Source organism: Sinorhizobium alkalisoli (assembly GCF_008932245.1).
GTDB classification, from domain to species: Bacteria; Pseudomonadota; Alphaproteobacteria; order Rhizobiales; family Rhizobiaceae; genus Sinorhizobium; species Sinorhizobium alkalisoli.
Genome location: NZ_CP034909.1, coordinates 2205600 through 2435355 on the forward strand (window position 1 = coordinate 2205600; position 229756 = coordinate 2435355).

The following is a 229756-nucleotide window of genomic DNA, read 5'->3' on the forward strand; positions in this document are numbered from 1 at the left end:
ATCAGCTGTAGCGGTAGGGCGGACCTGCCTTCTCCATCACGTCACGATATTTCTTGAGGATCTCGACGACCTTGACCGCGCGCGGGCTGGTGGCCGCGATCTCATCCCAGAACTTCAGCGCTTCCTGTTCCACGGTCTTCCATTCCTCGTCCGGAATGGTCGTCAGTTCGAGCTTGGTGCCTTCGGCGCGCAACTGCGCCTCGCCGCCCCAGTACCAGTGCTGGCGATAATAGTGCGAGGAGTCGATGCAGAGACGGAACAGCGTCTTGAGATGCTCGGGAACCTCGTTCCAGCGGGCGGAGTTTGCGAAGAACGAACCGCACCAGGCGCCGGAGATGTTGTTGGTGAGGAAATACTTGGTCACGTCCGCCCAACCGACCGTGTAGTCCTCGGTGATGCCCGACCAGGCGAGACCATCGAGTTCGCCGGTCTGCATGGCGACCTGAACGTCTTCCCAAGGCAACGTCACCGGCACGACCCCGAAGCGCGTCAGGAATTTGCCGGCCGTCGGGAAGGTGAAGATGCGCAGGCCCTTCAGATCCTCGAGCGACTTGACCGGCTTGACGGTCGCGAAGTTGCAGGGGTCCCAGGACCCGGCAGATAACCAGGTGACACCCTCGACCTCGCCATAGGCCTCGGCCCAGATTTCGTTGAGGCCGTATTGGTGGAAGAGCGTCGGCACGTCGAGGCTGTAGCGCGAGGCAAAGGGGAAATAGCCGCCGAATACCTTGATGTCGACCGGCGAGGCCATGGAATCGTCGTCGCTCTGGACGGCATCGATCGTGCCCGCCTGCATGGCGCGGAAGAGTTCGCCCGTCGGCACCAGCTGGTCGGAGGTATAGAGATCGATCTGCATCTCGCCATTGGCCGCCTTGTTGAAGGCGTCGATCGCCGGCTTGATGACGTGCTCGGCGAGCGCCGGGCCGGCATAGGTCTGCAGGCGCCAGGTGATCTTGCCCTGCGCGCGCACGGCCGGCGCCGCCAGCGCCGTGGTGCCGGCGGCGGCAGCGAGCCCCGCCTTCTTCAGAAAATCGCGTCTGTTGGTCATCTTTCTGTTTCCCTCTTTCCTGGTTCAGTTGCACTTCTTCTATTTATTGGAGCCCTGCACCAGCGGAGAGGGCTCAATGTCTTGCGGCGCAATGCGCCGCCTCCCGTCAGCCCCTCACATAGACGTGCTGCGGCAACCAGAGTGCGATCTCCGGAAAGGCCGTCACGATCGCCAGCCCCACCATCATGACAAGGACGAAGGGCAACACCGATTTGTAGATATCCGCCAGGGTGATCTCGGGTGGCGCCATGGCCCGCATCAGGAACAGGTTGTAACCGAATGGCGGGGTCATGTAGGCGATCTGGCAGGTGATCGTGTAGAGCACCCCGTACCAGATGAGATCGAATCCGAGGCTGCCGACGAGCGGTATGTAGAGCGGCGCCACGATGACCAGCATCGCCGTGTCGTCGAGGAAGGTGCCCATGAGGATATAGGAGATCTGCATCAGGATCAGCACCTCCCAGGGACCAAGGCCCCATTTCTCCAGGAACAGGTACTCGATTGCCTTGACCGCACCGAGACCGTCGAAGACGGCGCCGAAGCACAGCGCCGCCAGGATGATCCACATGAACATGCAGGAAATCCCGAGCGTCTGCTCCACCGTCCGGTCGAACACACGCCAGGTCAGCCGTCCTTTGACCCAGGCCGCCACGAGCGCGGACATCGCACCGACAGCCGAGCTTTCGACGAGGCTGGTGATGCCCAGGACGAAGAGGCCCATCATCAGGAAGAAGATCATGAAGGGCAGGATGCCGGCTCTGAGCAATTTGAGCTTCTCGGCGAGCGGAAGATCTCGTTCCTCCTTCGGCAGCGCCGGCCCGAGATGCGGCTGGATCTTGCAGCGGATGACGACATAGAGCGAAAACAGAAACGCCAGAAGCAGGCCAGGGAAGACACCGGCGAGCCAAAGCTGTCCGACCGGCTGGCGGGCGATCATGCCATAGAGCACCAGCACCACGCTCGGCGGCACCAGGATGCCGAGTGAGCTGCCCGCCTGGATGACGCCGGAGACCATGGTCTTGTCATAGCCGCGCCTCAACAGTTCCGGCAGCGCGATCGTCGCTCCGATCGCCATGCCGGCGACGCTGAGACCGTTCATGGCGGAGATGATGACCATGAGCCCGATGGTTCCGAGCGCCAGCCCCCCGCGCAATCCGCCCATCCAGACATGGAACATCTTGTAGAGGTCCTCGGCGATGCCGGACTCCGACAGCATGTAGCCCATGAAGATGAAGAGCGGCAGGGTCAGAAGAGGATACCACTTCATCAGCTTCATCGAGGCGGCAAAGGCCATTTCGAAGCCGCCGTCGCCCCACAGGAATGCGGCGGCGACCACGCCGACGAAACCGATCGCGGCGAAGACGCGCTGACCGGTCAGCATCGTCATCATCATCGACGAGAACATCGTGAAGGCGATCATTTCGTAGCTCATGCGAGCGGCCTCCCGATGGCGTGGGCAAGGTCTTTGATGAAGATGGATGTCGCCTGGAGGAAGGTCAGCACGATGCCGATCGTCATGATGACCTTGATCGGCGCCATATAGGGCGCCCAGGCCGAATAACTGGTCTCGCCATATTTCAACGCATAGGCGGTACTGGAAACGCCGCCGTAAAGCAGGAACGCCAGATAGACGAGCAGCAAGATGATGGTGACGGCATCGACTATGGCGCGTATGCGCAGCGTCCAGCGGCCATAGAGCAGGTCCATGCGGACGTGGCTGTCGAGCTGCAGCGAATAGGCCCCGCCCAGAAGATAATAGGCAGCCATGACGAACTGGGCCATTTCAAGGGTCCAGAGCGATGGCAACAGCCACGCCTTCGAAATCGATGAATAGAGCAGGATGCCCATCATCGCGAAAATCAGATACATGGTGGCCCTGCCGACGCGCCGATTGAATCCATCGACGACTCGGACATAGGTCTTCAGATATTCAGGCATGGCGGCAACCCCGCCGGGCGCATGCGTTATCCCCTCGAGGAAATGCGCCTCCCCGTGCTGTCCATCCAGGCATCGGCTGTCATTCTCCTGTTCAATAGATCACCGGTCATCACCGCGAGCGCTGCCGCTCCCCAGGGGCTTTTATTGTGCGGATAAGGCAGCCGCGCTCTTGGCGAGCAGCCCTTCCAGATAATCGGCCATGCCCCTTTGGCCGATCTCGTCGCGGATGAGATCGTTCCTGATCTCGATCATCACATTGGGCAGTCCGTAACGGACGCCGTATTCTATCAGACTGTGCGTCACCCCGTCCTGAGGACCGTATGGCTCGTTGCGGCGGACGTCATAAGTGCCATCCGCGGCCGCAATCGCCAGCATACGGTCGGCGAGCCGGCTGTCGGCATCATGGAGAATGCCAAGCTGCACGGCGCGCGGCCTGCCAAAATAGACCGGGGTGAAGCTGTGCATAGTGACGAGCACGGGCCTCCGCCCGCCCGCCTTGCGCTCGACCACGAAGCGCGACACGGCATCGTGAAAGGGCCGGTAGAGCTCGTCGACCCGCGCCCGGCGCTCGGCCCCGGACATCGTCCTGTTGCCCGGCACCTCGTAGATCTCGCTGGCGACTGGCATTGCGGCCTCCGATTCCGGCGGCCGGTTGCAGTCATAGGCAAGACGGGAGAACCGCTGATGGATCAGCGCGCCGTCAAGTTTTGCGGCGAGCAGATCGGCAACCGCAAGCGCGCCCGGATCCCAGGCGATATGGCTCTTGAGAACGTCCTCGGAGAGCCCGAGCGTCCCCAGTCGCTGCGGCAGGCGGCGCGACGCGTGCTCGCACAGGAAGACGAATTCTCCCTTTGCCTCCGCATTCGTGACGGTGACCGGATTGCCTTCGGCGTCAGTCAAAAGCCTTGTCACAACCGGCGCCCCCATCAAACAGCCCAGCCGACGATAATCGTGAAAAGAATTCTTCACAGAAAAACGACTGTCAACCAGAATCTGAAACAATCTCTTCAAAAATCCGATTGACTCCTGTCGCGACGGCGATGTTAAATTCACCTCAAGCTGGCAGAGACCGGCTGAGGGGCACGGCATTGAACGATACTGCGGCATCCATGACGGTGTCGGATGTGATCAACGCACATTTCACGGCGCTGACGCGCGCCGAGAAGCGCTTGGCGGAGACACTTCTAGACAACTATCCCGTGTCCGGACTCGGCTCGATCACCACGGTCGCCGAGAACGCGGGGGTCTCTTCGCCGACAGTTGTCCGCATGGTGCAGAAGCTCGGCTTCCGCGGTTTTCCCGATTTCCAGGCGAGACTGCACCAGGAACTGGAGGCGACGATCTCCAATCCGATCGCCAAGCACGATCGCTGGGCGGCGAGCGCACCGGGGACGCATATCCTCAACCGTTTCGCCGACGCGGTCATGGGCAATATGCGCCAGACGCTTTCGCAGATCGAACCCGCCGAATTCGACGACGCCGCGGCACTCGTCGCCGATCGCAAGCGCCATGTCTATCTCGTCGGCGGGCGCATCACCCGCTCGATGGCCGACTATCTCTTCACCCATCTTCAGGTCATACGCACCGGCGTCACGCAGATCGCCCACAACCCGAGTTCCTGGCCCCACTATGTGCTGGACATGCAGCAGGGCGATGTCCTGATCCTTTTCGATATCCGCCGCTATGAGCAGGAAATGGAGACGCTCGCCCGCTTTGCCCGCGAACGGCGCGTCGAAATCGTGCTCTTCACCGACCAGTGGGGCTCGCCTGTGGCCAAGTCCGCGTCCAAGGTTTTCCGCGCGCGGATCGAGGTACCCTCGGCCTGGGACAGCTCGGTCCTTCTCCTGTTCCTCGTCGAGGCGCTGATCGAGGCCGTGCAGAGTTCAAACTGGGAGGAAACCCGCGACCGGATGAAGACCCTCGAGGGCCTGTTCGACTCGACCCGCATTTTCCGCAAGCCGGTCTAGGAGGTGCCCGGCATTATCCGAGGTCAAATGATGAAGCATGTGGCGAGCGCAACACCTCGACCCTCGAAGAACCGGCTTTCGAGCCACCGCATCTTGGTTGTAAGCGGGGCGACGACTGTCACATAAGTTTCATCGCAGCGCTTTATCAGCATCGCCGAAACTAAACCCAATAAGGAGAACGCCAGTGATTTCAAAGACTCAACGCTTGCTCTCGCTTTCGACCGCCGTGCTTCTGGCGACGACGGCCATCGCCGCCGCCGAGCCCAGCGGGGAGCTCATCGCCGAAGCCAAGAAGGAAGGCATGCTCACCACCATCGCTCTGCCCCACGACTGGTGCGGCTATGGCGACGTCATTGCCTCCTTCAAGGCCAAGTATCCGGAAATCCAGGTCAACGAACTGAACCCGGATGCCGGCTCGGCCGACGAAGTCGAAGCCGTCAAGGCCAACAAGGACAACAAGGGCCCGCAGGCGCCCGACGTTGTCGACGTCGGCCTCGCTTTCGGTCCGCAAATGAAGGCCGAAGGCCTGCTGCAGCCCTACAAGGTCTCCACCTGGGACGAGATTCCGGACTCCGTCAAGGATGCCGAGGGCTACTGGTACGGCGACTATTACGGCGTGATGTCCTTCCTCATCAACAAGGACCTCGTTACCAATTCGCCGAAGGACTGGGCCGATCTGCTGAAGCCGGAATATTCCGGCCAGGTCGCCCTCGCCGGCGATCCGCGCGCTTCGAACCAGGCGATCCTCGGCGTACTCGCCGCAGGCCTCGCCAAGGGCGCCAAGGCCGGGAAGGAAGCCGGCGAAGCCGGTCTCGACTTTTTCGCCGAGTTGAACAAGGCCGGCAATTTCGTCCCGGTCATCGGCAAGTCGGGCACGCTTGCCCAGGGCTCGACCCCGATCATAGTTGCGTGGGACTACAACGCGCTCGGTTGGGCCAAGACGCTGGAGGGCAACCCGCCGACCGAAGTCGTCGTTCCGGAAAGCGGCGTTCTCGCCGGCGTCTACGTTCAAGGCATCTCGGCCTATGCACCGCATCCGAATGCCGCCAAGCTGTGGATGGAGCACCTCTATTCCGACGAAGGTCAGCTCGGCTGGCTGAAGGGCTTCTGCCACCCGGCACGCTTCAACGCGATGGTCAAGGACGGAAAGGTTCCGAAGGAACTGATCGACGCCCTCCCGCCGGCGGATGCGTATGAAAAGGCTTACTTCCCGACGCTGGAAGAGGTCGACGCGAACAAGGCTGCCGTGACCGGCGGCTGGGATTCCGTCGTCGGCGCAAACGTCCAGTAAGCGTTTCCGCAATCATTCCGTCCCGGCCGGTTTCCCGTCCGGGACGGATGCGACAATCATCGGAACTTTAAAGGAACGGCCGCGTCTGCGACGCGGCCCCGTAGGGCGCAAGGAATGTCAACTGCTCACATCAGCGCCAGGTCGCCGGCGCGTCGTCTTCCGCTTCACTGGCTGGGCATCCTGCCCTTTGCCGCTTTTGTGACGCTTTTTCTCATTCTTCCGACGATGAAGATCGTGGTCGGCGCCTTTCAGACACCGGACGGCAGCTTCACGCTCGATAATATCCAAGGTCTTTTCACCCCTTCGATCCTCGCAGCCTATTGGATCTCCATTAAAATCAGCGTCGCTTCGGCGCTCCTCGGTTGCCTGGCCGGCTTTGCCATCTCCGCAGCCGTCGTGTTCGGCGGATTGCCGAGAGGTATCCGCGGGCCGCTACTGACTTTTTCCGGCGTCGCGTCCAACTTTGCGGGCGTACCGCTGGCCTTCGCCTTTCTCGCAACGCTCGGGCCGGTCGGCATCGTCAACGTTTTCCTGCGCTCGGAGCTTGGCGTGGATCTGCGGGCGCTCGGCTTCAACATTCTGTCCTTCTGGGGCCTGACCATTACATATCTCTTCTTCCAGATCCCGCTGATGATCCTCATCATCACGCCCGCACTCGACGGACTGAAGCGCGAGTGGCGCGAAGCGGCATCGATCCTCGGCGCCACCGGGTTTCAATACTGGCGGATGGTCGCCTTTCCGATCCTGCTCCCCTCTATCCTTGGCACCCTGGCGCTTCTCTTCGCCAATGCCTTCGGCGCCGTCGCAACCGCCATTGCATTAACCGGCTCGTCGCTCTCGATCGTGCCCATCCTGCTCTTCGCCCAGATCCGCGGCGACGTGCTCGGCAATCCGCACCTCGGCTACGCGCTTGCCTTCGGCATGATCGTGGTTACGGGTGTCGCCAACGCAATCTACATCTGGCTTCGCGCCCGCAGCGAGAGGTGGCTGAAATGAAGAAGATCTGGGCCTGGGGCGCCCTCTTTTTCGGCATCCTCTACTTCACGCTTCCGCTCGTGGGGATGACCAACTTCTCGCTGAAGATGCGGCGCGGAGAATATTCCTTCGAGGCCTATGCGAGAGTGTTCGGCGATCCGCGCTTCCAGGAGACCTTCACCTATTCCGTGACGCAGGCGCTCTTCACCATCGTCTTCGGTGTGCTGCTCGTCGTGCCGACGGCCTACTGGATCCGCCTCAAGCTGCCGGGCCTGCGTCCCTATGTCGAATTCGTGACGTTGCTGCCATTGGTCATTCCGGCAATCGTCATCGTCTTCGGCTATATCCGGCTCTACAACACATCGAGCTGGCTGCCCCTGACAGGCTCCGCTTTCGGCACCAACATACTGCTGATGTTCGGCTATGCCACGCTGGCGCTGCCATACATGTACCGTGCGGTGGACACCGGCCTCAGGACAATCGACGTGGCCACGCTTACCGAAGCCGCCCAGAGTCTGGGCGCCGGTTGGACCACGATCCTGGCGCGGATCATACTGCCCAACGTGCTTGTTGCCGTGCTCTCCGGCGCCTTCCTCACCTTCGCCATCGTCATCGGCGAGTTCACCATGGCAGCGCTGCTGAACAGGCCGGCTTTCGGCCCCTATATGCAGCTTCTCGGCGCCAACCGCGCCTATGAACCGGCGGCGCTCGCCGTCATCGCATTCGGAATCACCTGGGGCTGCCTCGGCCTCATCCAGCTCGTCTCGCGCTTCCAGAAAAGCGCGCCTCCCAAGGCCTGAGGACCGTTCGCATGAGTTTCCTGTCACTGACCAACATCAAGAAATCCTTCGGCCCGGTCCAGGTCGTGCACGATTTCAACATGGGCATCGAGAAAGGCGAGTTCGTTTCTTTTCTCGGGCCTTCCGGCTGCGGCAAGACGACCATCCTCCGGATGATCGCCGGCTTCGAGACGCCCTCCGACGGGAGGATCACGATAGACGGCAAGGACCAGGGTTCGCTCAAGCCCAACCAGCGCAATATCGGCATGGTGTTCCAGGCCTATGCGCTGTTCCCCAACATGAACGTGCACGACAATGTCGCCTTCGGCCTCAAGGTGGCCGGCGCTTCCAGGTCGGAAATCGATACTCGGGTGAAGCAGATGCTCGGGCTCATCAAGCTCGACCACCTGGCGGACCGTTTCCCCTATCAGATGTCCGGCGGTCAGCAGCAGCGTGTGGCGCTGGCCCGCGCCCTTGCGGTGAAGCCGCAGGTGCTGCTGCTCGACGAACCTCTCTCGGCGCTCGATGCGAAGATCCGCGTCTCGCTACGCGAAGAAATCCGGCAGATCCAGCAGCAGCTCGGCATTACCACCGTGTTCGTCACGCATGACCAGGAGGAGGCGCTGTCGATCTCCGATCGCATCGTCGTCATGAATGCCGGGCGCGCCGACCAGATCGGCACGCCTTTCGAGATCTACAACACGCCGGCGACCCGATTCGTCGCCTCCTTCGTCGGCACGCTCAACATCATCGAGGCCAAGGTGGCCGACCCGGCCACCGGTGCCGTCATGGTGGGCGACCAACCGGTTACTCTGGCGGAGCCAATTGCCAACCTGAAGGGTGGCGACACGATCTCGCTTGCCTTGCGGCCGGAGGCAGGCTCCATAGCCGAGAGCGCCAGCGGCGATACATCGCTTGTCGGCGAGGTCGAAGCGACGAACTTCCTCGGCTCGGTCATCCGCACCAGGCTGCGCGTGGGCAATGACCTGATCTCTTTCGACATGTTTAACAATCCCGGCGTCGTGCCGCCGTCTTACGGCGAGAGCGTCAAACTGCGTTTCGCCGCCAAGGACCTGCTGGTGATCCGCGAATAGGCCCTGCCTCCCGGCCGCGACCTCTCCTGCGGCCGGGTGCCCCGAAAAAATCTGTCGTGATTTCTCGCTTTTTCGTCGTTCACCGCATTTGACCGGCGCCGAGCCGTCTCTATAGTCGCGAGCGTTCTCAGGGCGGGGCGAAATTCCCCACCGGCGGTAACGACCGGCGAGCCGAAGGCTCTTCGGTCGAAGCCCGCGAGCGCTTCGAGCAGCCTGCTTGAAGGTCAGCAGATCCGGTTGAACTCCGGAGCCGACGGTTATAGTCCGGATGGAAGAGAGCAAGCAGGGGTGACGTCCCTCCGACAGCGCCGCGCGTCTTGTCAGATGCGCGAAACACGCAGAAGGGTCGTTGCGTATGCCTGTTCGCCCGACGGGATCATTGGAAATATGCCAACCCTGAAAGGCTTGAGATCATGACCGTTCTTTCCCACCCCTCGATCAGGATTGCCATCGTCCGTGCCCGCTGGCACGCCGATATCGTCGATCAGTGCGTCGATGGCTTCATCGCGCAGTGGACGTCGCTCGGCGGCAATGCGGCCGATGTCGAGATCTTCGACGTTCCCGGGGCGCTGGAAATCCCGCTGCACGCACAGATGCTCGCGAAGTCCGGACGCTACTCGGCGATCCTCGGCACCGCCTTCATCGTCGACGGCGGCATCTATCGCCACGACTTCGTCGCCGGCACGGTGCTCGACGGCATGATGCGCGTCCAACTCGACACGAACGTGCCGGTCCTCTCGGCCGTGCTTACGCCGCACAACTTTCAGGAATGCGAGTCGCTGATCGCCTTCTTCCGCGACCATTTCGTTATCAAGGGCGAGGAAGCGGCGAACGCCTGCGCGCAAATCCTCGACGCCCGTGCCAAGCTTGCGCTCATCAACGCCTGACGGTCTCGTTCAATTCGGAAGGAGGGCGCAGCAGGGGCGCGCCATCCTTCTTTCTGAACCCATGAGGAATCATTGCTCTCAATGTCCGAGACTATTGATGTAGAGCGACAGGAGTTGCGTCTGCGAGGAGATGCCGAGCTTGCGGTAGACGTTGCGACGATGGACTTTCACGGTCCCGGTCGAAATGCCGAGCTTCAATCCGATCGACTCCGATGAATGCCCCTGCAGCACGAGTTCGATGATCGAAGTCTCCCGCTCCGTGAGGTTGAGATGTCGCCAGACACCATCAGCGGGCGGATGCGTCGCCTTGCGGCGGTTCCGACCGGTTTTTGCGAGCGCCGCGTCGAAGCGGCGGTCGAGATCGGCCCAATGGTGCCGTACCAGCGCTGCGACGAGCGGTTCGACCTTCTTGAGCAGCGCGAATTCCGCCGCGCTGAAGCTGCCGGTCGCTTCCCGCCGCATCAGCGATAGGACGACGGTCACCTGCCCGCTCACTGGAACAAAGAAGCCTACCTCCTCCGCAAGACCGGTCTGCACATAGTAGGTGCGGTAATATTCGCTGGAGAAGAAGCGATCGGGGGCGAGTTCCCGCATCCGCCAGACCCCCGGCTTCGGCGCGCAGGCGGCATGATAGAAAGGATCGAGCAGATAGGGGCCGGCCTGGTACAGGCTCACGAAGAGCACATGCTCCTTCGCGTTGAACGTGCTGAAGAGATCGAGCGGCCGTTCTTTTCCCCGATATGCGAAGACGACGACATAGTCGAAACTCATCAGGCTCAGCATCAGCCGTCGGAACGTGTTTCCGAGAGCCTCGTCCTCCATCGAGGCGCCGTCCACCAAAGACGCTGTGACCCGAAAAAGTCCCTCGAAGTCGATGCCCAAATCGCCCTCCCGGCCCGTTCCCGCCCTGCAGCGCGTCCGCGGATATACTCCTGCCACAGGCCAATTCGCGCTTAAATACCTCTCTTGGGGTATATACCTGCACGCCCTCATCTGACTAGGCTGCTTATCAATGACGGGGGGACGAGGCGGCGCCAAACCGTGAACGATCTCCGATAACAACCGCAGGGAACAGACGTGGGATCCGCTTCGACGAACGATATTGAATTCCGTTCGGTCGCCAAACGCTATGGCAGCGTGACGGCCGTGTCCGGCATCGACCTAGCGGTTCCCAAGGGCGCCTTCGTCGCCTTGCTCGGCCCGTCCGGCTGCGGCAAGACCACATGCCTGAGGATGATCGGCGGTTTCGAGCAGCCGAGCGAGGGGACCGTTCATATCGGTGGCGAAGCGGTGAACGGCGTGCCTGCCTATCGCCGGCCGGTCAACATGGTATTCCAGCACTATGCGCTGTTTCCCCATCTCGACGTCGCGCAGAACGTCGCCTACGGGCTGAAGCAGATGCGCCCGCGCATCGCCGCCGCCGAAATAGGCCGGCGGACACAGGAAGCGCTGGAAATGGTGCGCCTCGGCGGCTTTGCGAAGCGCCGCATCCACGAAATGTCGGGCGGACAGCAGCAGCGAGTCGCACTCGCGCGCGCCATTGTCAACAAGCCTAAGGTGCTGCTTCTCGACGAACCGCTCGCCGCCCTCGACAAGAAGCTGCGCACCGCCATGCAGATCGAGTTGCAGAGCCTGCAGCGCGAGCTCGGCATCACATTTGTGCTCGTGACGCACGACCAGGAGGAGGCGCTGTCGATGAGCGACCTCGTCTGCGTCATGAACGCCGGCCGGATCATTCAGGTCGGCACGCCCGAGGAGATCTATGACCGGCCGGCGACGCTCTTCGTCGCCGATTTTGTCGGCAAGACCAACCGCATCGCCGCCACGATCGAGCCCGGCGCGGGTCCGATCCGGCTCGCGAACGGCCTGGGATTGACAAAACCCGCGCGGGTGAACGGTACCGTCGGCGCCGCCATGGTGGCGCTGCGCCCGGAGGCGATCCGTCTCGTGCGCGACGGTGCCTCGACGCTCGAGGGCACCGTCACCCATCGCATCTTTCTCGGTTCTTCGGTGGAATATTCCGTCGAGGTCGACGGCCTCGGCGATTTTCTGGTGACCGCCGACCGCCGAGCCCTCGTCGAAAGCGAGCTCGCCGAACCGGGAGAAAGGATCGGTCTCAGCTTCGATGCGAACGCAATGCATATCTTCCCGGCCTGACCGGCCGGTCTGCTGCCATAAATGCCTGTCAAGAACAAGGGAACAGCGTCATGACCAAGTGGTACAGAGAAAATGCCCCAATCACTGCAGTGAAGCTCGCCGACGAACTGATGCGCCTGAAGCGCGGCTCGGTCTCACGGCGGCATTTCCTCGGCGTAACCGGCCTCGGCCTCGCCGCCGCTGTCCTGGCACGCCAGCCCGGCCTCTTCAATTCAACCGTTTTCGCCGGCGATCTCGGCAGCCAGATGTCGATCGCCACCTGGCCGAACTATCACGATCCCGCCACCTTCGAAGCCTTCACCGCTGCCACCGGCGTCGCCGTCGAGGTCAATGTCTTCGGTTCGAATGAAGAGATGCTCGCGAAGCTGCAGGCGGGCGGCACCGGCTGGGACCTGTTCGTTCCCACCAATTATACGATCTCGACCTATGTCAAGCTCGGCCTGATCGACGAACTGGACATGGGACAATTGCCGAACTTCGATGCGTCGACCGAGAATGCGCGCTTCACCCATGAGGGCATGGTCGACGGCAGGACCTATGCGGTTCCCAAGAACTGGGGAACGACCGGCATTGCGGTGAACACGAGCAAGATCAAAGCGCCGGTATCCAGCTGGAAGGACTTCTTCGAGGTGGCGATGTCGGAGGCCGACGGCCGCACAATGGTGCATGATTATCAGTTGACCACCATCGGCAATGCGCTCGTCTCGCTCGGCTACTCCTTCAACTCGATCAAGCCGGAGGAGTTGGCCAAGGCTGAGGAACTGTTGCTCCGCGTCAAGCCGCATCTCTACGCGATCAACAGCGACTACCAGCCGGCGATGCGCGCGACCGATGCCTGGATGACCATGTGCTGGACCAATGACGGCGCCCAGCTCAACCGCGACATGCCGGAGATCGAGTACGTGCTCGGCAAGGACGGCGGCGAGATCTGGACGGACTTCTATGCCATCCCGAAAAGCGCCGCCAACAAGCCGGCCGGCTATGCGCTGCTCAATTACCTGATGGCGCCGGAAAACGCAGTCAAGGAGCACATCGCCAACGGCGCGCCGACCACCGATAGCCGCGTGCTGAAGCTGCTGCCGGAGGAGGTCACCTCGAACAAGATCGTCTATCCGGACGAGGCGTCGCTGACGCCGCTCGAGTTCGGCGCCGCCGTGACCTTGACCGACCCTGGTCGCGCCGAGCTGATGGCCCGCTTCAAGTCCGCCTGACCCGTCACAGACAGCCTTTTCCCTCTCATCCGGCACGGCAATCCGAAATCTGGCCGAAGTCTGGATGGGGGGGACAAGTTCAACAGCACCCGGCCGATCCCTCATGCGTGCAGCAAACAGGAAGAGGAATCTCGTAACGGCGGCGCTCATTGCGCCGGCAGCCGGCTGGCTCTCCGTCTTCCTCGTCCTGCCGTTCATCGCTATGCTCGTCTTCGCCTTTGGCGAACGGGCGCCCGAGGGCGGCTATCAGCCGGCCTTCACCTTCGCGCAGTTCGCCAATCTGCCGACGCGCGCCACCGCCTTCTGGAACACGCTGATGCTGGCGCCGGCCGGGGCCTTCCTCTGCCTGCTGGTTGCCTACCCAACCGCGTATTATCTCGCGGTGAAGGCAAATCCGCGCTACCGGCTCATCCTCGTCTCGCTCGTCGTGGTGCCGTTCTGGACGAGCCTTCTCGTGCGCACCTATGCGTGGATGTACATCCTTGGATCGCGCGGAATCCCCAATCTTCTGTCGATGATCGGCATTGAGGACGTGCGCCTGCTCAACACCCCGGGCGCCGTCCTGCTCGGCATCGTCTATGGCTACCTACCGCTGATGATCATGCCGATCTACGTGAGCCTCGAGAAGCTCGATCGCAGGCTCCTGGAGGCATCGGCCGATCTCGGGGCGAAACCCGTCTCCACCTTTTTCGGCGTCACGCTGCCACTCTCCCTACCCGGCGTCATGACAGGGGTCGCGCTTGTCACCATCCTGCTCCTCGGCGAGTATCTGATCCCGCAACTCCTCGGCGGCGGCAAGGTCTTCTTCATCGGCAACGCGCTCGTCGATCTCTTCCTGCAATCGCGCAACTGGCCCTTCGGCTCGGCGATCGCCGTTACGCTCGTCGCCGTAGTTGTCGTGGTGCTGATGGCGGCGATGCGGATCGCCTGGAAAATAGCCGGAACGCGGCAGGTGGATCTCGTCTGATGCGCGCCTTTCTCTCCGCCGTTTATCTGTTCCTCTACGCGCCGATCGCCCTCGTCGTGCTGTTCTCCTTCAACGCAGGTCGAAATGCGAGCGAGTTCACCGGCTTTTCCACCGCTTGGTACGGCAAGGCGCTCTCGAACACCTTTCTCGTCGCCGCGCTGCAGAACAGCCTGATCATCGCCTTCACCAGCGCCGTGCTCGCCGCGATCTTCGGCACGATGGCGGCGCTCGGGCTGGAACGGCTCAGGCCGCGGATGCGCGCGCTCTTCGATGCGCTGCTTGCCGCGGCGATCGTGGTGCCGGGCGTCGTCATCGGCATCGCTACGCTTGTCGCCCTCGTCGCGCTCTTTTCCATCGTCAATCCGGCACTCGCGAACCTTTGGCCGGGGGAGCGGCCGCCGCAACTCGGGCTCGGCTATGGCTCGATCATCGCCGCGCACGGGCTGTTCTCAATGGCGCTCGTCACCATGATCGTCAAGGCGCGCATCGCAAGCCTCGGCCGCGACATCGTCGAAGCGTCGAGCGACCTCTACGCGACGCCACTGACGACCTTCCGACTGATCGTGCTGCCGCAGATCCTGCCGTCGATCCTCGCCGGCTTCCTGCTCGCCTTCACCTTTTCCTTTGACGACTTCATCATCGCCTTCTTTGTCGCGGGCTCGAAAACGACGCTGCCGATTTACGTCTTCGCATCGATCCGCCGCGGCGTGACGCCCGAGATCAACGCGATCGCGACGATGGTGCTGGCCGCATCGCTGCTCCTCATTTTGAGTGCTCGCCTGTTGATGCGCGAAAAGAAAAGCAAATCCGGGGAGTGAAACGATGATTCTGAAAGACCGGATCGCCATCGTCACCGGAGCGGGCTCCGGCATCGGCAGGGCTGGCGCCGCCATGATGGCGCGCGAGGGCGCCCATGTCGTCATCATCGACCGCAGTCGGGAGGCTGCGGAAGCAACGGCAGTCTCGATCGCCGGCGCGGGCGGCAGCGCCGAAGCACTCGCCGTCGACGTCACTGATGACGCCGCGCTTTCGCATGGCGTCGCCGATGTGCTCGACCGCCACGGCCGCGTCGACATCCTGCACAACCATGCCGGAGCCCAGGTCGCGGGCGACCTCGAAGGGGTCGACGTCGAGGGTTTCGACCGGTCCTGGAAGCTGAACGTGCGCGCCCATTTCATGGCGGCCCGGCTCGTCATGTCGTCTATGAAGCGCGCCGGCCGCGGCGTCATCCTCAACACCTCGTCTTCATCCGGCGTGCTCTATGACCGCGAGATGATCGCCTACACGACGACGAAGCACGCGGTGATCGCCATGACTCGGCAAATGGCCGGAGACTACGCAAAATTCGGAGTGCGGGTGAATGCGCTCTGCCCCGGATGGGTGGACACGCCCTTCAACGAACCCTTCATTCGCCAGATGGGCGGTCGCGACGCGATCGAAGCCTATATCCGCGACAAGGTGCCGCTCGGCCGCTGGGCAAGCGTCGAGGAAATCGCCGAGTCGATCCTCTTCCTCGTCTCGGATCGGTCTTCCTACATCACCGGTCAGATCCTCGTGGCCGACGGGGGCGAGACGGTGGTCTGAGTTTGAATCGGCGCCTCAGCACGACTCGGCAAGCCGCTGTTCCGACTCGGACAAATGCCGTCGTTGAACCGGGATATGAGATCATTGAATCAGATTTTGAGCTTCAGCCGCCGGCGCGTCTCGCTCGGGCTCTCGCGATAGTGCGCCCGATAGCTGCGCGAGAACGATGAAGAGGAATTAAAGCCGGAAATCGCCGCGATATCGGCAAATTCCATCCGCGTCTCGATCACCTTGCGGCGTGCCGCATTAAGCCTCAGCGCCAGATAGTGCTCGTGCGGCGCAACCCCCATGGTCTCCCGGAAAAGGTCCTGCAGGTGCCGCGCGCTGACGCCGACGCGGCGCGCTAGCTTCGCAAGCGTCAGCGGCGCCTCGACGGTTTCCTCCATCAGCCTGACCGCCACGCCGACACGGGCATCGAGAATGCGCATGTTGCCGATCGCCGGCACCTGCAGGAGGTCCCCGCGGGTGCGCTCCTGCTCGTAAATGAAGAGGCGGGAGACTTCGAGCGCCAGCGAATAGCCATGCGCCCGCCGGATCAATTCCAGCATCAGATCAAGCGTGGGCAGCGATCCTCCGGTGGTGATGCGCTTGCCGTCTATGACGAAACGCTCGCGGACCATCGTCACCTGCGGATAGGTCGAGGCAAAATCCTCGAAATCCTCCCAATGCGTCGTCGCGGAGAAATTGTCGAGCAGGCTTGCCTCCGCAAGCAGCCAGGAGCCGGATTCGATCCCCGCCATCGCCACGCGGTGCCGCGCGGTCTGAGAAAGCAGCATCTTCAAATGCGAGGTGGCGCCGCGCCGCCAATTGTAGCTTGACAGCACGAAAAGTGGCGCCGTCTCGCGCTGCGGCCGGAACGCACCGGCGACAGGGATCGGGATGCCGCTCTTGGTCTCGATCGCCTCGCCGTCCGGACTGAACATCGTCCAACTGTAAAGGCTGCGTCCGGCAATCCGGTTGGCGGCCCGCAACGGCTCCACGACCGACGCGACGAGAATGAGATTGGTCTCCGGCAGGACCAGCAGATCGATGTGCTGCACCTGCAAAGCAATGTCTTCCATTTGCGAAACTCCCCGCTCGTGCCGAGAATGTATAGGATCCTTCCGTTTATGGAAAGCAGCGGCGACCTTTCTGGCTCGTAATGGGCTCAACGAAAAGGGAGACAGCTATGCCGCTCAGCATGAACCGAGAGGTTTTCATCACCTGCGCAGTCACCGGTTCGGGGGACACCGTTTCGAAATCCAGCCACGTTCCGGTGACGCCGAAACAGATCGCCGAAGCCGCGGTCGACGCCGCCAGGGCGGGTGCCGCAATCGTCCATTGCCATGTCCGCGATCCGGAGACCGGTGCGCCCGCCCGCCGCCTTGATCTTTACAGGGAGGTGACCGACCGCATCCGCTCCGCCGATGTCGACGTAGTTCTCAACCTGACCGCGGGCATGGGCGGCGACCTCGTCTTCGGCAATGTCGAGAGCCCCTTTCCGTTAAACGAAAACGGCACGGACATGGCCGGCGCCACCGAGCGCGTCTCCCATGTCGCCGAATGCCTGCCGGAGATCTGCACGCTCGACTGCGGCACGATGAACTTCTCGCTCGGCGACTATGTCATGACCAACACGCCGTCCATGCTGCGCGAAATGGCGCGTCAGATGACGGCGCTTGGCGTGCGCCCGGAAATCGAGGCGTTCGACACCGGCCACCTCTGGTTCGCCAAGCAACTCGTCGAGGAAGGTCTGATCGAGGATCCGGTGCTGATCCAGCTCTGCATGGGCATTCCCTGGGGGGCGCCGGACGATCTCAACACCTTCATGGCGATGGTAAACAACGTGCCGGCAAACTGGACATTCTCGGCCTTCTCGATCGGCCGCAACGCCATGGCCTATCCGGCCGCCGCGATCCTTGCCGGCGGCAATGTCCGCGTCGGCCTCGAGGACAATCTGTACGTCGCCAAGGGCCAGCTCGCGACCAACGCCCAGCTTGTCGAAAAGGCCGTATCGGTCATCGAAGGCATGGGCGCCAGGATCATCGGGCCGCAGGAGGTCCGCGAAAAGCTGAAGCTGACGAAGCGGTAAGAACACCCCTCCCCGCCCTCCCACAAGGGGGAGGGCTTACTGCGCGGTACTGCATGGGCCTGAAAGCTAGCGTCGGCACCTGTTGAGGCGTTGGGACGGAACAGCGGCAAGCACAGCGCAGCGAGGGACGAAAAGGACCTGGAGCCACCCATCCCTCCCCTTGTGGGAGGGTGGCCCGAAGGGCCGGAAGGGTTACGACGCAAATGGAGAGGGCATGACTATTATCACCAAGGCCGCCTGCATCGGCGGCGGCGTCATCGGCGGGGCCTGGGCGGCACGTTTCGTGCTTGCCGGCATCGACGTCAACATATTCGACCCGCACGCGGAAGCCGAGCGCATCATCGGCGAAGTCATGGCCAATGCCGAACGCGCCTATGGCATGCTGACCATGGCGCCGCTGCCGCCGCGTGGCAAACTCGCCTTCTGCAAGAGCATCAAAGAAGCCGTCGAGGACGTTGACTGGATTCAGGAAAGCGTTCCGGAGAGGCTGCCATTGAAGCGCGGCGTCCTCACCGAAATCGACGCGGCCGCCCGCCCAGACGCGCTGATCGGATCATCGACCTCCGGGCTGTTGCCCTCCGACCTGCAGACGGAGATGAAGCATCCGGAACGCATGTTCGTGGCGCACCCCTATAACCCGGTCTATCTACTGCCGCTGGTGGAGCTCGTCGGCGGGAAGAAAACCTCGCCGGAGACGATCAGGCGCGCGGAAGCAGCCGTTGCGGAGATCGGCATGAAGGGCGTGGTCATTGCCAAGGAGATTGAGGCCTTCGTCGGCGACCGTCTTCTCGAAGCGCTCTGGCGCGAAGCGCTCTGGTTGATCAAGGACGACATCTGCGACACCGAGACCCTCGACGATGTCATGCGCTATTCTTTCGGCATGCGTTGGGCGCAGATGGGCCTTTTCGAGACCTATCGCATCGCCGGCGGGGAAGCCGGTATGCGCCATTTCCTCGCGCAGTTCGGCCCCTGTCTGAAATGGCCCTGGACCAAATTCACCGATGTCGTCGATCTCGATGACGAACTGATCGAGAAGATCGGCGCGCAGTCAGACGCGCAGGCGGCGGGCCGTTCGATCCGCGAACTCGAGCGCATCCGCGACGAAAACCTCGTCGGCATCATGCATGCGCTCAAGGCTGGCGACGGAGGTAAGGGCTGGGGCGCCGGCAAGCTGCTCGCAGACTTCGAGACGCGCCTCTGGGCGAAGGGCGGCAACCCGTCGAAAACCTACGACACCTCGGGGCCGCTGCGCCTCGTCGACACCAGGGTCAACGCCGCCTGGGTCGACTATAACGGCCACATGACCGAGCACCGCTATCTGCAGCTCTTCGGCGATACGTCCGATGCGCTGCTGAGGCTGATCGGCGTAGACTTCGCCTATGTCGAGGCCGGCCACAGCTACTATACGGTGGAGACCCATATCCGCCATCTTGGCGAGGCGAAGCTCGGACAGGCGATTTACACGACGCTGCAGCTCCTGAGCTCCGACGACAAGCGCATCCACTTCTTCACGCGGATCCACGACGCGGCGTCCGGCGAGGTCATCGCCACCGCCGAGCAGATGATGCTGCACGTCGATGCCAGCGCCGGCAAGTCGGTGCCGGCACCCGCAGAGGTGACGGCGAAGCTGCGACCGATCGCGGACGCTCATGCGAGGCTGCCGGTGCCACAGGGTGCAGGGCGGCATGTAGGGCAGCGGCGCTGAAGGCCTTGCGGGCGGATGTGCCCCCATCCGCCCGCGGGACCTCTCCCCGCCTGCGGGGAGAGGGTTAGTCCTCGGGTTAAACCCGAGGAGAGGAGCAAAATGCAACGCCCGCAGCGGCCAACAGGTCGATGAGGAGCGATCGGCAGGCGAAAGCAAGCGAATAAAAATTGACGAGGGAGAACGATGAATTTCGCATTGACCGAAGAACAGCAGATGATCGTCGACACGGTCCGCAGCTTCGTCGAGACCGAGATCTATCCGCATGAGAACGAGGTCGAGCGCGCCGGCATGGTGCCGCGCGAGCTCGGCCTCGAGATCGCCCGCAAATGCAGGGAGCTCGGCTTTTTCGCCTGCAACTTCCCCGAAGAAGTCGGCGGCGCCGGGCTCGATCACCTCACCTTCACGCTCGTCGAGCGCGAACTCGGCCGCGGATCGATGGGACTCACCGTGTTCTTCGGCCGCCCCTCCGGCATTCTGATGGCCTGCAATGACGAGCAGCGCGAGCGTTACCTGCTGCCGGCCGTTCGCGGCGACAGGTTCGACGCGCTTGCCATGACCGAGCCGGATGCGGGGTCCGACGTGCGCGGCATGAAATGCTTCGCCCGGCCGGACGGCGGCGACTGGATCGTCAACGGCACGAAGCATTTCATCAGCCATGCCGACATTGCCGATTTCGTCATCGTGTTCATCGCCACCGGCGAGGAAGAGACGCCGCGCGGGCCGAAGAAGAAGATCACCTGCTTCCTCGTCGACCGCGGCACCCCGGGTTTCGAAATCCGCGAAGGCTACAATTCCGTCTCCCATCGCGGCTACAAGAACTGCATCCTTACCTTCGACGATTGCCGGCTGCCCTCCGCGCAGATCCTCGGCGAGGTGCACAAGGGATTCGAGCTTGCCAATGACTGGCTCTATGCGACGCGGCTGACGGTTGCCGCCACCTCGGTCGGACGGGCGCGCCGCGCTTTCGATTACGCGCTGAGCTATGCCGCGGAGCGCAAGCAGTTCGGCAAGCCGATCGGAGCCAACCAGGGCGTCTCCTTCAAGCTCGCCGACATGATCACCGAAATCGACGCCGCCGACCTGCTGACGCTTTCGGCCGCCTGGAGGCTCGATCAGGGTCTGCCGTCGAACCGGGAAATCGCTTCGGCGAAGGTCTTCGCCACCGAGATGCTTGCCCACGTCACCGACGAGGCGATCCAGATCTATGGCGGCATGGGCCTGATGGACGACCTGCCGCTCGCCCGCTTCTGGCGCGACGCTCGCGTCGAACGCATCTGGGACGGCACCTCGGAGATCCAGCGGCACATCATCAGCCGCGATCTGCTCAGGCCGTTGGGGGCTTGAGCGATGGCGACTTTTCTCGCTTGCGATGTTCAAAAGACCCCTCCCCAACCCCTCCCCACAAGGGGGAGGGGCCACACTGCCGCGCCCTCCTTCCCTGACTTGAACGGACGCCACACGTGGAGATGTCGGGTTGGGCGAGACGGCGCCGCCACGAAGCCCCTCCCCCTTGTGGGGAGGGGTTGGGGAGGGGTCTTTCCTGGCAAAGGAATCCGGAGATGACACGGATTCCCCGCTCTCTCGATCGCCTCATCCGCCCCCGCTCCATCGCGGTCTTCGGTGGCAAGGAGGCCCGCCGGGTCATTGAGCAATGCGACCGGATGGGCTATTCCGGCCAGATCTGGCCGGTCCATCCGCGCGAAGAGGAAATTCTCGGCCGCCGCTGCTACCGCTCCGTCACCGAACTTCCGAAGGCGCCGGACGCCGCCTTCGTCGGGGTCAACCGGGCGCTGACGATCGAGATCATCCGCGAACTTGCGACGCGCGGCGCCGGCGGCGCCATCTGCTATGCCTCGGGTTTTCGCGAGGCGGCGAACGAGCTTGCCGACGGCAACGGCCTGCAGGAGGCGCTGGTCGCGGCCGCCGGCGACATGCCGATCGTCGGGCCCAATTGCTACGGCTTCATCAATATGCTGGATGGCGCCCTGCTCTGGCCCGACCAGCACGGCATGCAACGCGTCGAGCGCGGCGTCGCGATCCTCACGCAATCCTCCAACATCGCCTGCAACATCTCGATGCAGAAGCGCGGGCTGCCGCTCGCCTATGTCATGACCGCCGGCAACCAGGCACAGACGGGACTTTCCGACCTCGCCTGCGCCGTCGTCGAGGATCCGCGCGTTACCGCCGTCGGGCTCCACATCGAGGGTTTCGACAGCATCGAAGCGTTGGAGCGTCTGGCGGCGCGCGCGCGGCAGTTGCGTAAGCCGATCGTGGCGCTGAAGGTCGGCAAGTCGAAGGCCGCGCAGCTTGCGACGGTGTCCCACACCGCCTCTCTTGCCGGCAATGACCGCGTCTCTTCGGCGCTTCTCGCCCGCCTCGGCATCGGCCGCGTCGACACGCTTCCGGAGCTTCTGGAAACGCTGAAGCTCCTGCATCTCCACGGCCCGCTCGATAGCGCCGATATTTCCTCGATGAGCTGTTCCGGCGGCGAGGCCTCGCTGATGGCGGATGCGGGCGTCAAGCGCCGGCTCAATTTCCGTCCTCTCAAGGAGGACCAGCGCCAGCCGCTCAAGGAAGCCCTCGGCGAAATGGTGACGATCTCCAATCCGCTCGATTACCACACCTTTGTCTGGGGCAATCGCGAAAAACAGAGTGCGGCCTTCGCCGCGATGATGCGGGGCGGTTATGCGCTCAACCTGATCGTGCTCGATTTCCCCCGCCTCGACCGCTGCGACGCCGCCGACTGGGTGACGACCTGCGAGGCGGTGATCGACGCAGCGAATGCGACCGCCGCCGCTGCCGGAATCGTTGCCAGCCTTGGTGAAAACATGCCGGAGGAAACGGCGCTCTCGCTGATCGCGGCGGGCGTCGTGCCTTTCTTCGGCATAGACGAGGCGCTCGCCGCCGCCGAGACCGCCGCCTCCATCGGCGCCCTCTGGAGAAAGCCCCCTCTCCCGCCGCTCGTGACGACGGCGGTTTCAGAGGGCGAAGCCGAAACCCTGACGGAGGCCGAAGCCAAAGCGGAACTCGCGCGAGCCGGCATAGCCGTTCCGCCGGGCAGAACCGCGCAATCGCCGGCGCAGGCGGCGAATGCCGGCGACGCGCTGGGCTTCCCCGTTGCGCTCAAGCGCCTGGGCGTCGCACACAAAACTGAAGCCGGCGCGGTCAGACTGGATCTCGCCTGTCGCGATCAGGTGCTTGCCGCGGCCGAGGCGATGGCCTCGGGCGCATCCGGCTATCTGGTTGAGAAGATGGTCGCCAAACCGGTCGCGGAGGTGATCGTCGGCGCCACGCGCGACGCGGTCGCGGGCCCGGTGCTCACCATCGGCGCCGGCGGAATCCTGGTGGAACTGCTGGACGACACGGCGATCCTGACGCTTCCGACGACGGAAGAGGCAATCCGCGAAGCCATTGATGGCCTGAAGATCAGCAAACTGATGGGGGGCTATCGCGGCGCTCCGCAGGCGGATGTCGCATCTCTCGTAAAAACTGTCGCTGCCGTGGCATCCTATGTCGTTGCAAACGCTGCGAAACTCGACGAACTGGATATCAATCCCATAATGGTGTTGCCGGACGGCCGCGGAGCCGTTGCCGCCGACGCCCTGATCCGCCGGAGGAAATAGCGCCTATGACCGGACCGATCCACACCCGTCGCGAAGGCGGCATCCTCGAAGTCACCATCGACCGGCCGAAGGCGAACGCCATCGACTTGAAGACGAGCCGGATCATGGGCGAAGTCTTCCGGGATTTCCGCGACGATCCGGACCTCCGGGTAGCCATCGTCACCGGTGCCGGCGAAAAATTCTTTTGCGCCGGCTGGGACCTTAAGGCCGCGGCAGCGGGCGATGCCGTCGATGGTGATTACGGCATCGGCGGTTTCGGCGGCATGCAGGAACTGCGCGACCTCAACAAGCCGATCATCGCCGCCGTCAACGGCATCTGTTGCGGCGGCGGCTTGGAAATCGCGCTGTCGACGGACCTGATCCTCGCCGCGGAGCATGCAAGCTTTGCGCTGCCGGAGATCCGCTCGGGCACGGTCGCCGATGCCGCCTCGATCAAGCTGCCGAAGCGCATCCCCTACCACATCGCCATGGACATGCTGCTGACCGGCCGCTGGCTCGAGGCCGGCGAGGCCCATCGCTGGGGCTTCGTCAACGAGATCCTGCCGGCCGCGCGGCTGATGGAGCGCGCCTGGGAACTCGCGCGCCTGCTCGAAAGCGGACCGCCGCTCGTCTATGCCGCCATCAAGGAAGTCGTGCGTGAAGCCGAGGGCCGCGACTTCCAGACGACGATGAACAGGATCACCCGCCGACAGTTCAGGACGGTCGATGTGCTCTATTCGAGCGAAGACCAGTTGGAAGGGGCGCGCGCTTTTGCCGAGAAGCGCGATCCGATCTGGAAAGGGCGATAGGCAGGTGCCGCGAAGTCCCAGGGCTTTGCGATCAGAACCTGCGGCAAAGCCAAGGAATCTAAGCAGATAATCGTGGGTAAACCCATGAATATCTGCTTAGAATGAAACGACCGGCCGCACGTCGACGAAGAACGGCCCCCATAGACAGACTTTATGGGAAGAATTGATAAACTGGGACGTTACAAGCTGCATCCAACTGGCTAGCCTTAGCAGCAGCGGTGGCCCTGAAAGAACAGGAGGACGGGCAAGAAGATACTCGAACAGGCTAGAAGCCGCCTTGAGCCATTACAAAATGGCGAAGCGCAACAGTCTCTGACGATAGACAACAAACGGCGAATGCCGGCTAAAGAAGGGAACAGGGGAATGAGCGATTACAAGGACTATCTGACACGACAGGTCATGCTGGGCAAAATGAACCGGCGCGAATTTCTCGGACGCGCGGCCGCCCTCGGTATAGCCGCGTCGACGGCGAACACGCTTTTCGCGACCAGTGCCGCAGCGCAGGAGCCGAAGCGCGGCGGTCACCTGAAGCTCGGCCTCGAGGGCGCAGCCGCCACCGATTCCAGGGATCCGGCGAAGGCGCTGTCGCAGTTCCTGTTCGTCGTTGGCCGCAACTGGGGCGACACCCTCGTCGAAAGCCATCCGACGACCGGTGCACCGGTGCCGGCGCTTGCCGAATCCTGGGAGCCTTCCGCCGACGCGTCGACCTGGACCTTCGCGATCCGCAAGGGCGTCAAGTTCCACGACGGCAAGGAACTGACCGTCGACGACGTGGTCAAGACGCTGCAGCGCCACACGGACGAGAAGTCCGAGTCGGGCGCGCTGGGCGTCATGAAGTCGATCAAGGAGATCAAGGCGGACGGCGACAAGCTGGTGCTGGTGCTGACGGAAGGCAATGCGGACCTGCCGCTGCTTCTTTCCGACTATCACCTGATCATCCAGCCGAACGGCGGCCTCGATAATCCCGACGCGATGATCGGCACCGGTCCTTACAAGGTCATGAGCTTCGAACCGGGCGTGCGCGCCACCTTCGAGAAGAACGCCGACGACTGGCGCACGGACCGCGGCTATGTCGATTCGGTCGAACTCATCGCCATGAACGACGCGACGGCGCGTATCGCCGCGCTTTCCTCCGGCCAGGTGCACTTTATCAACCGTGTCGACCCGAAGACGGTGTCTTTGTTGAAGCGGGCGCCAACCGTCGAGATCCTGAACACTTCCGGCCGCGGCCACTACGTCTTCATCATGCACTGCAACACCGCGCCGTTCGACAATAACGACCTTCGGATGGCGCTGAAGCTGGCGATGGATCGCGAGACCATGGTCCAGCGCATCCTTGGCGGCTACGGCAAGATCGGCAACGACTTCCCGATCAACGAAACCTATGCCCTGTTCCCGGAGGGGATCGAGCAGCGCACCTACGATCCGGACAAGGCCGCCTTCCACTACAAGAAGTCGGGTCACAGCGGATCGGTCCTGCTGCGCACGTCCGACGTCGCCTTTCCGGGCGCGGTCGACGCGGCCGTTCTCTATCAGGCGAGCGCAAAGAAAGCCGGCATCGACATCGAGGTCAAGCGCGAACCGGGCGACGGCTATTGGACCAATGTCTGGAACGCCCAGCCCTTCTGCACCTCCTATTGGGGCGGTCGGCCGACCCAGGACCAGATGTATTCGACCGCCTATCTGTCGACGGCCGACTGGAACGACACCCGCTTCCTGCGCCCGGATTTCGACAAGCTCCTGCTCGAGGCACGTTCCGAACTGGATGAGGCCAAGCGCAAGGAGATGTACCGCACCATGGCGATGATGGTGCGCGACGAGGGCGGCCTGATCCTGCCCATGTTCAACGATTTCGTGAACGCGGCGAGCAAGCAGGTGAAGGGCTATGTCCACGACATCGGCAACGACATGTCGAACGGCTATGTCGCGACCCGAGTCTGGCTGGACGCCTGACGATGGCAAGCGGACCAATGGCTGGTCCGGTTCCGACGGATGAGACCGCGCGCGAAATCGACGCGCGGTCCACCGACCCTTCCGGAGTGCCAGCAAACCCCACAGCCGCCGTCGCCACGGGCGAGATCGGCGGCACGTTCTGGCGGCTTTTCGTCTTTCGTCGTCCGCTCGCGGCGCTGATCCTCAAGCGCCTCGGGCTAAGCGTTGGACTGCTCTTCGCCGTGTCGCTGATGATTTCCGGCGGCATCGAGGCGCTGCCCGGCGATTTCGCCACCACCTATCTCGGGCAATCGGCGACGCCCCAGGCGGTGGAGAACATCCGACGGGATCTCGGCCTCGACCGGCCGTGGAGCGAACGCTACTTGAGTTGGCTCGGCGGCGCTGTCACGGGCGATTTCGGCACCTCCTGGGCGAGCAAGCAATCCGTCAGCGAACAGATCGGCAAGCGGCTCGGCAATTCTCTCTTTCTCGCCTTCTTCGCGGCACTCGTCTCGGTGCCGCTTGCCGTCGGCCTCGGCATGGTGGCGGTACAGTTCCGCAACCGCATGCCGGACAAGATCATCAATGTGATCTCGCTTGCGGCGATTTCACTGCCGGAATTCTTCGTTGGCTATCTTCTGATCATGGTCTTTGCCGTCGAATGGGGCGTCGCCACCTTCCCGGCCACCGTCTATGACAGCATGGCGCTTGCCGATCGGCTGTCGGCGATCGCGCTTCCCGTCGCGACGCTCGTGCTGGTCGTCCTTGCCCACATGATGCGCATGACGCGGGCGGCGATCCTCAACGTGATGTCCTCGGCCTATGTCGAGACGGCGGAACTGAAAGGGCTCAGCACCTTCCGCATCATCGCCCGTCATGCCGCGCCGAATGCGGTGGCGCCGGTGATCAACGTCATCGCACTCAACCTCGCCTATCTGGTCGTCGGCGTGGTCGTCGTGGAGGTCGTCTTCGTCTATCCGGGCATGGGGCAATACATGGTCGATGCGGTGACGGTGCGCGATATGCCGGTCGTGCAGGCCTGTGGCCTCATTTTCGCAGCCTTCTACATCTTCCTCAACATGGCGGCCGACATTCTCGCCATTCTCGCCAATCCGAGACTGAGGCATCCGCGATGAACGTGAAATCCATACCAATCAGCGCCTGGGTTGGCATTGCCGGCATCGCCATTGCGATCCTCTGCGCGGTCTTCGCGCCATTTCTCGCCCCCTTTGGCGAGCGGGAAATCGTCGGCGAGATCTGGATGCCGGCCGGTGGGGAATTCCTGCTCGGAACCGACAATCTCGGGCGCGACCTGCTCTCGCGCCTGATCTATGGCGCCCGCACCACCATCCTCGTGGCGCTGGCGGCCACCGTACTTTCCTTCGCGCTTGGCATGATCTTAAGCTTCGCCGCAGCCGTGATGGGCGGCTTCGTCGACCAGCTGTTTTCGCGCTTCAACGACCTGATGATGGCGATCCCGACACTGATCTTCGCCCTTGTCGTGCTTGCCGTGCTGCCACAGCACCTCTGGATCCTGATCCTCGTCATGGCCGTGCTCGATTCCACCCGCGTCTTCCGCATTGGCCGTGCCGTGGCGCTCGATGTCGCGGTGATGGAGTTCGTCGAGGCGGCAAGGCTGCGCGGCGAAGGCTCGCTCTGGATCATTTTCCGGGAAATCCTGCCGAACACGCTGTCGCCGCTGCTCGCCGAATTCGGCCTGCGCTTCGCCTTTTCGATCCTGTTCCTCTCCACGCTCTCCTTCCTCGGCCTCGGGATCCAGCCGCCGGCCGCCGATTGGGGCGGCATGGTCAAGGACAACAAGGACGGCATCATCTTCGGCATCTCGGCCGCGCTCGTGCCCGGTGCCGCGATCGCCACGCTTGCCATCTGCGTCAACCTGGTCGTCGACTGGCTGATGAAGCGTACTTCGAGCCTGAAAGGAGGCCGCGGCGATGCCTGATCTGCTTTCCGTAAAGAACCTCAAGATCGAGGCGACGAGCTATCCGCCGGGCGAACCGCCGAAGGTGGTCACATTGGTCGAAGGCGTTTCCTTCGAGCTCGAGAAGGGCAAGGTGCTGGGCCTGATCGGCGAATCCGGCGCCGGCAAGTCGACGATCGGCCTTTCGGCGCTCGCCTATGGCCGCGGCGGCGTCCGCATCACCGGCGGCGAAGTGCTGCTCGACGGCAAGGACATCCTGAAGCTCGACAAGACCGGCATCCGCATGATCCGCGGCGCCCGGGTCTGCTACGTCGCCCAATCCGCCGCTGCCGCATTCAACCCGGCCCACAAGCTCGGCGACCAGGTGATCGAAGCCTCGCTCCGCCACGGCATCATGACGCGCGAGGAAGCGAAAGAGCGCGCGCTCTATCTTTTCCGCGTGCTCGGCCTTCCCAACCCGGAAAACTTTGGCGAGCGCTATCCGCACCAGGTCTCCGGCGGGCAGTTGCAGCGCGCCATGACCGCCATGGCGCTCTGCCCCAATCCGGAGTTGATCGTCTTCGACGAACCGACGACGGCGCTCGACGTGACGACGCAGATCGACGTGCTCGCGGCCATCAAGCACGCGATCGAGGAAACGCGTACGGCGGCGCTCTACATCACCCACGACCTCGCGGTGGTGGCGCAAGTTTCCGACGACATCATGGTGCTGCGCCATGGCAAGACCGTCGAATACGGCACGACGAAACAGGTGATCGAAGCCCCAAAGGAAGACTATACGCGGGCGCTGGTCAGCGTCCGCCAAACGAAGCGGGCAGAAGCCGAAGACCAATCCGGCACACTTCTCAAGATCGAGCATGTCCATGCCGCCTATGGCAACGGCTTCAAGGTGCTGCATGACGTCTCGATGCATCTGCCGAAGGGCCAGACGCTGGCGATCGTCGGCGAATCCGGCTCCGGCAAATCGACCCTCGCGCGCGTCATCACCGGGCTCCTGCCGCCGACCGAGGGGCGGATCACCTTCGAGGGCAAGGAGCTGCCGAAGGCTCTGAAGAGCCGGACACAGGAGGAACTGCGCCGGATCCAGATGATCTACCAGATGGCGGACACGGCGATGAATCCGCGCCAGACGGTGCGCGACATCATTGGACGGCCGCTCTCCTTCTATTTCGGAATGCGAGGCGCGAGGAAGACCGAACGTATCAAGGAACTGCTCGACCAGATCGAGATGGGATCGCGCTTCCTCGACCGCTATCCCGCCGAACTGTCCGGCGGCCAGAAGCAGCGCGTCGCGATCGCTCGGGCGCTCGCCGCCGAGCCCGAGCTCATCCTCTGCGACGAACCGACCTCGGCGCTCGATCCGCTTGTGGCCGAAGGCATCCTGAATCTGCTTCTGAAGCTTCAGGAGGAAACCGCTGTTTCCTATGTCTTTATCACCCACGACATCGCCATCGTCCGAGCCATTGCCGATAGCGTCGCCGTGATGCATCGCGGCCGGCTGGTTCGCTTCGGGCCGAAATCGAAGGTACTGTCGCCCCCCTTCGACGACTATACCGACCTCCTGCTGAAGTCGGTTCCGGAAATGGAGATCGGCTGGCTCGAAAGCGTGCTCGCGACTCGGCGCATGGAAAGCGCCGGGAATTGACGGCAGGCGGATCGGCGGCGCGCCCTTTTACGCCCGCACGCTCCTTCCGCTGCTTAAGATAGTGCGCCTTCAGGTGCATCTCGAGGAACTGCATGACCGACCGCAACTTCACCGTCATCGAAAACGAATGGATCGCGCTCAAAGACGGGACTCGGCTTGCCTCGCGCATCTGGATGCCGGAGGGAACCGAGCAGAACCCCGTGCCGGCGGTGCTCGAATTCCTGCCTTATCGCAAGCGCGACGGCACCAGTGCGCGCGATGAATCCACCTATCCCGGCTTCGCCGCAGCCGGCATCGCCGGCGTTCGCGTTGACATCCGCGGATCGGGCGAATCCGAAGGCGTGATCGACGGCGAATACACGCCGCGCGAGCTGTCCGACGCATCAGAGATCATCGAATGGATCGCCGCGCAACCCTGGTCGAACGGCAAGGTCGGCATGATGGGCATTTCCTGGGGCGGCTTCAACGCGCTGCAGGTGGCCGCCCTCAAGCCGCCGGCCTTGAAGGCGGTGATCTCCATCGCCTCGACCGTCGACCGCTACAATGACGACATCCACTACAAGAACGGCTGCCATCTCTCCGCACAGCTCTCCTGGGCTGCGACCATGCTCGCTTACCAATCGCGCTCCCCCGATCCGGAACTCGTCGGCGAACGCTGGAAGGAAATGTGGCTGGAGCGGCTGGAGAACGAACCCTTCTTCCTCGAGGAATGGCTCGAACACCAGCGCCGCGACGACTTCTGGCGCCACGGCTCCATATGCGAAGACTTCGACGGTTTCCCGGTTCCGGCTCTCGTCATCGCCGGCTGGGCCGACGGCTACCGCAACACGCCGATCAAGGCGATCGAGGGTCTGGGCGACAGGGCCAAGGCGCTGATCGGCCCCTGGGTGCACAAATATCCGCATTTCGCCTGGCCGAAGCCGCGGGCGGATTTCCTCAGCGAGGCGATCCGCTGGTGGAACCGCTGGCTGCGAAACGAACGGAACGATGCCGAGCAGCTGCCGCAGATGCGCGCCTATATCCTCGACGGGCCGAGACCGGCGCTCCGCCGCGATGAGGATGCCGGCCGATGGATCGCCAAGGATGTTTGGACGGCACCCGAGATGCGCTCCTTCGGCATTGCCCGCGACGGCAGCCTCGCCAGCGGCCGTTCGAGAGAAGGCATCGGCGACGTCTACCTCCGTTCGCCGCTCGACACCGGCACGGCCGCCGGCGAGTATTTCACCCTCAAGCCGGACGCGGAGCTGGCGGGCGACCAGCGCATCGACGATGCCGGCTCCCTCACCTTCGAGACGCATCCTTTGCTCGAGGCCGAGGACTATCTCGGGCAACCGGTCCTCAGCCTCGACGTCAGTTGCGCCGCCGCGACCGCCAACCTGATCGCACGCCTCGTCGACGTCCATCCGGACGGCACGGCGACCCGCGTCTCCTTCGGCGTGTTGAACCTGGCCCACCGCAACGGCAATGCAAAGCCGGTGCCGATGGAGAAGAACCATAGGACGCGCATCACTCTCGTGCTCGACGCCTGCGGCTATCGCTTCCGCGCCGGTCATCGTATCCGCCTGTCGCTGTCGACATCCTATTGGCCGATGATCCTGCCGAGCCCAAGCGATCCCGGCCTGACGGTCGACACGGAGAGCCTGTCGCTTTCGCTGCCGCTCCTCGGGGACCATCGCGAAATCGTCGTGCCGCAGCCAGCCAATCCCAACCCGCTGCCGCATTATATCGCGCACTCGCAGCCGCAGACCCGACGGACGGTCGAACGCGACATGACGCGGGGCGTGACCCATTACACGATCTATGAGGACACAGGCCTCGTCGAGCACCCCGATACCGGCAATGCGACACAGGACATACGCTGCGAAATCTGGTCGATCGCCCCCGACGATCCGCATTCTGTGACGGGCGTCTCCACCTGGACCTGTACCGCCCGGCGCGATGGCAGATCCTTGAAGACGATCTCGAAGTCGCGACTTTCCTGCACCGGGAGCGAATGGATCACCTCGGCCAAGGTCGAAGCGTTCGAGGAGGAGACAAAGATCTTTGAAAAGACCTTTGAGAAGCGCATTCGACGGGACCTGATGTGAGGCCGTGGATGTCGTAAGCCTTGCAGAGGATGGAGGATGGATCTGCACCGTTCGAAACCGATGCCGGCCGAGCCGGAAATTCTCGCCTTCCATGTGCGTTGCGAAGCCTTCTATCCGGCTGACGCCGTGAATGCTTCCGTGGGGGATCAGCGGCGATACTACGACGCGCTTTGCGCCGAATTCGATGCGCCGACACCGGACGGGCTGACGCGGCGAGATGCCCGCATCGGTGGGCGGATTCCGGTCCGTTATTACCGGCCGGCGGAGGTCGCGACCGAGGCGCGCATTATTTATCTCCACGGCGGTGGCTTTGTCGTCGGTTCGCTCGACAGCCACGACGCCATTTGCGCAGAGCTGGCGGACAGAACGCGGGCGGAACTGGTCTCGGTCGACTATCGGCTGGCACCGGAGCATGTCTGGCCCGCGGCCCACGAGGACTGCTACAGCGTGCTCGAGACGCTGATCGCCGAGGGCAGGCCACTGGTGATCGTCGGCGACAGTGCCGGCGGCAATCTCGCGGCCGGCCTCGTGCTCAGGGCCAGGTCGGAAGGGCTTGCCGGCATCGCCGGACAGGTGCTGATCTATCCCGCGCTCGGTGGCGATCTCGTCGGCGGCTCCTATGTCGAAATGGGTGAAGCGCCCGGGCTTTCGACGGCGGATGTCGCCTATTACCGGGAGATCCTGAGGGCACCGGCGGCCGATGTCTTGGCGCACCCGCTCAAGGCGAAGGACTTCGCCGGGCTGCCGCCAACCTATATAACCGCCGCCAGGTTCGACCCCTTGCGCGACGACGCACGCACCTACGCGGCTGAGCTTGCTGCCGCGGGCGTCGACATCACCTTTCGGGAGGAGCCGCAGATGATCCACGCCTGGCTCCGGGCGCGGCATGTGAGCCCAGGAGCGCGGGAGGGCTTCCGCCGCCTCGTCGATGGCGTGGCGAGACTGGTCGGAACGGCATGAGCGCAGCCGGAGAGACCGACCTCGCACGACTGCTTGCGCAGATGAATCCGATCCTGCGCGAGAACGAATATGTCTATTGCAGCGTCCAAGGCGACGTCGAGCGCTGGATCCCGCTCGAACCGATTGGCACTTTCCGCGAGGCCGAGGGCGTGACGCTGATCCTTGAGCGCTCGCGCGCCGAAGCCGCCCGGCTGCCCTATGGTCCCGTGTTGCGCCTGATCACGCTCGGCGTTCATTCTGCGCTTGAGGCGGTCGGCCTCACAGCGGCGGTCTCGGCCGCCGCTCGCGCGCCAAGGCATCAGCGCCAATATCGTCGCCGCGTTTTACCACGACCACATCTTCGTGCCGGCTGCGGATGCAGCGCGGGCCCTGGAAGCATTGCGGGCGCTGTAGCCCGGCTTCGCTTAGCTCAAAGCAGGTGGAACAGCCCAACACATGGACTTGCGTTCCCTGCTCCGGCTGGTCTTAATCGCTTCATGGCATTCACGCTCCGACAATTGCAATATTTCGTCGCCGTCGCCGAACAGGGCTCCGTCACCCGCGCGGCACAGAACCTGTCGATCTCCCAGTCCTCGATAACAGAGGCGATCAAGGAACTTGAGGGAGACCTTGGCGTCGAGCTCTTCGACCGCCATCCGCGCGGGCTCTCCGTTACCCATAACGGCCACCAATTCCTGCGCCACGCGACCAAGATACTTGCCGATGTTTCCGATGCGCGGCGCAGCTTCTCCGACAGCCGCGAGGAACGAGGCGGCAAGCTCAATCTCGGCGTCACCTCGCTGGTTGCCGGTTACGTGCTCTCCGACCTGCTCGCCCGCTATCGCCGCGCCTGCCCGGGTGTCGAGGTGAGCGCCCTCGAAGACAATGGCTCCTATCTCGAACATCTACTGATCGGTGGCGAACTCGACGTGGCCGTCATGGTGATCTCAAACCTGCGCGATCGCATGGCGCTGCAGGCGGAGATCCTCGAAACGTCGCCTTACCGCCTGTGGCTGCCGATTGGGCATCCGCTCGTCAGCGCCGACATCATCTCGGTCGGGGATATCGCCAGGGAACCGCTGATCATGCTGACGGTGGACGAGATCGAGGAGAACACCGGCAAGCTTCTGACGGCGCTCGGCGCGCGGCCGCATGTGGCCTTCCGCACCCGTTCCGTCGAAGCCGTCAGGAGCCTCGTGGCAACCGGCGCAGGCATCGCCCTGTTGCCGGATCTCATTTATCGGCCCTGGTCGCTCGAAGGCGACCGGATCGAGAGTCGCGATGTCTCCGGCGCCCTACCGGTGGTGCAGGTCGGCATGGTCTGGCGCAAGGGGTCGAGCCTGCCGCACTCGGCACGCGACTTCGTCGGCATCGCCGAGGCGATGCGCAGCGCACGACCCCGCTGATCCGTAGTGATATCGGAATTTCCGATAACGGCATTCTGATTAATGAATTTGCGAATACGTCGGAATAGAGGCACGCTTCACCTCGGGAACAAAGCCGCTGAATGAGCGGCTCAACTGGGGAGACTTCCGATGAAGCAGATGTTGAAATCCTGCACGGCGCTGACCCTGTCGCTCGGCCTCGCCGCCCCTGCTCTGGCGCAGGAGCCGCTGAAGGAACTCGGAGCGGGTGAAGGCGCACTGTCGATCGTCGCCTGGCCCGGCTATATCGAGCGCGGCGAGACGGACAAGAACTACGACTGGGTCACCGAATTCGAGAACAAGACCGGCTGCAAGGTCAGCGTGAAGACCGCCGCCACCTCCGACGAGATGGTGGCGCTGATGAATGAAGGCGGCTTCGATCTCGTCACCGCCTCGGGTGACGCCTCGCTACGCCTTGTTGCGGGAAAGCGCGTCCAGCCGATCAACACCGATCTGATCCCTAGCTGGAAAACGATCGACGAGCGCATGCAGAACGCGCCCTGGCATACGGCCGACGGCATCCATTACGGCACTCCCTATGTCTGGGGACCGAACGTGCTGATGTACAACACGGACGCGTTCAAGGGTGAACCGCCGAAGAGCTGGAACGTCGTCTTCGAAGAAATGACGCTGCCCGACGGCAAATCCAACAAGGGGCGCATCCAGGCCTATGACGGCCCCATCCATGTCGCCGATGCGGCCAACTACCTGATGACGCACAAGCCCGAGCTGGGCATCAAGGATCCTTACGAGCTCGACGAGGACCAGTACAAGGCCGCCCTCGACCTGCTCCGCAATCAGCGCAAACTGGTCGGTCGCTACTGGCACGACGCCATGATCCAGATCGACGACTTCAAAAACGAAGGCGTCGTCGCTTCCGGCTCATGGCCATTCCAAGTCAACCTGATGCAGGCCGAGAAGCTGCCGATCGCCTCGGTCATTCCGGAAGAAGGCGTGACGGGTTGGGCCGACACGACCATGCTGCATGCCGACAGCGAGCATCCGAACTGCGCCTATATGTGGATGGAACACACGCTGTCGCCGAAGGTCCAGGGCGACGTTTCCGCCTGGTTCGGCGCCAATCCCTCCGTCGGCGCCGCCTGCAAGGGCAACGAGCTTCTGACCGACGAAGGCTGCGCCACCAATGGCTACGACGATTTCGAGAAGGTCAAGTTCTGGAAGACGCCGGTGTCCAAATGCGAAAGCCAGGGCGAATGCGTGCCCTATCACCGCTGGGTATCGGACTATATCGGCGTGATCGGCGGGCGGTAATCCTCCGGCAATCGGACTGCAAGCATTTGCCCCTCTCCTCGCGTTTAACCCGAGGACTGGCCCTCTCCCCGCAAGCGGGGAGAAGGTCGCGGCAGCGGGATGAGGGGCCGGAATCCTGGAGAATTTCTATGACCGCCGTCCTTTTCGACAATGTTTCCCGCCACTTCGGCGCGGTGCGCGCCGTCGATCGCGTGAAGCTCTCGATCGCCGAGGGCGAGTTCTTTGCCATGCTCGGTCCGTCGGGCTCCGGCAAAACCACTTGCCTCCGGCTGATGGCCGGCTTCGAGCAGCCGACCAGCGGCCATATCGAGATTTTCGGCGAAACCGCCGAGGGCGTGCCCCCCTACCGGCGCAGCGTCAACACCGTCTTCCAGGACTACGCCCTCTTCCCGCATCTCTCCATCCTCGACAATGTCGCCTATGGCCTCATGGTCAAGGGGATCGGCCGCGAGGAACGGCGCAAGGCGGCCGAGGATGCGCTCGCCATGGTCAAGCTGCCGGGCTACGGCGAACGCCGGCCGGGGCAGCTTTCCGGCGGACAGCGGCAACGCGTGGCGCTTGCCCGCGCGCTCGTCAACAAGCCGAAAGTGCTGCTTCTCGACGAGCCGCTCGGCGCGCTCGATCTGAAGCTGCGCGAGCAGATGCAGGAGGAATTGAAAAGCCTGCAGCAATCGCTCGGCATCACCTTCGTCTTCGTCACCCATGATCAGGGCGAGGCGCTGTCCATGGCCGACCGTCTCGCCGTCTTCAACGAGGGGCGCATTCAGCAACTGGGCACGCCGGAGGAGGTATATAAGCGCCCGAAGACCCGCTTCGTCGCCGATTTCGTCGGCTCGGCCAACGTGCTGCCGGTCGATCTCTGCCGCAGGCTTGGGCTGAAGGCGTCCTTCGCCAGCCTGAGGCCGGAGGCAGTGGCGATTGCGCCTGCCTCGAACGGCGCGCTCAGCCTTTCCGGCACGGTGGCGTCGCGCAGCTTCCTCGGCGCGACCAACCGCATCGTCGTCAATGTCGACGGCGCGCGCATCGCCGTCGCCAGTCCCGCCGCGAACGTCGTTCCCGCCATCGGCAGCCCCGTCACGCTCAGCTTCGCCGCCAGCGACCTGCATCCAATGGAGGACGCATGACGACCGTTGCCGAAAGCTTCCCCCTTCCCGAGCGCCGCGGTACCGCCGGCCGCCTTTCCGACTTCTTCTGGAGGCACCCGCATGTGCTCCTGGCGATTCTCCTCGGACCGCCGCTGCTCTGGCTCGGCATCGTCTATCTCGGTTCGCTCTTCGCGCTTCTCCTGCAAAGCTTCTTTTCGATCGACGACTTTTCAGGTCTGATCAACTACGAATTCACGCTTGCGACCTATCGCCAGCTCCTGAGCGAGGCCAATCTCGACATCATCATCAGGACGGTGGTGATGGCGGCCCTGGTGACGCTCGCCTCCGCCGTCGTCGCCTTCCCGATCGCCTATTACGCCGCCCGCTACGCCCGCGGCAAAGGCAAGGCGCTGTTCTACCTCGCCGTCATGCTGCCGCTCTGGTCCAGCTATCTCGTCAAGGTCTATGCCTGGAAGCTGATCCTCGCCAAGGAAGGCATTCTCACCTGGTTTCTCGCCAAGCTGAACCTTCTCTGGCTGCTCGACGCCTGGCTATCGCTTCCCATCGTCGGCGGCAGTTCGCTTTCGATCAGCTACAGCGGTACGTTCATCGTCTTCGTGTATGTCTGGATGCCCTTCATGATCCTGCCGATCCAGGCGGCGCTGGAACGGGTGCCGGCCAATCTGATCGAGGCCTCGTCCGATCTCGGCGGCACGCCGGCGCAGACTTTCCGCCACGTCATCTTTCCGTTGGCGCTGCCCGGCATCGTCGCCGGCTCGATCTTCACCTTCTCGTTGACCCTCGGCGACTACATCATCCCACAGATCATCGGCTCGTCGCGGCTCTTCATTGGCCAGGCCGTCTATGCCCAGCAAGGCACCGCCGGCAACGTCCCGCTCGCCGCCGCCTTCACGGTCGTGCCGATCGTCATCATGGGAGCCTATCTCTGGATGGCCAAACGCATGGGGGCCTTCGATGCGCTCTGAGAAATCTAACCACGCCCCCCTCGGCCTGAAGATCGCCGCCGCCGCCGGCCTCGCCTTCATGCATCTGCCGATCCTACTCATCTTTCTTTACGCCTTCACGACCGAGGAGAAGAGCTATCAGTTCCCGCCGCCGGGGCTGACGGCGCATTGGTTCGCGGTCGCCTGGAGCCGGCCGGATGTCTGGGCGGCGCTGACGCTCTCTCTCAAGGTGGCATCGATCGCGACCGCCACCGCACTCGTGCTCGGCACGCTCTGCGCGGCGGCCGTCAGCCAGACGCGCTTTTTCGGCCGCGAGGCGATCTCGCTCCTCGTCATCCTGCCGATCGCGCTTCCCGGCATCATCACCGGCATCGCGCTCAGATCGGCATTCTCGATCGCCGAGATCCCGTTTTCCTTCTGGACCATCGTGCTCGGCCACGCCACTTTCTGCATCGTTGTCGTCTACAACAATGCGGTTGCCCGCTTCCGGCGCATCTCCGGCTCTTTGATCGAGGCCTCGATGGATCTCGGCGCCGACGGCTTCCAGACCTTCCGCTATGTCATCCTGCCGAACATCGGCACGGCGCTGCTTGCCGGCGGCATGCTCGCTTTCGCGCTGTCCTTCGATGAGGTGATCGTCACCACCTTCACGGCCGGTCAGCAGTCAACCCTGCCGATCTGGATGCTTGAGGAGCTGATCCGACCGCGCCAGCGCCCGGTCACGAATGTCGTTGCCATGATCGTCGTGATCGTCACCTTTTTGCCGATCCTCGGCGCCTACTACCTCACCCGCGACGGCGACAAGGTTGCCGGCGCCGGCAAATGATAACCTGAAGGGAGAACAGACATGGACACCCAACTCCTGATCGGATCGCGCTTCGAAGCCGGGACGGAAGCCGAGGAGCATATCCTGAACCCGAGAACGGGTGCCAGGATCCTCGACCTCGCCGAAGCCTCTCACGCGCAAATCGACGCGGCCGTCGACGCGGCCGACCGCGCCTTTACGAGTTGGTCGCAGACGACGCCCGCCGAGCGTTCCGCCCATCTCCTGAAAATCGCCGATGCGATCGAGAGGCACGCCGACGATTTCGCAACGCTGGAAGCGTTGAACTGCGGCAAGCCGATCAGTGCGGTCAAGAACGACGAAATGCCGGCCATCATCGATTGCTGGCGCTTCTTCGCCGGCGCGGTGCGCAACTTGCATGCTCCGGCGGCGGGCGAGTATTTGCCTGGCCATACTTCGATGATCCGTCGCGACCCGATCGGCATTGTTGGCTCGATCGCGCCGTGGAACTATCCGCTGATGATGATGGCCTGGAAGCTTGCGCCGGCGATCGCCGGCGGCAATACCGTCGTCTTCAAGCCTTCCGAGCAGACGCCCTTGACGGCATTGAAGCTGGCGCGGCTTCTGGCTGACATCCTTCCCGAGGGCGTCGTAAACGTCATCGCCGGCCGCGGCGAAACGGTCGGCAACACGCTGATCAATCATCCGAAGATCACGATGGTGTCGATCACCGGCGACATCGCCACCGGCAAGAAGGTGCTTGCCGCCGCCGCCAAGACGGTGAAGCGCACCCATCTCGAACTCGGCGGCAAGGCGCCGGTTGTCGTCTACGAGGACGCCGATCTCGAAGCGGTCGTCGCCGGCATCCGCACCTTCGGCTACTACAATGCCGGCCAAGACTGCACCGCCGCCTGCCGCATCTATGCCGAGGACGGCATCTACGAGAAACTGGTCGCCGACCTCTCGTCAGCCGTCTCGACCATCAGGTACAATCTCGAGGACGACACCGAGAACGAGATCGGTCCCTTGATATCGAAACGCCAGCGCGACCGCGTCGCGAGCTTCGTCGAACGGGCGGCCGACCAGAAGCACGTCGAAATCACCACCGGCGGCCGTGCCGGCAGCGAGGACGGCTTCTTCTTCCAGCCGACAGTGATTGCCGGCGCGACGCAGGAGGACGAAATCGTCCGCCGCGAAGTCTTCGGCCCGGTCGTCTCGGTGACGCGCTTTACCGCCAAGGATGACGTCATCGGTTGGGCGAACGACAGCGACTACGGCCTCGCCTCCTCCGTCTGGACGAAGGACATCGGCAAGGCGATGCGAGCCGCCTCCCGGCTGCAATATGGCTGCACGTGGATCAACACCCATTTCATGCTGACCAACGAGATGCCGCATGGCGGCGTCAAACAATCGGGCTACGGCAAGGACATGTCGATCTACGCGCTCGAGGACTACACCGCCGTGCGCCATATCATGATCAATCACGGCTGACTCGGCCAACAGCCGCTCTCCCCTGCTCGTCCTCCGCAGCAGCTGCGGAAGGTGGGCGTTGCAGCCGCCGCTGTTGCATAACCGGCAGCGCCATCGCTCAGGCGGGCATCGACACGATGCCCGCCTCCCGCCGAAAGGCGAGGCAGGGCACTCAGGGGCCGTTGCGGTGATTGCCAGCCTGGCGCCAGCCACTGTAAGACTCCATCAGGAGAGTCTTCATGCTGTGGCTGATTGCATTGCTGTCCGGTGTAACCATCGTTTATTTCGCGGTCCGCTATGGCCGTTTTCGCAATTGGGTGGAACCGGTCCTGTCGATTGCGGTTGCATTGGGACTTGCCGCCGCCTTCCTGATCTGGCTGAGTGAGGGCACGCCCGAGCAGACGCCGCGCCCGCAACCGACGAGGACCGGCGCCGGTCTCTCCGCTTCCGACATCGTGCTCCGGGACCTCACCTTCGAGTCCAACCAGGCCGAGCGCAGCTACCGTGTCCACGGCTCCATCGACAACACTTCCGATATCCCGCTGGAATATTTCCGGTTGACCGTCACCCTGGAAGACTGCCCCGATGGCACATGCCGGCGCATCGGCGACGACACGGCCCTTATTCTCGTTCGCGTCCCCGCGGGCCAAACCCGTCCGTTCGAAACTTTTCTCACCTTTCCGTTCCGTGCGGATGAGCCGCCCGTAGCGCCGAAGTGGAGCTACGAGGTGAGTCAGGTCAGAGGTGCGACACGGCGGTGATCGCAGCCATTTCAAGAAAATATGCAAGCGGCTTCGCTCGCACCCGCGAAAACGGCCTGCCCTCAGCAATAAATGCTGTACCTTTCCCGGATCGCCCGGTCGATCTCCGGTTCGATCACCGAAGGGGCGGCATCTGCGAGGATGCGGTTCTTTCTTGCAATCGCGCGCTGCACGAGATCCGGCCGGCCGATCTCGGCCCACTCCTTCGGGCTCGTCCGGTCCGCCACCGCCGGGTAGATATATTCCGTCTGCATCAGCCCAAGCGTCTGCGGATGGCCGAGATAATGGCCGGGGCCGTCGAGACAGACGGAGCGCATGGTCTCGAGCGAAACGGAATCCTCCGTCACATCGATGCCGCGGATGCAGCGTTGCACCTGGCCGAGCAGGTCGTCGCCGAGCACCAGCGATTCCAGGCAGAAGCCGAGTAGCGAGGCGTGCATGCCGACGGCCTCATAGACCATGTTCAGCCCCGAAAGCCCGGCCATGACGTTGGAGATCGCCTGCTCCCAGCCGGCCTGCATGTCCGGCAGCTTCGCATCGGCGATACCTGCGGCAGCCCCGCCCGGCAAGCGGTAGAACTGGTGCATCTGCGCGCAGCCCGCCGTCAAAAGCGCCTGCTCGCCGGAACCGCCGGACATTGCCCCGGTTCTCAGGTCCGAAACGAAGGGCCAGGTACCGAAGACGGCCGGATGGCCGGGCGAGAGCGCGTTGACGTAAACGACACCCGCCAGGCATTCCGCAACCGCCTGGACGATCGCGGTCGCGAGCGGCGCCGGGGCGGTCGCACCCGCCTGCCCGGCCGAAAGCAAAAGGATCGGCATGCCACCGCGGATGCACTTCTCCATGGTGATGCAGCTCTCTTCTGCAAACTTCATCGGCGGCACCACGAAACAGTTGGAATTCGAAACGAAGGGCCGTTCACGCCACCGCTTCTCGCCGCCGGCAATCATGTGGATCAGATCGAAGCAGCCCTCGACATGCGTCGGGTCGGAGAAGCTCGTGCCGACATGCTTGGTCGTGCCGGCGCAGCAGGCATAGAGCGTGTTGATGTCCATCAGGAAATTGTCGGGAATGTCGCGGCAGACCATCGCCCGCTGGAAGAAATGAACATTGTCGAGATGTTGGACGAGCTGGGCGGCGTTCAGGAGGTCTCTTGCGGTCGACTCGCGGTATTCCCGCTTCTCGACATCGACCACATGCACCGCCGCACCCGCGGTGCCGTAATAGACGCGGGTGCCGCTGAGTTCGAGATCCTGCCTGGGATCGCGGGCGTGAAGGGTGATCTCGCGCGCGGCAATGGCGAGCATGTCCTCGACCAACGCCCGCGGAAAGCGGATACGCCCGTCGTCGCCGAGGATCGCACCGGCGCCGGTCATGATCTCGATGCCGGACTTCGGCGCGTTGGCAAGGCCGATCTCTTCCAGCGCCTCGAGCGCCGCCTCATGGATGCGCTTCGCCCCCGCATCCGTCAACGGCTTGTATTGGCCGCCGGAAAGACCGGGGCGGACCGGCCGGATGTTCTCGGCCAAGGGTGCCGAGCGCAAGGCGACGCGCGCCGCCCTCCCCCCCGACCGTCTCGAAACCGCAACTGCGCATTCCTCAGCCATCATTCATCTCCCAATGGCGCTCTTGTTTCGCGTGACCCGGTTCCCGCTTTCGCGGCAAGCTTACGCTTGCACTCGCTCCGCCTTTGGATCGTACATAGGTCTAAGCGATGCCTCGGCCTTGACCCGGGTTCCGGCAATTTCGATCTCATAGCTTGACGCCAGCACGTGCGCCTCGCTCTCGCCCCTGCACGGCACGTAGCCGAGCCCGATCGCGCCGCCGAGATGGTGGCCGTAGTTGCCGGACGTGATCGTGCCGACGATTTCGCCATCGCGGACGATCGCCTCATTGTGGAAGAGCAGCGGCTCCGGATCGGCAAGCCGGAACTGCACCAGCCGGCGCGCCAGGCCTTCCGTCCGCTTGGCAACCACCGCATCCCGGCCGACGAAGTCGCCCTTGTCCAGCCTCACGGCAAAACCGAGCCCGGCCTCGAGCACGTGGTCCTCATCGGTGATGTCATAGCCGAAATGGCGGAATGCCTTCTCGATGCGGCAGCTGTCGAGCGTATGGAGGCCGCAGAGTTTCAGGCCGACACCCCGGCCGGCCTCCTCCAGCGTCTCGAAGACATGCGCCGCCTGGTCTGTCGAAACATAGAGCTCCCAGCCGAGCTCGCCGACATAGGTCACGCGATGAGCGCGGGCGAGCCCCATGCCGATCTCGATCTCACGCGCCGTGCCGAAGGGATGGGCCTCGTTGGAAAAATCGTTGGGGCTGACCTTGCGCATCAGATCGCGCGATTTCGGTCCCATGACGCAGAGCACGCTTTCGGCCGCGCTTACGTCGGTGATCACCACGAACGCGTCGCCACGATGCTTGTGCAGCCAGGCGAGATCGCGTTGCAGCGTGGCGCCCGGCACGACGAGCAGGAAGGCGGTCTCCGCAAGCCGCGTGACGGTCAGATCGCTCTCGATGCCGCCGCGGGCGTTCAGCATCTGGGTGTAGACGATGCGGCCCGGCTCGACATCGATCCGATTGGCGCAGAGACGCTCGAGGAAGGCGAGCGCATCGCGCCCCTCCACGCGGATCTTGCCGAAGGAGGTCATGTCGAAGAGGCCGACTTCATTGCGGACGGCCAGATGTTCTTCCCGCTGGTTGTCGAACCAGTTCTGCCGCTTCCAGGAATAGCGGTATGCGCGCTCTTGGCCCTCTCGCGCGAACCAGTTGGCGCGTTCCCAACCGGCCACTTCGCCGAAGACGGCGCCGCGCGCCTTCAGATGCTCGTGCAGCGGCGAGCGGCGGACGCCACGGGCCGTCGCCATCTGGCGATAGGGGAAGTGATCAGCATAGAGCAGGCCGAGGGTCTCGGAGACGCGCTCCCTGAGATAGGCGCGGTTCTTCTGGAACGGCTGGGCGCGGCGGATGTCCACCTCCCAGAGATCGAAGGGCGGTTCGCCGTCGTTCATCCATTGCGCCAGCGCCATGCCGGCGCCGCCGGAGGAAACGATGCCGATGGAATTGTAGCCGGCCGCAATCCAGTAACCCTTTAGCTCGGGCGCCTCGCCGAGATAGTAACGGTCATCCGGCGTGAAACTCTCCGGGCCGTTAAAGAAGGTGTGGATGCCGGCCGTCTCCAGCATCGGCATGCGGGCGACGGCCATTTCGAGAATCGGCGCGAAATGGTCGAAATCCTCCGGCAGCTGATCGAAGCAGAAGTCCTCGCGGATACCCTCCATGCCCCAGGGCTTCGCCTTCGGCTCGAAGGCGCCGATCAGCATCTTGCCGGCATCTTCCTTGTAATAGGTACACTCGTCCGGCACGCGCAGCACCGGCAGGCGGGCGAGGCCGGGGATCGCCTCGGTGACGATATAGAAGTGCTCGCAGGCATGCAGCGGCAAAGTGACGCCGGACTGGCGGGCCAGTCCGCTCCCCCACATGCCGGCGCAGTTGACGACGTTTTCCGTCTCGATCGTGATGCGCTCGCCATCCTCTTCGCAGGTGACGCCGCTAACCCGTCCTCCTTTGGTCAGGACCGAGGTGACCTTCACCCCCTCGACGATCGTGGCGCCGTTCTGCCGCGCGCCCTTGGCGAGCGCCATGGCGATATTGGCGGGGTCGCATTGGCCGTCGAGCGGCAGATGCACCGCCGCCTTCACGTCGGCGACATTGAGGTGCGGATAGAGTTCCTTGACTTCCCCCGGACTGATTTCGCGCACATCCACGTCGAAGGCGCGGGCGAGCGAAGCCTGCCGGTAGATCTCTTGCCTGCGCTCCTCCGTCAGCGCCACGGTGATCGAGCCGTTCTGGCGCATGCCGGTGGCAATGCCGGTTTCCGCCTCGAGCTTCACATAGAGATCGGCCGAATATTTCGCGAGCCGCGTCATGTTCTGCGAGGCGCGAAGCTGGCCGATCAGTCCGGCCGCATGCCAGGTAGTGCCGCAGGTGAGCTGCTTGCGCTCCAGGAGCACGACATCCGTCCAGCCGAGTTTCGACAAATGATAGGCGACCGAGCAGCCGGAAATGCCACCGCCGATGATCACCGCGCGTGCTTTTACAGGGATCGCTTTCGTCATGCCTTCAGTCTTTCATTCGAGGGATCCCAGAGCGGCTGGTCCGGCTCAACGGTGGCCTTGAAGCGCTCGCCGAAAATCTCGACCTCGACCTCCTGGCCGGGAACGGCGAGATCGGCGCGCAGCATTCCGAGCGCGATCGACTTGCCGACGCGGTAACCCCAGTTGCCCGAAGTCGTCTCGCCGACGACCTCGCCGCCGGACCAGAGCGTCGACATGTAGGGCGCGTCGCACTCCCCGGCCTCGACCGTCAGCGTGACGAAGCGCTTGGTCACGCCGCGCTGCTTTTCCCTCTCCAGCGCCGCCCTGCCCTTGAAGCTCGGCTTCGACCAGTCGACGAAGCGCTCGAGCCCGCCCTGAAGGATCGTGTAATCGGTCGAGAGGTCCCCCTTCCAGGCGCGGTAGCCCTTTTCGATGCGCAGGCTGTCGAGCGCCTCCATGCCGAAGGGCTTGAGCCCATGCCACTGCCCGGCATCCCAGACCGCATCGAAGATCGCCGCCGTATCCTCGACCTTTGTGTGGATTTCCCAGCCGAGCTCGCCGGCGAAGGATACCCGCACGAGCTGGCAATAGCGTCCGGCGATCGCGGCCGTCTGATGCGTCAGCCACGGCAACGAGAGATCGGCGCCGGTGACCGCCGCAAGAATTGTGCGCGACTTCGGCCCGGTCAGGATCTGGCAGGCGAATTTCGCCGTCACATCCTCCAGTGTGAAGGCGGCATCGGCGGGGCGGTGCTTCCGCAGCCATTCGAAATCGTGCCACTGCGCCGTCGCCGCGGTGATCAGGAAGAAGAAATCTTCCTCGATCGCCATCACCGACATTTCCGTGACAATGCGGCCCATGTCATCCGCGAAGTAGGCAAGGCCGATGCGCCCCGGCTTCGGCATTCGGCCGGTGATGAGGCCGGAGAGCCATTGGCGCGCGCCCTCGCCCTTCAGCCGGAAGCGCGAGAAGCCCGGCAGGTCGAGAATGCCGGCGGCATCGCGCACCGCCAGGCACTCCTCCTCGATCCGCTTCGCCCATGGTCCCTCGCGTCCCCAGGTCTGCGTCGCCGCCTCGGATGTGTCGTCGCCGGGCTTGGCGTACCACATGGCGCGTTCCCAGCCGTTATAGGGCTTGAACTGCGCCCCGAGCGAGGCGATGCGGTCATGGATCGGCGAGAGCTTCCTGTTGCGCCCGGCCGGCCAGTAATGTTTCGGGAAATGCATCGCATATTCGTGGCCGTAGATTTCCATCCCCTTGGCGATGCAATAGTCCCGGTCGGTGTAATCGGTATAGCGCCGCGGATCGCAGGACCACATGTCCCATTCCGTCTGGCCTTCCATCACCCATTCGGCGAGCACCTTGCCGGCCCCGCCCGCCTGGCAGATGCCGAAGGTGAAGACGCAGGCCTCGAAAGCATTCGGAACGCCCGGCATCGGCCCGATCAGAGGATTGCCGTCCGGGGCATAGGGGATCGGTCCGTTGATGATGCGCGAAAGACCAGCCGTGCCGAGGATCGGCACCCGCTCGACGGCGTCGTTCAAGTACCATTCCAGCCTGTCGAGATCGTCCGGAAAGAGCTGGAAGGAGAAATCCTCCGGCATCGGGTCTTCGGGCGTCGACCAATGCGCCCGGCAATTCCGCTCGTAGGGGCCGAGATTCATGCCGTATTTCTCCTGCCGGAGATAGTAGGAGGAGTCGACGTCCCTGAGCAGCGGCAGCTTGTGGCCCGCTTCTTTCGACCAGGCGGCAAGCTCGGGGATCTCGTCGAACAGAATATATTGATGGCTCATCACCATCATCGGGACCTCGCGGCCGAACATCCTGCCGACCTCACGAGCGTAATAGCCCGCGGCATTGACGACATATTCGCAGCGGATTTCGCCTTGCGGCGTCGTCAGCACCCATTCGTCCGTTTCGCGCCGCGCAGCGGTCACCGGGCAGAAGCGGACGACCTTCGCACCGAGATCACGCGCCCCCTTGGCAAGCGCCTGGGTCAATTGCGCCGGATCGATATCGCCGTCATAGGGATCGTAGAGCGCGCCGGTCAGATCATGCGTTTCGAGGAACGGATAGCGGCCGCACATCTCGTCCGGCGTCAGGATATCGAGGTCCATGCCCTGATAGCGTCCCATGCCGACGACGCGCTTGAACTCCTGCAGCCGCGCCTTCGAATGGCCGAGGCGGATCGAACCCGTGACGTGGTAGTTCATCGGGTAGTCGACGCGTGCCCCGAGTTCGCGATAGAGCGAAGCGGAATAGCGCTGCATGTTCATGATCGACCAGGAGGAGGAAAAGGTCGGCACATTGCCGGCCGCGTGCCACGTCGAGCCGGCGGTGAGCTCGTTCTTCTCCAGGAGCACGCAATCGCTCCATCCGGCTCTGGCAAGGTGGTAGAGCGAGGAGGCCCCGACGGCTCCCCCGCCAATGATCACGACGCGTGCGTGAGACGGCAAACTCGACATGCACTCTCCCTCTTTTGCCGCGATATTTGACGAGGAGCGACGCGCCATCAAGCGAGCGATCAAGGCTTTATTGATCGACAATTTCGATTAGATTGCGTGATGACGGTCGGGAGAGCGACGCAAAAATGCAAGTTGATCTGATTGAGACATTTCTGGACCTGATGGAGACGCGCAGCTTCAACCGCACGGCCGAACGGCTGAACGTCACCCAGTCCACCATTTCGCATCGGATGAAGGCGCTCGAGGCCCAGTTCAGCCGCAAGCTCTTCAGCCGCAACAAGGGCGGCACCGTTCCGACAGCCGCCGGCTTGCGCTTTCTCGATTATGCAAAAGCCTTGCAAAATCAATGGCACGAGGCAACGCGGGCAGTGGCGGGTGCCGGCGCGCTGGAACGTTCGATGCGGCTCGCCATCCAGCATGATCTCGCCGAGAGCTTTGTCGGCCCCTGGCTGGCGGCAATCCGCCGCGAGTTCCCGGAGACCGAGATCTACATGGAGGCGGACTATTCGAACCAGATGAACCGCGATCTCGCCGCCGGCGATCTCGATCTCGCGATCCTCTATACGCCGCATTACCTGCCCGACCTGCACTACGAACGGATCGGAGAACTGCATTACAAAATGGTCAGCGCCGAGCCCCGCGACCTCGCCGGCATCCGGGCGGAAACCTATATCCGGGCGAACTATTCCCCCGCCTTCGAGCGGGTTCATCGCCTGGCGCTGCCGCATCTCTCCGTCGCGCCGGTTGCGGCCGGGCAGAACATGGCAATCACTGCGCTCCTGCAGACGCTCGGCGGTGCCGCCTATGTCACCGGCGACACGGCCGCACGCCTCGCGAGCGACGGCCTCGCATATATCGTCTCGGAGGCGCCGGTGATACCGCAGGCCATCTATGCCGCAACCAGCCTGCGCAGCCGGCACGCGCACCAGCACCGCAAGATCATTGGTTTGATGATGGAGCTTTTATCGGGTCCGTAAACGTTCGCCGCGACGCGGATCGCAAAGCCGGTGCTCAATGCGCGCGGAATTGCGCCTTCAGCCGCAACACATCGGCCGCACTCACCCCTTGCGGATCGACGACCGCGACCCATGCGTCGATATAATGTTCCGGCGCATAGACATGGCCGAAGCCGATCGGTGAAGTCGTCGCGAGCGCCATGTCGGCGAGAAGCTGCAGCCCGGTCACCATGGGAAACCAGCTCAGCGCCGGCGAGACGTCGGGGCCGCGCGGCGCCTTCATCCAGTCGGGCTCGCGGTAAAATGCATGCGGATCGAAGAAGGTCACCGGATCGCTCGCATATTGCAGGTAGACGATCCGCATCGCGCCCCAATTCACCCCTGGGATATCGAGGTCGTTCTCCTGATTTGTGAAGCGGATTATCGAACTGTCGCGATAGCGCGGCAGCCAGGCGGGCGAATCCGGGACACGGTCCGCCGTAACCGAGCGCCAGAGCTCGCTTTGGAAGGGCGGACCGCTCCAAAGCGCCCCCTGGAAGGGATCGCTGATGATGTCGAAGAGATCGAGCGAGCCCTGCGAATTCATGGCGCCGAGGCTCAGGCCGTGCAGATAGAGCTTTGGCCGCCGGTCGTGCGGCAAGGTCGTCCAGTAGCGATAGACCTCCTCGAACAGCGCATCGGAGGTCTCGGCTCCATATCCCGGCTCGACCAACAGCGAAAGCCAACTTGTGAGGTAGGAATATTGCACCGCCACACTCGCGACATCGCCTTTCAGCAGATATTCGAGCGTATCGAGCGCGGCGGGATCGATCCAGCCGGTTCCCGTCGGCACGACGATCACCAGCGATCCACGCTCGAATCCGCCGGCGCGCTTGAGCTCTTCGAGCGCCAGCCGCGCCCTTTCGCGCGGCGTCTCGGCGGAGTTCAGCCCGACATAGACCCGCACGGGATCGGGCGCATTCCGGCCGAAGAAGGCGCCGATCGCCCTACCCGACGGCCCGGAAGCCACGAACTCGCGCCCCTGCCGACCGAGTTCGTCCCAGTTCAAAAGAGAGGCATCGCTTCCGGTCTTCACCGGATCCATCGGCGCCGCCACGTCGGGATCGATGAGCGCGTCGAGCGTCTGGAAGGAACTGTCGGCGGCATGCAGCGCGAGGTTGAAAATGACGCCGTTGGCGAGCGACCAGAAGAGCATGATCGCCATGAGGCCGCCGATCGCCCTGGCGACGGGACGTGTGAGGAACCGTTCCAACCAGCGCGAAATGACGCGGAAGATGAGCCGGAACAAGCGCGCGGTGAGGACGAGCAGCAGGAAGACGAGACCTGCAACGAGGCCGAGCTTGACGGGTTCAACACTCTCGATGGGCGCGAGCCCCATTATGCTGCGCACCGTATTCTGCCATGCTGTCGTCTGCCACAGGAACACGGCCGCCGCGGCGATGCAGACGATCGCTGCTGCAATCTTCAGCGTGCGCTGACGCCGCGGCGAAGGCTCGCGCAACTCGAAGAAGGACCAAAGCCAGCGCAGAAACACGCCGATCGCGTAGCCGGCCGCAAGCGAAGCGCCGGAGATCACTCCCTGGATCGCATAGGGCCGCGGAATGAGACTCGGCGTCAGCGAAACCGCAAAGAACAGGACGCCGACGAGCATGCCGGACGCGGAGAACGAACGCAGGAAGCCGCCCACCGGATGCGGCAGCGGCCGCGTCCTACCCGATAGTTCCGTCTGCCGAAGCCGTTCCATCGCGGACCTCCACTCGATACGTCGCCGCCGCAATCGTCACTTCCGTTTGTCGTCCGGGGAATGCAAACCTCTGTCCGCCCTGCTGACGCCCAGAAGCCGATTCCGATCGGGGAAACATGCAGGCGCGCAGTCTCGGCGGCAATGTCGCCCCATGAGCCGGCACAGTCAATTGCCGCAATCCGGCCCCTACTCCGCAGCGCCGGCCTTGTCGGCATAGTTCGGGCCGCGAGTCACCTCGACCGGCGTCTTCATGATGATCTCGCGATGCGGGAACGGGATCGAAATGCCGGCCGCCTTGAAAGCGTCCCACAAGGCAAGCAACACTTGGCCGCGGATATTCGTCAGTCCGTTGCTGGGGTCGGAAATCCAGAACCGCAGCTTGAAATCGAGCGACGATGCCCCGAAGCCGGTCATCCAGCAGACCGGCTGGGCGTAGGTGCTGGCGACCCGGGGTGTGGCCTTTGCCGTCTCGATCGCAATGCGCACGACCTCGTGCGGGTCGCTGTCAAAGGAGGTCCCGAAGTCCACTTCGATGCGGACATATTCGCTGGAAAAGGACCAGTTCACCACCTGCTGCGATATGAAGTCCTCATTGGGAATGAGATATTCCTTGCCGTCCCTGGTGATGACGGAAACGAAGCGGGATCTGAGGTCGCGGATCGAGCCGAACGTATCGCCAAGCGTGATGGTATCGCCCGGCTTGATGGACTTATCGAGCAGGATGATGATGCCGGAGATGAAGTTGGAAACGACCTTCTGCAGGCCGAAGCCGATACCGACGCCGACCGCGCCGGAAAAGATGGTGAGTGCCGTCAGGTCTACCCCCGTTGCCGACAGCGCGACCGCGCCGGCGAACATGATCAGCCCGATCTTGATCAATTTGCTGATAAGCACCTTGAAGGAGGGCGTGAGATCCCCGGAGCGGTCGATCCAGTGCGCCGTCACATTGCCGATCAGGACGGCCGCCCAAATCAGCGCGGCGGAAAGGACGATCGCCTTCAACACGATCAACATCGAAAGGCGAACAGCGCCGAGATTGATCGCCACGCCATCGAGAGCCGCCAGCACGACCTCGTCCAGCCCGAGTGCATAAAGCGCAAAGTAAGACCAGCCGGCGACGGCGACCACACGCGCCAGCACCAGGTTCCGGATGATCCGCGTCAGCACCGAAATGACGAACCACGCGGCGGCGAGCGTGAGCGCGGTGGAGACCAGCCAACGATAGGACGGCCAGCCATACCGCAACAGCAGCACATCCGCGATCCACAACCAGATGATCAGGAAGACCCATTTGAGCCGCCGCATGAAGGCGATGATCACGCGAAGCAGGTCCGGATTTCCCTTGATCGTGCGCGCGCGTGCTTCCACCGCCGGCTCTATGTGTTTCGCCAGGATGCGGGAAACCAGGTAGCCGACCGCGATCAACGCCAGCTGGTAGAGAGTCCACTCATTCAAGACCATCGTCCGCAGCCAGGACTCCGTGGCCTCGATCGCTTGCAGGAAATCCATTGCCGTCCTCCCAGAGCGCCGGGCGCCCGGTGACGGTGAATACGCCACGGACCCACCCTAGTTCTTTGAATCTAGGCCAATTTTCCCATTTTCAATGCTCGTGGCGGCAGAGAGCCTTTGAAGGCCATAGACAGACCCGCCCCCGCAGACCGCCGTGGCAATCCAGGTCGAGTTCACTCCCAGGAATCCGCCGATCGAACTCGCCGGCGATATTCTGCGCCTTATCTCCTCGATACCGGCGGAAATCTGCGCCGGCCATGATCAAGCTGCTGCAAATCGCCAGGACCGGTCCAAGCATTTGATATAATTTGAAAGAGCCAGGCCCGTTCACCCGGAGGAGAAAGCAATGACCGCGCCGCACCCATCAAAGACCCATATCGGCAATCATAAACTGCATCCCGAAACGCTGATGCTCAATTATGGCTACGACCCCGAGCTCTCCGAAGGCGCGGTCAAGCCGCCCATCTTTCTCACCTCCACCTTCGTCTTCCACTCGGCGGAAGAGGGCCGCGACTTCTTCGACTTCGTCTCGGGCCGGCGCGAACCGCCGGCGGGCGTCGGCGCCGGGCTCGTCTATTCCCGCTTCAACCATCCGAACAGCGAGATCGTCGAGGACCGGCTCGCCGTCTATGAGCGGGCGGAAGCGGGCGCACTCTTTTCCTCCGGAATGTCGGCGATCGCGACCACGCTGCTCGCCTTCGTTCGCCCGGGCGATGTCATCCTGCATTCGCAGCCGCTGTACGGCGGCACCGAAACGCTGCTGGCGAAAACCCTTCCGAATCTCGGCGTCTCCGCCGTTGGATTTGCCGACGGCATAGACGAGCAGGCGGTCAACGGCGCGGCGGAGGAGGCGATGAAGAAAGGCCGCGTCGCCTTCATTCTGATCGAGACGCCGGCCAATCCGACCAACAGCCTCGTCGACATCTCCCTGATCCGCCGCATCGCCGACGGGATCGGCGAAAAAATGGGGCACCGGCCGATTTTCGCCTGCGACAACACCCTGCTCGGCCCGGTGTTCCAGCACCCGATCGATCATGGCGCGGACCTCTCGCTCTATTCCCTGACCAAATATGTCGGCGGTCACTCCGACCTGATCGCCGGCGCGGTCCTCGGTTCCAAGGCCCTCGTCAAACAGGTGAAGGCGCTGCGCGGGGCGATCGGCACTCAGCTCGACCCGCATTCCTGCTGGATGATCGGCCGATCGCTCGAAACCCTGTCGGTCAGGATGGAGAAGGCGAACGACAACGCCCGTATCGTCGCCGAATTCCTGCGCGACCATCCGAAGGTCGAGCGCATTCACTACCTGCCCTTCGACGACGGGGAATCGAATGCCGGCCGTGTCTTCGCCGCCCAGTGCACCGGCGCCGGCTCGACATTCTCCTTCGACATCGCCGGCGGCCAGGAGGCGGCCTTCCGCTTCTTGAATGCGCTGCAGATCTTCAAGCTCGCAGTCAGCCTCGGCGGCACCGAATCGCTCGCAAGCCACCCGGCCGCCATGACCCATTCGGGCGTGCCGATCGAGGTCAGGCGCCGGATCGGCGTGCTCGAATCGACCATCCGCCTGTCGATCGGCATCGAGCATCCGGACGACCTCGTCGCCGACCTCGCCAATGCCTTGACGACGGCCTGATTCAACTGCGGGCGAGGCCGAGCACGAAAAGCGCCAGCGCCCCGATCGAGGCGATAGTGCGGACATGATTCCAGCGAACCCAGTCGGTCAGGTAGCGCTGCTGCCAGAGCGCTGCGGCAGCCTCGCCGCGCGCCGCTGCGAGCGCATCGTTCAAAGGAACGTTGAAAATGACCGTCACCAGGAATGTGCCGACGAGATAGGCGAGCCCACCGGCAGCAAGCAGGTAGCTCCCCCTCTCGCCCATTATGAAAGCAGCAACAATCAGCGCCAGGCCGAGAATCGCGGTGCCCATGAAGGCAACCAGGAACAACGGGTTCTGGATCGCCACGTTTATGGCGTTCATGGCGGCTATTCCCTGTTCCGCCGGAAGCCGCGACAGGGCCCGCATGACGCAGACCGAGAAGACGAAGAAGAGCCCCGCCATCAGGCCGGAACCGATGGCGGCTGCAAAAGCAAGGCCGGGAACGAAAGCTGCCATAACTTATCTCCAGATCGAGCAAGCGGGAACTGCAAGCGCTCGGAACGGGAACGCAACTGCAGAGATAGACGAGAGGCGCGATACAGTCACGAGGCGCAGCACCATTTTGGAAAGATCGGCCGCCCGCCATTTCGCAAGCCCGCGCCTGGCATCAATCCCGTTCATTTTACGGGTCCGGCTCGATTGACATCAGGCGCGGCCGCACCTAATCATCGGGGATCGATTGGTTCCCGGAAAGCGAACGCGCTTCGGGAGTAAACGGGAACGTGACGGGTGGACCCAAGCTGGGCATCTTAATCACGGCCGACCCCGCGACTGTAGTGCGGTGTGAATTTGCCGTTCCGGAGCGATCCGGAAAAAGCCACTGGAGAAGACCGCAAGAGGGCGGTTCGATCTGGGAAGGCGAGGCAAATCCCTGGTGCAACACCTGACGCCGCGAGCCAGGAAACCTGCCAATCGATGCGGGCGCAATGCCCAATCGGGAACATCCCTTGCCATCACGGAGGTTGTCATGGCTACGTCTAACGTTTCGAGCGTTTCGCTCTCCCTCAGCGATCGTCTGGTTGCGGGCATTCTTGCCCTTATGATCGGCGGTTTCCTCGTCTTCGGTGCAGGCCTTGCAAATTCGGCCGTGCTCCACGACACGGCGCACGACACCCGCCATTCCTACGGCTTCCCCTGCCACTAAGCCAATGGAACGCCTTGCGCGTTCCGGATCGAAGCTGAACAGAACCGTCAGGCGCTCCGAGCATGTGCGCATGCCATCCGGCATGATGTCGCGGCTCGCGCATCGGCGTCCTTTGTGCGCTCTGAAAGGCGCAGGGCGCTGTAGGGGTGCCCGACTGCGTTGGCTGGACCGTGCTCCCTACAGCGCCGCGCGCGTTATCAGACGCGCAAAGGCCGCTGTAGCACCTTATATTGCTGCATGTCTTTGTCGTTAAATCGAGGACGATTAAAGGAGACATGCAGTAGGGGAAGCGCTGCATTGAGGAAAATCGACACATGATCGTCAAGACACTTCTGGCCGCAATCGTGGCCGGGCTGATCGCCGGCGTCTTCATGACCGCCGCCCAGGAACTGCGCGTCACGCCGCTGATCCTGCATGCCGAGGAATTCGAGGGCGGAGAGCAGCCTGCTGCGGGTCACGAGGAGCATTCGTCTCTGAACGGTGTTTCGCCGCTCGAAAAACTTCTCGCCTTCGTTTCGCCGATAACGCCCGCCTATGCCCATGAGGGCGGACACGAGGAGGAGAGCGGAATCCTGTTCGGCATGAGCCGCTTTTCAGGAACGCTGCTCGCCAACCTGGTCACGGGCGCCGGCTTCTCGCTGCTGCTTGCCGGCATCAGCATCATGACAGGCCATCGGATCACGCTTGCAAACGGGGCGCTCTGGGGCGCCTGCGGCTGGCTAGCCGTGCACATGCTGCCGGCGCTCGGTTTGCCGCCGGAGCTGCCCGGCTTCCCGGCTGCCGACCTTGGCGAGCGCCAGGTCTGGTGGGCCTTGACCGTGCTGCTCTCTGCCGCGGGTCTCTACCTGCTGGCCTTGCGCAGAGAACTGGGCTCGAAGGTCGCGGGCCTCGTGCTGATCGCCGCACCTCACGCCTATGGCGCGCCGCAGCCGCTCGATATATCGAGCAACGTTCCGGCCGTCCTTGGCGCGGAATTCGCGGTTGCGGCACTAGCCACGACACTCGCCTTCTGGATCGTCCTCGGCATCGTTTCGGGCTTCATCAACGACCGGGTCGTGAAGGCCGGCTAAGCAGGCTCACCCCTCCCCAACCCCTCCCCACAGGTGGGAGGGGCTTTCTCGGCCGCACCGTTTCCACCCAAATCTCGCCCTTTGGAACAGACGCTAAGGGTATTGGGGAGCGCAGGCGATCGCCGCGGGCTCCAAGCCCCTCCCACCTGTGGGGAGGGGCTTGGTTCGGCTAAGGGCATTCTCAGTCAGTTTGGTGAGTGCGTCCATTCTATCGTGGGTGACAATCCACCACTTCACATCCAACCGACTTCCTCTCCGTCTCAAGCAAATGCGCCTTTAATCTCTCGCGCCGTGTCTCGGTCCTCAGCAGCACGCAGGTGTCGCAGAAATCGCCGCCTTCCGTCCGATAGTAGAGACAGCAGCCGCTGCGCATCCGATAGGTTCGACAAAGCGCACCGCCCGGGGTTTCGACGCTTATCTCTTCATATCGCAGGTCGCGCGACGCGAGCGGTGAGCCCGCGCGTTTGACGATGGCGAGAGCCCGCTCGATCGCGACCGCCTGCTCCCCCCGCAGACGCCCGATTTCCAGGAAAGCGCCCGCCAGGCCGTCGGTCGCAAGCCGCCATTGCGCCCGTGCGGAAAGACCGCAGCGGCGCTTGATGAGCGCTATGATCGATTTCATATGCAGGACGAAGCCATCGTGGAACTGTTGCTCCCCCTCCTCACCTTTCCCGGCGGCCGCAGACGGCGCATCGAAGAGGAAATGAAAGCGGCCAGCCTCGAAGCTTCGCCCGCCATCGATCCGCGGATAGGTCTCGAAGCGGAGCCCCGCGATCCGGGGCACAAGGCCGGTGGCGAGATAGACAGCGCCCATCGCGAGGCCGAGTGGGTGACAGTAGAAGGCGATCAGATGCGCCGCCCGGATCTTGTCGTCCATCCCGGAGGCGAAGCGGTCCTGATAGGCAAGGCAGGCCTCCATTCCGGTCGAGCCCTCCGCCCAGAAGGCGGCCGTGGCCGCGAAGCCCATCGGCCCCTCGAGCGAGCAGCCAACTTCCGGAAAGGCAGCCGTGAGCCAATCGATCGACGCCGCAAATCCCCCGCTCTCCCGCATCGGCCCTGCACCCTCCTCACCATTCACACTCCAGCGCCGCCCGTCTCATGCGACGCGCAAAGGCCGCCTCTCTTACTCAGCACACGCGGTGAAAGCCATCCGCCCGTAAAGCCCGCCCTTTCCAGCCCCCGCGTGAACGCCGGAATGCCGCGCGTCAGCTCCCAAAGCAAGCCGCTTCGCCAGTTCTCGATCATCATGACCGTGAGTCCCTGGTCAAGCCCGACGACGCGATCGTCCACCCAGCCTTCGGGCCCCTCACCCGGCAGGCTCGGATTGAAGCCGCCGGGAAGGCGCCCGTCGCGAAGCAGCGCCGGATAGCGGGCGAGCAGGTGGGAAAGGCCGCTCAGGCAGGCGTCCGGCTCGAATGGCAGGCCAGCAAGCGGCGCCCAGGGAACCAGCGTACCGTCATCGGCGCCGAAGGGGGCGCCGCGCGCCGCATAGCCGAGCAGTCTCTGCCAACGGCCATTGCGGAGCTTCGCCCTTCCCCGTGGCGCATGGCAGGCGCTGAACCCCCAGAGGTCGCGGCAATAGCCTGCAAAGCCGTGCGGATTCGCCTCCGCATGGGCGCGCTGAAGCCTGATCGCCCGGCGCGTGTTCTCGAAATAGTCGCTTGACGCCTCCTGCATGCCCCTGTCGCGAATGGCGCGGAAGTCGATCCAGGCATGCGGAAAGAGATGGATGAAGAGCGCGCCCTGGTGAAGATGCCGCGTCCCGTCGATCGTCAGCCATTCGTGTGCCGCGGCATAGGCGCCGTAGCTTTCCGGCGCGATCGGATGGTCGGGAGCGCCGAGCGCCAGCACATAGATCAGCAGCGCCTCGCTATAGCCGCGCCAGCGGTGCTTCAGGAAGCGCCCGGGCGGCCTCCATCCCATGGTGATCGTCTCGCCGCGATTGAGCGCCCAAGCCCAGTCTGCCCGCGCGTATAGCCGCTCGGCAAGATCGCGAATGCGCGCCTCGGCCGCGTCCTGCCGGGTGAAATAGGCGGCAGCCGTCAGCACACCGGCAAGGAGCAGCGCACTGTCGATCGTCGAAAGCTCGCTATTCCAGGCGCGCTCGCCCGTCCGCATGTCGAGGAAATGGTAATAGAAGCCGCGATAGCCGCTCGCCCGGGAATCGCTCGCCTGCCTGCTGCCCTCGAGGAAGCGCAAAGCGGTGAGTACGCGTTGGGCCGCATCCCCCCGGCCGATCCAGCCGCGCTCCACCGCGACCGGATAGCAACTGAGCCCGAAGCCGGTTGCCGCGATGCTCGCCGGCGAACCGGGCCGCGCCGTATCGGCGACGAGGCCAGTCCGCGCACCCGAATGCAAGAGAAAATAATCGAAGGCGGCGCGCTGCAGGCGGTCGATCCGGGCAAGATCGCTGAAGGGCGCGGCATGGAGCATCGGGGCGGCCTCGTTCAATATCCGCGCCCTTTGACGCGGCGATCAACTATTATTGTAGCCGCGGCTTACCGCAACAGTCGCCGATTTGCGATCCTGTGATAAAGTTCCGTGATGGAGCCGGTCGGAAACCGAAGCTTCCGACGGCAGAGCTGATGATCGGCAGATGCGATGTTGAGCACTCTGGCATTGATCCTGTCTCTTAGCGGCAGCCCCGTGCAAACGGCGGCCGCTCCCCCCGATGTCGACGTGGAACTGCTGCTGGCCGTCGATGTCTCCGGCTCGATGGACATGGAGGAGGCGCGGGTGCAACGCTCCGGCTATGTCCAGGCGCTGCGGCATCCGGATTTCATCAATGCGATTGAGGGCGGCTATCTCGGTCGCATCGCCATCGGCTATTTCGAATGGGCCGGGATGGTCAACGAGGCCTCGGTTGTCGGCTGGCATGTCGTCGAAAGCGCGGAGGACGCCGATGCCTTCGCCTCGCTGATCGAGGCCCGGCCGATCGGCCCACGTCGCGGGACCTCGCTCTCGAACGCGATCCTCTTCGGCACCAACCAGATTGAGTCAAACGATTTTTCCGGCGTGCGGCGCGTCCTCGACATTTCCGGCGACGGGCCGAACAATACGGGACCACCCGTGCCGCCAGCGCGCGATGAGGCTGTTTCGCGCGGCATTATCATCAACGGGCTGGCGATCATGATCCGCCCGTCCTTTTCGACCGGGCCGCTGGACGAATATTACACGGCCTGCGTCATTGGCGGTCCGGGCTCCTTCGTACTTCCAGTACACGAGCCCGAGGATTTCGCGATCGCGATCCGCCAGAAGCTCGTTCTCGAAGTGAGCGGGCTGCCGCCCGCGGCGACGCTCACCCCCGCTGCCGCGGAATCCGCGGCAGACTGCATGATCGGCGAAAGGCTGCGACCGGGCTTCCTCGACAGGATCTACCCGGAACTGGACCGCTAGCCCGCATTTCTCACACTCGCTATGCCCTGCGCCGGTTGAAACAAGCGACAGGGTAGGAGAATGGTACAGAGCGGTGTGGGCCATCGGGCAAGCCATTTGACGCACACTGTCGCCTGCTTCAACCGGCCCGAAGGGTCGCGTTTTGGAGGGCGTCTTCAGGCGAAAGCCGCTTGACCATAGCTTCGGCTATGCTTTGCGCGCCGTTCGCCTGCATTCGTCTTGCCAAAACGTGACGCAGGGCACAGCGAGTGTGAGAAATGCGGGCTAGACCCCCTACTGCAGCACCCGCGGGCTGAAGTCCAGGTCCACTCCGGTGACGGTGTCGCGTCGGTTCCGTATTTCACTGGACACCGCCTGCAGCGCCAGATCGACGCAGTATTCCAGGGCCTGCGCATCCATGGCGCGAGCGCTGTCGCGGATATGCGTCAGCATTCTCGCAATGCTCGCGAGTTCCGATTCATGATCGGCCGTAGACGAGACAGAGTAAGTCATCTGAACCCCCATTCCAGCTTTCCCTTGGCCGACTATAGCCGAATTCCGTGTTATTGCGCGTTGCACAAGCGTTGCACGCTATATGGTTGTGTACCGTAAAGGACTTACAAGTAGACGTCGTGTAGAAACAATGCAACCGCAACCGCGCTTTCGCCGCGGTCGCGGATCACGCCACCCGTCCTTACTCGATCGCCAGTCGAGAACTCGCGCGAGGATACTCTATGCCCTCGCCTGGAGTGGCGATGGCCATTGCTTGAGAGTAAACTGAAGTTGGAGGTGTTTCCATGCGCCGTCTGCTCGCCGCCGCCTTTGTGTTCGCTCTTGCATGCCAAGCCCGAGCGGAAGTTCTGATCGGGGTCGCGGGCCCAATGAGCGGAAAACTTGCCTGGACTGGTACCCAGCTGAAGCGCGGCGCGGAGATGGCCGTGGCCCAGATTAATAGTGCCGGCGGCGTACTCGGCCAGCAGGTCCGGCTTATAGTGGCCGACGACTACTGCGATCCTCAGCAGGCGGTCGCCGCGGCCAAGAAGCTTGTCGCCGACGGTGCGGTCTTCGTCATCGGGCATTATTGCTCCGGAGCCTCGATACCCGCTTCCGAGATTTATGAGGAGGCGGGCGTTCTGCAGATTTCGCCGTCATCGACCAACCCGTCATTGACCGATCAGGGGCGCGCCAACGTCTTCCGCGTCTGCAGTCGCGACGATGCCCAGGGCTTGGTGGCCGGCAATTACCTGGCCGACCATTGGGGCGAGAAGAGGATCGCCGTTCTTCACGACAACACGACCTACGGCAAGGGTCTCGCCGACGAGACTAAAAAACAGTTGAACAAACGCGGAGTGACCGAAACGATCTACCAGAGCTACGCCCCCGGGAAGGACGACTATTCGGCCGAGATTGCTGCTTTGCAGGCAGCGGAAATCGCGGTGCTCTATCTGGGCGGCTACCATACGGAGACCGCGCTCATGGTTCGCGCCGCGCGCGACCGAGCCTATTCGCTTCAGGTGATCTCCGGCGATGATACGGCAACCGAGGCATTCGGCCTTATTGCCGGTCCTGCCGCCGAGGGCACGCTCTTTACCTTTGTCGCCGACCCGCGCCAAAATGCCGAGGCAGCGGAAGTCGTCGAGCGCTTTCGGGCCGAGAATTTCGAGCCCGACTCCTGGACTCTGCACAGCTACGGCGCCGCACAGGTCTGGGCACAAGCGGTGACGAAGGCGGGATCGCTGGAGCTGAAGCGCGTCATCGCGGCGCTGCGCCAAAATCATTTTGACACGGTGTTGGGCCGGATCGATTTCAATGAGAAGGGCGATCTCACCGTTCAGTCCTGGGTGTGGTATGTTTGGAGAAATGGCGAGTACGTGCCGATGCAGTAATTTCGCGCTCACTGATGCGGCTCGCCCGTGAGGCAGACTGTGCGGACCATGTTGACCGCATTGGCCGGAGCGAGGGGTCGCCGCGATGTTTGAGCGTCTTGGCATTCGCGGTCGTCTGCTGTTCGCCTTCTTCGGTATCAGCGCCTTCGCGGTGCTTGCATCCGCGGGCGCCCTGTACGCATTCCTGCAGTTGAGTCGGATGCTCGAACGGGTGACTGAGCACCGGGTCCCATCTGCAACTGCATCACTTGAACTCTCCCGCCACGCCGAGAGGGTTGCGGCCACGGCACCCGCCGTCCTTGCTTCGAACAGCAAGGCGCAACACAGCGAGATGTCGGCCGCGATCAGGAGCGAGATGGCGCGCCTCGAAGAGCTGCTTGCCGACCTTACAGGTGCGACGTTGAGCACAGCCGTCGTCGGTGAGATCGAAGACGCGGCGATTGGTCTGCGACGTAACCTGAACGCTCTCGATAATCTGGTCTCTGTCCGGCTTGCCGCTGTTGCACGCAAGGACGAACTCATACGACGCCTGTCGACCACAACCAGTGCCAGCCAGCGGCTTGTCGCACCCGGTATACTCGTGATGAGCTCCAAGGTACCCCGCTGGCGCGCGGCCGCGGAGGATGAGAAAGCGACACCAGAGGCACGCGCCGCCGCGACCATGGATCTTGCGCGGGCAATCGCCGCCTACTTTCCTCAGCAGGCCGCTCAACGGGAGATCTCGGCTATAAACGGCACGCTCTTGCAGGCGGCAGCCGCACCGACCCGCGGCGACTTGTCGCTTCTTTCGTTTCCCTTGCACCGCTCGGTCGATGCCCTCGAGGCGGTGACACCCGAATTCGATGAGCAACTGCGCACGCGGTTTCAGCAACTCGTCGGCGAATTCAAGGCGCTGATCGACGGACCAGGGAGCATTCCAAGCGCCCGCGATGAAGAGCTCGCGGTGCTGGCAGAGGGCGAAAGACTGGTGGCGGAGAACAAGCGATTGTCGCGCAATCTAACCTTTGCCGTGGACCGCCTGGTGGCGGCCGCCAAGGGCGATATCGCCGAGGCGGGCCGTGAAGCCGTCATGGTTCGGAGCTTCGGTACCGGAATCGTCCTTGGCTCCGCACTTCTCAGCCTGCTGAGTTCAATCCTGATCGTGTGGCTCTATGTCGACCGCAACCTCCTGGCCCGTCTCGCGGGTTTAAGCCGCAGCATGCTCGCGATAGCGGCGGGCAATCTTCGGGTGCCGCTACCGGAAACCGGCGGCGACGAGATCGGCCGCATGGCCAAGGCCCTTCGCGTGTTCCGCGACACGGCGGTCGAGATCGAGGAAAAGAACCTGCGCGATGTCGCCGAAGCTCGCCAGCGCCTGGTCGATGCAATTGAAAGCATTTCGGAGGGCTTCGCCTTCTATGACGGAGAGGACCGGCTTCTCCTCTGCAATAGCAGATATCGTGAGATTCTATATCCGGGAATGGACGAAACCGTCGTTTCCGGAACCCGGTTCGAGAACATCATCCGCGCGGCGGCGGAACGCGGCCTGATAGAGGACGCGATCGGCCGGGAGGAAGAATGGGTCGCCGAGCGTCTGGCAGCGCATCGCAATCCCTCCGGAACGCTCTTGCAGCAGCGTGACCCGGATCGATGGATCCAGATCAGTGAACGCCGGATTTCAGGTGGCGGCACTGTCGCGGTCTATTCGGACATCACCGAGCTGAAGCGCCGGGAGCAGGATCTTTCCGAGAAAACGACAGCGCTCGAGGCACTCTCCGCCAAGCTCGCCAAATATCTCGCGCCGCAGGTTTACAGCTCGATCTTCAGCGGCCGCCAGGACGTCAGGATCGAGAGTCAGCGAAAGAAGCTGACGATCTGCTTCTCCGACATCGCTGCATTTACCGAGACGACAGACAAGATGGAATCGGAGGAATTGACCCAACTCCTCAACCAGTACCTGACCGAAATGTCGAAGATCGCGCTCGCCTTCGGTGCAACCGTCGATAAATATGTCGGCGACGCCATATTGATGTTCTTCGGCGACCCCGAAACCCGCGGAGTGAGGGAAGACGCGATCGCCTGTGTTTCAATGGCTCTCGCCATGCAGCGGAGAATGGGTGAACTCGGCGAGGCCTGGCGCGGCATCGGCATCGAGTCGCCGCTGCGTTGCCGGATCGGTATTCATACCGACTATTGCACGGTCGGCAATTTCGGCAGCGAAGACCGGATGGATTACACGATCATCGGCGGCGCCGTAAATCTCGCCGCGCGCCTCGAGCACGAGGCAGCACCCGGAACCGTGCTGATCTCCTACGAAACTTTCGCGCAGGTACGGGAGCTGATCCACTGCGAGGAAATGGGTCACATCCGCATCCGGGGAATAGCCTATCCCGTCGCCACTTATCGCGTCATCGACTTCCGGACCAACCTGACCGGAGGTTCTCAGTCCATTCGGACGGAACTGCCTCATCTGATACTTGAGGCGGAGCCTGACCTCATGTCGACCGGCGAGCGCAAAGAGGCGGTTGCCGCCCTTCGACGGACCCTCGACCGGCTTTGTCGCTAGCGCATCGGCCGAAAATCGTACCGGATTTTCGCAAAGTTCGATGCGCAGATCTCGCCGATAGCGGATAGGGGCAAAATCCCCTCACGAGGCAATCGCCTTCGACAGGGCCCGCGGGCCAAAACGGCGGGCTCTTTTGCCCTCCGGGTGTTCGAGCGCCGGGGCAAAGACCTTGACGACGGAAAAGGGCAGATCGTCGCAAGACAGAGGAACGGCGATCAGCCGCTCGACACCCATCCCCTTCACCCGATCGATGACGTGGCGCAGCAGCGTATCGACCCCACCGCCAATGCTGGAAGTCTGAACCGCCTTCGCCTGCGGCACCGCCAGGAAGGCGCGCCGCGTCGATTCCGGCAGCGGCCGCTCGAAAGCCTCGGAATAGACGTCGTCGCGGGCGCCGCTGATATAGGTGAGCCGCGACTGCGCCGCCTCGGTGACTGCCCGGATCGCGGCGCGGCTGGCGGAGAGATGCGCCCCGCAACCGCTCGTCACCTCCACGTAGCGCAGGCCCGCGGCGGTCGCCGTGCCACGCGGCCCGAGAAACGCCAGGAAACAGGGAATGGCAATGTCGCTGGTGATGTCGAAGAGCCGCAGGTCGAGCTCCGCATCGCGAAGGCGGCCGACGAGCGCGTCGAGCGCCGGATCGCCGAGCGCCTCGGGGGCGATGCATTGCCGATGGCGGATATCAGGACCGGACACCTGCCAGAGAACATGCGCGTCGCGCTCGACCCGCTCCAGAAGGCCGTGCAGGATTGCCTCCTCCCGGATATTGCCCGATGCGAGCCCGTCGGAGGACATCCAGAAACGCGAGGGCCGCGTACGGTCGAGAAGCGTCGCCCCGAGCGGCACGAATACGTCGCCGCCGGAGACGAGATCCGTGCCGCGAACCCATTCGGCCGCTTCATCCCGAGGAAGATCCCCCTGCCCCGCGGAGATCAGCGCGTTGAGCGGATCGACGCCCCGCCCCGAGGCGCTGAGCTCGTCGGCCGTCGCCATCACCGTTTCGACTGCCGGCTCGCCGGCAACCGCGCGCTCCAACGCTTCCATGACGGCGGATATGCGTGCATCCGCATCCGTCAGGCCCTTGCCCTGCGCAACGACGATGGAACGGGAATTTGGCGTATAGGCACACCAGATCGGGATTCCGACCCTGTCGAGACCCGTATGCCTGGCGACACGCGTTACGCCGAAGACGCCAAGATAGGGCCGAACGCGGGCGAACGTTTCTTCCGGGGTGCACACCCGGTCGGAATAGCTGTTGCCCGCGATCGGCCTCTTCTCAATGTCGAGATCAATCACCCGTCCATGTGACCGGCGAAAACCTCGTCGGCCGCCGACACCGCCACCGCGAGATCGACATTCTTGACGAAAACGCTCCCCGGCCTGCGAAGTGCGTTCACGCTCGCCAGTTCGCCCGTCACGGAATTAAGGGCCCTCACCGTTCCGTTTCCGAGATCCGCCAGCCACAGGCCAGATTCCCCCGGGATACCGATCACAACAACTTTAGCCATACTGCTTCCCTTCATGCTCTTTGATCAAAATCCCGCTTTCTTCAGCCCCTCACGGTAGAGGTCCTTCTGCCATTGTTCCTTGAACGGAATGACAGCAAGCCATTTGTCAACGTCGAAGGTCGGGTTGGCCTTCAATACACGCATTCTGTAGTGGCGCGCCTTCTTGTAGTTCCCAAGCATCGCCCAGCTCGCTGCGACGAGCCTGCCGCCCGGCGTCTTGTCCTTCATCCTCTGCACAAAGCCGATGCACTCCTGGTATTGGCCGAGGCTATAGCTGGCACCTGCAGCACTCCAGAGATAGGCGTCCGGCGCCAGCGGATTAAGCGAAAGCGCCTTATCGAGCTTTTCCAGCGCCTCGGCCGGGCGGGAGGAGTGTATGAGTGTGTCGGCATGGCTGTAGAGCACGTCGGCATAATGCGGACTCAATTGCTCGGCCTGGTCCAGCGAAGAAAGGCTTTCGTCCAGATCGCCCTGGTAGAGCTTGACGACGCCCACCTCGCGATGGGCGGCAGGCAGCCCATCACTGCTCTCGATGGCCTCCCGCGCATACCGCTCGGCGCTCGACAGAAGCTCTTCATCGGCGCGTGCCGTCAGAAGCCATTCATTGACAAAGGTGCGGGCCATGCCGCTCAGTGCCGGCGCGAGATCCTGCTTATGCTTCAGCGCCTCGCGGAAGTCGCGGCGCGCCCGGCGGACCTCCGGCAGGCCGAGGCCCGAAAGATGTCGGAGCCCCCCGAGATAGGCGTAATAGGCCTCAGGATGCGCCAGATAGTCCAGATGCTCCGCCTGCCCCGTCTCAACCCGATGCGTCACTGCCCGGGCAATATGAAAGGCGATCTGCTCGCGCTGCTGGAGGAGGCCGACCGGCGAGATCGGAAAGCGCTCCGCCCAGACGATCTGGTCGGAAGGCAGGAAGATGAGTTGGGTGAAAAGGCCCAGGTCGGACATATGGCAATCGAGCGCATAGGTGACGCCGTGCTTTTCCAGAAAGGCCGCCTTGTCCGTGGCGTCGCGAATGCGCTCGGCCGTATAAGGTGCTACGACCGACATCGAGCGCAGCCCGCAGAGACCGATGGTGATGTCCTCGATCACCGCCACGCTGACGGCGTGGAGCATCGGGTCGCTGCCGAAGGCGGCGGGCGGAAGCAGGGCGACTCGCGGCACCGGGACCATGTCCGGCGCACTGACCTCCACCGGCATCTCCCGGGAAAATGCACCGGGCGGCGACAATGCCCTGGGTGAGGCGACCTCCAGCAAAGGGCTGCGGCTGACGCGCTCGAGAAGTCCGATAATGGCCGTATCGGCCGGCTCAAGTTCGAGCAGGTGCATTGAGGCCGTGCGCAGTATCGCCCGATCGGAAAACCGCTTTTCGCCGTCAATCAGCGCCCCCCGAAGCCGGGCGGTGAAATCTCGCCGCTTCTCCGCAACCCAGTCCGCATAACGCCCCGGCGGCAGGTCCGCGAAAGCGAGAAAGGTTTCACGCCAGAGCGAAAGCGCCTTGCGGAAGTCTTCCTCGGAGCCATTCGGCGCCTCGAAATCGGCGAGATCTGAGGTGACCGGCCCGAGCGTCACCTCCGCTTCCGTCGCCGACAGGACCAGTCCACCGCCCGTCGCCAGATGCCGCATGCGCCAGAGCGTCGAGCGTAAGTTGTTGAAGGCGACGGCCTTTTCCCGTTCCGGCCAGATCAGCGCCGCGAGCTTCTCGCGGGAGGCTACCTCCCGTTCGGATGCGGCGAGATAGGCAAGGATCAGCAGACCGCGCTCCGGGCACACGACGACCGCGCCGCCGGCATCGGTCAGCCGCAACTCCCCGAAAGTCTGAAGATGATAACCGCGCCCCGTCACGAAAAGCTCAACGGCATTACAGCTTCACAAAACCACGACCCGGCACGACCCGCCGGATCGGACGTCGCCGCCCTTTCGATAGGAAGCCTGATGCCCCGCTCATTCCCGCCCCTCGCTTGACTGTCTCGCTCGATCCGCCGGTTGAGAACGGCGCATCCTCGAAAAAGAAGGAAAAGTGCACGTCCAGAATTTCCGCGATCCTCTCCAGGCGCCTTGCGGAGACCCGCGACTCACCCTTCTCATATTTCCGGATTTCCCCGACGGGCACGCCCAAAGCCGCAGCCATCTCGCCCTCGCCCACCTCCAGCATCGCGCGACGAAGCCGAATGCGGCGACCGACAAAAACGTCGATGCTATTGGGCAAGCTACGCCCCATCCGACGACTCCTCGCGTCAACTGCTGGCTGCTCATGTAGAAGGATGCTTGAAAATGGAGAGGGATGCAACCCGAAGGTTAGGTGGTGCACAGGGTTGGTATGTCGCAGCGATGCTGCTTCGGGCGGGGATCGACATGGCATACTGGAAACAAGGGGGTCAGGGCCGATTGGCTCACCTTTTAACCGACCAGTTGGCAAGACCCTGATTTTTTTGGTGATTGGTGGGCCCGGAGGGACTCGAACCCCCAACCAAGCGGTTATGAGCCGCCGGCTCTAACCATTGAGCTACAGGCCCTTTCGGCGTCAGCCGGCCCGCGAACCAATGGCAATTCGCGGGGTCGTGAAAGGCTCTAGCCGAAATCCTTTTTGCCGACAAGCCATTGCCGCAATGCCTACACAATCGATAAGCATGGATTGACGGCAGAAAACAACCGGAGAGAAACATCCATGATGTCCACACGCATTGCCCGCGCGGTGCAAGCCACCGCCATCGCCGCCGCCTTTGCCGGCCCTTTTGCGGCCGCCGCCCTGGCGCAAGACAACGGCAACGGGGAGAAGGCGCGCGTGGATACGCCCCGCGGCCGCCAGGCGGTGATCAAGGTCTCCGGCGAGGGCCGTGCGACGACGGCGCCGGACATGGCGATCGTGCAATTGAGCGTGGTCAAGGATGGAAAGACCGCGCGCGAGGCTCTCGACGCCAACAACAAGGCGATGGCGGAGGTGCTTGCGGCGCTCCGGCAGGCGGGCATTGCCGATCGCGATCTGCAGACGAGCGGCTTTTCCATCAATCCGCAATATCACTATCCGCCGAATGATGACGGCGGCAACCGACCGCCGGAGCTCGTCGGCTATCAGGTGGTCAACGGCGTCAGCGTGCGCGTGCGGGATCTGACGAAACTCGGTGAGGTTATCGACAGCTCGGTTTCGCTCGGCATCAACCAGGCGGGCGGCATCGAATTCACCAACGACAATCCGGATGCGGTGATCACCGAAGCCCGCAAGGCAGCCGTCGCCGACGCGATCGGCAAAGCACGAGTGCTGGCCGAAGCCGCCGGCGTCTCGCTCGGCCGGCTGATCGAACTCTCCGAACAGCCGGCACGCCCCGAACCGCCGGTGCCCTTCGCGCGCATGGCAAAGGAATCCGCCGCCGACCAGGTGCCGATCGCCACCGGCGAAAACGCCTATAATGTCACCGTCAACGTGACCTTCGCGATCAATCAGTAGGGGTTCGATGCGCTTCGAGTATGGGTTGTACCGCTGGCCGCCCCTCCGCCTGCCCGTCCACTGCAGCGGCTGCGCTGCAGCTGCGGAGTGTGGACCGGCACCTTCTCCCCGCAAGCGAGGCGAAGGGGCTCGCGGCACCGCCTCGGTCCGCCTCACAGCGACGGCATCTCAGCGCTCCACGCGGTAGGCCGCTGCGGGAGGAAACGACGAGGCAAGCACTCGTCCCCTCGCCCCGCTTGCGGGGAGAGGTTGGTCCTCGGGTTAAATCCCGAGCAGAAGAGTAAACCGCCGCAGACCCTAACGCATGCGGAAGTACAAAAAAGCCCCCGGCGCGCCAAGCGTCGGGGGCTCTCTTTTCCGTCAGCCCGGGAAGAGACTGGACGGAGGGGATTACCAGCGGCCGATGATCGGGCAACCGCGGACATTGGCGAAGATGATCGCCTGACGGTCGCCGTGGCGGCGGCCGGCGACGACAACCTGGCGGCGCGAGATGTCGGCGATATGGGCGCGGCGCAAGCCACGGTCACGCGCCTTCTCTATGGCGAGCCCCGGGACGCAACGGCCGCGGCGGCCGCCCCAACGATCGCCACGATCCCAGCGGTCGCGGCGCCAGTCGCGCTCGTCGCCCCAGCGATTACGATCGCGGTCGCGATACTGGACATCGACGCCCGGTCCGATTTCGAAAACGAGCGAGTCGGCCGAAGCGACGGAGGCCCCACCGGTAAGACCGGTCAAGCCGACGACGGCGGCGACGGTAGCATTGATTAGGAACTTCTTCATGGCATTTCTCCGGTGCAGCGAAAGTCTCGTTTCAGCAGTCAATCTCTACGATTGAGCCGACTATAGGCCGGACAAGCTGAACGTTCCCGGAACCCCCCATTCATGTGCTGTTCAGATACGCCGCGCTGTCCGGGCATAATCGCCATGCCAAATCGCAGGGGTGGAAGGGCGGCAGCCAAACGCCGGCGCCTTCCGATCGGAGAAGAAACGGCCGCGATAGGGATTTGTTCCTGTCTACCGCCGCTCGTCGGCCCGGCAGCCGAGGGCGTGGCAGTCCGACGGGCCTACTGCATGTCTGCGCTTTAGAGACAAACACATGCAGCAATTCAAAGTGCTACAGCGACCCTTGCGCGTCTGAGAAGACGCGCGGCGCCGTAGTCAGCCGGCCGCCAATTCCCGTTCGAAGAGGCGGATGTTGCGATAGTGGCTGAGCCGCACGATCGCGCCATCCTCGATCTCGAAGACGAAAACGCTCGGGATGGAATAGCTCTGGCCCGACGCCTGCGGAAAGCCGGCCAGGGTCTCGCGATAGGTGCCGCGGGCGGTCGTGTCGGCGGCCACATGCTGCCCGGATGCCTCGTGCATCAGCACAATGTCCTCGAAGCTCTCGTCGAAGTGGCGGAGATAATTCATGATCCAAGCCCTGAGCGGCTCGACGCCGAGCATCCGCTGGCCGGTGAGCGGATCGAAAGCGACGTCTTCGTCGACGAGGCTGGCAATCGTCTCGAAATCCCGCGCGTTCACGGCGTCGATGAAGCGGCTGGCAATCGTCTGGGCGTCAGGCATCGTCTCCCCCTGTTTTCAACTGCCGAGATGCAGCACGACCTCGCGCCGGTGGACGCTGTCGCGGTGTTCGAAAAGGTAAAGCCCCTGCCAGGTGCCGAGCGCCATCCGGCCGTTCATCACCGGCACGCCGAGCGAGACCTGGGTCAAGGCGGCCTTGATATGGGCGGCCATGTCGTCCGGCCCCTCCTGCGTGTGAACGACCCAGCGCATGGATGAATCCGACGTCGGCGGCACCAGGCGGCGGAAGAATTCCCGCAGGTCGCGCTGCACGTCCGGGTCCGCGTTTTCCTGGATGAGGAGCGAGGCGGAGGTATGGCGGACAAAGAGGGTGAGAAGCCCCTCTGACACGCCCGACCCTCGCACGAATTCGGCCGCCTCGCCGGTGAACTCGTAGAGGCCCTGCCCGCTTGTGGCGATGGTGATGACGGTTTGCGGCATCCGTTGTCGATCCTGTTTCGAGGCGCCGCGCGAACCGGCGCCTACCCCTTCTCGCCTGCCCTGCAGGCGACCGGCATGAGCGTCTGGATTGCCGACAACTTAACCGGAACCGACCATAGGTGAAAGCACGGTCACAGCTCAAGGAAGCTCTTGAAGCCTCCATAGATCATGCGCTTGCCGTCGAAGATCGATTTCCATTCGTCGCCCTGCAGCCGCGGATCCGCCATTATCTTGGCGACGATCGCGTCGCGGTCCTCGCGGGATTTGTAGGTGATCCACGAGAAAACGACGGTCTCGTCGTCCGACGCTTGCACCGCGCGCGGAAACGACGTCACCTCGCCATAGGGCACGTCGTCTCCCAGGCACTCCACATAGCTGAGCGCGCCATGTTCCATCCACACGTCGCCGGCCTTGCGCGCCAGGTCCTTGTAGGCCTCGACTTTCGCCTTCGGCACCGCGACCAGGAAGCCATCCACATAGGTCATATTCGTTTCCTCCGTTGATAGACTGCCAAAGGACGGCTGAGGCCGAACAGTTCCGACAGGCGGCGACTATTTTCGCTATTTTTTTGACGGCGGCGGCCGACAGCTCTCAGTTGCCGCAGCCTTGCAATTGCCGCGCGTAGAGGGCCGCCATGCCTGACGCCCGCTTGGCGCCCGCCTTTGCCGTATCGCTCCAATTGCCGCGGGCATAGCCGCCATGGCCGTGATAATACGCGATATAGAGCCGGTAGGGATCGTTGAGCGCAATACCGTTCCGGCGGTGGCTTTCGTTGTGATACCACGCGATGAAGCGGATCGCGTCGGCGAAGTCGGTCCGCCGCGCCATCCAGCGCCCGGTTTCCGCCTGGTAGCGGCCCCAGGTGCCGTCGAGCGCCTGCGAATACCCGTAGGCGGTGGAAATGCGCTTCCAGGGAATAAAGCCGAAGAGCTTGGTGCGCGGCGGCCTGGCATTATGCCGGAAACCGGATTCGGTATAGATCGTCGCCATCAGCACGGGCACGGGCACGCCATATTCGCGCTCGGCGCTCTTGGCGGCGCGGCGCCAATCCTGGAACAGACCATCTCGCTGCTCGAATACCGCGCAGGCGTTCCGGGTGTTTTTCGGCACCGTTCCGCAGCCGGCCAGCAACAGGAGGACGACGACAAAAACGCAACGCATCGCAGAACCTCTCGTTTGCGAGAGATTGATAAAGCGTAAATGTTAAGGATCGGTATTGAGTCGAAACTCGAAAGAAGGGAGGCGGGAGTCGGCGGGTAAGCCGCGAACGCCTTTCAGTGTCGCTTGTGCGTCCTTCCTTCAGAGCGCACAAGCCATGCTGAGGGGGTCCTGAATTCCCGCATCGGCCCGATGATCGGGCACGATTTCGGGCCGATGCGTCAAATGCGCAGCGCCTCGATGGGCCGAAGTAGCACGACGGCTCTTACTATCCGAGGGTGCCGATCAGTTCGCGGTAGGCCGCCTCGGGGAAGGCTTTCAAGGTCCGCGTCCTGACATTGCCATAGGTGCCGAGCGTCAGGGCGAAACGCGCGGCGATGGCATCGTCCGGCGCCTCACAGATGGCGACCATGTCGTATTCGCCCATGGTGAGATAGAATTCCTTGAAGGAGCCGCCCATCTCTTCCAGCACCTTCCTTGCCGCGTCCAGCCGTTTCGGGGACTCGCGTACGTTCTTGATACCCTGCTCGGTCCAATTGAGAAGCACGACATATGTGGTCATCTCTTCACCTCCCAAGGGCATCCCGCCTTCGATTGAAAGCGGCAAAAGATGCCCCGATTCGTGAAGGAGCAGAGCAGGCTGGATTGAGCCGGCCCGTTGTCCGCTCCAACTTCTCCAGAAAACGATGACATTCATGATCTAAGCCGCTTCAACCCAGATCACCACTGAGGACAGGGGGGTCGACGCCTGCGGCGCAACGGCTGCTCGTGCACTGCGACCCAGTGCCCTTTGCTACAAGCCGCGAAGTATAAACCTGCAGCCGGAAGCTAACAAGTTGGCGAGATGGTGCAGGGCGCCTGCCCCAAACGAGAAAAGCCGGGCTTTTCGGCCCGGCTTTTCTCGTCTTGAATTGTCCGCGGTCAGCTGTCCAGGAAGGAACGCAGCTTGCGCGAGCGACTCGGGTGCTTGAGCTTTCGAAGCGCCTTCGCCTCGATCTGGCGGATACGCTCGCGGGTGACGGAGAACTGCTGGCCGACCTCTTCGAGCGTATGGTCGGTGTTCATGCCGATGCCGAAGCGCATGCGCAGCACGCGCTCCTCGCGCGGCGTCAGCGAGGCGAGGACGCGGGTGGTCGTCTCGCGCAGGTTCGCCTGAATGGCCGCATCGATCGGCAACAGCGCATTCTTGTCCTCGATGAAATCGCCGAGATGCGAATCCTCCTCGTCGCCGACCGGCGTTTCGAGCGAGATCGGCTCCTTGGCGATCTTCAGCACCTTGCGGACCTTTTCGAGCGGCATGGCGAGCTTTTCCGCCAGTTCCTCCGGCGTCGGTTCGCGGCCGATCTCGTGCAGCATCTGGCGCGAGGTGCGCACGATCTTGTTGATCGTCTCGATCATGTGCACTGGAATGCGGATGGTGCGGGCCTGGTCGGCGATCGAGCGGGTGATCGCCTGCCGGATCCACCAGGTCGCATAGGTCGAGAACTTGTAACCGCGACGATACTCGAACTTGTCGACCGCCTTCATCAGGCCGATATTGCCTTCCTGGATCAGGTCCAGGAACTGCAGGCCGCGGTTCGTGTACTTCTTGGCGATCGAGATCACGAGACGCAGGTTCGCCTCGACCATCTCCTTCTTGGCGATACGCGCTTCGCGCTCGCCCTTCTGCACCATCGACACGATGCGGCGGAACTCGGCGATGGAGATGCCGGTTTCGGTCGCGAGATTCTGGATCTCCTGGCGGATGTCGCGGATCGTCTGGTTCTCGGCCTTGGCAAATTCCTTCCAGCCCTTGCCGGCGAGATTGCTGATCGACTTCATCCAGTTCGGATCGAGCTCGGCGCCGGAATATTGCTCCAGGAAAGCCTCGCGGCGGACGCCGTAGGATTCGGCGAGGCGCAAGAGCCGGCCCTCGTTCTGCGTCAGGCGCTTGGAGATGTCATAGAGCTGCTCGACCAGCGCATCGATGCGGTTCTGGTTGAGCGACAGCGACTTCACCGCCTTGATCAGCTCGTCCTTCAGCTCCTTGTAGCGGCGCTCCTGGGCCGGCGACAGCGTGCCGGTCGCAGCCAGACGCGCTTCCACCTGCTGGTCCTGCAGCTTGCGCAGCTTCTTGTAGGTCTCGGCGATGAGGTCGAGCGTCTCCATCACCTGCGGGCGCAGTTCCGCTTCCATCGCGGCGAGCGAGAGGTTGGACTCGTCGTCGTCCTCTTCCTCTTCCTCGACCGGCTGGCCCTCGCCGCCGACATTGGTGATGTCGTCGTCATTGGCCGCCGTGCGCGTCTTGCGAACCTTTTCCTTTTCTTCGGCCGCCTTGCGGTCGGCCTCGATCTTCTCCGGGCTCTGGAACTGCGGCGCCGCCTTGGCTTCGGGACCGGAATAGGTGGTCTCGAGATCGATGATCTCGCGCAGAAGCGTCTGGCCCTCGTTCAATTCGTCGCGCCAGATGATCAGCGCCTGAAAGGTGAGCGGGCTCTCGCAAAGACCGGCAATCATCGTTTCGCGACCGGCCTCGATACGCTTGGCGATGGCGATTTCGCCCTCGCGGGAGAGAAGCTCCACAGAGCCCATCTCGCGCAGATACATGCGCACCGGGTCGTCCGTGCGGTCGGTCGGTTCCTTCTTCTTGCTGGCCGCAAGCGCGGTGCCGCCCGAGGGCGCAAGTTCGCCGCCCTCGCTCTCGCCCTCGTCGGCGCTGTCCTCGTCATCGCCGCCCGCGACGTCCTCGGCCTCCTCGTCCTCGACGACGTTGATGCCCATATCGGACAGCATGGCCATCGTGTCTTCGATCTGCTCGGAGGTCACCTCTTCGGACGGCAGGACGGAGTTGAGCTCGTCCATGGTCACATAGCCGCGCTTCTTGGCGGCCTTGATCATCTTCTTGACAGCGTCGTCGGAAAGATCGAGAAGCGGACCGTCCGGCGCACCTTCGCGTTCAACGTCCGCTTCTTCGTTTTCTTTGACTTTTGTTGCCATTTATTCGTCGCTTTCCTTGTCGCAACCGGCCTGCACCCGGTGCCAATTCCGCTCGGAAGTTTCGGGCACGCCGCGTACCCGCCACCGATTCATTTCCCCTGACGTAACGGGATGTTGTTTAATTCCTAATTAACCACGACAGCGTTCGCGGTTGAGCGGGCAAGCTACGACAGTCCTGCCACTCAGTCGTTTCTGGCATGAATCCCTATCCGCCGTACCATGTCGCCATTTCTGCTTGAAATGGTGATTCCCAGAATTTTCGATCCCGTCAAGCTTTTCCGGTGAAAAACCGCGCAATTCGGCCAAAAACGGTGTTGACAGGACTTCTTGCCGCATATCAGCGTTCGCTCAACATGTAGGAGCAACCCGCGAAAAGACAAGGGCTCCGCGCGTATTCCGGCAGAGCACCTCCTGTCCCGTTTCGGTTCGGGAATTCCTTACGCCCAGTCCATCACGACCTTGCCGGAATTGCCGGAGCGCATCGCCTCGAAACCCTCGCGGAAGTCGTCGATGCGGATACGATGGGTGATGATCGGCGAAAGGTCGAGACCGCCCTGGACGAAGGCGATCATCTTGTACCAAGTCTCGAACATCTCGCGGCCATAGATGCCCTTGAGGTTCAGCATCTTGAAGATCACCTTGTTCCAGTCGATCTCGAAGCCCGCCGGCGCAATGCCCAGAATGGCGATCTTGCCGCCATTGTTCATCTTGTCGATCATGTCGCGGAAGGCCGGTGCGGCCCCCGACATCTCGAGGCCAACATCGAAGCCTTCCGTCATGCCGATCGCGCGCATCACATCGGCGAGGTTTTCCTTGGAGGCGTCCACGACATAGTCGATCCCGACCTTGCGCGCGAGGTCGAGGCGAACCGGATTGATGTCGGTAATCACCACTTTGCGGGCGCCGCACCGCTTGGCAACCATCGCACCCATGATGCCGATCGGACCGGCGCCGGTGACGAGCACGTCCTCGCCGACGAGGTCGAAGGAAAGCGCCGTATGCACGGCATTGCCGAAGGGATCGAAGATCGCCGCGATCTCGTCCGGCACGTCGTCAGGGATCGAGACGACATTATATTCCGGCAGTGAGACGAATTCGGCGAAGGAGCCCGGACGGTTGACGCCGACGCCGAGCGTGTTGCGACAGAGGTGCCCCCGGCCGGCGCGGCAGTTGCGGCACTTGCCGCAGACGATATGGCCCTCGCCGGAGACGCGCTCGCCGACATGGTACTTGGTGACGGCCGAGCCGACTTCCGCGATCTCGCCCATGAATTCATGGCCGACGACCATCGGCACCGGAATGGTCTTCTGCGCCCATTGGTCCCAGTTCCAGATATGGACGTCTGTTCCGCAGATCGCCGACTTCTTGACGCGGATCAGCACGTCGTTCGGACCGATCTCCGGCACCGGCACTCGCTCCATCCAGAGCCCGACCTCCGGCTTCGTCTTGACCAGCGCCTTCATCATGTTGGTCATTGCAGGATCCTCACTCCTCCGATCATCTGCCCTTCAAATCACACCGAGCTCGCGGCCCACTTCCTCGAACACCGCAATCGCCCGCCGGACGTCCTCCTCACTGTGCGCCGCCGACATTTGCGTGCGGATGCGCGCCTGCCCTTTCGGCACCACCGGGAAGGAGAAGCCGATGACATAGACGCCCTTTTCCAGCATGCGTGCGGCCATCTCCTGCGCCAGCGCCGCGTCGCCAAGCATCACCGGGATGATCGGATGCCCCTCGCCGGCAAGCGTGAAGCCGAGCTTCGCCATCTCGGCCCTGAAGAGCGCCGCATTGGCAGAGAGCCGCTGGCGCAGCGCGTCTCCGTTCTCGATCAGGTCGAAGACCTTGAGCGAGGCGGCGGCGATCACCGGAGCGAGTGTATTTGAGAAGAGATAGGGCCTGGAGCGCTGGCGCAGCCAGTCGACGACCTCGGCTCTGGCCGAGGTGTAGCCGCCGGAGGCACCGCCGAGCGCCTTGCCGAGCGTGCCGGTGATGATGTCGACCCTGCCCTCGACGCCGCAATGTTCGGCGGAGCCGCGGCCATGCCTGCCGACGAAACCGACGGCGTGGCTGTCGTCGACCATCACCATCGCGTCGTATCTCTCCGCCAGATCGCAAACGCCCTCAAGATTGGCGATGATGCCGTCCATCGAGAAGACGCCGTCGGTGGCGATCAGCTTGAAGCGGCTGCCCGCGGCCTTGTTCAACTCCTCCTCCAGCGCCGCCATGTCGTTGTTCGCATAACGGAATCGTTTCGCCTTTGAGAGCCGGACGCCATCGATGATCGAGGCGTGGTTCAGCGCGTCGGAAATGATGGCGTCCTCCTCCCCGAGCAGCGTCTCGAACAGGCCGCCATTGGCATCGAAGCAGGAGGAATAGAGGATCGTGTCTTCCATGCCGAGGAAGGCGGAGATGCGCGCCTCGAGTTGCTTGTGCTCCTCCTGCGTGCCGCAGATGAAGCGCACCGAGGCCATGCCGTAGCCATAACGGTCGAGTGCCTTCTTCGCCGCCTCGGCGAGTTCCTCATTGTCGGCAAGCCCGAGATAGTTGTTGGCACAGAAGTTCAACACCCGGGCACCCGCGGCGATTTCGATCTCGCCCGACTGTTTCGAGGTGATGACGCGCTCGGACTTGTAGAGCCCCGCCTGCTTCAGGCCAGCTAGTTCCGAACTGAGGTGGGAGAGGAAGGCAGAGGTCATGATGGGCCGCTTTCAAAAAAAGGCGTTTGTCTAGACAAATAGCACGCCGGCTCACAACGTGCAGCCAAATCTCGCTGCATTGTCGAGGCGAACTGCGCGGGATTCAAGCACCTTCCACGCCGCCGACGCGGCGGAGGCCTGGAGCGGGCGCCGTCTGGCGCCAGCCTCTACGCTCTGGTCCCTCGATTCCAGGTCATTCACGGCACCGGCGCACCGTGAATGACTCCACGGTCACAGCACACCCACTCGGTCACCCCGCATCCTCAAACACATCGATCACCGCAAGAAAGGCCTCGCCGTATCTCTCCCGTTTGCTCTCGCCGATGCCGGGGACGTCGAGAAGGTCGTCGAAACTGCGCGGGCGCCGCTTGGCGAGGGCGATCAAAGTCGTGTCGGGGAACACCACATAGGGCGGCACGTCGAGCTCCCGGGCGATCGACAAGCGCTCCGAACGAAGCCTTTCGAAGAGTTCGAGGTCGGAGCCCGCAAGCTCCGAACGTTCGCGCGCGGCGGATGATTTCTGTCCGCGCGCCGCCTTGCCCGACGTCGGCCGGTCCTTGCGGAAGAGCAACTGCCGCTCCCGGCGGAAGACGGCACGCGCCTCCGGCTCGAGCTTCAGGGCCCCGAAGGCGGCGTGATCCACGGTGAGCAGTCCGGCGGCAAGCAATTGCCGGAAAACCGACTGCCAGGTGCGCGCCGGCAGATCCTTGCCGGCGCCGAAGACTGGCATGTCCACATGACCGAAGCGCTCGGTCTTCTCGTTTACCGTGCCGATCAGCACATCGACCACATGGCCGGCGCCGAAACGCTCACCGGTACGGTAAACGGCGGCGAGCGCCTTGATCGCCGCCTCCGTCCCATCCCAGGTCTCGACCGGCTTCAGGCAGGTGTCGCAATGGCCGCAGCCGCCCGGATGGACTTCGCCGAAATGCGCAAGAATGGCCTGCCGGCGGCAGCCGGCGGTCTCGCAGATCGCCAGCAGCGCATTGAGCTTCGACCGCTCGATGCGCTTGATCTCCTCGGGCGAACCGCCCTCATCGATCATCCGCCGGCGCTGGATGACGTCGGCCATGCCATAGGCCATCCAGACCTCGGAGGGCAGCCCGTCACGCCCGGCCCTGCCCGTCTCCTGATAATAGGCTTCGACGGAACCCGGCAGGTCGAGATGCGCGACATAGCGCACATCCGGCTTGTCGATCCCCATGCCGAAGGCGACGGTGGCGACGAGGCAGAGGTTCTCCTCCTTGAGGAAGGCGTCCTGATGGGCATCGCGCAAAGCCCGGTCCATCCCGGCGTGGTAGGGCAGCGCGCGGATGCCTTGCGCGTTCAGCCATTCGGCCGTGTCGTCGACCTTGGCGCGCGACAGGCAATAGACGATGCCGCTTGCATCCTTGAAGCGAGACAGGAAGCGCAGGAGCTGTTGGCGCGGCTGGTCGCGTTCGACGATTTCGTAGGCGATGTTCGGGCGGTCGAAGCTGGAGGTGAAGACCCGCGCACGCCCGAGCGCCAGGCGCTCGATGATGTCGTCGCGCGTGTGCCGGTCGGCAGTGGCGGTGAGCGCGATGCGCGGCACGCCTGGAAAGCGTTCCGAGAGGCAATGGAGACCACGATATTCCGGCCGGAAATCATGTCCCCATTGCGAGACGCAATGGGCCTCGTCGATCGCGAAGAGGGCGATGTCGGTGTCGGCGACCATCTCCGCGAAGCCTTCGGTGACGGCGCGCTCCGGCGTGACGTAGAGCAGGTCGAGCGCACACGATGCCAGCGCGCGGCGGACCGCGATCGCCTCGTCGCGCGAAAGTGAGGAGTTGAGCGCCGCTGCGCGGACGCCGAGTTGCTTCAGTGCCTCCACCTGATCGCGCATCAACGCGATCAGCGGCGAGACGACGATGCCGACGCCGTGGCGGCAAAGCGCCGGAATCTGGAAACACAGCGACTTGCCGGCACCCGTCGGAAACAGCACCACGGCATCGCCGCCCGCCGCCACATGCTCGACGACGGCCTGCTGCTGGCCGCGAAAGGCGGAATAGCCGTAGACGCGTTTAAGGACCTCGAGGGGATCGGCGGCGCCCGCCGTTTCGAACAGGTGGGCGGTGGTGTTGCGGCTTTCAGGCATGGAATCGCATTCCTCGGCTGCAGCAGGCTGGAATCTGGCGCTGAACCACGCATGGGCGGCCGATGAGCAATCCACGAGCCCCCATCACCGCGCCGCCGGCCCTTTGACGCGACCGGACAGCACCCCGAAGCCTTCGATGATCGCTTCCAGCTTGTCCATTCGGTGGAGCTCGAGCTGCACCTCCTCCATGGCACGCACCAGACGCTGACCCTGCTCTACGTCCTCGGTCGCCGCGGCTTCCGCGATTTCACGCTCCAACTCCCGCTTCTGCCAGAGCAATGCCTTCGTCCGCCGGTGAAGGGTGAGCGCCTGGAGGTAGCCCTCGCGCGCGTCCTCCGGAGCCGCGACGGCCGTCGCTGTCCAGAGCCGCGCATAGCGCACCTGCTGATCGAGTTGGCCGATCAGAACGCCGAAGCCCTCCGCCTCCAACTGCTCGATAAGGCCCTCCCGCGTCAGCCGCGGTCCGCTTGCTGCCGCGGCGTTCAGCACCGCAGCCCAGCAGCGCTGCAGGTCGCGGTGGTCGAACTCGATGGTCGAGATCTCGTCATATTCGTCGAACAGCAATTGCGGGTGATTGACGATGGTGAGGGCCAGCACGCTTTCGCGCAGAAGCGGCGCGGCCTGCTGGCCGCTGACGAGCGACGTGCGTGCCAGCCGGTCGGAGATCGAGGTCGGGCCGGCAGCATTGCGAGCGCCTGCAAAGCCTCTTTGTCCGCCGCGCTCTCGCCCGCCCCGCTCGAAGGGCCGCCGATCACCCCGAAAGGGAGTGCCGGCTTGCAGGAAGGCGTTCAGCCGGTCGCGCATGTCCTGGCCGTAATGGCGGCGCACGCTTTCGTCAGCAATGACGGCGGTCACCTGCCTCAGTCGAGCTTCGAGCTCGGCGCGCTTTTCCGGCGTATCGAAGCTGCCGCCCTGCACCTCGCGCAGCCACACCATATCGGCGAGCGAGCGGGCATTGGCGAGCACCTTGTCGAAGGGGTCGCGTCCTTCATAGCGCACGAGATCGTCCGGATCCTTGCCATCCGGCAGCATGGCGAAACGCACCGAACGCCCGGGTTTCAAGTGCGGCAGCGCCAGGTCGACGGCGCGGTTGGCGGCGCGGATACCGGCGCCGTCGCCGTCGAAGCAGAGCACCGGTTGCGACGTCATCTTCCAGAGCAGATCCAGCTGGTTTTCGGTGAGCGCCGTGCCGAGCGGGGCAACGGCGTTTTCGATGCCGGCCTGATGCAGCGCGATCACGTCCATATAGCCCTCGACGGCGATGATCGTGCCGGCGCCGTCCGCACCCTGCGCCGCCCGGCGGGCGCGGGCGAAATTGAAGAGGACATTGCCCTTGTGGAAGAGCTCGGTCTCGTTCGAATTCAGGTACTTCGCCGGCGCATCCGGCGACATCGCACGGCCGCCAAAGGCGATCACCCTTTCGCGCGCCGAGAGGATCGGGAACATGATGCGATCGCGGAAGCGATCATAGGAAACCGGAATGTCCGGACCATGCACGACGAGCCCGCAGGCCTCTATCTGCTCCTTGCCGACGTCCTTGCCTGCGAGAAATTCCTTGAGCGCATTGCGGCTGTCGGGCGCATAGCCGAGCCGGAACATGTCGATCGTCCGACCTGTCAGTCCCCTCTCGCGCAGATAGGCGCGGGCCCTGGCACCACTCGCGGTCTGAAGCTGGTCTTCGAAGAACTGGGTCGCCAATTCCATCACGTCGAGCAGGCTCGTGCGCTCCTTGTCGCGCCGTTCGGCCTCCGGATCCGGCTGCGGCATGGGCACGCCCGCCATGTCGGCGATCTGCTGCACCGCTTCGGGAAAGCTCAACCCTTCGAGATCAGTCAAGAAGCGGAAATGATCACCGGAGACGCCGCAACCGAAACAGTGATAGCGGCCCTTGCGGTCCTCGCAATGGAAGCTCGGCGTCTTTTCGCCATGAAACGGGCAGCAGGCCCAATAGTCACCGCGCGAGACATTGGTCTTGCGGCGATCCCAGGTCACGCGCTTGCCGATCACGTCCGATATCGGGACGCGGTCGCGGATCTCGTCGAGAAAGGACGGTGAAAAGCGCATGGATTTCCTCTGGCCGACTCCCCCTATAAGCGGGAAGCCGACGGGATGCCACAGTGCGGATCCACCTTGCCCGCAATTCACAGGGGCATGAAAGAAGGGAGACGAGCTCGAGTCCAGCCCTGCCGGGGTCGTTTTCTCACTGCGAAATCGACGGCCCGCCGCGAACGGGCGGGCCCGCCTCTACTTCAACAGGTCCTTGACGACGCCGGAAGCCTTGGCGAAGTCCATCTGGCCGGGATAGCGCTCCTTCAGCGCGTTCATGCACTTGCCCATGTCGCGGAGCCCGTGCGAACCGGTCTCCTTCACGACCTTGGCGCAAAGCTCCTTCACCTTTTCCTCGGGCAACTGCTCGGGCAGGAACTCGCCGATGATCGCGATTTCCTGCCGCTCTTGCTCGGCCAGCTCCGGCCGGCCGCCTTCATCGTAGACGCGGGCCGATTCCTCGCGCTGTTTGATCATCTTCGCGAGGATCTGCATGATCTCCTCGTCGCCGACCGGATCCTTGCCCTGGCCGCGATTGGCGATGTCGCGATCCTTGATCGCCGCCTGGATCAGCCGGACGGTCGACGTTCGCCTTGCGTCCTTGGCCTTCAGCGCCTCTTTCAGTGCGTTGGCGAAGTGCTCGCGCATATTCTTCTCCATGCCGAAACCGGCCCCTGCATCTCAATTCGGAACCGGCTCGATTGCGTCATTGTTATCGTCGTCTTTAACCACTGCGGCAGGTGCAATCAAACGGAATACGCAACCCTTTGAATTATAAGGATCTTTATTTTCCCGACAATTCACAGGCGGCTGGTTGACCCCATTCAAGCCTTTGGCTATTTTCCGGCACCTGCACGACATCGGCATGACACATTCTTCGCGGGGGTTCCCGCGCGTCCATGCCTGAGCATATGAGATGGCGATATATCGGCCGGCTTTCAAGCCGCTCCGCCGGCCGCCGCAACGGGATAGGAACGATGACCGCGACACCCGCATGGACAATCCAGAAACCCACTGCCTTGCTCGTTCTGGCCGACGGCACGGTGATCGAAGGCAAGGGCATCGGCGCGACCGGCAAGGTCCAGGCGGAAGTCTGCTTCAATACCGCCCTGACGGGCTATCAGGAAATTCTGACGGACCCCTCCTATCTCGGCCAGATCGTCACCTTCACCTTCCCGCATATCGGCAATATCGGCGCCAATGACGAGGACATCGAGGACCTGACGCCCGCCGCCCGCCACGGCGCCGTCGGCGTGATCTTCAAGGCCGACATCACCGATCCCTCCAACTATCGCGCCGTCAAACATCTCGATGCCTGGCTGAAGGCGCGCGGCATCATTGGTCTTTCCGGCATCGACACGCGGGCACTGACGGCCTGGATCCGCGAGAACGGCATGCCGAACGCTGTCATCGCCCATGATCCGAACGGCGTCTTCGACGTCGAGACGCTGAAGGCCGAGGCGAAGGCCTGGAGCGGCCTCGAGGGCCTCGACCTCGCCAGGGTCGCAACCTCCGGCCAGTCCTACCGCTGGAGCGAGACGCCCTGGGTCTGGAACGAGGGCTATTCCACGCTCGGCGAGACGGATGCCGCCTACCATGTCGTCGCGCTCGATTACGGCGTCAAGCGCAACATTCTGCGCCTCTTCGCCGGCCTGAACTGCCGGGTCACCGTCGTCCCGGCGCAAACGAGCGCCGAAGAGGTTCTGGCGCTCAAGCCCGACGGCATCTTCCTCTCGAACGGCCCGGGCGACCCGGCGGCGACCGGCGAATATGCCGTGCCGGTGATCCGGGACCTGCTGAAGTCCGACATACCGGTCTTCGGCATCTGCCTCGGCCATCAGATGCTGGCGCTGGCGCTCGGCGCCAAAACGGAGAAGATGCATCAGGGCCATCACGGCGCCAACCACCCGGTCAAGGATCATACCACCGGCAAGGTCGAGATCGTGTCGATGAACCACGGCTTCGCGGTCGATTCGAAGTCGTTGCCGCAGGGCGTTGAAGAGACTCACATTTCGCTCTTCGACGGCACCAATTGCGGGCTGCGCCTCGCCGGCAGGCCCGTCTTCTCCGTCCAGCACCATCCGGAGGCCTCCCCCGGCCCGCAGGACAGCCACTATCTGTTCCGCCGCTTTATGAACCTGATCCGCGAAAAGAAGGGCGAGCCGGCGCTGGCCGAGCGCTGAGAGCAGTCGCGCCTGTCTGGCGTGCCAGAGGGGGCATTGCCGCCAAACCTTAAACTTTCCCGAGGCAAAAAGACTGCAGTTTCAACCCATTACCATACCAACCTGAATCGGCATGCCGCAAAAAAGCCCGCCACAACAGGCGGGCTTCTCTTCAATTGCGGTAAAACCCGCCCTTATTTGCAGGCCGCGCAGAAGCGCTGGATGCGGCGGCATGCCTCTTCGAGCTGCGTCTCGGAGGTCGCGTAGGAAATGCGGAAATTCGGGCCGAGGCCGAAGGCCGATCCGTGCACCACCGCGACGCCTTCGGCTTCGAGAAGCTCGGAGACGAAATCCTCGTCGGTTTCGATGACCTTGCCCGAAGGGGCGGTCTTGCCGATCAGTCCGGCGCAGGACGGATAAACGTAGAAGGCGCCTTCCGGCGTCGGGCAGGAAATGCCCTTGGCCTGGTTCAGCATCGAGACGACGAGATCGCGACGACCCTGGAAGATTTCCTTGTTGCGCGAGATGAAATCCTGCGGGCCGTTCAGCGCCTCGACGGCCGCCCATTGGGCGATCGAGGTCGCGCCGGAAGTCTGCTGGCCCTGGATCATGTCCATCGCCTTGATGAGCTCAAGCGGACCCGCGGCATAGCCGATACGCCAGCCGGTCATCGCATAGGCCTTCGAAACGCCGTTCATCGTCAGCGTGCGGTCGTAAAGGCCGGGCTCCACTTCGACCGGGGTAGCGAATTTGAAGTCGCCATAGGTCAGGTGCTCGTACATGTCGTCGGTCAGCACCCAGACATGCGGATGCTTCATCAACACTTCCGTCAGTGCCTTCAACTCGTCATGGGAATAGGCCGCGCCGGAGGGGTTCGACGGCGAGTTGAAGACGAACCATTTCGTCTTCGGCGTAATGACCTTTTCAAGGTCCTCGGCCTTGAGCTTGAAATTGTTCTCTTGCTTGGTCGAGACGAAAACCGGCGTGCCGCCGCACAACGCCACCATCTCAGGATAGGAGACCCAATAGGGTGCCGGGATCACGACTTCATCGCCCGGATTGAGCGTCGCCATGAAGGCATTGAAAAGAATCTGCTTTCCGCCGGTGCCGACGATCGTCTGCGCCGCAGTGTAGTCGAGGCCGTTCTCGCGCTTGAACTTCTTGGCGATGGCTTCGCGCAGCTCCGGAATGCCGGAGACCGGCGTGTATTTCGTCTCGCCGCGGTTGATCGCGTCGATCGCAGCCTTCTTGATGTTATCGGGCGTGTCGAAATCCGGCTCCCCTGCCCCGAGGCCGATGACGTCGCGGCCTTTCGCTTTCAATTCGCGGGCTTTCTGCGAAACGGCGATGGTGGCGGAGGGCTTTACACGGGAAAGGGCATCGGCAAGGAAGGCCATGATGTGAGTCCTGATCGTTTCGAGGCGGGCGTGAAAACGCTAGGGAGCAGGATATCGGGCCCCATAGCGGTTAGGTCTATGTCGAAAGACGTCCTGTCTTGCAAGCGCCACCAAGGCAAAATCGGCGCGATGCCGTTTAAAATGCGTCACCATGACAATGATTCATCCGCTCGATCCGAAGTTTGCGCAGGGTCGGACCGCCCGGAAATTCGCGCAATCAGCATGTGGATGCTCATCATGCATTCCGATCACACGCGGGAAAATCCGCCAGCATTCGCGCTCCGATCTGCCCCGATTTCGCCACAACAACTGTCACGGAGCGCCGCAATTCCGTCCCGCAAGAGCCGAGATCCGAGCCGCATCATGAATGCTCCAAATGCATCGCATCGTGGGGCGTGCCATGTTTCTCGACGACGAAATTTCCGACCGGCATCCGCGGCCGAACGAGGCGCGCTGGGGCTTCTATCTGGCGATTGCCGCGCTCGCCGCCTGCGTCCTGATGATCCTCGGCCTGTTGGTGCCGGCCACGGCACAGGCGGCGGAAAGCACGTCACCGCCTGCGGTACATATGCGCGCGAACGACCCGCCGCAAAGTAAGATCGCAATTGGCGCAAGGCTGTCGGATCCCGGTCCGACAATGGCGGCGTCGATGGCGCAGCGCAGCGCCGAAGTGGACCCGGGGATGGGTCTGACGACCGCGGCCGACAGGCAGATCCTCGCCGGACTCATCCTGCTTGCGACCGCGCTTTTCGGCGGAACCGCATTCGGCTTCTGGCGCAGCCAGAAGGTGGAGGTGATATACGCGAAGGTCAGGCACCATGGCCGATGACGCGGACGCCCCGACCGACAAGCGCCCAAACGGCCAGCGCCCAACCAGCCAGCGCCCAACCAGCCAGCGCCAAGCCTTCCTCGCCCGGCTGTCGGCGGTCGAGACCATCGTCGCCGCCGCCATCGCCCTCATTGCCATCGCCGGCCTCATGCTCATTGGCAAGGGATTCTATATGAAGGCAACTGCAAGTTTCCTCCAATCGACCTCGATTTAAGGACCAGGACATGCGGCGCTGAAAATGCTGCAGTGATCTCTTGCCCCCTTCTCGGTAAAGCCCTTTTGATCAGATATGACTTGAAGCGTCGGGTGCGGCGCTCCAGCTTAGCCCCGTGCGCTGGTGCAAAAGCCGCGCAAAAGCCGTCGGACGAGACAGCGCCCCTCCGCAGGAGCGCGACGGAAGGGAAAGCGGATGCGACAGCCGTGGTCGGGAAGAACCAAGCTCCACAGGATCCACGCGGCATGCGTTCCGCTTGCGGCCGTCCTCGCGGGCGGACTGCTCCTCATGCCAATAGACCCGGCCAATGCCGCGGAGACTCGGCAATTTGCAACGCAGAAGGGGACGATCGTCGTCGAGACGCTCACGACCGGGCTTGAGCATCCCTGGGCGGTCGAGGCGCTGCCGGATGGGGCGCTCATCGTCACCGAGCGCCCGGGGCGGCTGCGCATTCTGCGAGACGGCAAACTCTCTGCGCCTATCAGCGATGTGCCCGAAGTAGCTGCACACGGTCAAGGCGGGCTGCTCGACGTCGCCCTCGATCCGCAATTCGCAACGAACCGTACGCTCTATCTCACCTTCGCGGCGCGCGGCGAGGGAGGCTATGGCACCGTGGTCGCGCGAGCCGTCCTATCGGAAGACGAGGAGCGTCTTACGAATGTCGAGGAAATCTTCCGGATGAACCGGTTCACACGGGCGGGCCAGCATTTCGGGTCGCGCATCGCCTTCGATCGGGACGGCAGTCTGTTCTTCGGCATCGGCGATCGCGGCGACGACGAGCGAGCCCAGGACCCGCGCGACCATGCCGGCTCGATCCTGCACATCAACACCGACGGCTCGATACCCGCCTCCAACCCTTATCGCGGCGACACCGGCGGACGGGCGGAGATCTGGTCCATAGGACACCGCAATCCGCAGGGCATCGCATTCGATCCCGTCGAAGGCACGCTTCTGACCGTCGAGCACGGCGCCCGCGGTGGCGACGAGGTCAACAATCCCCTCCCCGGCCGCAACTATGGTTGGCCGGTGATCACCTATGGCCGCGATTATTCCGGCGCCGAAATCGGCGAAGGATCCGCCAAGGAGGGCCTTGAGCAGCCGCTCTATTATTGGGACCCGTCGATTGCCCCAGGCGCAATCGCGGTCTATCGCGGCAAGATGTTTCCGGAATGGGACGGCGATCTCCTGGTCGCAGCCTTGAAATACCAGCTGCTCGCCCGGATGGACCGCGACGAAAGTGGAGCGATCATTGCCGAGGAACGGCTGTTCGATGGCGAGTTTGGCCGGCTCCGTGACGTGGTCGTTGCGCCCGACGGCGCGCTGCTGATGGTCACAGACGAGGATAACGGCGCTGTGCTCCGGGTCTCCAAACCCCCGACACAGTAAACTTCCGCAAAGCTCCAGCGCACCAGCCCGACACCGGATTTTCGGGAAGCTACGAAGAGTACGGCGCTTCGCGGAACAACTTGCAAGCGGCGTGTCAGAATAGTCTGCCTCTTTCATCGCCCCTCATTGCGGCTTCGCAACCGGAAGCACACGAGCATGGTTCTTGCCGAAGAAACACGCAATTGCTACAGCGCGGATGCAACCGCGGCACGACGCCGATTTGGATTGCCTCCATCCAAACCAAAGCGAGAGGGCGACCGTGACGCGCATTCAGGCCAATCTGTTCCTGCTGCTATCCGGTGCGATCTGGGGCGCCGGCTTCGTTGCGCAATCGACGGCAATGGATGTGATCGGTCCGCTCTGGTTCATCGGCCTGCGCTTCGCAATTGCCACGCTCGTCGCGCTGCCGCTGGTGTTTATCGAAGCACGGCAGACCAAAAGGCCGCTATCCCGCGGGACGATGCGCAACTTCGTGTTCATCGGCCTGGCGCTGTTCGGCGGCGCAGTCACGCAGCAGTTCGGTCTGCTCACCACCAGCGTCACCAATTCCGGCTTTCTGACCGGCCTCTATGTCGTCTTCGTGCCGATCCTGACCATCGTCTTCCTGCGCCGCAGGCCCCATTGGGTCATCTGGCCGGCGGCACTGATGGCAAGCCTGGGCATCTTTCTCTTGAGCGGCGGCACCCTGTCGGGCCTGAACGGCGGAGACCTGCTGACGATCGTCTGCGCGCTTTTCTGGGCGATCCAGGTGATGCTCATTGGTATCTTCGCGGCGCGTACCGGCCGGCCGATGCTGCTTTCGATGACGCAATTTGCCGTCTGCGCAGTCGTCGGCATCCTGCTGGCCGCCGTGTTTGAGCCCTTGAGCGTCGAGGCCGTGAAAGCCGCCCTGCCGGAAATCCTCTATGCCGGCGTGTTTTCGAGCGGCATCGCCTTCATCTGTCAGGTCGTCGGCCAGCGGTACACGACGGCAGCGCAGGCGGCGATCTTCCTTTCGAGCGAGGCCCTCTTCGCAGCCCTCTTCGGCATGGTGCTGCTCGGCGAGGCCATCACGCCGGTCGGCTATGTCGGCTGCGCCGTCATTTTCGCGGCGATGCTTGCGGTCGAACTCGTGCCGGAATTGACAAGGCGACGCCAGAAGACCGCGGCCGCTTGAGCGGCGGCCAGCAATATTGCGCCTGCAAAGGACGTGAACTTACTGTATTACTTAATGCTGTATTGTCGTTCTACTTTCCACCAAAATGGAACATCAGTTCCACGCGGGGAATAGTATCAACACCTGCAATGGTTGCCCGATTGCCCGGATGAAACGGTTTCTGTGTAGAGAGCGAGCCAAATCAGTCGTTTGCGCCTGACTGCGGCGTCGCCCAATACGGCAGCATGTTCCAGAGCGACAAAACTTGGCGCAAACCTGCCGTTGGGCCTGGCACACCTCAAAAGACGGGTGGATTCAACAGCTTGCGATATATCTCTAAAAACACCGGTAAAACCGCGAATTGCGCCATTTTTGAGCAATGGCAAAAAGCAACGCCGCTTCCCAAAAGTTTTGCTTGCCAACTTAAAATAAACTGATCACTCTTACTTCTGTTCGGGCAATTTGCGAACACGGGAAGATCTTGAAAATAAGCGGGCCGGAGGACGCAAAAGCACTCCGGGCGGCAAGCTGCGGGGAGGATAATTGTGCCTTCCCATGGATGGTCGCGATAACAGGACCCTTTCCTCAATTGTCGAGAACTGCCTGCCCCCACGCCCATTTGGGCAAACTGCAATGCCACCCATGATCGGGTGGAGAGAAAAGGACCTGACGCATGGCCGAGACTGGCACCGTAAAATTCTTCAACACCGACAAGGGCTTTGGCTTCATCAAACCTGAAAACGGTGGCGCTGATATCTTCGTACATATTTCCGCTGTACAGGCTTCCGGCCTGAGCGGGCTTTCGGAAAATCAGAAGGTCTCCTTCGACACCGAGCCGGATCGCCGCGGCAAGGGCCCGAAGGCTGTCAACCTTCAGATCGTCGGCTGACGATACCCTCCGTCGATTGATACTTTCTTGACCCGGCAGCCATGCCGGGTTTTTTCGTTCAGGCTCCGTTCAGTTTGGCCCCGATAGTTTCCGATCATCATGAAAGCCGGAACTGGCCGGCCCAAGGCACAGGAATGAAGCGCATGAACAAGTTCTGGAAAGCAGCCGTTCTCTCGATCGCAGCAGCCGCCGTGGTGCTTCCCACCTTCGGCAGCGCCCAGGCGCGAGATCGTCACCACCACAACAGCGATGCCTGGGCGGCCGGTGCTGTCGGGCTTGTGACCGGCACGCTCATCGGCGGCGCGATCGCCTCGCAACCGCGCTACAGCGAACGGGTCTATATCGATCCGGAACCCGAATATTATGAGCCGCGCCCGGTCTATCGTCCCCGCCCCGTCTATCGTCCCGTCGTGGCCGAAAGCTACGGCCTCGAGCCCTGGACACCGGCTTGGTACCGCTACTGCTCGCAGCGCTACCGCTCGTTCGATCCGGACAGCGGCACCTTCATCGGCTATGACGGCCGCAGCCATTTCTGCACCGCCGGCTGATAACGCGAAGAATTGACAAAGCCGCGCTCATCCCCCGAGGTGCGCGGCTTTTCCTATGTCTCAATCCAGATAAGTCGCGCGGCACAGTAGCTTCTCTTCAGAGGCCGCGCAGAAACGGATTGGTGCGGCGCTCCTCACCGATCCGACCGCCGGGACCGTGACCGCAGATGAAGCCGACATCGTCCCCGAGCGGCAGGATCTTGTCGCGAATGGACTGAAGAAGCTGCTGGTGATTTCCGCCCGGCAGGTCGGTGCGCCCGATGGAACCGTGGAACAGCACGTCGCCCACATGGGCGAAATTCTGGGTGCGGTTGACATAGACGACGTGGCCGGGCGCATGGCCCGGGCAATGCAACACCTCGAAGACGTGGCTGCCGAAGGACACCACATCTCCCTCCTCCAGCCATTGGTCAGGCAATACGTTCTCCACCTTCATCGCCAGGCCGAAGCGTTCCGCCTGCTCCTCCAGCCGCTCGAGCAAAGGCTGGTCGTCCTTGTGCGGGCCGAGGATCTGAACCCCCAGCGCATCCTTCAGTTCCTTGGCGCCACCCGCATGGTCGATATGGCCATGCGTAAGCCAGATCGCTTTCAACGTGATGCCGTTTTCGCGGACCGTCTGCAGGATGACGTCAACGTCGCCGCCGGGATCGACGATCACCCCGTCCTTTGTCTCGCTGTCGAACAGGACAGTGCAGTTCTGCTGAAAATGCGTAACCGGGATGATGCCCGCCTGTAACATGCCAACCATGCCCTCGTTTGTGAACGTCTTTACAGCGCCGCGCGTCCTATCGAGCGCGCAAAGTTCTCTCTGGCACCCTGCTGCGTGTCGTTATCCTCAAATCGAGCCGAGTAAGGAGACGTGCAGTGGCGGGTCGCGCCCGCAGAAGGCCACCTATAGCCTTATATGGGTGGAATGACAGCTCAAACCAGGAAATCGCCTCAACGAAGCGCCACGATTCCCGGCGCCGGCGCCGGCGGCGCGAGTTGCACGGTCGTGAGCAGCAGCGCGGTTACGGCGAAATTCGCCGCAACGACGATGACGACCAACGGGCGAAGCTGCCGCTCGGCAGCGCTGATTTCCCGCACGGATTGACCCTGCATGTCGTCCCCCCAATTCGTTCGGCCAAAAAAGCATGGACGGTGGTTTCCCTTCGGCGCCCAGGTTTCGGCCCAATATGGCGCAACCACACATTTCGTGATGTCACGGGGGGAACATCACTCTGGCGCGAGGCGTTTTTTCGTTCATCACGAATGAGGAGCAAAAGGATGAAGACCCTCTTCCCCCATCTTATCCGAGCGGCAACGGCGGGCCTGATCCTCGCCGCAGGCGTTCCCGCCGCCTTTGCGGACATGAACGCCACCGTTACGACTGACCTCAATCTGCGCGCCGGCCCCGGCCCCCAATATCCGGTCCTTGGCGTCGCGCCGGGCGGCAGCACAGCCGCACTGGAAGGCTGCATCGAAGGCAGCCTGTGGTGCCGCGTGAATGCCGGCGGCGTCAGTGGTTGGGCGTATTCCAAGTATCTGCAGACGGAAAGCGGCGGTTCGACGGTGGTCATTTCCGAACGGCGCCAGGAAATCGGGGTTCCCGTCGTCTCCTACGAGGCCACGGGAGCAACGGTCACCACTGGACCCGAACCGCTTGAGCTCATAGGCCGTGTCGACGACATCCCGACCGTCGCCCCGCCCCCAACGGTGAGGACCTATATCACCGAAAACCCGGTGGAGCCGGTTTATCTCGAAGGCGAGGTGGTCCTCGGTGCCACCGTACCGAGCGCGGTAGCCGTGCGGCCCATCCCGGATTACGAGTATGAATATGTCGTGGTCAACAACCAGCCGGTGCTGGTCGAACCGGCGACGCGACGGATCGTCTACATCTACCGTTGACGCGCCGCCGGCCGGTTTCATTCCCTCGTCACAGTGCCGTGCGCCATGTCAGACACGCGGCGCTGTCGGGCTTGAAATTGCCGCGTGTCTTTGATCTAGAAGGTTGCTTCAATGCTGCAGGTGGAAGGGCGGCTGGGCGCCTGTCCATTTTCTGCGTGTAAGAAGCGCCCGATGGGGCCGCACCCATGCGGCGGTAGCCGTTTTTCACCCCTTCACGCGCAAGATGGCGAAGGCGCGCTCTTTATCCGCCGATTAGAGGCGTCCAGCTGGCCCGGCTGGAACTAAGTCAATAAAACTGACATATCTTTTCACCGCGAACCGCAAATAGCGTGAAAGGAAATGACTGCGTGGCGGGCCAACCGAGGAACAACAGCCAACACCTGACCGAAGCCCACGGCAAGGATGACGAGGCGATCGATTTCGAGATGATCGAACTCCTGTTCTTCGCCTATCGCGACTTCACGAGCGATCCGGATGCCATTCTGGAAAAGAGCGGCTTCGGCCGGGCGCACCACCGCGTCGTGCATTTCGTCAACCGCGAACCCGGCATGACCGTCGCCAATCTCCTGGACACGCTGAAGATCACCAAACAGAGTCTTGCCCGGGTCCTGAAGCAATTGATCGATTCAGGCTACATACGCCAGCTGACCGGTCCGGAGGACAGGCGTCAACGCATGCTCTACACGACAAAAGAGGGGCAAGCCTTGGCAAGAGCGCTTGCCGAGCCACAGTCCCGCCGCATAGCCGATGCATTGGCAGAGGCAGGTCCGGGGGCGCGCGACGTCGTGAAGCGGTTTCTCGCCAGCATGAGGAACACCACTGCGGAATAGTCTGGGGCAGGTCTCTCTGTGGACCAGCCCGCCGGAATCAGCGACATGGGCGACCGCTCGGCGATGTTTCCATACGCGCACCGAATCTGAAATGGCGGCGCTCGACCCGAACGCCACGACCGGGCCAAGCGCCTATATCGCTTTTGTTTGCCGCATGTTTTAGGGTTCTGGCCCGAAATCGGTTGATGAAACCTGCGGATCGAGGGGAAGTGCCAAATCGGCTCAGCGAGGAACGAGGTCAGCGAATGTTGAAGGCAAAGGCGAAAGTTTCCGATGATGCAGCGCATCTTCTGATCGTCGACGACGACCGGCGCATTCGCGACCTGCTCAACCGCTATCTGCTCGAACAGGGCTTCCGCGTGACGACGGCGGCGGATGCCAACGAGGCTCGGCGTAAGCTTGTCGGACTCGACTTCGACCTTCTGATCGTCGACGTGATGATGCCGGGCGAAAGCGGCATCGCGCTGACCCAGAGCCTGCGGCAGATCAAGACGGTGCCGATCATCATGCTGACTGCCCTGGCCGAAACGAACTCACGCATTGAGGGCCTCGAAGCCGGCGCAGACGACTACCTGCCGAAGCCTTTCGAACCGCGCGAACTCGTGCTCCGGATCAGCAATATTCTAAGGCGAAACCAGCCGGCGCAGACGCCGAAGGTCGATCAGGTGATTTTCGGCCCCTATACGTTCTCCGTCGTGCGCAAGGAGCTCCGGCGCGGTGCCGAGCAGATCCGACTGACCGACCGCGAACAGGAGATCATGATGCTGTTTTCACAACGCGCCGGCGAGACCATACCCCGCCACGAACTGATCGGCGACGATGCGGAAGTCGGCGAACGCACGATCGACGTCCAGATCAACCGGCTGAGGCGCAAGATCGAGGACGATCCCTCCAATCCCGTCTGGCTGCAGACTGTGCGGGGGATCGGCTATCGATTGAGCGTGGACTAGCGAGGCGCCCGCGCACTAACATAAGGCATGTTCCGGCAACCAAAATGGGCATTGATGGCTAGCCCGCATTTCTCACACTCCTTGTGCCCTGCGCCGGTTCAAAACGGCGACAGCGTGGGAGAATGGCGGCTGCCTCCGGGCGAAAACCGCTCAACCGTAGGACGGGCTACGCTTTACTCGGCTTTCGCCCGTATCCAGCGCGCCTCAATCCCACGCAAGGCGCAAGGAGTGTGAATAATGCGGGCTAGCATCGACAGCCTCAAGCGGGAAAGGTCGAGCCCCGCCGACGGCGCCTGGAAGCGCCTCGCCCGCTGGCTGCGTCGTCGCCTGCCGATGGGGCTTTATGCCCGTTCGCTGCTGATCGTCGTCATTCCGATGGTCCTCCTGCAGTCGGTCGTCGCTTTCGTCTTCATGGAGCGGCACTGGCAGCTCGTAACGCAGCGTCTCTCTGCCGCGGTCACCAACGACATCGCTGCGATCGTGGACCTGATCACGACCTTTCCAAAGGATGGCGATATCAACGAGATCGTCCGCATCGCTGGGGAGCAGCTCGGTCTCAATATCAGCGTCGAGCCGGGCGGCGAACTGCCGCCGCCGCGCCCGAAGCCGTTCTTCGAAATTCTCGACCGGATTCTGAGCGAAGAGATCTCGAACCAGGTGCGGCTACCTTTCTGGATCGACACCGTCGGGAACTCGAAGATCGTCGAAATCCGGATCAGGCTCGAAGACGGCCGTATTCTCCGGATCTATGCCCGACGCAATCAGGCCTATGCATCGAACACCCATATCTTCCTCGTATGGATGGTGGGCGCGTCGCTGGTGCTGCTGACGATCGCCATTCTCTTTCTTCGCGGCCAAATCAGACCGATCCTGGCCTTGGCGAACGCCGCCGAGAGTTTCGGCAAGGGACAGAAGATCGACGATTTCGCACCTCGCGGCGCCGACGAGATCCGTCGCGCCGGCCTCGCCTTCATTCTGATGCGCGAACGCATCGAACGCCAGATCGAGCAGCGCACGGCGATGCTGACCGGCGTCAGCCACGATCTGCGCACGATTCTCACCCGCTTCAAACTGCAGCTTGCGCTCGCCGGCGACAGTCCCGACCTCGAAAACCTGAATCAGGACGTCGAGGACATGCAGAACATGCTCGAGGGCTATCTGGCCTTTGCCCGCGGCGAGGCGGAAGAGGATGTCGGCCAGTTGAAGCTCAGTGATCTCATGGCCCGCTTCACTGCGGAGGCGGAACTCTACGGTAAGAGCCTGACCACTTCGGTCGAGGGCCAGGACGAGATCCGTGTCCGGCCGAACGCCTTCACCCGGCTCCTCGCCAACCTCGTCTCCAACGCCTATCGATACGCCGACACGGTCCACATCGACGCGCGGCAGAGCCCAAAATGGCTTACAGTCATCGTCGACGACGACGGCCCCGGTATTCCGGAAACCGTGCGGGAGGACGTATTCAAGCCGTTCTTCCGGCTCGACGAGGCGCGCAATCTCGACAGTTCCGGTACTGGACTTGGGCTCGCCATCGCCCGCGACATCGCCCGCAGCCACGGTGGTAACGTGACGCTTGCGCAAAGCCCGCTCGGGGGCCTGCGGGCGACCGTACGCGTGCCAACCTGATGCGCTCTCCGCGCGCGGCAAATCAGCATTTGCACCGGCTAATGCAGTCGCATCGTCGATCTCATTCTATCTGTGCCTGTCGCAGATAGAATCAAATGGAATGTACATGGAGCTCTTACATCAGCCGTCTGCCGTTCGGCACCGGCCTCTCGGTTGCCGCAAGCACGATCGCACCGCCCTCATCCGCAAAGCCGAGGGTCAGGACTTCGGAACGAACCGGGCCGATCTGGCGCGGCGGGAAGTTAACCACTGCGAGCACCTGGCGGCCGACCAACTCCTCCGGTTCGTAATGCACGGTGATCTGCGCCGAGGATTTCTTGATGCCGATCTCCGGGCCGAAATCGATCTTCAGCTTGTAGGCGGGTTTGCGTGCCTCGGGAAACACTTCGGCTCCGACAACCGTACCGACCCGAATGTCAACGCGCTCGAAATCAGAAAATTCAATGGTTTCCGACATTGCAGTTCCTTGCGAAGAAAAGTTGGGGCTGCGCTCGGCTGACTGCCTCTCCGACCGGACCGATATGAATTGCAGGCGAGCGTTTGCGAGTCCGATAAGATGCGATGCTCCGCGGCGCAATCCGATTCGGACGATTTTGGAGAAGTTGGTTAGCCGGGCTCGCCATGGCTCTCCTCCCACGGCGGATGCGCAAATTCCCGGGCGAGAAAATCCACGAAGGCACGCACGCGCGGCGACAGGAAACGGCGATGCGGATAAACAACGCTGATCGGCTCGGCCTCCGTTCGGTTGCAGTCGGTGAGCACGGCTTGGAGGCGGCCATTCTGAATATCGGGGCCGACGAGTATTTCCGAAAGGCGCACGATACCAATGCCGGCGAGAGCCAGCCGTCGCAAGGCTTCGGTGCTGTTCGCCTCCACGGAACTGCGGATGCGAATTGTGCAGCGCCGGCCGCCTTCGTCGAATTCCCAGACGTTCAATCGGCCGCCGGATGTGATCCCCAGGCACCTGTGCCTTTCAAGATCGTCCGGTCGTTCGGGAACGCCACGACGCTCCAGATAGTCCGGCGAGGCGCAGATGACGCGCCGATTGGCCGCCAGTCGGCGCGTGATCAATGCGGAATCGCTTTGCGCCGCCACACGCACCGCCACATCCGCATCGCCGTTCATAAGGTCCGCGATCGCATCGGTGAAATCGAGCTCCAATTCGATCGCCGGATAGCGCTGGATGAAGGCCGAAAGCATCGGCACGATCAGGCGGTGGCCGAAGGCGCTCGGCAGGCTGACACGCAACCGACCGCGCGGCTCCGCACCCGGCTGGATTGCCAGCTCCGCCTCCTCGAGATCGCTCAGGATCCGGCGAGTGGCTTCCGCATAAGCGTGTCCCTCCGCCGTAAGGCTGATGCTGCGCGTCGAGCGCTGCAGTAGGCGCACGCCCAGCCGGCTCTCGAGCCGACCGACGATCTTGCTAACGGCGGATGGCGTCATCCTCAGCCGCCGCGCCGCCGCCGAAAAGTCCCCTTCCTCCACGACGGCGAGAAATACCGCCATGGTCTCCTGTCGCTCCATCGCATTTATTCCGAAACGTCACAGATGAGCGGAATGTAGCAAGGATTATCGGGCGCTTCCATGGAGACTATCGTCTCCTTTCGCAAACAATGATCGACGGTGAAACAGATGGACGAGCAGTTCGAAATATTCGACGGTCACGATCTCCATGCGGTGGCACGCCGCCAGCGCAGCGCTGCCATCCGCCTGACCTGCCTTCGGGCGGTCGGCTGGCTGGTGCAACTCGTGCTAAGACGAAACCGGAGCCTCGCCTCTGAACGCAGACAAGCTGCGGCGGGCCACGGCTGCTGAGCCCGGGCGACCACGATGCCCGGACAGTGTCTATTCGGAACTGGCCAATTCCTGGGCGCGGCTGCGCGCCGCGGCGATGGCCTTGTTGAAAAGCGGCTGCATGCCGTCATCCGCCATCAGTATGCCCAGGGCGGCAGCGGTCGTACCGCCGGGCGAGGTCACATTCTGGCGCAGGCGCGCGGCATCGTCGGAGGACTGGTACAGGAGTTCGCCAGCCCCCGCGACGGTTTCCCGCGCGAGCCGCATGGCAAGGTCCGCCTCGAGACCGAGCTTGCGCCCGGCCTCCGCCATGCACTCGACGAGATAGAAGACATAGGCCGGGCCGCTGCCCGAAACGGCGGTCACCGCATCGATATCGGCCTCGCTCGCAACCCATTCGACCGGACCGCTGACCTTCAACAGATCATGGACGAGGACCCGTTGCGCTTCCGTCACCCGAGCATTCGTAAACGCGCCGGTCACGCCGCGGCCGATCAGCGCCGGCGTATTCGGCATCGCCCGAACGATCGCCGCCTCGCCGAGGTGACGCTCGATGAAGGCGAGCGTCTTGCCGGCGGCAACGGAAATGATCACCGTCTCCGGACCGACGAGACTCCTGAGCGGCGGCAGGGCTGCATCCATGACCTGCGGCTTGATGGCCAGGAAGATCACGCCTGCCTTGACCCCATCCGGCACGGAGGTCGCGTGGCCCACGCCGTGGTCTGCAATGAGTTTGGCCATGACGGGAGGCGGGCCCGGATCGATTACGAGCACGTCGCTGCCGCGGACGCCGCTTTTCAGCCAGCCGCCGAGCATCGCACCGCCCATATTGCCGGCGCCGATGAGGACGATCGGACCTGAATGGGATGCCTGCATCTCACGCCTCTCCGACGGTTTCGAACATGACCGTGTCGATGGCGCGCTGGGCATCCATTCCTGACCAGACGACGAACTGGAAAGCCTGGTAATAGGACTCACAGGCATCGAGCGCACTCGATAGCAGCACCTCGACCTGCCGGTTCGTCGGCTCCGCACCACCGGCAAGCAACAGAGATTGCCGGAAGATGATGACCTCTTCTTGGCGCCAGAGATCAAAGTGGCCCATCAGCACCTGGCCATTGATGTGCGAGAGCAGCCGGATGACCTCGTTGACCCGGCCTTCGGGAACTTTGACGTCGAAAGCGCAGGCCAGGTGCAGCGCCTCGAATTCCTCCATCCAGGAAAAGGAAACGTGATAGTCGGCCCACCGGCCCTCGACCGTCATCGCGATCTCGTCCTCGCCGGATCTCTCGAAAGACCAGTCATTGTTGGCGGCAACGAATTCGATCATGTCGACCGGATTTGATTGGCGCTCGGCTTCCAGTTCCAAAAGGCTCATGCATCACCCTAAAGGCACGGCACGGGCGCGCAAGATCACGTTCACAAGACGCAACGCTTGAAAACCCACACCGGATACGGACACACTATGATTGCTGGACCTGCGACTATCCTGGCTTACTTACCCTGCCCGAAGCTTGCGTGGTCCGTTTCGAATCATCATTTAAAATCAGTGTATAGCGGCAGAGTCAGGCTGCCAGCCCCTTAGCCGAAAAATTGAAGGAAAGATCGGCTCAACCCGCTGTGATTTTGTTTTAGCGCCGAAGCTTAACCGACTCTGCGATAAGGCTTTTTTGCGAGTGTCCACAGGTGGAAAACTTTTCAGAATTCGTTAACGCGGAAATCCGGCAACACCCTGACGTTGTACGAGAACGCGTCGCCTTGACGCGTCGGCCCGAAAATCAGGGCCGATCCCATCGGCGCGAAGAGCCGCCGCATGAATGGAATGGGCGCTCGGGCGACCGACGATGACACGCGCGCCCGATGCGAGGCAGTCCGGCCGACCACCTCCTCATACCGCTTGCGAAATTACTTGCCCGTCTCTGCAAGGCGCGCTTCCAGCGCCGCGATGCGGGCGAGAAGCGCCTCGTTTTCGTCACGCGCCTTGGCGGCCATTTCCTTCACCGCCTCGAACTCCTCCCGCTTGACCACGTCGAGCGAGTTCAGCCAGCCTTCGGCCTGGGCGCGAAACGCTGCTTCCATTTCGCGGCGCACACCCTGAGCAGCGCCGGCGGCATCTGTCATCAGTTTGGCAAAATCATCGAGAATGCGGTTGGCGCCTGTGCTCATCGTCCTGATCTCCCTTTCGGTTCCGTGCGCGGATCCTTGGAATTCAGGTAGGGTCCTCGGGTGGAGGATGCAAGGAAAATAAACGGCGCGAAGCAGTCCGAGACCCCGCTCGCGGCTTGACCCGGTGAAGTTCGGTCGCCATGTTCCGCCAAGACATTCGGTCGCCAGAGAGTACACCTTGGAAACCATCGCCACTCGCCTCGCCATCCTCCCCTTTCCGGAGATCGACCCCGTCATCTTCACGATCGGGCCGCTCGCCGTGCGCTGGTACGGCCTCGCCTATGTGGCTGGCATTCTGCTCGGCTGGTTCTATGCCCGGCGCATCCTTCAGAGACCTGCCCTTTGGCGCAACGCCACGCCCGCCCTTACTCTGACGCAGCTCGATGATTTCCTCCTCTGGGCGGCCGGCGGTATCGTCCTCGGCGGGCGCCTCGGTTACATCCTGTTCTACGACATCGATGCCGTGCTCGATAACCCGATCCGGGCGATCGAGATCTGGAACGGCGGCATGTCGTTCCATGGCGGCCTTCTCGGCACCACGTTGGCGATGATCGTCTTCGCGCGCAAACATGCGATTGCTGTTTGGAGCCTGTTTGATCTCGTGGCCGCCGTGGTGCCGATCGGCCTCTTCTTCGGCCGCATCGCCAATTTCATCAATGGCGAACTCTGGGGCCGCCTGTCCTCCATGCCCTGGGCGGTCGTCTTTCCGACGGGAGGACCCTTCGCGCGCCACCCGAGCCAGCTATACGAAGCCGCGCTCGAGGGCTTCCTGCTTTTGGCGGTGCTTGCCTACTTCGTCTATCCCCGGAAGGCGCTGAAAAACCCCGGTCTCGTAACCGGCATCTTTACCTGCGGCTATGCGGCAAGCCGCATCTTCGTCGAATTCTTCCGCGAGCCGGACCCGCAGCTCGGTTATCTTTTCGGCGGCTGGCTGACCATGGGCATGCTTCTTTCCGCGCCCTTAGCGCTCGCCGGAATATGGGCAATCCTGCGTGCGCGCCGGGCCGCTGTCGCCGCCACTTGATTGGGCCGAGCCATGACCAACCCACTTGCGGACAAGATCAAGGCCTTGATCAGGGCCAGCGGGCCGATCAGCGTCACCGATTATTTCTCCCTCTGCCTCGCCGATCCCGAGCACGGCTATTACCGCGTGCGCGAGCCCTTCGGCGCCGCCGGCGACTTCACCACGGCGCCGGAGGTGAGCCAGCTCTTTGGCGAGATGATCGGCATTTTCCTGGTCCATGCCTGGCAGCAACATGGCTGCCCAAAGCCCGCGATGATCGCCGAAATCGGCCCGGGCCGCGGCACGATGATGGCGGATATCCTGCGCGTCGTCCGTCGCCTCGCTCCGGACCTCTACGAGACGGCAGGCATACACCTCGTCGAAACGAGCGAACGGCTGCGGGAGGTGCAGGCGACCACACTCTCCGCCCATGACGGCAGGATCCATTGGCATCAAAGTTTCGACAGCCTGCCGCCGGGCTTCCTGCTCCTCGCCGCCAACGAGCTTTTCGACGCCATCCCAATCCGCCAGTTCGTGCGCACGGCGCAAGGGTTCCGCGAGCGTATGGTCGGGCTCGACGGCGATGACCGGCTCGCGTTCGCCGCAGGCGTCGCCGGGATCGATCCATCACTCCTGCCGACGCCGGCGCAGTCGGTGGCCGAAGGCACGATCTTCGAGATCGCCCCGGCGCGCGATGCCGTGATGGCCGCTCTTTGCGAGCGTCTGCGCGCGGGAGGCGGCACCGCCGTCATCATCGACTACGGGCATCTGGCAACCAGCTATGGCGACACACTGCAGGCCGTGCGAAAGCACCGCTACGACCTGCCGCTTGCCCATCCGGGCCAGGCAGATCTCACCAGCCATGTCGATTTCGAACAGTTGGCGCATCGCGCCAGGGCGGAAGGCGTCCAGATCAACGGACTGGCCCATCAGGGCGACTTCCTCGTCGGCCTCGGCCTTCTGGAGCGCGCCGCCGCACTCGGGCGCGACAAGGACGGGGCCACGCGCGAAGGCATTCGCGACGATGTCGAACGTCTTGCCGGCGCCGGCGCCGGCAAGATGGGCGAGTTGTTCAAGGTCCTGGTCGTCAGCAGCCCGGAAGTGAGCTTGGCACCTTTCAAGAAGAAGGCCGCCTGACGTTTTTGATCCGAGAATCGGAACGGATTTCCGGAAAGCTCCACGCGCGTCTCAAAGCGTTATAGCGGCCTTTTGCGCGTTCGAAAGACGCACGGCGAACGCGACGGCCGGACTGCTCCCCGCAAGGGAATTGCCGTGGTCGCTTGCGTGCCATTCCGCCCCGCCGACGCCGTCCGACGATTGACAGTCTTGGCAGGCCGGGCCAACATCCAGGCAAATCAGCCGCGAGCCACGGGGCCGAAATAGCGCCTCAACTCCAACCTATCCTATTGACTCCAAAGGGCGAAAACACCGAATGCAGGACGACGCCTCGATTTCCCCCGTGCAAAGTCCGCTCCTTGGCGCCATGGCCGGCCGGGAGATCACGCATGGCTTTTTCACCCGCCAGGGCGGCGTCTCCGAAGGCATCTATCGCGGTCTCAATGTGGGCCTCGGCTCTAATGACGACCAGGCGCGCGTCGGCGAGAACCGCGCCCGGGTGGCCCGCTGGTTCGACACCGAGCCGCGGCGGCTTGCCACCGTTCACCAGATCCATTCACCCGACGCGATCGTCGTCAATGCGAGTTTCGACGGCATCCGACCCGATGCCGACGCGCTGGTGACGGCGACGCCCGGCATCGTGCTCGGCGTTCTTTCTGCCGATTGCGGACCCGTGCTTTTTGCGGATCCGGAAGCACGCATCATCGGCGCGGCCCATGCCGGCTGGAAAGGAACGCTTGGCGGTGTGCTTGAAAGCACGATCGCGGCCATGGTCTCGCTCGGCGCGCGCCGGAAGCGCATCGTCGCCTGCCTCGGCCCCTCGATCAGCCGCCAGCACTATGAGGTCGGACCCGAATTCGTCGAGCATTTCCTTGCGGCCGACGCGCGCCACGCATCGTTCTTCAGCCCCTCGGGCCGCAATGGGCACACCATGTTCGATCTGCCGGGGCTCACGATCGAGAAGCTGACGGAGGCCGGCGTGACGGCGGAAAACCTCGATATCTGTACCTATGCCGACGAGGGCCGCTTCTTCTCCTATCGCCGCACCACGCACCGGCAAGAGCCGGACTACGGACGCCAGATATCCGCGATTTGTCTACGGGAGGTTTGAGATGGCGCTTCACTTCGCCGAAGAGGAATATGCCAGCCGTCTGGCCCGGCTTACGGCCCGGATGCAGGAAGAAAAGCTCGATGCCTTGCTCCTCTTCGCGCAGGAAAGCATGTATTGGCTGACCGGCTACGACACCTTCGGTTATTGCTTTTTCCAGACGCTGGTCGTGAAACGCGACGGAGAGATGGTGCTGCTCACGCGTTCGGCCGATCTGCGGCAGGCGCGCCACACGTCGAATATCGAGCGGATCGAAATCTGGGTCGACCGCGTCAATGCCGATCCCGCCGGAGACCTGAAGAACCTGCTGAGCGAACTCGACCTGCTCGGCTCCCGTATCGGCGTCGAATATGATACGCACGGCATGACCGGAAAGACGGCGCGGCTCGTCGACAATCAACTTTCCACCTTCGGCGAGCTTGTCGATGCCTCGCTGCTCGTCAGCCGGCTGCGCCTGATCAAGAGCCCGGCGGAGATCGCCTATGTGGAGAAGGCGGCGAGCCTCGCCGACGACGCGCTGGACGCGGCGCTACCCCTGATCCGGCCCGGCGGCAGCGAGGCGGATATCCTCGCCGCGATGCAAGGTGCGGTCTTTGCCGGCGGCGGCGACTATCCGGCCAACGAGTTCATCATCGGCTCCGGTGCCGATGCGCTGCTCTGCCGCTACAAGGCCGGCCGGCGCACACTCGACGCCAATGACCAGCTGACGCTCGAATGGGCCGGTGTCAGTGCCCATTACCACGCGGCTATGATGCGCACGGTGGTGATCGGAGTGCCGACCAACCGCCATCGCGAACTCTACAGCGCCTGCCGCGAAACAATCCAGGCGATCGAAATGGTACTCCGGCCCGGCAATACCTTCGGAACCGTCTTCGACGTTCACTCGAGGATCATGGACGAGCGCGGCCTCGCCAGGCACCGGCTGAATGCTTGCGGCTATTCGCTTGGTGCCCGCTTCTCGCCGTCCTGGATGGAGCACCAGATGTTCCATATCGGCAATCCCCAGGAGATCGAACCCGACATGTCGCTCTTCGTGCACATGATCATCATGGACTCCGACAGCGGAACGGCCATGACGCTCGGCCAGACTTACCTGACGACGGCCGGTGAGCCACGCGCCCTCTCGCGCTTCGGCCTGGACTTCATTTCTGCGTAAGGAATTCGCCCTATGATCCCCGGCGAGAAATGAAGCGAAGTGCGGGCAGCGCGGTCTTCGGACTGCAACCCGCGCCAGAATTCAAGCCGGGACGGTAGGAATGATGCGAAAGCAGATCATGCCGATCGCAAGCCTTGGTCTTGCCGCGGCCCTTGCGGGCTGCAACACGACGGATGCTCTTATTCCACAGGTGGACGTCGGCGAAGGAAACTTCCACTCGCCGCCGGTGACGCAATCCGACCTCGATACCATGTCGGCGCAGACGGCGGTGATGCCGGTGGAAAGCGTGCCGCCAAGCCGCACGGCGGCCTTCTCTGCGCAGCCGCATGTCGCGGGCCCGCCGACGCAATCCGCGGCCGACTATGCCGATTACACGGATCCCGCCGGTACGCTGGAGGGCCAGGCAAATCGGCTTGCGCAAGGCGCAGCCCCAATTCAGACTACGCAGCCGCCTGTGCAGCAGCCGCAGAGCGAGCCGATTCCGCAGGAGTCTTCTCAACCGGCTCGTCAACCGTCTCGCACGGAAACGGCTGCGGCCGCGCCGGCAGAAAGCCAGCACGCCGCCGCATCGCCTACCGCTGGTTCCAGCGCGGGCAGCATCCGGTTCCTGCCGATCATCGGGGCGCCGGTTCAGGCGGTGACGCCGCTCTCCAGGCAACTCGGGGCCTCGGCCCGCGCGGAGGGGCTTGCCATCAAGAGCTCCGGCGATGCCACGAGCGACCATATCCTCAAGGGCTATTTCTCGGCGCTCCAGGATGGCGGCAAGACCACCGTGGTCTATGTCTGGGACGTTCTCGACGGCAGCGGCAATCGCCTGCACCGCATCCAGGGACAGGACACGGTCGCCGGAAGCGCGGCCGAGCCCTGGAGCGCAGTGCCGCCCGAGACGATGCAGGCAATCGCCGAAAGGACGATCAGCGCCTATCTCGAATGGCGTCGCTCCAGAGCGGGCTGAGAAAAGCGCCGCGCTTCCCACCCGCATCCCGCACCAAACTTGCTTAGCTCGATCATGTTCTACGGATTTAGGCCGGTCGGGCCAAATTCACCGTGATCCTGGCCAGCAGATTGCAAAGATTTTAGGATAACGACCCCTGCGGCGCAGCAATCCCCCTTGCATTCGACTTCAGGGACGCTAAAAAGCGGCCGATCAGTCTGACAGCGGCCGTCCGCAACGATTGCCCGCGATCGGAATGGCTCACGGAATCTGCGCGGAACAAGCCGTCCCGGACTGGCCCCGGATGGCGACCGCGCCAGCGCAAGGCGGACCGTCAATGAAGGTTTTCGCAGGCAATTCGAACCGGCTGCTGGCCGAAGCGATCTGCAATTATCTCAACCTGCCCCTCGGCAAAGCCACGGTCCGGCGCTTCGCCGACCAGGAGATCTTCGTCGAAATCGGCGAGAACGTGCGCGGCGAGGATGTGTTCATCATCCAGTCCACATCGTTCCCGACCAATGATCACCTGATGGAACTGCTCATCATGATCGATGCGGTTCGCCGCTCCTCCGCCCGGCGCATCACCGCCGTGCTTCCTTATTTCGGCTACGCCCGGCAGGATCGCAAACCCGGACCGCGCACCCCGATTTCCGCCAAGCTCGTCGCCAACCTGATCACCGAAGCCGGCGCCGACCGCGTTCTCACCCTCGATCTCCATGCCGGCCAGATCCAGGGCTTCTTCGACATCCCGACGGATAACCTCTATGCGGTCCCGATCCTCGCGCGCGACGTCAAGGAAAACTACAATCTCAACAATGTCATGGTCGTTTCACCGGACGTCGGCGGCGTCGTGCGTGCCCGCGCCCTTGCCAAGCGGCTCGACTGTCTGCTCGCGATCGTCGACAAGCGTCGCGATCGTCCTGGTGAATCGGAAGTCATGAACGTCATCGGCGAGGTCAGCGGCAAGGATTGCATCCTCATCGACGACATCGTCGATTCCGGCGGCACGCTCTGCAACGCTGCCGAAGCACTCCTGAAGAACGGCGCCATCAGTGTCACCGCCTACATCACCCACGGCGTCCTCTCCGGGGGCGCCGTCGCCCGCGTCACGTCGTCGATGCTGAAGGAACTGGTGATCACCGATTCCATCCAGCCGCCGACGGCGGTGCAATCGGCCCATAATATCCGCGTGATCTCCACCGCCGCCCTGCTCGGCGAAGCGATCAGCCGCACCAGCCAGGAAGAGTCGGTATCAAGCCTGTTCGACTGAGGCCGCACCTCGAGATCTGCAGCCGATCGCGAGCCGCGATCGGCTGATGACCTTTTTGTCTCACACGGATGAGGCCGCGGCTCGGGCAGACGTTGCGTTTCTTTCTTCCTGGCCTCGCGTGCTGTCAACGGGAGTGCCTCATGAGCAGTGGCGAAAGAGACCCATGCAGCACATCTGCCACCGCCAATTCCGTCAAAAAGACTCCCAACCGTCAGCCGTAACCGCAGCATTGCCGTGGAAGACCGCAGCCACCTTGGTTGCCATGACCCGCGCCGGGGAAGTGACGGGCTTCGAGGCGGGCGTTGCCTCGGCCGGTCGCGTCTGACGCAAAGCCGTGCTCACTCCAACATTGAACTGACCAAGCAGATCGAATAGCGCCTCGGCTTCCTTCGCAAGGCTGTGAGCCGCGGCCGTGGATTCTTCGACCATAGCTGCGTTCTGCTGCGTGCCCTGATCCATGGTGTTGACGGCCTGATTGATCTCCTTGATCCCGGTTGCCTGCTCTTTGGCTGCTTCGACGATCGCCTCGACATTGCCGTTGACCTGTTGGACCTGCGACACGATGGTGTTGAGCACCGTGCCCGTTTCGCCAACCAGCGCCACGCCGCTCTTAACGTGCGCGTTTGAATCGGTGATCAGATCCTTGATCTCCTTGGCGGCCTTGGCCGACCGCTGCGCCAGCTCGCGCACCTCCTGGGCAACGACGGCGAAGCCTTTTCCGGCATCGCCCGCGCGCGCCGCCTCGACCCCGGCATTGAGTGCAAGGAGATTGGTCTGGAAGGCGATCTCGTCGATGACGCCGATAATGTTGGAGATCTCCGACGACGAGCTTTCGATCTTGCCCATTGCCTCGATGGCACTGCGCACGACTGCGCCGGAATGCTCAGCATTTTCGCGAGTCTTGCGCACAAGCTGCCCCGCCTCTTCTGCACGGTGACTGGTATCGGCCACCGTCGTCGTGATCTCTTCTAGGGCGGCGGCCGTTTCTTCCACCGAGGCTGCTTGCTGCTCCGTCCGCTTCGACAGATCATCCGATGCCGATCGAATCTGCTGCGAGCCGGCGGCGATTGCGCCCGCATTCTCCGCCACCGCCTGCATTGTCGTGCGCAGCTTCTCCACCGCGGCGTTGAAGTCGATCCGGAGTTTTTCCAGCGTGGGAATGAATGGAGTACTCAGGTTCTGCGCCAGGTCACCGTTCGAGAGCCTGTTCAGGGCGGCTGCGAGTTGGTCGACATTGTTCACCCGAGCGGTAACGTCGGTCGCGAATTTGACGACCTTGAAAACCTTGCCGCTCATGTCGAAAATCGGGTTATAGGAGGCCTGGATGTAAACTCTTGTCCCACCTTTACCGATGCGCGTGAATTCGTCGGCGACGAATTCGCCGCCCGACAGGCGCTGCCAAAAGCGGTGATAATCCTCGCTTTTCGTATAGACGCTGTCACAGAACATCGAATGATGGCGGCCCTGGATTTCCGAGAGCTGATAGCCGAGCGTTGAGAGGAAGTTCTCGTTCGCGGTGAGGATTTCGCCGTTCGGCGTGAACTCGATGACGGCCTGGGCGCGCGATAGCGCGTCGAGCTTGCCGGCATCTTCGGCGCCCTTCAGTTTCTGCGCCGTGATGTCGGTCGCAAATTTGACGACCTTATACGGCTTGCCACCTCGGAAGACGGGATTGTAGGACGCTTCGATCCACACCTCTTTGCCGCCCTTGCCTATGCGCTTGTACTGACGCTGGTCGAACTCACCGCGATTGAGCCGGGCCCAGAACTCACGATAATCGGAGGACGAGGCTTCTGCAGGATCGACAAACATCCGATGATGCTGACCGACGATTTCCGAAGCCTCATAACCAAGGGCGCTACAGAAGTTGCGGTTCGCGGACAGTACCTTGCCGGTCATGTCGAATTCGATGATGGCCTGCGACTTGTTCATCGCAGACAGGACCGCCTTGGCATCTGAACCAAAGCCAAATGGAATTGCCTTCATGCTATTTCCTCCTTGTAAGCGAAGCGAGCCGTAACCGCTCCCGTCAATGCTGCTCCCGTCAATGCCGTTCGCGTACGCCGTTTCCCACCCACCGCAGGCCGGATCGAGAGGCCGGCACATCGATGTGAGCCAGGGCACCAGTGTTGTTTGTCGAATATGCAAGGATCTCGCGCCGCGAAACCGGCTGCCATCATGGCAGGCGGGACGATGGGTAGCCTCGCTGTCCCCAAACTGGGATGCGATGGTTTCCAAACAGTGAAGGAAAGAGTGTTTTATTCTAAAATTCTTATTTAGCGATAACTCAATTCTGCGAGGCATCCACTATACATGGAAATGGCAACGCATCGGCGCCTTATACGTGTTATTTTTTGGCTGGCGGGTCGACCTCGAAAGTCGTACCCGAGAAAGCGCGATGCGCAGAGTCAAGAGTGACGCCGATCTTTGTACGTGTGGAAGGACGCGCGGCGCCGCAGTCTCCGCACGCCACGCATGCGGACTATCTCTCCGTGCGAGGTAGTACTGCGCATGCCTCACCACCCCCGCCAAAGAGCCGCGAACGGGTGAGGAAGCGCTTCTCCCGTCCGTTGTCGAGCGAGAACATCCCGCCCCTGCCCGGCACCACGTCGATGATCAGTTGCGTGTGCTTCCACGCTTCGTATTGGCTTGCGCTGATATAGACCGGGACGCCGTCGATCTCGCCCAACTTCACGTCATGGCCTCCGACGATGTAATCGTCTGCCGGGTAGCACATCGGCGAAGAGCCGTCGCAGCAGCCGCCGGACTGATGAAACAGGATTTCCGGATAGTCCCGCCGGATCTCGCGGATGAGATCGATCGCCGCATCGGTCGCAAGCACCCGCGGCTCGCCATGGGTGTCCGTCATCAATTCTCTCCTTCCACAACGGCCGACAGGCCCCCGAAGGAAATCGGGGGCCCGCGGGGAGGATCCCCGGCGATCGCCGCCGGAGGGGAACGATCAGAAGAAGCCGAGCGCCTTCGGGCTGTAGCTCACCAGCATGTTCTTCGTCTGCTGGTAATGGTCGAGCATCATCTTGTGGGTCTCGCGGCCGATGCCCGACTGCTTGTAGCCGCCGAAGGCCGCGTGGGCCGGATAGGCATGGTAGCAATTGGTCCAGACACGGCCGGCCTGGATGTCGCGGCCGAAGCGATAGCAGCGGTTGGCATCGCGGCTCCAAACGCCGGCGCCGAGGCCATAGAGCGTGTCGTTGGCGATCGCCAGCGCCTCGTCCTCGGTCTTGAAGGTCGTCACGGATACGACCGGACCGAAGATTTCTTCCTGGAAGATGCGCATCCTGTTATGGCCACGAAACACCGTCGGCTTGACGTAATAGCCGCCGGCAAGCTCGCCTTCGAGCGCGTTGCGCCCGCCGCCGGTCAGCACCTCGGCGCCTTCCTGCTTGCCGATGTCGATATAGGAGAGGATTTTTTCGAGCTGTTCGCTTGACGCCTGCGCGCCGATCATCGTCGCTGGGTCGAGCGGATTGCCCTGCTGGATCGCCTCGACCCGCTTGATCGCCCGCTCCATGAAGCGGTCGTAGATGCTTTCCTGGATCAGCGCACGGCTCGGGCAGGTGCAAACCTCGCCCTGGTTGAGCGCAAACATGGCGAAGCCTTCGAGCGCCTTGTCGAAATAGTCGTCGTCCTCGTTCAACACGTCGGCGAAGAAGATGTTCGGCGACTTGCCTCCGAGTTCGAGCGTCACCGGGATGAGATTCTGGCTGGCATATTGCATGATCAGCCGGCCCGTGGTCGTCTCGCCGGTGAAGGCAATCTTGGCGATGCGCGGGCTGGTCGCCAGCGGCTTGCCCGCTTCGAGGCCGAAGCCGTTGACGATGTTGAGCACGCCCGGCGGCAGGAGGTCCGCGATGAGTTCGGCAAGCACGAGGATCGAGGCAGGCGTCTGCTCGGCCGGCTTCAGCACCACGCAGTTGCCGGCCGCAAGCGCCGGTGCCACCTTCCAGGCGGCCATCAGGATCGGGAAGTTCCACGGGATGATCTGGCCGACGACGCCGAGCGGCTCATGGAAATGATATGCGATCGTGTCGTGATCGATCTCGCCGATCGAGCCTTCCTGCGCGCGAATGCAGGCGGCAAAATAGCGGAAATGATCGATCGCCAGCGGAATGTCCGCCGCCATCGTCTCGCGAATCGGCTTGCCGTTGTCGAAGGACTCGGCCCGCGCAAGGAGTTCCAGATTGTCCTCCATCCGCGCCGCGACCTTCATGAGGATATTGGAGCGTTCGGTGGTCGAGGTTCGGCCCCATTTCTCCTTCGCCGCATGGGCGGCATCGAGGGCCAGTTCGACGTCGGCCGCATCCGAACGGGCGACCTGGCAAATCACACCGCCGGTGATCGGCGTCGTATTATCGAAATAGCGACCGGAGACCGGCTCGCGCCATTCACCCCCGATGAAGTTTCCGTATTTGGCCTTGAACGGGCTCTCGACGATCTTCTGATGCAGCATGACTTCCTCCCTTGAAAAAGAACAGCACTCGGATTGCTGTGGACGGCAGGGTGAGGCCGAATGCCGAATTTCGATAGAGCCCGGCCGCAGCCGGAAACGCCATCTGTTTCAGAATTGCGACAGGTAGAGCGCAGCGCGCTGAAAGTCCGCTAAACAACGCTAATAGGGAACGAAGCCCGAACCGCGTCACGTTGCCCGCCGCTTCATCGACAGGATCAGCGGCTTTCTGCCAGTCACGTTTGCGGCTCGATCCAAAGAGAGTCGCCAGCGTCCACACGATCCGGTAAACGGCGGCCGGGATGCCTATCCCGCGCCGATGGGACCGGCGCGAGCGCTCTGTGTCGCGCCCACGCCGCCCTTCCCTTTATAGCACTCAGCCATATTTACACCTTCACTGCCGGAAGGCGGTTTCTTCAAGAGGCCTGGGGCATGTCCATCATAATCAGCATCCTGATCACGGTCCTTGTCATCGCCTTGGTGCTGTACCTAGTGCAAAAACTTCCGATTGACTCGACGATGAAGCAGATGGCTCAGATCGTCGTTGTAGTCGTCGGCATCGTCTCGTTGCTCAGCTCGCTAAACGTATTTTGATTAAGGCCTGCCACTACTCGACCCAGCCGACGCCACCGGCCGGGAGTGCTCTCAGCCCGCTTTCCCGCCATTCCGGTGCGGATTGGACGAAGGCGTCAACATACCTGCGCGCCAGCCGGACTTGAAATCGCAAGAGGCTCGTTGTCGAACTGCTCATTCCGGTCCTTGGTCGCTCTTGCCCGCCGCCTCCATCCGCGTCATCGCCACTCCTGCCTTGAGTTTCCCTGCGCAGCGGTTTTTCGACTGCGCCGCCTTGATTATCCCGTTCTCCAAGCGAAGGCGTGATCAAGGTTCTCCCAAGAAGTCATGTTAACAAATTCTTAGCTTAGGAAAATAATAAATGTAGTACAGTATAATCATTGGGACGTACGGCGGTATTGCTCAGATTTGTTGGCTTATATTTTCCAACATTTTTCCTTGTATAAATAATATTTCTTGGCGCTCCTATCAATTGAGCGCCAAAGGTGCTATGTAAGGATTGCTGTCGCCCTATGCGCCGACCGTAGAAAGAATCTCTATGAAATGCGCCCACTCCATGACCGCGTCGGCATCCGGCGCGCGGAATCCAAGGGCGGGATCATCATTGACATTGCCAAGGAAAAGTCGCGGGGAGGCGAATTGATCGCCGTTGGTTCAGGCACGCGTGATGAAGGCGGCAAGCTGATTCCGCTCGACGTTACGGCCGGTGATACGATCCTGTTCGGCAAATGGTCCGGCACCGAGTGAAGATCGACGGCGAGGAACTGATCATGAACGAGGCCGACCTCATGGGCATCGTCGAAAAGACCGTCGCTGCCTGACGGTCGATTTCCGACCCCGCAATCTCAAGACCGAACTGGACGAACATAATGTCTGCCAAGGAAATCAAATTCTCCACTGATGCGCGCGATCGCATGCTGCGCGGTGTCGAGTTGCTCAACAACGCCGTGAAGGTGACGCTGGGTCCCAAGGGCCGCAATGTGGTCATCGACAAGGCCTATGGCGCGCCGCGCATTACCAAGGACGGCGTCGCCGTTGCCAAGGAAATCGAACTGCCCGACAAGTTCGAGAACATGGGCGCGCAGATGGTGCGTGAGGTGGCCTCTAAGACAAACGACCTCGCCGGTGACGGCACCACGACGGCGACTGTGCTCGCTGCCTCCATCCTGCGCGAAGGCGCCAAGCTCGTCGCCGCCGGCATGAACCCCATGGATCTCAAGCGTGGCATCGACCTTGGTGTCGCTGTCGTCGTCAAGGAAATCCGGGCGCGCGCCAAGGAGGTCAAGTCCTCGGGCGAGATTGCCCAAGTCGGCACCATCGCCGCCAACGGCGACGCGACAGTCGGCGAGATGATCGCCAAGGCGATGGACAAGGTCGGCAATGAAGGCGCCATCACCGTCGAGGAAGCCAAGACTGCCGAGACCGCACTCGACGTTGTCGAGGGCATGCAATTCGACCGCGGCTATCTCTCGCCCTATTTCGTCACCAATGCCGAGAAGATGCGCGTGGAATTGGAGGACCCCTACATCCTCATCCACGAAAAGAAGCTTGGCAATTTGCAAGCGATGCTGCCGATACTCGAGGCGGTCGTGCAGAGCGGCAAACCGTTGCTGATCCTCTCCGAGGATGTCGAGGGCGAAGTTCTGGCGACGCTGGTCGTAAACAAGTTGCGCGGTGGCCTAAAGGTCGCAGCCGTAAAGGCGCCGGGCTTCGGCGACCGCCGCAGGGCCATACTGGAAGACATTGCCGTCCTCACGGCCGGCCAGATGATCTCCGAGGATCTCGGCATCAAGCTCGAGAACGTCATACTCGACATGCTCGGCCACGCCAAGCGCGTGCTGATCGAGAAGGATACCACCACGATCGTCGACGGTTCCGGCGATAAAGCGACCATCCAGGCGCGCATCCAGCAGATCAAGGCACAGATCGAGGAGACGACCTCCGACTATGATAAGGAAAAACTGCAGGAACGCCTGGCGAAACTCGCCGGCGGCGTCGCGGTAATCCGCGTCGGCGGCGCGACGGAAATCGAGGTCAAGGAAAAGAAGGACCGCATCGACGATGCGCTGAACGCCACGCGTGCCGCGGCTGAGGAAGGCATTGTTCCTGGCGGTGGTGTTGCCCTGTTGCGCGCCAGGTCGGTCCTGGTCGGATTGACCGGAGCGAATGCGGACGTCACGGCCGGCATCTCGATTGTGCTCAGGGCGCTTGAAACCCCGATCCGGCAGATCGCCGAGAACGCCGGTGTCGAAGGCTCGATCGTCGTGGGAAAACTCACCGACAGCAGGGATTACAACCGGGGCTTTGACGCGCAGACGGAGACCTATGTCGATATGATCAAAGCCGGCATCGTCGACCCGGCTAAGGTCGTGCGCACCGCTTTGCAGGACGCCGGCTCAATCGCGGCACTTCTGATCACTGCCGAAGCGATGATCGCCGACATTCCCTCAAGAGAATCTGCCCGGCCGGCCGGTAACGGCGGCATGGGCGGGATGGGATATTGAGAACAGTGCCTGAGCGGCGTTGGTGCACGGATGACCTGGTAAACCGATTTGAGGCCCACATATGCGAAACGCCTTGATTTTGCTGGGCAGCCAATTGGCTTCGCGGCGTCAGAGGCCGCCATTCACCAAAAACGACGACGAAGGTCACGAGGGGGTCACGACGCAGGACGGGCTCGAACCGGTGCCTATGTCGTCCGCCGATGAAGGCGCCACGCTCATCGAAAGGACGTTCGGCAACCAGATCAAGCCCGCTGCGAACGGCAGCGCCTCGCTCGACAAGGGCGATAAATGACAGAACCCCTCTGTCCAACGGAAAGGATGGCGACGAAGTTCGTGATTGCGTTCTACCGTGTTCGGGATGCGGACGACGCGCATGCGATCGTCGGTCCGCGAAACCGCGGAAGCTGCCGATTTCGACGAGGCGACAGAGATTGCGCGGGAGCTCTTGCGGACGCTCGACATGCCGCAGCGTCCGGACGTCGTCGAAGGTGATGGAAACACGATCCATTCAAGCAGGTTCAACACCATCGAAAATCTTGATGAAAGGCCACAACCGTGAACGCCCACAGCAATGAAACTGAAGCAGGGCGAAATGCGCTTGCGATCAGCATCTGGGAAAATGAAGGTGGGACGCCAGCGCCCGACACAATGGATGATCAATGCGGCCGCCGCATCGATGCGGATCGCTCCTGGGCGGTCTATCACGTGTTCACAGGCGCACCGGCGCGTGTCGGCGGCAACCTTCGCAATATAGAGCGCCGGATAAAACGGATCAGGCTATCGGCACCCGCGCGGTCCGCGTCCGAAACAGAGGCGCGCTGATTATGACGCTGTCATTTCCGAATCCGAGCCGCAGCCTCGATGAAACAAGAAACGCCGTCCGTTTCATCGGCCATGACGGTATGTTCGAGGTGCGGTTCTTCGTCGAGGCCGAGGCGCTCATGATAGCGGATGCCGAATTGGGCAGGTCGGAAATCTCGGAATTAAAGCTCCTTTCTGCTTTTGACGCGTTGCGTCCGTCCATCTACGATGTCGCACGCAAGGCCTATTCCAGTGGCCGCCACGATTCCTACACACTGACCGCCGCTGATTTCCGCTAGGATGGATCCAGATGCTGATCCGCTACGGCTATGAGATCACGCTGAACTGCCAGCAACCGACCGCGTTGGTGTGCCTGTTGTCGGTCCACGAGGATCGCGCGGCCGATATCCGCGTTCCTGAAACGACATTCACCGCCCCCGATGTGCCGACATCGACCTATCGCGATCTCTTCGGCAACCGATGTCGGCGGCTTGTCGCACCGGCGGGTGACCTGACGATATGGGGGGATGCCACGATCGAGGACGACGGCAAGCCGGACAACGTGCTGCCAGCCGCCCAGGAACTCCCAGTGCCGGAGTTGCCGGACGATTGCCTCGCCTACCTCATGGGCAGCCGCTATTGCGAGACCGACCGTCTCAGCCAGAGCGCCTGGGACATGTTCGGCGCGGTCACGCCCGGTTGGGGGCGTGTGCAAGCGATCTGCGATTTCGTTCACGACCATATCCGTTTCGACTACATGCAGGCCCGATCGACGCGGACCGCCTTCGAAGTCTTTCATGAGCGCGTTGGTGTCTGCCGCGACTTCGCGCATCTTGCGGTCACCCTTTGCCGCTGTCTCAACATTCCCGCACGCTATATCAACGGTCATCTCGGCGACATCGGCGTCCCGGTCGTCGACCCGATGGATTTCAGTGCCTGGATGGAGGTCTTCCTGGACGATGGATGGCACACGTTCGATCCGCGCAACAATACGCCGCGTGTCGGCAGGATCGTGGTTGCACGCGGCCGTGACGCGGCCGACGTCCCCCTCATCAACTCGTTCGGGCCGCACGTCCTGAAGTCGTTCCGGGTGTGGACTTATGAGGTGCCGGCCTTGCAATAGCCACTGGAAACATTTGCGAGTCGCGATCAAAACGCAGGAGTGGTTCACGGCATGAACGACAGCCTCTCACGGCTTCCCAGGGAACCGGCAGATCGGCTCACCAAGCCGTTCATGCGATTCCTCCGCATCGAGGCTACGGCGGGCATTATCCTTTTGCTCAGCGCACTTTTGGCGCTAGGCCTCGCAAACACTGCTTGGTCGTCGTCGTTTCTCGCCTTTTGGGAGATGCCCGCGGGTGCCAGAGTTGGTGACATCGAGATCTATCGTTCGCTGAAGCACTGGATCAACGACGGACTGATGACGCTCTTTTTCTTCGTCATCGCCCTTGAGCTGAAACGCGAGCTGGTGCTGGGGGAGCTGCGCAATCCGCGCATAGCCGCTCTCCCCGTCGCCGCTGCTCTCGGCGGGATGGCGGTGCCGGCCGGTCTGTTCTCGTTGCTGGTCGGCGGCGGGCCGGGTGCGAGCGGCTGGAGCACCGTGATGTCTACCGATACGGCCTTCCTCATCGGGTGCCTTGCGGTGCTTGGTTCGCGCATACCAGGCCGCTTGCGGCTGTTCCTGCTCTCTTGCGATCTTCGACGATGTCGGCGCCATCCTGGTCGTGGCGATCGGCTATGGCGAAGCCTTGAATTGGGTCGCACTCGCAACCGCCATTCTCGGGCTTGCTGTCGTCGCAGGGATCGCGCGCCTGGGCATCCGCAGCATTCCGGTGTATTTCGTGATAGGCGGCGGCATCTGGCTGGCATTCGACGCATCGGGCGTCCATGCGACGCTCACCGGAGTGATTCTTGGATTAATGACGCCGGCGCGGAGGTGGATAAGCGACACACGCCTCCACGCGATACTCGACCGGGTGAGCGCCTATCCGCCCGGCGACCATTGGAGCCGCGACACGGCGGCACGCAACGACCTCCATCGGGCAGGCGTCGCGACCCGCGAAGCACTGTCGCCGATCGAGCGTCTCGAGATCGCTCTCCATCCCTGGGTTGCATTTGTGATCATGCCGCTTTTTGCGGTCACCAACGCGGGCGTTCCGATCGCGGATGCAAACTTCGACCTTCCCCTCACGATCGCAATTGTCGCCGCCTTCGTGATCGGCAAGCCCGTTGGCATTGTGCTCTTCAGTGTTCTCGCCGTGAAACTCCGCTTCGGGGCTCGTCCAGACGATCTCCCGTGGAGCCTGCTGGCAGCCGGAAGCCTGCTGACCGGGATCGGCTTCACCATGGCCCTGTTCATTGCCGAACTTGCTTTCGAGCTCGAGCTACTGAACTCCGTCAAGCTCGGCGTTCTCGGCGCTTCCGTCGTCTCGGCAGCACTCGGTCTTCTGGCGTTGACCTGGCTGACGTCTCCTGGAAGACGGTAGTCCGCGATCCGGTTTAAGGCATTCGCTGACTAGCAGCCTGGCAACGAACTAACTCGCAAGCGCTTCACGGCCCGTCACTTTGTCCATGCTGATGGCGAAAAAAATGGGAAGGTATCCGGGTGGCTTCTCATCCGCGCCCCAGTTAAGGGCACCTGGCTCCCACCAATCATTGTAGACGTTCAGTATGCCCCACGCGTGCTTCTTCTCCGTCCCTTCGTGGAATTCGCGGTACCTGCCCTCGATGATTACGCATTTCCATCGGTGCTGATCAGTGGAATGTTCGATCTCGACGCAGACAAGCGGATTGCTCCGCATGAATTCAATCTTTCTTCCCGGCATCGAAAAACTGAAAATTTGGCCCTCTGCTCGGATATAATATATCGGCACAACATAAGGTTGATTGTCACGGCAACATCCAAGCCGGGCCACGCGCTGCTCGGAGATGAGTATGCTGCATTCACTGGGTAGCATTTCGCGCAATCTCATTGGCGTTGCTCCGTCCAGATCTCTTGTTCGGTCGACGTCCTCGATGCTTGCGGATGACCGCAATCTACTCTTAATCGTAGCACGGGATGGCATGCGCGGGTGCCATAAAACGTCGGATTCGCGCGTGTGGATCGGTTTCCCTTCGGAGGTGATAATTGATTGCAATTCTCTCGGAAGGGTCCATGCTGTGATTAAGACCAAACCTTCTAGCGCACGCCTCACGGTCCCGCGGAGTTCCGCCGAGATGCCCCAATTAAAGGAGGGCAGCATGTCTTCCGCCTTGACCCAGCAATACCTTACCTCGCTCAACATCAAGATGTTGAAGCGTGTGCTTGACACAACAGGACTGTTTGACGTCGATAGCGCTTGGCACCGAGAAAAAAGGCAGGATGCGGCGAGATATCTCATCACAGCTTTCCAGGATGGCGTTCATTCGGAGGCGGCGCTTTCAGCCTCGCTCATGCGCCAGATCAAGGTGTTTTCCTCGCCTTCTTCGCCTATTTCGATCGCCGATCCGCTTCAAAAAGAGGATGAGAGGCGTTGGGAGAACGAAGGCGGCGGCATGGCTAGACACCACCAGCTCGCATTTTGATCAATGATTAAGTTGGGAGCCAAATCTGGCCGGAGAAAATCAGGGATTGTATCAAGCGATCGACAGCCAACCGTTGTTAAGCGGCGCCGGGAGGAAGCGGCGTGGAGCGTGGTGCCGGAACCGCTTGCGAGGGATCAGCCGACCCGACCCTTTTCTGAAACGAGGATCCGTCAACTCAATCCCTTGGATCGGCTTCCAAGTGGTCAGCCGCAGCAGAGGGCGACGCCCGTAGCGTACGCTCTTCGAGTTCCGTTACGACCCACTCGAGAAAGAGGTTGTAGGCCACCGCCAGTAGGGTCGGCCCGAGAAAAAGCCCGATTAATCCAAAGGCCAGGACGCCGCCAACGAGCCCGAACAGACCGAGCAGCACGGGCAGATTGATGTTCTGGCCGAGCAGATATGGTCGTAGGAAGTTGTCAATGCTGCTGACGAGAAGCAGACCCCACATAGCGATGAAGAGGCCCCACCAAACTGACCCCTGCATGAGAAGCCAGAGTGCAACCGGCCCCCACACGAACGGCGGTCCCGCGGGCACAAACGAAAGCAGGAACGTCAGGCAGCCCAGCAATAACGATTGGGGCACACCGGCGATCCAGAAACCGACGCCGGCCAGTAGGCCTTGGGCAAGGGCCGTTCCGATCATTCCGTATACGACACCTTTCACGGTCATGCCGATGACCGCGAGCAACCTCCTAGCGCGAGTGCCGGCAACCCGCTCACCGATTTGGCGCATGAAACTGATCATGCGTCGGCCGTGCAGGAACAGGAAAAAGGTGATGAATATACTGAGCGCGACTTCGAGGAGGCCGGTGCCGAAAGCTGCACCGCCAGCGAGAGCAATGTCGGTGACAGGACCGGTCAGCTTTTTGAGCTCAACGATGAAGGCAGGAGCGTCATGGGCTAAGCCCTCCCAATAGGTAGCCAAATTCTCACCAACAACAGGCAGACCTTTCACCCAATTCGGTGGTGCCGGGGGGCCCTGCTCTAGGACGCGCGTTATTCCCTCGGCCAGATTCTTTATATCGTCGGCGAGCGCCGTCACAACGAAAGCAAGCGGCGCGGCCACAACAATGACCACTAGCATCGTCATAGCTGCTGCGGCAGCCGCCCGGTTGCCACCCACAGCACGTTCACATCGGCGGTAGATAGGCCATGTCGAGAAACAAATCACCGCGGCCCACATTATTGCCGACAGGAAGGGCCAAAGGACGAGAGCGCAACCAATCGCCAGCAGCACAAGCGCGCCGATGCCCAGGAGCTGCTCGATCAGTCTGCTTAGAGGAAACATGACCCCTCCTCCGGTTCCTTGCGATTCTACTCCCAATTTTGATCTTGGTGCGCAGGGCGCCGTGCAGAATCGCTGATTTGCCCCCCAACGCCATCGCTGACCAGACACCGTCGCTGTGGCGGACGTGCCAAAGTTGGCAACCATCCCCGTGGATGCCTGGAGCCGCGATCGCCCTCCATCTTGGACGCGGAGCTTGCTTCGAAGCGGCCGCAATTGGCAGCCTGCTTGTTTTCAACTATTATACATCTAGCCGTTAGCGGATTGTAAGAATGCGAAATAATCGTAACATCTTGTATATTATCATTGGCGCATTAATCATCATTGCGGCAGTCTTTGCTTATCAGTATTTTCAAGAGCGACGGGATATAGCGGAGATCGAAATCAATTTCGGCGAGGACGGTATTTCGGTCGAGAGGAAATAGAACCAGATTCAAAATGGAGATAAAGAGATGTCCTTGGGAACGATACTTCTAATTATTCTTATAATATTTTTGTTGGGCGGGTTTAGTGGACGATTCGGAGGCTATGGCTACGGTTACGGGCACGGCGGCATTGGTGCCCTCGGCGTCGTGGCGATCGTTCTGCTCATTCTGGTCCTTACGGGCAGACTTTAGGCCGACACCACGGTGAACCTGAGATCAGAATTGAAACGACGCTCGCGCGCTAAACGGGCGGCCAAAACCACATGATCAGAGGAACGCCTAGCAAGACCACAATGAACGAGAGCGGCAGTCCCAACTTCCAATAGTCGCCGAAGCGGTAACCGCCGGGCCCCAGCACCAAAGTGTTGCACTGGTGTCCAACAGGCGTGAGAAAATCGCACGCCGCCCCTACCGCGACTGCCATCAGAAACGCATCCGGATTGTAGCCAAGTCGCTGAGCAAGGGTGACCGCGATCGGTGCGATGACGAGAACGGTGGCCGCGTTATTCAAAAACGGCGTTGCGGCCATTGCGACAACCATGATCATTGCAAGCGCACCGTAGAGGGGCAAGGTGCTGGCGAACCGAGCGAGGCCGCCGGCGATAAGGTCTGCACCACCGGTCGTACGGATCGACTCGCTCACGGGAATGAGAGCGCCGAGCATTATCAGGATGGGCCAATCGACAGCCTCGTAAGCTTCCCGAAGCGAAAGTGACCCGAGCAATACCGTCAGGACAGCAGCAGCAAAGAAGGCCGTGGCAACGGGCAGCAGGCCTAATGCCGTTAGCAGCATGGTACCAGCCAGGACCAGCACCGGAATCAGGCCCTTTCGCGGATTGCCCAAGCGGATCTCACGCCCGGCCAACGGAAGAAGACCGAGTTCCATCAGCCTGGTCGGGAGAAGCACGAGATCGCCCTTCAAAACGAGAACGTCGCCTGGTCTTAACGCGATGTCGCGCAAACGCTCGGTGAAGCGCTTGCTGCTCCGGCTCACCGCGAGAAGATTGATGTTGAAACGGTCATGTAGCGCCAGGCGCTTGGCGGTTTGCCCGATCAAAACCGATTTCGGGCCGATCACCACCTCGATGCCGCCAATCTCCTCGTCTACTCCCTTCGCTTCCGTCGGACGGTCGTGCCCTTCCAGTTCCAGACGCGTGCGCCTGATGCCTCGCTCCAGCGCCTGAGGGTCTCCTTCCAACAGAACGATATCGCCCTGACGAAGGACGACGTCCGGCAACGGCATCAGGCGCTCGACCCGGTTGCGAACAAGGCCGGTGACAAGGACCTCCTCGTCCAACAAGGTCGACAAATGACCGATCGATTTGCCGATGACAGACGAAGTCGCGGTAACGCGGGCCTCTGTCATGTAGTCCTTGATGTTAAGCGCCTTCTCCATTGTCGGGACCGCCTCGCGTCCCGTGGGAAGCAGCCGGTAGCCAAACGCCAGAAAGACCACCCCCGCTGCGGCAAGCCCTAAGCCGACCGGAGTGAAATCGAACATGTTGAAAGGTCGGCCCGTCAGTTCCTCGCGCATCCGGGAAACGACAATATTCGGTGATGTGCCAATGAGGGTAATGAGCCCGCCAAGCAAAGAACCGAACGCCATCGGCATGAGAAAGGACGAAGGGGAAGCTTTCGACCGGCGCGCCATTTGGAAGGCGACTGGGATCATCATCGCCAGCGCGCCGATGTTCTTGATGAACACGGAGAGAACCGAGACGGTCGTTACGAGAATAACAACCTGAGCCTGCACAGAGGTCACGCTGGGCGCCACCCGATGGAGCAATGCCCCTATGACACCACTGCGCTCAATCGCGGCGCTTACGACAAGCGCGCTGGCTACAATGATGACAATGTCGTCCCCGAAGCCGGAGAAAGCTGCCTTGTGCGGCACGATGCCGGTGAAAACTGCGGAAAGCAGCGCGAGAACCGCAATGAGGTCGTAGCGGAGCCGTCCCCATATGAAAGCGACCATCAGGCCGATCAGAATGGCGAAGGCGAAAGCCTGAGCCTGTGTCATGGATAAAGTCCCGACCAACTCTTCCCAATGTCAGGTCCATTTTACTCGCCTGAAGGAGCTAATGTCGGAATAACTTGCCAGCGTCGTTCAACGGCGCGGCACTCCGAACCTGCGTTCGAGCTTAGTAGAGCGATGCGCGCATGATCAGAAGACTACAGGATGCCTCCGAACAGGACGGAATAGACAATCACTGCAATCGCCAGAGTAAAGGCGAGCGATACGAACAGGCGCGTGAAATCGTAGGTATATTAGAGGCGGGCGGGAATGAGGTTTTTCATAACGATCTCCTAAGTCTCGTCGAGATGCCCAAAGCGCCGCGTTACCGCGCTTCATGATAGCGAGCGACTGCAACTCGTGCTGACCTTGCCGAGGACGTCCGCCGGAACTTGGATATCGGCCATAATGGTCGCTACGAGTTCGTCACGCCTCGCACGGTTGTCGTAGCCCTTAAGTGCTGCGAGGTCGGTGCTGCTGCTGGCAGTAGCCATTCGCCCTGCCGCAGTTGAACAGATGTCCGCAAGTGCATCCACTCTGGCCGTCTCTGCCGCCAGAGTGCTGGCAGTCGTGGTGGTAATCCATCCAGCATTGAAGCCGATGATCGGCGCGGCGAAAGGCCCGACAACTAAACCAATCGCGTAGGGTTTTGTCCGTTCAAGGATTTGATCGAATGTCATGATCTCATTCCCTCTAATCAGGTTGATTATCGGGATCGTTGCGGGCCCGTGCTCCGACCAGGAGCCAATGGCAATCCAGATTTTTCACAGTGCGCTCTAAATTAACTAAAGTAAACAACCAATTCTCGATTCATCAGAAAAAATAAATTTTCAACTAATGAACGCATAAAAGCTTGTCTGAAAACAAAAGATCTCGATATGTCAGCGCTTCTCTATTTTACATAACCATGAAATTATTTTCTTCAAAAACATATCTTCACCGGAAAATCATGGTAAAGCCACATTCAAGGCATAAAGAATTATGATTGCTTTTTGAGGCCCGCTCGGCTTTTTGCTTTATCAGAGGAAAACCCCACCGATCTCGCTTCAACATATCCACATGCGGACTTGGTTCAATGAGGCTGTAGGACAGTCGCTGTTCGGGCTGCAATTGGCGCCAAACGGCCTCCTTCGTTGCTCAGTCTCGCCACCACGTACGCCACAGAAAAGGAGGGCAGCATGTTTGCCCGGACGACACATCGAACAGTCCATTTCGATCGACCATTCTGGATGCCGAACCTCGGTGAGATGGTGGCTCCTGGCGACTACCAAGTCGATGATGACGAGGAGTTGATCGAGGGCATCTCCTGGCTCGCCTATCGCCGTGTGGCGACCTTTATCAAGCTACCAGCCACGGCCGAGAACAAATACCGAATGCGACTTGTGGCCATCGATCCCGAGGAACTTGAACGCCTCATTGCAGTCGATCGCCACGAAGACGCAATCTCCCCGTCGTCCTAACCACTGCGTCTTCATCGATTTCGCATGGGTCTCTCAGTGCGCCTCAAAGATCGCGCACATATTTCACCCCGTGCGGCGGAAACCTATCATATCACCGCCAAACTCCCCTTAAGGGACAACTCACCCCAGTATCGCGTCCGCAATGATGAACTCGGCCAAGAGCGAGTGAGCAACGAAGATAATCTGGAGCCGATTGACGGGTTGGCATCCGATCACTGAGCAGCGTCCAGTCGTCGCGCAGGCGACTGCGGGAGGAGAGCTGCAGATGAAAAGCAAACACGAAGAGCACGCGCTCCTCATCAGCGCATGGGAATCCGAAGGCGGCGCGCCGAACAGATCCGGACAGCTCGATCAGTACGGCCGCCGTTTCGATGGAGACGGAACCTATACGATCTATCACCTCTTCACCGGAGAGACAGCAGAGATAGGCCCTTGGAAGATGGAAGGGCTCAGCCCCAAAAATGCAGTGCGCGCGCTGCGTATTCTTAATACCCCCAGGCTGGCCGGCGGTCGCCTCGACCTGTGAAGAAACACCGTCGCGCATTTTGGCAAGAAGTGCCGTAGGAGCGACCCCGACACGCGTGACAGCCGTTTTGCGGCGCTCTGTTAAGTGCGGTCGCACGCACCGACGATGAGGCCGTCGACCTCTATGGCAAGACATCGCCCAAAATGATACTGGCGGGAGATCCAGCTTGCCGGTGGCAGTTCCGGGATCGATGCGGTCAGGAACATTCCTGCTCAATCTCCAGTTCCGGCGATCTTCATAAGCGGCGTTTCCTGAGCGCCTTCTGACTGGTGCAAGACCGGGACCGGCGTTTCTGGTGACGAGGCCGTTCAACGCGGGGTGAAGGCGCATTCTTCAATGAGTACGCGGGCGCGTAAGGTCCGTTTATCGGCATGAGTTGGAGCCCGCCAAGCCGCCGTCCTGACATATCACTGCGACGGCTCGAACTAATTCGACCGTTGTGAGTTTATTGTATCAGGCGCAAACCCGGAGAAAACGCACATGGATTGGAATCGGGTCGAAGGCAATTGGAAGCAATTTAAAGGTAAGATCAAGGAGCAGTGGGGTAAGCTCACTGACGACGATCTCGACCAGATCGCCGGTAAACGCGACCAGCTCGAAGGCAAAATCCAAGAACGCTATGGTCTTGAGAAGGACCGCGCGAAGAGGGACATTGAAGACTGGTACAGCAAACAGGACGACTGGTAAGGGTCCCGCTCTGGCATAATTAAAACTCCGCCGTCGGCGGGGTTCTTAGTCGGCTCTAAGTGGCTCTTGCCGCGGCACAGAATGCTGCCCAATTCACTGAGGTCGTTGGAACTTTCGATTGCTTCAAGGCGTTTCCGGGTTCCTGAACAGCCTCAAAGGGGTGGACCATGCGACGTATTCTGATTGCTCTTGCTGCGACTACGATGATTGTTGGAGCGGCTGCCGCGCAGACAGCGGAAACCACGACCACCGAAACCTTCGTCACCGCCAAGCCGACCGACGTGCTGAGCTACAATCTCGTCAATCTCAACGTCACCAACAATGCTAACGAGTCGATCGGGGAGATCAAGGATCTGGTGCTCTCGGAAGGTCAGCTCACCGGATATATCGTATCGGTCGGAGGTGTCCTCGGGATGGGCGAGCGCTACGTTATTGTCAGCCCGAAGGCCGTCAAAATCACCTACGTCGAAAACGACAAGAAATGGACGGCTGTGATGGACGCGACCAAGGATCAGCTCAAGGCGGCCCCCGAATTCAAATACGAAGGCCGCTGGAAACGCTAATCCCGAACGACGGCCGCGCTTGTCGTTCCTTAATTCTCCATTATAAGGACACGTTGAATGGCCGAGACTCTTAAGCCTGCCGCTCCGGGCGTCGGCGATACGCAGGAAGCACTAGAAAAACAGATCGCGACGCTTCGCAATGAAGTGACAGAGATCAACAAGATGCTTGCGAAACGAACTGTCGGCGTTTTGCATCAAGCGCGCGAGCGGGCATCCGATCTTTACGACGATGCGTCGAAAACGGCGGCGGGCGCAGCGAAGCAAGTAGGCACGCAGCTCCAAGCGGTATCAGAAGTCGCGCGAAAAAACCCGGGCACCACAGCGACTGTGCTTGGCGGGGTCGGCATTGTCGGTTTTCTGCTGGGCGTGGCTGTCGGCCTGACTTTAGCGGATACGCGCCGCCGTTGGTATTGATTCACACTGTTCAAAATTGGGGCCGGATAGTCCCACTTTCTTCAAAGGCAGGATTGCTCCCCTCATGCAGCGAAACAATACCTTGTACCTGATCATTGGCGGCCTGGTTGTCGCTGTTATAGTCCTGGGCGTCTACCTCTATCGCGAGGAAACGAAGCCGGCCGGCGTTGAACTCCGGCTCGACCAGAATGGCGTTTCGGTCCAGGAAAACTGAGTGCTGAGCCAAGAGCGAACGGGGGCGGAGGCCGTCCTCCACATGAGGTTTCGGGGCGCTCAACAAATGTCCCTAAAGCTGGTTCCTTCGTCTCCGCCGCTTTACGAAGAGGCGTCGGCTAAAGGACCGTTGAGAAGTTGTGAAATCCAACTGCGCTATGGCGAACGGCTTCTCAAGCACGATGCTGTTTGAAACGCCCCTCGACGGCCATTCCACCGCGCCGTGTCCACTGATGTAGACGACAGCTACCTCCGGGTCGATCTCCCCGACAATGCGCGCCACCTCCCAACCGTCCAGGGCCCTGTCCGGGATCCTGATGTCAGTGACCACACCCTCGGCTGCGCCTTCTGCGCTCCTGAGGTACTCCACGGCCTTCGTTCCGCTGGAGGCACGCGACGACATTGAAGCCTGCCTCCGTCAGCGCTTCTTCAAACTCGAAGAGTAACAGCCCTTCGTCTTCCACCAGCATAATCGTGACCGGTTCCATGGCCTTCGACCGTTGCCCATCGCAATGACGGGAAACGCAGGGAACGCAGGCGAAGGGCAACTGTTCCAATGTTCCAATGCAACTTAGTGTCGTTGTAAGTGCCGGCCGGCGGAGCTGCCACCTGGTTCGTATCCACCAGCCGACCCCATTGGTTTCTTTATGTCGGTGTCGTCACCGGGCCAGGTAGTCAATCGATCACCACGGCGTTGCGCACGTGAGCTTGGTTGTGTCAAGGATAAGGAACTCACTTCAGCGCTATCATTGCGTAGTTTAAAATGGAACAAAACCCCGTGCTAAACGTTATATAGCGTTGGAGTACAATCACGAGAAAAGCACCGTGCTAGGAACTCCTAGGAGACGTACATGGATATCACCACGCTTCTCATCATACTTCTGATAGTTATTCTGCTAGGTGGCGGCTTCTACGGACGAGGACGCTGGTATTAACCACACCGGATGTTTTACTTGTCCAACAGAGAAATCTTGGGAGTAAAGTTACTGGCAAGTTGTGGCGCAACGGCCACACTCTAGTATAAAACAGCGCTGCAACGGGTTCCCCGTGCTTCAGCCGCGCTCAGCGGCCGCAATAGCCGGGTGTGACCTCGTTTCGACGGCTGCCGTCCGTCTCGCGTTTGGGACCTTAAAGAAGTCCAGGGTGGACAATGTCGGCGTATTGCGACTGCGCCGCCGCTGCCACGCCGGGCTCAACAAAGGCGAGCAGCGCCATGCCCTGGCGCAGGCCATCTATACGTTCCGACAGGGGCATCGATTGCAGCCATGAGGCCCAGCAATACCGGGCGTCGGGCTTGAACCTCGTCACCGCGGCGATCGTCTATTGGAACTCGATCTATATGGCCGACGCCGTGGCGCACCTGCGGGCACAAGGCGAAATCGTCCCGGACGATCTCCTGACCCATACCTCACCGGATGGGAGCACATCGCCTTCTCCGGCGATTTCCTTTGGGATCGTGCCGCGAAGACAACCGACCGGAAACCGCTCAACCTGGCTGGAAAACACCGAGCGGCCTGACTGCGTTCAGGCTTCGTTCTACGTCAGCGTTGTTTAGCGGGAAACTAACGCTATGCCCTAAGGTAGACTGGGGCAGTAATGCCGAAACGCAGCAATACACCGTCGCTGCCGCGGAATTGCCGTGACTACTTGGCGGTGATGAGGTGCAAGGCAGAATTGCCCTGGGTGACGGCCGCGGTTGATAGCTTGCGATCGAAAGTCGCCAACTGGCCGCCATGCACCTTCGCGAGCGCAAGCAGGTAGGTGTCCGTCACCTGGGCTGAAGTCAGGATCTTTGCCGAAGCGACGTTGCCTGAACCGACAAGACTCACGTCGTCCGGCCAGAAACAATGTCCGGGGAGCGATCGCAATTTCCCTACGATTTCCATCACAAGTGCTGGCGAACCGGGAAAATTGGGATATTTCGGGTTGCCGACGATCCGGACGACGCCATTTTCGGTAATAGGACAGGTGGCCCACGCGTTTCGGCCGGTCGATGCGAACCAGTGGTGCGCATCATCATGGGCGACGTGGCCCGGATCGATCAAGGCAATCAATACATTGACGTCGAGCAGGAAAGTCACGGCAATTCGTCACGCAATGCGTTGACCATATCGAGTGTCACCGGTGGCGCGTCGGGTCGGGGCGATAGCAGAGGAATTCCATTGCGCTCGCCGCCGCTCTGCGGCCGGCGGAGGGAACGCCTCGCCAGGTCGGAAATGACTTCGCCGACGCTCCGGTGCTGTTGCGCCGCCATCGCCTTGGCGGCGACCAGAACATCGTCGTCGATCGCCAGTGTCGTCCTCATGCCTGCCTCATCGCGCATCGGTCATCACGCATCATATAAAGCAGAGGGGCGGAATTCTCAAGATTGGACGAGAGGTGCCGCGGGTGGGATCAGCGGGCCAGGTTCAGTTCAGCGAAAGCCGCTTCATCTTGCGATACAGCGTAGCGCGGCTGATACCGAGGAGATCGGCGGCCATCGAGACGTTGCCGTTGGTGCGCGACAGCACGCGGCGAAGAGCCGCCCGCTCGGCATCCGGCAACTCGCCGCCATCGCGCGGAGCCCCCTCATCGAGAAGGTCGGACGCGGGAACGCCAGCGGCGATGCGCCTGTCGTCGAGCCCCAAGCATTGCCGGGCCGCCCGCGTCGCGCCGAGCACGAGGTCGTCGCGATCGACTGCAAGCAGCGCCGGTCCGGCGCGGTCCACCGGCACGAGCACGATGCGTGCCCCGGCGAAGGCGCGCCGGAAGAGGTTCGCCTCGACCCGCGCGGCGGCGTCGCGCACAGCCTGGGAAAGGATCGAAAGCGTCCCCTCGGAAGCGTCGTCACGGCAGGTGGAAATATCGAGCGCTGCAGCCAGGCGCCCGGCCTCGTCACGGATCGGCGCCGTCGCGCAACTGAGCCCGATATTGCTGCTCAGGAAATGCTGGTCGCGATGAATGACGACGGAGCGTTCGTCCGCGATCGCCGTACCGATTCCGTTCGTACCGACGCTCGCCTCGCTCCAAACCGTTCCGGACCAGAGGCCGACCCCGCGAAAATCGGCGTCGTCCCCGACCGCACCACGCCGCTCGAGCGCTATCCCTTTTGTGTCCGTAAGCAGAAGGCAGCACCCCGCCTTGCCGATGAACGTGAACAACCGATCAAGCTCACCGGCCGCTTCCACAATCAAAACGCCGGAGCGTTCGCGCGCCTCGAGAAACTCGCTCTCCGTGAGGCGCCACGGCTTCCGTACCTCCTCGGGTGCCAGCCCATGAAGGGTCATGCAGCGCCGCCACGAGGCGGCAACCGGCGACCTCGCGGCAGCCGAAGACTGGTGTGCGATCCTGTAGACCTGTTCCGAATGATCCGTGGCTGCAGGCATTCGCTCCCTCCCTGAAAGCGTCCGCGAAGGCAGATTGCCCCGACCTCCCGGGTTCGGCGCTGCTGCATTCTACCGGCACTATAGCCGGCGATCGCGGGCAAGGTCCAGCCGGACGATAGTCGCGCAGCGAAGGCTGCCGGCATCGATATACCGGACGATATGCTACTGCATCGGTACCTCGAGTCGCCCGCAAGTTCAGGCTTTTCGTCCATGCTTCGTGATTTTTCCGTTCAAACTCTCTTCATGGGCGTGCTGACCGCCTTCGTCGGCTTCGCCAGCTCCTTCGCCGTTGTGCTTCACGGTCTCACCGGTGTCAGCGCGAGCGAGGTTCAAGCCGCCTCAGGGCTGATGGCGCTTTCGATCTCGATGGGCGCCTGCGCTATTGTCCTCAGCCTCGCGACGCGGCTTCCCGTAAGCATTGCCTGGCCCGGCGCGGCCTTGCTGGCGGGCTCGGGTGCCGTGGAAGGCGGTTTCAGTGCCGCGGTCGGCGCCTTCCTCCTCTGCGGGCTGCTGATCGTCGCCGCCGGACTTTGGAAACCGCTCGCCCGGATGGTCTCCTCCATCCCGTCGGCGCTTGCCAATGCGATGCTTGCCGGCGTGCTCATCGGCCTCTGCTTCGCGCCGGTAAAGGCGATCGCCTTCAATCCGCTTTTCGGTCTGCCGATCGTCCTCGCCTGGGCGGTCGTCGGCCGCGTCAACAGGCTCTATGCCGTGCCGGCAGCGCTGCTTGCCTTCGTCCTCGTGATCGCCCTCGGCATCGACATGCCGGACGATGCGCTCGGCGAGCTCTCCTCGGCGCTGGTTCCGAGATTGGAGCTCATCCCGCCCGTCTTCAACACTGCGGCCGCGGTCAGCATCGCGCTGCCGCTCTTCATCGTGACGATGGCGTCGCAAAACATTCCCGGCATCGCCGTGCTGAAGGTCAACCACTTCCAACCGAACCCCGGGCCCCTGTTTGCAACGACGGGGCTCTTTTCGCTGCTGAGCGCACCCTTCGGCGGTCATGCGGTCAATCTGGCGGCGATCACCGCGGCCATGTGCGCCGGTACCGATGCCCATCCCGACTGCGGCCGCCGCTACTGGTCGGCGATCAATGCCGGGATCACCTATATCGCCTTCGGGCTCCTCGCCGGTGTCGTCACCGCCTTTGTCGGCCTCGCTCCGCCAGTGCTGATCGAAGCCGTTGCCGGGCTTGCTCTGATCGGCGCCTTTTCGAGCTCCGCCATGGCTGCATTCACGGACGACACCCGCGAGGCTGCCGCCATCACCTTCCTGGTCACGGCATCCGGCGTCAGTTTCGCCGGCGTCTCCGGCGCCTTCTGGGGCCTGATTGCCGGCGGTCTCATGCTGGCGCTCGCCCGTTTCGCCCGGCGCAAGGCATAGGAACCGTGCCGCCTTGCATTTCGTGCCGTTCTCCGCTATGGACCGCGCGTCCGCGCAGACACCCTTGGAGGCAACGCGGATGAGGCCGCCCTGCGGCTTCAGGTTTTTCCGCCCCCGGCTTTGGCCCTTGACGGACGAACTCTCCAAATAACCAGAAAGGTCTAACCATGAGCCAGAGTTACGAGCTCAAGGCCGAGACGCGCGAACGGGTTGGTAAGGGGTCCTCCCGCGAACTTCGCCGCAACGGTCTTATCCCGGCTGTCATCTACGGTGACAAGCAGCCCCCGCTTTCGATCGCGCTGTCCACCAAGGACGTGACGATGAAGATCCACGCCGGCGGTTTCATGACCACCGTTGCGACGATCGACGTCAACGGCGAGAAGATCCGCGTGCTGCCGAAGGACTATCAGCTGGATCCGGTCCGCGACTTCACCATGCACGTCGACTTCCTGCGCGTCTCGAAGGACAGCCAGGTTTCCGTCCAGGTTCCGGTTCACTTCGAAAATGAAGAGAAGTCCCCGGGCCTCAAAAGGGGTGGCGCTCTCAACATCGTTCGCCACGACGTCGAACTGAACGTTTCCGCTGACGCCATTCCGGAATTCCTGACCGTCGATCTCACCGGTCTCAACATCGGCGACACCGTCCACATCTCGGACGTCAAGCTCCCGGCTGGCGCGACTCCGGTCATCGGCGATCGCGACTTCACCATCGCGACGATCACCGGCCGTGTACAGGAAGCCGAAGAGACGGAAGCGGAAGGCGAAGCAGAGGCTTGATTTCGGGCTTCTGAGCTGCCGCCCACTTTCGTACTGGATCCAGAGACCCGCCCCATTTCCCATGGGGCGGGTCTCATTTCCAACCACAGACAACGCTTGCGCGTTGCCTTTCCAAGACGATTTCAGCAACATTTAAGGATTTGATGGTGTGCTGCGCGTGGAGAGCGCAGCGTGGCAGTCCAAGAGAATCCGAATGCAGAAATCAAGACCATCCACCGGCGGGACCATCTCATGATGCACTCGGTGGAACACCGTTTTGTCGCAATCGTCTGCAGCGCGATGCTCATTTTCGTTGTACCCCTGTTGATGCTCTTCCTGAGCATGTCCGGCGACCGCGTCGCACGGGAGCGCCTGCACAACATCGAATTGCTGATGGAGGCCAGCGGCGAGGCGCTCGGCAAGCCTATCTGGGACTTCGATCAGGACGGCATCGAGCGGATTGCGCGATCGCTGATGAACGCGCGCGACATCCGCGCCGTCGTTATTCGCGATACCGCGGGCAAGGTCCTCACGCGGCTGCCCGGGGCGCAGCCCGATGCGCCCGCCGCCTATACTCTGAGCACCTCGATCAGCTACGACGCTGTGAACGGCACCCGAACCGTCGGCACGCTTGAAACCCTCGTTCCCGCATCCGGCATGCTGTCCCGGTTCAGCAAGGACGAATGGGCGGTTCTCGGCATCCTGCTCGTCGCCGTAGCCATCGTCTTCACGGCAGCTTTGATCGGCAACCGCCTGACCGTGGTCCGGCCGCTGATGCGGCTGACGGCGGCGATCGAGGCGACGCGGCGCCTCGGCTCGCGCCATCGGGTCGACTGGACGTCGCACGACGAAATGGGCGCGCTCGCCGCGAATTTCAACGCGATGCAGGACCGGCTCGCGCGCGAGGAAACGGAGCTGAAGACCGCGCATGCCCGGGCGACGGAGACCTATAATCAGACGCCAGCAATGCTCTTCTCGCTCGACGCAGAAGGACGCTTGACGGCGGTCAGCGACTACTGGCTTCTGGCAACCGGCTACAGCCGTGATGCCGTGATCGGTCGGACTTTTACTGACTTCATCGACGCGCATTGGCGGGAAGCCTACCGTCTGCGTTTGCGGGCCGGCACAGCGGACAGTCCCGCCAACAGCGAGGTCACGCTGCCCTTCCGCAAGGCGGACGGCGAGTTCATGACCGTTCTGATCCTGGAGACAGAAACGAAGGGCGGCGAGACTTCGCTCTCGGTAATGACCGACGTGACGGCACTGAAACAGGCTGAAAGCCGCAACCACTTGCAGGCGATCACCGACCACCTGACGGGCCTCCTCAACCGCCAGGGCTTTGAGAGCGCGCTGGATGCCGCGTTTCTGAGCGCGGATCAATGCGGCATGCAACTCGCCTGCCTCTTCATCGACCTCGATCGCTTCAAATGGATCAACGACAATTTCGGCCACGCCGCCGGCGATGCGGTGCTGCGCCTCACGGTGGAGCGGATCGGCACGGCGCTCGGTCCGGACGACGTGCTGGCGAGGCTCGGCGGCGACGAATTCGCCATTCTCGTACAGTCGACGGACGTCATCGCGCTTGCCGGGGAGATCGGCGAGCGGATCTCAGCCGCGCTGCGTGCGCCCATGCCGATCGCCGGCAACGACCTGTCCGTCAGTGCCAGCATCGGCATTTCGGCCTATCCGCTCCATGCAGAAAGCGCCGCCGACCTGCTGCTGAAGGCCGACATGGCAATGTATGCACGCAAGCGCGACGGCAAAAACGGGCTGAGGATCTTCGATGCCGGCATGCTCGACGCCGCACGCGAGCGCCACGAGATCGAGCAATTCATCGAGGCGGGCCTCAAGGAAGACTGGTTCGAGGCCTGGCTGCAGCCGATCGTCAGCCTCCACGACGGCCAGATCGTCGGCTTCGAGGCGCTGATGCGGCTCGACCACCCGCAAAAGGGCCTGCTGCCGCCGGCCAAGATCATCAACATTGCCGAAGAAACGGGCACCATCAGCCGCATCGGTGATCGCGTGCTGGAAAAGGCGATCCGCCATCTGGCGACGATTTCCAGTCTCGATGGAACCCAGGAAACCTACCTTGCCGTCAACTTCTCGCCGCTGCAGTTCGAACTCACTTTGCCTCATAAGCTCGCGGCACTTCTGCTCAAGCATCACATTTCGCCGCACCGCATCGTCGTCGAGATCACCGAAGCGGTGCTGATGCTCGACAATCCCGAAGTCCACGCAGTCCTGAAGCAGCTCCAGGAATTCGGTTGCCGTATCGCGCTCGACGACTTCGGCACCGGCTATTCCTCGCTCAGCTACCTCAACCGCTTCCCCGTCGACATCGTGAAGGTCGACCAGTCCTTCACGCGATCGCTCAGTTCCAGTTCCGCGGACGTCAGGCGCAAGAGCCGCATGCTCATCAAAGGCATTCGCACCATCTCACATCAGATGGGATGCACGGTCGTGGCCGAGGGCATCGAAACAAAGGAGCAGTGGCAACTCTTGCGCAAGCTCGGTGTGGATTATGGCCAAGGCTATCTCTTCAGCCGGCCCATGCCGATTAGCGGCATGCTGACGATGCTGGAGAACGAATCCGAGGCGAAGACGAGCTCAACCGGCTAGGCTGAAGCCGGATCCTGTCCGAGCCTGGGGACGGACGAAAGGAAAATACGGCGTGAAGAAACTGATCCTGGCAATCCTGCTCAACCTGGCCGCCACAGCCCACGCCGAAACGATCCATTTCCTCACCGAAGAGTACCGACCTTATAACTACCTGAGCGATAACGGTCCGGGCGGCGCCTCCGTCGACCAGGTCGCCCTGATCATGAAGGCCTTGGATCTTCCATACGACATCGAGGTCCTGCCTTGGGCGCGAGCCTTTGCGCTTGCCGAGAGGCAGCCTTTCCACTGCGTCTTCACGACCGGTCACGACGCCGAGCGGGACAGGATTTTCAAATGGATCGAACCGCTTCTGGTCGACCACATGGTCATGGTCCGCCGCAAGGACGCCACCGCGGCGCCGAAATCACTGGAGGAGGCAAAGCATTTCGTCATCGGCACGCAACGCGGGGACTTCTCCGCCGGCTATCTGAAGGAGCACGGATTTCAGCGGATCGATTTTGCCGCCACACTCGATTCCACGCTCAAGAAACTCCTCGCCGGCCGCGTCGATCTGATGATGACCTCGGAAAAGACCTTCGAGACGATGCGGGCCGGCGGCACGCCGGTCGAAGCGGCGCTTAGGTTGGACGGCAAGCAATACGGCATTGCCTGTCACAAGGACATGCCGGAGGAGATCGTCTCGCGCATGCAGGTCGAACTGCACCGGCTGATCGCCAACGGCACGCAGGACCGGATCTTCGAAGCTTACGGCCTGCGCCCGAACGGCATCCGGCAGGCGACGAAATAGCATTGACTTGCCCGGACAGCGGTGGTTTTGGGTGGGCGAGCGGGAATGCTGAGTTGTCCGTCAGCCGCCGAGGCATTCGACGCCGTCCGACCCGCTTCGAAGCACTGGGAGTTTGGCCGTATGCTGATTATAGCGGGACTTGGCAATCCGGGCCCCAAATATGCGGGCAACCGTCACAATGTCGGCTTCATGGCGGTCGACGCCATCCAGGGGCGGCAGGGCTTTTCCTCCTGGTCGAAGAAGTTCAAGGCGGAGATCGCCGAAGGCGAGGTCGCAGGCGAACGCGTGCTGCTGATGAAACCGCAGACATTCATGAATCTTTCCGGCGAGGCCGTGGGCGAGGCCATGCGGTTCTACAAGCTCGCGCCGAAGGACATCGTCGTGATTTACGACGAGCTCGATCTGCCGGCCGGCAAGGCGCGTATCAAGACGGGCGGCGGGCATGGCGGACACAACGGCATCAAGTCGATCGACGCTCATTGCGGGAAGGAATATCGCCGACTTCGCCTCGGCATAGGCCATCCGGGCGTGAAGGATCTCGTGCACGCGCATGTGCTCGGCGATTTCGCCAAGCCCGATCAGGCCTGGCTTTCGACCCTCCTCGACGCGATCGCCGACAACGCCGACATGCTGGTGAGGGGCGAGGACTCGCAGCTTCTGAACAAGATCGCGCTTGCGCTGGGCGGAAAGCCGGAGACGGAAAAGCCCGAGACCACGAAGAAGCAGACGGCTCGCTCCCATATCCACCAGGCGCGCAATGCGGCCCAACCGAAGAAGCTCCCGGCAACCGGCCCGATGGCCGAGATTTTGAAGAAGATGTTCGGCGCCAAGGAGGATTGACGGGCCTGGCGTCCTCCCGTGACGGGCACAGGAATGAACGGGGCCGCACCATCCACTACAGCGCCGCGCGTCTTTTCAGTCGCGCAAGGGTCGCTGTAGGTCTTCGTATCTGAGCATTGTGCTTTCCCTGCCGAATTTCACTCCTCCGGCTCGCTGGTGAACAGGAGCGGGAAACCCGCCTCCTTGCCGAGGTCGGTCGCCTCCTTCGCCTTCGTTTCGGCGATGTCCCGGGCACAGATCACGACCACGGAGGTACCGAGCTTGTGCGCGGTCATCATCACCCGGTAGCCGGTCTCCTCGCTCATGCGGAAAACCGCCTTCAGCACCATCACGACGAATTCGCGCGGCGTGTAGTCGTCATTGACGAGTATGACCTTGTAGAGCCTCGGCCGCTCGAGCTTCGGCTTCGTCCTGGTTTTGCGTCTTACGACAACATCCTTGTCACTCATCGGAACACCCGTTGATGACATGGGAAGACAGCGACTTCGCAGTCCCACTATTGCGCGCCGGGCAAGGGCATTCAAGCCGGCAGCGCCGCGCCATTTATCAGATGCGCAAACCTCGCTGCAGCAATCGGCGTCCATTTGGCGAGATTTGGTCTTAGCTGGCGCCTGCATGCACGAAGGCTTGACCGCTCGGCTCCTTTATCCCATAGCCACGCCCAAGAAATTCGAAAACGACAGGTTTCAGCCATGGGCTTCAAATGCGGTATCGTCGGGCTGCCGAATGTCGGCAAGTCGACACTCTTCAATGCGCTCACCAAGACGGCGGCGGCACAGGCGGCGAATTACCCGTTCTGCACGATCGAGCCGAACACCGGCGAAGTGGCCGTGCCGGACCCGCGCATGCGCAGGCTTGCCGATATCGCCAAGTCGAAGGAGATCATCCCAACCCGCATCTCCTTCGTCGACATCGCCGGCCTCGTGCGCGGCGCCTCCAAGGGTGAGGGTCTCGGCAACCAGTTTCTCGCCAATATCCGCGAAGTCGATGCGATCGTGCATGTGCTGCGCTGCTTCGAGGACGATGACATCACCCATGTCGAGGGCCGCATCCATCCGGTCGAGGACGCCGAGACCATCGAGACCGAGCTGATGCTCGCCGATCTCGAGAGCCTCGAGCGGCGCACCGAACAGACGCGCAAGCGGGCGACCGGCAAGGACAAGGAGTCGATGGCGCAGCTTCCGATCATGGAGGCCTCGCTGAAGCTGCTGCAGGAAGGCAAGCCGGTGCGGACGCTGTCGGCGAAGCTTGCCGCCGACGAACTGCGCATCCTGCAGGGCCTGAACCTTCTCACATCCCATCCGGTCCTCTATGTCTGCAATGTCGCCGAAAGCGACGCCGCCACGGGCAACGAGCACACCCGCGCCGTCGAAGCAATGGCCAAGGCTCAGGGAGCCGAAACGGTCGTCATCTCGGCTGCGATTGAATCCGAGGTGGCGCAATTGCCCGAGGAGGAAGCCAGGGAATTTCTCTCCGCCCTCGGTCTCGAAGAGGCCGGCCTGGACCGGCTGATCCGTGCTGGCTACAGGCTGCTCGATCTCATCACCTATTTCACTGTCGGCCCGAAGGAAACGCGCGCCTGGACGATTCCGCGCGGCACCAAGGCGCCGCAGGCGGCCGGCGTCATCCACTCGGATTTCGAGCGCGGCTTCATCCGCGCCAACACGATCGCCTATGACGATTTCATCGCATTCGGCGGCGAAACCGGTGCCAAGGAGGCGGGCAAGGCGCGCGACGAAGGCAAGGAATACGTCGTCCAGGACGGCGACGTCATTCACTTCCGCTTCAACACCTGACATGCGATGAACACCGAGCCAGCGATGCTCTATTTCGAGGATTTCACGCTGGGGCGGCGCTTCGGCTACCGGCCGAAGGCCGTCCGGCCTGCCGACATCGTCGCCTTTGCCAGCGACTTCGATCCTCAGCCGATGCATCTCGACGAGGAGGCCGGCCGACGCAGCATTCTCGGCGGCCTATCCGCTTCCGGCTGGCACACGAGTGCCATCGGCATGCGCATGATGATCGATGCCTTTCTCGGGCGTTCCGCCTCGCAAGGCTCACCCGGCATCGATTTCATGGACTGGAAAAAGCCGGTTTTGGCCGGCGACGTGCTCTCGGGCTTCAGCCTGGTCATGGAATCGCGCCCATCGACGTCTCGGCCCGGCATCGGGTTCGTGAAGTTCCGCAACGAGCTCACCAACCAAAGTGGCGAAACGGTTGCGGTCTCGGAAGGCTCGATCATGTTCCGCCGCCGTGACAGAGGCATGCGACCATGATAACGCTGGAGCAGCTTTACGCCGCCGGCCGCAGGGTGGTAATCGGCAACCTGACGTTTGCGGCAGAAGATGTCGTCCAATTCGCCCGTGACTTCGATCCGCAGCCGTTCCATCTGGACGAGGAGCAGGCCAGGCATTCGCTTTTCGGCGGCCTCTGCGCCTCCGGCTGGCACACCAGCGCCGGATGGATGAAGTGCTTCGTGCGGTTCTGGGAGGACGAGGCCCGGCGGCTTGCAGCCGAGGGACTCTGCGCGCCGAGGCTCGGCCCTTCGCCCGGCTTCCGCGATCTCAAATGGCTGAAGCCGGTCTATGCCGGCGATACGGTGACCTACGCAGTCACCCTGCTCGAGGCTCGTGCCCTTGCATCGCGCCCCGGCTGGAAGATCAACACACTCCTCTGCGAAGGCGAGAACCAACATGGCGAAGCCGTGATCCGCTTCGAAAGCAAGGTCATCGAATTTACGTGAGGCGGGTAAGCGCCTTCCGCTCAGTGCCCTTCGAAGGAGACCAGCGTACGGACGTCGACGCCCAGCGCCTCGAGTTTCCTGCGCCCGCCGAGTTCCGGCAGATCGATGACGAAGCAGGCGGCAACGATCTCCGCGCCCATCTGAAGCAAGAGCTTGGCGGCGCCTTCGGCGGTTCCGCCGGTGGCGATCAAGTCGTCGACAAGGATTACCTTTTCGCCCGGCACGATTGCATCCTTGTGCATCTCCATCTCGTCGACGCCGTATTCGAGGCTATAGGCGATCCGGACCGTCTCGTGCGGCAGCTTCCCCTTCTTGCGGATCGGCACGAAGCCGGCGGACAGCTGATGCGCGATCGCGCCGCCTAGAATGAAGCCGCGCGCCTCGATGCCGGCGATCTTGTCGATCTTGGTGCCGGCATAGGGGTGAACGAGTTCGTCGATCGCGCGACGGAACGTCTTCGGATTGCCGAGCAACGTGGTTATGTCGCGGAACATGATGCCGGGCTTCGGATAGTCCGGAATGCTCCGAATGGCAGAAATCAGTTCCGATTGAACAACGGTCATGCTGGAGAAAGCCTTTGCGCGTTTGAAAGTGTCAAAGCCATAGCATCAACAAAGCGCGGACTTACAGGATTTTCTTCGGCTCGGGCCAGACTTGCGCGGCTTCGCGGGTCTCGAGCGCGGGTCTTAATACCCGCCCGCCAGCATCTTCCGGACGAGGGCTGGACAACACGCAAGCCCTGCCCCCAACCCGCATCGATCCACTCAAACCCCACAGGATTTGGCCGAACGCCGGAGTTGATGTTAGGCTTGTCGCCGGGTTGCGGCCGGTCGCGGCGCTGCCCATTTGCAGAGCGAAACACAGCGGGATGAGGGTGTCGGCGGAACTTTCCGCTTGCATCCCGCTTCGACTTCCTGGAGCGAGGCCGGCACTTCGGCGCACCCGCGGCCACGGCCAAAGAGAAGGAGGAACACCATGCGCTTATTCGAATGCGGTACGCTCGTCCCCGGTTGCGATTGGCACACCCGCGCGGACAATGATGCGGAGATCGTACGCCGGGTCGTCGAGCATATGCGCGAAACCCATGGAGAAACGGTCATCCGCGAAAACATGGTCGACAACATCAAGGCGCGCATCGTCGACGAGCCACAGGCTGCGTGACGCCGGACGCCACTTGCAGCGCTGCGCGTCTCATCAGACGCGCAAACGTCGCTGTAGCTTTGAATTGCTGCATGTCTCGTCCTGAAATCGAGGTCGATCGAAGGAGACATGCAGGAGCGTTAGCGCGCCTGCACCAGGGACTCGAGCCGGGCGACGAGCGTTGCCCGGTCGACGCTGAAATTGCGCTCGATCCAGAAATTCTCGAGTTGCGAAAGAAGCGTTCCGACCTGCGGCCCCGGCGCCACGCCGGCCTTCAGGACGTCGGCTCCAGTCAGTGGAAAGGCCGGTCTCCGCCATTTTTCCGCACGTGCCAGCAGCCGCTGAAACGCGGCCGTCTCGGCCAGAAAGGCCGGATCGGTCTCGGCCTTGCGGCGGGCGGAGGCAAGTGAAAGCTTCAGGCGCGCGATCGTCCCCTCGGCGTCGTGGCGGTAAAGCGCGCGATCAAGGGCCGCATCCGGCAGGGCGGCGGCGATCTCCGGCGCCTCGGCGAACCGGACGAGATAGGCCGCTTCCGCCTTTGAGAGACGCAGGCGCGACGCCATTGCCGCAATCCGTTCGGAATCGGGTGGAATCATCGCGGCAAGCCTCAAAAGCGGATCAGGCGCCCAGGAGAAGGTCTTTTCCGCGGTAATCAGGGCCGGGATAGCGTCGATGCCCCATTTTTCGGTCTCCGGCAGAACCTCGCCGAGCACGCCCGCCTGGCGCATCCAGAGAAGCGCGCGGCCGGGATCCGCGGCTGACAGCAGCTTCTTCATCTCGGTCCAGACCCGTTCGGCGGAAAGCGTCGCAAGCTTCGCGCGGGCCTGCGCGCAGGCCCTGAGGCCCTCCGCGTCGGGCCGGCCGCTGCCAAAGTGGGCGAAGAACCGGAAGAACCGCAAGATGCGCAGATAATCTTCGGCGACACGTTCGGCGGCATTACCGATGAAACGCAGCGTCCGGCTTTCAATATCGGCTAGGCCACCGACATAGTCGAAGATCTCACCTTCGCTGTTTGCATAGAGTGCGTTGATGGTGAAGTCGCGGCGCACCGCATCCTCTTTCCATCCCGATCCGAAGGCGACTTCGGCGCGCCGGCCGTCGGTCGCAAGGTCCTCGCGCAAAGTCGTCACCTCGTAGGGCACGCCGTCGACGACGAGCGTGACGGTGCCGTGGTCGATCCCCGTTGCGACCACCTTGATGCCGGCGGTCTTCGCCCGCTCCGCAACGTCTTCTGGGTGCCAGGTGGTCGCGAGATCGACATCGCCACCTGGCAGGCCAAGAAGGGCGTTCCGCACCGCGCCCCCCACGACCCGTGCTTCTCCGCCGTCAACGTTCAAGAGCGCGAAGACCCGGCGCAGCGCCGGTGCCTGAAACCAGGGCTCAGCGGCAATGGAGGTCATGCGTAAAGCCTTTCATAGAGCATGCGGACAATGCCTGCGGTGATGCCCCAGATGTTTCGTTCACCATAGGGCATGCGGTAGAAATGCCGCTCGGCACCATCCCAATGGCGACTTCCCCGCCCATGGTTCTTCGGGTCCATTAGAAACGAGAGCGGCACCTGGAACACGCTTTCGACTTCCACCGGATTGAGGACGAGCTCGAATCCCGGCTGCACCACGGCGAGAACCGGCGTGATACGGAAGCCGGAAAGCGCCATGTAATGCGGCAGACGGCCGACGGGATCGACGAAGCGCGGATCGAGCCCGATCTCCTCTTCGGCCTCGCGCACCGCCGCCATCTCGACAGACGGATCCTCAGGATCGACGGCGCCGCCGGGAAAGGCGACCTGCCCGGAATGCTTGCGCAGCGTCGAGGTCCGTTGGGTAAAGATCACGCTGGCATCCTCCCCGTCGTCGACGACCGGTACAAGGACGGCCGCGTCTTTCAGATTCAAGGTCTCGAGGTAAGGCACGATGCCGGGATTGAGCAGGAAATCCCCATGATCGCGCCAGGAAGTCTCAACCGGACCACCCGTCTGCTTTCGCGCGCGGCGACGAAACTCCTCGGCGGAAAAGAGCGGACGACTCATCGGGACAGTGCTTCCAGTTCCGCCGCCGGCATGATCGGGAAGACGGCCCCGCCCGACCGCACGCAGAACATCTCGGTCCCGCCGATCTGAGCCTTCTCTCCGAGCTCTACAAGATCGTACATGACCGGCCGGGAAACGAGCGCCTCCAAACGGCCGCGCACATGCAGATAAGGTTTCAGCTCGCTATTCTCACCATGGATGACGAAGCGCAGCGGATGGTCCGGACCTGCCTCGACCACATCGCCGACATTGGTGCGGAAGGTCAGCACGCTTGCTCCATTCCGTGCGGTCACACTCATCTCAACCGCTAGGAATGGGGCATCGGCAACACGGATGCCAACCTTTTCCACCGGCGTGACGAGATAGGTCCTGCCGTCCTCGTCCTTGCGCAGCACGGTCGAAAACAGTCGGACGAGCGGCTGGCGGCCGATCGGCGTTCCCATGTAGAACCAGGTTCCGTCGCCGCGGATTTCCATGTCGATGTCGCCGCAAAAGGGCGGGTTCCAACGTTCCACCGGAGGCAGTCCCTTCGCTTCTCCGCCGGTCTGACCGGCAGCGCGAGCGATCAGTGCGGCAAGGCCCGCCGCGTCACTCGTCTGCTGAATCTTCGGCTCTGCCATCGTTCTGTCCCGTTTGGCCTCGATCTTTTCCCTGAAGCACTGTGCGTCCGACAAGGTTTTCGGACGTTAGGCGCTCCGTGGCTCACGAGATAGTGCGTCTGCGGCGGCTTGTCAGCCGCCCGCCAGAGTCTAAATTGAAAAACTGGACCGAAGGTTCGAAGGACCGCGATTCGGTTCCGAACGTATGCGTGGGGAGACAGGCGATGAGTGTGATGAAGGGTGCGACGGAGCTCGCCGACGAGAAGGCGATCGTCGCCGCCGCGGAGGCCGCCCTCGGCGAAATCGCGCACATCCGCGCTGAGGTCGGCAAGGTCATCTTCGGCCAGGAAAGCGTCGTCGAGCAGACGCTGCTCGCGGTGCTGTCGGGCGGCCATGCGCTGCTCGTGGGCGTGCCGGGTCTCGCCAAGACCAAGCTCGTCGCGACGCTCGGAACGGTGCTCGGCCTCGACAACAGCCGGATTCAGTTCACCCCCGACTTGATGCCCTCGGACATCCTGGGCTCGGAGGTGATGGATCAGGACCAGGCCGGCCATCGCTCGTTCCGTTTCATTCCCGGACCGATCTTCACGCAGCTTCTGATGGCGGACGAGATCAACCGCGCCTCACCGCGCACCCAGTCGGCGCTGCTGCAGGCGATGCAGGAATATCACATCACCATTGCCGGCGCGCGCAAGGACCTGCCGCAGCCTTTCCATGTGCTGGCAACACAGAATCCGCTCGAGCAGGAAGGCACCTATCCCCTCCCCGAGGCGCAACTCGATCGCTTTCTGATGCAGGTCGATGTGGGATATCCGGAACTCGCCGCCGAAAGGCAGATCCTGTTGGAGACCACCGGCGTGTCGGAGGCGGAAGCTCGCCCCGTCATCAACGCCGCACGTCTCCAGCAACTCCAGTCGCTGATCCGCCAGATGCCGGTGGGCGAGAAAGTGGTCGACGCGATCCTCTCGCTCGTCCGTTCTGCCCGCCCGGGAAACGGCAATGCGACGACGGACAAGAATGTCGCCTGGGGACCCGGGCCGCGCGCCGGGCAGGCGCTTATGCTTTGCGCCCGCGCACGCGCTCTCTACGACGGCCGACTGGCTCCTTCCATCGACGATATACTCGCCCTTGCCGAACCCGTGCTGCAGCATCGTATGGCGCTGACCTTCGCCGCGCGCGCCGAGGGCATGACGGTACGCGACGTCATCGGCGATCTGGTGAAGCGAGCCAAGGGATAACGCATGGCCGCGATCGGGCAGATAGTCGCGCGTACGCCTTCCGGCGAGGTTCTGTCGCGCGCCCAGCAACGCGCGATGCTCGTCCCCGATTGCCTCGTCGAGGCGCGCCGGATTGCCAACACGGTGATTTCCGGCTGGCACGGCCGGCGCAAGCGCGGCATCGGCGAGAATTTCTGGCAATTCCGCCCCTATAGCCTGGGCGAAAGCATGTCGCGCATCGACTGGCGCCGCTCCGCCCGCGACGACCACACCTATGTGCGTGACCGCGAATGGGAAGCCGCGCACACGATATGGCTCTGGGCCGATCTCTCGCCGTCGATGATGTACAAGTCCACACTCGGCCAGGTCTCGAAGGAAAGCCGCGCGCTGGTTCTGATGCTGGCGCTCGCCGAAATTCTCGCCCGCTCCGGCGAGCGGATCGGCTGTCCGGGTGTCATGGAGCCCGTTTCCGCCCGCAACGCCGCCGAACGGCTCGCAACCGCGATCATGCTGAGCCCGCTCGCCGAGGGCCTTCCGGAGACGGGGATGATCCGCGGCATGAGCGATCTGGTGCTGATCGGCGATTTTCTGGACCCGGCGGACGCGGTGATGGAGCGGCTCGGCCCCGTCGCGCGTCGCGGCCTGCGCGGTCATGTGGTCGAAATCGCCGACCCGGCCGAAGAGGTCTTCCCCTATGCCGGGCGCACCGAGTTCACCGATCCCGAAACCGGCGAGAAGCTGACGGCCGGCCGCGCCGAAATCCTGCGGGAAGACTACCAGCGCGCCTATCGCGCACGCCGCGACAGCCTGGGCGACGGGCTGCGGCATCTCGGTTGGACATTCATTCCGCACCGGACCGATAGACCGGCGTCCGAGGCGCTGGTCGCCGTGCATATGTATCTTTCCGGAATGCCTTCCCGCGCGACCCATGGAGGGCTCCTATGATCGGCGGCCTCTCCCTCGCCTTCGCCAATCCGATGATATTGTCGGCGCTTCTGGCCCTGCCCATCATCTGGTGGCTGTTGCGCATGACGCCCCCACGCCCCGCAGCCGAGGTGTTTCCTCCGCTGCGCGTCCTTGCCTCGGTGATCAAGCGCGAGGAGACGCCGTCGAAGAGCCCCTGGTGGCTGACGCTCATCAGAATGCTGATGGCCGCCGCCGTCATCCTGGCAATCGCCAATCCGGTGTTCAACCCGCGCAGCAACACGCTCGCCTCCTCCGGTCCGCTTCTATTGTTGATCGACAACAGCTGGGCGACCGCGCCGGATTGGGAGCGCCGGGTCGAAGCCGCCTCGGCACTGATCGACGACGCGGAGGCAAGGGACGTGGCCGTGTCGATCGTGCTCACCGGCGACCGGCAGCACGATGCCACTCCGGGATCGGCAGCCGCCGCGCGCACCCGGTTGGCGGCCGCCGCGCCCGCGCCGCTCCCGGCAAACCGGCGATCGGCTCTTGCGGCGCTCGATACAGCCTTTACCGATACCGCGCCTGGTACCGCGGCCTTCATCACCGACGGCATCGAAACAGGTGACACCCAGACCATGCAGGCGCTTGCCGAACTCGGCGCGGCGGACGTCCGGGTGATCGAGGCGGACGGCGCCCAGGCGGTGGCGATCACCGACACGATGAACGAGTCGAGTGGCATGTCGGTGACGGCAACGCGCCTGAAGACGGACGCGAACCGTTCCCTTCCGCTTGTCGCCTATGACAGCCGCGGCCGTGCGATCGCCGACGGCTCGATCGATTTTGCCTCCGGCGAAGGGGTCGCGAAGGGAACGATCGAAGCGCCGTTCGAACTGCGGAACGACTTTGCCCGCATCGGCATCGAAGGTGCGGCCACGGCCGGCGCGATGCACCTGCTCGACGACGGGTTCCGCCGGCGCCGGGTGGCGCTGTTGAGCGGAGAGGCGCGCGACCGGTCGCAGCCGCTCCTTTCGCCGCTCTATTATATCGATCGCGCGCTTGCCCCCTATGCCGATCTCATTGAGCCGCGTGAGACCGATCTCGCCATCGCCATTCCCGAGCTCCTCGATCAGCGCCCATCGGTCTTGATCATGGCCGACATCGGCCGCTTGCCGGAAGAGACCTATCCGCTGATGACGAAATGGATCGAGAATGGCGGGACGCTCATCCGCTTTGCTGGCCCCAGGCTTGCCGCAGCCCCGGCAGATGATCCGCTTGTTCCGGTGACGCTGCGGCAAGGCGAGCGGGCGCTCGGCGGCGCCTTGTCCTGGTCGGAGCCACAGCCGCTCACCGATTATCCGGCCAACGGCCCCTTTGCCGGCATGGCGCGACCGACAGACATCCTCGTCAAGCGCCAGGTCCTCGCGGAACCGACGGCCGATCTGGTGGAGCGGACCTGGGCGAGCCTCGCGGACGGCACGCCGCTGGTCACCACCGCGGTCCGCGGTTTGGGCCGCATCATCCTGTTCCATGTCAGCGCGGAGGCCACCTGGTCGAACCTGCCGATTTCCGGCGATTTCGTGGAAATGCTCCGCCGCAGCGTCCAGCTTTCACGCAGCGGCGGCGTTACCGGCGAGACCAAGGCCGTCAAGGCACAGGCGCTCGCACCTTATCGCCTTCTGAACGCCGATGGCGTGCTGGTCGCCGAAACCGGCACTGCCCGCCCGCTCGAAGTGCGGCCCGGCAGGGAACCGGTCGCGACACCGGACAACCCGCCCGGCCTTTACGGCTCGGAGGACGGCTTTACGGCACTGAATCTCCTGCCGCGCGACGCGGAACTGAAGCGCATCGACATGACCACCGCCGGCCCCTACGCCTCGGAACGGCTCGTCCAGGCGGAAAGCTGGTCGCTGAAGCCGGCGCTGCTGACGCTCGCCCTCGTGCTGCTGCTGGCCGACGCCGTGATCGTCCTGTTCATGGGGGGTGCCTTCTCACGCATCCGCTCGGCGCGCTCGGCGGCGGCACTCATTTGCCTCATCGCCGGGGCTGCCCTTCTGCTTCCGCCGCAGGCTTTCGCGGACGACATACGCCCGGGCGACGATCGCATTCTCGAGCGGCTGGATACCACCCATCTCGCCTATGTCGTCACCGGCGAGGACGAGGTGGACCGGCTGTCGGAGAGCGGGCTCAGGGGGCTCACCAGTTTCCTGACCTACCGCACGACGCTCGAGCCCGGCGCTCCCGTCGGCCTCGACATCATGAGCGACGAGCTCAGCCTCTACCCGATCATCTATTGGCCGATCTCGGCAACAGCCCCGATGCCAAGTCCACAGGCCGTGAGCCGGATCGACGCCTATATGCGCGCTGGAGGTACCGTGCTCTTCGACACCCGCGACCAGTTCTCCTCGCTCGGCGCCTCGTCGAGCGGCACGAGCCCGAACACGGAGCGGCTGCAGGCGATCCTCGGCAATCTCGACATTCCGCCGCTGGAGCCTGTTCCGACGGATCACGTTCTGACCAAGGCGTTTTATCTGCTGACGAATTTCCCGGGCCGCTATAACGGCAGTCCGCTCTGGATCGAAGCGCAACTGGACAACCGCGAGGAGGAAAGCAACCGCCCGGCCCGGCCCGGCGACGGCGTGACGCCGATCATGATTACCGGCAATGATTTTGCCGGCGCCTGGGCCATAGACGCGAACGGCGCCGCGCTCTTGCCGACGGTGCCGCCGGACGAGATGCAGCGCGAGTATTCCTTCCGCTCCGGCGTCAACATCATGATGTATATGCTGACGGGCAACTACAAGGCCGACCAAGTGCATGTTCCTGCTCTGCTCGAGCGGCTCGGGCAGTGAGACCGCGATGACCATCGACTTTTCGCCACTCCTCCCCTGGCCCTACCTGACGGCGTTGATCCTGGCGGCCATTGTCCTGGCCGCCTTCGGTATCTGGCAGCGCGTTCGCGGCGCTTTCCTGCGTACGGCCGCGCTCGCGGCCTTCTGCCTTGCGCTTGCTAATCCCGTGCTGTTCCAAGAGAAGCGCGAACCGCTTTCGACTATCGTTGCCGTCGTTGTCGATCGCAGCCAGAGCCAGGAGAATGCCGACAGGCGTGAACAGACCGACAAGGCGCTGGCCGGACTCCAGGAGCGCCTCGCCCGCTTTCCGCAAATCGAAACGCGCATCGTGGAAGCGGCGGATTCCAGGGACAACGACGCGCCCTCGACAAGGCTTTTCGACGCGCTGGCAACGGCATTGGCCGACGTGCCGCCCGCGCGCGTCGGCGGCGCCATCTTCATCACGGACGGCCAAGTGCACGATGTGCCGGATGTGAGCCAGACGCTCGGATTCAACGCGCCGCTGCACGGTCTGATCACCGGAAGACCCGATGAATTCGACCGGCGCATCGAGATCGTCAGCGCGCCTCGCTTCGGCATCGTCGGCGAGCAGCAGAACCTCACCTTCCGCGTCGTCGATGACGGTACCGCCCCCCGGGGCAGCGCCGAAGTAACGATCCGCCTCAACGGCAACGAAATCGCGATCGAGCACGCCGAGCCCGGCACGGAGGTGCCGTTCAGCTTTACCGTGCCGCGCGGCGGCAACAATATTCTCGAATTCGCGGTCAATCCGATCGCCGGGGAAGTAACGGAGGCGAACAACCGCGCCGTTCACGTGATCGACGGCATTCGCGAGAACCTACGGGTGCTTCTCGTTTCCGGCGAGCCGCATGCCGGCGAGCGCGCTTGGCGCAACCTGTTGAAATCCGACGCGGCCGTGGATCTCGTCCACTTCACCATTCTCCGGCCGCCCGAAAAGCAGGACGGCACGCCAATCAACGAGCTGTCGCTGATCGCCTTCCCGACACGCGAGCTCTTCGTCGACAAGATCAGCGAATTCGACCTCATCATCTTCGATCGTTATCAACATCGCGGCGTGCTGCCGATCCTCTACTATGACAACATCGCGCAATATGTGCAGAACGGCGGCGCCCTGCTGATCGCGGCCGGCCCGGAACATGCCGGCGACGATTCGATCGCGGCGACGCCGCTGTCGGCCGTCCTTCCCGCAAACCCGACCGGGGTCGTCAACGAAAAGGCCTTCTTCCCGCGCCTTTCCGAGGAGGGCAGGAAGCATCCGGTGACCAGGGGCCTCGAAGGTGCGGACAGCGAGCCTCCGGCCTGGGGGCGCTGGTTCCGCACGGTCGATGTCGACAGGCCGCTCGGTCAGACGGTGATGGAGGCCGCGGACAGCCGGCCATTGCTGGTGCTCAACCGCGTCGGCAAGGGCCGCGTCGCCATGTTGCTCTCCGACCAGGGCTGGCTCTGGGCCCGCAATTTCGAAGGTGGCGGCCCGCATATTTCGCTCTACCGCCGCACCGCCCACTGGCTGATGCAGGAGCCGGCCCTCGAAGAGGAGGCGCTGACCGCGCGTGCTTCGGGTCGGACGCTGGAAATCACCCGGCAGACGATCGAGGGCGATCCGGGCCAGGCAACGCTTACCTATCCCTCCGGCCGCTCGGCGGAGGTCACGCTGACGGAACGGGAGCCGGGCCTGTACAAGGCGGAGGTCAGCACCGACGAGATCGGGCTCTTCGAAGTTGCCAATGACGAGCTGACGACGCTCGTGCATGTCGGCAATGTCAATGCACCGGAGTTCAAGGCGGCGATTTCGACGGAGGAAAAGCTGGAACCCTGGGCCGAGAAAACCAAGGGAACCCTCCGCCGCCTGGCAAATGCCGACGGCCCGGTCGACCTTCCTTCGATCCTGCCTGTTCGAGGTGCCGTGCGGGCGGTCGACGACCAGCGCCTGTCGCTGAAGATGACCGACGAGACGGTGCTCAAGGGCGTCAATTCCCTGTCGCTGTTCTCCGGACTGCTCGGTCTGGCGGCACTGCTCTTCATCATCTCGGCCACCTGGTATCGCGAAGGGCGGTGAACGGGGCTTGCGTTTATCGCTTTGCGCGCGGCGCCGCACCTTGCTGCAAAGTCGCCCGGCCGACGTGCCTGGTGTTCCCCGCAATGCTTGTGCGCGGATCGTTGGCTCAGGGCAGCCCAGGCCGAGGATGACTGACGAAGGAGGAGTTTGCAGCCCGGTCAGGCGATCACGCCGCGACTTCCCGCGAGGCGCCGATGGCGCCCTCGGACTCAATGCCGTCGTCACGCCAGGCGATCACACCGTGCAGCCGTGTGTAAACACCCGTAGCGATCGGCACGACCAGCACCCGGGCCGGATCGACCGGCCCCGGGAACTCAAGAGCGCCGTAACGCACCTTCTCGAAGCCGAGCGGCTGGTAATAGGGTGGATCGCCGACGAGGATCACCGCCTCTGAGCCCTTCCGCCGCGCCGCCTCGACGGCGATGCGTACGAGCTCCCGGCCGATGCCCTTGTTCTTGTGCGACGGCCGGACCGCAAGAGGCCCGAGTAGATGCCCCCGCACGGATCCGGCGGTCACCGCCGTCATCCTGACCGACGCGATCGTTTCGCCATTGTCTGTGCAGATGAACGAAAGCGACCGATCATGTGGTCCCTGCTCACGGATCCGCGCAGCAGCACGGGTAAACCGGCCGGGACCAAAGGCTTCTTCATTGATGATTTCGATGGCTGCGTCGTGGGACGCGTCTTCAGTCAGATAGACGAGATCGTGCTTTTTCATGGATGTCGAAAACCGGCATGCGAACGGACAGAATGCAGTGGCTCACCCCAAAGGGCGTTGGCGGCATCAGCGTCGTCGCAGGTTTCCCGACTGGATCATGGGTATCGGTCATTTCCGAAAGTGAAAAAGCGTTCCGTTGCCGATAGCAGAAATTTGCCGCCTGTCAAAGCCGAAAACGCACTGTTCGAGATTCGACCCCTATCTCCTGCTCCGTCGCGCGCTATTTTGAACGACAGCAGGATCAGGAATGGAGATCTGTAATGGGCAGGCTGGTGGACGGCGTCTGGCAGGACGTCTGGTACGATACCGTCGAGACGAACGGTCGCTTCAAGCGCAGTGTATCGCAGTTCCGCAACTGGATCACCGCCGACGGCTCGCCCGGACCCTCCGGCGAAAGTGGCTTCAAGGCCGAGGCCGGTCGCTACCACCTCTACGTATCGCTCGCCTGCCCTTGGGCGCACCGAACACTGGTATTCCGCAAGTTGAAAATGCTGGAGGAGATGATCTCGCTCTCCGTCGTCGACCCGCTGATGCTCAGCAATGGCTGGGAGTTCAAGCTGGAGAACGGCGGCACGGTCGACCACCTCTTCGATTCACGCTTCCTCTGGCAGGTCTATGTTCGCGCCGACAGCAATTACACGGGCCGTGTCACCGTGCCGGTCCTTTGGGACAAAGAAAGAGAAACGATCGTCTCCAACGAGTCGGCCGAAATCATCCGCATGTTCAATTCGGCTTTCGACGGCCTCACTGGCTCGACCCTGGACTTTTATCCCCAGGCGCTCCGGACCGAGATCGACGCCCTCAATGCGCGCGTCTATGACGCGGTCAATAACGGTGTCTACAAGTCAGGCTTCGCCACGACGCAGGAAGCCTATGAGGAGAGCGTCACCGCACTTTTCGCAATGCTCGACGAGTTGGAAGATCGCCTCGGCTCACGGCGCTATCTCTTCGGCGATCGCACGACCGAGGCCGACTGGCGCCTGTTCACGACATTGGTCCGCTTCGATCCGGTCTATGTCGGCCATTTCAAATGCAACATCCGCCGCATCGCCGATTATCCCCATCTTTCGGGTTACCTGCGCGACCTCTACCAAATAGAGGGGGTCGCGGCGACGGTCGACCTGAGCCACATCAAGCAGCATTACTATCGCAGCCATAGGATGATCAATCCAACCGGCATCGTGCCGGTCGGGCCGGAGTTCGACCTCGCGGCTCCGCACAGGCGGGATCGCCTGTAAATCGACGTGAGGAAAGCCGTGCGCCCTTTGGTGTTACCAGAACGAATCCAGCGCTGCGATTCCGGCCAGTTCTTCAAGCCGGCGGCGGGTCGAGGGTGTCGTCTCCTCCGGCAAGGCGTCGAGGGTGAAAAACCCCGCGGCAGCGATTTCAAGGTCCGCACGCTTCGGCCGCTCCTGGCGGACACCCTCACAGCGGAAGAAGATAACGTGATCGCGCCGGCTGGTGCTGCGGTTGTAATAGACCTGTACAAGTGTCGGCGGCCTCGTGAGTTCGAGATTGCCCTCTTCCCCCAATTCGCGGACCAGCCCCTCGACCGCGGTTTCGTCGCGATCGAGGCCGCCGCCGGGAAAGTGCCAGCCTGGCAAGTAGGAGTGCCTGACCAGAAACACCCGCCCCTCTTCGTCGAAGCAGGCCGCCCTCACCCCGAGCGTCATGCCGCGCGAGAATGCGAAATAGACATGGGCGAACCGGGTCAGAAGGCGGAGCCGCCAGCTCTGCATGTCGCTACTCCTTATGATCGATAAAGGCGACAGCCGCGCTGTAGAGGTTCGGGATAATTCTTTCAAATGATTTCCCTGATCCCGAATATGCGCTAGACGGGGGGTAATGTTCAAACTCGCGCATATTTCCGACGTTCACCTCGGGCCGTTGCCGGAGCTTACCCTGCGCGAACTCGCCTCGAAAAGAATCACCGGCTTCGTCAACTGGCACAGAAACCGAGCGCGCCACCTTTTCCCCGGCACGCTCGCGTGCCTGATGGAGGACATGGAGAGCCGCCGACCGGATCATCTGGCGATCACCGGCGATCTCGTGAATCTCGCCTCCTCGCTTGAGATCAAGGCGGTGACCGAATGGCTCGCGGAAGCCGGCGATCCCAAAGACGTCTCCGTCGTGCCTGGCAACCACGACGCCTATGTGCCGGGCGCCTACGAGCGGATGTCCCGTGCCTGGTATCCTTATATGCGCGGCGACGTCGGTCCAACCGGATGGGCGAAGGAGCATTCCTGCTTCCCCTATATGCGCGTGCGCGGCCAGGTCGCGCTCATCGGCTGCTCGACGGCCGTCGCCACGCCCCCCTTCGCGGCAAGCGGCTATTTCGGGCCGCATCAGGCGCGCGCCACGGTCAATCTGCTGCGCGCGGCCGGCGAGGCCGGGCTCTTCCGGGTCATCATGATCCATCATCCGCCGATCCGCGGCGCAACCTCGATGCACAAGCGCATGATCGGCATCCGCCGTTTCGCCGCGACGATTTCGTCCGGTGGAGTGGAACTGGTGTTGCATGGCCACACCCATCTCAACACGGTTCATTGGCTGAAGGGACATGCAGGGCCGGTGCCGGTGGTCGGAATCTCATCGGCCTCCCAGGCGCCGGGCGGCAGCAAGCCCGTCGCCGCCTACAATCTCTTCACGATCGCAGGTGCGCCTGACAAATGGCAGGTGACGCGCGAGCGCTTCGCGCTCAATGCCGACGCGACCGCTACCACCCTTGCCGAAACGACGCATTTTTATGGCCAGCCTGTCGAATAAACGGCGAGTCTTGCGCGTCTTATTCGCGTTCGGTTCGGATCAGCCAGCCGCCGGGGGATGTCCGGTTCGGCTGGGTCACCGATCACCGATCTTCACAGGAGACAGGCATGACGAACCGCAAAATCATTCTCTTCGCCTCCGCAGTCTTGACGGCCTCGGTAGCGAGCCACGCGGCGATGGCCGTCGGCGATGACACCAGCGAGCCGCCGAAGAAGACCAAGACGACCACCCAATGCACGAACGGCAAGGTCTGGGACGCCAAGCAGAACAAATGCGTCGAAGCGAAGAAGAGCAGCCTCGATGACGATATATTGTTCGATGCGGCGCGCGAACTCGCCTATGCCGGCCAATACGAGAATGCCATCAAGGTTCTCGGCGCCATGAAGGAGCAGCACAGCGCCCGCGTCTTCAACTATCTCGGCTATGCCAACCGTAAGGCCGGCCGTATGGAACTCGGCATGCAATATTACAAGCGCGCTCTTCAGGCGGACGGAAATTACATCCTTGCCCGCTCCTATATGGGGCAGGCGCTGGTCGAGCAGGGCCGGATCGAGGAAGCGAAATTGCAGCTCGTCGAGATTCGCGATCGCGGCGGCGAAAACACCTGGGCCTACAGGGCATTGCTGCAATCGCTCGGAGGTCTCCGCCACTACTGAAGCGCGTGGCTGCGCGCCTTTCCTCGGACAGGTAACCCGCTGTCGGAGGCGCAGAACGGCTATTGGATGGGCCCGAAGCGCAAAAACCTCTTTGCGTTCCGGCTCTTCCCTTGCAGACTTCGGATCGTGTTTCATATCATGGGCCGTGGGTTCGCGTGGCGAGCAGGCCCCCGATCCGGCATGTCTCATTGGAAGAGTAATGCGCCAAGCGGTTGAGATGAAGGACTTCAGACGGGATTTGGTCAGCCTGCTGCCCAAATTGCGTCGCTTCGCGATGACGCTGACACGCGACGTCAATGATGCCGACGACCTTCTTCAGGAGGTCTGCGAGCGCGCGATCACGCGCAGCCATCTTTGGAACGGAGAGGGTCGGCTGGCGAGCTGGGTCTACGCCATGACCCGCAATCTTTGGGTCGACGAGATCCGCAAGCGCAAGGTCCGCAGCGGGGGCGACATGACCGATTTTCTGGGTTCTGCCGAACTCAACGTCGAAGCGACCGCCGAGAAGGCGGTCTATGTCAATCAGTTGCATAGGATGATCCTCTCCATGCCGGAGGGATTGGCAAGCGTGTTCCTGCTGGTAAACGTCGAAGGCTACAGCTACCGGGAAGCGGCGGACATACTCGCGATCCCCGTCGGTACGGTCATGAGCAGATTGTCGACGGCGCGCCTCAGGCTTGCGGCAATGCTGTCCGAAGATGCGGAAAGGAGGGCATGAGCGTTGCAGGAGACGAAAGGACTCGCGCTCGAAGTGCGGCTCTCGGCCTATATCGACGGCGAGATCGGCGAAGCGGAGAAGACGGAGCTCGATAGCTTGCTGGCGCAGGACGACGACGCGAGGGCTCTGCTTGAGCGCCTGAAAGCAGGCAGCACCTTCGGCAACAGGGCCTTCGAGGATTTCCTCCACGATCCCGTGCCTCTGGCTCTGGTCCGCCAGATCAAGCAAGGCCCCGGGATCACGCCGCGTTTCGAGCGGGTCGCAACGGCGAACCTTCCGAAAAGAAGCCTGCGCATCTGGCCGCGCCTTGCCGTCGCCGCCGTTGCGCTGTTCTTCCTCGGCAGCGTCGGCGGTTTCATTCTTGGCAGTGCCGGCAACATCGTCGATCCCGCCCCCGAGGCGGCCGATCGCTCGTGGATCGGCGAGGTCGCAGAGTATCACGCCATCTATTCGCGCCAGAAAAAGCACCTTGTCGAGGTACCGGCCTCGCAGGCAGCAGAGATCCAAAGCTGGCTCTCCTCAAGCGTCGGCGTTGCCTTCCGCATCCCCGATCTCACGCGCAAGGGACTGACCTTCGAAGGTGCCCGCTTGCTTGTCGCCAACGGCAGACCCGTCGCCCAACTGATGTACCGCGATCGCGAAAGCGAAATCGTCGCCATCTGTTTCCTGAAGAACGGCGGCGGCGGGAAACCGGATCAATTCAGAGAGACGATCCGCGGCGATCTAAGCCTCGTCTCCTGGCAGCGAAACAACGCTTCCTTCGTCGTGGTGGGACCGTCATCGGATGCCGGCCTGCAGGATCTCGCCCAGATGGTGGCGGCGGCCATATGACGGGGCAGTCCCCCTCTGAACAGAGGGGGACTGCCCCGGAAGGCTACTTCCCCATCGTCTCCAGCACACGGTTGGCGGCCGAAACGATCGCTTCGAGCGAGGCGGCGACGATATTGGTGTTGACGCCGACGCCGAACAGCGTGCCCCCCGGATATTCGACTTCCACATAGGCGATCGCCGCGGCGTTCGAGCCGTGCTGCAGCGAGTGTTCGGAATAGTCTGCCACCGAGAGCTCGATGCCGAGATAGATCGACAGGGCATTGATGAAGCCGTCGATCGGGCCCGTGCCCTTGCCCTCGATCCGCCTGGCCTCGCCCCTGTCGGTGATCTCGGCGGCAACGACGCGCAGTCCCTTGTGTTCGCTCACCGGATAGGTGTGGTGATCGATGAATTTGAGCCGCGCGCCGGGCTGCTCCACGTAATCTTCTATGAAGCGCTGATGGATCCGCTTCGACGGCAGTTCCTTGCCCTCCTCGTCGGTAATGCGCTGGATGTCCTCGCGGAACTCTATCTGGAGTTTCCGCGGCAGATTGATGCCATAGTCCTCCTGCAGGATATAGGCGATGCCGCCCTTGCCCGACTGCGAGTTGATGCGGATGATGGCCTCGTAGCTGCGCCCGACGTCGCGCGGGTCGATCGGCAGATAGGGCACTTCCCAGAGCGTCTTGTTTGCCTGCTTCAGCGCCTTCATGCCCTTGTTGATGGCGTCCTGGTGCGAACCGGAGAAGGCGGTGTAGACCAGCTCGCCGACGTAAGGGTGGCGTTCCGGAATGACCATCTGGTTGGAATATTCGTAGACTTCCTTGATGCGCTCGATATCCGAGCAGTCGAGCTTCGGATCGACGCCCTGTGTGAACATGTTGAGCGCCAGCGTCACCACGTCGACATTGCCGGTGCGCTCGCCATTGCCGAAAAGCGTACCCTCGACGCGATCCGCGCCGGCCATCAGGCCGAGCTCGGTGGCGGCGATACCGGTGCCGCGATCGTTGTGCGGATGCAGGGAGATGATCAGGTTCTCTCGGTTGTCGAGATTGCGGCACATCCATTCGATCTGGTCGGCATAGATGTTCGGCGTCGCCATTTCGACCGTCGACGGCAGATTGATGATGAGCTTGTTGTCCGGCGTCGGCCCGATGATCTCGGTAACGGCGTTGCAGATCTCCAGCGCCACTTCGAGTTCCGTACCGGTGAAGCTCTCAGGCGAATATTGGAAGCGGTAGCCGCCTCCCGCCTTTGCCGCCATGTCGGTGATCATCTTGGCGGCATCGGTGGCGATCTGCTTGATGCCGGAGACGTCCCTGGCGAAGACGACGCGACGCTGCAGCTCGCTTGTCGAATTATAAAAGTGGACGATCGGATTGCGGGCGCCCTCGAGCGCCTCGAAAGTGCGCGTGATCAGCTCCGGCCGGCACTGCACCAGCACCTGCAGCGACACGTCCTCCGGCACATTACTTTCCTCGACACACCAGCGGGCGAAGTCGAAATCCGTCTGTGAGGCGGAAGGGAAGCCGATCTCGATCTCCTTGAAGCCCATGTCCAGGAGCAGGTGGAACATCCGCGCCTTGCGGTCGTGCCCCATCGGATCGACGAGCGCCTGGTTGCCGTCGCGCAGGTCGACCGAACACCAGATCGGCGCCTTGGCGATCGTCTTGGATGGCCAGGTGCGGTCCGGCAGCGCCACCTGCGGATAGGGCTGATATTTCAACGCGGCCTCGGGCATGCCTTGCTTGACGGGATGCGATTTCAAGATCATGTGCAGCTTCTCTTCGTCACTGGAGCGTCGCTTGCCGCATGCAATAGCCGATCGCCGGAATTATTGCGATGGCTGATGCTCGCCGGAGCGCGCCTGTTTTAACTGTTGTTTGCAGCTTGGGATTTCGAGGAGCGATCCGCCGGCAGGGCTTTTCGGCCGCCGGGCGCTCCTCACCGGACCCGGCAACCGCGCGTAAGGCCGAGAAGAAGAAGCGAGGCGAAGGCGCGCACGGAAGCGCGATTGTTATCGCGTCCGGAGAAGATCGCTGCGATCCTGTGTGCTTTCGCCTGGGTCATGCAAGTGCCTATACACGGGCCGACGCTGTGGGGCAAGAGGAGAAGCAGATTGCGTGCCGTACTGAATGTAAGTCTTGGCTGGTTCAGACCTAGTCCTCTCCCCGCCGGCGCGGAGAGGGACTTGGAGGATGCCGCGAGTCTCCTTCGCCCGCCTGCGGGGAGAAGGTGGCCGGTAGGCCGGATGAGGGGCGATCGCTTGCTCTAAGGCCGGGAGGCGCTCGTCATCAGATTTCAGTGACGGAGGTGATGATCCGCGAAACGAGCCCGTAGGCCTTCGCTTCGTCCGCTCCGAGCCAGTAGTCGCGATCGGTGTCCTTGGCGATCTTTTCGACCGGCTGGCCGGTCGCTTCCGAGAAGATTCGGTTGAGGCGCTCGTTCATCTTGATAATTTCCCGCGCCTGGATCTCGATGTCGGAGGCCATGCCGCGCGTACCGCCGGACGGTTGATGCAGGAGGAAGCGGGTGTTCGGCAGGCACAGGCGGCGCTCTTTCGGGGCCCCGACATAGATCAGTGCGCCGGCGGAAGCGACCCAGCCAGTGCCGATCGTCCAGACCTTGGGTTTCACGAACTTGATCATGTCGTGAATGCTGTCGCCCGATTCCACATGGCCGCCCGGCGAATTGATGAAGATGCGAATATCCTCATCGCTGGCCGAGGCCAATGCCACGAGCTGCGAGCAGACCTTCAGCGCCAGCTCCTGGGTGACCGTTCCGTAGATGAAAATCGAACGCGACTTGAAAAGGTTCGCCTCCGTTTCCTTGCCGAGCGGCAATTCGGTCTTCTTCTCTTCCTGGTCGTCGTCGTTCATCCGCATTCTCCGGACTCCTCATGAAATGTCTCAAAGTCAGATAATGCGACTCGACAGCGAAAACAATGCAATGAAATAGGCGAAGCTGGCTCCGCCCAGCCGGTGCTGCTGCGGTGGGAAATGCGCGAGGGACGACAAATGCTGTATGGACAGGGCGCAAAAGCCCAATAAGATCAGCGCGTCAGCAATGGTGCGGTCCCTGGTAGAGCCGCGCCCCGCTGACATGAATTTCAGACAGGCGGGCTACCTCCCAGGCCTGCCGACCAGTGGGGACCCGAATGAAGAAACAGATCCTTATCGCCGCCGCCGCGCTTGTTGCCTCCGCCGCACCCGCTTTTGCCCACCTCGATCCGACGCTGCACGTCTCGCTGACGGCCGGTCTGTTGCACCCGTTTTTCGGCGCCGACCATGTCCTTGCGATGCTCGCCGTCGGCCTCTGGGCCGGAGAGATCGGCGGACGGGCACGCTGGGCGGTACCCGCAACCTTCGTCGCGACCATGGCCGTCGGCTTTGCGCTTGCGGTAATCGGCGTCGGCCTACTCTTTGTCGAACCGACGATCCTCGCCTCCGTGATTGCTCTTGGCCTGATGGTGGCGATCGCCGTCCGGCTCTGCGCTGCGAAAGCCGCGGCCATTGTCGCAATCTTTGCGCTGTTCCACGGTCATGCGCATGGGGGAGAGCTTGGTGCGGCCAGCGCCTGGTCCTTTGCCGCGGGCTTCATCATCGCGACCGCCCTCCTCCACGTCGCCGGTATGGTCTTCGGCATGGCGCTCGCCAGGCGCTCGGGCGGCGCCAGCCTCGCCCGCCTGCTCGGCGGAATTACCGCGCTTGCCGGTGCAGCCCTGATGCTCGGATGAGCAAATGAAGAGCGAAGGGGCGGGTCCATGCCCGGCCGTTCGGGAAAATGGCTGAATGAATGCTGGTGATCCGCCCTGCACTCCCCGAGGAGATCGGCACCCTTGCCGCAATCGGCCTTTCAGCCTGGCTGAAGGGGATAGCGCCACTCGTGACCGAGACGGTGGCGACCAGGATTGCCGCAACCAATCCTTTCCTGCCGTTTCTGCAAGAACTGGGGCCACGCGTGGTGGTGGCCGAGATCGGCGGCGCAGCCGCGGGGATCGGTGCATGCGAGTGCAACGACAATACGATCAGCGATATCTGGATCGCGCCGGCCTTCGAAGGGCGCGGCGCCGGATCGGCCCTGATCGGAGCGCTCGAAGCGCAGATCGCCGGCCGAGGATATGCGGAGGCGCATATTCAGGTTGCCGTCCGGAACGAGCGGGCGCTCCAGCTCTATCGCCATCTCGGCTATCGTGAAACCTGGCGGAAGGTGCTGTTCGACCCCATCCTTGAGACCGATCTTGAAAAGGTCGGTCTCTCCAAGCTTCTCTGATCGGTGCGCCTGTTCGGGCGCGCGTCACCCGCGGCCGCGATAGGTCGGCACGCCTTGGTCCGGCAGCCAAACGCCTCCAGGGGGATTGCCGGTCTGCCAGAAGACGTCGATCGGGATGCCGCCGCGCGGGTACCAATAGGCGCCGATCCTGAGCCATTTCGGCGAAAGCAGCGATACCAGCCGCTTGGCGATTTCCATGGTACAATCCTCATGGAAGGCGCCGTGATTGCGGAAAGAATGCAGGAACAGTTTCAGCGACTTCGACTCGACCAGCCAGCCATCCGGCACATAGTCGATGACGATGTGCGCGAAGTCCGGCTGTCCCGTCATCGGGCAGAGCGACGTGAACTCCGGCGCGGTGAAGCGGACGACGAAATCCGTGCCGGCGTGGCCGCTCGGCACCCTTTCCAGTTCGGCCTCTTCCGGGCTTTGCGGCAGATCTACTTTCGCGCCGAGTTGCGAAAGTCCTGATACGTCCGTCTTCGTCATTTCCGTCATGCTCCAATCTGTGATCGAGACGCTGGATGGGGCGCACCGCCCACTCTTCTCCTTAATGCCCCTGAATGATGCCTAACCTATCAGGCGGCAATTCATAGTGCGACAGCATTGCACGTCCAGTCAGCCGCGCGGTGCCGTGGTCTTGACGCGCACGCCGTGCGCCTTCTCGCCCTCCGGCTCGACGTGAATGGCGATCCGCGCCCCCGGGTGAACGACACGGATCGCATCCTCGATGCGATCGCATATATCATGGGCTTCGCCAACCGGCATCGCCTCCGGCACCACCATGTGAAAATCCACGAAGGTCGCCGGGCCCGCCTGCCGCGTCTTTAAGTCGTGAACGCCGAGCGAGCCCTCGGCATTGTCCGCGATGGCCCGCTTGATCGCCTCCTCTTCCTGCGCCGGCACGGCCCTGTCCATCAGCCCGTCGATCGAGCGCGAGATGACCTTCCAGCCCTGCCAGAGGATATTGCCGGCGACGACCACCGCAAGCAGCGGATCGAGGATCGCGTAACCGGTGGCAAGTGCCAGGAGAAGGCCGACAAGCACGCCCGCCGAGGTCACGACATCCGACACGATATGGTGACCATCGGCGCTGAGCGCCGGCGAGCGATGGCGCCTGCCCGCCCGGATCAACAGATAGGCCCAGGCGGCGTTGATCACGCCGGCACCGAAATTGATCGCAAGACCGAGTGCGGGCGCATCCAGCATGGAGGGCGCCATCATCTCCGGCACAGCCTCCCAGATGATCAGGAGCGCCGCGACGACGATCAGCACGCCTTCGATGACCGCGGAAAAATACTCCGCCTTGTGGTGGCCGAACGGGTGTGTCGCATCCGCCGGCTTCGCGGCATAGCCGATCATCATATAGGCGATCACCGCAGCGATGACGTTGACGGTGGATTCCAGTCCGTCCGAGAGAAGAGCCACCGAGTCCGTCACCCACCAGGCGAGCATCTTCAGCCCCATGACGCCAAGAGAAAGCGGCATGCCCCAGAAGGCGAGCCTCAGGACTGTTCGGTTGTCGGGCGCGGTCATCTCATTCCTCTGCAGATGCAAACGAGTTGCAAATGCATGCCTATTCAAACGCAAAACCGCCCGCGCGGGTTTTCGCGCAGGCGGGTCGTCGTCACCATGGGCGATTTCGGACGGATTGTCAAAGGGCGGTCACCGCCCGCGCGCCTCTGCCGCAGGTAGTCGAAATGTGTCGCCCTAGGCCGCCTTGATCTTCGCGCGCTTGGCCAGATGCGCCACCACGTTTTCGATCATCCGCATGCCGGCGTCACCGCCGAGCGTCATGATCGATTCGGGGTGAAACTGCACCGCGGCCACGGGTTCCTTCATGTGCTCGATGCCCATGATCGTGCCGTCCTCACTCTCGGCCGTTATCGTGAACTCACGCGGCAGGCTCGATGGGTCGGCGAAGATAGAATGGTAGCGTCCGACCGTCACCTCGCGGCCGAGGCCGGAAAAGACGATGCCCGGTTCCAACACCCGAATGCGCGAGGGCTTGCCATGCATTGGGATCGCCAATTGCCGAAGGTCTCCGCCATAAGCTTCCGCCAGCGCCTGCAGGCCGAGGCAGACGCCGAAAATCGGCAACTCGCGCGCCCGCGCCTTCTTGATCGTCGCCTTGCAGTCGAAGTCCTTCGGGCTGCCGGGGCCGGGCGAAAGCACGACGAGGTCCGGCTTGACCCGATCGAAGATCTCCTCGGCGACCGGCGTGCGCACCGTCGTGACGGTAGCACCGGTCTGGCGGAAATAATTGGCCAGCGTGTGGACGAAGCTGTCCTCGTGGTCGACGAGCAGGATTTTGACCCCGGCGCCGACCGGGGCCACGTCGCGCGCGGCCTTGGCGCTGTTGGTGGATTTCGCATCGCGAATGGCGGCAATCATGGCGGAGGCCTTCAGTTCGGTTTCGGCTTCTTCCTCTTCGGGGCTGGAATCATAAAGCAGCGTCGCGCCCGCCCGCACCTCGGCAATCCCGTCCTTGATCCGGATCGTGCGCAGCGTCAGGCCGGTGTTCATGTCGCCATTGAAGCCGACCATGCCGATCGCGCCGCCATACCAGGCGCGCGGGCTCTTCTCGTGGCTCTCGATGAAGCGCATCGCCCAGAGCTTAGGCGCCCCGGTCACGGTCACCGCCCAGGCATGGCTCAGAAAGCCGTCGAAGGCGTCCATATCGTCGCGCAGGCGCCCCTCGATATGATCGACCGTGTGGATCAGCCGCGAATACATCTCGATCTGACGGCGGCCGATCACCTTCACCGATCCCGGCACGCAGACGCGGCTCTTGTCGTTGCGATCCACATCCGAGCACATGGTGAGCTCGGACTCGTCCTTCTTCGAGTTCAGGAGCTTGAGGATCTGCTCGCTGTCGGCAATCGGATCGTCGCCGCGCTTGATTGTCCCGGAAATCGGGCAGGTCTCGATGCGGCGGCCAGACACACGCACGAACATCTCCGGCGAGGCACCGACGAGATATTCCTGGTTTCCGAGGTTGATGAAAAAGGAATAAGGCGACGGATTGATCGCCTTCAGCCGGTTGGAGATTTCCGAAGGGCGGCTTTCGCAGCGCTCGTAGAACTTCTGCCCCGGAACCACTTCGAAAAGATCGCCGCGGCGGAAGCTCTCCTTCGCCTTGACGACAAGCTCGGCATATTCGCCCGGCCGATGGTCCCCGTGCGGCGGAATGCTGTCGACGATGCGGAACGGTTCCGGCGCGATGTCGGCCGCCTTGCCTTCGGTCGAAAGTCCACCTCCCGCAAAGTCATAGCGGTCGATCCAGGCCCTTGCCGCATAGTGATCTACGACGAGGATCTCATCGGGCAGGAAGAGGACCATGTCGCGCTGGTCCTGCGGCCGCTCAAGCTTGAGTTCGATCGAGTCGAACTGGAAGGCGAGATCGTAGCCGAAGGCGCCATAGAGGCCGAGGCTCGCATCCTCTTCCGAATGGAAGAGGTTGGTCACCGCGCGGAGCACGGTGAAGACGGTTGGCATCTTCGAGCGTTCTTCCTCGGTGAAAACGCGGTCGGGCTCGTCGATGGTAACGTCGAGACGACGCGCGGTCCGGTCCCCGAGCGTGATGTCGACCACGGACTTCAGGTGCTCGGCGACAAGCGCCAGCAGCACTTCGCCGCGCTCATTATAGGCTTCGATCCAGAGCGAACGGCCGAACGAAGAAATGGCAAGCGGCGGATCGACGACGGCAGTGTCCCAGCGGGTGTAACGGCCGGGATATTCGTAGTTGGAGGAGAACACAGCGCCGCGTCTCTCGTCGAGCCTTTCGACATAGCCGGCGATCGCGTCCGTATAGGAGGCTTCGCGCCGCCTGCGGGTGACGACGATGCCGCCCCGGGTGGTGTAGCTTTCCGCGCCGTCTTCCAGAATTACCGTTGCCATTCGTCTCGCTCCGTCAAAGCCCGGTCTTTCCACGCGGCCCGAATACGAAAAAGCCGCCTCGAAATCTCCGGGCGGCTTCATGTCTCAATCACGCATGACTGGTCAAGGCCGCTTCAGCGGACCCACCACCAGACCGAAATGTTGCGTGCGGTTGCCATGGGCGAAACTGTTAGCCTGCCTTTGGACGGCGTGCAAGCGGGAAAAGCATTGGTTGAATAGGACGGCCACCGCCGGACCGTCCAGCCTTCCGGACCTCAGAAGCGCTGACCAGAGAGTCCCGGAAGGTGCGTCTCGGCTCGGAATGATATTGCGACGGCTGCGAGTATACCCCTCTCCTCAGTTTCAGCACATTTTGACGGAGGATTGTTCCCTTGCGCTCGGCACGTTCGACCGCGACGCGAACGGAAGGTCCCCGCATGCGCCACGCCGGACTCATATTGCTCTGCTCCTTGATCGCCTGCGGCGCGACCCTGCCTCAGCAGGGGCCGGTGCCAGCGGAGAAACCCGAAAACAGCAGTAAGCCGACTCCGGCGCCGAAACCTGCGGCGCCGACCGACAATGACAGTTCCGCAACCGGGAAGACCGAGTCCGGCCGCGACTTGCCTGCCGGCTGGAAGGACGATGCCATTGACGCCGTGCCGCCGGTGATCGTCGAAATCGAGAAGGAAGATGAAGGTGCCTACCGAGCCTGCCTCGCCGCGCTTCGCACCCTCGGCGCCTCATTCACCGAAGGCGCGCGCATCGACGACGGCAAGGGTTGCGGCATCGACAAGCCGATCGAAGTCAACGAAATTCTGCCGGGCACGTCGCTGAAGCCGGAGGGCACGATGCGCTGCGAAACGGCGCTGGCGCTTGCCCGTTGGACCAGGGAGACCGCGGCTCCGGCCGCGAAGGTCGCCTTCGGCCCGGATGCGGCCATCGGGAGCCTCAATCAGGCCTCTTCCTACGTCTGCCGTCTCAGGAACAACGGCAGCACCGGCAAGATATCCGAACACGCGCGTGGCAACGCCATCGATATTGCCTCCATCACACTGAAGGATGGCAAAACGATCGACATCCAGCCGCGCGACGACGACGGTACGCTAACCGGCGCCTTTCAGCGCGCCATCACCGCCACCGCCTGCCTCTATTTCACCACCGTGCTCGATCCCGGCAGCGATGCGGCGCACGAGACGCATCTGCATTTCGACGTCATCGAACGGAAGAACGGTTATCGGTATTGCCGTTGACAATATTGCATCAGCGACGAATCTCCCCTCAGCCGCCCCCACTCTCGTACCCGAGCGCGACGAATACGCCGGAAAAGCATCCCGCGACCTCTCCTTCGCCCATGAGCTCGGCCGTGACCGTCAGTCGCGCGCGGCCGTGCCGCTCCAGGAGGCGCATGAACCCCGGCCATTGATCCGGGTCTTCAAGGCTCGAGCGCGCCGAAAAGCCGCCGGCGACGGGCTTCAGGTAATCCATGCGGTTGCTCTGGATCACCAACCGGCTGTTGACGCCGCTCAACCGCAGCCGCAGATGGAGGAGCGACCAGGCGGCGAGGATCGACAGCGCCGAGGCGCTGCCGCCGAAGACCGTTTCGCGATGGTTGATGTTCGGTGCGAGCGGTGCCTGAAGAACCACATGCCCCCACTCCAGCGCCGCCACCTCGACCTGCATGGCGGCGGAGAGCGGAATATGGGCATGGAGGTATTCCCGCAGTTCCGAGGGTGTCATAATGCCTCCTATGGTTGGCCACGGACCAGTGGCCGGGCAGAACTCACTTCTACCGCATCGGCCCGAAAATCGTACCCGATTTTCGGAAAGCTCGATGCGCAGATTCAAAGCGTTAGCGTCCTTTGCGCGTCTGAAAGCGTCTGAAAGACGCGCGGCGCTGCAATCGGGAGCCGAGCTACGGCACGTTGCGGCGTCTTTTCGCGCAAACCTCGCCGCGCCCGATTGAAACCTCTCCCAACCGCCACGATCTAAGGGCGGCCAAGCATTTTTCTGCAAGCACAAACCTATCGAGGAACATCCATGCCGCTCCCCATGTACGCACTCATCGTCCCCGCCTTCACCCGCGGCTTTACGGCCCTCGACGGACTTCTGGGCAAGGCCGAAGCGTTCGCCACCGAGAGGGGCATGCCGCTCGCGGAGCTCTTCGACGCGCGGCTCGCGCCGGACATGCTGCCGCTCGCTGGCCAGATTCAGCGGGCGAGCGACACGGCGAAGAACGCGATCGGGCGGTTGACGACGCTCGAGGCGCCACGCCTTCCCGATGACGAACAGGATTTCGCGGCACTGCACGAGCGGATCGCCAGGACGATGGCCTTTATCGAGACCGTGAAACCCGAGCATCTCGACGGCAGCGAGACCCGTGAGGTGACGCTCAGCTTCCCCAACCTCAAGGTGACGTTCAGCGGCGGCGATTACCTCCTGCAGTTCGTGCTGCCGAACTTCTATTTCCACGTCACCACTACCTACGACATCCTGCGCCACAAAGGCGTACCGATCGGCAAGGCGGACTTCATCGGCCACCTCGGCTAACCCGCATTTCTCACACTCCTTGCGCCTTGCGTTGGATTTTGGCGAGTTGGATGCAGGCGAAAGCCGCGAAAAGCGTAGCCCGTCCTACGGTTGAGCGGCTTTCGCCCGGAGGCAGCCGCCATAATCCAACCCTGCGGGCCGGTTGAAAATGGCGACTGTGTGCGTCGCATGACTTGCCCGATGAGCCACATCGGGCTGCACGATTCTCCTACCCTGTCCCCATTTTGAACCGGCGCAGGGCACAAGGAGTGTGAGAATGCGGGCTAGGCCAGGATCTACGGCGCAGCGCGTCTTTTCAGACGCGCAAAGGTCCAAAGGTCGCTGTAACTCTTTGAATCTGCGCATCGAGCTTTCCGAAAATCGGGTACGATTCTCGGGCCGATGCGTTAAAACAGCCCTTCGATGTAGCCCGCTTCGTTGAGGCGGATCCTCTCGGACGAGGGCACTTTCGGCAGGCCCGGCATTGTCATGATCTCGCCGGTGATGACGACGATGAAGCCGGCGCCTGCCGCGAGCCGCACCTCGCGGATCGGCACCGCATGCCCGCTCGGTGCGCCGCGCAGGTTGGGGTCGGTGGAAAAGGAATATTGCGTTTTGGCCATGCAGATCGGCAGATAGCCATAGCCCTGGTCTTCCCAGGTCCGGAGCTGCTCGCGCACCAGCTTGTCGGCTATGACCTCGCTCGCATGGTAGATATCCTTGGCGATGGTCTCGATCTTCTGGAAGAGCGGCATTTCATCTGGATAGAGCGGCGAGAACTGCGAATGGCCGGCATTGGCGAGTTCGACGACCTTCAAGGCCAGATCCTCGATGCCAGCTGAGCCTTCGGCCCAGTGCTTGCAGAGCACCGCCTCGGACCCGAGCGTCCTCACATAGTCCTTGATCGCCTGGATCTCTGCTTCCGTGTCGGTCGTGAAATGGTTGATCGCGACCAGTGCCGGAACGCCGAATTTCTTGACGTTCTGCACGTGCCGCCCGAGATTGGCGCACCCCTTCTTCAAGGCCTCGACATTCTCCTTGCCGAGATCTTCCCTCTTCACCCCGCCATTCATCTTGATCGCCCTGACGGTTGCGACGATCACTGCGGCGTCCGGCTTGAGTCCGGCCTTGCGGCACTTGATGTCGAAGAATTTTTCCGCTCCGAGATCGGCCCCGAAGCCCGCTTCCGTCACGACGTAATCGGCGAGCTTCAGCGCGGTTGTCGTCGCCACCACCGAGTTGCAGCCATGGGCGATATTGGCAAAAGGGCCGCCATGGACGAAAGCCGGATTGTTCTCGAGCGTCTGCACCAGGTTCGGCTGCATGGCGTCCTTGAGCAGCACGGCCATGGCGCCGTCCGCCTTGATCTCGCGGGCGAAAACCGGGCTCTTGTCGCGCCGGTAGCCGATGATGATGTTGCCGAGGCGTCTTTCGAGGTCCCGGATGTCCGTCGCCAGACACAGGATCGCCATGACTTCGGAGGCGACGGTGATGTCGAAACCCGTCTCGCGTGGATAGCCATTGGCAACACCGCCAAGCGCGCCGACGATCTGGCGCAGCGCCCGGTCGTTCATGTCCATCACCCGCCGCCAGGCAACGCGGCGGGTATCGATCGCCTGTTCGTTGCCCCAATAGATGTGATTGTCGATCAGCGCAGCGAGCAGGTTGTGCGCCGAGGTGATGGCGTGAAAATCGCCCGTGAAATGTAGATTGATGTCCTCCATAGGCACCACCTGGGCATAGCCGCCGCCGGCGGCACCGCCCTTGATGCCGAAGCAGGGGCCGAGCGAAGCTTCGCGGATGCAGACGATTGCCTTCTTGCCAATACGGCTCAGACCGTCGCCAAGCCCGACGGTGGTCGTCGTCTTGCCCTCACCCGCCGGGGTCGGGTTGATCGCCGTCACAAGGATTAGCCGCCCGTTCTTCCTTTCTTTCTGCGCGGCGATGAACTCCGCGCTCACCTTCGCCTTGTCGTGCCCATAGGGAAGCAGGTGCTCCGGCGGAATGCCGAGCTTCGCACCGATTTCCATGATCGGCTTCTTCGTCGCGGCGCGCGCGATCTCGATGTCGGATTTGACGTGCCCCATGGCTCCCCTCAATTTGTGTTCGCACGGCTCGCGCATTCAACCTCCTCCGCCGAATGCGCTTGCGTTTGCTTGTTCTTACGCTGACATGAAGTCCGTCAGCGGGCAAGAATGTCGCGCATTTCCACGAGATTGGACCGAACACGGAGAATGTAGAAACCCATGGTTGCGAGGTGCGTCGGCATGATCCAGCCGTCCTCGCGGCCATTCGAGATGATCAGCGGTTGGATACGCAGCGCGGCGCGAAGCTGCTTCATCGTTTCCGTATAGATCGGCGTCAGCCCCCGCTGCGTGACGACATTCTCGAAATCGGCGCCCGCCGCCGACAGGATGCCGTAATAGCCGTAGAGTTGGCCGAATGAGAACCAGAAGCGGTCGTCCGCCCGCGTGTCGAACCAGCCGCCATTGTGCAACTCGGAGCGCTCGCGAATGATCGCCGACGTATTGCCGAGGTCGCTCGCGATGCGATCCAGGAATTCGACCAGATTGTCCGACCGCCCATCGAAGACCGCATCGCACTTGCCGAGAGATACATTGAACTTCCTGAGGTCGCGCATGGCGGCGCGATAGAAGCTGGGAGTCGGTGTTTTCGGGCCGAACGGGCTGATGCCGAAATACCAGGTCTCCTCGTCGAACTGGATATTGCCGCGCGCGCTCTGCAGGTCGTTGTTGATTCCGGAAGTGCCGCGGACGCGGCCGAGCGAGTCGACCAGTTCCACGGCCGTGCGCCGCACCGCCTGATTGATGCCGCGCTGGAACGATGCCTTGTTGTCGAGCCAGGGCGTATCGTCCCAGTCGAGCCCGAAAAAGCCGATCTTGTAGGCAAGCATCGAGGATATCCAGGCGTTCTGGTTGACATTGAAGTCGATGAGATCGGCTGCAACATCGACGATTGCGGAGTGCTGGCAGGCGGTCCCGGCGGGCAGCTGCGCGACGGCCAGCGATTCAGGCGTCGAGGTCCCTGCATCGAGCGCTGCCCGGTTGGCGGGGGTCACATCGGCCGATTGCCCGGTCGTCGTCGCCCCCGGACCACTGACCGGCGAGCCGGCCGGTGTCTTGCGTTCGGCGAGCTTGTAGCGGTCGACGTAATCCGGATCGAAATTGGTCCAGGCCTGCGTCTGCCAGATGAAATAGCCGTAGAAGAGGACAAAGGCGAGCAGGATGAGCGCGATTGGCCCTTTGATGATCCAACTTCTTCCGCGGTACCAGTTGCCAAGCGCGACGAAGGGCCAGGCGAGCCACGCCACTACCAACCCGATGCCCCGGCCGATCGCCGTGAAGACACGCTGAAAGAACGCAACGATCGGATCGAACATCTTCTATTCCTCTTTGAGACCGTAGAGCTTGTGGCGGAAGGCGGCCTTGTCCTTGAGATATGTGCCCGTCAACGTCGCAACAACATATTCCCGAAACTTTTCGCTGTAGCCTTCATAAGCGCTGTAGAAGCCCTGCTTGTCGAAAACGAAGCGCGAGACGAAATCGCGCGGGACGAGTTGTGAAACGAGGCGGTTGACGAGCCACTGGTCCGGGTGATCGGGCGCGGCCCTTACCAGCAGGAAGCGATGTGCCGGGGCGATTTCCTGCATTTTGACCGTGCCGGTCGCGGCGATCGCCCGCGACATTTCCTGCAGGAAAGGATAGATGCCGTCCCGCGCTACCAGCGCGGCATTGCGGTGAATCCACGTCTGCAGCCAGATTCGATCGGCATTGACCAGGTCGGCGTCCGGATCGGCCTCGTTGATCAGCCCGCGAACGGCCATGTCCGCCCGGTGCTGGAACAGGCCGGAGTGCTCCACCCAGGAGGCCTGCGGCAATTGCAGCCGGTTCGTCGCAGCCAGGAAATCGTAGATGCGCGCATGATCGGAGATCGCGATATAACTCACCTGCCAGGGCCGCGAGCGACGAAAGCCCGGCGCCGACGGATCGCAGATCACCGTCGTCGTCTTCGCGTCCAGGAAGACATAGACGCCGCCGAAGTGGTTCGCCCAGAAGGCCTGGTGGCGGAAGATGAGTTGGTCGGGCACCAGTGCATTCTGCCGGATGTCGCCGGTCGTCTGCGCCAGTTCCACCATCCGCCCGAGCATCGCGTCGTCCGCCCAGGCGTTCGGCACCTTCTTCAAACGGTCGATGAGCTCGCGAAGTTCGGCCGCCTTGCCGAGCATGCCTTCGGCCGAGAGCACCCGGAACCGCACCTCGTTGATCGACAAGAGATCGTCGATGTCCTTGACGACGGAGACCGTATCCTCGATCTCTCCATAGAGAGCGTCTTTGATCGTCACCGCGTGGATTGCACGGCTGTTTGCATTGAAGAATTCGTGCATCAACGCCGCAGTGTTGGAAAAGCTCGTGTGCACCACCGGCAGCTCCCCCTGCGCCGGCGTCAGGATGATGAAGCGCCGGTTCACCCGATTGGGATCGAGATAATCCTGGTCCCCCAATTCATAGGCAATCTCCGGCGAGAAGCCGGTCATGTCGATGCTGAAGCGCGGAAGCGCCGTCGGCCTGAGGCCGAAGCCTTCGAGCGCCTTGTTGTAGCGCGCAATAAGGTGCGGCTCGGAAATATCGAGCAGCCGCCCGTAAATGAGCTCGGCTTCCAGGAGGCGCTTCATTGTGGAACGCTCCGCAAGACGCGGACGTCCCGTTCGCTGACCAATGCCGCCATCAACTCTGCCACCTGCCGGCGCGCTTCATTGCCTCGATCTCGTGGATCGCCTTCTCGCGCTGGCGTTCGCGGCGAATGATGTCGGCGATCGCTGCGTCGTCGGTTTTGTCAGTGTATCGGAATTCGCTGTCGGCATAGCGGTTGATTTCCTGCAGCACCATGTCGATGGTGATCGGGCCGCGGAGATCCTCGATCATTGCCCTCTTCTCCTCATAGGATTTGTGCATGAAGGAGGCCGCATCCTCGAACCAGTCGTCCGGCAGTTCGACATCCATCGCCCGCATCTTGATCGCGTCGGTGATGTTCCTGATGGCGCGGCCGGTGAAGCGGGGTTCGGCCTCCTTTATCCGATGCAGATAGGCACCGACATCGGCAAGCGTGGCGACCTTGCCCCTTTCCTTCTCAAAACGTTCCCAGACGGCGACGAGCCCATCCTCCTGCGGCCGCGAATGCGCCGCATAAGATTGCGTGACGGCCCGCTTGATCTCCTGGCCGGCATAGAGCTCGTGCTCTCCCAACGGGATCTGATGGTTGTTGCCGACGAGCAGCGCAAAAATGTCGATGTAGTCCGCCTCCGTCTGCGGCCCGTCGACCAGCCAGCGCGCACCGGCCCGCTGACGCAGCGCATCGTCGACATTCTCCGGATGGTTCGAAAACATGCCGAAGGTGCAATTGCCGCGAATGACGGTCGAGGCGCCGGCGAAGCTCTCCATTAGAACCGCGGTCACCTCATGCTGACCGGCCGAGGCGCGGTCGTCGGAACGCTTCGCCGTCACCTGGTCGACATCGTCGATCGTGCCGAAACCGATCGCGCGCGGGTTCATGACGTTATTGACGAACTCCTTGCAGTTCTGGCCCGATTTGCCCTGGTATGAGGAAATCTGGTCGACACCGAAGTTCTCGTAATGGAGGGCATAGCCGGCGACGCCGCAATAGTCGTGCAGCATGCCGGCAAGCATCTGGATCAGGATCGTCTTGCCGGTGCCCGGCATACCGTCGCCGATGAAGGTGAAAAGGAAGCCGCCGAGTTCGACGAACGGGTTCATCTGCCGGTCGAAGTCATAGGCCACCAGCATTTTGGCAAGCTTCAGCGCCTGATATTTGGCGATGTGGTTGCCGATGATCTCCTCCGGCTTCTTGAAGGTCATCACAAGCGGCTTGCGCTTCTGCCCGGGCGCGACGTCGAAGCCGTTGAGCGTGAAGTCGTCCTGGTCGAGCCGGATGTGCACAGTCTCGAAGTTCTGCAATCCCGTGAAGCGCGCCTTGCGGGCGAGCAATCCGTCGATCGCCACGCGTGAAAAGGCGCGGGTTCGGGCCGTCAGGGCAAGCTCGTCGGGCGCGCCCGCGATGCTGCGGTCGAGCGCCGCCACCATGCTTTTCAAGGCGTCCTGGGGGGTGTCGATAAGAAAGTCCGGCTCGGCGGCATCGTCGACCGGCTCCCCCTCCCCCTGCAAGGTCGCGCCGAGATAGGCGGCGAGCGTGAAGGCGGCGACATAGGCCGACGCCGCAAGCAGCGCCTTGAACCGCTCCGCATCCTCCCCGGCGAGCGGTGCAGTCGAATTGCGCGCCTGCAACTGTTCGAGACTCGTCTGCCGCGCGAATACGTCGGCAACCGCCAGCGCCACCTGGATGCCGCGGCGGACGCGGTAGAGCACGGCGTGCTGCGCCGGAGAGAGTAGCGGATCTGCGCCGCGGATCGATTGAACGGTGCGGGCAAGCTCGACCTCCCGCGTGCGGCGCTGGCCGCCCGTCGACACGGTCGAGACGAAGCGGCGCCCGGTACCGGCAAGCGGCGCGCCATTTGGACCATCGACCCGCTCGAGGATGATGAGCTTGGTGACGAGGCTCTGGGCGATCGCCTGGTGCTTGGCAATGTCGTCCTCGTGGAGCGTCGTCAGGCCCGCGTTCAAAGTCATCGCTCAAACCTCGCTCACCACCTGGTTACCGGAAATCACATGTACCTTGTAATCACCGAAAATCCCGGCCGCCTCGCCGGAAGCATAAAGCGCCTGATAGGCGTCATGCGGCACCAGCGCATGCTTCTCATAGGCGCTGACCCCCATGCGGGCGGCCTCGAGATTGTCGGTGTCGATATGGAATTCTTCCTGCGCCGGCGTCGAGGACCAGAAGCCGTGTTTGGCCGGACGCTCCGCCTTGGAATAGACCTCCTGCACCGTCCAGGTCAAAAGCCAGGCATTCTCGGTCCTGCGCACCTTCGAGAGGATTTCGTTGATCTTCGCGCTGTTCTCGGTGATCCCCGCCGAATAGAACGGCCCAAGCACGATGCGCCGAAGCTGCTTCGGATGCAGTTCCGGAAAATCCCTGTCGAGCGTCGTGGCGATCGTTGCCGGCGTCAGCGAATAGGCGCTGTGCTTCGAAGCGAAATCGTCGAAGCGGCTGGCAAGCTCCGGATTGAGCAGTCCGCCGACAGGCAGCGGGATCTCGACGTCGGGATTGAGCTTGCCGTCCCTGGTCACCAGCATTTCGACGATATTTTCCGATGAATCCTCGATCGTCGCCATATAGACCATCGGCAGGGTCTGGCTGCCGTCGAATGCGCCCCAGGACACGACGTAATAGGGCCGCATCGTCTTCGGATTGACAGCAACCCGGATCGTCTCCGGCAGGATGAAGGGCGAGAAGATATTCCCCTGGCCGATCTGCTCGAGATAAAGCCGCTCGGCCATCCGCGATTGCAGCGCATCGGGAAAGGCCTTGTGCCGCAGGATGAAATCCACCATTTCCTCGCGCAGCGCATCGGCAGAGGGAATACTCGCCAGCCGCCTGTCGGCGCTCTGGCGGTCATTCTCGAATTCCAGCACGTTCTGGAACGTCGGATAGCCGCTCTCCGCACGCGCGATGCGGAACTGCTCGACAAAGCCGATGCGGTTCTCCCAGCAGGTGATCGATGCCTTCAGCCGCGCCAGATAGGGAACAATGACCTCGCCCACCACCGTATTGCGGTAGAGCGGCGAGTTTCGGTCTCCGAGAAACAGCTCCAGCCCCGCCACCGCAGCCCGGATCGAGGTGAAGTATTGCCGGACGGACGAGGATATCGCAACGCTCATCGAACGCCTCCCGCCATCTGCCAAAGGGCGGCCGGAAATCGGATCATCGACGCCTTGCCGATCACTGCTTCACGTAATCTGCGGCATTGTGCTTTTCCATTACGTCCTGGAAGCGGCGGGCAAAGGCGTCGTCGGCGAGTTTCTTGCGCCGCTGGATATCCTGTGTCGCCTGCATGTTCTTCTCATGCATTTCGAGCAGGTCGCCGATGTGGCGCTGGGCCGCGGCGCCGATCCCGGCCATGGTTTCCTCGGCGGCGGTGTCGACCTGGCTGCCGAGCGTGTTGATCTTGTGGGCGACATCCTGCTGCGCCGCGGTCTTCAAGGAATCCTCGAGCGACTTGTAGAGGACGATACGCTGTTCGGTGTCAATCGTCAGCTTGTTGATTAGCGTGTTCTGCGCCGCGATCTGGTTGTTGAGCGAGTCGACGAAGGTCTGGAACATCGCCGTGTAGCGCTCGAGCGTCTGGCTCTCGGCAAGCAGTTCCTGCTCCTTGGCCTGCTTCTCGTTGTATTCGGTCGCGAGCCTGGAGCGCTCCGCCTCAAGGTCGGTGCGGGTCCTCTGGTCGGTCGAGGCGGCGATCCGGTTCTCGATGTCGAGCAGCAGCGGATTGAGTTCCTCGATCCTCTTCTGCGTTTCCTCAAGAGTCGTCATCGTACCTTTGCGGCGCTCGATTACCTGGATGAGGCTCTGCTCCGAGGTTTTGTAGCGCTGGTCGAGAATCGACTTCTGATCCTTGAGGATGCCGACGATCATATCGGACTTGGCAAGCAGCTCCTGCAGATTGCCGGCGAGCGACATGTTGCGCACGCGATCGGTACGCATGCGCTGCATCGACTGCTTGGAAAAGATGCCGATGAACTTCTCGTAGCCGGTATAGCTCTTCATGCTCTCGAATTCGGCGCCAAAGACATTGGTCGCGTCTTCGAGGCCGATGATCAGATCGGCGATATTGGCCTCCATCACCTTCTGCTGCTTGATGACGTCCTGGATACGGGCGTTCTCGATGTCGAAATCGACGTCACCGAGCCTGGTGTCGGCCTTGGCGAACTGCTCGAGAACGACGCCGGACTGCTCAAGCTTGCCGCGCATCTCGTCGACGACGTTCTTCGTCTTCTCGATCTCGGTGTCAAAATTCTGAAGAGTCGCCATTTTCCGTCCCCTTGATCCGCACCGACAGGCGCACGTCAGCGGCCCAGATTACTCAGCCATCGATTGCACTTATATAAAGGACGTCCGACAGGCGAGGACAAGACGCGGTTGGGCTTTTTTCACCCCTGCATCCGGTCTTCCCAATGGCGGCGGCAATAGGAGACGTATTTCTCGTTGCCGCCGACGTCGACTTGTGCGCCCTCGCGCACGACATTGCCCTTGCCGTCGAGGCGCACGACCATTGTCGCCTTGCGGCCGCAATGGCAGATCGTGCGTACCTCGCGCAGTTCGTCGGCGATCGCGAGCAGCGCCATGGAGCCGGGAAAGAGCTTGCCCTTAAAATCCGTCCTCAAGCCATAGGCCATCACGGGGATGCCGAGACGGTCGGCCACCCTCGCGAGCTGCCAGACCTGGTTCTCGCCGAGAAACTGCGCCTCATCGACGAATATGCAGGCGATCTCGCCGGAACCGTCGCCGTTCATGCGCTCGACAAGGGCGTAGAGATCCTCAGCTCGGCGGAACGGGATCGCCTCCGCGTCGAGCCCGATGCGCGAGGCGATCCGGCCGACGCCGGCGCGATCGTCGAAAGCGGCGATCAGCATCACGACGCGCAGGCCGCGCTCCTGGTAATTGTAGGACGCCTGCAGCAGCAGCGTGCTCTTGCCGGCATTCATCGTCGCGTAGCTGAAATAGAGTTTTGCCATGAGCCCCGTCTCCGGAATCGCAAGCCGTTACATGACGAGGCGAAGGGCGGAAGGCCAGAGCGCGGGCGACGCGACCCACAGCTTTTCGCGAGGCGCTGCGGACGGTGCTGGCGCCGGACATGAAATAGCCGCATCGCGCCTTGTTTCGCGGGGATTGCGACATTCCGCGTCGCTCCGTGCATCCCTTCAGCGTATTGAGACAATACACTGCCGTGGGCACCAAGGCCTTGAATTCCGGTCCCATTGGTGTTTGGCTAAACAAGAATGGAAGCAGGGGAACGACTACGATGATAAGAAATCTCACTCTCAAACTCATGCTCGCGGGCAGCGTTTGCGTGGCGGCCCTGACCGCCGGAAACGCTGTCGCGGCGGATCCGGAAAGCTGCAGTCCCGTGCGCTTCTCCGACGTCGGCTGGACGGACATCACCGCGACGACGGCAACGGCCACGACCATCCTGAAGGCGCTCGGTTACGAGACGGATGTGAAGGTGCTCTCGGTTCCGGTTACCTACACGTCGCTGAAGAACAAGGACATCGACGTCTTCCTCGGCAACTGGATGCCGACGATGGAAGGCGATATCGCCCCCTATCGCGAGGATAAGTCGGTCGAGACCGTGCGCGAGAACCTCGAAGGCGCCAAGTACACGCTTGCGACCAACGCAAAGGGCGCGGAACTCGGTATCAAGGACTTCAAGGACATCGCCGCTGAGAAGGATGCGCTCGACAGCAAGATCTATGGCATCGAGCCCGGCAATGACGGTAACCGCCTGATCATCGACATGGTCGAGAAGGACACTTTCGGCCTCAAGGGCTTCGAAGTGGTCGAATCCTCCGAGCAGGGCATGCTGGCGCAGGTCGCCCGCGCCGAGAAGGATGGCGAGCCGATCGTCTTTCTTGGCTGGGAGCCGCATCCGATGAACGCCAACTTCAAGCTCACCTATCTCTCCGGTGGCGACGACATCTTCGGACCGAACTTCGGCGGAGCCACGGTCTACACCAATGTCCGCGCCGGCTACACCGAGGAATGCCCGAACGTTGGCGCCCTTCTCAAGAATCTCAAATTCACGCTCGAGATGGAAAACGAGATCATGGGCAAGATCCTGGACGACGGCGAAGATCCGGAGAAGGCTGCCTCGGAATGGCTCAAGGCCAATCCCCAGGTCCTCGAGCCATGGCTTGCGGGCGTCACCACCAAGGAGGGCGCCGACGGGCTGGCCGCGGTCAAGTCCGAGCTCGGCCTCTGACGGCCTGACGCCACGCGCCCCGACGACGTGCATCAGGGGACTGAACGCGTGCCGCATGTTTCCGGAAGCGGATACATGCGGCAGCAGCCTGCCCTTAGCACGGCGCCATGCGATCCTGTTCGACCCCTGACAAGAGGGATTCAATCCCGTGGAATTTCTGACTGACCATCCCATTCCGATCGGCGGCTGGGCCAAGGCCTTCGTCGACTGGCTGACAACCAATTTCGAGCTGTTTTTCGACCAGCTTGCAAACTTCCTGTCGGCAATCATCTCCATTCTGCTCTACATCCTCCAGACGCCGCACCCGCTCATCGTCATCGCGATCGTGACCGCGCTTGCCTGGTGGTTCCGCCGCTCGATCGGCATCGCGGCCTTCACCTGTCTTGGCCTTCTGCTGATCATCAACCAGGGCTACTGGAAGGAAACCACGGAGACGCTGGCGCTGGTGCTCGCGGCCACCTTCGTCAGCATGGCCGTTGGGATCCCACTCGGCATCGCCGCGGCGCGGCGTGCCTGGATCTATGCCTTCATGCGCCCGATCCTCGACCTCATGCAGACGATCCCCACCTTCGTCTACCTGATCCCGGCACTGATCCTGTTCGGTCTTGGGATGGTGCCGGGCCTGATCGCCACGGTCATCTTCGCCATTCCCGCGCCGATCCGCCTAACCCGCCTCGGCATCATCTCGACGCCGCCCGCGCTGGTCGAGGCCGCCGAATCCTTCGGCGCCACGCCCTGGCAGGTGCTGCGCAAGGTGGAACTGCCCTTCGCAATGCCGCAGATCATGGCCGGCCTTACCCAGACGATCATGCTCTCGCTTTCGATGGTGGTCATCGCCGCTCTGGTCGGCGCCAACGGCCTCGGCGTGCCCGTCCTCAGGGCTCTGAACACCGTCAATATCGCCCGGGGCTTCGAGTCCGGACTCTGCATTGTCATCCTCGCAATCGTTCTCGATCGTCTGTTCCGCTCATCCGATGAAGGAGAAGGCGCATGACAGACGCCGTCGTTTTCAAGAATGTCGACATCATCTTCGGCAAGAACCCGCAGGTGGCGCTCGAGATGGTCGACCAGGGGAAGAGCCGGGACGAGATCGGCGCGGCCTCCGGTCATGTGCTCGGCGTCGCCGGCGCCTCGCTGTCGATTCATGAAGGCGAGATCCTCGTGCTGATGGGTCTCTCCGGCTCCGGCAAATCGACGCTGCTTCGAGCGGTCAACGGGCTTGCCCCGGTCGTGCGCGGCGAGGTGGAGGTCAAGACGGCGAACGGCTCGCTCAATCCCTATCGCTGCAATGCCAAGGCGCTTCGCGACTTCCGCATGCATACCGTCTCGATGGTATTCCAGCAGTTCGCGCTTCTGCCCTGGCGGACGGTGGCCGACAATGTCGGCTTCGGACTCGAACTTGCCGGCGTTCCGGACGGCGAACGCAAGAAGCGCGTCGGCGAGCAGCTCGAACTCGTCAATCTCAGCGCGTGGGCGGACCGTAAGGTCAACGAGTTGTCCGGCGGCATGCAGCAGCGTGTCGGCCTCGCCCGCGCCTTTGCGACGGGCGCGCCCATTTTGCTGATGGATGAGCCGTTCTCCGCGCTCGATCCGCTGATCCGCACGCGCCTGCAGGACGAGCTGCTGGAATTCCAGCGGCGACTGAAGAAGACGATCATCTTCGTCAGCCACGACCTCGACGAGGCCTTCCGCATCGGCAATCGCATCGCGATCATGGAGGGCGGACGGATCATCCAGTGCGGCACGCCGCAGGAAATCGTGAGGAACCCGGCAAACCAGTATGTGGCCGACTTCGTCCAACACATGAATCCGATCGCGATGCTGACCGCGAAGGACGTGATGCAGAGCGGCATCGATCGCTCGACCGCCGGCGCGGGAGTGACCGCCACCGCCAGGCCCACGACGCCGCTCATCGACATCCTCGACGCCATGTCGCGTCAGCCGGGCAGCATCGGCGTCGTCGATAACGGCGCGGTCGTCGGAACCATCGATGCGCAGGACATCGTCGAAGGACTTACCCGCCACCGCAGCAGGGAATGACGCGGGCGATGCAATGTGTTCGAAAAAGGCCTGGAGCGCACGCTCCGGGCCTTTTATTTTGGATGATGCACCGACCGTTAAGGGGGCGACGATGAGCGAGAAACCCAATGTCCTGCGCGATACCGATGACGAGGCACGCAAGCTCGCCCGTGTCCTGCTCCGATCGGCGCGGAGCGGTGCGCTGGCGGTGATCGAACCTCAGAGCGGCGGCTTTCCCTTCGTCAGCCGGGTGCTGCTCGGCATCGACGTCGACGGAGCGCCGGTGGTTCTGGTCTCGCGTCTGTCGACCCATACCCAGGCGCTGCTCGCCGACGACCGCGCATCTCTCTTGACGGGCGAACCCGGCAAAGGCGATCCGCTCGCCCATCCGCGCCTGACCGTACAATGCCAGGCTGAAGAGATCCGGCGCGATTCGGACGACCACGCCCGCATCCGCGAACGCTTCCTGCGGCGCCACCCGAAAGCGGGACTTTATATCGATTTCCCCGATTTCGGCTTTTTCCGCCTGACACCGCAGCGAGCGAGCCTCAATGGCGGCTTTGGCCGTGCCTATGCGCTGACGGCCGACGATCTCGTCATCGATTCACCGGCGACCGCCGCGCTCGCGGAGATGGAGGCGAGCGCAATCGACCACATGAATACCGATCATGCCGAGGCAGTAGACCATTACGCGAAGGTTCACTGCCGGGCATCCGGTGGCGACTGGAAGCTCGTTGGAATCGATGCGGCCGGTCTCGATCTCGCTGATGGCGAGGCGCTGAAGCGCCTCGAATTCGAGACGCCGATACAAAATGCAGCCGAGTTGCGGCCTGTCCTGAAAAAACTTTACCGCTAAACCGCACTTGGCTACCCCCATTTCTTGCAGTGGGTGGTTGCCCTTTTATGCATCACGGCTAATTATCGTGCTTCGTCAAACATAACTACGTGTGATGTGATCGCATGGAGCACGCAATGCAGCCTCTCTCGCCTGAAAAACACGAGGAAGCCGAAACAGCAGCCGGTTTTCTTTCTGCCATGGCAAATCCGAAACGTCTGCTCATCCTCGACTCGCTCGTCAAGGAAGAGATGGCAGTGGGCGCATTGGCCAACAAGGTCGGATTGAGTCAGTCTGCCCTTTCGCAGCACCTTTCGAAACTGCGGGCGCAGAATCTGGTCAGCACTCGCCGGGACGCGCAGACGATCTACTACTCGAGCTCTTCCGACGCGGTCATGAAGATCCTGGGCGCGCTCGACGAGATCTATGGCGAACACAGCCACCCCGTAGGAGACAAGCCGCTCCTGCGCAAATCGGCGTAACTTCCCCGTACGCCACCCATCTGGACGACCTCCGTATTGGCCCCGACGAGCCATTGTGCGAGGGCGTACGCGCATGTGTCATCATACCCTTTCATCGTTGCTTCACCCCCCGTCTGCGCTGCCCGGCATCTCTCCACAAGGGGAGAAAACGGCTTAGCGCAACGGAGGGCTGCTTTGATTCAACGCAATGCCCGGCCGACGAAATTGAGGTAAGGCTTCTCCTTTGGCCAATGGCGTCCCTGCATCGCTGCCGGCCACGGCTTGGATCGGCGCTTGCTTGTGTTGAAAGGAGCGACCCATGGTTTCGACCAGAACGGCACCGGGCATAAGCGATGAGCCTGTCGAAGATTCAACGGCAACCCGTCCGCTCTCGAAGGAAGAACTGCGGGCGATCGACGCCTATTGGCGAGCATCCAATTACCTCTCGGTCGGGCAGATCTACCTCCTCGATAATCCGCTGTTGAAGGAGCCGCTGAAGCGCGAGCATATCAAGCCGAGGTTGCTCGGGCATTGGGGTACGTCACCGGGCCTGAATATGCTCTATGCCCACCTCAACCGGGTCATCAAACGCGATGACCTCAACATGATCTACGTGATTGGCCCGGGGCACGGTGGACCTTCTTTGGTAGCTCACGCTTACATGGAAGGCACCTATAGCGAGGTATATCCAAATATCAGCCAGGATGCGGAGGGCATGAAGCGGCTGTTCAAGCAGTTCAGCTTTCCGGGAGGAATCCCCAGTCACGTTGCACCAGAGACGCCGGGAAGCATCCATGAGGGCGGCGAGCTCGGCTACGCCTTGAGCCATGCCTATGGGGCGGCGTTCGACAACCCCGACCTGATCGTCGCCTGTATCGTCGGGGACGGAGAGGCCGAGACCGGACCGCTTGCGACCGGCTGGCACGGCAACAAGTTCCTGAACCCGGCGCGCGACGGCTGCGTGCTCCCCATCCTCCACCTCAACGGATACAAGATTGCGAATCCTTGTTTTCTCGCCCGCATTCCCAGGGACGAGTTGCAGAAATTCTTCGAGGGCATGGGTTACGCGCCGTATTTCGTCGAAGGGCGTGACCCGGCGGCCGTCCATCAGCAGTTGGCCGGCGTACTCGACGCCGTGGTCGCGGAAATCAAGCGAATTTGGACCGATGCCCGCACCAACGGCAAGGTCATGCGCCCCAACTGGCCGATGATCGTCTTGCGCACGCCGAAGGGCTGGACCTGCCCGGAGGAGATCGACGGCAAGAAATGCGAGGATTACTGGCGCTCGCATCAGGTGCCGATGGGCGACATGGACAATCCAAGCCACATCCGCATTCTCGAAGACTGGATGAAGAGCTATCGGCCCGAAGAGTTCTTCGACGGCAACGGCCGGCTGAAGCCGGAATTGGCGGCGCTCGCTCCCGTGGGGCGCCGCCGCATGAGCGACAACCCGCATGCAAATGGCGGCCTGCTTCTGCGCGACCTGAAGATGCCTGACTTCCGTGACTATGCGGTCGCCGTTCCGAGCCCCGGCGCCACAACGGCGGAGTCGGCGCGCGTGATGGGCGCTTTTCTGCGCGACGTGATGAGGCTCAATCTCGAGGCCAAAAACTTCCGTCTTTTCAGCCCGGACGAGAACAACTCGAATCGTTGGCAGGATGTGCTCGAGGTCACGAACCGTTGCTACATGGCGGAGATCTATCCCGAGGACGATCATCTGGCGCCGGACGGTCGGGTGATGGAGGTGCTCAGTGAGCATCAATGCCAGGGGTGGCTGGAAGGTTACCTGCTCACCGGACGCCACGGCTTCTTCTCCTGCTACGAAGCATTCATCCACATCATCGACTCGATGTTCAATCAGCACGCCAAATGGCTGAAGGTGTGCAACGAAATCGCCTGGCGGCGGCCGATCGCTTCGCTGAACTATTTCCTGAGTTCCCACGTCTGGCGTCAGGACCACAACGGCTTCAGCCATCAGGATCCCGGCTTCATCGATCACGTCGTCAACAAGAAGGCCGACGTTATCCGGGTCTATCTGCCACCGGACGCGAACACGCTTCTATCGGTCACGGATCATTGCCTCAGGAGCCGCAACTACATCAACGTCGTGGTCGCCGGCAAGCAGCCCGCCCCGCAATGGCTGACAATGGACGAGGCCATCAAGCATTGCAGCGAAGGCCTCGGGATCTGGGAATGGGCGAGCAATGACAAGGGCAGCGAGCCCGATGTCGTGATGGCATGTTGCGGCGACGTGCCGACGCTCGAGACGCTGGCAGCGGTCGAATTGATCCGTGACCATCTGCCGGACCTGAAGGTGCGCGTCATCAACGTGGTGAACCTTATGAAGCTGCAGCCGTCGGAGGAGCATCCGCACGGCCTTTCGAACCGCGACTTCGATGCCTTGTTCACAAAGGATAAGCCGATCATCTTCGCCTTCCATGGCTATCCATGGCTGATCCACCGTTTGACGTACCGCCGCACGAATCACAAGAATCTGCATGTTCGCGGCTACAAGGAGGAAGGGACGACGACCACCCCATTCGACATGGTTGTGTTGAACGACCTGGATCGGTTCCACCTGGTCGAGGACGTGATCGACCGGCTGCCGCAACTGGGGGCCCGTGCTGCCTACTTCAAGCAGGCAATCCACGAGAAACTGATCGAACACCGGCAACACATTCAGAAGTACGGCGACGATCTGCCAGCCATCAGCGGTTGGAAGTGGGGCCTGAAGGGAGCGGCCGGCAAACCTCTGGGCACGTCCACTGAAGAGGACAATATTTAAGGACGACTCAAGCGGAAACCATGCCCGAGATGCTCTCGACCGACGCCGATCTCCATGGACCGCCGACCGATGAAGATCTGGGGCGGCTACAGTTCACAACGCTGCTGTATTACCTGCAAGTCACCAATCCGGACAATGGCCTGGTCCGTGACAAAACAGAGCCGAACGCCCCGGCAAGCATCGCGGCAATCGGCATGGCGTTGGCGACGACTCCCGTTGTTGTGGAACGAGGCGTCATCATCCGCGAATTCGCGGCGAAGATCACTCGCAAGCGATTGCGATTCTTGTCGGAACTTCCGCAAGGACCAGAGCCGGACGCCTCCGGCTACAAAGGCTTTTTCTATCATTTTCTGGACATCGAAACGGGCCGCCGCGTTTGGCAATGTGAGTTGTCAACCATCGATACGGCGTTCCTGTTGGCGGGCGCACTGACGGTAGCAACCTATTTCGATGGCGACACCGCCGACGAGGCGGAAATCCGCCAACTCGCGACGACGCTTTATGAGCGTGCCGATTGGAACTGGGCCCGCGATGGCGGTCCGACGCTGACGCACGGTTGGCACCCGGAAAGCGGTTTCATTCCCCACCGCTGGCGTGGGTACGACGAAGGACTGCTGCTCTACATCCTCGGGCTCGGTTCGCCGACCCATCCGTTGCCGCCCGAATCATATGCCGCCTACACGGCCACCTATGAATGGAGGAATATCTATGGCCGCGATGTGCTTTATTCTGGACCGCTCTTCACCCACCAACTGTCGCATATGTGGGTGGATTTTCGAGGCATTCGCGACGAGTTCATGCGGCAGCACGACAGCGACTATTTCGAGAACAGTCGGCATGCAACGTTCGTGCAGCAGGAGTATGCGATTCGCAATCCGATGAATTTCGCCGGCTACGGGGAATATTGTTGGGGATTCACGGCGAGCGACGGGCCCGGTTGGGTCACGCGCGTGGTCAATGATGTCAAGCGGGAGTTCTTTGATTACATCGCACGAGGGGCTCCATTCGGGCCCGACGACGGGACGGTTTCACCATGGGTTGTTATCGCTTCGCTGCCATTCGCGCCTGAAATCGTCATTCCGACAACCCGCAACTTTGCCCGCATGAACCTGGGCATGACGCGTCTGTACGGGTTCAAGCCGTCGTTCAATCAGTCTTTCGTGGTGAAAGACAGTCCGACCGGATGGTGGGTAACTCCGTACCACTTCGGCGTCGACCAAGGGCCGGTTGTGCTGATGGTCGAAAACTACCGGACGGGCCTGCTCTGGGACATAATGCGCCGATCCGCACCCATAGTGACAGGGCTGCGCAGGGCTGGGTTCACCGGGGGCTGGCTATAACACGCTCACGAAAGGACCGAAGGCGTTGTGCCGCTCAACCACCCCAGCGCGCATCCTGTCGAAATTCGCCGGGCCGCTGCAGGCTCTAAACGCAACCATAATACCGGACCAACCAACGGCATATCGGTCGACAAAGCTGCAGGCTTGACGCTGATAGAGGCGCTGATAATTTGACCAACGGGTAAAATAATCCGGCGCGCTCCACCACCTCGCTGCCGGACGAGAATCCTCCAAGGAGAACAGGACATGGCGACCCGCCTAAGCAATGACCTCAGCGCCTTCTGGATGCCGTTTACGGCCAACCGGCAATTCAAGAGGGAGCCGCGTCTCTTCGTCGGCGCCAAGGACATGTACTACACGACCCATGACGGGCGGACGGTGCTGGATGGAACCGCGGGGCTCTGGTGCGTCAATGCCGGCCATTGTCGCCCGAAGATCACGGAGGCCATTCGCGAGCAGGCGGGCGAGCTCGATTATGCGCCTGCCTTCCAGCTCGGCCATCCGAAAGCCTTCGAACTCGCCAACCGGCTCGTCGATATCGCCCCGGAAGGGATGAACCACGTTCTCTACACCAATTCCGGTTCGGAATCGGTCGACACCGCGCTCAAGGTGGCGCTCGCCTATCACCGCGCCAAGGGCGACGGCTCGCGCTTCCGCCTCATTGGCCGCGAGCGTGGCTATCACGGCGTCAATTTCGGCGGCATTTCCGTCGGCGGCATCGTCGCCAACCGCAAGATGTTCGGCACGCTTTTGACCGGCGTCGACCACCTGCCGCATACGCACTTGCCAGGCAAGAACGCCTTCACCCGCGGAGAGCCCGAACACGGCGCCGATCTCGCGAGCGAGCTGGAGCGCATCGTCACCCTGCACGACGCCTCGACGATCGCCGCCGTCATCGTCGAGCCGGTTGCCGGTTCCACCGGTGTGCTCATCCCGCCGAAGGGCTATCTTCAGAAGCTGCGCGAGATCTGCACGAAGCACGGCATCCTGTTGATCTTCGACGAGGTGATCACCGGCTTCGGCCGTCTCGGCACGCCCTTCGCCGCACAATATTTCGGCGTCAAGCCCGACATCATCACCACCGCCAAGGGGCTCACCAACGGCGTGATCCCGATGGGCGCGGTCTTCGTCAGCTCCGAAATTCACGACGCTTTCATGACCGGGCCGGAGCACCTGATCGAGTTCTTCCACGGCTACACCTATTCGGGCAACCCGATCGCCTCGGCCGCGGCACTCGGCACGCTCGACACCTACAGGGAAGAGGGATTGCTGATGCGCGCCGCCGAGCTTGCTTCCTATTGGGAAGAGGCCCTGCATTCCTTGAAAGACTGCCCGCTCGTGGTCGATATCCGCAATATCGGATTGATCGGCGCGATCGAACTCGAGCCAATTGCCGGCGAGCCGACGAAGCGCGCCTTCTCGGCGTTTCTGAAAGCCTATGAGAAGGGCCTCCTGATCCGCACCACCGGAGACATCATCGCGCTTTCGCCACCGCTGATCATCGAAAGAGAGCAGATCGATGAATTGTTCGACAAGCTGCGTGATGTCCTGACGAACAATATCTGAAATCCGCTCGCAATCCTTCGACCCTTTCCCCGTCCGCGGGGAGAGGGTTATTGTTATGAATCGGTATAGAAAACGGAGTGAGGCCATGTCCGAAACGCTGGAGCGCTTGATCGATCAGGGCGTCGGCCGTGAGCCGGCGGACATCGTGCTCAAGGGCGGACGGTTCTTCGATCTCGTCACCGGCGAACTGGTCGTCTCGGACATCGCCCTCTCAGGCGACAGGATTGTCGGTACCTGCGGCGAATACCGCGGCCGCGAGGAGATCGACATCTCCGGCCGCATCGTCGTTCCAGGCTTCATCGACACGCATCTGCACATCGAATCATCACTCGTGACGCCGCACGAATTCGACCGCTGCGTCCTGCCGCTCGGCATCACCACCGCCATCTGCGATCCGCATGAGATCGCCAACGTGCTCGGCACCGAAGGCATCCAGTTCTTCCTGGATTCGGCGCTGCAAACCATCATGGACATTCGCGTCCAGCTTTCCTCCTGTGTGCCGGCCACACACCTCGAAACCTCGGGCGCCGACCTCCCGGTCGAGCGGCTCCTGCCGTTTCGCCAGCACCCGAAGGTGATCGGCCTGGCGGAGTTCATGAACTTCCCCGGCGTCATCCACAAGGATCCGGTCTGCCTCGCCAAGCTCGACGCCTTCCAGGGCGGCCACATCGACGGGCATGCGCCGCTGCTCCGCGGCAAGGAGCTGAATGGTTACCTCGCAACCGGCATCCGCACCGACCATGAATGCACGAGCGCGGAAGAGGCGCTGGAAAAGATCCGCAAGGGCATGCACATCCTCGTGCGCGAGGGCTCCGTCTCCAAGGACCTGGACGCCCTGATGCCGATCATCACCGAACGCCTTTCGCCCTACCTGGCGCTCTGCACGGACGATCGCAACCCGCTCGACATCGCCGAACAGGGCCATCTCGACCATATGATCCGCACCGCCATCGCCGCAGGCGTCGAACCGCTGGCCATCTATCGCGCAGCCTCGATCTCGGCCGCGCGCGCCTTCGGGCTTAGGGACCGTGGCCTTGTCGCGCCCGGGTGGCGCGCCGACCTCGTCGTCGTCGACAGCTTGGAGAATTGCAAGGCGCAGATGGTGTTTTCCGCCGGGAGGCGTGTCACCGACCGGCTCTTCGCGCGGCGCAAGCCGGTCGAGCCGGTTGGGCTCGACAGCGTCAAGGCGCGAGAGGTCAAGGCCGCCGACTTCGGCGTCCCTTATGCCGAGGGAGAAACTTCGGTGATCGGCGTGCTGCCCGGCAAGATCATCACCGAACACCGCCGCTATCGTCTCCCCACCGAGGGCAACCGAACCGGTGTCGATCTCGACCGCGATATCATCAAGGTCGCGGTCGTCGAGCGCCACGGCCACAACGGCAATCACGCCAATGGTTTTGTCCAGGGCTTCGGGCTGAAGAAGGGCGCGATCGCCTCAACCGTCGGCCATGACAGCCACAATATCTGCGTCGTCGGCGTCAATGACGAAGACATGGCGCTCGCCGCCAACCGCCTCGGCGAAATCAAGGGCGGCTTCGTCGTCGTCGAGGACGGCAAGGTCACCGGCGAGATCGCTTTGCCCGTCGCCGGCCTGATGAGCCTCGAACCCTATGAGCGTGTGCGCGACATCCTCCACCACCTGCGCCAAGCCGCCGTTGCGCTGGGGGCGACGCTCGAAGAACCATTCCTGCAACTCGCCTTCCTGCCGCTCCCGGTGATCCCGCATCTGAAGATCTCCGACCGGGGGCTGGTGGACGTCGACAGGTTTGCGCTGATCGGGTGAGTTGTCCGCCCGCTCCGGCCGCCTCTGGTGACTTCGCTCAGGCTCGCTCCGACGCTTCGCCCTCCTCATCCTCGGGCTTGAGCCGACTGGGCACTGCCGCCTCCTCCTCCACCGTTATCCTCGGCCCTGAGCATCTCAGGGCCGAGGATCACAATGGAGAGGAAACGTCCTCTCACGCCTCACCGCAGCCTTCCGCAAAACGCATCGAGTCCTTCGAGCCTGACCACGTCGTCCGCAATTTCCGGCGCAAAGCCGGGCAGCGGCAGCGCCTCCGCAACCGTGGTAGCCGATGAGAGATGAACCTCTTGCGGCTCTGTCGTGAGGTTGAACAGGAACAGCAGCCGTTCGCCGTCCTTCTCCCGCACGAAAGCAAGCACGTCCCGATTGGACGCCAGGAAGGACATTTCTCCGTCGATCAGGGCCGCATGCATACGGCGGAAGGCCAGCGTTCGACGGTAGTGTTCGAGCACCGATCCGGCGTCACCCTCCTGAGTATCCACCGCAAGCAGGCGCTGATCGTCTCTTACCGGCAACCACGGAATGCCGGACGAAAAACCGCCGGTTGGATGTCTGTGTTCCCAGACCATCGGCGTCCGGCACCCGTCACGGCCCTTGAATGCCGGCCAGAAGCGGATGCCGTAGGGATCCCGCAGTTCCTCAAGCGCCAGTTCCGCCTCCGGCAGGCCCAGTTCCTCCCCTTGGTAGAGGCAGATCGAGCCGCGCAGGGTAGCAAGAACCGAAATGGCGAGTTTGGCCAGCCGCTCGCGATCGGCACGCGGAACCGCAAATCGGCTGACATGCCGCATCACGTCGTGATTGGAGAGAGCCCAGCACACCCAGCCATCGGCGACCATCGCCTGGAAGCCCTCCACACAGCGGCGAATGTGGCTCGCCGTGAAAGCCGGCCCGAGAAGGTCGAACGTGTAGCACATATGCAACTTGTCGCTGCCGCTCGTATAGGCGGCAACAGTCTTCAGCGACCGAGCGCCGTCGCCCACCTCACCCACGGTTGCACGGCCGCCGTATTCATCGAGCAGCGCCCGCAGGCGACGCAGGAAGGCGATGTTCTCCGGACGGCTCTTGTCGTAGAGATGACTCTGCATCCCGTAGGGATTGACGTCCGGCGCATCCTGACTGATCGCATCGGGATCGGGCACGACCGGCGGATTATCCCGCAACTGATCGTCATGGAAGTAGTAATTCACCGTGTCGAGCCGGAACCCGTCGACGCCGCGTTCAAGCCAGAAGCGAACCGTCGAAAGCAGCGCCTCCTGTACCTCGGGATTGTGGAAATTGAGATCCGGCTGCGACGTCAGGAAATTATGCAGGTAATACTGCCTGCGCACGCCGTCCCATTCCCAGGCCGGGCCGCCAAAGACCGAAAGCCAGTTGTTCGGCGCGGCACCGTCCGGCTTCGGGTCGGCCCAGACATACCAATCCGCCTTCGCATTGGTCCTGCTCGATCGGCTTTCGACAAACCATGGATGCCGATCCGATGTGTGCGAGATCACCTGGTCGATGATGACCTTCAGCCCGAGCCGGTGCGCCTCCGCCAGCATTTCATCGAAATCGTCGAGCGTACCGAACATCGGATCGACGTCGCAATAGTCGGAGACGTCATATCCCATGTCCGCTTGCGGCGAGGTGAAGAAGGGCGAGAGCCATATCGCGTCGACGCCGAGCGCAGCGATGTGCGAAAGCCGCCGGGTGACACCGCGCAGATCGCCGACGCCGTCGCCATCGGTATCCTGGAAGGAACGCGGATAGACCTGGTAGATCACCGCACCGCGCCACCAGTCGTCGCCACGCCTCGCCTCGATCGCCATGCGCCTTCCTTTCATTCCCGCAGATCCTCTTGAGATGTATCGTCCGGTACCGTCCGAGTAAACGGCACTTGCAACATTCACTTGCCCGAGCGGCGGCGCTTCGCTAACCCATTGGGCGAACAACCGGCAAGGGAGGACCTTATGGCAGGCACGATGCTTTCGATCGGCGAATGCATGGTCGAACTGATGCAGGCGGAGAGAGGCATGCTGCGCAAGGGCTATGCCGGCGACAGCTTCAATACCGCTTATTATGCCCGGCTATTTGCGCCGGCGGACTGGACGGTGGATTATTTCACCGCCGTCGGCACCGATGCGGTCTCGGACGAAATGATCGCCTTCATGGAAAGTAACGGAATCGGCACGTCGCATATCGCCCGGATCGAGGGTCGCATGCCGGGCCTTTACATGATCCACCTGAAGGAGGGCGAGCGCAGCTTCTCCTACTGGCGTTCCACCTCTTCCGCCAAGCTGCTTGCCGAGGACCCGGATCGGCTGAGGAAGGCTGTCGAGGCCGCGGACGTTGCCTTTTTCTCCGGCATCACGCTGGCGATCCTCTCGCCCGGCGCGGGCGAGACGCTGCTTTCCGAACTGCGCCGCGCGAAGGCCGGCGGCAAGCGCGTCGTCTTCGATCCGAATATCCGTCCGCGCCTGTGGGACGACGCGACCCGGATGCTCACCACTCTCGAGGCCGGCGCCCGGGCGGCGACGATGGTGCTGCCGAGCTTTGACGACGAGGCGACGCATTTCGGCGATGCGTCAGTCGGCGAGACGATCGATCGCTACCGCGCGCTTGGTGTCGAGGAGATCGCCGTCAAGGACGGCGGCAAAGGCATCACGCTGCAGTTTGACGGCGAACGCCTGCATGTGCCCGCAGTTCCCGCGTCGCGGATCGTCGACACCACCAGCGCCGGCGACAGCTTCAACGGCTCTTTCCTCGCCCGTCTTGCCGCCGGCGACAGCCCCGCCGATGCCGCCGCCTTCGCCGCCCACGTCGCTGCTGCCGTCATCGGTCACCACGGGGCGCTGGTTGCGCGGGAGACGCTGGCGGTCGAGGATATCGCTTAGATCGGCAGCTGCTGCGGAGGACGGGCAGGCGCATGAGGGGCCAACGCCGTCCTCACTCGGCAAACCGTCACCGCCTCTTGCGCGCCTTCGTCTCGTAGGGATTGTCCGAGGCGCGGAAATGGACGCGAATGGGCACGCCCGGCATATCGAAATCCTTGCGCAGGCCGTTGACGAGATAGCGGACATAGGATTCCGGCACCGCCTCCGGACGGGTGCAGGAGATCATGAAGCCCGGCGGGCGGGCCTTCACCTGCGTCATGTATTTGAGCTTGAGCCGGCGGCCGGAGACGGCCGGCGGTGGGTGCTGCACCTGTTGCGCTTCGAGCCAGCGGTTGAGGCGCGCCGTCGAAATACGGCGGTTCCAGACCTTGTCGGTCTCGATGATCGCCTGCATCAGCCGGTCGAGCCCATAGCCCGTGTGTCCGGAAATCGGCACCGCGCGGATGCCGCGGGCCTGCGGCAGCAGCCGTTCGGTCTTCTCGCGCAGGTCCGCGAGCACCGCCTGCCAATCCTCGACCAGATCCCATTTGTTGAAGGCGAGCACCGCCGCACGTCCCTCGCGCAGCACCAGGTCGACGATCTGCAGATCCTGCTTCTCGAAGGGAATAGTCGCATCGAAAACGATGACGACCGTTTCGGCAAAGCGGATCGCGCGCAGCGCGTCGGCGACGGAAAGCTTTTCGAGTTTCTCCTGAACTTTCGCCTTGCGGCGCATGCCTGCCGTATCGAACATCTTGATCGTGCGGTCACGCCATTGCCACTCGACCGAAATGGAATCGCGGGTAATCCCCGCCTCCGGACCGGTCAGGAGCCGGTCTTCGCCAAGGAAGCGGTTGATCAGCGTCGATTTGCCCGCATTGGGGCGGCCGACGATCGCGACGCGCAGAGGTTTGGTTTCGTCATAGACGGGCTCGGCCTCTTCGTCCTCCGCCCCCTCGCCCACCTCGGCCGGCCTGACATCGACATCCGTCACGGCGACGTCCTCGGCGGGCGGAAAGGCCCTCTCCTCGCCAAGCGCTGCGACGATCGCGTCGCGTAGGTCGAGCATGCCCTGGCCATGCTCGGCCGAGATCGGGCAGGGTTCGCCAAGGCCGAGCGTAAAGGCATCGTAGAAGCCGCCCTCGGAGCCGCGAGCCTCGGCTTTGTTGGCCACGACGATGACCGGCTTGCCGCGCCGGCGCAGCATTTCGGCAAGCGTCTCGTCGGCGGGCGTCAGGCCTGCCTTGGCGTCGACGATGAAGAGCGACAGGTCGGCCTCGTCGATTGCCGCCTCGGTCTGCGCCCACATGCGGCCCTGCAGGCTGTCGGGTGCGGATTGCTCGAGGCCGGCCGTGTCGATGATGCGGAATTTGAGGTCGACGAGCTTGGCGTCGCCCGGACGGCGGTCACGCGTCACCCCCGGCGTGTCGTCGACAAGCGCCAGCTTCTTGCCCACAAGCCGGTTGAACAGTGTGGACTTGCCTACATTAGGGCGCCCGACGATGGCGACGGTAAAACTCATTCTGAATGCCTCAAGCCTTGCCGCTGGCCCCGATCACGTCGAGCAGCATCTGCGCCCTGTTCGCAATGCCGCGCGGGCTCTCCGTATCTTCGGCGATCTGCTGGAACCAGCTCTTCGCCTTGGCGTAGTCGCCCGCCTTGTAGGCGGCAAGCCCGAGCGCCTCGCGCGCGGAATGGCGCATGGCGTTCTGCGGCACCGCCAGTTGCTCGACCTCCGCCGAGACCTGCTCATAGGTTCCCGCGTCGATCAGCAGATAGGCCGCGCGCAGCCGCGCCGCGTCGCGCAGCGCCGCCGGAATCCGGCTGTCCTTGCCGATGTCGGTAAAGGCCGCGATCGCCGCGTCGGTTTCCCCCTTTTCGGCCTCGAGCGTCGCCGCACGCAGACGGGCAAGCACGGGATAGGAGCCGTAGCCATCCTGCTCGAGCTTCGTCAGCGCGGCCAGCGCTTCGTCGGATTTGTTTTCCTTGGCGAGGTCGAGGGCGACCAGGAAGGCGTCGCCGGATTCCGACGAGGAGGCATCCTGCCAATAGTCGTAGCCGACCTTGCCGATCGTGCCGAGGATAATCAAGGCGGCGACCGCGATAATGACCCCGCCGAACCGCGTCCAGATCGCCTTCATCTGGTCCGAACGGAGCTCTTCATTGACCTCGCGGATAAAGCTGTCGTCTTGGTTCGCCATGTCCTGTTCCGGCTGCCCGGCCTTTACTTTAAAGATTGCGTCTGGAGCGGCAACGCCGCGCATCTTTCTCGATGCTGCCCCAGGAGTTTGCGCCTTCTACCCGATTTTGCGCCGCTTGTAAGGGGGCGAACGTGATTTACCCGACCACGAGAGGAGCGACGCCGATCACCAACTCGTGCAGTTTCCAGACAATGACGCCAAAAAGCGCGGCTCCGATCACCGCCGCCGCAAGATCGTAGCGGTAGGAGACGAAGCGGGGATAGGCGATCTCGCCCGCCCGCCACCGCTTCTTCATCGAGATGCGCATGATCACGCCCCAGGCGAGAAACGAGCCGAAAAGCAGGACGGACGCCGTTTCGCCATTGGCGAGCAGGTGCGCGAGCGCCCAGATCTTGATTGCCAGGATCGCGGGGTGCTTGGTCGCCACGCGAATCCTGCCGGGCGGCAGGAAAGCGGCCACAAGGCAGATGCAAGCGATCAGCATCAGCGTCAGCGCGATATGCGCCATGAAGATGGGCGGTGTGTAAAGCATTCCGGTCGTCGTGCGAGCCTGAGCGAAGCCGATCGCGATCAGCGCCAGCCCGACGAGTGCAAGCGTACCGTGTACGCCGTGCCATGTACCCGTGCCGCGCCGCTTGATCACCGCTGTGCGGATCGCAGGCGCGAAGCTTCGCACCAGATGGATGCCGAAAAATATCACGATGCCCAGGACCAGAAGTGCCATGTCTCCCCCGTTTTGACATTGAGCTCGGCCGACAGACCGACCTGCGCGCCCGTTTACCGTTCGTTAACCACCGCATAGCGGGACCGCCTGTGAATTTCCAGCCGGATCAAAGGATTGCCGCATTGTTGCTCAAGGAGGCAGCGAACAAATCGTCGCAGCCACTGATTCTCCCAAGAAGCCCTCCGCATGATCCGCAAGTTCCTCACGCTCCCCGTCTGCCTTTTTCCCGCCCTCGCCGTCGCGGCGCCGCCGGCCGCACCGGCAAAAGACAAGCAACTGGTGATCGTCTCCTTCGATGGAGCCCATGACAATGCGCTTTGGGACAAGAGCCTCGCGTTGGCGAAACGGCACGGCGCGCACTTCACCTATTTCCTCTCCTGCACCTTTCTGATGACGAAAGCCGACGGGAAGGCGAGCTACAAGGCGCCGGGCCAGAAACGGGGCCGATCGAATGTCGGTTATGCCCAGGATCGCCACGAGGTCGCCGCTCGCGCCGGCCATATCTGGCGGGCGCATCTCGATGGACACGACATCGGCAGCCATGCCTGCGGTCACTTCGACGGCAAGGGCTGGAGCGAGGCCGACTGGAAGCAGGAATTCTCGTCCTTCCGCACGGCGCTCGTCGACGCCTGGAAGAGGGCCGGCAGGCCGGAGGCCGAGCCGGAAGGCTGGGCGGACTTCGCCCGAACCGGCATTACGGGCTTTCGCGCCCCCTACCTCTCCTTGAGCGACGGGCTGGTGCCGGCAATAAAGGCCTTCGGCTTCACCTATGATGCCAGTCTCGTCACCAAAGGCCCCGCTTGGCCGAGGGCCGGGGACGAACTGCCCCGCTTCGGCCTGCCGCTCATCCCCGAAGGGCCTTCCCGCCGGCCGGTGATCGGCATGGACTACAATCTTTTCATCCGCCATTCGATGGGGATCGAAAACAAGAAGGACAGCGCCCGCTTCGAGGAACGCACGCTGGAAGCCTTTCGCAACGCCTTCATCAGGGAATATGACGGCGAGCGCATCCCGCTGCAGCTCGGCTTCCATTTCGTCGAGATGAACGGCGGCGCCTACTGGCGCGCGCTCGACCGCTTCCTGACCGAGGCCTGCGGCAAGCCGGACGTCGCCTGCGTCAGCTATGCGCAGGCACTGCCCTTGATCGAGCGCGCCAGGAAGAAGGCGGACGGCTCCGCCTTCTGATGGATGGCGCGATCAGAGCGCCATCTCCTCCTTGCCGCCGGCCTCGATGAACTGCTGATCGATCTCCGGCAGCGGCTCTTCATAGAGGATCGATTCGAAGGCGCGCAGGCGCTTGTAGATCGACAGGAGTTCGACGATCGTCGTCCAGGAATTGACGAGATACTGGAAGGACTCGCGCACCTGCCCGAAGACGTTCAGTATCTGGGTCATCACGCCGAGCGTCAGCTTCCCCGCCACGATTGCGGGCACCAGCACGAATGTGCCGTACAGGTTATCGGCCTGCAGGTAGAAGATACGCGCTATGTTGAAATACATGTAGTGGAAGTATAGGCGGAAATAATTCCTTCTCACGTTGTGAAACAGCTCTCCGAGGGTCAGCGGATCGGCGCGATCCGCATGATCTTCGCCGTAGACCAGTTCCTTACGATACGCCGCCTCGACCCGCTGGTTTCGAAATTCGAGGCCCGGAAGCTTGATGCCGACCAAGGCAAGGAAAACAGTGCCAAAAATCGACCAGCTGATCGCCGCCCAGACCAATGCATGGGGCACTTCGCCGACGACCGGCAGTACGCTGACCTGCTCGGAGAACTTGAAGAGCACCGGCAGGAAAGCAATCAGCGTCATGATGGAACTTACGAGGCCGACACCCAGCCGTTCGACCGTGGACGAAAAGCGCATCGTGTCTTCCTGGACGCGCTGAGATGCCCCTTCGACATGGCGCAGCTTCGGCCAATGCGAGACGTAGAATTCGTTCATCGCGGTCCGCCAGCGGAAGATGTAGTGGCTGACGAAGAAGAGATTGAGTACGCCGACCGTCACCGCCACGAACGCAATCCCGGCGAAGCCGAGCATGCCGGTATAGAGCTGCTCGGCCGTCACGGGTGCCGTCTTCGCTAGCGCTTGCTGGATCAGGTTATAGAAGGGGCCGTACCAGGCGTTGATCGCGACGCTGACCTGGACCGAAAAATAGGTGTTGAAGATAATCAGCGCCGAACCGAGAATCGACCAGTTTTGCCACCTGTGCGGCGCGTATGCGAACCAGAATCCGGCGAACAGGGCTACGACCGCCAGATAGTAGATGTAGAACCAGAGGAACGGGGCCGACCAGAAGACCGAAACACCGATGACGGGTTCCACGCCATCGGGAAGCGGCGGCAACCCGAACACTGCGCCAAGATCACGCCCCGCGCTATACCAGCCGAGGATGGCGATGAGCGACCAGACGACAACGGAAAGAAAAAACAGCTTCGGTTTGGGAAAGAAGGATTCGAACAAGGGACGGCACTCACGTTTTCTCGGAGGTCTACGACTTGCCTCCTGATGCGCCGAAACTAGGGCAATTTCACCGCTTCAACAATTCGACAATACGAATGTTACCGTTATTTCATGAAGCTGCGCCCGGCGAGATCATGGTTGCCGCGCGGCGATCGCGGCGTTGATTGCGCGCAACTCCAGCACCACGACGCCGCCGCACGCCAGGAGCACGATTGCGGCAACCAAGGTCGGCGGAGTAAAGCTTCCGGTCCATTCGGCCAGCCAGCCGGCCACCAGAGGCCCTATGATCTGCCCTACGCCGAAGGCGGCGGTCATGAAGGCGAGCGCCCGGCGCGGGCTTTCGGGTGCAAGGCGGTGACCGATCTGCAGGCCGTAGGCCGTGATCATCATGAAAGTGAGCCCCAGCATCAGACCGCCGACGAGCGGTGCCAGGGTTCCGGGCAGAGAGACGGTCAGGACAAGGCCGGCCGCCTCGACGAGGAGCCCAATGGCATATAAGCCGGCAAGACCGACGCGCCGCACGGCGAAACGCCAGAGCTGCACCGACAATGCGGCACTGGCACCCGTCAGCAGCCAGGCCGGGAATTCTCCGCCGCCTGCCTCGCGGGCCATGGCGACGAGGAAGGTGGCGGTAATCACATAGCCGAAGCCGAAAAAGCCGTAGGTGAGCGTCACCACCGCGAGCTCTCTCGTCCAGACAAGCGGCGCCTCCGGCCGTTCGCCTTCCGCGGCCTTGCCACTCTCCTGCAACAGAACCGCGACGAGAGCAGTGCCCGCAAGCGCGAGAAGAGCGCCGGTAAACCAGTGTGCCTGCGAGGCGGAAAGGCTGCCGACCCCGGCGAGCGGCGCCGCCCAGACGGCGATCGACGACAGCGCGATGCCAAACCCGACGCCGCCGAAATGCACCGGCGGCACATGTTCCGATCTCGCGCGCAGGCCCTCGCCGAGCACGATCCCTGACACGAAGATCATGGCGAAGGCGCTCGCGAGGCCCGCAAGGAAGCGGATGAGCCCGAAGGCGAGCACCGACGCGGTGAGTCCCATGGCGCCAAGCAGCAGTGCCGTAGCCACCAGGGCGGCCAGGCCAATTCTGCGTTCGTGGCCGTGAGCCCAGCCATAGGCCGCCAGCACGGCACCGGCGAGATAGCCGACGAAATTCGCCGAGGCGATCAGCCCGGCATGCGCGGGTGAAAGCCCCGCATCCGCCATCATGGCCGGCAGGATAGGCGTATAGGAAAACCGGCCGAGGCCCATCGCCACCGCCATAGCGATGGCGCCGGCGATGGCGGTCGCAACGAGGCTCCCGCTCGAAACGGCAGGAAGGGCGGCAGGCGACGAAGCCTCCGCATGCTCCCCCGGGTGCGGATCGGCACCATCGACGACGGCTTCGCCGGATCGCCTGCCGTCGCGGTCCGGCACTCTCTGGTGCGTGCTCATAGGCCCTTATTGCACCGCAACAGGAAGGCGACAAATCAGTATATTTGAAGGGACGATGGAGGAAATCGAACGATCCGGCTTCGGCAAACTCAGCCCGGCAGCGTCACAACCAGCGGACCGCCGCGGGTAACGACCACCGTATGTTCGTATTGCACCGTCGGTGCGCGCGGTTCGCTATAGAGCGTCCAGTCGTCGTCTCCGCCCTCGGCCCAATGCGCTCCCATCGACAGGAACGGCTCCACCGTGAAGACCATGCCTTCGCTCATCCGCCGCCGCTCCGAAGGATCCGGCCAGGTCGCGATTTCGCCGGGCTCCTCGTGGAGCGACCGGCCGATGCCGTGGCTTGCGAGATTGGTGACCAGCGAATAGCGGTTCTTGCGCGCGAATTCGCCAATGGCATTGCCGATAGCCGCAAGCGGCTGGTTCGGCCGCACCTGCTTGAGGCCCACCCACATGGCGCGCCTGCCGTCGCGGCAGAGGCGGTCGATCGCAGCCGTCACCGGCGGCACCGGAAACGACGAGCCCGTGTCGGCGAAGATGCCGTCCTTCTCGGCAGAGACATCGATATTGACGAGATCGCCCGAGTTGATGACCCGGCTGCCGGGAATGCCGTGGGCGATTTCCTCGTTGACGCTGATGCAGGTCGCGCCCGGAAAGCGGTAGCAGAGCTCCGGCGCCGAGCGCGCACCCGCATCCTCCAGCACCTTGCGGCCGATGGCATCGAGCTCCGCGGTCGTGATGCCCGGCTCGAGCGCGTCGCCCATCGCCTGAAGCGCGTTGGCGCAGATGCGGCCGATCTCCTTCAGCCGTTCGAGGTCTTCGTCATTGTTGAGGGTCATGGCGTCTCGCTTTCGCGGCACATGTAGCGTGCCGGCCAGGCTTATGCCAGTCCCTCGACTGCGTCAGTCCCTAAAGTTGCCGGCCGCCTCCTCCGCCAGCATCTCCCGCACGAGTGGGGCGACCTTGGTGCCGTAGAGCTCAATGCCGCGCATGATCTGGTCGTGCGGCATGAGCCCGATCGCCATCTGCAGGAGGAAGCGATCGTTGCGGAAGAGCCGCTGATGCACGACGATCTTTCGCGCTACCGTCTCCGCATCGCCGATGAAGAGGTTGCCGGTCGGGCTCCGTGCCTGCTCGTAGTGGGCACGGCTCGTCGGCCCCCAGCCACGTTCGCGGCCGATACGGTCCATCACCTCGGCCTGGGGGCCGTAGAACTGGTCGGCCGCGGCCTCTGTCGTGTCGGCGATGAAACCATGCACATTGATGCTCGTCTTCAGCGCCGAAATATCCTGGCCGGCGCGGCGGGCTGCCTCGCGATAGAGATCGAAGAGCGGTGCGAAACGCCGCGGCTCGCCGCCGATGATGGCAAGGGCCATCGGCAGGCCGAGCGCGCCGGCGCGCGCGACCGACTGCGGCGTGCCCCCGACGGCAATCCAGAGCGGCAGTGGATCTTGCAGCGACCGCGGATAGACGCCGCGGCCGTTGATCGCCGGCCGCATCTCACCGGCCCAGGTAACCTTCTCGGCCTCCCGGAGCTTGAGCAGGAGATCCAGCTTCTCGGCGAAGAGCTGGTCGTAGTCGTCGAGCGACTGTCCGAAGAGCGGGAAGGATTCGATGAAGGAACCGCGCCCGGCCATGATCTCGGCGCGGCCATTGGAAAGGAGATCGAGGGTCGCGTACTGCTGGAAGACGCGGACCGGCTCGTCGGAGCTCAGCACCGTCACTGCACTCGTCAGGCGAATACGGCTCGTGCGCGCCGCGGCCGCCGCAAGCACCACCGCCGGCGCGGAGACGGCGTAATCCGGCCGGTGATGCTCTCCAAGCCCGAAGACGTCGAGCCCCACCTGGTCGGCAAGCTCGATCTCCTCGATGAGATCGGCAAGCCGGCGGCGCCCTTCGGCGCCCTTGTCGGCCGCATTGGGATCGACATCCGCGAATGTGTAAAGCCCGAGTTCCATGGCAGCACCCTGTTTGCTCTTCGCGATGAGATAGTCGGCTGACGCCCAGGCCGCCAAGGCGCATTCAGGAAACACTCTGTTTCCGACAAAGTGCGTTTCCGACCATGCGGCCTGGGCCTCCCTCTTTGCCGGGAAGTGCCGCCCAAGCAATCACTGTCCCCTCGCCCGCTGCAGGCCGATGCGCTAAGCCGCCACCAGCGTCCGCTTCACGGCGCTCCGCCAGCCCTTCAGCTTCACCTTGCGGGTCGCCCCGTCCATCTTCGGTTCGAAGCGCCGGTCACGTGCCCAGGACTTGGCGAATTCCTGCCGGGTCGGCCAGACGCCGGCGCGGCTGCCGGCGAGCCAGGCGACGCCGAGCGCCGTGGTCTCGAGGATCACAGGGCGGTCGACCGGCGCGTCGAGCAGGTCGGCCAGTCTCTGCATCGTCCAGTCGGAGGCGACCATGCCGCCGTCGACACGCAGCACCGTGTCCTTGCCGTTGCTGCGCCAATCGCGATGCATGGCGTCGAGCAGGTCGCGGGTCTGGTAGCAGACGGACTCAAGCGCCGCGCGGGCAAATTCCGCCGGGCCTGTATTGCGCGTCATTCCATAGATCGCACCGCGGGCATCCGGGTCCCAATGCGGCGCGCCGAGGCCGGTGAAGGCCGGTACGAGATAGACCTCCTGTGATGGATCGGCACTTTCGGCAAGCGCGCCGGTGTCAGGCGCCGCCTTGATGACCTTGAGCCCATCGCGCAGCCATTGCACGGCGGCGCCCGCGACGAAAATCGATCCTTCGAGCGCATAGGTGGTTTTGCCGTCGAGGCGATAGGCGATCGTGGTCAGGAGTCGGTTCTTCGACCGGACGATATCCTTGCCGGTATTGAGCAGCGCGAAGCAGCCGGTGCCGTAGGTCGACTTCAGCATGCCCGGCTCGAAGCAGGCCTGGCCGATCGTCGCCGCCTGTTGATCGCCCGCAACACCGAGGATCGGGATCGCCGCGCCGAAGAGCGACGGATCGGTGACGCCGAAGTCGGCGGCGCAATCCTTCACCTCCGGCAGCATTGCCCGCGGAATGCGCAGGATCTCGAGCAGTTCGTCGTCCCAGGCATTGTCGACGATGTTGTACATCAAGGTGCGCGACGCGTTGGTGGCATCCGTCGCGAATGACTCGCCGCCCGTCAGTCGCCAGATGAGGAAGGTATCGATGGTGCCGAAGCAGAGCTCGCCCTTCGCGGCACGCGCCTGTGCCCCCTTCACGTTGGAGAGGAGCCAATGGAGCTTCGTGCCGGAGAAATAGGGATCGAGCAAAAGGCCGGTCTTCTTTGCGAAGGTCTTTTCCAGTCCGTTCTTCTTGAGCTTGTCGCAAAAGGCGGCCGTGCGGCGGTCCTGCCAGACGATCGCGTTGTGGATCGGCTTGCCGGTTTGGCGGTCCCATACGACCACCGTCTCGCGCTGGTTGGTTATGCCGATTGCAGCAACGTCGCTCGCGACAATGCGGGCCTTCTCCATCGCCTGCGTCACGGTGAGAACCACCGTCTGCCAGATCTCCTCCGGGTCGTGCTCCACCCAGCCGGACTTCGGGAAGTGCTGCTTGAATTCCTTCTGGCCGACGCCGACGACCTTTTGCGTCTCATCGAAAACGATCGCCCGAGTGGACGTCGTACCCTGATCGATCGCGAGAATATATCCGCCCATATGCCCCTCCTCGGCACGCGATGCTTCAAGACGAGGAGATGCGCCGGAACCCGGCTCCGCTCATCCTGTTCCTTTCGCCCTTCCTCAAAGGCCTTCGAAAGAGTTCAATACGATGGGAAAACGAATGTCAAACGAAAACAAAACGCAACACTCTCCCGGCCTCCCGACTGCCGCCGACAGTGCGTTGCAAGACCGAAAAACACAATTGTCACCGGCGCACTTTTGCGCGTAGGCTGAAGTTCTTGCGACGCAAAACGAGCGACGGACGAGACAGGCATCGCGATGCCGAGGGAGAAATCGAGAATGACGAAAACTGCGGTCATAACGGGTTCGACGAGCGGCATCGGCCTGGCGATCGCCAAGGCCTTCGCGAAGTCCGGCGCCAATATCCTGTTGAACGGTTTCGGCAAACCGGACGAGATCCAGGCGGTGACGGACGAGGTTGCGGGTCTGACATCCGGCACGGTTGTCTACCACCCGGCCGACATGACGAGGCCGGAGGAAATCGCCGATCTGATGGCCACCGCCGCCTCGCGCTTCGGCGGCACCGACATCCTCGTCAACAATGCCGGTGTGCAATTCGTCGAGAAGATCGAGGATTTTCCGGTCGAACAATGGGACCGGATTATCGCCATCAATCTTTCATCCTCTTTCCACACGATCCGCGCGGCCGTTCCGGCGATGAAGCAGAAGGGCTGGGGCCGCATCGTCAACATCGCCTCGGCGCACGGGCTCGTCGCCTCTCCCTTCAAGTCCGCTTATGTTGCGGCTAAACACGGCATCATGGGGCTCACCAAGACCGTCGCCCTGGAGGTGGCGGAAAACGGCATCACGGTGAACTCGATCTGCCCCGGCTATGTGCTGACGCCGCTCGTCGAAAAGCAGATTCCGGATCAGGCGCGGACGCGCGGCATCACGGAAGAGCAGGTGGTCAACGAGGTGATGCTCAAGGGGCAGCCGACGAAGAAGTTCATCACCGTCGAGCAGGTGGCGTCACTGGCGCTCTATCTCGCCAGCGACGATGCCGCCCAGATCACCGGCACGCATGTTTCGATGGATGGCGGCTGGACGGCCCAGTAGAGCGAGACGGTGATGGCAACGGCATCCGACAGCATCCGCTTCATCCTGAACGACACCGACATCGTCCTTTCGGAGGTCGCGCCGACCGCGACGCTGCTTGACTATCTGAGGCTGGACCGCCGCCTCACCGGCACCAAGGAGGGCTGCGCCGAGGGCGACTGCGGCGCCTGTACGGTGCTCGTCGGACGGCTTGCCGACGATGGCCGCGGCGGCGAAAAACTCGTCTACGAAACCGTCAATTCCTGCATCCGCTTCCTGGGATCGCTCAATGCGACTCATGTCGTCACCGTCGAGCATCTGGCTGCCCGGGACGGCGCGCTCCATCCGGTTCAGCAGGCGATGGTGGATTTCCACGGCTCGCAATGTGGCTTCTGCACGCCGGGCATCGTCATGTCGCTCTACGGGCTGTGGCTGACCAACGATACGCCGCGCCGCGCCGCAATCGAAAAGGCGCTGCAGGGCAATCTCTGTCGCTGCACCGGCTACGAGCCGATCGTGCGAGCGGCCGAAGCCGCGGCCAAGGCGCGACCTTCGGCGATCTTGGATCCGATCACGCGCACGCGGGAAGCGGTTGCCACAAAGTTGAAAGAACTTCGGCCGACGCAATCGATCACCATTCGCAAGGACGATGACTGTCTGATCGTGCCGGCGGATACGGCCGGTCTCGCGGCGGTACTCGCCGAACATCCGGCCGCCACCATCGTCGCCGGCGCCACCGACGTCGGCCTCTGGGTGACGAAACAGATGCGATCCTTGAACCCGGTCGTATTCATCAACGGCATAGCCGAATTGCAGCGGATCGAACGATCGGACGCCGGCCTGACGATTGGTGCCGGCGTCAGCTATACGGAGGCCCATGACGCCCTCGCGTCGGCATATCCGACCTTCGGCCGCCTGCTCGAGCGCATCGGCGGCGAGCAGGTGCGCAACATGGGCACGATCGGCGGCAATATCGCCAATGGTTCGCCGATCGGCGACAGCCCGCCACCGCTAATCGCCCTCGGAGCAACCGTAACATTGCGCTCGAAAGCCGGCACGCGCACGCTGCCGCTCGAAGATTTCTTCCTCGCCTATGGCAAGCAGGACCGGAAGCCCGGCGAATTCGTCGAAAGCATCTTCGTTCCGGCACTGCCGGCGGGGGACCTCTTCGCCGCGTACAAGGTCTCGAAGCGCCGCGACGAGGACATCTCCGCCCTGCTCGGCGCCTTCCGGATCTCCCTTGACGAGGAGAACCGCGTGACGACCGCCCGCATCGCCTATGGCGGCATGGCGGCGACGCCGAAACGGGCGAATGCGGTCGAGGCCGCGCTCACGGGACAGCCCTGGACGGAAGAGACGATCCGTACCGTGCAGCCAGCCCTCGAAACGGATTATCAGCCACTTACCGACTGGCGCGCCACCAGTGCATATCGCATGCTCGCTGCGAAGAACCTGCTGATGCGCTTTTTCCTGGAGAGCGCCGGTGAGACGGCTGAGCTTCGGCGGTTTGAGGAGGTCGCATGAAGGCCGACATCGAGAATTATGACCCGCGATTGCCCCTCTCCTCGGATTTAACCCAAGGCCTAACCCTCTCCCCGCGGGCGGGGAGAGCGGACGAGCGCAATGCGATAACGTCACTTTTCACCGCCCGGACGGGAAGAAAAACGCCGGTCCGCCCTCCGCAGTTGCGTAGCTACTGCGGAGGGCGGGCAGGCCGGATGAGGGGCCCCTCCGCCGTGAGGATTGGCTGAGATGGATAAAACCGCCTTCGAAGACGAAGCCACCATTGTCGGACCGATGCACGCGCGCCTCCCCCACGACAGCGCCCACAAGCACGTTGCCGGCACCGCCGATTATGTCGACGACATGCCGGAACCCGTCGGCACCCTGCACGGCGCGCTTGGCCTCACCGACCGGGCGCATGCGGAGATCCTGGAGATGGAACTTTCCGCCGTTGCCGCGGTCTCGGGCGTCGTCTGCGTGATGACTGCCAAGGACATGCCGCATTCCAACGACATCAGTTCGACGCATCTGCACGACGAGCCGGTGCTCGCCGACGGCCGGGTGCAATTTCATGGACAGCCGGCTTTCGCGGTTATTGCCGAGACGCGCGAGATCGCCCGCCGCGCCGCACGACTCGCCAAGATCACCTACCGGGACCTGCCGCCGCTGGTCGATGTCGCCGAGGCGAAAGCAGCGGGCGGCGAACTCGTCACGCCGCCGCTGACGCTCGAGCGCGGCCATGCCGAAACCGAGTTGCAACGGGCCCCTCGCCGGCTTCAGGGACAGATGCGGATCGGCGGCCAGGAACATTTCTACCTGGAGGGTCACATCGCGCTCGCGATCCCGGGCGAGGACGACGAGGTGACCGTCTGGGTCTCGACCCAGCATCCGAGCGAGATCCAGCATATGGTCGCGCAAGTTCTCGGCGTGCCCTCCAATGCCGTGACGGTGAATGTCCGCCGCATGGGCGGCGGCTTCGGCGGCAAGGAAACGCAGGGCAACCAGTTCGCGGCCCTTGCCGCGGTTGCCGCGCGCAAACTGCGTCGCGCCGTCAAGTTCCGCCCGGATCGCGATGACGACATGATTGCCACCGGCAAGCGGCACGACTTTCTCGTCGACTATGACGTCGGTTTCGATGAGGAAGGCCGCATCCTGGCGGTCCAGGCGAACTATGCCGCGCGATGCGGCTACTCCGCCGACCTTTCCGGCCCAGTCACCGACCGCGCCCTGTTCCATGCGGATAATGCCTATTTCTATCCGCATGTGAAGCTGACCTCGCAGCCGCTGAAGACGAACACGGTCTCGAACACCGCCTTTCGCGGCTTTGGCGGCCCGCAGGGCATGCTTGGCGGCGAGCGGATCATCGAAGAGATCGCCTATGCGCTCGGCAAGGACCCGCTCGACATCCGCAAGCTGAATTTCTATGGCGACAAGGAGTCCGGCCGCGACATCACGCCCTATCACCAAAGGGTCGAGGACAACATCATCCGCCGGATCGTCGACGAGTTGGAGGCAAGCGCCGATTATCAGGCGCGGCGCACTGCGATCATCGAGTTCAACCGGTCCAGCCGGGTAATCCGCAAGGGTATCGCACTGACGCCGGTGAAGTTCGGCATTTCCTTCACGCTTACCCATCTCAATCAGGCGGGCGCGCTCGTCCATATCTATTCGGACGGCTCGGTGCATCTCAATCACGGCGGCACCGAAATGGGCCAGGGGCTCTACACCAAGGTGGCACAGGTCCTTGCCGACAGTTTCCAGATCGACATTGACCGCGTGAAGATCACCGCGACGACCACCGGCAAGGTGCCGAACACCTCGGCGACGGCGGCCTCTTCGGGTTCCGACCTCAACGGCATGGCCGCCTTCGATGCTGCCCGCCAGATCAAGGAGCGGCTCGTCGCCTTTGCCGCCGAGCGCTGGCAGACCACTGCCGAGAATATCCGCTTCGTGGCGAATCACGTGAAGATCGGTGAAGAACTGGTGCCCTTCCCGGACCTGATCCGCCAAGCCTACATTGCCCGCGTGCAGCTTTCCGCCGCCGGCTTCTACAAGACGCCGAAGATCCATTGGGATCGTCCCACCGGCCGCGGCGCCCCCTTCTATTATTTCGCCTATGGCGCCGCCGTCTCCGAGGTCTCGATAGACACGCTGACGGGCGAATACCTGGTCGACCGCGTCGACGTGCTGCATGATGTCGGCCGCTCGCTCAATCCGGCGATCGATCTCGGCCAGATCGAGGGCGGCTTCGTCCAGGGCATGGGTTGGTTGACGACGGAAGAGCTCTGGTGGGACGAAAAGGGACGGCTGAGAACGCATGCGCCCTCCACCTACAAGATTCCGCTGGCCTCGGACCGGCCGAAGATCTTCAACGTCCGCCTCGCCGAATGGTCGGAAAACGCCGAACAGACGGTCGGCCGTTCCAAGGCGGTGGGGGAACCGCCGTTGATGCTGCCCATTTCGGTGCTCGAGGCCCTCTCCATGGCGGTCGCGAGTGTCGCCGATTACCGCGAATGCCCGCGACTGGACGCGCCGGCGACGCCGGAACGTGTCCTGATGGCGGTGGAGCGGTTGAGACATTGAGATTGCCCTTCGCAGGGAGAGGATGCCCGGCACGAGGGGCAGTCGCGAAACGGCTCCCGATCAAAGCCCTTCATCATCCAGCCGGGGCGGGCGTCCGTCCATGAATCCCATATCTCTCTTCATGTGATCCGACACGGCACCGATATCCAGCCGCGGATAGGAGGGCCGCATCAGCGTGCGTACGCCCGCGGCCAGCCCGGACATAAGCTCGCGCGGCAAAAGTGCTTTTCGTTCAGGGCGTTCCAGTGCATCGCAAGTCATCGTCGCAAATCCTTCGGAATGGGAAAGTCGACTTGCAGGATGTCGATAAGCATGCTCGAATTCCAATCGAATATCCATCTGCATGCATCAAGAGAACTTATCCATGAAGCTATCGAAGCAGTTCCCGCTGAATGCACTGAGGGTTTTCGAAGCGGCCGCCCGGCTCGGCAGCTTCACCAGGGCGGGTGAAGAGCTCGGCATGACCCAGACGGCCGTCAGCTATCAGATCAAGCTCATCGAGGAGAGTGTCGGTGAGCCTTTGTTCTTGAGGCGCCCGCGGCAGGTCACGCTGACGGAAGTCGGCGCCCGACTGGCCCCCAAGGTTACCGAGGCCTTTGAAATGCTCAAGGACGCGGTCGCGTCCGCCCGTGGCGACACTGAAGCGGCCCTGCTCATCAGCTCGACGGCGACCTTTGCCTCGCAATGGCTCGCCCGGGAAATCGGCACATTCCAGCTCGAACATCCGAATATTGCCGTACGCCTGGTGGCGAACGACGCGATCGTCGATTTCAGCAAGGAATCGGTCGACGTTGCGATCCGTTCCGGCAAAGGTGACTGGCCGGGGCTCGTCAGCCACCGCTTGATGCGAGTGGAGTTTGCCCCCATGCTCAGCCCCGCACTTGCCGAGACGATCGGTGGCGTGCGCACGCCGCGGGATCTACTGAAGCTCCGCATCATCGACCCTCGAGATCCCTGGTGGCCGTTGTGGTTCCACGCTGCCGGTGTGGACGATCCGGATCTGGCCAGCCGTCCCGTGAGCCGGCTCGGCGCACAGGTCTTCGAGGCTCGTGCAGCGGTGGCCGGCCAGGGCGTCGCGATCCTGATGCCGGAATTCTATAGCGACGACGTGGCGCTCGGCAGGCTTTACCAGCCGTTCAATCTGCGCTGCAGCGATACTCACGACTACTGGCTCGTCTATCCGCATGCTCGCCGAAACACGCCGAAGATCCGTGCTTTTCGCGATTGGATTCTGGGCGCGCTTAACCCGGATAGCATCACTTGATGCAAATGCTGAAATGACTGAATCGCACGCCCAGAACATCAATCTAAGCTTTTGTAATAGATCAGCTTCGCGAGACGCTCACCGTTCGGCGAAAATGCGGAGGGCAGCGAAATCGCCCCTTCCCCGCCATCGCTTTTTCTCGCAAGGTTGGGCGAACGAAGACAAAGGGGAACTGAATGTATGAATTCGCCATTGCCTGGGAATGGCTGGCTTTTGCCGTCCGCTGGCTGCATGTGGTCACCGCCATCGCCTGGATCGGCTCATCCTTCTATTTCATCGCGCTCGACCTCGGCCTGGTGATGCGCGACCACTTGCCGCCGGGCGCCCACGGCGAGGAATGGCAGGTGCATGGCGGCGGCTTCTACCATATCCAGAAGTATCTCGTTGCGCCCGAGAGGATGCCGGAGCACCTCACCTGGTTCAAATGGGAGTCCTACTCGACCTGGCTCTCCGGCTTCGCCATGCTCTGCATCGTCTATTATGGCGGCGCCGATCTTTTCCTCGTCGACCGGCATGTGCTGGACATTTCGGCAACGACCGCGATCGCACTCTCCCTTGCCTCGCTCGGGCTCGGTTGGCTCCTTTACGACCTGCTCTGCAAATCGCTCCTCGGCAAGAACACCTGGGGGCTGATGATCCTGCTTTACGTCGTGCTCGTCGCAATCGCCTGGGGCTATACGCAGGTCTTCACCGGCCGGGCCGCATTTCTGCATCTCGGCGCCGTCACGGCGACGATCATGTCGGCCAACGTCTTCTTCGTCATCATCCCCAACCAGAAGATCGTCGTTGCCGACCTGATCGCCGGGCGCACGCCCGATCCGCGGCTCGGCGCGCAGGCCAAGCAGCGCTCGTTGCACAACAATTACCTGACGCTGCCGGTCATCTTCTTCATGCTGTCGAACCACTACCCGCTTGCCTTCGCGACCGCCTTCAACTGGATCATCGCGGCGCTCGTCTTCCTGATGGGCGTCACGATCCGCCACTGGTTCAACACGACCCATGCGCGCAAGGGCACGCCGACCTGGACCTGGCTCGCCACCGTGCTTCTCTTCATCCTCATCATCTGGCTTTCGACGGTCCCGAAAGTCTTGACCGGCGAAGAACGAGCCGAAGCCGCGCCGGCCTTTGGCCGCTTTGCCGACAACGCGCATTTTCCGGCAGTGAAGGAGGCGATCGCCACCCGCTGCAGCATGTGCCACGCGGCCGAGCCCGTCTATGAGGGCATCGCTCGCCCCCCGAACGGGGTCACCTTCGGGAGCGACGGCGAGATTGCCGCGCGCGCACGCGAAATCTATATCCAGGCCGGGCGCAGCCATGCGATGCCGCCCGGCAACATAACCGACATGACGGCGAAGGAACGTGGCCTGGTCACAGCCTGGTTCGAAAGCGCCGTCGGGGAGACACGATGACACCCGCCCTCATTCGCGGCCGCACCCTGAGCTTCAACCGAGCACCGCAAAGCATCGACGACAGCGCCGCCTATGCTTACGAAAGCGATGGCGCCCTGCTGATCGAGAACGGGCTGATCAAGGCCGCCGGCACCTACACGGCGGTCAAGGCGGCGGCACCGGAAGGGGTGGAGGAGATCGACCACAGACCGCACCTCATCGTGCCGGGCCTGATCGACACGCACCTGCACTTTCCGCAGATGCAGGTCCTCGCCTCCTATGCGGCCAACCTGCTCGAATGGCTGAACACCTATACGTTTCCCGAGGAGTGCCGCTTCGTCGAGACGGCGCATGCCGAGCGTATCGCCGGGCACTTCTTCGACGAGATGGCCCGCCACGGTACGACGACGGCGACTGCCTATTGCTCCGTGCACAAGGCGTCCGCGGATGCCTTCTTTGCCGAGAGTCTTAGGCGCGGGACGTGCATGGTCGCCGGCAAGGTGATGATGGACCGCAACGCTCCGCAGGGCCTCCTCGATACCCCGGAGACAAGTTATGACGAGACACGCGCCGTCATTGCCAACTGGCACGGCAAGGGCCGCAACCACGTCGCCATCACACCGCGTTTCGCCATCACCTCGACGCCGGAGCAGATGGAAGTCGCGCGATCGCTCCTCAGCGAATTCCCGCACCTGCACGTGCAGACGCATCTTTCCGAGAACCGCGACGAGATCGCCTACACATGCGAGCTCTTTCCGGAAGCGCAGGACTATACCGACGTCTATGCCCGCTACGACCTGCTCGGGCGAAAGAGCCTCTTCGGCCACTGCATCCACCTCTCCGAGCGCGAGGCCGATGCGATGAGTGAAAGCGGCTCCGTCGCCGTCTTCTGCCCGACATCGAACCTCTTCCTCGGCTCCGGCCTTTTTCCATTGCGCGTGCTGACAAGGCGCGGAAAGCCGGTGCGCGTCTCGGTCGCCACCGACATCGGCGGCGGCACCAGCTACTCGATGCTGAAGACGCTCGACGAGGCCTATAAGATCCTGCAATTGCAGGGCGAACGGCTGAACCCGTTCGAGACCTTCTACATGATGACGCGCGGCAATGCCGAGGCGCTGTCGCTTACCGACCGCATCGGCACGCTGGAGCCGGGCACCGATGCCGACCTCACGGTCTTGAATATGGCGGCAACCCCACCCATGGCGCTCAGGGCGGAAGTGGTCAATTCGCTTGCCGACGAGCTCTTCCTGCTGCAGACGATGGGCGACGACCGCGCCGTGGCCGAGACCTATGTGGGTGGCCGGCCGGCCAAATCGCCGCTCGACGCAATTCAAGCAGATTAGAAAGTGGTCAATTTTTTTTACCTCTGCTATTACGCCCCCGCCTGAAACGTGATAATGGCTCGGCAGTCATCATTGCTGAAGGCCGAGCCCCATGACGCAAATCCTCGACATCCACGATCTGAAGGCGCTCGCTAGGCGGCGCGTACCGAAGCTCTTCTTCGACTATGCAGACAGCGGCGCCTGGACCGAGGGGACCTACCGGGCGAACGAGGAAGACTTCCAGAAGATCAAGCTGCGCCAGCGGGTTCTGGTCGATATGACCGATCGCTCGTTGGAAACGACGATGATCGGCCAGCAGGTTTCCATGCCGGTGGCGCTCGCTCCGACGGGCATGACCGGCATGCAGCATCCCGACGGCGAAATGCTTGCCGCCCAGGCGGCAGAGGCCTTTGGCATCCCCTTTACGCTGTCGACCATGAGCATCTGCTCGATCGAGGACGTCGCGTCGGTAACGACGAAGCCTTTCTGGTTTCAGCTCTATGTCATGCGCGAGCGCGAATTCGTGCTCAACCTCATCGACCGGGCAAAGGCCGCAAAATGCTCGGCGCTGGTCCTGACGCTCGACCTGCAGATTTTGGGCCAGCGCCACAAGGATCTGCGTAACGGCCTGTCGGCACCGCCGCGCATGACGCCGAAGCACCTCTGGATGATGGCGACGCGGCCGCGCTGGTGCATGAAGATGCTCGGCACCAGCCGACGCACCTTCCGCAACATCGTCGGACACGCGAAAAGCGTCACGGACCTTTCCTCGCTCAGCGCCTGGACGGCCGAACAGTTCGACCCGCAACTCTCCTGGAAGGACGTCGAGTGGATCAAGGAGCGCTGGGGCGGTCCGCTCATCCTCAAGGGCATTCTCGACCCGGAAGACGCCAAGATGGCGGCAAAGACCGGCGCCGATGCGATCATCGTCTCGAACCATGGCGGCCGGCAGCTTGACGGCGCCCCTTCCTCGATCAGCATGCTGCCGCGCATTGTCGATGCCGTCGGTCACCAGATCGAAGTTCATCTCGATGGCGGCATCCGATCCGGCCAAGATGTTCTGAAGGCGATCGCACTCGGCGCCAAGGGCACCTATATCGGTCGCCCGTTCCTGTATGGCCTTGGCGCCTTGGGCAGGGAGGGCGTGACGCTCGCCCTCGAGATAATTCGCAAGGAGATGGACATCACCATGGCGCTTTGCGGCAAGCGCCTCCTCACCGAAGTTGGACGCGACGTCATCGTGGAATAGCGACCGCAGAATGCGCCGCGGCGCTTCAACTGCCCCGATAGGTGGAATAGCCGTAGGGTGAGAGCAGCAGAGGCACGTGATAGTGGCTTTCGGGATCGGCGACGCCGAAGCGCAAGGGGATGAGATCAAGAAAGGCCGGTTCTGAAAGCGCCACGCCCGCCGTCCGAAGATAGTCGCCGGCGTGGAAGACCAACTCGTAGGTACCCGCCGTGAAGCCGGCGCCTTCGGCAAGCGGACCGTCGATCCGGCCGTCGCTATTGGTCTCTGCCGTGCAAAGCAGGCGCCGTTCCTCGCCCTCCACCCGATAGAAATCGATGCACAGCCCCTGGGCAGGCTTGCCGCGCGCGGTGTCGAGAACATGGGTCGTCAGGCGGCCGGATTTGCTCATCGGATATTCTCCACGAACGGATCGGGAATGATGAAGGGAGCCTCGTAAAAGAACTCCTCCAGATTGTCGCCCGGTCCTGCACGATCGACGACGAGGAAATTGCTTACGGCACCGATCGCCATCAGCGGATGATGCCAGACATTGCGGCCATAATTCACGCCCTGCCGGCCGCCCGCCAGGAACACCCGCGGCCGCAGCGGCCGCCCGCCTTCGCCCTCGGCGACCACCACAAGCCAGGGCCGATCCTCGAGCGGCGAGAAGCTTTGGCTGCCGAGCGGATGACGCTCCATCATGGTGAGTGCGTAGGGAAAGGCCCGCGGCTCGCCACGGAAGAGGTTGATCACGACGCGCGCGCCTTCGCCGACGACCTCGGCCTCCGCAAGCGCGTGAAACCGCTCGGTATTGCCGCCATTGATGAGGCGCATCGACGCCGGATCCGCTTCGATCACCGTTCCGAACGGCGCGAATGCCTCCCGCGTCAGCGGTTCGATCGACAGCAGATGCGACGTCGGGCCTTGCTTCCTGTCAGGAACGGCACCATCAGGCATAATCATCTCCCGGAAGCATGGATTTGAGACGCAGCCGTGCGATCTGCTCCACCTCAGCGCAGGCGGCTTCAAATTCCTCTTCCGCGGGATTGTCAATGCGCCGCGCGAAGGCCGCGACAATATCGTCCTTCGTCAGTCCCTTCACCGCAATGATGAAGGGGAAGCCGAATTTCTTCGTATAGGCCTCGTTGAGGGCCGTGAAGCGTGCATGTTCCTCGGGCGACAATCGGTCCAGTCCTGCAGACGCCTGTTCCGCGCGCGAATCGGGGGTGAGTTCCCCAGCGACCGCCAGCTTGCCGGCGAGGTCCGGATGCGCCTTGAGGACGGCGAGGCGTTCCGCAGGCGAGGCGGCGCGAAAGGCAGTGCAGAGCGCCGAATGCACATTGCCGGCGGTCAACCCGACGGAGGCAGCGCGATCATAGGCCCGCTCCGCCACCCAGGGGGAATGTTCGAAGACGCCGCCGAAGCGGCGGACGAATTCTTCGCGTCCGGACATCAGCGCATTCCTTCCGGCTTGTGGTGCTCGTACCAGTGGCGTGCAATATCGACGCGCTGCGGCACCCAGACCTTGTCGTGCGACAGGACATAGTCGATGAAGCGGGCGAGCGCCGCCGCGCGTCCGGGCCGGCCGACCAGGCGGCAATGCAGGCCCACATTCATCATCTTCGGGCTGCCCTCCTTGCCTTCCTCATAGAGCACGTCGAACGTATCCTTGAGATAGGTGAAGAACTGGTCGCCGGAGTTGAAGCCCTGATTGGTGGCGAAGCGCATGTCGTTCGCGTCGAGCGTATAGGGAATGATGAGATGCGGTTTGTCGGGTGTCGGCCCCGGCACCCAATAGGGTAATTCGTCCGCATAGGAGTCGCAGGAATAGAGGAAACCGCCCTCCTCCAGAACCAGCTTCAGCGTATTGACGGACGGCTTGCCCTGGTAGATGCCGAGCGGCCGTTCGCCCGTCAGTTCCGTGTGCAGCCGCACCACCTCGCGAATGTGCTGCCGCTCGACCTCCTCGGGAAAATCCTTGTATTCGAGCCAGCGCAGCCCATGGCTGGCGATCTCCCAGCCCGCCTCCTTCATCGCCGCGACCGCCTCGGGATTGCGGGCCATGGCAAGCGTCACCCCGTAGACAGTCAGCGTCACGCCGCGGCTCGTGAACAGCCGCCATAGACGCCAGAAGCCAACGCGCGCACCATATTCGTAGATGGATTCCATGTTGAGGTTGCGCTGCCCGGGCCAAGGTTGCGCGCCGACGATTTCCGACAGCAGGCTTTCGGACGCCGGATCGCCGTCGAGAATAGAGCTCTCGCCGCCCTCCTCATAATTCAGCACGAACTGGACCGCGATGCGCGCGTCGCCAGGCCAGCGCGGATCAGGCGGCGTGCGTCCATAGCCGACGAGGTCGCGCGGATAGGTCTTCTCTGCCATCAAATCACCCTTCGATTTTTCCGGAACGGTAGCACCGCGGGCCGGATTGTCGAGATGCAAATGACGGCGAAAGCGGAACCGAAGCAGGTCCGGAAAGGCCATCGAAAATCCGCTTAGCGTGGCGTCGGCAAGGGCGCGACTGTGCGCGGCAAGGGGTCTACCTTAGGGCGACGCTCCGTCGGCCGCCTTGCACGATCTCCACGCGGACGCGCGGAAATCTTGCCGAGTGGATGCTGCGAATGCACGCGCATCGGCGCCCTGGCATCCTGTTCGACGAACAGCGCAAGGCTGTCGACCACGAGCGGCTCGGCCAGACGCGGCTCGAATAATTCGCGCAGCGGCGTCTCCAGCCGCCGTTCGGCGGCAGCGCTCAAGGGTCCCGTAAGCTTAAGATGGAAACGATACTCGTCCATCACGAAGGGGTCGCCCCAGCGGTGAAGATTGGAGAATTGCGGTGCCGTCAGCCGATCCGGATCCGTACGCTCGATCTCCTCCTCGCTAAGCGGCGCGCGAAAGCGGTCGAACGCCTCGATGACGCGGGCCGCAAGCAGATGCATCGCATGGAAAGGCACGTGCGGCACCAGTCCCCAGCACTGGCTGATGCGCGCCAGTTCCATACGCTCGACCGTCAGCGGCGTTTCGGCGGTGGTGAAGTGCATCAGCGCCTTCAAAAGCTGGCCCTCGTCGGTCTCCGGCGCCAGGCGGAACGGTGCCATGATCATGGCATGGAAGCCGAACCGGCGCGGCACGGCGGTATGGAAGGCGATTTCCGAAACACTGAGGGCGCCAACGGAAGGAAACTCAACCGCCTCGCCCGAATAGACGCTCCGTCCAAGCCAACTCGCCGCAACGGCAGAGAGCGGATCGCTCATCGGCGGGGTGAAACATATGGCATACCGCATGTCGCAGGCTCCGAAACCGGTTCAGAGCAGGACGAGGCAACCCGCTCCGATACACATCGGCCGCGTGTTAGGTGATTTGCGTGACAGATTGACGAATTCGAACGGGGCTATCTGAGCGCTTCCATATGGGTCGCGCAACGGAATGAGTCCGGAAGATCTACGCGAGCCTGCCGCCCGGCAATTTCGTCGATCACCCATTGCGCCAGCACATGCGCCATCCCGAAACTGATCTTAAAGCCCCCCGTCAAGACCGACAGCCGGCCATGGTCGGGGTGTCGGCCGACCATCGGTTCGCGCCCGATGGCCTTCGGGCGCAGGCCCGCCCAGCGCTCGACGACCGGAGCGCCTAGAAGCGCGGGCGCGAGTGCCGCCGCGCGGTCGATCAGCACCTGCAACTGCTCGTCCGTCGAAAACGGCGCGTCGAACCGATTTTCGCTGGTGCTTCCGACCGCCACGTGGCCATTGTCATGGGCAACGATATAAAGCCCGTCGGTGAAGATGATCGGCGACGCCGGGTCGATGTCGGCGCGAAGCAGGGCCGCCTGCCCTTTGATGGCGACGCCGCTCGGCGCCTGCCCACTGCGTGCCAAATGGTCGATGAAGGCGAAGCTCTCGACGCCGGCCGCAAGGATACAATGGCCGAAGACCAGCGCCCTGCCATCGGCAAGCAGGAGCCGACCGCGCTCCGGATCGACCGACGCAACCTCAGCGCCCTCCTCGATCCGGACATGGGAAAAACCGGCGATTGCGGCGCGGAGCACCCGAAGCAGGTCTCGCGGCGAAACCCGGGCGGCCAGGGTGTCGTGCACGATACCAAAGGGTGCCGCCTGGATCGCTGGCCAATCGCCGGTTCCGCCATCCTTCACGTGCCAGTGGAAACGCCGCTCGCCCGCGATCCAGTGCCGCGCGGCATCCTGTTCATGGCCGCGGGCGATGTCCTTGAGATGCGGTTTGCCGAGCGGCATGACCCGGCCGGAACGGCGATAGCCTGCCGACAGGCCGGTCTCCTCCTCGAGCCGAGCGATTTCCCCTTCCAGCGACACCAGCGCGTCGAATTGGAACTGCTTCTTCGCGTTCCAGCGGTCCGGCATATGCGGCATGAGCGCGCCGAGCAAGCCGCCGCTCGCTCCCGCACCAATCCTCTTGCCTTCGATGAGCCGCGTCTCAATGCCGATGCGCCCTGCCATGAGGGCGGCCCACAGGCCCATGATACCGCCGCCGACGATCAAGACTTCGCTCATCGATTGACCTACCACTGCATAATTCCTTAGATCGTATTCGATCTGACGATCAAACTATGCCGCAACTCGAAGTGCTACTGCGAGCTTTGCGCGCCCCAGGGGGCGCGCGGCGCTGTAGATTGGGAAAATGATCCGCATTGACATGACAGCAATCGATCTCCGCCAGACGCAATCGCCCGCCGCGCAAAGCCTCGAATGGCACGGGGGCGATATGCCCTATTCGGTGGAATTTGGCGATCACTTTTATTGCCGCACGGACGGGCGGCTCGAATGCGGTCATGTCTTCCTCGCCGGCAACAGGCTGCCCGGGCGATGGCGAGGATGCGGCGCCTTTACCATCGGCGAACTCGGCTTCGGCACCGGGCTCAATTTCTGCGAAACCTGGCGGCAATGGAAACAGGCCTCGCCGAATGGCGGACGCCTGCATTTCGTTTCCTTCGAGCGCTTTCCGATGCAAGCCGAGGAAATCGCCCGGGCATTGTCGCACTGGCAGGAAATCGATGCCGAGCGCCAGGCGCTTGTCGCCAGTTGGCCTCACCTCCCGGCGAGCCGGATCGATTTTGATCTCGGCAAAGTACGGCTGACGGTCGTCTGCGGCACGGCGATCGACGGCGTAACCGCCGCAGCGGAACGCTTCGACGCCTGGTATCTCGACGGCTTTGCGCCGTCCCGCAACCCGGACATGTGGTCCGAGGAATTGATGCGGCTCGTCTTCGAGAGGACGGTGCCGGGAGGTACTTTCGCAACCTATGCCGCGGCCGGTTTCGTTCGCCGCAACCTCACGGCTGCCGGCTTCGCCGTCGAGCGCCTGCCAGGTTTTGCCGGCAAGCGGGAGATGCTGCGCGGCGATAAGGTCTGACGCGGCACCCTCTTGTACTCGCGGCGGCGCAAACGAAGTCCAGTGGATCGGCCCGTCCCATCCGGATCGGTCAAATCCACTGCCGTTGGCTTCAGGGGAAGACCACGGATTTCACCGTTGCGATCAGTTGATCGGTCGGGGCCGCGACGCAGTTGCGGTCGATCTCGGCAAGCGTCCTTTCCCTGACCTGGTGCGACAGCAGCTTTCTCAAGTCGCCGAGCGTCTTCGGCGCGGCACAGATCACCAGGTTCTCGAAAGCATTCTCGAGCGCGTAGTGATCGATCTTCCCCGCGATCTCGGCGGCAAAGCGATGTTGCTCCTCGCGGACCGGATCGCTGCTGTATTCCATGGCCGACCGACCGTGACCGACCGATGAATGGCTGCGGCCGGGCTTGTCAGCCATGATGTCCTGGGCCCGTTTGCCCTCGATTTGGTAGGTCTCCTCTGCCGGATGCTGATGGCCGTCCTTCAGCAAATTGACGTCCTTGACGATGCGCGCCGCGTTTCCGTCGGCTGCCAGTATCCAAACCCGGTTCCGCACTACGTCCTCCGCTCATATCGTGGTTGGCAGATAGGTCGGCGAATGCACAGGAAACGGAACGGTTGAAACTCGCGTCAGGTTCCCAATCGCCGATAGTCCTTTTGTCCAAAATCTCACGCAGCTTGGCTACAGGCGGGCAAGATAGGCTTCGAAATTGCGGTCCGGCGTCGACTCGTATCGCTCGCGCTCGGTCTTAAGCGAGAGGATCCGGTCGACCCGGAAATCGCGAAAGTCCTGGCGCAGTTCACACCAGGCCGTCAGCAGCCAATGATGCCCGAAAATGCTGAGGCCGAGCGGCCAAATTGTACGCTCCGACAGTTCTTGTGCAAGGCTTTCATAGGTGATGCTGAGTTTGCGCTCTCCGGCAATGGCCTGGCGGATGTCGCCCAGCAGAGCCGGCGGGGCGGGCTGCAGCGCCGATCGGAAGGCGCGAAGCGGTGCGCTGCGCAATTTCTCCGCATGTTCGGGCGGAAGGCCGTGGCCGATTTTCTCCATCGCCTCGCGCGCCGCCTGCGCCAGGCGCCCGTCGCCGAGCATTTGCACGGCGCGCACGCCGAAGGCCAGCGCCTCCAATTGCTCGAAGGTGAAGGTGAGCGGCGGCGCATCGAAAGCCTCACGCAAGAGGTAACCGACGCCGCGCTCGCCGTCGATCGGCGCACCCGAAGCAATCAGGTGCTGCATATCGCGATAGATGGTGCGCGGCGCGACCTCCATCCTTTCGGCAATTTCGCCCGCCGTCATCGCCCGGCCTGTGGCGCGCATGAGTTGGATGATACGGAACAATCGGTCGGCAGGCCGCATGGTCTTCTCCAATTCCGGACGGGCGGAGCCGAAGGGGGTCGAGAGTCGGTCACGCCTTTCCTCAGACCGCTTAGCCGGCTATGGCCATAAGGCTGTCAGTTGGAATGTGCTTAAGTCAAGCCGCATTCAAACAAGGAGATCCCGATGACAACGAAACACGTTCTCGAACTCGCCGTATGCACGGTCCCGGACAAGGAGATCGCGATAGCGGCACGCGGCAAGGCCATGCAGGTCGTCTCGCGTTATCCGGGCTTCGTCTCCTGGCGCGCAGTTACCGCCTGCGAAACGGCCGACATGCTTGCCGATCTTGTCGAATGGGAGACGCTGGAGGCGGCGCGAGAGGCCGGAAAGCGCGTCATGACCGACCCCGATTTCGCACCCTACATGGCGGCGATCGGCTCGGTTCAGCTCATGCAGCATTTCCTGACCGAACGACAGATTTGAACGACGGCAAGGCGATGGCGGAACCCCTGAAAAATCTCCTGCATCCGGGCGTCGTGATGGAGATCGCCGATCGCCTGTCCCGCTGCGCCCCCGGCTTCGACCGCGACCGATTTGTCGCTTCCGCCGGCGGTGGCCTCGAGTCGCTAGAACTGATGCAGCGCTCGCTCAAGATCCGAGATGCCCTCATCGAGGGTCTGCCCCTGGACTTTCCCGCGGCCGTCTCGATCCTCGACGCGGCGTTGCCGAACGGCAATGCGCCCGGCCTCACCGGCTGGGCGCTTCTGCCGGCGAGCCAGTTCGTCGCGGTTCGCGGGCTTGGCAACTTCGAGCTTTCCCTGTCGTTCCTCCGTCGGCTCACCCCCCACTTCACCGGCGAGTTCGCGATCCGCCCCTTCATCCAGCAGGAACAGGACCGGGCACTGAAGACGATCCGCCGCTGGGTCGAGGATGACGATCATCACGTCCGGCGGCTGGCAAGCGAGGGCACGCGCCCTCGCCTGCCCTGGGCGATGCGACTGCCAAGGCTCATCCTCGATCCGCGGCCGATCCTCCCGATCCTCACGGCGCTTCTCGACGATCCGGAGGAATATGTGCGGCGCTCCGTCGCCAACAGCCTCAACGACATAGCCAAAGATCATCCCGACCTCGTCGCGGATTTCGTGGCCGCGCACATGGCAGGCGCATCGCCTGAACGCCTGAAATTGCTGCGGCATGCCTCCCGCACGCTCCTCAAGCAGGGGCACCGCGGCGCGCTTGCCAATTTCGGCTTCGAGCCGCCGCTCGGTGTCGCCGCCCACCTTGCACTCGCGACGCCGACCGTCCGGTTCGGCAACGATCTCGTCCTCGGATTGACCATGCGCAATGCGGATGGCTCCAGGCAGCGAGTCATGATCGACTATGCCGTGCACCATCGGAAGGCGAATGGCGACACGTCGCCGAAAGTGTTCAAATGGACGACCGTGACGCTCGACCCCGGCAGCACCATCGAGTTCAGGAAGCACCACCCGATGCGGCCGATCACCACGCGACGCTACTATGGCGGCGCTCACCGCGTCGTGATCCTGGTCAACGGGCAACCCGCCGCCCAGGCGGATTTCGAACTTGTCATGGCTTAGACGGGAACTTTACCAAAATGCCCCGGGTCGAGCGCTGAATTCGGACCCAGCAGAAGAAGCAGCTTGACTTTTGGAGCCAAAGCAACGACATGAGGGTGCGTCACCTTCCGGCCGCCGCGTGAGCGCGCCCTCGGCAACCACTTTCAAGCCGTGAAGAAGGAAAGCGCGTGACATCGCCGCGAATTGCGGTCAGCACAGGCGCTTGACGACTTTTCTTTAACCCACAAGTTCCCAATTCACGCGGGGTTCTTGACGCCAGACGACACCGGAATTGCATCCTGCGGTTCCGGCGAGAGCGTTTGGCGCCCCGAAAGGTATACGCATTGTCCACTTTTGAAGCGCTCGGTCTTTCCGAGCATATTCTGGCAACACTCTCGGCCAACGGTTTCGAAAAACCGACGCCCATCCAGGCGCAGGCCATTCCGATGGTATTGAAGGGCCATGACCTCATCGGCCTTGCGCAGACCGGTACCGGCAAGACCGCTGCTTTCGGCCTGCCGATGATCGAAAAGCTGGTTGCCGATGGCAAGCGCCCGGATCCGCGCAACATCCGCGCTCTCGTGCTTGCTCCCACTCGCGAACTCGTCAACCAGATCGCCGCCAATCTGAAGCTCTTCGTCAAGAAGAGCCCGCTCAAGATCGGCGTCGTCGTCGGTGGCGTCTCGATCAACAAGCAGACCGAACAGCTCGCCCGCGGCGTCGACATTCTCGTCGCCACCCCCGGCCGCCTGCTCGACCTCGTTGCTCGCAAGGCGGTGACGTTGACGCAGGCTCGCTATCTCGTCCTCGATGAGGCCGACCAGATGCTCGACCTCGGCTTCATTCACGACCTGCGCAAGATTTCCAAGCTGGTTCCGAAGAACCGTCAGACGCTGCTTTTCTCCGCAACGATGCCGAAACTGATTGCCGAGCTCGCCGGCGAGTATCTGACCGATCCGGTCAAGGTCGCGGTCACGCCTCCGGGCAAGGCCGCAGACAAGGTCGAGCAATATGTCCATTTCGTTCCGGGCAAGGACCTGAAGACGCAGATCCTCAAGCAGACGCTGACCGCCAACCCGGATGGCCTGTCGCTGATTTTCAGCCGCACCAAGCATGGGGCCGAGAAGCTGATGAAGCATCTCGACCATGTCGGTTTCAAGGCCGCCTCGATCCATGGCAATAAGAGCCAGGGCCAGCGCGAGCGGGCGCTCAAGGCTTTCCGCGATGGCGAAATCCGCGTGCTCGTCGCGACCGATGTCGCCGCCCGCGGCATCGACATTCCGGGCGTCACCCATGTCTACAACTATGATCTGCCCGAAGTGCCGGATGCCTATGTGCACCGCATCGGCCGCACGGCCCGCAATGGCCGTGAGGGCATCGCGATCGCCTTCTGCGCCCCCGACGAAATCCGCCTGCTTCGCGACATCGAGAAGCTGATGGGCATCGAGATCGCCGTCGCCAGCGGCGAGGCGCCGGCCGATCAGGCTCGCCCGTCGAAGGGACGCGGCGGACGCGGCAATGGTCAGCACCGCGGCAATGGCCAGAACCGCGGCAATGGCGGTGGTCCGCGGCAGGACAAGGCACCACGCCGGAATCGCCCGGCGCGCGAGGCGGCAGTCGGCTTTGCCGGCGACGAGCTCCTCCTCGAAGATCGCCCGCAGAAGCACGAGCGGCGCGACCAGCGTGCGGCGGGTCATGGGCATCATGACGGCCGTTCGGAAGGCAACCGCAACCACGAGGCCAAAAAGCACCATCACGGTCGCCCGGGACCGCAAGACGGCCGCCGCGGCGTGAGCGACGGCAATCGCCGCCAGGACATGCGCCGTGCCGGCAAGGGCGGCCGTTCAGCCTAGCGCATTGGCCCGAAAAAGCAGAAACCCGGCCGCAGAAGCACGTCCACGGCCGGGATTCACCCGTCTCTCTCTATCGCCTCACACAGCGGCAGCCTTACCGGTCTGCCCCTCGGAACGTGCCTCGCTTTCGCTCTTGCGATTGGTGAGATAGACGCCGGTCACTGCAATGACCGTACCAACGATCATCGGCCAGGTGAGCGCTTCGCCCAGGAGGAGTGCCGCCTCAACGGCCGCAAGCGGCGGCACCAGATAGATCAGCGATGCGGCGCGAGAGACCTGACCGCGGCGAATGAGATAGAGCAGGAGGGCGATCGCTCCCATCGACAGGCCGAGGACCGACCAGGCGAGCGCGGCGACAAGTTCGACGCTCCAGGTCACGCGCATATCCTCGAGCGTCAGGGCCATGGGCACGGTGACGATCAGGGCGCCGGCATATTGCAGCGTCGCGATCGCCCGGATGTCGCCGGTCTGCAGGTGCCGCTTTTGGTAAAGCGTGCCATAGGTCACCGCACCCATTCCGAGCACATTCACCGCCACCGGAAATAGACTGATATCGGCGTCGATCGCCAGCACCTTCGGCAGCACCGCAAGCGCAATGCCGGAGAAGCCGAGCGCGAGCCCAAGTCTCTGCACCCGGGTAATATTTTCGCCGATCAGGTAAGGCGCCGCGACCGCGGTCATCAGGGGCTGGAGGCCGGCGATGATGCCGGAGATGCCTGCGGGCACGCCCTCGCCGATCGCCCACCATATCGCACCCAGATAGAGGCCATGGAGAAACATGCCGGAGATCACCGCATGGCCGATTGTCTTCCCCGAGCGCGGCCAACGCGCGCCGGTCGCGGCACAGAAGCCGATGAAGAGCAGGATGGCGATGCTGTAGCGCAGCGCCAGGAAGGTCAGCGGTTCGGCGAAAAAGGCCGCATATTTCGCAACCACCCAACCCGTGGACCAGAGCAGCACGAAGAGGGCCGGAGCCAGGCGGGCAAGCAACATCGGTGTTTTCCCGAAGCAAGGCGGATCATGGAGGCCCGCATGAGCCTCATGCCTGCAGCGCCTGCGCGTCTTATTCAGACGCGCAAACCTCGCTGCAGCACTCTATTGCTGCATGCGGTAGAGCGCTCGCCTCGCCCGGTCAAAGCAATTTTTCTGATGGCTGCAATCAGCGAATCGGAATTATCAGGCGCAGCGGGGAATGGGCTCGATTGATTCGAGGGCAAATCCTCGGGGCCGCTCGACTAGATTGATGAATATTGAGGCATTTGCCCTGTCGGCGACCGCCTGTTGAAATCAGCAGCCGCACGCAGTGGGTGTTGCAGCGGCGGCGGGCACGGCGGCGTCAGCAAAACGCTTTCAATTTGCCCGGCGTCTGCCCGAAATTTCTTCGCGGGCGGACGTGCACGCTTCTTGCATTGCGTCATACGATGTACTCAAATGGTCGCAAAATAAGGGGACCACGCCTTTGGCATTTGACGAAATGATGAATGCGGATACAAGTCCGCGCCAGCCATATTCGACCTATCATGAATGGTATGCCAGCCAGGACCGAAACCGGCTCATAGCGAAATCGAAGGAAGCCGAAAATATCTTCCGTAAGACGGGCATCACCTTTGCGGTCTACGGACATGCGGATTCCTCCGAGAAGCTCATTCCCTTCGATCTCATTCCCCGCATCATTTCCGGCCGCGAATGGCGCAGGCTCGCCCAGGGCATCGAGCAGCGCGTGATCGCGCTCAATGCCTTCCTGGACGACATCTACCACAAGCAGGAGATCATCCGCGCCGGCCGCATTCCGCGCGAGTTGATCGAGAAGAACGATGCCTTCCTGCCGCAGATGATCGGCTTCCGCCCGCCGGGCGGCGTCTATACCCATATCGTCGGCACCGACATCGTGCGCACCGGCGAGGATCAGTTTTACGTGCTGGAAGACAATGCGCGTACGCCGTCTGGGGTCAGCTACATGCTGGAAAACCGGGAAACCATGATGCAGATGTTCCCGGAGCTCTTCCACCAGAACCGCGTGCGGCCGGTGGAAAACTATCCCTATCTGCTGCGCCAGAGCCTGGCCTCGCTCGCCCCGCCCGGCTGCACCGGCAAACCGCGTGTCGCCGTCCTGACCCCCGGCATCTACAACTCCGCCTTCTACGAGCACGCCTTCCTCGCCGACATGATGGGCGTCGAGCTGGTCGAGGGCTCGGATCTCCGCGTTATCGACGGCAAGGTGAAGATGCGCACGACCCGCGGCTACGAGGCCATCGACGTGCTCTATCGCCGTGTCGACGACGATTTCCTCGACCCCCTCACGTTCCGCCCGGATTCCGCACTCGGCGTTCCCGGCATCATGGACGTCTATCGTGCCGGCAACATCACCATTGCCAATGCGCCCGGCACCGGGATTTCCGACGACAAGGCGATCTATTCCTACATGCCGGAGATCGTCGAGTTCTATACCGGCCGCAAGCCTCTGCTCGAAAACGTGCCGACCTGGCGCTGTTCCGAACCACCGAGCCTCAAATATGTGCTCGAACATCTGGAGGAACTCGTCATCAAGGAAGTGCACGGCTCCGGCGGCTACGGCATGCTCGTCGGACCGACGGCGACGAAAAGGGAGCGCGCCGCCTTTGCGGAGAAGCTGAAGGAGCGCCCCGGCAACTATATCGCGCAGCCGACATTATCGCTCTCGACCGTGCCGATCCTCGTCAACAAGGGCATTGCGCCCCGGCATGTGGACTTGCGTCCTTACGTCCTCGTCTCCGACAAGGTGCAGATCATTCCCGGCGGCCTGACGCGCGTCGCGCTGAAGGAGGGCTCTCTGGTGGTGAATTCCAGCCAGGGCGGCGGCACCAAGGATACCTGGGTACTGGAGGACTGAGGCCATGTTGGGAAGAACTGCGAACGGTCTCTATTGGATGTTCCGCTATATCGAGCGCGCCGAAAACGGCGCCCGGCTGATCGATGCGGGCCTGCGCATGTCGCTGACGCGCAGCGAAGCGACGGAGGACGATTGGGACGGCGTGCTGCAGAGCGCCGGCGTGCGCGAGCTTTACGACCAGGTGCACGACAGGCTGACGAGCAGCGACGCCATCGACTTCCTCTTGCGCGATCGCGCCAACCCGTCGAGCGTCATGTCCTGCATCGAGGCGGGCCGCCACAATGCCCGCATGGTCCGCACGGCTCTGACCCGCGAGACCTGGGAAGCAACCAACGAATGCTGGATCGCGATGAAGGAGAGCCTCACCAGAAAGGTGCGGCCCGCAGAAATGCCCGAGGTCATCGATGCCATCAAGCGGCGCACCGGCCTCATTCGCGGCGCCTTCCACGGCACGATGCTCCGAAACGAGATTTTCAACTTCTCCCGCATCGGCACCTTCATCGAGAGGGCGGACAACACCGCCCGCATTCTCGACGTGAAATATTATGTGCTGCTCCCGGCTGTCGCCGCTGTCGGGTCATCGATGGACAACGTGCAGTGGGAATCGATCCTGCGCTCGGTTTCCGCGCATCGCGCCTATGGCTGGGTCTATGACGCGGAACTCAAGCCGGCGAATATCGCGGACTTCCTGATTTCCAACGGCCGCATGCCGCGATCGCTCGCCTATTGCTATGAGAAGATCGTCAGCAATCTCGGCTATCTCGCGCGCGAGTATGGCGAGAAGCATGCCGCCCACGAGACAGCGGAACAAACTCTTCAATCGCTACGCAGCCGCTCCATCGACGACATCATGGACCAGGGGCTGCACGAATATCTGGAAGAGTTCATCAGCCACAACAACCGTGTGGGACAGGAAATCACCGACGGATACCGGTTCTACAATTAGAAGAGATTAGAGCGGGATGCGGGCGGAAAACCGCGCACAGTTTTCCTCATCCCGCTCCAGACTCGGGAGAAGGGCATGCGCTTGAAAATCAGCCACAGGACCGAGTATCACTATGACGAGCCGGTGTCCTATGCCCTGCAGCGTCTGCGCCTGACGCCGACGAACCAGCCCGGCCAGACGGTTCTCAACTGGCGGACGCTGGTCGAGGGCGCCGTCGTCGAAGTCGCCTATGATGACCATTTCGGTAACCGGACGCATCTCGTCAGCGTCGACGCCAATCGAACGAGCTTTAGCGTCGAGGCAAGCGGCGAGGTCGACACCGACGACAAGGCTGGTGTCCTCGGCGCACACCAATCCTGCGTGCCGCTGTGGCTCTACCTACGCGAAACGCCGCTCAGCAAGCCCGGCAAGCGCGTTCGTGATCTGGCGAAGTCGGCCACGGGCGAGACGGATCTCGACCGCATGCACGCGCTCATGGCGATAATCCACGAGAGCGTCGAATACAGGCCAGGCGAGACCCACGTCGAGACCAGTGCCGAAGAGGCGCTGGAGCGCGGCAAGGGCGTGTGCCAGGATCACGCCCACATTCTCATCTCCGCGGCCCGCATCCTTGGGCTGCCCGCTCGTTACGTCTCCGGCTATCTGATGGTGGATGGGCATCCCGAACAGACCGCGAGCCATGCCTGGGCCGACGTCCACCTGACCGGCCTCGGCTGGGTCGGCTTCGACGCCGCCAACAAGATCTGCCCGGACGACCGCTATGTCCGCGTGGCCTCCGGCCTCTGCTACCCGGACGCCGCCCCGGTCTCCGGTCTCGTCCACGGCGCCGTCAACGAGACGCTGAAGGTGGCCGTGACGGTCGAGCGGCAAGGGCAGACGCAAAGCCAGAGCCAAGGCGGTCAGAGCCAGACGCAGAGCCAGTGAGGCTAAAGTCGGCCCCTCATCCGCCTGCCGGCGCCTTCTCCCCGCAGGCGGGAGAAGGTAGATGTGGCGCCGCCTCGATCCATCTTCACGATCGCGGCTATTCAAGGGAAGGCGCAGGGTGGCGAAGCGACGCGGCGGGCAACCGCCCTCGCCTCACCCCACCTCAATGGCTGTCGCGATCCATCGGGATGCGATCACCGCGTGCGCCGACGAGGAAATCGAGGTCGGCGCCGGTGTCGGCCTGCATGACGGTCTTGATGTAGAGGCCGCCATAGCCGCCGACAAGCGGCTTGACCGGCGAGATCCAGGCTTCGCGGCGGCGGGCCAACTCCTCGTCCGAGACATGGATGTGCAGCTTGCGGTTCGGGATATCGACCTCGATTAGGTCGCCGTTCTCGACCAGCGCCAGCGGCCCGCCTTCGGCGGCTTCCGGTGCCGTGTGGAGGATGACGGTGCCGTAGGCGGTTCCCGACATGCGCGCGTCCGAAATGCGGATCATGTCGGTGATGCCCTTCTTCAGGACCTTCGGCGGCAGGCCCATGTTGCCGACCTCGGCCATGCCCGGATAACCCTTCGGTCCGCAATATTTCAGCACCATGATCGAGTTTTCGTCGATGTCGAGATCGTCGCGGTTGATGCGGGCGTGATAGTCCTCGATGCTCTCGAAGACGACTGCGGGGCCCTTGTGCTGCATCAGGTGCGGCGATGCCGCCGACGGCTTCAGCACGGCGCCGCGCGGCGCCAGATTGCCGCGCAGGACGGCGATGCCGCCGGACGCGGTGAGCGCCTTCTCCTGCGGCAGGATCACGTCCTCGTTGTAGTTGACGACGCCCTTCACGTCGTTCCAGATCGTGTCGCCGCTGACGGTGATGGCGTCGTTGTGCAGGAGTCCCATCTCGGCGACCGCCTTGATCACCACCGGCAGACCGCCGGCATAATAGAACTCCTCCATCAGATATTTTCCGGAGGGCTGCAGGTTGACGATCGTCGGCACGTCGCGGCCGAGCCGGTCCCAATCGTCGAGCGAAAGATCGACGCCGATGCGGCCCGCAAGCGCCAGCAGGTGTAGCACGGCATTGGTCGAGCCGCCGACGGCGCCGTTGACGCGGATGGCGTTTTCGAAGGCCTGTTTCGTCAGGATGTCGGAGGGCTTCAGATCCTCCTTGACCATCTCGACGATACGGCGGCCGGTGAGCTGCGAGATCACCCGGCGGCGCGCATCGACAGCGGGAATGGCGGCATTGCCGGAAAGCGTCATGCCCAGCGCTTCGGCCATCGAGGCCATGGTCGAAGCGGTGCCCATGGTCATGCAGCTACCGGCCGATCGGGCCATGCCCTGCTCGGCATCCATGAACTCCTCCAGCGTCATCTCGCCGGATTTGACCATTTCCGAGAACTGCCAGACCGCCGTGCCCGAGCCGACATCCTTGCCTCGCCACTTGCCGTTGAGCATCGGACCGCCCGAGACGACGATCGCCGGGATATCGACGCTGGCTGCCCCCATCAGAAGGCTGGGCGTGGTCTTGTCGCAACCGCCGAGCAGCACGACGCCGTCGACCGGATTGCCGCGGATCGCCTCCTCGACATCCATCGCCGCGAGATTGCGGAACATCATCGCCGTCGGGCGAAGCGTGCTCTCGCCGGTCGAAAAGACCGGGAACTCCACCGGGAAGCCGCCTGCCTCGTAGACCCCGCGCTTCACGCGTTCAGCAAGATCGCGCAAATGCGCGTTGCAGGGGGTGAGCTCGGACCAGGTGTTACAGATGCCGATGATCGGCCGCCCGTCGAAGGTGTCGGCGGGGAGTCCCTGGTTCTTCATCCAGGAGCGATGCATGATGGCGTTCTTGCCCGTACCGCCGAACCAATCCTGCGATCGCAGCTTGCGCGGCCACTCAGCTTTCTTCTTCATCTCTTCTTCCTTCAGGCCCGGGGACGGGCGGAACGGGCTGGCCCGCTGTATTTCCCCTAATCGACATGATGTCGGGAACATGCAGCAATTCAAAGGGCTACACGTCTGACGAGACGTGCGGCGCTGTGGGCCGGGATGCGGAATTCCACCCGCATCCCGGCCCGGTCGATCAGGCCAGGGTGTAGGCTGTCTTGACGGTTGTGTAGAATTCGGCGGCGTATTTGCCCTGTTCGCGCGGGCCGTAGGAGGAGCCCTTGCGACCGCCGAAGGGGACGTGGAAATCGACGCCCGCCGTCGGCAGGTTGACCATCACCATGCCGGCTTCGGCATTGCGCTTGAAATGCGTCGCATGCTTGAGGCTCGTCGTGGCGATGCCGGAGGAGAGCCCGAAGGGCGTGTCGTTGGCGATAGCGAGCGCCTCGTCATAGTCCTTGACGCGGATAACCGCGGCGACCGGTCCGAAGATCTCCTCGCGAGAGATGCGCATGGCGTTGGTCGCCTCGGTGAACAGCGCCGGCTGCAGGTAGAAGCCGGGCGTATCGCGCGTGATCAGCTCGCCGCCGAAGGCGAGCTGCGCCCCCTCCTGCTTGCCGATGGCGATATAGTCGGTGTCCTGGTTCAGCTGGCCCTGATCGACCACCGGGCCGATATGGGTGCCGGCCTTCAGCGCGTCGTCGACGACGAGGCCCCGCATGCGCTCACCCATCGCCGCGACGAACCTGTCGTGGATGCCCTCGGTGACGATGATCCGCGACGAGGCCGTGCAGCGTTGGCCGGTCGAGAAGAAGGCGGAGTTGACCGCCGCTTCGACCGCCACCGACAGATCGGCATCGTCGAGCACGACGAACGGATTCTTGCCGCCCATCTCCAGCTGGAACTTGCGATTGTGCTCGACCGAGGCCATCGCCACGCGTTTGCCGGTGCCGACCGAGCCGGTGAAGGTGATCGCATGGACGTCCGCGCTGTCGAGCATCGCCTGGCCGACGACCGAGCCCTTGCCCATCACGAGGTTCAGGACGCCTTTCGGCAGGCCGGCGCGGTGCAGGATGTCGACGATCGCCCAGGAGCAGCCCGGCACCAGCTCCGCCGGCTTGAAGACGACGGTGTTGCCGTAGCAAAGCGCCGGCGCGATCTTCCAGGCCGGAATGGCGATCGGGAAATTCCAGGGCGTGATGATGCCGACGACGCCGACCGGTTCACGGGTGATCTCGACGCCGATGTTCGGGCGCACCGACGGGACGACCTCGCCGGCCAGGCGCAGGCACTCGCCGGCGAAGAAGTCGAAGATCTGGCCGGCGCGCACCGTCTCGCCGATGCCTTCGGCAAGCGTCTTGCCCTCCTCCCGCGACAAGAGCCGCCCAAGCTCGTCCTTGCGCGCCATGATCTCGTCGGCGGTCTTCTTGAGGATTGCGTGGCGCTCAAGGATGCCGGAGCGCGACCAGGCCGGAAAGGCCGCCTTCGCCGCGGCGATCGCGGCTTTCGCATCCTCGGCGCTTGCCCGGGCATATTCGCCGACGACGTCGTTGGTATTCGACGGATTGATGTTGGCAACGCCGTCGCCGCCGACCCATTCGCCGGCAATCAGGTTCTGGTGAAGTGTCATGGCTTCAGCCTCCTTGTCTTGTCGCAAGCGGCCGCCCGTCGCGGCCAGCCAGTCGTTTTACATATCAGAGCTGGTGGATTGCGATTTCTTCTTCCTCGGAGATCGCCAGCGGATTACGCAGCGCCAGACCGAAGCCTGCGGCCTCGATCTCGAAAACATCGCCCGCCTCCGTGCGGATGCCGTCGCCGAAGGACAGCGTTGCAGTGCCGAACATGTGCACATGCACGTCGCCGGGCACTCGGAAGAGCTCATACTTGAAGTGGTGGTATTCCAGATTGGCGAAGCTGTGGGACATGTTCGCCTCTCCGGAAAGGAAAGGCTTCTCCCACAGGACCTTGCCGCCGCGCAAGATTCGCGAGGTACCGCGAATGTCATCGGGCGCGGCGCCGACGCGGATCTCCGGACCGAAGCTCGCCTGCCTGAGCTTCGAATGTGCCAGCCACAGATAGTTGACCCGCTCTGTCTTGTGGTCGGAAAACTCGTTGGCGACGGCAAAGCCGAGCCGATAGGGCACGCCCTTGTCGGAAATGACATAGATCCCCGCCATTTCCGGCTCTTCGCCGCCGTCCTCCGCAAAGAAGGGCGACGTCAGCGGCTGGCCGGGCGCGACCGCGGCGCTGCCGTTGCCCTTGTAGAACCATTCCGGCTGGACGCCCTTTTCGCCAGGCTTCGGCTTGCCCCCTTCGAGCCCCATGCGGAACATCTTCATCGAATCGGTCAGCGTCTCTTCCGCCGCCTCGGTCGTCTTCTTGTGCATGGCGTCGCGCGTCGCGGCGGAGCCGAGATGCGTCAGGCCGGTTCCGGTCAGGTGCAGATGCGCCGGATCGGGATGGGTGATCGGCGGCAGCATCCGCCCCTCGGCATAGGCCTTTTCGAGATCGACGGCTTCGGCCAGCCCCTTGGCATCGACGACGTCCTTCAGGCTCTTGCCCCCGTTCGCCGCCTCCATGGCGAGCGCATAGACGCTTTCTGCGCCCTTGACGACGCGCGCCGCTTCGCCGGGCACCCGCACCGCGACCGCGACCGATCCGTCTTGCATTCTGATCTGAGAAATCAGCACGTTCCTGTCCTTCCTGACTTGGATCCGGGCGATGTGCCTTCACGGCGAAGGCAACGCGCCGCCTTCGGGGCGGCCCCGTGACCGCCCGGCTCCGGCAGCCTGGGCTGCCATTTCATCTGCGAGGTAAGGCGGCCGACCGGCGAACCGGTCAGCCCTTGCCCTTGTTCTTGTTGTAGACGTCGAAGAACACGGCTGCGAGCAGCACGAGGCCCTTGATGAGCTGCTGGTAGTCGATGCCGATGCCCATGATCGACATGCCGTTGTTCATCACGCCCATGATGAAGGCGCCGATCACCGCACCGGTGATCTTGCCGACGCCGCCCGATGCCGACGCTCCGCCGATGAAGCAGGCCGCGATCACGTCGAGCTCGAAGCCGACGCCGGCTTTCGGGGTCGCCGAGTTCAACCGCGCCGTGATGATCATCCCGGCCAGTGCCGCGAGCACACCCATGTTCACGAAGGCATAGAAGGTCAGCCTCTCGGTGTTGATGCCGGAGAGCTTCGCCGCCTTTTCATTGCCGCCCATCGCATAGACCCGGCGACCGACGGTCGAGCGCGTCGTGATGAAAGTGTAGAGAGCGATCAGGACACCCATGACGACGAGAACATTGGGCAGGCCGCGATAGGT

General features: G+C 62.6%; 211 protein-coding genes, 1 tRNA gene, 5 pseudogenes and 2 riboswitches (1 of these 219 running past the window's edge). Of the genes and pseudogenes, 123 read left to right on the forward strand and 94 right to left on the reverse strand.

The window, feature by feature from the left end; all coding sequences use genetic code 11:
- Position 1 precedes the first annotated feature (1 nt).
- The 4 genes from EKH55_RS10755 to EKH55_RS10770 all read right to left on the reverse strand — a co-directional run bounded on the left by EKH55_RS10755 (position 2) and on the right by EKH55_RS10770 (position 3898).
- Positions 2-1048, reverse strand: coding sequence for a TRAP transporter substrate-binding protein (locus tag EKH55_RS10755; RefSeq protein ID WP_151611490.1), 1047 nt, complete (start codon positions 1046-1048; stop codon positions 2-4).
- A gap of 106 nt (positions 1049-1154) precedes the next feature.
- Complete coding sequence (locus tag EKH55_RS10760) at positions 1155-2480, reverse strand: TRAP transporter large permease (protein ID WP_151611491.1); 1326 nt, start codon at positions 2478-2480, stop codon at positions 1155-1157.
- Positions 2477-2986: a TRAP transporter small permease subunit gene (locus tag EKH55_RS10765; protein WP_151611492.1), complete on the reverse strand. Its 510-nt coding sequence runs from the start codon at positions 2984-2986 to the stop codon at positions 2477-2479. Before EKH55_RS10765 ends, EKH55_RS10760 begins: the two co-directional genes overlap by 4 nt.
- A 141-nt stretch (positions 2987-3127) precedes the next feature.
- Positions 3128-3898: an N-formylglutamate amidohydrolase gene (locus tag EKH55_RS10770; protein WP_151611493.1), complete on the reverse strand. Its 771-nt coding sequence runs from the start codon at positions 3896-3898 to the stop codon at positions 3128-3130.
- A 176-nt stretch (positions 3899-4074) separates the two neighbouring features.
- Between EKH55_RS10770 and EKH55_RS10775 the strand changes: the two genes are divergently transcribed.
- From EKH55_RS10775 to EKH55_RS10800, 6 genes are all read left to right on the forward strand, one after another.
- Positions 4075-4953 (forward strand): MurR/RpiR family transcriptional regulator, encoded by an 879-nt coding sequence (locus tag EKH55_RS10775; protein ID WP_151611494.1) that lies wholly within the window; start codon positions 4075-4077, stop codon positions 4951-4953.
- Between the two features lie 184 nt (positions 4954-5137).
- Positions 5138-6244 carry an ABC transporter substrate-binding protein gene (locus tag EKH55_RS10780; protein WP_151611495.1) on the forward strand — a complete coding sequence of 369 codons (1107 nt, stop codon included), beginning with the start codon at positions 5138-5140 and terminating at the stop codon, positions 6242-6244.
- 114 nt (positions 6245-6358) lie between these two features.
- Positions 6359-7240 (forward strand): ABC transporter permease, encoded by an 882-nt coding sequence (locus EKH55_RS10785; protein ID WP_151611496.1) that lies wholly within the window; start codon positions 6359-6361, stop codon positions 7238-7240.
- Positions 7237-8019: an ABC transporter permease gene (locus EKH55_RS10790; RefSeq protein WP_069461480.1), complete on the forward strand. Its 783-nt coding sequence runs from the start codon at positions 7237-7239 to the stop codon at positions 8017-8019. Before EKH55_RS10785 ends, EKH55_RS10790 begins: the two co-directional genes overlap by 4 nt.
- Before the next feature lie 11 nt (positions 8020-8030).
- Positions 8031-9092: an ABC transporter ATP-binding protein gene (locus EKH55_RS10795; RefSeq protein WP_069461479.1), complete on the forward strand. Its 1062-nt coding sequence runs from the start codon at positions 8031-8033 to the stop codon at positions 9090-9092.
- A gap of 119 nt (positions 9093-9211) precedes the next feature.
- Positions 9212-9376: riboswitch (FMN riboswitch) on the forward strand.
- 129 nt (positions 9377-9505) lie between these two features.
- Positions 9506-9979, forward strand: a complete 474-nt coding sequence (locus EKH55_RS10800; RefSeq protein WP_151611497.1) for a 6,7-dimethyl-8-ribityllumazine synthase — start codon at positions 9506-9508, stop codon at positions 9977-9979.
- A 78-nt stretch (positions 9980-10057) separates the two neighbouring features.
- On the opposite strand, the gene EKH55_RS10805 is transcribed toward EKH55_RS10800, so the two are convergent.
- On the reverse strand, positions 10058-10861 hold the full coding sequence (locus tag EKH55_RS10805; RefSeq protein ID WP_083265483.1) for a helix-turn-helix transcriptional regulator: 804 nt from the start codon (positions 10859-10861) through the stop codon (positions 10058-10060).
- Positions 10862-11056: 195 nt separating this feature from the next.
- Here EKH55_RS10805 and EKH55_RS10810 point away from each other — a divergent pair, with 195 nt between their 5' ends.
- From EKH55_RS10810 to EKH55_RS10830, 5 genes are all read left to right on the forward strand, one after another.
- On the forward strand, positions 11057-12136 hold the full coding sequence (locus tag EKH55_RS10810; protein ID WP_151611498.1) for an ABC transporter ATP-binding protein: 1080 nt from the start codon (positions 11057-11059) through the stop codon (positions 12134-12136).
- A 50-nt stretch (positions 12137-12186) separates the two neighbouring features.
- Entirely contained in the window at positions 12187-13347 is a 1161-nt protein-coding gene (locus EKH55_RS10815; RefSeq protein WP_069461476.1) for a polyamine ABC transporter substrate-binding protein, read from the forward strand.
- Positions 13348-13450: 103 nt separating this feature from the next.
- Positions 13451-14314: an ABC transporter permease gene (locus EKH55_RS10820; RefSeq protein WP_069461475.1), complete on the forward strand. Its 864-nt coding sequence runs from the start codon at positions 13451-13453 to the stop codon at positions 14312-14314.
- Positions 14314-15132, forward strand: a complete 819-nt coding sequence (locus tag EKH55_RS10825; RefSeq protein WP_151611499.1) for an ABC transporter permease — start codon at positions 14314-14316, stop codon at positions 15130-15132. The genes EKH55_RS10820 and EKH55_RS10825 overlap by 1 nt, the downstream gene beginning before the upstream one ends.
- 4 nt (positions 15133-15136) lie before the next feature.
- Positions 15137-15898 (forward strand): SDR family NAD(P)-dependent oxidoreductase, encoded by a 762-nt coding sequence (locus EKH55_RS10830; protein WP_151611500.1) that lies wholly within the window; start codon positions 15137-15139, stop codon positions 15896-15898.
- A gap of 89 nt (positions 15899-15987) precedes the next feature.
- Here the strand turns inward: EKH55_RS10830 and EKH55_RS10835 are convergent, their stop codons facing one another.
- Positions 15988-16959: a GlxA family transcriptional regulator gene (locus EKH55_RS10835; RefSeq protein ID WP_151611501.1), complete on the reverse strand. Its 972-nt coding sequence runs from the start codon at positions 16957-16959 to the stop codon at positions 15988-15990.
- 107 nt (positions 16960-17066) lie between these two features.
- On the opposite strand from EKH55_RS10835, the gene bcoG reads away from it, so the two are divergent.
- The 19 genes and pseudogenes from bcoG (at position 17067) to EKH55_RS10935 (ending at position 40388) form a co-directional block, all read left to right on the forward strand.
- A complete protein-coding gene (bcoG, locus tag EKH55_RS10840; RefSeq protein ID WP_151611502.1) occupies positions 17067-17969 on the forward strand; it encodes a 3-dehydrocarnitine:acetyl-CoA trimethylamine transferase BcoG in 903 nt (300 codons plus the stop codon).
- A 214-nt stretch (positions 17970-18183) separates the two neighbouring features.
- Positions 18184-19674: a carnitine 3-dehydrogenase gene (locus tag EKH55_RS10845; RefSeq protein WP_069461470.1), complete on the forward strand. Its 1491-nt coding sequence runs from the start codon at positions 18184-18186 to the stop codon at positions 19672-19674.
- 183 nt (positions 19675-19857) lie between these two features.
- Positions 19858-21018, forward strand: a complete 1161-nt coding sequence (locus EKH55_RS10850) for an acyl-CoA dehydrogenase family protein (protein ID WP_069461469.1) — start codon at positions 19858-19860, stop codon at positions 21016-21018.
- A 215-nt stretch (positions 21019-21233) separates the two neighbouring features.
- The gene (locus EKH55_RS10860; RefSeq protein ID WP_151611504.1) at positions 21234-23297 is read left to right on the forward strand and encodes an acetate--CoA ligase family protein; all 2064 of its coding nucleotides are present in this window, start codon (positions 21234-21236) and stop codon (positions 23295-23297) included.
- Between the two features lie 5 nt (positions 23298-23302).
- On the forward strand, positions 23303-24085 hold the full coding sequence (locus EKH55_RS10865; protein WP_069461467.1) for a carnitinyl-CoA dehydratase: 783 nt from the start codon (positions 23303-23305) through the stop codon (positions 24083-24085).
- Positions 24086-24448: 363 nt separating this feature from the next.
- Positions 24449-26038, forward strand: coding sequence for an ABC transporter substrate-binding protein (locus EKH55_RS10870; RefSeq protein ID WP_069461466.1), 1590 nt, complete (start codon positions 24449-24451; stop codon positions 26036-26038).
- Between the two features lie 2 nt (positions 26039-26040).
- Positions 26041-27153, forward strand: coding sequence for an ABC transporter permease (locus EKH55_RS10875; protein ID WP_151611505.1), 1113 nt, complete (start codon positions 26041-26043; stop codon positions 27151-27153).
- Positions 27150-27977: an ABC transporter permease gene (locus EKH55_RS10880; protein WP_069461464.1), complete on the forward strand. Its 828-nt coding sequence runs from the start codon at positions 27150-27152 to the stop codon at positions 27975-27977. The genes EKH55_RS10875 and EKH55_RS10880 overlap by 4 nt, the downstream gene beginning before the upstream one ends.
- Positions 27970-29601, forward strand: coding sequence for an ABC transporter ATP-binding protein (locus tag EKH55_RS10885; RefSeq protein WP_069461463.1), 1632 nt, complete (start codon positions 27970-27972; stop codon positions 29599-29601). The genes EKH55_RS10880 and EKH55_RS10885 overlap by 8 nt, the downstream gene beginning before the upstream one ends.
- Positions 29602-29693: 92 nt before the next feature.
- A complete protein-coding gene (locus EKH55_RS10890; protein WP_069461462.1) occupies positions 29694-31688 on the forward strand; it encodes a CocE/NonD family hydrolase in 1995 nt (664 codons plus the stop codon).
- Between the two features lie 36 nt (positions 31689-31724).
- On the forward strand, positions 31725-32648 hold the full coding sequence (locus EKH55_RS10895) for an alpha/beta hydrolase (RefSeq protein ID WP_069461461.1): 924 nt from the start codon (positions 31725-31727) through the stop codon (positions 32646-32648).
- A pseudogene (locus EKH55_RS10900) lies at positions 32645-33041 on the forward strand (ACT domain-containing protein). The gene EKH55_RS10895 and the pseudogene EKH55_RS10900 overlap by 4 nt, the downstream one beginning before the upstream one ends.
- Positions 33042-33124: 83 nt before the next feature.
- On the forward strand, positions 33125-34033 hold the full coding sequence (locus EKH55_RS10905; RefSeq protein ID WP_069461604.1) for a LysR family transcriptional regulator: 909 nt from the start codon (positions 33125-33127) through the stop codon (positions 34031-34033).
- Between the two features lie 129 nt (positions 34034-34162).
- Positions 34163-35323 (forward strand): ABC transporter substrate-binding protein, encoded by a 1161-nt coding sequence (locus EKH55_RS10910; RefSeq protein WP_069461460.1) that lies wholly within the window; start codon positions 34163-34165, stop codon positions 35321-35323.
- Between the two features lie 128 nt (positions 35324-35451).
- On the forward strand, positions 35452-36447 hold the full coding sequence (locus EKH55_RS10915; RefSeq protein WP_069461459.1) for an ABC transporter ATP-binding protein: 996 nt from the start codon (positions 35452-35454) through the stop codon (positions 36445-36447).
- Positions 36444-37394: an ABC transporter permease gene (locus tag EKH55_RS10920; RefSeq protein WP_069461458.1), complete on the forward strand. Its 951-nt coding sequence runs from the start codon at positions 36444-36446 to the stop codon at positions 37392-37394. Before EKH55_RS10915 ends, EKH55_RS10920 begins: the two co-directional genes overlap by 4 nt.
- On the forward strand, positions 37384-38199 hold the full coding sequence (locus EKH55_RS10925; protein WP_069461457.1) for an ABC transporter permease: 816 nt from the start codon (positions 37384-37386) through the stop codon (positions 38197-38199). Before EKH55_RS10920 ends, EKH55_RS10925 begins: the two co-directional genes overlap by 11 nt.
- A gap of 21 nt (positions 38200-38220) precedes the next feature.
- Positions 38221-39648, forward strand: a complete 1428-nt coding sequence (locus EKH55_RS10930; RefSeq protein ID WP_151611506.1) for a gamma-aminobutyraldehyde dehydrogenase — start codon at positions 38221-38223, stop codon at positions 39646-39648.
- Positions 39649-39866: 218 nt separating this feature from the next.
- Positions 39867-40388, forward strand: a complete 522-nt coding sequence (locus EKH55_RS10935) for a hypothetical protein (RefSeq protein WP_151611507.1) — start codon at positions 39867-39869, stop codon at positions 40386-40388.
- A gap of 62 nt (positions 40389-40450) precedes the next feature.
- On the opposite strand, the gene EKH55_RS10940 is transcribed toward EKH55_RS10935, so the two are convergent.
- The 3 genes from EKH55_RS10940 to EKH55_RS10950 are packed head-to-tail and all read right to left on the reverse strand — an operon-like array spanning position 40451 to position 46947.
- Positions 40451-41995, reverse strand: coding sequence for a trimethylamine methyltransferase family protein (locus tag EKH55_RS10940; RefSeq protein ID WP_069461454.1), 1545 nt, complete (start codon positions 41993-41995; stop codon positions 40451-40453).
- Positions 41996-42055: 60 nt separating this feature from the next.
- Positions 42056-44503, reverse strand: a complete 2448-nt coding sequence (locus EKH55_RS10945; RefSeq protein ID WP_151611508.1) for a GcvT family protein — start codon at positions 44501-44503, stop codon at positions 42056-42058.
- Positions 44500-46947 carry a GcvT family protein gene (locus tag EKH55_RS10950; RefSeq protein ID WP_151611509.1) on the reverse strand — a complete coding sequence of 816 codons (2448 nt, stop codon included), beginning with the start codon at positions 46945-46947 and terminating at the stop codon, positions 44500-44502. The genes EKH55_RS10945 and EKH55_RS10950 overlap by 4 nt, the downstream gene beginning before the upstream one ends.
- A 125-nt stretch (positions 46948-47072) precedes the next feature.
- On the opposite strand from EKH55_RS10950, the gene EKH55_RS10955 reads away from it, so the two are divergent.
- Positions 47073-47924 (forward strand): LysR family transcriptional regulator, encoded by an 852-nt coding sequence (locus EKH55_RS10955; protein WP_069461451.1) that lies wholly within the window; start codon positions 47073-47075, stop codon positions 47922-47924.
- 34 nt (positions 47925-47958) lie between these two features.
- Here the strand turns inward: EKH55_RS10955 and EKH55_RS10960 are convergent, their stop codons facing one another.
- Both EKH55_RS10960 and EKH55_RS10965 read right to left on the reverse strand, forming a co-directional pair.
- Positions 47959-49647, reverse strand: a complete 1689-nt coding sequence (locus EKH55_RS10960; RefSeq protein ID WP_069461450.1) for an alpha/beta hydrolase — start codon at positions 49645-49647, stop codon at positions 47959-47961.
- 186 nt (positions 49648-49833) lie between these two features.
- Complete coding sequence (locus tag EKH55_RS10965) at positions 49834-51156, reverse strand: mechanosensitive ion channel family protein (RefSeq protein ID WP_069461449.1); 1323 nt, start codon at positions 51154-51156, stop codon at positions 49834-49836.
- Positions 51157-51502: 346 nt separating this feature from the next.
- Between EKH55_RS10965 and EKH55_RS10970 the strand changes: the two genes are divergently transcribed.
- Positions 51503-52786, forward strand: coding sequence for a cystathionine gamma-synthase family protein (locus EKH55_RS10970; protein WP_069461448.1), 1284 nt, complete (start codon positions 51503-51505; stop codon positions 52784-52786).
- 1 nt (position 52787) lies between these two features.
- Here the strand turns inward: EKH55_RS10970 and EKH55_RS10975 are convergent, their stop codons facing one another.
- Positions 52788-53264: an anthrone oxygenase family protein gene (locus EKH55_RS10975; RefSeq protein WP_151611510.1), complete on the reverse strand. Its 477-nt coding sequence runs from the start codon at positions 53262-53264 to the stop codon at positions 52788-52790.
- Positions 53265-53471: 207 nt separating this feature from the next.
- A riboswitch (cobalamin riboswitch) is annotated at positions 53472-53735 on the forward strand.
- Positions 53736-53775: 40 nt separating this feature from the next.
- Between EKH55_RS10975 and EKH55_RS10980 the strand changes: the two genes are divergently transcribed.
- The gene (locus EKH55_RS10980; protein ID WP_034851357.1) at positions 53776-53952 is read left to right on the forward strand and encodes a CbtB domain-containing protein; all 177 of its coding nucleotides are present in this window, start codon (positions 53776-53778) and stop codon (positions 53950-53952) included.
- 314 nt (positions 53953-54266) lie between these two features.
- Positions 54267-55022, forward strand: a complete 756-nt coding sequence (locus tag EKH55_RS10985; RefSeq protein ID WP_151611511.1) for a CbtA family protein — start codon at positions 54267-54269, stop codon at positions 55020-55022.
- A gap of 208 nt (positions 55023-55230) precedes the next feature.
- Here EKH55_RS10985 and EKH55_RS10990 read toward each other — a convergent pair whose 3' ends face one another.
- Together EKH55_RS10990 and EKH55_RS10995 are read right to left on the reverse strand one after the other, a co-directional pair.
- Complete coding sequence (locus EKH55_RS10990) at positions 55231-56073, reverse strand: (2Fe-2S)-binding protein (protein ID WP_151611512.1); 843 nt, start codon at positions 56071-56073, stop codon at positions 55231-55233.
- Positions 56074-56096: 23 nt separating this feature from the next.
- The gene (locus EKH55_RS10995) at positions 56097-57455 is read right to left on the reverse strand and encodes a glucoamylase family protein (protein ID WP_151611513.1); all 1359 of its coding nucleotides are present in this window, start codon (positions 57453-57455) and stop codon (positions 56097-56099) included.
- A 168-nt stretch (positions 57456-57623) separates the two neighbouring features.
- Here EKH55_RS10995 and EKH55_RS11000 point away from each other — a divergent pair, with 168 nt between their 5' ends.
- On the forward strand, positions 57624-58418 hold the full coding sequence (locus EKH55_RS11000; protein ID WP_069461443.1) for a DUF1194 domain-containing protein: 795 nt from the start codon (positions 57624-57626) through the stop codon (positions 58416-58418).
- Between the two features lie 273 nt (positions 58419-58691).
- On the opposite strand, the gene EKH55_RS11005 is transcribed toward EKH55_RS11000, so the two are convergent.
- On the reverse strand, positions 58692-58922 hold the full coding sequence (locus EKH55_RS11005) for a hypothetical protein (RefSeq protein ID WP_069461442.1): 231 nt from the start codon (positions 58920-58922) through the stop codon (positions 58692-58694).
- Positions 58923-59194: 272 nt separating this feature from the next.
- Here EKH55_RS11005 and EKH55_RS11010 point away from each other — a divergent pair, with 272 nt between their 5' ends.
- Together EKH55_RS11010 and EKH55_RS11015 are read left to right on the forward strand one after the other, a co-directional pair.
- Positions 59195-60283 carry a branched-chain amino acid ABC transporter substrate-binding protein gene (locus EKH55_RS11010; protein WP_151611514.1) on the forward strand — a complete coding sequence of 363 codons (1089 nt, stop codon included), beginning with the start codon at positions 59195-59197 and terminating at the stop codon, positions 60281-60283.
- An 85-nt stretch (positions 60284-60368) separates the two neighbouring features.
- Entirely contained in the window at positions 60369-62828 is a 2460-nt protein-coding gene (locus EKH55_RS11015; protein WP_151611515.1) for a PAS-domain containing protein, read from the forward strand.
- A gap of 81 nt (positions 62829-62909) precedes the next feature.
- Here EKH55_RS11015 and EKH55_RS11020 read toward each other — a convergent pair whose 3' ends face one another.
- From EKH55_RS11020 to EKH55_RS11040, 5 genes are all read right to left on the reverse strand, one after another.
- Positions 62910-64124 (reverse strand): YcaO-like family protein, encoded by a 1215-nt coding sequence (locus EKH55_RS11020; RefSeq protein WP_151611516.1) that lies wholly within the window; start codon positions 64122-64124, stop codon positions 62910-62912.
- A complete protein-coding gene (locus EKH55_RS11025; protein WP_069461439.1) occupies positions 64121-64336 on the reverse strand; it encodes a hypothetical protein in 216 nt (71 codons plus the stop codon). Before EKH55_RS11025 ends, EKH55_RS11020 begins: the two co-directional genes overlap by 4 nt.
- Positions 64337-64360: 24 nt before the next feature.
- Positions 64361-66181, reverse strand: a complete 1821-nt coding sequence (locus EKH55_RS11030; protein WP_151611517.1) for a tetratricopeptide repeat protein — start codon at positions 66179-66181, stop codon at positions 64361-64363.
- Positions 66182-66197: 16 nt separating this feature from the next.
- Complete coding sequence (locus tag EKH55_RS11035) at positions 66198-66557, reverse strand: helix-turn-helix domain-containing protein (protein ID WP_069461437.1); 360 nt, start codon at positions 66555-66557, stop codon at positions 66198-66200.
- A gap of 219 nt (positions 66558-66776) precedes the next feature.
- Positions 66777-66852: transfer RNA gene (locus EKH55_RS11040), tRNA-Ile, on the reverse strand.
- Positions 66853-67004: 152 nt separating this feature from the next.
- Here EKH55_RS11040 and EKH55_RS11045 point away from each other — a divergent pair.
- On the forward strand, positions 67005-67781 hold the full coding sequence (locus EKH55_RS11045; RefSeq protein WP_151611518.1) for an SIMPL domain-containing protein: 777 nt from the start codon (positions 67005-67007) through the stop codon (positions 67779-67781).
- A 390-nt stretch (positions 67782-68171) separates the two neighbouring features.
- On the opposite strand, the gene EKH55_RS11050 is transcribed toward EKH55_RS11045, so the two are convergent.
- From EKH55_RS11050 to EKH55_RS11105, 12 genes are all read right to left on the reverse strand, one after another.
- Positions 68172-68561 carry a hypothetical protein gene (locus EKH55_RS11050; protein WP_069461435.1) on the reverse strand — a complete coding sequence of 130 codons (390 nt, stop codon included), beginning with the start codon at positions 68559-68561 and terminating at the stop codon, positions 68172-68174.
- A 378-nt stretch (positions 68562-68939) separates the two neighbouring features.
- Complete coding sequence (locus tag EKH55_RS11055; protein ID WP_069461434.1) at positions 68940-69347, reverse strand: ketosteroid isomerase-related protein; 408 nt, start codon at positions 69345-69347, stop codon at positions 68940-68942.
- A gap of 15 nt (positions 69348-69362) precedes the next feature.
- Positions 69363-69785, reverse strand: a complete 423-nt coding sequence (locus EKH55_RS11060) for a secondary thiamine-phosphate synthase enzyme YjbQ (RefSeq protein ID WP_069461433.1) — start codon at positions 69783-69785, stop codon at positions 69363-69365.
- Positions 69786-69916: 131 nt separating this feature from the next.
- A complete protein-coding gene (locus EKH55_RS11065; protein WP_069461432.1) occupies positions 69917-70270 on the reverse strand; it encodes a DUF1428 domain-containing protein in 354 nt (117 codons plus the stop codon).
- A 106-nt stretch (positions 70271-70376) separates the two neighbouring features.
- Entirely contained in the window at positions 70377-70946 is a 570-nt protein-coding gene (locus EKH55_RS11070) for a transglycosylase SLT domain-containing protein (protein WP_069461431.1), read from the reverse strand.
- Between the two features lie 265 nt (positions 70947-71211).
- Positions 71212-71505: a GYD domain-containing protein gene (locus EKH55_RS11075; protein ID WP_069461602.1), complete on the reverse strand. Its 294-nt coding sequence runs from the start codon at positions 71503-71505 to the stop codon at positions 71212-71214.
- 359 nt (positions 71506-71864) lie between these two features.
- Positions 71865-73919, reverse strand: coding sequence for an RNA polymerase sigma factor RpoD (rpoD, locus tag EKH55_RS11080; protein WP_069461430.1), 2055 nt, complete (start codon positions 73917-73919; stop codon positions 71865-71867).
- 437 nt (positions 73920-74356) lie between these two features.
- Complete coding sequence (tdh, locus tag EKH55_RS11085; protein WP_069461429.1) at positions 74357-75394, reverse strand: L-threonine 3-dehydrogenase; 1038 nt, start codon at positions 75392-75394, stop codon at positions 74357-74359.
- A gap of 33 nt (positions 75395-75427) precedes the next feature.
- Complete coding sequence (locus tag EKH55_RS11090; RefSeq protein WP_151611519.1) at positions 75428-76615, reverse strand: glycine C-acetyltransferase; 1188 nt, start codon at positions 76613-76615, stop codon at positions 75428-75430.
- Between the two features lie 250 nt (positions 76616-76865).
- Positions 76866-78731: a DNA helicase RecQ gene (gene recQ, locus EKH55_RS11095; RefSeq protein ID WP_151611520.1), complete on the reverse strand. Its 1866-nt coding sequence runs from the start codon at positions 78729-78731 to the stop codon at positions 76866-76868.
- Positions 78732-78815: 84 nt separating this feature from the next.
- On the reverse strand, positions 78816-80795 hold the full coding sequence (gene dnaG / locus EKH55_RS11100; protein WP_069461426.1) for a DNA primase: 1980 nt from the start codon (positions 80793-80795) through the stop codon (positions 78816-78818).
- Positions 80796-80975: 180 nt separating this feature from the next.
- The gene (locus tag EKH55_RS11105) at positions 80976-81425 is read right to left on the reverse strand and encodes a GatB/YqeY domain-containing protein (protein WP_069461601.1); all 450 of its coding nucleotides are present in this window, start codon (positions 81423-81425) and stop codon (positions 80976-80978) included.
- Positions 81426-81754: 329 nt separating this feature from the next.
- On the opposite strand from EKH55_RS11105, the gene carA reads away from it, so the two are divergent.
- Positions 81755-82960, forward strand: a complete 1206-nt coding sequence (gene carA, locus EKH55_RS11110) for a glutamine-hydrolyzing carbamoyl-phosphate synthase small subunit (RefSeq protein WP_069461425.1) — start codon at positions 81755-81757, stop codon at positions 82958-82960.
- A gap of 173 nt (positions 82961-83133) precedes the next feature.
- On the opposite strand, the gene EKH55_RS11115 is transcribed toward carA, so the two are convergent.
- Positions 83134-84336 carry a pyridoxal phosphate-dependent aminotransferase gene (locus EKH55_RS11115; protein ID WP_069461424.1) on the reverse strand — a complete coding sequence of 401 codons (1203 nt, stop codon included), beginning with the start codon at positions 84334-84336 and terminating at the stop codon, positions 83134-83136.
- 376 nt (positions 84337-84712) lie between these two features.
- Between EKH55_RS11115 and EKH55_RS11120 the strand changes: the two genes are divergently transcribed.
- The 7 genes from EKH55_RS11120 (at position 84713) to EKH55_RS11150 (ending at position 89337) form a co-directional block, all read left to right on the forward strand.
- Entirely contained in the window at positions 84713-85165 is a 453-nt protein-coding gene (locus EKH55_RS11120; RefSeq protein WP_151611521.1) for a hypothetical protein, read from the forward strand.
- Complete coding sequence (locus EKH55_RS11125) at positions 85155-85379, forward strand: hypothetical protein (RefSeq protein WP_069461422.1); 225 nt, start codon at positions 85155-85157, stop codon at positions 85377-85379. Before EKH55_RS11120 ends, EKH55_RS11125 begins: the two co-directional genes overlap by 11 nt.
- 288 nt (positions 85380-85667) lie before the next feature.
- On the forward strand, positions 85668-86765 hold the full coding sequence (locus EKH55_RS11130) for a PQQ-dependent sugar dehydrogenase (RefSeq protein WP_225191292.1): 1098 nt from the start codon (positions 85668-85670) through the stop codon (positions 86763-86765).
- A 259-nt stretch (positions 86766-87024) separates the two neighbouring features.
- Positions 87025-87921, forward strand: coding sequence for a DMT family transporter (locus EKH55_RS11135; RefSeq protein ID WP_151611523.1), 897 nt, complete (start codon positions 87025-87027; stop codon positions 87919-87921).
- 224 nt (positions 87922-88145) lie between these two features.
- Positions 88146-88337, forward strand: coding sequence for a hypothetical protein (locus EKH55_RS11140; RefSeq protein ID WP_151611524.1), 192 nt, complete (start codon positions 88146-88148; stop codon positions 88335-88337).
- A gap of 236 nt (positions 88338-88573) precedes the next feature.
- Positions 88574-88789 carry a cold-shock protein gene (locus EKH55_RS11145; RefSeq protein WP_037415073.1) on the forward strand — a complete coding sequence of 72 codons (216 nt, stop codon included), beginning with the start codon at positions 88574-88576 and terminating at the stop codon, positions 88787-88789.
- A gap of 143 nt (positions 88790-88932) precedes the next feature.
- The gene (locus EKH55_RS11150; RefSeq protein WP_069461599.1) at positions 88933-89337 is read left to right on the forward strand and encodes a BA14K family protein; all 405 of its coding nucleotides are present in this window, start codon (positions 88933-88935) and stop codon (positions 89335-89337) included.
- Between the two features lie 97 nt (positions 89338-89434).
- Here EKH55_RS11150 and EKH55_RS11155 read toward each other — a convergent pair whose 3' ends face one another.
- Together EKH55_RS11155 and EKH55_RS29405 are read right to left on the reverse strand one after the other, a co-directional pair.
- Positions 89435-90076: an MBL fold metallo-hydrolase gene (locus tag EKH55_RS11155; protein ID WP_069461598.1), complete on the reverse strand. Its 642-nt coding sequence runs from the start codon at positions 90074-90076 to the stop codon at positions 89435-89437.
- Between the two features lie 200 nt (positions 90077-90276).
- On the reverse strand, positions 90277-90438 hold the full coding sequence (locus EKH55_RS29405) for a hypothetical protein (protein ID WP_165614772.1): 162 nt from the start codon (positions 90436-90438) through the stop codon (positions 90277-90279).
- Between the two features lie 165 nt (positions 90439-90603).
- Here EKH55_RS29405 and EKH55_RS11160 point away from each other — a divergent pair, with 165 nt between their 5' ends.
- The 4 genes from EKH55_RS11160 (at position 90604) to EKH55_RS11175 (ending at position 94627) form a co-directional block, all read left to right on the forward strand.
- Positions 90604-91224, forward strand: coding sequence for a DUF1236 domain-containing protein (locus EKH55_RS11160; protein WP_069461420.1), 621 nt, complete (start codon positions 90604-90606; stop codon positions 91222-91224).
- 347 nt (positions 91225-91571) lie between these two features.
- Complete coding sequence (locus EKH55_RS11165) at positions 91572-92054, forward strand: MarR family winged helix-turn-helix transcriptional regulator (protein WP_069461419.1); 483 nt, start codon at positions 91572-91574, stop codon at positions 92052-92054.
- 245 nt (positions 92055-92299) lie between these two features.
- Positions 92300-93004, forward strand: coding sequence for a response regulator (locus EKH55_RS11170; RefSeq protein ID WP_069461418.1), 705 nt, complete (start codon positions 92300-92302; stop codon positions 93002-93004).
- A gap of 237 nt (positions 93005-93241) precedes the next feature.
- Complete coding sequence (locus EKH55_RS11175; protein WP_069461417.1) at positions 93242-94627, forward strand: ATP-binding protein; 1386 nt, start codon at positions 93242-93244, stop codon at positions 94625-94627.
- A 115-nt stretch (positions 94628-94742) separates the two neighbouring features.
- On the opposite strand, the gene EKH55_RS11180 is transcribed toward EKH55_RS11175, so the two are convergent.
- Positions 94743-95084: a tRNA-binding protein gene (locus EKH55_RS11180; RefSeq protein ID WP_151611525.1), complete on the reverse strand. Its 342-nt coding sequence runs from the start codon at positions 95082-95084 to the stop codon at positions 94743-94745.
- Positions 95085-95233: 149 nt separating this feature from the next.
- Positions 95234-96133: a LysR family transcriptional regulator gene (locus tag EKH55_RS11185; protein ID WP_225191286.1), complete on the reverse strand. Its 900-nt coding sequence runs from the start codon at positions 96131-96133 to the stop codon at positions 95234-95236.
- Between the two features lie 126 nt (positions 96134-96259).
- Between EKH55_RS11185 and EKH55_RS11190 the strand changes: the two genes are divergently transcribed.
- Positions 96260-96442, forward strand: coding sequence for a hypothetical protein (locus EKH55_RS11190; RefSeq protein WP_151611527.1), 183 nt, complete (start codon positions 96260-96262; stop codon positions 96440-96442).
- Between the two features lie 30 nt (positions 96443-96472).
- Here the strand turns inward: EKH55_RS11190 and proC are convergent, their stop codons facing one another.
- The 3 genes from proC to EKH55_RS11205 form a co-directional block, all read right to left on the reverse strand.
- Positions 96473-97297 (reverse strand): pyrroline-5-carboxylate reductase, encoded by an 825-nt coding sequence (gene proC, locus EKH55_RS11195; RefSeq protein WP_151611528.1) that lies wholly within the window; start codon positions 97295-97297, stop codon positions 96473-96475.
- A gap of 1 nt (position 97298) precedes the next feature.
- Positions 97299-97799 (reverse strand): type III secretion system chaperone family protein, encoded by a 501-nt coding sequence (locus EKH55_RS11200; protein ID WP_069461412.1) that lies wholly within the window; start codon positions 97797-97799, stop codon positions 97299-97301.
- 527 nt (positions 97800-98326) lie between these two features.
- Positions 98327-98587 (reverse strand): accessory factor UbiK family protein, encoded by a 261-nt coding sequence (locus EKH55_RS11205; RefSeq protein WP_069461411.1) that lies wholly within the window; start codon positions 98585-98587, stop codon positions 98327-98329.
- 178 nt (positions 98588-98765) lie between these two features.
- Here EKH55_RS11205 and lgt point away from each other — a divergent pair, with 178 nt between their 5' ends.
- The 6 genes from lgt (at position 98766) to EKH55_RS11235 (ending at position 105174) form a co-directional block, all read left to right on the forward strand.
- Complete coding sequence (gene lgt, locus EKH55_RS11210; protein ID WP_151611529.1) at positions 98766-99611, forward strand: prolipoprotein diacylglyceryl transferase; 846 nt, start codon at positions 98766-98768, stop codon at positions 99609-99611.
- 12 nt (positions 99612-99623) lie between these two features.
- Positions 99624-100727 (forward strand): class I SAM-dependent methyltransferase, encoded by a 1104-nt coding sequence (locus EKH55_RS11215; protein ID WP_151611530.1) that lies wholly within the window; start codon positions 99624-99626, stop codon positions 100725-100727.
- 295 nt (positions 100728-101022) lie between these two features.
- On the forward strand, positions 101023-101817 hold the full coding sequence (gene pgeF, locus EKH55_RS11220) for a peptidoglycan editing factor PgeF (protein WP_151611531.1): 795 nt from the start codon (positions 101023-101025) through the stop codon (positions 101815-101817).
- A 1-nt stretch (position 101818) separates the two neighbouring features.
- The gene (locus EKH55_RS11225) at positions 101819-102970 is read left to right on the forward strand and encodes a M24 family metallopeptidase (RefSeq protein WP_069461407.1); all 1152 of its coding nucleotides are present in this window, start codon (positions 101819-101821) and stop codon (positions 102968-102970) included.
- 103 nt (positions 102971-103073) lie between these two features.
- The gene (locus EKH55_RS11230) at positions 103074-103925 is read left to right on the forward strand and encodes a hypothetical protein (RefSeq protein WP_151611979.1); all 852 of its coding nucleotides are present in this window, start codon (positions 103074-103076) and stop codon (positions 103923-103925) included.
- A gap of 316 nt (positions 103926-104241) precedes the next feature.
- Positions 104242-105174, forward strand: a complete 933-nt coding sequence (locus EKH55_RS11235) for a ribose-phosphate pyrophosphokinase (protein ID WP_069461405.1) — start codon at positions 104242-104244, stop codon at positions 105172-105174.
- Between the two features lie 192 nt (positions 105175-105366).
- Here EKH55_RS11235 and EKH55_RS11240 read toward each other — a convergent pair whose 3' ends face one another.
- From EKH55_RS11240 to adh, 3 genes are all read right to left on the reverse strand, one after another.
- On the reverse strand, positions 105367-107160 hold the full coding sequence (locus EKH55_RS11240) for a methyl-accepting chemotaxis protein (protein ID WP_069461404.1): 1794 nt from the start codon (positions 107158-107160) through the stop codon (positions 105367-105369).
- A gap of 496 nt (positions 107161-107656) precedes the next feature.
- Positions 107657-108043, reverse strand: coding sequence for a DUF779 domain-containing protein (locus tag EKH55_RS11245; protein ID WP_069461403.1), 387 nt, complete (start codon positions 108041-108043; stop codon positions 107657-107659).
- A 93-nt stretch (positions 108044-108136) separates the two neighbouring features.
- Complete coding sequence (adh, locus tag EKH55_RS11250) at positions 108137-109645, reverse strand: aldehyde dehydrogenase (RefSeq protein ID WP_069461402.1); 1509 nt, start codon at positions 109643-109645, stop codon at positions 108137-108139.
- 429 nt (positions 109646-110074) lie between these two features.
- Here adh and EKH55_RS11255 point away from each other — a divergent pair, with 429 nt between their 5' ends.
- From EKH55_RS11255 to nhaA, 8 genes and pseudogenes are all read left to right on the forward strand, one after another.
- A complete protein-coding gene (locus EKH55_RS11255; RefSeq protein ID WP_086017997.1) occupies positions 110075-110236 on the forward strand; it encodes a Thivi_2564 family membrane protein in 162 nt (53 codons plus the stop codon).
- 522 nt (positions 110237-110758) lie between these two features.
- Positions 110759-111036: pseudogene (locus tag EKH55_RS11265) on the forward strand (co-chaperone GroES).
- A gap of 48 nt (positions 111037-111084) precedes the next feature.
- Positions 111085-112719, forward strand: coding sequence for a chaperonin GroEL (groL, locus tag EKH55_RS11270; protein ID WP_069461401.1), 1635 nt, complete (start codon positions 111085-111087; stop codon positions 112717-112719).
- Between the two features lie 61 nt (positions 112720-112780).
- Positions 112781-113011: a hypothetical protein gene (locus tag EKH55_RS11275; RefSeq protein ID WP_069461400.1), complete on the forward strand. Its 231-nt coding sequence runs from the start codon at positions 112781-112783 to the stop codon at positions 113009-113011.
- 81 nt (positions 113012-113092) lie between these two features.
- On the forward strand, positions 113093-113278 hold the full coding sequence (locus EKH55_RS11280) for a hypothetical protein (protein WP_245314854.1): 186 nt from the start codon (positions 113093-113095) through the stop codon (positions 113276-113278).
- Between the two features lie 265 nt (positions 113279-113543).
- The gene (locus tag EKH55_RS11290) at positions 113544-113819 is read left to right on the forward strand and encodes a DUF1488 family protein (RefSeq protein WP_069461398.1); all 276 of its coding nucleotides are present in this window, start codon (positions 113544-113546) and stop codon (positions 113817-113819) included.
- An 11-nt stretch (positions 113820-113830) separates the two neighbouring features.
- Positions 113831-114643, forward strand: a complete 813-nt coding sequence (locus EKH55_RS11295) for a transglutaminase-like domain-containing protein (protein ID WP_151611532.1) — start codon at positions 113831-113833, stop codon at positions 114641-114643.
- Between the two features lie 51 nt (positions 114644-114694).
- A pseudogene (gene nhaA, locus EKH55_RS11300) lies at positions 114695-116006 on the forward strand (Na+/H+ antiporter NhaA).
- 48 nt (positions 116007-116054) lie between these two features.
- Here the strand turns inward: nhaA and EKH55_RS29410 are convergent.
- Entirely contained in the window at positions 116055-116492 is a 438-nt protein-coding gene (locus EKH55_RS29410) for a pyridoxamine 5'-phosphate oxidase family protein (RefSeq protein WP_069458199.1), read from the reverse strand.
- Positions 116493-116760: 268 nt separating this feature from the next.
- On the opposite strand from EKH55_RS29410, the gene EKH55_RS29415 reads away from it, so the two are divergent.
- The gene (locus EKH55_RS29415) at positions 116761-117084 is read left to right on the forward strand and encodes a hypothetical protein (RefSeq protein WP_069458009.1); all 324 of its coding nucleotides are present in this window, start codon (positions 116761-116763) and stop codon (positions 117082-117084) included.
- A gap of 175 nt (positions 117085-117259) precedes the next feature.
- Here EKH55_RS29415 and EKH55_RS11310 read toward each other — a convergent pair whose 3' ends face one another.
- Complete coding sequence (locus EKH55_RS11310) at positions 117260-118372, reverse strand: AI-2E family transporter (RefSeq protein ID WP_069458010.1); 1113 nt, start codon at positions 118370-118372, stop codon at positions 117260-117262.
- A gap of 449 nt (positions 118373-118821) precedes the next feature.
- Here EKH55_RS11310 and EKH55_RS11315 point away from each other — a divergent pair, with 449 nt between their 5' ends.
- Positions 118822-118986, forward strand: coding sequence for a DUF3309 family protein (locus EKH55_RS11315; protein ID WP_069458011.1), 165 nt, complete (start codon positions 118822-118824; stop codon positions 118984-118986).
- Between the two features lie 49 nt (positions 118987-119035).
- On the opposite strand, the gene EKH55_RS11320 is transcribed toward EKH55_RS11315, so the two are convergent.
- Together EKH55_RS11320 and EKH55_RS11330 are read right to left on the reverse strand one after the other, a co-directional pair.
- On the reverse strand, positions 119036-120814 hold the full coding sequence (locus EKH55_RS11320; RefSeq protein WP_151611533.1) for an SLC13 family permease: 1779 nt from the start codon (positions 120812-120814) through the stop codon (positions 119036-119038).
- A 329-nt stretch (positions 120815-121143) separates the two neighbouring features.
- On the reverse strand, positions 121144-121488 hold the full coding sequence (locus EKH55_RS11330) for a hypothetical protein (protein WP_069458013.1): 345 nt from the start codon (positions 121486-121488) through the stop codon (positions 121144-121146).
- Positions 121489-121986: 498 nt separating this feature from the next.
- Between EKH55_RS11330 and EKH55_RS11335 the strand changes: the two genes are divergently transcribed.
- From EKH55_RS11335 to EKH55_RS11370, 9 genes and pseudogenes are all read left to right on the forward strand, one after another.
- Positions 121987-122268 (forward strand): hypothetical protein, encoded by a 282-nt coding sequence (locus EKH55_RS11335; protein WP_069458014.1) that lies wholly within the window; start codon positions 121987-121989, stop codon positions 122266-122268.
- 24 nt (positions 122269-122292) lie between these two features.
- Positions 122293-122487 carry a hypothetical protein gene (locus EKH55_RS29740; protein ID WP_425353228.1) on the forward strand — a complete coding sequence of 65 codons (195 nt, stop codon included), beginning with the start codon at positions 122293-122295 and terminating at the stop codon, positions 122485-122487.
- A 46-nt stretch (positions 122488-122533) separates the two neighbouring features.
- Positions 122534-122794 carry a hypothetical protein gene (locus EKH55_RS29420; protein WP_069458015.1) on the forward strand — a complete coding sequence of 87 codons (261 nt, stop codon included), beginning with the start codon at positions 122534-122536 and terminating at the stop codon, positions 122792-122794.
- 89 nt (positions 122795-122883) lie between these two features.
- Positions 122884-123107: pseudogene (locus EKH55_RS29745) on the forward strand (response regulator); the annotation flags it as partial.
- A gap of 167 nt (positions 123108-123274) precedes the next feature.
- Positions 123275-123481 (forward strand): CsbD family protein, encoded by a 207-nt coding sequence (locus EKH55_RS11350; protein ID WP_037471827.1) that lies wholly within the window; start codon positions 123275-123277, stop codon positions 123479-123481.
- Positions 123482-123648: 167 nt separating this feature from the next.
- Positions 123649-124044, forward strand: a complete 396-nt coding sequence (locus EKH55_RS11355) for a PRC-barrel domain-containing protein (protein ID WP_069458016.1) — start codon at positions 123649-123651, stop codon at positions 124042-124044.
- A gap of 57 nt (positions 124045-124101) precedes the next feature.
- On the forward strand, positions 124102-124458 hold the full coding sequence (locus EKH55_RS11360; protein WP_037461821.1) for a hypothetical protein: 357 nt from the start codon (positions 124102-124104) through the stop codon (positions 124456-124458).
- A 64-nt stretch (positions 124459-124522) separates the two neighbouring features.
- Positions 124523-124672, forward strand: coding sequence for a hypothetical protein (locus EKH55_RS29425; RefSeq protein WP_165614709.1), 150 nt, complete (start codon positions 124523-124525; stop codon positions 124670-124672).
- A gap of 1160 nt (positions 124673-125832) precedes the next feature.
- A pseudogene (locus EKH55_RS11370) lies at positions 125833-126189 on the forward strand (Tn3 family transposase); the annotation flags it as partial.
- 125 nt (positions 126190-126314) lie between these two features.
- On the opposite strand, the gene EKH55_RS11375 reads toward EKH55_RS11370, so the two are convergent.
- The 3 genes from EKH55_RS11375 to EKH55_RS11385 all read right to left on the reverse strand — a co-directional run bounded on the left by EKH55_RS11375 (position 126315) and on the right by EKH55_RS11385 (position 128036).
- Positions 126315-126752: a TA system VapC family ribonuclease toxin gene (locus EKH55_RS11375; protein ID WP_069458017.1), complete on the reverse strand. Its 438-nt coding sequence runs from the start codon at positions 126750-126752 to the stop codon at positions 126315-126317.
- On the reverse strand, positions 126749-126976 hold the full coding sequence (locus tag EKH55_RS11380) for a CopG family transcriptional regulator (RefSeq protein ID WP_106407814.1): 228 nt from the start codon (positions 126974-126976) through the stop codon (positions 126749-126751). The genes EKH55_RS11375 and EKH55_RS11380 overlap by 4 nt, the downstream gene beginning before the upstream one ends.
- Before the next feature lie 103 nt (positions 126977-127079).
- Positions 127080-128036, reverse strand: a complete 957-nt coding sequence (locus EKH55_RS11385) for a helix-turn-helix domain-containing protein (RefSeq protein WP_069458019.1) — start codon at positions 128034-128036, stop codon at positions 127080-127082.
- Between the two features lie 210 nt (positions 128037-128246).
- Between EKH55_RS11385 and EKH55_RS11390 the strand changes: the two genes are divergently transcribed.
- The 5 genes from EKH55_RS11390 (at position 128247) to pth (ending at position 134420) form a co-directional block, all read left to right on the forward strand.
- The gene (locus tag EKH55_RS11390; protein WP_151611534.1) at positions 128247-129419 is read left to right on the forward strand and encodes a benzoate/H(+) symporter BenE family transporter; all 1173 of its coding nucleotides are present in this window, start codon (positions 128247-128249) and stop codon (positions 129417-129419) included.
- Between the two features lie 167 nt (positions 129420-129586).
- On the forward strand, positions 129587-130195 hold the full coding sequence (locus EKH55_RS11395) for a 50S ribosomal protein L25/general stress protein Ctc (RefSeq protein WP_151611535.1): 609 nt from the start codon (positions 129587-129589) through the stop codon (positions 130193-130195).
- A gap of 231 nt (positions 130196-130426) precedes the next feature.
- Positions 130427-132793 carry a putative bifunctional diguanylate cyclase/phosphodiesterase gene (locus tag EKH55_RS11400; protein WP_151611981.1) on the forward strand — a complete coding sequence of 789 codons (2367 nt, stop codon included), beginning with the start codon at positions 130427-130429 and terminating at the stop codon, positions 132791-132793.
- Positions 132794-132845: 52 nt separating this feature from the next.
- Entirely contained in the window at positions 132846-133580 is a 735-nt protein-coding gene (locus EKH55_RS11405; RefSeq protein WP_069458021.1) for a substrate-binding periplasmic protein, read from the forward strand.
- Positions 133581-133700: 120 nt separating this feature from the next.
- Positions 133701-134420: an aminoacyl-tRNA hydrolase gene (gene pth, locus EKH55_RS11410; protein WP_151611536.1), complete on the forward strand. Its 720-nt coding sequence runs from the start codon at positions 133701-133703 to the stop codon at positions 134418-134420.
- A gap of 137 nt (positions 134421-134557) precedes the next feature.
- Here the strand turns inward: pth and clpS are convergent, their stop codons facing one another.
- A complete protein-coding gene (gene clpS / locus EKH55_RS11415; RefSeq protein WP_069458023.1) occupies positions 134558-134869 on the reverse strand; it encodes an ATP-dependent Clp protease adapter ClpS in 312 nt (103 codons plus the stop codon).
- 243 nt (positions 134870-135112) lie between these two features.
- On the opposite strand from clpS, the gene ychF reads away from it, so the two are divergent.
- From ychF to EKH55_RS11430, 3 genes are read left to right on the forward strand one after another with little or no spacing between them, the layout of a single operon-like run.
- Positions 135113-136216: a redox-regulated ATPase YchF gene (gene ychF, locus EKH55_RS11420; protein WP_069458024.1), complete on the forward strand. Its 1104-nt coding sequence runs from the start codon at positions 135113-135115 to the stop codon at positions 136214-136216.
- 24 nt (positions 136217-136240) lie between these two features.
- Complete coding sequence (locus EKH55_RS11425; protein ID WP_151611983.1) at positions 136241-136696, forward strand: MaoC family dehydratase; 456 nt, start codon at positions 136241-136243, stop codon at positions 136694-136696.
- The gene (locus EKH55_RS11430) at positions 136693-137163 is read left to right on the forward strand and encodes a MaoC family dehydratase (RefSeq protein ID WP_083265293.1); all 471 of its coding nucleotides are present in this window, start codon (positions 136693-136695) and stop codon (positions 137161-137163) included. Before EKH55_RS11425 ends, EKH55_RS11430 begins: the two co-directional genes overlap by 4 nt.
- A 20-nt stretch (positions 137164-137183) precedes the next feature.
- Here the strand turns inward: EKH55_RS11430 and EKH55_RS11435 are convergent, their stop codons facing one another.
- Positions 137184-137726 carry an adenine phosphoribosyltransferase gene (locus EKH55_RS11435; protein WP_151611537.1) on the reverse strand — a complete coding sequence of 181 codons (543 nt, stop codon included), beginning with the start codon at positions 137724-137726 and terminating at the stop codon, positions 137184-137186.
- A gap of 412 nt (positions 137727-138138) precedes the next feature.
- On the opposite strand from EKH55_RS11435, the gene EKH55_RS11440 reads away from it, so the two are divergent.
- Positions 138139-138324, forward strand: coding sequence for a DUF1059 domain-containing protein (locus EKH55_RS11440; RefSeq protein ID WP_069458027.1), 186 nt, complete (start codon positions 138139-138141; stop codon positions 138322-138324).
- A gap of 119 nt (positions 138325-138443) precedes the next feature.
- Here EKH55_RS11440 and EKH55_RS11445 read toward each other — a convergent pair whose 3' ends face one another.
- From EKH55_RS11445 to EKH55_RS11455, 3 genes are read right to left on the reverse strand one after another with little or no spacing between them, the layout of a single operon-like run.
- Positions 138444-139703 (reverse strand): CCA tRNA nucleotidyltransferase, encoded by a 1260-nt coding sequence (locus EKH55_RS11445; protein WP_151611538.1) that lies wholly within the window; start codon positions 139701-139703, stop codon positions 138444-138446.
- On the reverse strand, positions 139700-140332 hold the full coding sequence (locus tag EKH55_RS11450; protein WP_069458029.1) for a CoA pyrophosphatase: 633 nt from the start codon (positions 140330-140332) through the stop codon (positions 139700-139702). Before EKH55_RS11450 ends, EKH55_RS11445 begins: the two co-directional genes overlap by 4 nt.
- Positions 140329-140952, reverse strand: coding sequence for a DUF1285 domain-containing protein (locus EKH55_RS11455; protein WP_069458030.1), 624 nt, complete (start codon positions 140950-140952; stop codon positions 140329-140331). Before EKH55_RS11455 ends, EKH55_RS11450 begins: the two co-directional genes overlap by 4 nt.
- A 203-nt stretch (positions 140953-141155) precedes the next feature.
- Here EKH55_RS11455 and EKH55_RS11460 point away from each other — a divergent pair, with 203 nt between their 5' ends.
- The 4 genes from EKH55_RS11460 to EKH55_RS11475 are packed head-to-tail and all read left to right on the forward strand — an operon-like array spanning position 141156 to position 147980.
- Positions 141156-142169 carry an AAA family ATPase gene (locus EKH55_RS11460; RefSeq protein ID WP_069458031.1) on the forward strand — a complete coding sequence of 338 codons (1014 nt, stop codon included), beginning with the start codon at positions 141156-141158 and terminating at the stop codon, positions 142167-142169.
- 3 nt (positions 142170-142172) lie between these two features.
- Positions 142173-143093 (forward strand): DUF58 domain-containing protein, encoded by a 921-nt coding sequence (locus EKH55_RS11465; protein ID WP_069458032.1) that lies wholly within the window; start codon positions 142173-142175, stop codon positions 143091-143093.
- Positions 143090-145903 (forward strand): DUF4159 domain-containing protein, encoded by a 2814-nt coding sequence (locus EKH55_RS11470; protein ID WP_069458033.1) that lies wholly within the window; start codon positions 143090-143092, stop codon positions 145901-145903. Before EKH55_RS11465 ends, EKH55_RS11470 begins: the two co-directional genes overlap by 4 nt.
- Positions 145904-145910: 7 nt before the next feature.
- Entirely contained in the window at positions 145911-147980 is a 2070-nt protein-coding gene (locus tag EKH55_RS11475; RefSeq protein ID WP_069458202.1) for a hypothetical protein, read from the forward strand.
- Positions 147981-148146: 166 nt separating this feature from the next.
- On the opposite strand, the gene EKH55_RS11480 is transcribed toward EKH55_RS11475, so the two are convergent.
- Positions 148147-148698, reverse strand: a complete 552-nt coding sequence (locus EKH55_RS11480) for a GNAT family N-acetyltransferase (RefSeq protein WP_151611539.1) — start codon at positions 148696-148698, stop codon at positions 148147-148149.
- A 260-nt stretch (positions 148699-148958) separates the two neighbouring features.
- Between EKH55_RS11480 and EKH55_RS11485 the strand changes: the two genes are divergently transcribed.
- Positions 148959-149936 (forward strand): glutathione S-transferase family protein, encoded by a 978-nt coding sequence (locus EKH55_RS11485; RefSeq protein ID WP_069458035.1) that lies wholly within the window; start codon positions 148959-148961, stop codon positions 149934-149936.
- A 33-nt stretch (positions 149937-149969) separates the two neighbouring features.
- Here EKH55_RS11485 and EKH55_RS11490 read toward each other — a convergent pair whose 3' ends face one another.
- A complete protein-coding gene (locus EKH55_RS11490; protein ID WP_069458036.1) occupies positions 149970-150437 on the reverse strand; it encodes an NUDIX domain-containing protein in 468 nt (155 codons plus the stop codon).
- 106 nt (positions 150438-150543) lie between these two features.
- On the opposite strand from EKH55_RS11490, the gene EKH55_RS11495 reads away from it, so the two are divergent.
- The 4 genes from EKH55_RS11495 (at position 150544) to EKH55_RS11510 (ending at position 153669) form a co-directional block, all read left to right on the forward strand.
- A complete protein-coding gene (locus EKH55_RS11495) occupies positions 150544-151464 on the forward strand; it encodes a metallophosphoesterase family protein (protein ID WP_069458037.1) in 921 nt (306 codons plus the stop codon).
- A gap of 107 nt (positions 151465-151571) precedes the next feature.
- The gene (locus EKH55_RS11500; protein WP_069458038.1) at positions 151572-152120 is read left to right on the forward strand and encodes a tetratricopeptide repeat protein; all 549 of its coding nucleotides are present in this window, start codon (positions 151572-151574) and stop codon (positions 152118-152120) included.
- Between the two features lie 199 nt (positions 152121-152319).
- On the forward strand, positions 152320-152838 hold the full coding sequence (locus EKH55_RS11505; RefSeq protein WP_069458039.1) for an RNA polymerase sigma factor: 519 nt from the start codon (positions 152320-152322) through the stop codon (positions 152836-152838).
- Between the two features lie 3 nt (positions 152839-152841).
- Positions 152842-153669: an anti-sigma factor family protein gene (locus EKH55_RS11510; protein WP_069458040.1), complete on the forward strand. Its 828-nt coding sequence runs from the start codon at positions 152842-152844 to the stop codon at positions 153667-153669.
- A 43-nt stretch (positions 153670-153712) separates the two neighbouring features.
- Here EKH55_RS11510 and leuA read toward each other — a convergent pair whose 3' ends face one another.
- Entirely contained in the window at positions 153713-155422 is a 1710-nt protein-coding gene (gene leuA / locus EKH55_RS11515) for a 2-isopropylmalate synthase (protein ID WP_151611540.1), read from the reverse strand.
- Positions 155423-155942: 520 nt separating this feature from the next.
- The gene (locus EKH55_RS11525) at positions 155943-156527 is read right to left on the reverse strand and encodes an ATP-dependent Clp protease proteolytic subunit (protein ID WP_069458042.1); all 585 of its coding nucleotides are present in this window, start codon (positions 156525-156527) and stop codon (positions 155943-155945) included.
- Between the two features lie 278 nt (positions 156528-156805).
- On the opposite strand from EKH55_RS11525, the gene EKH55_RS11530 reads away from it, so the two are divergent.
- Positions 156806-157384: a HupE/UreJ family protein gene (locus EKH55_RS11530; RefSeq protein WP_151611541.1), complete on the forward strand. Its 579-nt coding sequence runs from the start codon at positions 156806-156808 to the stop codon at positions 157382-157384.
- 59 nt (positions 157385-157443) lie between these two features.
- Positions 157444-157920 (forward strand): GNAT family N-acetyltransferase, encoded by a 477-nt coding sequence (locus EKH55_RS11535; protein WP_151611542.1) that lies wholly within the window; start codon positions 157444-157446, stop codon positions 157918-157920.
- 24 nt (positions 157921-157944) lie between these two features.
- Here EKH55_RS11535 and queF read toward each other — a convergent pair whose 3' ends face one another.
- The 4 genes from queF to trpLE form a co-directional block, all read right to left on the reverse strand.
- A complete protein-coding gene (queF, locus tag EKH55_RS11540) occupies positions 157945-158409 on the reverse strand; it encodes a preQ(1) synthase (RefSeq protein ID WP_069458203.1) in 465 nt (154 codons plus the stop codon).
- 129 nt (positions 158410-158538) lie between these two features.
- On the reverse strand, positions 158539-159456 hold the full coding sequence (locus EKH55_RS11545) for a cation diffusion facilitator family transporter (RefSeq protein ID WP_069458045.1): 918 nt from the start codon (positions 159454-159456) through the stop codon (positions 158539-158541).
- 174 nt (positions 159457-159630) lie between these two features.
- The gene (locus EKH55_RS11550) at positions 159631-161820 is read right to left on the reverse strand and encodes an anthranilate synthase (RefSeq protein ID WP_151611543.1); all 2190 of its coding nucleotides are present in this window, start codon (positions 161818-161820) and stop codon (positions 159631-159633) included.
- Between the two features lie 113 nt (positions 161821-161933).
- Positions 161934-161978, reverse strand: coding sequence for a trpE operon leader peptide TrpLE (trpLE, locus tag EKH55_RS30270; RefSeq protein WP_178385072.1), 45 nt, complete (start codon positions 161976-161978; stop codon positions 161934-161936).
- A gap of 258 nt (positions 161979-162236) precedes the next feature.
- Here trpLE and EKH55_RS11555 point away from each other — a divergent pair, with 258 nt between their 5' ends.
- Complete coding sequence (locus EKH55_RS11555; protein ID WP_069458047.1) at positions 162237-163049, forward strand: extensin-like domain-containing protein; 813 nt, start codon at positions 162237-162239, stop codon at positions 163047-163049.
- Positions 163050-163077: 28 nt separating this feature from the next.
- Here EKH55_RS11555 and EKH55_RS11560 read toward each other — a convergent pair whose 3' ends face one another.
- Positions 163078-163536: a YiiD C-terminal domain-containing protein gene (locus EKH55_RS11560; RefSeq protein WP_069458048.1), complete on the reverse strand. Its 459-nt coding sequence runs from the start codon at positions 163534-163536 to the stop codon at positions 163078-163080.
- 300 nt (positions 163537-163836) lie between these two features.
- Here EKH55_RS11560 and EKH55_RS11565 point away from each other — a divergent pair, with 300 nt between their 5' ends.
- Complete coding sequence (locus tag EKH55_RS11565; protein ID WP_069458049.1) at positions 163837-164346, forward strand: DUF1993 domain-containing protein; 510 nt, start codon at positions 163837-163839, stop codon at positions 164344-164346.
- A 386-nt stretch (positions 164347-164732) separates the two neighbouring features.
- Here the strand turns inward: EKH55_RS11565 and EKH55_RS11570 are convergent, their stop codons facing one another.
- The 7 genes from EKH55_RS11570 to EKH55_RS11600 form a co-directional block, all read right to left on the reverse strand.
- Positions 164733-166412: a formate--tetrahydrofolate ligase gene (locus EKH55_RS11570; RefSeq protein ID WP_151611544.1), complete on the reverse strand. Its 1680-nt coding sequence runs from the start codon at positions 166410-166412 to the stop codon at positions 164733-164735.
- A 95-nt stretch (positions 166413-166507) separates the two neighbouring features.
- Positions 166508-167725: a DUF2333 family protein gene (locus EKH55_RS11575; protein WP_151611545.1), complete on the reverse strand. Its 1218-nt coding sequence runs from the start codon at positions 167723-167725 to the stop codon at positions 166508-166510.
- Positions 167726-167728: 3 nt separating this feature from the next.
- A complete protein-coding gene (locus EKH55_RS11580; protein WP_069458052.1) occupies positions 167729-169018 on the reverse strand; it encodes a DUF6638 family protein in 1290 nt (429 codons plus the stop codon).
- Between the two features lie 52 nt (positions 169019-169070).
- Positions 169071-170987 (reverse strand): AAA family ATPase, encoded by a 1917-nt coding sequence (locus tag EKH55_RS11585; protein ID WP_151611546.1) that lies wholly within the window; start codon positions 170985-170987, stop codon positions 169071-169073.
- 3 nt (positions 170988-170990) lie between these two features.
- Positions 170991-172139 (reverse strand): hypothetical protein, encoded by a 1149-nt coding sequence (locus EKH55_RS11590; RefSeq protein ID WP_151611547.1) that lies wholly within the window; start codon positions 172137-172139, stop codon positions 170991-170993.
- A gap of 61 nt (positions 172140-172200) precedes the next feature.
- Entirely contained in the window at positions 172201-173289 is a 1089-nt protein-coding gene (locus tag EKH55_RS11595) for a coiled-coil domain-containing protein (protein WP_069458055.1), read from the reverse strand.
- Positions 173290-173408: 119 nt separating this feature from the next.
- Positions 173409-173993: a thymidine kinase gene (locus EKH55_RS11600; RefSeq protein ID WP_069458056.1), complete on the reverse strand. Its 585-nt coding sequence runs from the start codon at positions 173991-173993 to the stop codon at positions 173409-173411.
- 287 nt (positions 173994-174280) lie between these two features.
- Between EKH55_RS11600 and EKH55_RS11605 the strand changes: the two genes are divergently transcribed.
- The 9 genes from EKH55_RS11605 (at position 174281) to ade (ending at position 186026) form a co-directional block, all read left to right on the forward strand.
- Complete coding sequence (locus EKH55_RS11605; RefSeq protein WP_069458057.1) at positions 174281-175237, forward strand: choline ABC transporter substrate-binding protein; 957 nt, start codon at positions 174281-174283, stop codon at positions 175235-175237.
- Positions 175238-175385: 148 nt separating this feature from the next.
- Complete coding sequence (choW, locus tag EKH55_RS11610) at positions 175386-176231, forward strand: choline ABC transporter permease subunit (RefSeq protein ID WP_069458058.1); 846 nt, start codon at positions 175386-175388, stop codon at positions 176229-176231.
- Positions 176228-177277 (forward strand): choline ABC transporter ATP-binding protein, encoded by a 1050-nt coding sequence (gene choV / locus EKH55_RS11615; RefSeq protein WP_069458059.1) that lies wholly within the window; start codon positions 176228-176230, stop codon positions 177275-177277. The genes choW and choV overlap by 4 nt, the downstream gene beginning before the upstream one ends.
- Before the next feature lie 91 nt (positions 177278-177368).
- Entirely contained in the window at positions 177369-178112 is a 744-nt protein-coding gene (locus tag EKH55_RS11620; protein ID WP_069458060.1) for a HugZ family pyridoxamine 5'-phosphate oxidase, read from the forward strand.
- 116 nt (positions 178113-178228) lie between these two features.
- Positions 178229-178573: an ArsR/SmtB family transcription factor gene (locus EKH55_RS11625; protein ID WP_069458061.1), complete on the forward strand. Its 345-nt coding sequence runs from the start codon at positions 178229-178231 to the stop codon at positions 178571-178573.
- 298 nt (positions 178574-178871) lie between these two features.
- Entirely contained in the window at positions 178872-181337 is a 2466-nt protein-coding gene (locus tag EKH55_RS11630; RefSeq protein WP_151611548.1) for a phosphoketolase family protein, read from the forward strand.
- A gap of 20 nt (positions 181338-181357) precedes the next feature.
- Positions 181358-182677, forward strand: a complete 1320-nt coding sequence (locus tag EKH55_RS11635; protein WP_151611549.1) for a glucoamylase family protein — start codon at positions 181358-181360, stop codon at positions 182675-182677.
- Positions 182678-182923: 246 nt separating this feature from the next.
- Complete coding sequence (gene aptA, locus EKH55_RS11640) at positions 182924-184243, forward strand: omega-aminotransferase AptA (protein WP_069458063.1); 1320 nt, start codon at positions 182924-182926, stop codon at positions 184241-184243.
- Positions 184244-184328: 85 nt separating this feature from the next.
- Positions 184329-186026: an adenine deaminase gene (ade, locus tag EKH55_RS11645; RefSeq protein WP_151611550.1), complete on the forward strand. Its 1698-nt coding sequence runs from the start codon at positions 184329-184331 to the stop codon at positions 186024-186026.
- 179 nt (positions 186027-186205) lie between these two features.
- Here ade and bglA read toward each other — a convergent pair whose 3' ends face one another.
- A complete protein-coding gene (gene bglA, locus EKH55_RS11650; protein ID WP_069458065.1) occupies positions 186206-187852 on the reverse strand; it encodes a beta-galactosidase BglA in 1647 nt (548 codons plus the stop codon).
- 141 nt (positions 187853-187993) lie between these two features.
- Between bglA and EKH55_RS11655 the strand changes: the two genes are divergently transcribed.
- Positions 187994-188917, forward strand: a complete 924-nt coding sequence (locus tag EKH55_RS11655; RefSeq protein ID WP_069458066.1) for a sugar kinase — start codon at positions 187994-187996, stop codon at positions 188915-188917.
- A gap of 67 nt (positions 188918-188984) precedes the next feature.
- Here EKH55_RS11655 and der read toward each other — a convergent pair whose 3' ends face one another.
- From der to EKH55_RS11670, 3 genes are all read right to left on the reverse strand, one after another.
- Positions 188985-190418 carry a ribosome biogenesis GTPase Der gene (der, locus tag EKH55_RS11660; protein ID WP_151611551.1) on the reverse strand — a complete coding sequence of 478 codons (1434 nt, stop codon included), beginning with the start codon at positions 190416-190418 and terminating at the stop codon, positions 188985-188987.
- A gap of 10 nt (positions 190419-190428) precedes the next feature.
- Complete coding sequence (locus EKH55_RS11665) at positions 190429-191097, reverse strand: tetratricopeptide repeat protein (protein WP_069458204.1); 669 nt, start codon at positions 191095-191097, stop codon at positions 190429-190431.
- A 136-nt stretch (positions 191098-191233) separates the two neighbouring features.
- Positions 191234-191821, reverse strand: coding sequence for an NnrU family protein (locus EKH55_RS11670; RefSeq protein ID WP_151611552.1), 588 nt, complete (start codon positions 191819-191821; stop codon positions 191234-191236).
- A gap of 186 nt (positions 191822-192007) precedes the next feature.
- Here EKH55_RS11670 and EKH55_RS11675 point away from each other — a divergent pair, with 186 nt between their 5' ends.
- Positions 192008-193006: a polysaccharide deacetylase family protein gene (locus EKH55_RS11675; protein ID WP_069458068.1), complete on the forward strand. Its 999-nt coding sequence runs from the start codon at positions 192008-192010 to the stop codon at positions 193004-193006.
- Between the two features lie 12 nt (positions 193007-193018).
- On the opposite strand, the gene bacA is transcribed toward EKH55_RS11675, so the two are convergent.
- From bacA to glpK, 5 genes are all read right to left on the reverse strand, one after another.
- Positions 193019-194281, reverse strand: a complete 1263-nt coding sequence (gene bacA / locus EKH55_RS11680; RefSeq protein ID WP_069458069.1) for a bacteroid development protein BacA — start codon at positions 194279-194281, stop codon at positions 193019-193021.
- 132 nt (positions 194282-194413) lie between these two features.
- Positions 194414-195547 (reverse strand): YbfB/YjiJ family MFS transporter, encoded by a 1134-nt coding sequence (locus EKH55_RS11685; protein ID WP_106407815.1) that lies wholly within the window; start codon positions 195545-195547, stop codon positions 194414-194416.
- Between the two features lie 260 nt (positions 195548-195807).
- Entirely contained in the window at positions 195808-196557 is a 750-nt protein-coding gene (map, locus tag EKH55_RS11690) for a type I methionyl aminopeptidase (RefSeq protein WP_069458070.1), read from the reverse strand.
- A gap of 63 nt (positions 196558-196620) precedes the next feature.
- The gene (locus tag EKH55_RS11695) at positions 196621-197676 is read right to left on the reverse strand and encodes an LLM class flavin-dependent oxidoreductase (RefSeq protein WP_069458206.1); all 1056 of its coding nucleotides are present in this window, start codon (positions 197674-197676) and stop codon (positions 196621-196623) included.
- A gap of 183 nt (positions 197677-197859) precedes the next feature.
- Positions 197860-199353 carry a glycerol kinase GlpK gene (gene glpK, locus EKH55_RS11700; protein ID WP_151611553.1) on the reverse strand — a complete coding sequence of 498 codons (1494 nt, stop codon included), beginning with the start codon at positions 199351-199353 and terminating at the stop codon, positions 197860-197862.
- 303 nt (positions 199354-199656) lie between these two features.
- On the opposite strand from glpK, the gene EKH55_RS11705 reads away from it, so the two are divergent.
- The 3 genes from EKH55_RS11705 to xdhB all read left to right on the forward strand — a co-directional run bounded on the left by EKH55_RS11705 (position 199657) and on the right by xdhB (position 204498).
- Positions 199657-200433, forward strand: coding sequence for a 3-hydroxybutyrate dehydrogenase (locus tag EKH55_RS11705; protein ID WP_069458072.1), 777 nt, complete (start codon positions 199657-199659; stop codon positions 200431-200433).
- Between the two features lie 12 nt (positions 200434-200445).
- On the forward strand, positions 200446-201936 hold the full coding sequence (gene xdhA, locus EKH55_RS11710) for a xanthine dehydrogenase small subunit (protein ID WP_151611554.1): 1491 nt from the start codon (positions 200446-200448) through the stop codon (positions 201934-201936).
- A 228-nt stretch (positions 201937-202164) separates the two neighbouring features.
- Entirely contained in the window at positions 202165-204498 is a 2334-nt protein-coding gene (xdhB, locus tag EKH55_RS11715) for a xanthine dehydrogenase molybdopterin binding subunit (RefSeq protein WP_069458074.1), read from the forward strand.
- A 60-nt stretch (positions 204499-204558) separates the two neighbouring features.
- Here the strand turns inward: xdhB and EKH55_RS11720 are convergent, their stop codons facing one another.
- Positions 204559-204843, reverse strand: coding sequence for a hypothetical protein (locus tag EKH55_RS11720; RefSeq protein WP_151611555.1), 285 nt, complete (start codon positions 204841-204843; stop codon positions 204559-204561).
- Positions 204844-204862: 19 nt separating this feature from the next.
- Here EKH55_RS11720 and EKH55_RS11725 point away from each other — a divergent pair, with 19 nt between their 5' ends.
- From EKH55_RS11725 to EKH55_RS11740, 4 genes are all read left to right on the forward strand, one after another.
- Positions 204863-205762: a LysR substrate-binding domain-containing protein gene (locus EKH55_RS11725; RefSeq protein WP_069458075.1), complete on the forward strand. Its 900-nt coding sequence runs from the start codon at positions 204863-204865 to the stop codon at positions 205760-205762.
- A gap of 176 nt (positions 205763-205938) precedes the next feature.
- Complete coding sequence (locus tag EKH55_RS11730; protein WP_151611556.1) at positions 205939-207171, forward strand: urate hydroxylase PuuD; 1233 nt, start codon at positions 205939-205941, stop codon at positions 207169-207171.
- Positions 207168-208493: a guanine deaminase gene (gene guaD / locus EKH55_RS11735; protein ID WP_151611557.1), complete on the forward strand. Its 1326-nt coding sequence runs from the start codon at positions 207168-207170 to the stop codon at positions 208491-208493. The genes EKH55_RS11730 and guaD overlap by 4 nt, the downstream gene beginning before the upstream one ends.
- Positions 208494-208584: 91 nt before the next feature.
- On the forward strand, positions 208585-209721 hold the full coding sequence (locus EKH55_RS11740) for an alpha-hydroxy acid oxidase (RefSeq protein WP_151611558.1): 1137 nt from the start codon (positions 208585-208587) through the stop codon (positions 209719-209721).
- A gap of 25 nt (positions 209722-209746) precedes the next feature.
- Here EKH55_RS11740 and uraH read toward each other — a convergent pair whose 3' ends face one another.
- From uraH to EKH55_RS11770, 6 genes are all read right to left on the reverse strand, one after another.
- Positions 209747-210109, reverse strand: a complete 363-nt coding sequence (gene uraH / locus EKH55_RS11745) for a hydroxyisourate hydrolase (protein WP_069458079.1) — start codon at positions 210107-210109, stop codon at positions 209747-209749.
- Positions 210106-210657 (reverse strand): ureidoglycolate lyase, encoded by a 552-nt coding sequence (locus EKH55_RS11750; RefSeq protein ID WP_151611559.1) that lies wholly within the window; start codon positions 210655-210657, stop codon positions 210106-210108. Before EKH55_RS11750 ends, uraH begins: the two co-directional genes overlap by 4 nt.
- A complete protein-coding gene (gene uraD / locus EKH55_RS11755; RefSeq protein WP_151611560.1) occupies positions 210650-211153 on the reverse strand; it encodes a 2-oxo-4-hydroxy-4-carboxy-5-ureidoimidazoline decarboxylase in 504 nt (167 codons plus the stop codon). The genes EKH55_RS11750 and uraD overlap by 8 nt, the downstream gene beginning before the upstream one ends.
- A complete protein-coding gene (puuE, locus tag EKH55_RS11760; RefSeq protein ID WP_151611561.1) occupies positions 211153-212082 on the reverse strand; it encodes an allantoinase PuuE in 930 nt (309 codons plus the stop codon). Before puuE ends, uraD begins: the two co-directional genes overlap by 1 nt.
- 113 nt (positions 212083-212195) lie before the next feature.
- The gene (locus tag EKH55_RS11765; RefSeq protein WP_151611562.1) at positions 212196-212984 is read right to left on the reverse strand and encodes a DUF1045 domain-containing protein; all 789 of its coding nucleotides are present in this window, start codon (positions 212982-212984) and stop codon (positions 212196-212198) included.
- A 107-nt stretch (positions 212985-213091) separates the two neighbouring features.
- Entirely contained in the window at positions 213092-214225 is a 1134-nt protein-coding gene (locus tag EKH55_RS11770; RefSeq protein ID WP_069458083.1) for an NAD(P)/FAD-dependent oxidoreductase, read from the reverse strand.
- A 142-nt stretch (positions 214226-214367) separates the two neighbouring features.
- Between EKH55_RS11770 and mnmC2 the strand changes: the two genes are divergently transcribed.
- Positions 214368-215084: a tRNA (5-methylaminomethyl-2-thiouridine)(34)-methyltransferase MnmC2 gene (gene mnmC2, locus EKH55_RS11775; protein WP_069458209.1), complete on the forward strand. Its 717-nt coding sequence runs from the start codon at positions 214368-214370 to the stop codon at positions 215082-215084.
- Positions 215085-215175: 91 nt separating this feature from the next.
- On the opposite strand, the gene EKH55_RS11780 is transcribed toward mnmC2, so the two are convergent.
- Positions 215176-215625 (reverse strand): host attachment protein, encoded by a 450-nt coding sequence (locus EKH55_RS11780; protein ID WP_069458084.1) that lies wholly within the window; start codon positions 215623-215625, stop codon positions 215176-215178.
- A 126-nt stretch (positions 215626-215751) separates the two neighbouring features.
- Positions 215752-216426: a helix-turn-helix transcriptional regulator gene (locus EKH55_RS11785; protein ID WP_069458085.1), complete on the reverse strand. Its 675-nt coding sequence runs from the start codon at positions 216424-216426 to the stop codon at positions 215752-215754.
- Between the two features lie 144 nt (positions 216427-216570).
- On the opposite strand from EKH55_RS11785, the gene EKH55_RS11790 reads away from it, so the two are divergent.
- The 3 genes from EKH55_RS11790 to EKH55_RS11800 all read left to right on the forward strand — a co-directional run bounded on the left by EKH55_RS11790 (position 216571) and on the right by EKH55_RS11800 (position 219817).
- Entirely contained in the window at positions 216571-216870 is a 300-nt protein-coding gene (locus tag EKH55_RS11790) for a hypothetical protein (protein ID WP_069458086.1), read from the forward strand.
- 14 nt (positions 216871-216884) lie between these two features.
- Positions 216885-217985 carry a DNA alkylation repair protein gene (locus tag EKH55_RS11795; RefSeq protein WP_069458210.1) on the forward strand — a complete coding sequence of 367 codons (1101 nt, stop codon included), beginning with the start codon at positions 216885-216887 and terminating at the stop codon, positions 217983-217985.
- Positions 217986-218308: 323 nt separating this feature from the next.
- Positions 218309-219817: a DEAD/DEAH box helicase gene (locus EKH55_RS11800; protein ID WP_069458087.1), complete on the forward strand. Its 1509-nt coding sequence runs from the start codon at positions 218309-218311 to the stop codon at positions 219815-219817.
- Positions 219818-219895: 78 nt separating this feature from the next.
- On the opposite strand, the gene EKH55_RS11805 is transcribed toward EKH55_RS11800, so the two are convergent.
- Positions 219896-220807 carry a DMT family transporter gene (locus EKH55_RS11805; protein WP_192803779.1) on the reverse strand — a complete coding sequence of 304 codons (912 nt, stop codon included), beginning with the start codon at positions 220805-220807 and terminating at the stop codon, positions 219896-219898.
- 484 nt (positions 220808-221291) lie between these two features.
- Between EKH55_RS11805 and EKH55_RS11810 the strand changes: the two genes are divergently transcribed.
- The 3 genes from EKH55_RS11810 (at position 221292) to EKH55_RS11820 (ending at position 224556) form a co-directional block, all read left to right on the forward strand.
- Positions 221292-222686, forward strand: coding sequence for a circularly permuted type 2 ATP-grasp protein (locus tag EKH55_RS11810; RefSeq protein ID WP_069458089.1), 1395 nt, complete (start codon positions 221292-221294; stop codon positions 222684-222686).
- Positions 222687-222690: 4 nt separating this feature from the next.
- Positions 222691-223632: an alpha-E domain-containing protein gene (locus EKH55_RS11815; protein WP_069458090.1), complete on the forward strand. Its 942-nt coding sequence runs from the start codon at positions 222691-222693 to the stop codon at positions 223630-223632.
- Between the two features lie 75 nt (positions 223633-223707).
- Complete coding sequence (locus EKH55_RS11820) at positions 223708-224556, forward strand: transglutaminase family protein (RefSeq protein WP_069458091.1); 849 nt, start codon at positions 223708-223710, stop codon at positions 224554-224556.
- Between the two features lie 163 nt (positions 224557-224719).
- Here EKH55_RS11820 and araD read toward each other — a convergent pair whose 3' ends face one another.
- The 4 genes from araD to mmsB all read right to left on the reverse strand — a co-directional run.
- Positions 224720-226465 (reverse strand): L-arabinonate dehydratase, encoded by a 1746-nt coding sequence (gene araD, locus EKH55_RS11825; protein WP_069458092.1) that lies wholly within the window; start codon positions 226463-226465, stop codon positions 224720-224722.
- Between the two features lie 169 nt (positions 226466-226634).
- The gene (locus EKH55_RS11830) at positions 226635-228068 is read right to left on the reverse strand and encodes an aldehyde dehydrogenase family protein (protein WP_069458093.1); all 1434 of its coding nucleotides are present in this window, start codon (positions 228066-228068) and stop codon (positions 226635-226637) included.
- Positions 228069-228132: 64 nt separating this feature from the next.
- Positions 228133-229128, reverse strand: a complete 996-nt coding sequence (araD1, locus tag EKH55_RS11835; RefSeq protein WP_069458094.1) for an AraD1 family protein — start codon at positions 229126-229128, stop codon at positions 228133-228135.
- A gap of 148 nt (positions 229129-229276) precedes the next feature.
- Positions 229277-229756, reverse strand: the 3' portion of a protein-coding gene (gene mmsB, locus EKH55_RS11840; RefSeq protein WP_069458095.1) for a multiple monosaccharide ABC transporter permease. 735 nt of this gene lie beyond the right edge of the window; only the last 480 of its 1215 coding nucleotides appear in the window; its start codon lies off the right edge, out of view; the stop codon is at positions 229277-229279.

Excerpts from the sequence above, each read along its gene's own strand:
- EKH55_RS11315 (WP_069458011.1), top strand. The coding sequence starts at position 118,822 with ATGTCCTTGGGAACGATACTTCTAATTATTCTTATAATATTTTTGTTG.
- EKH55_RS11725 (WP_069458075.1), top strand. The coding sequence starts at position 204,863 with ATGAAGCTATCGAAGCAGTTCCCGCTGAATGCACTGAGGGTTTTCGAA.
- EKH55_RS11470 (WP_069458033.1), top strand. The coding sequence starts at position 143,090 with ATGATCGGCGGCCTCTCCCTCGCCTTCGCCAATCCGATGATATTGTCG.
- EKH55_RS11475 (WP_069458202.1), top strand. The coding sequence starts at position 145,911 with ATGACCATCGACTTTTCGCCACTCCTCCCCTGGCCCTACCTGACGGCG.
- pgeF (WP_151611531.1), top strand. The coding sequence starts at position 101,023 with ATGCAGGACGACGCCTCGATTTCCCCCGTGCAAAGTCCGCTCCTTGGC.
- EKH55_RS11625 (WP_069458061.1), top strand. The coding sequence starts at position 178,229 with ATGCAGCCTCTCTCGCCTGAAAAACACGAGGAAGCCGAAACAGCAGCC.
- EKH55_RS10830 (WP_151611500.1), top strand. The coding sequence starts at position 15,137 with ATGATTCTGAAAGACCGGATCGCCATCGTCACCGGAGCGGGCTCCGGC.
- EKH55_RS11230 (WP_151611979.1), top strand. The coding sequence starts at position 103,074 with ATGCGAAAGCAGATCATGCCGATCGCAAGCCTTGGTCTTGCCGCGGCC.
- EKH55_RS10995 (WP_151611513.1), bottom strand. The coding sequence starts at position 57,455 with ATGCTCCATGCCGCGCCCTTCAGCGATCTTGCCCGGATCGACCGCCTG.
- EKH55_RS11010 (WP_151611514.1), top strand. The coding sequence starts at position 59,195 with ATGCGCCGTCTGCTCGCCGCCGCCTTTGTGTTCGCTCTTGCATGCCAA.
- EKH55_RS11170 (WP_069461418.1), top strand. The coding sequence starts at position 92,300 with ATGTTGAAGGCAAAGGCGAAAGTTTCCGATGATGCAGCGCATCTTCTG.
- EKH55_RS11790 (WP_069458086.1), top strand. The coding sequence starts at position 216,571 with ATGACAACGAAACACGTTCTCGAACTCGCCGTATGCACGGTCCCGGAC.
- puuE (WP_151611561.1), bottom strand. The coding sequence starts at position 212,082 with ATGGCAGAGAAGACCTATCCGCGCGACCTCGTCGGCTATGGACGCACG.
- EKH55_RS11180 (WP_151611525.1), bottom strand. The coding sequence starts at position 95,084 with ATGTCGGAAACCATTGAATTTTCTGATTTCGAGCGCGTTGACATTCGG.
- EKH55_RS11280 (WP_245314854.1), top strand. The coding sequence starts at position 113,093 with ATGCGATCGTCGGTCCGCGAAACCGCGGAAGCTGCCGATTTCGACGAG.
- EKH55_RS11205 (WP_069461411.1), bottom strand. The coding sequence starts at position 98,587 with ATGAGCACAGGCGCCAACCGCATTCTCGATGATTTTGCCAAACTGATG.
- EKH55_RS10865 (WP_069461467.1), top strand. The coding sequence starts at position 23,303 with ATGACCGGACCGATCCACACCCGTCGCGAAGGCGGCATCCTCGAAGTC.
- EKH55_RS11595 (WP_069458055.1), bottom strand. The coding sequence starts at position 173,289 with ATGGCGACTCTTCAGAATTTTGACACCGAGATCGAGAAGACGAAGAAC.
- EKH55_RS11125 (WP_069461422.1), top strand. The coding sequence starts at position 85,155 with ATGGCCGATGACGCGGACGCCCCGACCGACAAGCGCCCAAACGGCCAG.
- EKH55_RS10980 (WP_034851357.1), top strand. The coding sequence starts at position 53,776 with ATGGCTACGTCTAACGTTTCGAGCGTTTCGCTCTCCCTCAGCGATCGT.
- EKH55_RS11525 (WP_069458042.1), bottom strand. The coding sequence starts at position 156,527 with ATGAACGACGACGACCAGGAAGAGAAGAAGACCGAATTGCCGCTCGGC.
- EKH55_RS11045 (WP_151611518.1), top strand. The coding sequence starts at position 67,005 with ATGATGTCCACACGCATTGCCCGCGCGGTGCAAGCCACCGCCATCGCC.
- EKH55_RS11685 (WP_106407815.1), bottom strand. The coding sequence starts at position 195,547 with ATGGCGGTGGCGATGGGCCTCGGCCGGTTTTCCTATACGCCTATCCTG.
- xdhA (WP_151611554.1), top strand. The coding sequence starts at position 200,446 with ATGGCAACGGCATCCGACAGCATCCGCTTCATCCTGAACGACACCGAC.
- EKH55_RS11175 (WP_069461417.1), top strand. The coding sequence starts at position 93,242 with ATGCGGGCTAGCATCGACAGCCTCAAGCGGGAAAGGTCGAGCCCCGCC.
- EKH55_RS10755 (WP_151611490.1), bottom strand. The coding sequence starts at position 1,048 with ATGACCAACAGACGCGATTTTCTGAAGAAGGCGGGGCTCGCTGCCGCC.
- EKH55_RS10895 (WP_069461461.1), top strand. The coding sequence starts at position 31,725 with ATGGATCTGCACCGTTCGAAACCGATGCCGGCCGAGCCGGAAATTCTC.
- EKH55_RS11005 (WP_069461442.1), bottom strand. The coding sequence starts at position 58,922 with ATGGGGGTTCAGATGACTTACTCTGTCTCGTCTACGGCCGATCATGAA.
- EKH55_RS11545 (WP_069458045.1), bottom strand. The coding sequence starts at position 159,456 with ATGACCGCGCCCGACAACCGAACAGTCCTGAGGCTCGCCTTCTGGGGC.
- EKH55_RS11445 (WP_151611538.1), bottom strand. The coding sequence starts at position 139,703 with ATGACCTCCATTGCCGCTGAGCCCTGGTTTCAGGCACCGGCGCTGCGC.
- EKH55_RS10760 (WP_151611491.1), bottom strand. The coding sequence starts at position 2,480 with ATGAGCTACGAAATGATCGCCTTCACGATGTTCTCGTCGATGATGATG.
- EKH55_RS11310 (WP_069458010.1), bottom strand. The coding sequence starts at position 118,372 with ATGTTTCCTCTAAGCAGACTGATCGAGCAGCTCCTGGGCATCGGCGCG.
- EKH55_RS11620 (WP_069458060.1), top strand. The coding sequence starts at position 177,369 with ATGAGCGAGAAACCCAATGTCCTGCGCGATACCGATGACGAGGCACGC.
- EKH55_RS10850 (WP_069461469.1), top strand. The coding sequence starts at position 19,858 with ATGAATTTCGCATTGACCGAAGAACAGCAGATGATCGTCGACACGGTC.
- guaD (WP_151611557.1), top strand. The coding sequence starts at position 207,168 with ATGACACCCGCCCTCATTCGCGGCCGCACCCTGAGCTTCAACCGAGCA.
- EKH55_RS11245 (WP_069461403.1), bottom strand. The coding sequence starts at position 108,043 with ATGACGGACACCCATGGCGAGCCGCGGGTGCTTGCGACCGATGCGGCG.
- EKH55_RS11050 (WP_069461435.1), bottom strand. The coding sequence starts at position 68,561 with ATGAAGAAGTTCCTAATCAATGCTACCGTCGCCGCCGTCGTCGGCTTG.
- EKH55_RS10795 (WP_069461479.1), top strand. The coding sequence starts at position 8,031 with ATGAGTTTCCTGTCACTGACCAACATCAAGAAATCCTTCGGCCCGGTC.
- EKH55_RS11795 (WP_069458210.1), top strand. The coding sequence starts at position 216,885 with ATGGCGGAACCCCTGAAAAATCTCCTGCATCCGGGCGTCGTGATGGAG.
- EKH55_RS11770 (WP_069458083.1), bottom strand. The coding sequence starts at position 214,225 with ATGAGCGAAGTCTTGATCGTCGGCGGCGGTATCATGGGCCTGTGGGCC.
- EKH55_RS11200 (WP_069461412.1), bottom strand. The coding sequence starts at position 97,799 with ATGAGCCTTTTGGAACTGGAAGCCGAGCGCCAATCAAATCCGGTCGAC.
- EKH55_RS11530 (WP_151611541.1), top strand. The coding sequence starts at position 156,806 with ATGAAGAAACAGATCCTTATCGCCGCCGCCGCGCTTGTTGCCTCCGCC.
- EKH55_RS10870 (WP_069461466.1), top strand. The coding sequence starts at position 24,449 with ATGAGCGATTACAAGGACTATCTGACACGACAGGTCATGCTGGGCAAA.
- EKH55_RS11765 (WP_151611562.1), bottom strand. The coding sequence starts at position 212,984 with ATGCGGTATGCCATATGTTTCACCCCGCCGATGAGCGATCCGCTCTCT.
- EKH55_RS29420 (WP_069458015.1), top strand. The coding sequence starts at position 122,534 with ATGAAAAGCAAACACGAAGAGCACGCGCTCCTCATCAGCGCATGGGAA.
- EKH55_RS11665 (WP_069458204.1), bottom strand. The coding sequence starts at position 191,097 with ATGGCGAACCAAGACGACAGCTTTATCCGCGAGGTCAATGAAGAGCTC.
- EKH55_RS11440 (WP_069458027.1), top strand. The coding sequence starts at position 138,139 with ATGCGCTTATTCGAATGCGGTACGCTCGTCCCCGGTTGCGATTGGCAC.
- EKH55_RS10880 (WP_069461464.1), top strand. The coding sequence starts at position 27,150 with ATGAACGTGAAATCCATACCAATCAGCGCCTGGGTTGGCATTGCCGGC.
- EKH55_RS11460 (WP_069458031.1), top strand. The coding sequence starts at position 141,156 with ATGAGTGTGATGAAGGGTGCGACGGAGCTCGCCGACGAGAAGGCGATC.
- EKH55_RS11190 (WP_151611527.1), top strand. The coding sequence starts at position 96,260 with ATGGACGAGCAGTTCGAAATATTCGACGGTCACGATCTCCATGCGGTG.
- EKH55_RS11255 (WP_086017997.1), top strand. The coding sequence starts at position 110,075 with ATGTCCATCATAATCAGCATCCTGATCACGGTCCTTGTCATCGCCTTG.
- EKH55_RS11055 (WP_069461434.1), bottom strand. The coding sequence starts at position 69,347 with ATGCCTGACGCCCAGACGATTGCCAGCCGCTTCATCGACGCCGTGAAC.
- EKH55_RS10905 (WP_069461604.1), top strand. The coding sequence starts at position 33,125 with ATGGCATTCACGCTCCGACAATTGCAATATTTCGTCGCCGTCGCCGAA.
- EKH55_RS11025 (WP_069461439.1), bottom strand. The coding sequence starts at position 64,336 with ATGGCTAAAGTTGTTGTGATCGGTATCCCGGGGGAATCTGGCCTGTGG.
- EKH55_RS29405 (WP_165614772.1), bottom strand. The coding sequence starts at position 90,438 with ATGCAGGGTCAATCCGTGCGGGAAATCAGCGCTGCCGAGCGGCAGCTT.
- EKH55_RS29740 (WP_425353228.1), top strand. The coding sequence starts at position 122,293 with ATGGGTCTCTCAGTGCGCCTCAAAGATCGCGCACATATTTCACCCCGT.
- recQ (WP_151611520.1), bottom strand. The coding sequence starts at position 78,731 with ATGCCTGAAAGCCGCAACACCACCGCCCACCTGTTCGAAACGGCGGGC.
- EKH55_RS11655 (WP_069458066.1), top strand. The coding sequence starts at position 187,994 with ATGGCAGGCACGATGCTTTCGATCGGCGAATGCATGGTCGAACTGATG.
- EKH55_RS11430 (WP_083265293.1), top strand. The coding sequence starts at position 136,693 with ATGATAACGCTGGAGCAGCTTTACGCCGCCGGCCGCAGGGTGGTAATC.
- EKH55_RS11435 (WP_151611537.1), bottom strand. The coding sequence starts at position 137,726 with ATGACCGTTGTTCAATCGGAACTGATTTCTGCCATTCGGAGCATTCCG.
- der (WP_151611551.1), bottom strand. The coding sequence starts at position 190,418 with ATGAGTTTTACCGTCGCCATCGTCGGGCGCCCTAATGTAGGCAAGTCC.
- EKH55_RS11455 (WP_069458030.1), bottom strand. The coding sequence starts at position 140,952 with ATGGCAGAGCCGAAGATTCAGCAGACGAGTGACGCGGCGGGCCTTGCC.
- EKH55_RS11330 (WP_069458013.1), bottom strand. The coding sequence starts at position 121,488 with ATGACATTCGATCAAATCCTTGAACGGACAAAACCCTACGCGATTGGT.
- EKH55_RS11145 (WP_037415073.1), top strand. The coding sequence starts at position 88,574 with ATGGCCGAGACTGGCACCGTAAAATTCTTCAACACCGACAAGGGCTTT.
- EKH55_RS29410 (WP_069458199.1), bottom strand. The coding sequence starts at position 116,492 with ATGAGATTGCGCGAAATGCTACCCAGTGAATGCAGCATACTCATCTCC.
- EKH55_RS11155 (WP_069461598.1), bottom strand. The coding sequence starts at position 90,076 with ATGTTACAGGCGGGCATCATCCCGGTTACGCATTTTCAGCAGAACTGC.
- xdhB (WP_069458074.1), top strand. The coding sequence starts at position 202,165 with ATGGATAAAACCGCCTTCGAAGACGAAGCCACCATTGTCGGACCGATG.
- proC (WP_151611528.1), bottom strand. The coding sequence starts at position 97,297 with ATGCAGGCATCCCATTCAGGTCCGATCGTCCTCATCGGCGCCGGCAAT.
- tdh (WP_069461429.1), bottom strand. The coding sequence starts at position 75,394 with ATGACCAACATGATGAAGGCGCTGGTCAAGACGAAGCCGGAGGTCGGG.
- EKH55_RS10785 (WP_151611496.1), top strand. The coding sequence starts at position 6,359 with ATGTCAACTGCTCACATCAGCGCCAGGTCGCCGGCGCGTCGTCTTCCG.
- EKH55_RS11600 (WP_069458056.1), bottom strand. The coding sequence starts at position 173,993 with ATGGCAAAACTCTATTTCAGCTACGCGACGATGAATGCCGGCAAGAGC.
- EKH55_RS10885 (WP_069461463.1), top strand. The coding sequence starts at position 27,970 with ATGCCTGATCTGCTTTCCGTAAAGAACCTCAAGATCGAGGCGACGAGC.
- EKH55_RS11070 (WP_069461431.1), bottom strand. The coding sequence starts at position 70,946 with ATGCGTTGCGTTTTTGTCGTCGTCCTCCTGTTGCTGGCCGGCTGCGGA.
- EKH55_RS11160 (WP_069461420.1), top strand. The coding sequence starts at position 90,604 with ATGAAGACCCTCTTCCCCCATCTTATCCGAGCGGCAACGGCGGGCCTG.
- EKH55_RS11730 (WP_151611556.1), top strand. The coding sequence starts at position 205,939 with ATGTATGAATTCGCCATTGCCTGGGAATGGCTGGCTTTTGCCGTCCGC.
- EKH55_RS11500 (WP_069458038.1), top strand. The coding sequence starts at position 151,572 with ATGACGAACCGCAAAATCATTCTCTTCGCCTCCGCAGTCTTGACGGCC.
- EKH55_RS11820 (WP_069458091.1), top strand. The coding sequence starts at position 223,708 with ATGCGCTTGAAAATCAGCCACAGGACCGAGTATCACTATGACGAGCCG.
- choV (WP_069458059.1), top strand. The coding sequence starts at position 176,228 with ATGACAGACGCCGTCGTTTTCAAGAATGTCGACATCATCTTCGGCAAG.
- uraD (WP_151611560.1), bottom strand. The coding sequence starts at position 211,153 with ATGTCCGGACGCGAAGAATTCGTCCGCCGCTTCGGCGGCGTCTTCGAA.
- EKH55_RS10765 (WP_151611492.1), bottom strand. The coding sequence starts at position 2,986 with ATGCCTGAATATCTGAAGACCTATGTCCGAGTCGTCGATGGATTCAAT.
- EKH55_RS11060 (WP_069461433.1), bottom strand. The coding sequence starts at position 69,785 with ATGCCGCAAACCGTCATCACCATCGCCACAAGCGGGCAGGGCCTCTAC.
- uraH (WP_069458079.1), bottom strand. The coding sequence starts at position 210,109 with ATGAGCAAATCCGGCCGCCTGACGACCCATGTTCTCGACACCGCGCGC.
- carA (WP_069461425.1), top strand. The coding sequence starts at position 81,755 with ATGACCGCGACACCCGCATGGACAATCCAGAAACCCACTGCCTTGCTC.
- EKH55_RS11335 (WP_069458014.1), top strand. The coding sequence starts at position 121,987 with ATGTTTGCCCGGACGACACATCGAACAGTCCATTTCGATCGACCATTC.
- EKH55_RS10960 (WP_069461450.1), bottom strand. The coding sequence starts at position 49,647 with ATGGAACGGCTTCGGCAGACGGAACTATCGGGTAGGACGCGGCCGCTG.
- adh (WP_069461402.1), bottom strand. The coding sequence starts at position 109,645 with ATGCTGCATCAGAAGATCGTCGAGAGCCCGTTCAAGGCCAAATACGGA.
- EKH55_RS11495 (WP_069458037.1), top strand. The coding sequence starts at position 150,544 with ATGTTCAAACTCGCGCATATTTCCGACGTTCACCTCGGGCCGTTGCCG.
- EKH55_RS11275 (WP_069461400.1), top strand. The coding sequence starts at position 112,781 with ATGCGAAACGCCTTGATTTTGCTGGGCAGCCAATTGGCTTCGCGGCGT.
- EKH55_RS10970 (WP_069461448.1), top strand. The coding sequence starts at position 51,503 with ATGACCGCGCCGCACCCATCAAAGACCCATATCGGCAATCATAAACTG.
- EKH55_RS11090 (WP_151611519.1), bottom strand. The coding sequence starts at position 76,615 with ATGACCTCTGCCTTCCTCTCCCACCTCAGTTCGGAACTAGCTGGCCTG.
- leuA (WP_151611540.1), bottom strand. The coding sequence starts at position 155,422 with ATGATCTTGAAATCGCATCCCGTCAAGCAAGGCATGCCCGAGGCCGCG.
- EKH55_RS29425 (WP_165614709.1), top strand. The coding sequence starts at position 124,523 with ATGCAGCGAAACAATACCTTGTACCTGATCATTGGCGGCCTGGTTGTC.
- EKH55_RS11720 (WP_151611555.1), bottom strand. The coding sequence starts at position 204,843 with ATGCAGATGGATATTCGATTGGAATTCGAGCATGCTTATCGACATCCT.
- EKH55_RS11150 (WP_069461599.1), top strand. The coding sequence starts at position 88,933 with ATGAACAAGTTCTGGAAAGCAGCCGTTCTCTCGATCGCAGCAGCCGCC.
- EKH55_RS11750 (WP_151611559.1), bottom strand. The coding sequence starts at position 210,657 with ATGCCTGATGGTGCCGTTCCTGACAGGAAGCAAGGCCCGACGTCGCAT.
- EKH55_RS10930 (WP_151611506.1), top strand. The coding sequence starts at position 38,221 with ATGGACACCCAACTCCTGATCGGATCGCGCTTCGAAGCCGGGACGGAA.
- EKH55_RS11360 (WP_037461821.1), top strand. The coding sequence starts at position 124,102 with ATGGCCGAGACTCTTAAGCCTGCCGCTCCGGGCGTCGGCGATACGCAG.
- glpK (WP_151611553.1), bottom strand. The coding sequence starts at position 199,353 with ATGGGCGGATATATTCTCGCGATCGATCAGGGTACGACGTCCACTCGG.
- EKH55_RS11555 (WP_069458047.1), top strand. The coding sequence starts at position 162,237 with ATGCGCCACGCCGGACTCATATTGCTCTGCTCCTTGATCGCCTGCGGC.
- EKH55_RS11400 (WP_151611981.1), top strand. The coding sequence starts at position 130,427 with ATGATGCACTCGGTGGAACACCGTTTTGTCGCAATCGTCTGCAGCGCG.
- aptA (WP_069458063.1), top strand. The coding sequence starts at position 182,924 with ATGGCGACCCGCCTAAGCAATGACCTCAGCGCCTTCTGGATGCCGTTT.
- EKH55_RS11550 (WP_151611543.1), bottom strand. The coding sequence starts at position 161,820 with ATGGCAACGGTAATTCTGGAAGACGGCGCGGAAAGCTACACCACCCGG.
- EKH55_RS11675 (WP_069458068.1), top strand. The coding sequence starts at position 192,008 with ATGATCCGCAAGTTCCTCACGCTCCCCGTCTGCCTTTTTCCCGCCCTC.
- EKH55_RS11380 (WP_106407814.1), bottom strand. The coding sequence starts at position 126,976 with ATGAGGACGACACTGGCGATCGACGACGATGTTCTGGTCGCCGCCAAG.
- EKH55_RS11290 (WP_069461398.1), top strand. The coding sequence starts at position 113,544 with ATGACGCTGTCATTTCCGAATCCGAGCCGCAGCCTCGATGAAACAAGA.
- EKH55_RS10820 (WP_069461475.1), top strand. The coding sequence starts at position 13,451 with ATGCGTGCAGCAAACAGGAAGAGGAATCTCGTAACGGCGGCGCTCATT.
- EKH55_RS11320 (WP_151611533.1), bottom strand. The coding sequence starts at position 120,814 with ATGACACAGGCTCAGGCTTTCGCCTTCGCCATTCTGATCGGCCTGATG.
- EKH55_RS10835 (WP_151611501.1), bottom strand. The coding sequence starts at position 16,959 with ATGGAAGACATTGCTTTGCAGGTGCAGCACATCGATCTGCTGGTCCTG.
- bglA (WP_069458065.1), bottom strand. The coding sequence starts at position 187,852 with ATGGCGATCGAGGCGAGGCGTGGCGACGACTGGTGGCGCGGTGCGGTG.
- ychF (WP_069458024.1), top strand. The coding sequence starts at position 135,113 with ATGGGCTTCAAATGCGGTATCGTCGGGCTGCCGAATGTCGGCAAGTCG.
- EKH55_RS11120 (WP_151611521.1), top strand. The coding sequence starts at position 84,713 with ATGCATCGCATCGTGGGGCGTGCCATGTTTCTCGACGACGAAATTTCC.
- EKH55_RS11015 (WP_151611515.1), top strand. The coding sequence starts at position 60,369 with ATGTTTGAGCGTCTTGGCATTCGCGGTCGTCTGCTGTTCGCCTTCTTC.
- EKH55_RS11350 (WP_037471827.1), top strand. The coding sequence starts at position 123,275 with ATGGATTGGAATCGGGTCGAAGGCAATTGGAAGCAATTTAAAGGTAAG.
- bcoG (WP_151611502.1), top strand. The coding sequence starts at position 17,067 with ATGCCGCTCAGCATGAACCGAGAGGTTTTCATCACCTGCGCAGTCACC.
- clpS (WP_069458023.1), bottom strand. The coding sequence starts at position 134,869 with ATGAGTGACAAGGATGTTGTCGTAAGACGCAAAACCAGGACGAAGCCG.
- EKH55_RS10875 (WP_151611505.1), top strand. The coding sequence starts at position 26,041 with ATGGCAAGCGGACCAATGGCTGGTCCGGTTCCGACGGATGAGACCGCG.
- EKH55_RS10910 (WP_069461460.1), top strand. The coding sequence starts at position 34,163 with ATGAAGCAGATGTTGAAATCCTGCACGGCGCTGACCCTGTCGCTCGGC.
- EKH55_RS11395 (WP_151611535.1), top strand. The coding sequence starts at position 129,587 with ATGAGCCAGAGTTACGAGCTCAAGGCCGAGACGCGCGAACGGGTTGGT.
- mnmC2 (WP_069458209.1), top strand. The coding sequence starts at position 214,368 with ATGACAGCAATCGATCTCCGCCAGACGCAATCGCCCGCCGCGCAAAGC.
- EKH55_RS11580 (WP_069458052.1), bottom strand. The coding sequence starts at position 169,018 with ATGAAGCGCCTCCTGGAAGCCGAGCTCATTTACGGGCGGCTGCTCGAT.
- EKH55_RS11740 (WP_151611558.1), top strand. The coding sequence starts at position 208,585 with ATGACGCAAATCCTCGACATCCACGATCTGAAGGCGCTCGCTAGGCGG.
- groL (WP_069461401.1), top strand. The coding sequence starts at position 111,085 with ATGTCTGCCAAGGAAATCAAATTCTCCACTGATGCGCGCGATCGCATG.
- EKH55_RS10890 (WP_069461462.1), top strand. The coding sequence starts at position 29,694 with ATGACCGACCGCAACTTCACCGTCATCGAAAACGAATGGATCGCGCTC.
- EKH55_RS11810 (WP_069458089.1), top strand. The coding sequence starts at position 221,292 with ATGATGAATGCGGATACAAGTCCGCGCCAGCCATATTCGACCTATCAT.
- EKH55_RS11425 (WP_151611983.1), top strand. The coding sequence starts at position 136,241 with ATGCTCTATTTCGAGGATTTCACGCTGGGGCGGCGCTTCGGCTACCGG.
- EKH55_RS10860 (WP_151611504.1), top strand. The coding sequence starts at position 21,234 with ATGACACGGATTCCCCGCTCTCTCGATCGCCTCATCCGCCCCCGCTCC.
- EKH55_RS11535 (WP_151611542.1), top strand. The coding sequence starts at position 157,444 with ATGCTGGTGATCCGCCCTGCACTCCCCGAGGAGATCGGCACCCTTGCC.
- EKH55_RS10975 (WP_151611510.1), bottom strand. The coding sequence starts at position 53,264 with ATGGCAGCTTTCGTTCCCGGCCTTGCTTTTGCAGCCGCCATCGGTTCC.
- EKH55_RS11075 (WP_069461602.1), bottom strand. The coding sequence starts at position 71,505 with ATGACCACATATGTCGTGCTTCTCAATTGGACCGAGCAGGGTATCAAG.
- EKH55_RS11185 (WP_225191286.1), bottom strand. The coding sequence starts at position 96,133 with ATGGCGGTATTTCTCGCCGTCGTGGAGGAAGGGGACTTTTCGGCGGCG.
- EKH55_RS11225 (WP_069461407.1), top strand. The coding sequence starts at position 101,819 with ATGGCGCTTCACTTCGCCGAAGAGGAATATGCCAGCCGTCTGGCCCGG.
- EKH55_RS10985 (WP_151611511.1), top strand. The coding sequence starts at position 54,267 with ATGATCGTCAAGACACTTCTGGCCGCAATCGTGGCCGGGCTGATCGCC.
- EKH55_RS11585 (WP_151611546.1), bottom strand. The coding sequence starts at position 170,987 with ATGACTTTGAACGCGGGCCTGACGACGCTCCACGAGGACGACATTGCC.
- EKH55_RS11785 (WP_069458085.1), bottom strand. The coding sequence starts at position 216,426 with ATGCGGCCTGCCGACCGATTGTTCCGTATCATCCAACTCATGCGCGCC.
- EKH55_RS11590 (WP_151611547.1), bottom strand. The coding sequence starts at position 172,139 with ATGAGCGTTGCGATATCCTCGTCCGTCCGGCAATACTTCACCTCGATC.
- EKH55_RS11140 (WP_151611524.1), top strand. The coding sequence starts at position 88,146 with ATGTTCCAGAGCGACAAAACTTGGCGCAAACCTGCCGTTGGGCCTGGC.
- EKH55_RS11635 (WP_151611549.1), top strand. The coding sequence starts at position 181,358 with ATGCCCGAGATGCTCTCGACCGACGCCGATCTCCATGGACCGCCGACC.
- EKH55_RS11450 (WP_069458029.1), bottom strand. The coding sequence starts at position 140,332 with ATGAGTCGTCCGCTCTTTTCCGCCGAGGAGTTTCGTCGCCGCGCGCGA.
- EKH55_RS10925 (WP_069461457.1), top strand. The coding sequence starts at position 37,384 with ATGCGCTCTGAGAAATCTAACCACGCCCCCCTCGGCCTGAAGATCGCC.
- EKH55_RS11385 (WP_069458019.1), bottom strand. The coding sequence starts at position 128,036 with ATGCCTGCAGCCACGGATCATTCGGAACAGGTCTACAGGATCGCACAC.
- EKH55_RS11815 (WP_069458090.1), top strand. The coding sequence starts at position 222,691 with ATGTTGGGAAGAACTGCGAACGGTCTCTATTGGATGTTCCGCTATATC.
- EKH55_RS11565 (WP_069458049.1), top strand. The coding sequence starts at position 163,837 with ATGCCGCTCCCCATGTACGCACTCATCGTCCCCGCCTTCACCCGCGGC.
- EKH55_RS11390 (WP_151611534.1), top strand. The coding sequence starts at position 128,247 with ATGCTTCGTGATTTTTCCGTTCAAACTCTCTTCATGGGCGTGCTGACC.
- EKH55_RS10815 (WP_069461476.1), top strand. The coding sequence starts at position 12,187 with ATGACCAAGTGGTACAGAGAAAATGCCCCAATCACTGCAGTGAAGCTC.
- EKH55_RS11575 (WP_151611545.1), bottom strand. The coding sequence starts at position 167,725 with ATGTTCGATCCGATCGTTGCGTTCTTTCAGCGTGTCTTCACGGCGATC.
- EKH55_RS10965 (WP_069461449.1), bottom strand. The coding sequence starts at position 51,156 with ATGGATTTCCTGCAAGCGATCGAGGCCACGGAGTCCTGGCTGCGGACG.
- EKH55_RS11355 (WP_069458016.1), top strand. The coding sequence starts at position 123,649 with ATGCGACGTATTCTGATTGCTCTTGCTGCGACTACGATGATTGTTGGA.
- EKH55_RS11605 (WP_069458057.1), top strand. The coding sequence starts at position 174,281 with ATGATAAGAAATCTCACTCTCAAACTCATGCTCGCGGGCAGCGTTTGC.
- map (WP_069458070.1), bottom strand. The coding sequence starts at position 196,557 with ATGACCCTCAACAATGACGAAGACCTCGAACGGCTGAAGGAGATCGGC.
- EKH55_RS10990 (WP_151611512.1), bottom strand. The coding sequence starts at position 56,073 with ATGCGGGAGAGCGGGGGATTTGCGGCGTCGATCGATTGGCTCACGGCT.
- EKH55_RS29415 (WP_069458009.1), top strand. The coding sequence starts at position 116,761 with ATGTCTTCCGCCTTGACCCAGCAATACCTTACCTCGCTCAACATCAAG.
- EKH55_RS11215 (WP_151611530.1), top strand. The coding sequence starts at position 99,624 with ATGACCAACCCACTTGCGGACAAGATCAAGGCCTTGATCAGGGCCAGC.
- EKH55_RS10845 (WP_069461470.1), top strand. The coding sequence starts at position 18,184 with ATGACTATTATCACCAAGGCCGCCTGCATCGGCGGCGGCGTCATCGGC.
- EKH55_RS11695 (WP_069458206.1), bottom strand. The coding sequence starts at position 197,676 with ATGGAACTCGGGCTTTACACATTCGCGGATGTCGATCCCAATGCGGCC.
- EKH55_RS11130 (WP_225191292.1), top strand. The coding sequence starts at position 85,668 with ATGCCAATAGACCCGGCCAATGCCGCGGAGACTCGGCAATTTGCAACG.
- EKH55_RS11465 (WP_069458032.1), top strand. The coding sequence starts at position 142,173 with ATGGCCGCGATCGGGCAGATAGTCGCGCGTACGCCTTCCGGCGAGGTT.
- EKH55_RS11035 (WP_069461437.1), bottom strand. The coding sequence starts at position 66,557 with ATGGGGCGTAGCTTGCCCAATAGCATCGACGTTTTTGTCGGTCGCCGC.
- EKH55_RS11235 (WP_069461405.1), top strand. The coding sequence starts at position 104,242 with ATGAAGGTTTTCGCAGGCAATTCGAACCGGCTGCTGGCCGAAGCGATC.
- EKH55_RS11295 (WP_151611532.1), top strand. The coding sequence starts at position 113,831 with ATGCTGATCCGCTACGGCTATGAGATCACGCTGAACTGCCAGCAACCG.
- EKH55_RS10940 (WP_069461454.1), bottom strand. The coding sequence starts at position 41,995 with ATGGCTGAGGAATGCGCAGTTGCGGTTTCGAGACGGTCGGGGGGGAGG.
- EKH55_RS10955 (WP_069461451.1), top strand. The coding sequence starts at position 47,073 with ATGCAAGTTGATCTGATTGAGACATTTCTGGACCTGATGGAGACGCGC.
- EKH55_RS11670 (WP_151611552.1), bottom strand. The coding sequence starts at position 191,821 with ATGGCACTTCTGGTCCTGGGCATCGTGATATTTTTCGGCATCCATCTG.
- EKH55_RS10915 (WP_069461459.1), top strand. The coding sequence starts at position 35,452 with ATGACCGCCGTCCTTTTCGACAATGTTTCCCGCCACTTCGGCGCGGTG.
- EKH55_RS10950 (WP_151611509.1), bottom strand. The coding sequence starts at position 46,947 with ATGTCGAGTTTGCCGTCTCACGCACGCGTCGTGATCATTGGCGGGGGA.
- EKH55_RS11830 (WP_069458093.1), bottom strand. The coding sequence starts at position 228,068 with ATGACACTTCACCAGAACCTGATTGCCGGCGAATGGGTCGGCGGCGAC.
- EKH55_RS10945 (WP_151611508.1), bottom strand. The coding sequence starts at position 44,503 with ATGACGAAAGCGATCCCTGTAAAAGCACGCGCGGTGATCATCGGCGGT.
- EKH55_RS11630 (WP_151611548.1), top strand. The coding sequence starts at position 178,872 with ATGGTTTCGACCAGAACGGCACCGGGCATAAGCGATGAGCCTGTCGAA.
- EKH55_RS11000 (WP_069461443.1), top strand. The coding sequence starts at position 57,624 with ATGTTGAGCACTCTGGCATTGATCCTGTCTCTTAGCGGCAGCCCCGTG.
- EKH55_RS11105 (WP_069461601.1), bottom strand. The coding sequence starts at position 81,425 with ATGCGCGAGCACTTCGCCAACGCACTGAAAGAGGCGCTGAAGGCCAAG.
- EKH55_RS11560 (WP_069458048.1), bottom strand. The coding sequence starts at position 163,536 with ATGACACCCTCGGAACTGCGGGAATACCTCCATGCCCATATTCCGCTC.
- pth (WP_151611536.1), top strand. The coding sequence starts at position 133,701 with ATGCTGATTATAGCGGGACTTGGCAATCCGGGCCCCAAATATGCGGGC.
- EKH55_RS11240 (WP_069461404.1), bottom strand. The coding sequence starts at position 107,160 with ATGAAGGCAATTCCATTTGGCTTTGGTTCAGATGCCAAGGCGGTCCTG.
- EKH55_RS10935 (WP_151611507.1), top strand. The coding sequence starts at position 39,867 with ATGCTGTGGCTGATTGCATTGCTGTCCGGTGTAACCATCGTTTATTTC.
- queF (WP_069458203.1), bottom strand. The coding sequence starts at position 158,409 with ATGACGAAGACGGACGTATCAGGACTTTCGCAACTCGGCGCGAAAGTA.
- dnaG (WP_069461426.1), bottom strand. The coding sequence starts at position 80,795 with ATGCGCTTTTCACCGTCCTTTCTCGACGAGATCCGCGACCGCGTCCCG.
- EKH55_RS11115 (WP_069461424.1), bottom strand. The coding sequence starts at position 84,336 with ATGGCCTTCCTTGCCGATGCCCTTTCCCGTGTAAAGCCCTCCGCCACC.
- EKH55_RS10800 (WP_151611497.1), top strand. The coding sequence starts at position 9,506 with ATGACCGTTCTTTCCCACCCCTCGATCAGGATTGCCATCGTCCGTGCC.
- EKH55_RS10825 (WP_151611499.1), top strand. The coding sequence starts at position 14,314 with ATGCGCGCCTTTCTCTCCGCCGTTTATCTGTTCCTCTACGCGCCGATC.
- EKH55_RS11480 (WP_151611539.1), bottom strand. The coding sequence starts at position 148,698 with ATGAAAAAGCACGATCTCGTCTATCTGACTGAAGACGCGTCCCACGAC.
- EKH55_RS11490 (WP_069458036.1), bottom strand. The coding sequence starts at position 150,437 with ATGCAGAGCTGGCGGCTCCGCCTTCTGACCCGGTTCGCCCATGTCTAT.
- ade (WP_151611550.1), top strand. The coding sequence starts at position 184,329 with ATGTCCGAAACGCTGGAGCGCTTGATCGATCAGGGCGTCGGCCGTGAG.
- EKH55_RS10790 (WP_069461480.1), top strand. The coding sequence starts at position 7,237 with ATGAAGAAGATCTGGGCCTGGGGCGCCCTCTTTTTCGGCATCCTCTAC.
- EKH55_RS10920 (WP_069461458.1), top strand. The coding sequence starts at position 36,444 with ATGACGACCGTTGCCGAAAGCTTCCCCCTTCCCGAGCGCCGCGGTACC.
- EKH55_RS11570 (WP_151611544.1), bottom strand. The coding sequence starts at position 166,412 with ATGGGGCACGTCAAATCCGACATCGAGATCGCGCGCGCCGCGACGAAG.
- EKH55_RS11485 (WP_069458035.1), top strand. The coding sequence starts at position 148,959 with ATGGGCAGGCTGGTGGACGGCGTCTGGCAGGACGTCTGGTACGATACC.
- EKH55_RS11705 (WP_069458072.1), top strand. The coding sequence starts at position 199,657 with ATGACGAAAACTGCGGTCATAACGGGTTCGACGAGCGGCATCGGCCTG.
- rpoD (WP_069461430.1), bottom strand. The coding sequence starts at position 73,919 with ATGGCAACAAAAGTCAAAGAAAACGAAGAAGCGGACGTTGAACGCGAA.
- EKH55_RS11065 (WP_069461432.1), bottom strand. The coding sequence starts at position 70,270 with ATGACCTATGTGGATGGCTTCCTGGTCGCGGTGCCGAAGGCGAAAGTC.
- EKH55_RS11505 (WP_069458039.1), top strand. The coding sequence starts at position 152,320 with ATGCGCCAAGCGGTTGAGATGAAGGACTTCAGACGGGATTTGGTCAGC.
- araD (WP_069458092.1), bottom strand. The coding sequence starts at position 226,465 with ATGAAGAAGAAAGCTGAGTGGCCGCGCAAGCTGCGATCGCAGGATTGG.